Source organism: Rhizobium sp. LjRoot254 (assembly GCF_964254105.1).
In the GTDB taxonomy this organism is placed as follows: domain Bacteria; phylum Pseudomonadota; class Alphaproteobacteria; order Rhizobiales; family Rhizobiaceae; genus Rhizobium_E.
In genome coordinates this window covers 3,942,102-4,169,716 of sequence record NZ_CAXUSM020000001.1, presented here as the reverse complement: position 1 = coordinate 4,169,716, position 227,615 = coordinate 3,942,102, and the positions used below count along the sequence as shown (strand labels likewise).

The 227,615-nt window shown below is 61.2% G+C and carries 220 protein-coding genes and 5 pseudogenes (2 of these 225 cut by a window edge); 129 read left to right on the top strand and 96 right to left on the bottom strand.

Going from position 1 to position 227,615, the window contains the following annotated elements; genetic code table 11:
• Nucleotides 1-1,448, bottom strand: the 5' portion of a protein-coding gene (locus ACSQ26_RS20535) for a long-chain-fatty-acid--CoA ligase (protein ID WP_436012132.1). Its footprint begins 250 nt before the window's first position; 1,448 of the gene's 1,698 nt are visible here — the first part of the coding sequence; its start codon is at nt 1,446-1,448; the stop codon falls past the left edge of the window.
• A 202-nt stretch (nt 1,449-1,650) separates the two neighbouring features.
• Here ACSQ26_RS20535 and ACSQ26_RS20530 point away from each other — a divergent pair, with 202 nt between their 5' ends.
• Together ACSQ26_RS20530 and ACSQ26_RS20525 are read left to right on the top strand one after the other, a co-directional pair.
• The gene (locus ACSQ26_RS20530) at nt 1,651-2,751 is read left to right on the top strand and encodes a lactonase family protein (RefSeq protein ID WP_436012131.1); all 1,101 of its coding nucleotides are present in this window, start codon (nt 1,651-1,653) and stop codon (nt 2,749-2,751) included.
• 95 nt (nt 2,752-2,846) lie between these two features.
• Nucleotides 2,847-3,269 carry a YciI family protein gene (locus ACSQ26_RS20525; RefSeq protein WP_436012129.1) on the top strand — a complete coding sequence of 141 codons (423 nt, stop codon included), beginning with the start codon at nt 2,847-2,849 and terminating at the stop codon, nt 3,267-3,269.
• A 377-nt stretch (nt 3,270-3,646) separates the two neighbouring features.
• On the opposite strand, the gene ACSQ26_RS20520 is transcribed toward ACSQ26_RS20525, so the two are convergent.
• From ACSQ26_RS20520 to ACSQ26_RS20490, 7 genes are all read right to left on the bottom strand, one after another.
• Nucleotides 3,647-4,606 (bottom strand): 2-hydroxyacid dehydrogenase, encoded by a 960-nt coding sequence (locus ACSQ26_RS20520; protein WP_436012127.1) that lies wholly within the window; start codon nt 4,604-4,606, stop codon nt 3,647-3,649.
• Between the two features lie 13 nt (nt 4,607-4,619).
• Nucleotides 4,620-6,242, bottom strand: a complete 1,623-nt coding sequence (locus ACSQ26_RS20515) for an ABC transporter ATP-binding protein (RefSeq protein WP_436012125.1) — start codon at nt 6,240-6,242, stop codon at nt 4,620-4,622.
• Complete coding sequence (locus ACSQ26_RS20510; RefSeq protein WP_436012123.1) at nt 6,239-6,727, bottom strand: type II toxin-antitoxin system VapC family toxin; 489 nt, start codon at nt 6,725-6,727, stop codon at nt 6,239-6,241. Before ACSQ26_RS20510 ends, ACSQ26_RS20515 begins: the two co-directional genes overlap by 4 nt.
• Entirely contained in the window at nt 6,724-7,038 is a 315-nt protein-coding gene (locus ACSQ26_RS20505) for a hypothetical protein (RefSeq protein WP_436012121.1), read from the bottom strand. The genes ACSQ26_RS20510 and ACSQ26_RS20505 overlap by 4 nt, the downstream gene beginning before the upstream one ends.
• A gap of 64 nt (nt 7,039-7,102) precedes the next feature.
• Nucleotides 7,103-8,218 (bottom strand): ABC transporter permease, encoded by a 1,116-nt coding sequence (locus ACSQ26_RS20500; protein ID WP_436012119.1) that lies wholly within the window; start codon nt 8,216-8,218, stop codon nt 7,103-7,105.
• Between the two features lies 1 nt (nt 8,219).
• Nucleotides 8,220-9,311 (bottom strand): microcin C ABC transporter permease YejB, encoded by a 1,092-nt coding sequence (locus ACSQ26_RS20495; protein ID WP_436012117.1) that lies wholly within the window; start codon nt 9,309-9,311, stop codon nt 8,220-8,222.
• 125 nt (nt 9,312-9,436) lie between these two features.
• Complete coding sequence (locus ACSQ26_RS20490) at nt 9,437-11,266, bottom strand: extracellular solute-binding protein (protein ID WP_436012115.1); 1,830 nt, start codon at nt 11,264-11,266, stop codon at nt 9,437-9,439.
• A 229-nt stretch (nt 11,267-11,495) separates the two neighbouring features.
• On the opposite strand from ACSQ26_RS20490, the gene mepA reads away from it, so the two are divergent.
• The 9 genes from mepA (at nt 11,496) to ACSQ26_RS20445 (ending at nt 19,929) form a co-directional block, all read left to right on the top strand.
• Nucleotides 11,496-12,530 (top strand): penicillin-insensitive murein endopeptidase, encoded by a 1,035-nt coding sequence (gene mepA / locus ACSQ26_RS20485; protein WP_436015378.1) that lies wholly within the window; start codon nt 11,496-11,498, stop codon nt 12,528-12,530.
• 212 nt (nt 12,531-12,742) lie between these two features.
• On the top strand, nt 12,743-14,239 hold the full coding sequence (guaB, locus tag ACSQ26_RS20480) for an IMP dehydrogenase (protein WP_436012113.1): 1,497 nt from the start codon (nt 12,743-12,745) through the stop codon (nt 14,237-14,239).
• Nucleotides 14,239-14,769 (top strand): hypothetical protein, encoded by a 531-nt coding sequence (locus ACSQ26_RS20475; RefSeq protein ID WP_436012111.1) that lies wholly within the window; start codon nt 14,239-14,241, stop codon nt 14,767-14,769. Before guaB ends, ACSQ26_RS20475 begins: the two co-directional genes overlap by 1 nt.
• 24 nt (nt 14,770-14,793) lie before the next feature.
• A complete protein-coding gene (locus ACSQ26_RS20470; protein WP_436012109.1) occupies nt 14,794-15,213 on the top strand; it encodes an MAPEG family protein in 420 nt (139 codons plus the stop codon).
• 75 nt (nt 15,214-15,288) lie between these two features.
• Nucleotides 15,289-16,431 carry a patatin-like phospholipase family protein gene (locus tag ACSQ26_RS20465; protein ID WP_436012107.1) on the top strand — a complete coding sequence of 381 codons (1,143 nt, stop codon included), beginning with the start codon at nt 15,289-15,291 and terminating at the stop codon, nt 16,429-16,431.
• An 11-nt stretch (nt 16,432-16,442) separates the two neighbouring features.
• Nucleotides 16,443-17,225 carry a 3-hydroxybutyrate dehydrogenase gene (locus ACSQ26_RS20460; RefSeq protein ID WP_436012105.1) on the top strand — a complete coding sequence of 261 codons (783 nt, stop codon included), beginning with the start codon at nt 16,443-16,445 and terminating at the stop codon, nt 17,223-17,225.
• Between the two features lie 140 nt (nt 17,226-17,365).
• Nucleotides 17,366-18,238: a dienelactone hydrolase family protein gene (locus ACSQ26_RS20455; protein ID WP_436012103.1), complete on the top strand. Its 873-nt coding sequence runs from the start codon at nt 17,366-17,368 to the stop codon at nt 18,236-18,238.
• 147 nt (nt 18,239-18,385) lie between these two features.
• Nucleotides 18,386-19,066 (top strand): calcium-binding protein, encoded by a 681-nt coding sequence (locus ACSQ26_RS20450; RefSeq protein WP_436012101.1) that lies wholly within the window; start codon nt 18,386-18,388, stop codon nt 19,064-19,066.
• 185 nt (nt 19,067-19,251) lie between these two features.
• Nucleotides 19,252-19,929, top strand: a complete 678-nt coding sequence (locus tag ACSQ26_RS20445) for a calcium-binding protein (protein WP_436012099.1) — start codon at nt 19,252-19,254, stop codon at nt 19,927-19,929.
• Nucleotides 19,930-20,101: 172 nt separating this feature from the next.
• On the opposite strand, the gene ACSQ26_RS20440 is transcribed toward ACSQ26_RS20445, so the two are convergent.
• The 7 genes from ACSQ26_RS20440 to ACSQ26_RS20410 form a co-directional block, all read right to left on the bottom strand.
• Nucleotides 20,102-21,007, bottom strand: coding sequence for a VOC family protein (locus ACSQ26_RS20440; protein ID WP_436012097.1), 906 nt, complete (start codon nt 21,005-21,007; stop codon nt 20,102-20,104).
• A gap of 202 nt (nt 21,008-21,209) precedes the next feature.
• Complete coding sequence (locus ACSQ26_RS20435; RefSeq protein WP_436012095.1) at nt 21,210-21,467, bottom strand: type II toxin-antitoxin system Phd/YefM family antitoxin; 258 nt, start codon at nt 21,465-21,467, stop codon at nt 21,210-21,212.
• 52 nt (nt 21,468-21,519) lie between these two features.
• The gene (locus ACSQ26_RS20430; RefSeq protein ID WP_436012093.1) at nt 21,520-21,759 is read right to left on the bottom strand and encodes a sulfurtransferase TusA family protein; all 240 of its coding nucleotides are present in this window, start codon (nt 21,757-21,759) and stop codon (nt 21,520-21,522) included.
• Between the two features lie 5 nt (nt 21,760-21,764).
• Nucleotides 21,765-23,186, bottom strand: a complete 1,422-nt coding sequence (locus ACSQ26_RS20425; RefSeq protein ID WP_436012091.1) for a L,D-transpeptidase family protein — start codon at nt 23,184-23,186, stop codon at nt 21,765-21,767.
• Between the two features lie 240 nt (nt 23,187-23,426).
• Complete coding sequence (locus ACSQ26_RS20420; protein WP_436012089.1) at nt 23,427-24,374, bottom strand: acetyl-CoA carboxylase carboxyltransferase subunit alpha; 948 nt, start codon at nt 24,372-24,374, stop codon at nt 23,427-23,429.
• 305 nt (nt 24,375-24,679) lie between these two features.
• Nucleotides 24,680-25,621: a site-specific tyrosine recombinase XerD gene (locus ACSQ26_RS20415; RefSeq protein WP_436012087.1), complete on the bottom strand. Its 942-nt coding sequence runs from the start codon at nt 25,619-25,621 to the stop codon at nt 24,680-24,682.
• Between the two features lie 9 nt (nt 25,622-25,630).
• Nucleotides 25,631-25,783 (bottom strand): hypothetical protein, encoded by a 153-nt coding sequence (locus tag ACSQ26_RS20410; protein ID WP_436012085.1) that lies wholly within the window; start codon nt 25,781-25,783, stop codon nt 25,631-25,633.
• 154 nt (nt 25,784-25,937) lie between these two features.
• Between ACSQ26_RS20410 and ACSQ26_RS20405 the strand changes: the two genes are divergently transcribed.
• Genes ACSQ26_RS20405 through ACSQ26_RS20395 form a run of 3 tightly spaced genes read left to right on the top strand, consistent with a single transcriptional unit; the run spans nt 25,938 to nt 28,498 of the window.
• Entirely contained in the window at nt 25,938-26,525 is a 588-nt protein-coding gene (locus tag ACSQ26_RS20405) for a shikimate kinase (protein WP_436012083.1), read from the top strand.
• Nucleotides 26,518-27,636: a 3-dehydroquinate synthase gene (aroB, locus tag ACSQ26_RS20400; protein ID WP_436012081.1), complete on the top strand. Its 1,119-nt coding sequence runs from the start codon at nt 26,518-26,520 to the stop codon at nt 27,634-27,636. Before ACSQ26_RS20405 ends, aroB begins: the two co-directional genes overlap by 8 nt.
• Nucleotide 27,637: 1 nt before the next feature.
• Nucleotides 27,638-28,498, top strand: a complete 861-nt coding sequence (locus tag ACSQ26_RS20395) for a transporter associated domain-containing protein (RefSeq protein ID WP_436012079.1) — start codon at nt 27,638-27,640, stop codon at nt 28,496-28,498.
• 74 nt (nt 28,499-28,572) lie between these two features.
• Here the strand turns inward: ACSQ26_RS20395 and ACSQ26_RS20390 are convergent, their stop codons facing one another.
• On the bottom strand, nt 28,573-29,061 hold the full coding sequence (locus tag ACSQ26_RS20390) for a RidA family protein (protein ID WP_436012077.1): 489 nt from the start codon (nt 29,059-29,061) through the stop codon (nt 28,573-28,575).
• Nucleotides 29,062-29,257: 196 nt separating this feature from the next.
• Here ACSQ26_RS20390 and ACSQ26_RS20385 point away from each other — a divergent pair, with 196 nt between their 5' ends.
• On the top strand, nt 29,258-29,944 hold the full coding sequence (locus ACSQ26_RS20385; protein ID WP_436012075.1) for a TetR/AcrR family transcriptional regulator: 687 nt from the start codon (nt 29,258-29,260) through the stop codon (nt 29,942-29,944).
• Between the two features lie 303 nt (nt 29,945-30,247).
• Here the strand turns inward: ACSQ26_RS20385 and ACSQ26_RS20380 are convergent, their stop codons facing one another.
• The 3 genes from ACSQ26_RS20380 to ACSQ26_RS20370 form a co-directional block, all read right to left on the bottom strand.
• Nucleotides 30,248-31,282 (bottom strand): IS110 family transposase, encoded by a 1,035-nt coding sequence (locus tag ACSQ26_RS20380; RefSeq protein WP_436012073.1) that lies wholly within the window; start codon nt 31,280-31,282, stop codon nt 30,248-30,250.
• A 130-nt stretch (nt 31,283-31,412) separates the two neighbouring features.
• Nucleotides 31,413-31,727 (bottom strand): hypothetical protein, encoded by a 315-nt coding sequence (locus ACSQ26_RS20375; protein WP_436012071.1) that lies wholly within the window; start codon nt 31,725-31,727, stop codon nt 31,413-31,415.
• A 215-nt stretch (nt 31,728-31,942) separates the two neighbouring features.
• On the bottom strand, nt 31,943-32,812 hold the full coding sequence (locus tag ACSQ26_RS20370) for an NAD(P)-dependent oxidoreductase (protein ID WP_436012069.1): 870 nt from the start codon (nt 32,810-32,812) through the stop codon (nt 31,943-31,945).
• Between the two features lie 243 nt (nt 32,813-33,055).
• On the opposite strand from ACSQ26_RS20370, the gene ACSQ26_RS20365 reads away from it, so the two are divergent.
• Complete coding sequence (locus tag ACSQ26_RS20365) at nt 33,056-33,619, top strand: TetR/AcrR family transcriptional regulator (protein WP_436012067.1); 564 nt, start codon at nt 33,056-33,058, stop codon at nt 33,617-33,619.
• Nucleotides 33,620-33,636: 17 nt separating this feature from the next.
• Here ACSQ26_RS20365 and ACSQ26_RS20360 read toward each other — a convergent pair whose 3' ends face one another.
• Together ACSQ26_RS20360 and ACSQ26_RS20355 are read right to left on the bottom strand one after the other, a co-directional pair.
• A complete protein-coding gene (locus tag ACSQ26_RS20360) occupies nt 33,637-33,882 on the bottom strand; it encodes a DUF1127 domain-containing protein (protein WP_436012065.1) in 246 nt (81 codons plus the stop codon).
• A 337-nt stretch (nt 33,883-34,219) separates the two neighbouring features.
• Nucleotides 34,220-34,453, bottom strand: a complete 234-nt coding sequence (locus tag ACSQ26_RS20355; protein ID WP_436012063.1) for a DUF1127 domain-containing protein — start codon at nt 34,451-34,453, stop codon at nt 34,220-34,222.
• A 197-nt stretch (nt 34,454-34,650) separates the two neighbouring features.
• Here ACSQ26_RS20355 and ACSQ26_RS20350 point away from each other — a divergent pair, with 197 nt between their 5' ends.
• Together ACSQ26_RS20350 and ACSQ26_RS20345 are read left to right on the top strand one after the other, a co-directional pair.
• Nucleotides 34,651-35,604, top strand: a complete 954-nt coding sequence (locus tag ACSQ26_RS20350; RefSeq protein ID WP_436012061.1) for a LysR substrate-binding domain-containing protein — start codon at nt 34,651-34,653, stop codon at nt 35,602-35,604.
• A gap of 364 nt (nt 35,605-35,968) precedes the next feature.
• Entirely contained in the window at nt 35,969-37,957 is a 1,989-nt protein-coding gene (locus ACSQ26_RS20345) for a CocE/NonD family hydrolase (protein WP_436012059.1), read from the top strand.
• 143 nt (nt 37,958-38,100) lie between these two features.
• Here ACSQ26_RS20345 and ACSQ26_RS20340 read toward each other — a convergent pair whose 3' ends face one another.
• Complete coding sequence (locus tag ACSQ26_RS20340) at nt 38,101-38,544, bottom strand: ACT domain-containing protein (RefSeq protein WP_436012057.1); 444 nt, start codon at nt 38,542-38,544, stop codon at nt 38,101-38,103.
• 49 nt (nt 38,545-38,593) lie between these two features.
• Nucleotides 38,594-39,808, bottom strand: a complete 1,215-nt coding sequence (locus ACSQ26_RS20335) for a polyhydroxyalkanoate depolymerase (RefSeq protein ID WP_436012055.1) — start codon at nt 39,806-39,808, stop codon at nt 38,594-38,596.
• A 111-nt stretch (nt 39,809-39,919) separates the two neighbouring features.
• Here ACSQ26_RS20335 and ACSQ26_RS20330 point away from each other — a divergent pair, with 111 nt between their 5' ends.
• The gene (locus ACSQ26_RS20330; protein WP_436012053.1) at nt 39,920-40,576 is read left to right on the top strand and encodes a glutathione S-transferase; all 657 of its coding nucleotides are present in this window, start codon (nt 39,920-39,922) and stop codon (nt 40,574-40,576) included.
• Between the two features lie 245 nt (nt 40,577-40,821).
• Nucleotides 40,822-41,592, top strand: a complete 771-nt coding sequence (locus ACSQ26_RS20325; protein ID WP_436012051.1) for a CHAP domain-containing protein — start codon at nt 40,822-40,824, stop codon at nt 41,590-41,592.
• Between the two features lie 9 nt (nt 41,593-41,601).
• Here ACSQ26_RS20325 and ACSQ26_RS20320 read toward each other — a convergent pair whose 3' ends face one another.
• Nucleotides 41,602-42,528 (bottom strand): carbohydrate kinase family protein, encoded by a 927-nt coding sequence (locus ACSQ26_RS20320; protein WP_436012049.1) that lies wholly within the window; start codon nt 42,526-42,528, stop codon nt 41,602-41,604.
• 85 nt (nt 42,529-42,613) lie between these two features.
• The gene (gene rirA, locus ACSQ26_RS20315; protein ID WP_436012047.1) at nt 42,614-43,069 is read right to left on the bottom strand and encodes an iron-responsive transcriptional regulator RirA; all 456 of its coding nucleotides are present in this window, start codon (nt 43,067-43,069) and stop codon (nt 42,614-42,616) included.
• 179 nt (nt 43,070-43,248) lie between these two features.
• On the opposite strand from rirA, the gene ACSQ26_RS20310 reads away from it, so the two are divergent.
• Nucleotides 43,249-44,286 carry a Fe(3+) ABC transporter substrate-binding protein gene (locus tag ACSQ26_RS20310; protein ID WP_436012045.1) on the top strand — a complete coding sequence of 346 codons (1,038 nt, stop codon included), beginning with the start codon at nt 43,249-43,251 and terminating at the stop codon, nt 44,284-44,286.
• A gap of 94 nt (nt 44,287-44,380) precedes the next feature.
• On the opposite strand, the gene ACSQ26_RS20305 is transcribed toward ACSQ26_RS20310, so the two are convergent.
• The 4 genes from ACSQ26_RS20305 to bchE form a co-directional block, all read right to left on the bottom strand.
• Nucleotides 44,381-45,079 carry a calcium-binding protein gene (locus ACSQ26_RS20305; protein WP_436012043.1) on the bottom strand — a complete coding sequence of 233 codons (699 nt, stop codon included), beginning with the start codon at nt 45,077-45,079 and terminating at the stop codon, nt 44,381-44,383.
• Between the two features lie 94 nt (nt 45,080-45,173).
• Entirely contained in the window at nt 45,174-46,232 is a 1,059-nt protein-coding gene (locus tag ACSQ26_RS20300) for a M48 family metallopeptidase (protein ID WP_436012041.1), read from the bottom strand.
• Nucleotides 46,222-47,304, bottom strand: a complete 1,083-nt coding sequence (locus ACSQ26_RS20295; RefSeq protein WP_436012039.1) for a YjgN family protein — start codon at nt 47,302-47,304, stop codon at nt 46,222-46,224. The genes ACSQ26_RS20300 and ACSQ26_RS20295 overlap by 11 nt, the downstream gene beginning before the upstream one ends.
• 152 nt (nt 47,305-47,456) lie before the next feature.
• Nucleotides 47,457-48,998, bottom strand: a complete 1,542-nt coding sequence (gene bchE, locus ACSQ26_RS20290; RefSeq protein WP_436012037.1) for a magnesium-protoporphyrin IX monomethyl ester anaerobic oxidative cyclase — start codon at nt 48,996-48,998, stop codon at nt 47,457-47,459.
• A gap of 149 nt (nt 48,999-49,147) precedes the next feature.
• Between bchE and ACSQ26_RS20285 the strand changes: the two genes are divergently transcribed.
• The 5 genes from ACSQ26_RS20285 to ACSQ26_RS20265 all read left to right on the top strand — a co-directional run bounded on the left by ACSQ26_RS20285 (nt 49,148) and on the right by ACSQ26_RS20265 (nt 52,095).
• On the top strand, nt 49,148-49,849 hold the full coding sequence (locus ACSQ26_RS20285; RefSeq protein WP_436012035.1) for a pyrimidine 5'-nucleotidase: 702 nt from the start codon (nt 49,148-49,150) through the stop codon (nt 49,847-49,849).
• Between the two features lie 106 nt (nt 49,850-49,955).
• Nucleotides 49,956-50,597, top strand: a complete 642-nt coding sequence (locus ACSQ26_RS20280) for a TetR/AcrR family transcriptional regulator (RefSeq protein WP_436012033.1) — start codon at nt 49,956-49,958, stop codon at nt 50,595-50,597.
• Nucleotides 50,594-51,133, top strand: coding sequence for a GFA family protein (locus ACSQ26_RS20275; RefSeq protein WP_436012031.1), 540 nt, complete (start codon nt 50,594-50,596; stop codon nt 51,131-51,133). Before ACSQ26_RS20280 ends, ACSQ26_RS20275 begins: the two co-directional genes overlap by 4 nt.
• The gene (locus tag ACSQ26_RS20270; RefSeq protein WP_436012029.1) at nt 51,126-51,431 is read left to right on the top strand and encodes a DUF6958 family protein; all 306 of its coding nucleotides are present in this window, start codon (nt 51,126-51,128) and stop codon (nt 51,429-51,431) included. Before ACSQ26_RS20275 ends, ACSQ26_RS20270 begins: the two co-directional genes overlap by 8 nt.
• A 187-nt stretch (nt 51,432-51,618) precedes the next feature.
• Nucleotides 51,619-52,095: an EF-hand domain-containing protein gene (locus ACSQ26_RS20265; protein ID WP_436012027.1), complete on the top strand. Its 477-nt coding sequence runs from the start codon at nt 51,619-51,621 to the stop codon at nt 52,093-52,095.
• A gap of 51 nt (nt 52,096-52,146) precedes the next feature.
• Here the strand turns inward: ACSQ26_RS20265 and ACSQ26_RS20260 are convergent, their stop codons facing one another.
• Entirely contained in the window at nt 52,147-53,016 is an 870-nt protein-coding gene (locus ACSQ26_RS20260) for an LOG family protein (protein ID WP_436012025.1), read from the bottom strand.
• An 82-nt stretch (nt 53,017-53,098) separates the two neighbouring features.
• Between ACSQ26_RS20260 and dapD the strand changes: the two genes are divergently transcribed.
• The 4 genes from dapD to ACSQ26_RS20240 are packed head-to-tail and all read left to right on the top strand — an operon-like array spanning nt 53,099 to nt 56,189.
• Nucleotides 53,099-53,956, top strand: coding sequence for a 2,3,4,5-tetrahydropyridine-2,6-dicarboxylate N-succinyltransferase (gene dapD / locus ACSQ26_RS20255; RefSeq protein ID WP_436012023.1), 858 nt, complete (start codon nt 53,099-53,101; stop codon nt 53,954-53,956).
• Nucleotides 53,957-53,974: 18 nt separating this feature from the next.
• A complete protein-coding gene (locus ACSQ26_RS20250; RefSeq protein ID WP_436012021.1) occupies nt 53,975-54,358 on the top strand; it encodes a DUF805 domain-containing protein in 384 nt (127 codons plus the stop codon).
• 51 nt (nt 54,359-54,409) lie between these two features.
• The gene (gene dapE, locus ACSQ26_RS20245) at nt 54,410-55,603 is read left to right on the top strand and encodes a succinyl-diaminopimelate desuccinylase (RefSeq protein ID WP_436015376.1); all 1,194 of its coding nucleotides are present in this window, start codon (nt 54,410-54,412) and stop codon (nt 55,601-55,603) included.
• Nucleotides 55,590-56,189: a hypothetical protein gene (locus ACSQ26_RS20240; RefSeq protein ID WP_436012019.1), complete on the top strand. Its 600-nt coding sequence runs from the start codon at nt 55,590-55,592 to the stop codon at nt 56,187-56,189. Before dapE ends, ACSQ26_RS20240 begins: the two co-directional genes overlap by 14 nt.
• Here the strand turns inward: ACSQ26_RS20240 and truA are convergent.
• From truA to def, 5 genes are all read right to left on the bottom strand, one after another.
• Nucleotides 56,184-56,978 carry a tRNA pseudouridine(38-40) synthase TruA gene (gene truA, locus ACSQ26_RS20235; protein ID WP_436012017.1) on the bottom strand — a complete coding sequence of 265 codons (795 nt, stop codon included), beginning with the start codon at nt 56,976-56,978 and terminating at the stop codon, nt 56,184-56,186. The two genes, ACSQ26_RS20240 and truA, sit on opposite strands and share 6 nt — an antisense overlap.
• Nucleotides 56,978-57,913: a methionyl-tRNA formyltransferase gene (gene fmt / locus ACSQ26_RS20230; protein ID WP_436012015.1), complete on the bottom strand. Its 936-nt coding sequence runs from the start codon at nt 57,911-57,913 to the stop codon at nt 56,978-56,980. The genes truA and fmt overlap by 1 nt, the downstream gene beginning before the upstream one ends.
• Before the next feature lie 21 nt (nt 57,914-57,934).
• Nucleotides 57,935-58,357 carry a PIN domain-containing protein gene (locus tag ACSQ26_RS20225; protein ID WP_436012013.1) on the bottom strand — a complete coding sequence of 141 codons (423 nt, stop codon included), beginning with the start codon at nt 58,355-58,357 and terminating at the stop codon, nt 57,935-57,937.
• Entirely contained in the window at nt 58,354-58,644 is a 291-nt protein-coding gene (locus ACSQ26_RS20220; protein ID WP_258160184.1) for a FitA-like ribbon-helix-helix domain-containing protein, read from the bottom strand. Before ACSQ26_RS20220 ends, ACSQ26_RS20225 begins: the two co-directional genes overlap by 4 nt.
• A gap of 66 nt (nt 58,645-58,710) precedes the next feature.
• Entirely contained in the window at nt 58,711-59,220 is a 510-nt protein-coding gene (gene def, locus ACSQ26_RS20215) for a peptide deformylase (RefSeq protein ID WP_436012011.1), read from the bottom strand.
• 150 nt (nt 59,221-59,370) lie between these two features.
• On the opposite strand from def, the gene ACSQ26_RS20210 reads away from it, so the two are divergent.
• The 4 genes from ACSQ26_RS20210 (at nt 59,371) to ACSQ26_RS20195 (ending at nt 64,866) form a co-directional block, all read left to right on the top strand.
• The gene (locus tag ACSQ26_RS20210) at nt 59,371-60,597 is read left to right on the top strand and encodes a DNA recombination protein RmuC (protein WP_436015374.1); all 1,227 of its coding nucleotides are present in this window, start codon (nt 59,371-59,373) and stop codon (nt 60,595-60,597) included.
• Nucleotides 60,598-60,647: 50 nt separating this feature from the next.
• Complete coding sequence (locus ACSQ26_RS20205) at nt 60,648-61,556, top strand: ribokinase (protein WP_436012009.1); 909 nt, start codon at nt 60,648-60,650, stop codon at nt 61,554-61,556.
• A 190-nt stretch (nt 61,557-61,746) separates the two neighbouring features.
• On the top strand, nt 61,747-63,978 hold the full coding sequence (locus ACSQ26_RS20200) for a methyl-accepting chemotaxis protein (protein ID WP_436012007.1): 2,232 nt from the start codon (nt 61,747-61,749) through the stop codon (nt 63,976-63,978).
• Nucleotides 63,979-64,170: 192 nt separating this feature from the next.
• Nucleotides 64,171-64,866, top strand: a complete 696-nt coding sequence (locus ACSQ26_RS20195; RefSeq protein WP_436012005.1) for a L,D-transpeptidase family protein — start codon at nt 64,171-64,173, stop codon at nt 64,864-64,866.
• A 15-nt stretch (nt 64,867-64,881) separates the two neighbouring features.
• On the opposite strand, the gene ACSQ26_RS20190 is transcribed toward ACSQ26_RS20195, so the two are convergent.
• Complete coding sequence (locus ACSQ26_RS20190) at nt 64,882-65,826, bottom strand: nucleoside hydrolase (protein ID WP_436012003.1); 945 nt, start codon at nt 65,824-65,826, stop codon at nt 64,882-64,884.
• Nucleotides 65,827-65,982: 156 nt separating this feature from the next.
• Between ACSQ26_RS20190 and ACSQ26_RS20185 the strand changes: the two genes are divergently transcribed.
• From ACSQ26_RS20185 to ACSQ26_RS20170, 4 genes are all read left to right on the top strand, one after another.
• Nucleotides 65,983-66,417: an Hsp20 family protein gene (locus tag ACSQ26_RS20185; RefSeq protein ID WP_436015372.1), complete on the top strand. Its 435-nt coding sequence runs from the start codon at nt 65,983-65,985 to the stop codon at nt 66,415-66,417.
• Nucleotides 66,418-66,463: 46 nt separating this feature from the next.
• Nucleotides 66,464-66,724 (top strand): DUF1150 family protein, encoded by a 261-nt coding sequence (locus ACSQ26_RS20180; RefSeq protein ID WP_436012001.1) that lies wholly within the window; start codon nt 66,464-66,466, stop codon nt 66,722-66,724.
• 293 nt (nt 66,725-67,017) lie between these two features.
• Entirely contained in the window at nt 67,018-67,431 is a 414-nt protein-coding gene (locus tag ACSQ26_RS20175; protein WP_436011999.1) for an MbcA/ParS/Xre antitoxin family protein, read from the top strand.
• Between the two features lie 47 nt (nt 67,432-67,478).
• Entirely contained in the window at nt 67,479-68,144 is a 666-nt protein-coding gene (locus tag ACSQ26_RS20170) for an RES family NAD+ phosphorylase (RefSeq protein ID WP_436011997.1), read from the top strand.
• Here ACSQ26_RS20170 and trmB read toward each other — a convergent pair.
• The 4 genes from trmB to lnt form a co-directional block, all read right to left on the bottom strand.
• Nucleotides 68,141-68,869: a tRNA (guanosine(46)-N7)-methyltransferase TrmB gene (gene trmB / locus ACSQ26_RS20165; RefSeq protein WP_436015370.1), complete on the bottom strand. Its 729-nt coding sequence runs from the start codon at nt 68,867-68,869 to the stop codon at nt 68,141-68,143. The two genes, ACSQ26_RS20170 and trmB, sit on opposite strands and share 4 nt — an antisense overlap.
• On the bottom strand, nt 68,869-70,107 hold the full coding sequence (gene metK, locus ACSQ26_RS20160; protein WP_436011995.1) for a methionine adenosyltransferase: 1,239 nt from the start codon (nt 70,105-70,107) through the stop codon (nt 68,869-68,871). Before metK ends, trmB begins: the two co-directional genes overlap by 1 nt.
• A gap of 524 nt (nt 70,108-70,631) precedes the next feature.
• Nucleotides 70,632-71,054 carry a helix-turn-helix domain-containing protein gene (locus ACSQ26_RS20155; protein WP_258160195.1) on the bottom strand — a complete coding sequence of 141 codons (423 nt, stop codon included), beginning with the start codon at nt 71,052-71,054 and terminating at the stop codon, nt 70,632-70,634.
• Between the two features lie 148 nt (nt 71,055-71,202).
• Nucleotides 71,203-72,795: an apolipoprotein N-acyltransferase gene (gene lnt / locus ACSQ26_RS20150; protein WP_436011993.1), complete on the bottom strand. Its 1,593-nt coding sequence runs from the start codon at nt 72,793-72,795 to the stop codon at nt 71,203-71,205.
• Nucleotides 72,796-73,077: 282 nt separating this feature from the next.
• On the opposite strand from lnt, the gene ACSQ26_RS20145 reads away from it, so the two are divergent.
• Nucleotides 73,078-74,502: a mannose-1-phosphate guanylyltransferase/mannose-6-phosphate isomerase gene (locus ACSQ26_RS20145; protein WP_436011991.1), complete on the top strand. Its 1,425-nt coding sequence runs from the start codon at nt 73,078-73,080 to the stop codon at nt 74,500-74,502.
• A gap of 2 nt (nt 74,503-74,504) precedes the next feature.
• On the opposite strand, the gene ACSQ26_RS20140 is transcribed toward ACSQ26_RS20145, so the two are convergent.
• Nucleotides 74,505-74,726, bottom strand: coding sequence for a hypothetical protein (locus ACSQ26_RS20140; protein WP_436011989.1), 222 nt, complete (start codon nt 74,724-74,726; stop codon nt 74,505-74,507).
• 161 nt (nt 74,727-74,887) lie between these two features.
• On the opposite strand from ACSQ26_RS20140, the gene ACSQ26_RS20135 reads away from it, so the two are divergent.
• Nucleotides 74,888-76,087, top strand: a complete 1,200-nt coding sequence (locus ACSQ26_RS20135; protein ID WP_436011987.1) for an MFS transporter — start codon at nt 74,888-74,890, stop codon at nt 76,085-76,087.
• Between the two features lie 38 nt (nt 76,088-76,125).
• Here the strand turns inward: ACSQ26_RS20135 and ACSQ26_RS20130 are convergent, their stop codons facing one another.
• From ACSQ26_RS20130 to ACSQ26_RS20120, 3 genes are all read right to left on the bottom strand, one after another.
• Nucleotides 76,126-77,484: an aspartate aminotransferase family protein gene (locus tag ACSQ26_RS20130; RefSeq protein ID WP_436011985.1), complete on the bottom strand. Its 1,359-nt coding sequence runs from the start codon at nt 77,482-77,484 to the stop codon at nt 76,126-76,128.
• Between the two features lie 13 nt (nt 77,485-77,497).
• Nucleotides 77,498-79,441 carry an adenylate/guanylate cyclase domain-containing protein gene (locus tag ACSQ26_RS20125; RefSeq protein ID WP_436011983.1) on the bottom strand — a complete coding sequence of 648 codons (1,944 nt, stop codon included), beginning with the start codon at nt 79,439-79,441 and terminating at the stop codon, nt 77,498-77,500.
• 139 nt (nt 79,442-79,580) lie between these two features.
• Nucleotides 79,581-80,531, bottom strand: a complete 951-nt coding sequence (locus ACSQ26_RS20120) for a LysR family transcriptional regulator (protein ID WP_436011981.1) — start codon at nt 80,529-80,531, stop codon at nt 79,581-79,583.
• A 92-nt stretch (nt 80,532-80,623) separates the two neighbouring features.
• Here ACSQ26_RS20120 and ACSQ26_RS20115 point away from each other — a divergent pair, with 92 nt between their 5' ends.
• The 8 genes from ACSQ26_RS20115 (at nt 80,624) to ACSQ26_RS20080 (ending at nt 88,650) form a co-directional block, all read left to right on the top strand.
• Nucleotides 80,624-81,487: a dioxygenase gene (locus ACSQ26_RS20115; protein ID WP_436011979.1), complete on the top strand. Its 864-nt coding sequence runs from the start codon at nt 80,624-80,626 to the stop codon at nt 81,485-81,487.
• On the top strand, nt 81,484-82,548 hold the full coding sequence (locus tag ACSQ26_RS20110) for a maleylacetate reductase (RefSeq protein ID WP_436011977.1): 1,065 nt from the start codon (nt 81,484-81,486) through the stop codon (nt 82,546-82,548). The genes ACSQ26_RS20115 and ACSQ26_RS20110 overlap by 4 nt, the downstream gene beginning before the upstream one ends.
• Nucleotides 82,549-82,611: 63 nt before the next feature.
• Nucleotides 82,612-83,331: an ABC transporter ATP-binding protein gene (locus tag ACSQ26_RS20105; RefSeq protein WP_436011975.1), complete on the top strand. Its 720-nt coding sequence runs from the start codon at nt 82,612-82,614 to the stop codon at nt 83,329-83,331.
• Nucleotides 83,331-84,050: an ABC transporter ATP-binding protein gene (locus tag ACSQ26_RS20100; RefSeq protein ID WP_436011973.1), complete on the top strand. Its 720-nt coding sequence runs from the start codon at nt 83,331-83,333 to the stop codon at nt 84,048-84,050. Before ACSQ26_RS20105 ends, ACSQ26_RS20100 begins: the two co-directional genes overlap by 1 nt.
• On the top strand, nt 84,037-84,900 hold the full coding sequence (locus tag ACSQ26_RS20095) for a branched-chain amino acid ABC transporter permease (protein WP_436011971.1): 864 nt from the start codon (nt 84,037-84,039) through the stop codon (nt 84,898-84,900). Before ACSQ26_RS20100 ends, ACSQ26_RS20095 begins: the two co-directional genes overlap by 14 nt.
• A 7-nt stretch (nt 84,901-84,907) precedes the next feature.
• Nucleotides 84,908-86,008, top strand: coding sequence for a branched-chain amino acid ABC transporter permease (locus ACSQ26_RS20090; RefSeq protein ID WP_436011969.1), 1,101 nt, complete (start codon nt 84,908-84,910; stop codon nt 86,006-86,008).
• Nucleotides 86,001-87,755 carry an FAD-dependent oxidoreductase gene (locus ACSQ26_RS20085; protein WP_436011967.1) on the top strand — a complete coding sequence of 585 codons (1,755 nt, stop codon included), beginning with the start codon at nt 86,001-86,003 and terminating at the stop codon, nt 87,753-87,755. Before ACSQ26_RS20090 ends, ACSQ26_RS20085 begins: the two co-directional genes overlap by 8 nt.
• 7 nt (nt 87,756-87,762) lie before the next feature.
• A complete protein-coding gene (locus ACSQ26_RS20080) occupies nt 87,763-88,650 on the top strand; it encodes an intradiol ring-cleavage dioxygenase (protein WP_436011965.1) in 888 nt (295 codons plus the stop codon).
• Nucleotides 88,651-88,654: 4 nt separating this feature from the next.
• Here the strand turns inward: ACSQ26_RS20080 and ACSQ26_RS20075 are convergent, their stop codons facing one another.
• Entirely contained in the window at nt 88,655-89,644 is a 990-nt protein-coding gene (locus ACSQ26_RS20075) for a LysR family transcriptional regulator (protein WP_436011963.1), read from the bottom strand.
• Between the two features lie 135 nt (nt 89,645-89,779).
• Between ACSQ26_RS20075 and ACSQ26_RS20070 the strand changes: the two genes are divergently transcribed.
• From ACSQ26_RS20070 to ACSQ26_RS20060, 3 genes are read left to right on the top strand one after another with little or no spacing between them, the layout of a single operon-like run.
• A complete protein-coding gene (locus tag ACSQ26_RS20070) occupies nt 89,780-90,736 on the top strand; it encodes a VOC family protein (protein WP_258160214.1) in 957 nt (318 codons plus the stop codon).
• A gap of 8 nt (nt 90,737-90,744) precedes the next feature.
• Nucleotides 90,745-91,407, top strand: a complete 663-nt coding sequence (locus tag ACSQ26_RS20065) for an alpha/beta hydrolase (RefSeq protein WP_436011961.1) — start codon at nt 90,745-90,747, stop codon at nt 91,405-91,407.
• Nucleotides 91,408-91,442: 35 nt separating this feature from the next.
• Nucleotides 91,443-92,717: an ABC transporter substrate-binding protein gene (locus ACSQ26_RS20060; RefSeq protein WP_436011959.1), complete on the top strand. Its 1,275-nt coding sequence runs from the start codon at nt 91,443-91,445 to the stop codon at nt 92,715-92,717.
• 91 nt (nt 92,718-92,808) lie between these two features.
• Here the strand turns inward: ACSQ26_RS20060 and ACSQ26_RS20055 are convergent, their stop codons facing one another.
• Nucleotides 92,809-94,419, bottom strand: coding sequence for a XylR N-terminal domain-containing protein (locus ACSQ26_RS20055; RefSeq protein WP_436011957.1), 1,611 nt, complete (start codon nt 94,417-94,419; stop codon nt 92,809-92,811).
• Nucleotides 94,420-94,768: 349 nt separating this feature from the next.
• Between ACSQ26_RS20055 and ACSQ26_RS20050 the strand changes: the two genes are divergently transcribed.
• The 10 genes from ACSQ26_RS20050 (at nt 94,769) to ACSQ26_RS20005 (ending at nt 104,130) form a co-directional block, all read left to right on the top strand.
• Nucleotides 94,769-95,587, top strand: a complete 819-nt coding sequence (locus ACSQ26_RS20050) for an SDR family NAD(P)-dependent oxidoreductase (protein ID WP_436011955.1) — start codon at nt 94,769-94,771, stop codon at nt 95,585-95,587.
• A 73-nt stretch (nt 95,588-95,660) separates the two neighbouring features.
• On the top strand, nt 95,661-96,962 hold the full coding sequence (locus ACSQ26_RS20045; RefSeq protein WP_436011953.1) for an ABC transporter substrate-binding protein: 1,302 nt from the start codon (nt 95,661-95,663) through the stop codon (nt 96,960-96,962).
• A gap of 113 nt (nt 96,963-97,075) precedes the next feature.
• The gene (locus ACSQ26_RS20040) at nt 97,076-97,804 is read left to right on the top strand and encodes an ABC transporter ATP-binding protein (RefSeq protein ID WP_436011951.1); all 729 of its coding nucleotides are present in this window, start codon (nt 97,076-97,078) and stop codon (nt 97,802-97,804) included.
• Entirely contained in the window at nt 97,801-98,529 is a 729-nt protein-coding gene (locus ACSQ26_RS20035; protein ID WP_436011949.1) for an ABC transporter ATP-binding protein, read from the top strand. The genes ACSQ26_RS20040 and ACSQ26_RS20035 overlap by 4 nt, the downstream gene beginning before the upstream one ends.
• Entirely contained in the window at nt 98,516-99,373 is an 858-nt protein-coding gene (locus ACSQ26_RS20030) for a branched-chain amino acid ABC transporter permease (RefSeq protein ID WP_436011947.1), read from the top strand. Before ACSQ26_RS20035 ends, ACSQ26_RS20030 begins: the two co-directional genes overlap by 14 nt.
• Nucleotides 99,374-99,377: 4 nt before the next feature.
• Complete coding sequence (locus ACSQ26_RS20025; RefSeq protein WP_436011945.1) at nt 99,378-100,415, top strand: branched-chain amino acid ABC transporter permease; 1,038 nt, start codon at nt 99,378-99,380, stop codon at nt 100,413-100,415.
• On the top strand, nt 100,412-101,416 hold the full coding sequence (locus ACSQ26_RS20020) for a zinc-dependent alcohol dehydrogenase (RefSeq protein ID WP_436011943.1): 1,005 nt from the start codon (nt 100,412-100,414) through the stop codon (nt 101,414-101,416). The genes ACSQ26_RS20025 and ACSQ26_RS20020 overlap by 4 nt, the downstream gene beginning before the upstream one ends.
• Nucleotides 101,417-101,448: 32 nt before the next feature.
• Nucleotides 101,449-102,228 (top strand): alpha/beta fold hydrolase, encoded by a 780-nt coding sequence (locus ACSQ26_RS20015; RefSeq protein WP_436011941.1) that lies wholly within the window; start codon nt 101,449-101,451, stop codon nt 102,226-102,228.
• Between the two features lie 85 nt (nt 102,229-102,313).
• Nucleotides 102,314-103,540: an acyl-CoA dehydrogenase family protein gene (locus ACSQ26_RS20010; RefSeq protein ID WP_436011939.1), complete on the top strand. Its 1,227-nt coding sequence runs from the start codon at nt 102,314-102,316 to the stop codon at nt 103,538-103,540.
• Nucleotides 103,537-104,130 (top strand): flavin reductase family protein, encoded by a 594-nt coding sequence (locus tag ACSQ26_RS20005; protein ID WP_436011937.1) that lies wholly within the window; start codon nt 103,537-103,539, stop codon nt 104,128-104,130. Before ACSQ26_RS20010 ends, ACSQ26_RS20005 begins: the two co-directional genes overlap by 4 nt.
• Before the next feature lie 14 nt (nt 104,131-104,144).
• On the opposite strand, the gene ACSQ26_RS20000 is transcribed toward ACSQ26_RS20005, so the two are convergent.
• Together ACSQ26_RS20000 and oiaX are read right to left on the bottom strand one after the other, a co-directional pair.
• Nucleotides 104,145-105,443: a four-carbon acid sugar kinase family protein gene (locus tag ACSQ26_RS20000; RefSeq protein WP_436011935.1), complete on the bottom strand. Its 1,299-nt coding sequence runs from the start codon at nt 105,441-105,443 to the stop codon at nt 104,145-104,147.
• A 284-nt stretch (nt 105,444-105,727) separates the two neighbouring features.
• On the bottom strand, nt 105,728-106,990 hold the full coding sequence (gene oiaX, locus ACSQ26_RS19995) for a 3-oxo-isoapionate-4-phosphate decarboxylase OiaX (protein ID WP_436011933.1): 1,263 nt from the start codon (nt 106,988-106,990) through the stop codon (nt 105,728-105,730).
• 149 nt (nt 106,991-107,139) lie between these two features.
• Between oiaX and ACSQ26_RS19990 the strand changes: the two genes are divergently transcribed.
• Together ACSQ26_RS19990 and ACSQ26_RS19985 are read left to right on the top strand one after the other, a co-directional pair.
• Nucleotides 107,140-107,862, top strand: a complete 723-nt coding sequence (locus ACSQ26_RS19990; protein ID WP_436011931.1) for a transcriptional regulator NanR — start codon at nt 107,140-107,142, stop codon at nt 107,860-107,862.
• 175 nt (nt 107,863-108,037) lie between these two features.
• Nucleotides 108,038-108,970 carry a dihydrodipicolinate synthase family protein gene (locus tag ACSQ26_RS19985; protein WP_436011929.1) on the top strand — a complete coding sequence of 311 codons (933 nt, stop codon included), beginning with the start codon at nt 108,038-108,040 and terminating at the stop codon, nt 108,968-108,970.
• Between the two features lie 126 nt (nt 108,971-109,096).
• On the opposite strand, the gene ACSQ26_RS19980 is transcribed toward ACSQ26_RS19985, so the two are convergent.
• From ACSQ26_RS19980 to ACSQ26_RS19920, 13 genes are all read right to left on the bottom strand, one after another.
• Nucleotides 109,097-110,041, bottom strand: coding sequence for an IS110 family transposase (locus tag ACSQ26_RS19980; protein ID WP_436005541.1), 945 nt, complete (start codon nt 110,039-110,041; stop codon nt 109,097-109,099).
• A 255-nt stretch (nt 110,042-110,296) separates the two neighbouring features.
• Complete coding sequence (apnL, locus tag ACSQ26_RS19975) at nt 110,297-112,168, bottom strand: D-apionate lactonase (protein ID WP_436011927.1); 1,872 nt, start codon at nt 112,166-112,168, stop codon at nt 110,297-110,299.
• Nucleotides 112,165-113,202 (bottom strand): Gfo/Idh/MocA family protein, encoded by a 1,038-nt coding sequence (locus tag ACSQ26_RS19970; protein WP_436011925.1) that lies wholly within the window; start codon nt 113,200-113,202, stop codon nt 112,165-112,167. The genes apnL and ACSQ26_RS19970 overlap by 4 nt, the downstream gene beginning before the upstream one ends.
• Before the next feature lie 204 nt (nt 113,203-113,406).
• On the bottom strand, nt 113,407-114,471 hold the full coding sequence (locus ACSQ26_RS19965; RefSeq protein WP_436015368.1) for an ABC transporter permease: 1,065 nt from the start codon (nt 114,469-114,471) through the stop codon (nt 113,407-113,409).
• Nucleotides 114,471-116,015, bottom strand: coding sequence for a sugar ABC transporter ATP-binding protein (locus ACSQ26_RS19960; RefSeq protein ID WP_436011923.1), 1,545 nt, complete (start codon nt 116,013-116,015; stop codon nt 114,471-114,473). The genes ACSQ26_RS19965 and ACSQ26_RS19960 overlap by 1 nt, the downstream gene beginning before the upstream one ends.
• Before the next feature lie 2 nt (nt 116,016-116,017).
• The gene (locus tag ACSQ26_RS19955) at nt 116,018-116,665 is read right to left on the bottom strand and encodes a DUF2291 family protein (RefSeq protein ID WP_436011921.1); all 648 of its coding nucleotides are present in this window, start codon (nt 116,663-116,665) and stop codon (nt 116,018-116,020) included.
• 72 nt (nt 116,666-116,737) lie between these two features.
• A complete protein-coding gene (locus ACSQ26_RS19950) occupies nt 116,738-117,679 on the bottom strand; it encodes a D-ribose ABC transporter substrate-binding protein (RefSeq protein ID WP_436011919.1) in 942 nt (313 codons plus the stop codon).
• A 123-nt stretch (nt 117,680-117,802) separates the two neighbouring features.
• On the bottom strand, nt 117,803-118,630 hold the full coding sequence (locus ACSQ26_RS19945) for a phosphogluconate dehydrogenase C-terminal domain-containing protein (protein ID WP_436011917.1): 828 nt from the start codon (nt 118,628-118,630) through the stop codon (nt 117,803-117,805).
• 223 nt (nt 118,631-118,853) lie between these two features.
• Complete coding sequence (locus tag ACSQ26_RS19940) at nt 118,854-120,296, bottom strand: amidohydrolase family protein (protein WP_436011915.1); 1,443 nt, start codon at nt 120,294-120,296, stop codon at nt 118,854-118,856.
• A gap of 12 nt (nt 120,297-120,308) precedes the next feature.
• Nucleotides 120,309-122,033 (bottom strand): dipeptide ABC transporter ATP-binding protein, encoded by a 1,725-nt coding sequence (locus ACSQ26_RS19935; RefSeq protein WP_436011913.1) that lies wholly within the window; start codon nt 122,031-122,033, stop codon nt 120,309-120,311.
• Complete coding sequence (locus ACSQ26_RS19930; RefSeq protein WP_436011911.1) at nt 122,033-122,929, bottom strand: ABC transporter permease; 897 nt, start codon at nt 122,927-122,929, stop codon at nt 122,033-122,035. The genes ACSQ26_RS19935 and ACSQ26_RS19930 overlap by 1 nt, the downstream gene beginning before the upstream one ends.
• A complete protein-coding gene (locus ACSQ26_RS19925; RefSeq protein ID WP_436011909.1) occupies nt 122,929-123,894 on the bottom strand; it encodes an ABC transporter permease in 966 nt (321 codons plus the stop codon). Before ACSQ26_RS19925 ends, ACSQ26_RS19930 begins: the two co-directional genes overlap by 1 nt.
• 136 nt (nt 123,895-124,030) lie before the next feature.
• Nucleotides 124,031-125,602, bottom strand: a complete 1,572-nt coding sequence (locus ACSQ26_RS19920; protein WP_436011907.1) for an ABC transporter substrate-binding protein — start codon at nt 125,600-125,602, stop codon at nt 124,031-124,033.
• A gap of 161 nt (nt 125,603-125,763) precedes the next feature.
• On the opposite strand from ACSQ26_RS19920, the gene ACSQ26_RS19915 reads away from it, so the two are divergent.
• The 19 genes and pseudogenes from ACSQ26_RS19915 (at nt 125,764) to ACSQ26_RS19825 (ending at nt 147,786) form a co-directional block, all read left to right on the top strand.
• Entirely contained in the window at nt 125,764-127,131 is a 1,368-nt protein-coding gene (locus tag ACSQ26_RS19915) for an amidohydrolase family protein (protein WP_436011905.1), read from the top strand.
• A 20-nt stretch (nt 127,132-127,151) separates the two neighbouring features.
• Nucleotides 127,152-128,348, top strand: coding sequence for an amidohydrolase family protein (locus ACSQ26_RS19910; protein ID WP_436011903.1), 1,197 nt, complete (start codon nt 127,152-127,154; stop codon nt 128,346-128,348).
• A 141-nt stretch (nt 128,349-128,489) separates the two neighbouring features.
• Nucleotides 128,490-129,206 carry a GntR family transcriptional regulator gene (locus tag ACSQ26_RS19905; RefSeq protein WP_436011901.1) on the top strand — a complete coding sequence of 239 codons (717 nt, stop codon included), beginning with the start codon at nt 128,490-128,492 and terminating at the stop codon, nt 129,204-129,206.
• Nucleotides 129,207-129,497: 291 nt separating this feature from the next.
• The gene (locus ACSQ26_RS19900; RefSeq protein ID WP_436011899.1) at nt 129,498-130,565 is read left to right on the top strand and encodes an ABC transporter ATP-binding protein; all 1,068 of its coding nucleotides are present in this window, start codon (nt 129,498-129,500) and stop codon (nt 130,563-130,565) included.
• Nucleotides 130,562-131,443 (top strand): ABC transporter permease, encoded by an 882-nt coding sequence (locus ACSQ26_RS19895; protein WP_436011897.1) that lies wholly within the window; start codon nt 130,562-130,564, stop codon nt 131,441-131,443. The genes ACSQ26_RS19900 and ACSQ26_RS19895 overlap by 4 nt, the downstream gene beginning before the upstream one ends.
• Nucleotides 131,440-132,213 carry an ABC transporter permease gene (locus ACSQ26_RS19890; protein WP_436011895.1) on the top strand — a complete coding sequence of 258 codons (774 nt, stop codon included), beginning with the start codon at nt 131,440-131,442 and terminating at the stop codon, nt 132,211-132,213. Before ACSQ26_RS19895 ends, ACSQ26_RS19890 begins: the two co-directional genes overlap by 4 nt.
• Nucleotides 132,214-132,229: 16 nt before the next feature.
• Nucleotides 132,230-133,279 carry an extracellular solute-binding protein gene (locus tag ACSQ26_RS19885; protein WP_436011893.1) on the top strand — a complete coding sequence of 350 codons (1,050 nt, stop codon included), beginning with the start codon at nt 132,230-132,232 and terminating at the stop codon, nt 133,277-133,279.
• A gap of 51 nt (nt 133,280-133,330) precedes the next feature.
• On the top strand, nt 133,331-134,488 hold the full coding sequence (locus ACSQ26_RS19880) for an amidohydrolase (protein WP_436011891.1): 1,158 nt from the start codon (nt 133,331-133,333) through the stop codon (nt 134,486-134,488).
• Nucleotides 134,489-134,501: 13 nt separating this feature from the next.
• Nucleotides 134,502-135,158, top strand: a complete 657-nt coding sequence (locus ACSQ26_RS19875) for a flavin reductase family protein (RefSeq protein WP_436011889.1) — start codon at nt 134,502-134,504, stop codon at nt 135,156-135,158.
• A complete protein-coding gene (locus tag ACSQ26_RS19870; RefSeq protein ID WP_436015366.1) occupies nt 135,158-135,892 on the top strand; it encodes an aspartate/glutamate racemase family protein in 735 nt (244 codons plus the stop codon). The genes ACSQ26_RS19875 and ACSQ26_RS19870 overlap by 1 nt, the downstream gene beginning before the upstream one ends.
• A 36-nt stretch (nt 135,893-135,928) precedes the next feature.
• Nucleotides 135,929-137,410, top strand: coding sequence for an amidohydrolase family protein (locus ACSQ26_RS19865; protein WP_436011887.1), 1,482 nt, complete (start codon nt 135,929-135,931; stop codon nt 137,408-137,410).
• Between the two features lie 649 nt (nt 137,411-138,059).
• Nucleotides 138,060-139,217, top strand: coding sequence for an RHE_PE00001 family protein (locus ACSQ26_RS19860; protein WP_436011885.1), 1,158 nt, complete (start codon nt 138,060-138,062; stop codon nt 139,215-139,217).
• Nucleotides 139,218-139,393: 176 nt separating this feature from the next.
• Entirely contained in the window at nt 139,394-140,614 is a 1,221-nt protein-coding gene (locus tag ACSQ26_RS19855) for an ATP-binding protein (protein ID WP_436011883.1), read from the top strand.
• 362 nt (nt 140,615-140,976) lie between these two features.
• Nucleotides 140,977-142,854, top strand: a complete 1,878-nt coding sequence (locus ACSQ26_RS19850) for a sensor histidine kinase (protein ID WP_436011881.1) — start codon at nt 140,977-140,979, stop codon at nt 142,852-142,854.
• Nucleotides 142,851-143,468, top strand: a complete 618-nt coding sequence (locus ACSQ26_RS19845; protein ID WP_436011879.1) for a response regulator transcription factor — start codon at nt 142,851-142,853, stop codon at nt 143,466-143,468. Before ACSQ26_RS19850 ends, ACSQ26_RS19845 begins: the two co-directional genes overlap by 4 nt.
• A gap of 107 nt (nt 143,469-143,575) precedes the next feature.
• Nucleotides 143,576-143,950 carry a response regulator gene (locus tag ACSQ26_RS19840; RefSeq protein ID WP_436011877.1) on the top strand — a complete coding sequence of 125 codons (375 nt, stop codon included), beginning with the start codon at nt 143,576-143,578 and terminating at the stop codon, nt 143,948-143,950.
• Nucleotides 143,951-144,094: 144 nt separating this feature from the next.
• Nucleotides 144,095-145,729, top strand: a complete 1,635-nt coding sequence (locus ACSQ26_RS19835) for an arylsulfatase (RefSeq protein WP_436011875.1) — start codon at nt 144,095-144,097, stop codon at nt 145,727-145,729.
• Between the two features lie 80 nt (nt 145,730-145,809).
• Nucleotides 145,810-146,798, top strand: a pseudogene (locus ACSQ26_RS19830) (HAD family hydrolase).
• A gap of 25 nt (nt 146,799-146,823) precedes the next feature.
• On the top strand, nt 146,824-147,786 hold the full coding sequence (locus tag ACSQ26_RS19825; RefSeq protein ID WP_436011873.1) for a formylglycine-generating enzyme family protein: 963 nt from the start codon (nt 146,824-146,826) through the stop codon (nt 147,784-147,786).
• A gap of 148 nt (nt 147,787-147,934) precedes the next feature.
• Here the strand turns inward: ACSQ26_RS19825 and ACSQ26_RS19820 are convergent, their stop codons facing one another.
• Nucleotides 147,935-148,156 carry a hypothetical protein gene (locus ACSQ26_RS19820; RefSeq protein ID WP_436011871.1) on the bottom strand — a complete coding sequence of 74 codons (222 nt, stop codon included), beginning with the start codon at nt 148,154-148,156 and terminating at the stop codon, nt 147,935-147,937.
• Nucleotides 148,157-148,362: 206 nt separating this feature from the next.
• Between ACSQ26_RS19820 and ACSQ26_RS19815 the strand changes: the two genes are divergently transcribed.
• From ACSQ26_RS19815 to ACSQ26_RS19785, 7 genes and pseudogenes are all read left to right on the top strand, one after another.
• On the top strand, nt 148,363-148,821 hold the full coding sequence (locus tag ACSQ26_RS19815) for an ADP-ribosylglycohydrolase family protein (protein WP_436015364.1): 459 nt from the start codon (nt 148,363-148,365) through the stop codon (nt 148,819-148,821).
• On the top strand, nt 148,814-149,767 hold the full coding sequence (locus ACSQ26_RS19810) for a PfkB family carbohydrate kinase (RefSeq protein WP_436011869.1): 954 nt from the start codon (nt 148,814-148,816) through the stop codon (nt 149,765-149,767). The genes ACSQ26_RS19815 and ACSQ26_RS19810 overlap by 8 nt, the downstream gene beginning before the upstream one ends.
• A 47-nt stretch (nt 149,768-149,814) precedes the next feature.
• A complete protein-coding gene (locus tag ACSQ26_RS19805; RefSeq protein WP_436011867.1) occupies nt 149,815-150,876 on the top strand; it encodes an ABC transporter substrate-binding protein in 1,062 nt (353 codons plus the stop codon).
• Nucleotides 150,877-150,916: 40 nt separating this feature from the next.
• Nucleotides 150,917-151,786, top strand: a complete 870-nt coding sequence (locus ACSQ26_RS19800; protein ID WP_436011865.1) for an ABC transporter permease — start codon at nt 150,917-150,919, stop codon at nt 151,784-151,786.
• Nucleotides 151,783-152,574: an ABC transporter permease gene (locus tag ACSQ26_RS19795; RefSeq protein WP_436011863.1), complete on the top strand. Its 792-nt coding sequence runs from the start codon at nt 151,783-151,785 to the stop codon at nt 152,572-152,574. The genes ACSQ26_RS19800 and ACSQ26_RS19795 overlap by 4 nt, the downstream gene beginning before the upstream one ends.
• On the top strand, nt 152,574-153,626 hold the full coding sequence (locus ACSQ26_RS19790) for an ABC transporter ATP-binding protein (RefSeq protein ID WP_436011861.1): 1,053 nt from the start codon (nt 152,574-152,576) through the stop codon (nt 153,624-153,626). The genes ACSQ26_RS19795 and ACSQ26_RS19790 overlap by 1 nt, the downstream gene beginning before the upstream one ends.
• Before the next feature lie 186 nt (nt 153,627-153,812).
• Nucleotides 153,813-154,589, top strand: a pseudogene (locus ACSQ26_RS19785) (RHE_PE00001 family protein); the annotation flags it as partial.
• A gap of 55 nt (nt 154,590-154,644) precedes the next feature.
• On the opposite strand, the pseudogene ACSQ26_RS19780 reads toward ACSQ26_RS19785, so the two are convergent.
• The 3 genes and pseudogenes from ACSQ26_RS19780 to ACSQ26_RS19770 all read right to left on the bottom strand — a co-directional run.
• A pseudogene (locus ACSQ26_RS19780) lies at nt 154,645-155,046 on the bottom strand (LysR substrate-binding domain-containing protein); the annotation flags it as partial.
• 47 nt (nt 155,047-155,093) lie between these two features.
• Nucleotides 155,094-156,302 carry an MFS transporter gene (locus ACSQ26_RS19775; protein ID WP_436011859.1) on the bottom strand — a complete coding sequence of 403 codons (1,209 nt, stop codon included), beginning with the start codon at nt 156,300-156,302 and terminating at the stop codon, nt 155,094-155,096.
• Nucleotides 156,303-156,360: 58 nt separating this feature from the next.
• Nucleotides 156,361-157,350 carry an AraC family transcriptional regulator gene (locus tag ACSQ26_RS19770; RefSeq protein ID WP_436011857.1) on the bottom strand — a complete coding sequence of 330 codons (990 nt, stop codon included), beginning with the start codon at nt 157,348-157,350 and terminating at the stop codon, nt 156,361-156,363.
• A 315-nt stretch (nt 157,351-157,665) separates the two neighbouring features.
• Here ACSQ26_RS19770 and ACSQ26_RS19765 point away from each other — a divergent pair, with 315 nt between their 5' ends.
• Nucleotides 157,666-158,466 carry an alpha/beta fold hydrolase gene (locus tag ACSQ26_RS19765; RefSeq protein WP_436011855.1) on the top strand — a complete coding sequence of 267 codons (801 nt, stop codon included), beginning with the start codon at nt 157,666-157,668 and terminating at the stop codon, nt 158,464-158,466.
• Nucleotides 158,467-158,700: 234 nt separating this feature from the next.
• Here ACSQ26_RS19765 and ACSQ26_RS19760 read toward each other — a convergent pair whose 3' ends face one another.
• Nucleotides 158,701-158,838, bottom strand: coding sequence for a hypothetical protein (locus ACSQ26_RS19760; protein WP_436011853.1), 138 nt, complete (start codon nt 158,836-158,838; stop codon nt 158,701-158,703).
• A gap of 434 nt (nt 158,839-159,272) precedes the next feature.
• Here ACSQ26_RS19760 and ACSQ26_RS19755 point away from each other — a divergent pair, with 434 nt between their 5' ends.
• Nucleotides 159,273-159,920 (top strand): TetR/AcrR family transcriptional regulator, encoded by a 648-nt coding sequence (locus ACSQ26_RS19755; RefSeq protein WP_436011851.1) that lies wholly within the window; start codon nt 159,273-159,275, stop codon nt 159,918-159,920.
• Nucleotides 159,921-160,053: 133 nt separating this feature from the next.
• On the opposite strand, the gene ACSQ26_RS19750 is transcribed toward ACSQ26_RS19755, so the two are convergent.
• A complete protein-coding gene (locus ACSQ26_RS19750; RefSeq protein WP_436011849.1) occupies nt 160,054-161,379 on the bottom strand; it encodes an NAD(P)/FAD-dependent oxidoreductase in 1,326 nt (441 codons plus the stop codon).
• Nucleotides 161,380-161,606: 227 nt separating this feature from the next.
• Here ACSQ26_RS19750 and ACSQ26_RS19745 point away from each other — a divergent pair, with 227 nt between their 5' ends.
• Entirely contained in the window at nt 161,607-162,083 is a 477-nt protein-coding gene (locus ACSQ26_RS19745; protein WP_436011847.1) for an Lrp/AsnC family transcriptional regulator, read from the top strand.
• Between the two features lie 15 nt (nt 162,084-162,098).
• Here the strand turns inward: ACSQ26_RS19745 and ACSQ26_RS19740 are convergent, their stop codons facing one another.
• The 6 genes from ACSQ26_RS19740 to ACSQ26_RS19715 form a co-directional block, all read right to left on the bottom strand.
• On the bottom strand, nt 162,099-163,757 hold the full coding sequence (locus ACSQ26_RS19740) for an ABC transporter ATP-binding protein (protein WP_436011845.1): 1,659 nt from the start codon (nt 163,755-163,757) through the stop codon (nt 162,099-162,101).
• Complete coding sequence (locus ACSQ26_RS19735) at nt 163,757-164,608, bottom strand: ABC transporter permease (RefSeq protein WP_436011843.1); 852 nt, start codon at nt 164,606-164,608, stop codon at nt 163,757-163,759. The genes ACSQ26_RS19740 and ACSQ26_RS19735 overlap by 1 nt, the downstream gene beginning before the upstream one ends.
• Entirely contained in the window at nt 164,605-165,555 is a 951-nt protein-coding gene (locus tag ACSQ26_RS19730; protein ID WP_436011841.1) for an ABC transporter permease, read from the bottom strand. The genes ACSQ26_RS19735 and ACSQ26_RS19730 overlap by 4 nt, the downstream gene beginning before the upstream one ends.
• 86 nt (nt 165,556-165,641) lie before the next feature.
• A complete protein-coding gene (locus ACSQ26_RS19725) occupies nt 165,642-167,255 on the bottom strand; it encodes an ABC transporter substrate-binding protein (protein WP_436011839.1) in 1,614 nt (537 codons plus the stop codon).
• 221 nt (nt 167,256-167,476) lie between these two features.
• Nucleotides 167,477-168,850: an aspartate aminotransferase family protein gene (locus ACSQ26_RS19720; RefSeq protein WP_436011837.1), complete on the bottom strand. Its 1,374-nt coding sequence runs from the start codon at nt 168,848-168,850 to the stop codon at nt 167,477-167,479.
• A gap of 12 nt (nt 168,851-168,862) precedes the next feature.
• Nucleotides 168,863-169,696, bottom strand: a complete 834-nt coding sequence (locus tag ACSQ26_RS19715; RefSeq protein ID WP_436011835.1) for a GNAT family N-acetyltransferase — start codon at nt 169,694-169,696, stop codon at nt 168,863-168,865.
• 308 nt (nt 169,697-170,004) lie between these two features.
• On the opposite strand from ACSQ26_RS19715, the gene ACSQ26_RS19710 reads away from it, so the two are divergent.
• Nucleotides 170,005-170,673, top strand: a complete 669-nt coding sequence (locus ACSQ26_RS19710) for a haloacid dehalogenase type II (RefSeq protein ID WP_436011833.1) — start codon at nt 170,005-170,007, stop codon at nt 170,671-170,673.
• A 13-nt stretch (nt 170,674-170,686) separates the two neighbouring features.
• Nucleotides 170,687-171,964 (top strand): NAD(P)/FAD-dependent oxidoreductase, encoded by a 1,278-nt coding sequence (locus ACSQ26_RS19705; protein ID WP_436011831.1) that lies wholly within the window; start codon nt 170,687-170,689, stop codon nt 171,962-171,964.
• Between the two features lie 68 nt (nt 171,965-172,032).
• Here ACSQ26_RS19705 and ACSQ26_RS19700 read toward each other — a convergent pair whose 3' ends face one another.
• The 6 genes from ACSQ26_RS19700 to argE all read right to left on the bottom strand — a co-directional run bounded on the left by ACSQ26_RS19700 (nt 172,033) and on the right by argE (nt 178,642).
• Complete coding sequence (locus tag ACSQ26_RS19700) at nt 172,033-173,490, bottom strand: NAD-dependent succinate-semialdehyde dehydrogenase (RefSeq protein ID WP_436011829.1); 1,458 nt, start codon at nt 173,488-173,490, stop codon at nt 172,033-172,035.
• Between the two features lie 13 nt (nt 173,491-173,503).
• Nucleotides 173,504-174,547 carry a tartrate dehydrogenase gene (locus ACSQ26_RS19695; RefSeq protein ID WP_436011827.1) on the bottom strand — a complete coding sequence of 348 codons (1,044 nt, stop codon included), beginning with the start codon at nt 174,545-174,547 and terminating at the stop codon, nt 173,504-173,506.
• Between the two features lie 9 nt (nt 174,548-174,556).
• The gene (locus tag ACSQ26_RS19690; RefSeq protein WP_436011825.1) at nt 174,557-176,020 is read right to left on the bottom strand and encodes an aldehyde dehydrogenase family protein; all 1,464 of its coding nucleotides are present in this window, start codon (nt 176,018-176,020) and stop codon (nt 174,557-174,559) included.
• 184 nt (nt 176,021-176,204) lie between these two features.
• Nucleotides 176,205-176,558, bottom strand: coding sequence for a cupin domain-containing protein (locus tag ACSQ26_RS19685; protein WP_436011823.1), 354 nt, complete (start codon nt 176,556-176,558; stop codon nt 176,205-176,207).
• A gap of 26 nt (nt 176,559-176,584) precedes the next feature.
• Nucleotides 176,585-177,508, bottom strand: coding sequence for a 2-hydroxyacid dehydrogenase (locus ACSQ26_RS19680; protein ID WP_436011821.1), 924 nt, complete (start codon nt 177,506-177,508; stop codon nt 176,585-176,587).
• 9 nt (nt 177,509-177,517) lie between these two features.
• Complete coding sequence (gene argE / locus ACSQ26_RS19675) at nt 177,518-178,642, bottom strand: acetylornithine deacetylase (protein ID WP_436011820.1); 1,125 nt, start codon at nt 178,640-178,642, stop codon at nt 177,518-177,520.
• Nucleotides 178,643-178,903: 261 nt separating this feature from the next.
• On the opposite strand from argE, the gene ACSQ26_RS19670 reads away from it, so the two are divergent.
• Nucleotides 178,904-179,779 (top strand): GNAT family N-acetyltransferase, encoded by an 876-nt coding sequence (locus ACSQ26_RS19670; protein WP_436011818.1) that lies wholly within the window; start codon nt 178,904-178,906, stop codon nt 179,777-179,779.
• 364 nt (nt 179,780-180,143) lie between these two features.
• Here ACSQ26_RS19670 and ACSQ26_RS19665 read toward each other — a convergent pair whose 3' ends face one another.
• Together ACSQ26_RS19665 and ACSQ26_RS19660 are read right to left on the bottom strand one after the other, a co-directional pair.
• A complete protein-coding gene (locus tag ACSQ26_RS19665) occupies nt 180,144-181,241 on the bottom strand; it encodes a Gfo/Idh/MocA family protein (protein WP_436011816.1) in 1,098 nt (365 codons plus the stop codon).
• 18 nt (nt 181,242-181,259) lie between these two features.
• Nucleotides 181,260-181,964, bottom strand: a complete 705-nt coding sequence (locus ACSQ26_RS19660) for a GntR family transcriptional regulator (RefSeq protein WP_436015362.1) — start codon at nt 181,962-181,964, stop codon at nt 181,260-181,262.
• A 105-nt stretch (nt 181,965-182,069) separates the two neighbouring features.
• Here ACSQ26_RS19660 and ACSQ26_RS19655 point away from each other — a divergent pair, with 105 nt between their 5' ends.
• Nucleotides 182,070-183,227 carry an LLM class flavin-dependent oxidoreductase gene (locus tag ACSQ26_RS19655; protein ID WP_436011814.1) on the top strand — a complete coding sequence of 386 codons (1,158 nt, stop codon included), beginning with the start codon at nt 182,070-182,072 and terminating at the stop codon, nt 183,225-183,227.
• A gap of 103 nt (nt 183,228-183,330) precedes the next feature.
• Here ACSQ26_RS19655 and ACSQ26_RS19650 read toward each other — a convergent pair whose 3' ends face one another.
• Entirely contained in the window at nt 183,331-184,389 is a 1,059-nt protein-coding gene (locus ACSQ26_RS19650; protein WP_436011812.1) for a LacI family DNA-binding transcriptional regulator, read from the bottom strand.
• A gap of 120 nt (nt 184,390-184,509) precedes the next feature.
• On the opposite strand from ACSQ26_RS19650, the gene bglB reads away from it, so the two are divergent.
• The 9 genes and pseudogenes from bglB (at nt 184,510) to ACSQ26_RS19605 (ending at nt 195,165) form a co-directional block, all read left to right on the top strand.
• Nucleotides 184,510-185,610 (top strand): beta-galactosidase BglB, encoded by a 1,101-nt coding sequence (gene bglB, locus ACSQ26_RS19645; RefSeq protein WP_436011810.1) that lies wholly within the window; start codon nt 184,510-184,512, stop codon nt 185,608-185,610.
• Complete coding sequence (gene kduI / locus ACSQ26_RS19640; RefSeq protein WP_436011808.1) at nt 185,607-186,443, top strand: 5-dehydro-4-deoxy-D-glucuronate isomerase; 837 nt, start codon at nt 185,607-185,609, stop codon at nt 186,441-186,443. Before bglB ends, kduI begins: the two co-directional genes overlap by 4 nt.
• Nucleotides 186,440-188,917: a hypothetical protein gene (locus ACSQ26_RS19635; RefSeq protein WP_436011806.1), complete on the top strand. Its 2,478-nt coding sequence runs from the start codon at nt 186,440-186,442 to the stop codon at nt 188,915-188,917. Before kduI ends, ACSQ26_RS19635 begins: the two co-directional genes overlap by 4 nt.
• Before the next feature lie 76 nt (nt 188,918-188,993).
• Entirely contained in the window at nt 188,994-190,265 is a 1,272-nt protein-coding gene (locus ACSQ26_RS19630) for an ABC transporter substrate-binding protein (RefSeq protein WP_436011804.1), read from the top strand.
• A 77-nt stretch (nt 190,266-190,342) separates the two neighbouring features.
• Entirely contained in the window at nt 190,343-191,380 is a 1,038-nt protein-coding gene (locus tag ACSQ26_RS19625) for a carbohydrate ABC transporter permease (RefSeq protein WP_436015360.1), read from the top strand.
• Complete coding sequence (locus ACSQ26_RS19620; RefSeq protein WP_436011802.1) at nt 191,377-192,429, top strand: carbohydrate ABC transporter permease; 1,053 nt, start codon at nt 191,377-191,379, stop codon at nt 192,427-192,429. The genes ACSQ26_RS19625 and ACSQ26_RS19620 overlap by 4 nt, the downstream gene beginning before the upstream one ends.
• A 12-nt stretch (nt 192,430-192,441) precedes the next feature.
• Nucleotides 192,442-193,524 (top strand): ABC transporter ATP-binding protein, encoded by a 1,083-nt coding sequence (locus ACSQ26_RS19615; protein ID WP_436011800.1) that lies wholly within the window; start codon nt 192,442-192,444, stop codon nt 193,522-193,524.
• Nucleotides 193,490-194,266, top strand: coding sequence for a 2-dehydro-3-deoxy-D-gluconate 5-dehydrogenase KduD (gene kduD / locus ACSQ26_RS19610; RefSeq protein ID WP_436011798.1), 777 nt, complete (start codon nt 193,490-193,492; stop codon nt 194,264-194,266). The genes ACSQ26_RS19615 and kduD overlap by 35 nt, the downstream gene beginning before the upstream one ends.
• Nucleotides 194,267-194,373: 107 nt before the next feature.
• Nucleotides 194,374-195,165, top strand: a pseudogene (locus ACSQ26_RS19605) (IS6 family transposase).
• Here ACSQ26_RS19605 and ACSQ26_RS19600 read toward each other — a convergent pair.
• The 7 genes and pseudogenes from ACSQ26_RS19600 to ACSQ26_RS19570 all read right to left on the bottom strand — a co-directional run.
• Nucleotides 195,154-195,393 (bottom strand): annotated as a pseudogene (locus tag ACSQ26_RS19600) (hypothetical protein); the annotation flags it as partial. The pseudogenes ACSQ26_RS19605 and ACSQ26_RS19600 overlap by 12 nt on opposite strands.
• Nucleotides 195,394-195,662: 269 nt before the next feature.
• Nucleotides 195,663-196,694, bottom strand: a complete 1,032-nt coding sequence (locus tag ACSQ26_RS19595; RefSeq protein WP_436011796.1) for a fatty acid desaturase — start codon at nt 196,692-196,694, stop codon at nt 195,663-195,665.
• Nucleotides 196,695-196,747: 53 nt separating this feature from the next.
• Nucleotides 196,748-197,356 carry a J domain-containing protein gene (locus ACSQ26_RS19590; RefSeq protein WP_436011794.1) on the bottom strand — a complete coding sequence of 203 codons (609 nt, stop codon included), beginning with the start codon at nt 197,354-197,356 and terminating at the stop codon, nt 196,748-196,750.
• A gap of 72 nt (nt 197,357-197,428) precedes the next feature.
• A complete protein-coding gene (locus ACSQ26_RS19585) occupies nt 197,429-197,653 on the bottom strand; it encodes a hypothetical protein (RefSeq protein ID WP_436011792.1) in 225 nt (74 codons plus the stop codon).
• Between the two features lie 135 nt (nt 197,654-197,788).
• On the bottom strand, nt 197,789-197,998 hold the full coding sequence (locus tag ACSQ26_RS19580; protein WP_258161618.1) for a cold-shock protein: 210 nt from the start codon (nt 197,996-197,998) through the stop codon (nt 197,789-197,791).
• A gap of 258 nt (nt 197,999-198,256) precedes the next feature.
• Nucleotides 198,257-198,415: a hypothetical protein gene (locus ACSQ26_RS19575; protein ID WP_436011790.1), complete on the bottom strand. Its 159-nt coding sequence runs from the start codon at nt 198,413-198,415 to the stop codon at nt 198,257-198,259.
• 40 nt (nt 198,416-198,455) lie between these two features.
• The gene (locus ACSQ26_RS19570) at nt 198,456-198,719 is read right to left on the bottom strand and encodes a hypothetical protein (protein ID WP_436011788.1); all 264 of its coding nucleotides are present in this window, start codon (nt 198,717-198,719) and stop codon (nt 198,456-198,458) included.
• Nucleotides 198,720-198,857: 138 nt separating this feature from the next.
• On the opposite strand from ACSQ26_RS19570, the gene ACSQ26_RS19565 reads away from it, so the two are divergent.
• The 4 genes from ACSQ26_RS19565 (at nt 198,858) to groL (ending at nt 201,982) form a co-directional block, all read left to right on the top strand.
• On the top strand, nt 198,858-199,364 hold the full coding sequence (locus tag ACSQ26_RS19565; protein ID WP_436011786.1) for a hypothetical protein: 507 nt from the start codon (nt 198,858-198,860) through the stop codon (nt 199,362-199,364).
• Nucleotides 199,365-199,633: 269 nt separating this feature from the next.
• Nucleotides 199,634-199,780 (top strand): hypothetical protein, encoded by a 147-nt coding sequence (locus ACSQ26_RS19560; RefSeq protein ID WP_436011784.1) that lies wholly within the window; start codon nt 199,634-199,636, stop codon nt 199,778-199,780.
• Nucleotides 199,781-199,997: 217 nt separating this feature from the next.
• Entirely contained in the window at nt 199,998-200,294 is a 297-nt protein-coding gene (groES, locus tag ACSQ26_RS19555) for a co-chaperone GroES (protein ID WP_436011782.1), read from the top strand.
• A gap of 53 nt (nt 200,295-200,347) precedes the next feature.
• Nucleotides 200,348-201,982 (top strand): chaperonin GroEL, encoded by a 1,635-nt coding sequence (gene groL / locus ACSQ26_RS19550; protein WP_436011780.1) that lies wholly within the window; start codon nt 200,348-200,350, stop codon nt 201,980-201,982.
• An 80-nt stretch (nt 201,983-202,062) separates the two neighbouring features.
• Here groL and ACSQ26_RS19545 read toward each other — a convergent pair whose 3' ends face one another.
• Both ACSQ26_RS19545 and ACSQ26_RS19540 read right to left on the bottom strand, forming a co-directional pair.
• The gene (locus ACSQ26_RS19545; RefSeq protein ID WP_436015358.1) at nt 202,063-202,185 is read right to left on the bottom strand and encodes a BrnA antitoxin family protein; all 123 of its coding nucleotides are present in this window, start codon (nt 202,183-202,185) and stop codon (nt 202,063-202,065) included.
• A gap of 60 nt (nt 202,186-202,245) precedes the next feature.
• On the bottom strand, nt 202,246-202,932 hold the full coding sequence (locus tag ACSQ26_RS19540) for a GntR family transcriptional regulator (protein WP_436011778.1): 687 nt from the start codon (nt 202,930-202,932) through the stop codon (nt 202,246-202,248).
• Nucleotides 202,933-203,030: 98 nt separating this feature from the next.
• On the opposite strand from ACSQ26_RS19540, the gene ACSQ26_RS19535 reads away from it, so the two are divergent.
• From ACSQ26_RS19535 to ACSQ26_RS19490, 10 genes are all read left to right on the top strand, one after another.
• Nucleotides 203,031-203,633: an amino acid synthesis family protein gene (locus ACSQ26_RS19535; protein ID WP_436011776.1), complete on the top strand. Its 603-nt coding sequence runs from the start codon at nt 203,031-203,033 to the stop codon at nt 203,631-203,633.
• Nucleotides 203,608-204,414 carry an alpha/beta fold hydrolase gene (locus tag ACSQ26_RS19530; RefSeq protein ID WP_436011774.1) on the top strand — a complete coding sequence of 269 codons (807 nt, stop codon included), beginning with the start codon at nt 203,608-203,610 and terminating at the stop codon, nt 204,412-204,414. Before ACSQ26_RS19535 ends, ACSQ26_RS19530 begins: the two co-directional genes overlap by 26 nt.
• Nucleotides 204,404-205,333, top strand: coding sequence for a flavin reductase (locus tag ACSQ26_RS19525; protein ID WP_436011772.1), 930 nt, complete (start codon nt 204,404-204,406; stop codon nt 205,331-205,333). The genes ACSQ26_RS19530 and ACSQ26_RS19525 overlap by 11 nt, the downstream gene beginning before the upstream one ends.
• Nucleotides 205,330-206,367: an LLM class flavin-dependent oxidoreductase gene (locus ACSQ26_RS19520; RefSeq protein ID WP_436011770.1), complete on the top strand. Its 1,038-nt coding sequence runs from the start codon at nt 205,330-205,332 to the stop codon at nt 206,365-206,367. Before ACSQ26_RS19525 ends, ACSQ26_RS19520 begins: the two co-directional genes overlap by 4 nt.
• A 7-nt stretch (nt 206,368-206,374) precedes the next feature.
• Entirely contained in the window at nt 206,375-207,838 is a 1,464-nt protein-coding gene (locus ACSQ26_RS19515) for an aldehyde dehydrogenase (protein ID WP_436011768.1), read from the top strand.
• Between the two features lie 3 nt (nt 207,839-207,841).
• Nucleotides 207,842-208,171 (top strand): NIPSNAP family protein, encoded by a 330-nt coding sequence (locus ACSQ26_RS19510; protein WP_436011766.1) that lies wholly within the window; start codon nt 207,842-207,844, stop codon nt 208,169-208,171.
• 35 nt (nt 208,172-208,206) lie between these two features.
• The gene (locus ACSQ26_RS19505) at nt 208,207-209,217 is read left to right on the top strand and encodes an ABC transporter substrate-binding protein (protein WP_436011764.1); all 1,011 of its coding nucleotides are present in this window, start codon (nt 208,207-208,209) and stop codon (nt 209,215-209,217) included.
• 81 nt (nt 209,218-209,298) lie between these two features.
• Entirely contained in the window at nt 209,299-210,156 is an 858-nt protein-coding gene (locus tag ACSQ26_RS19500; RefSeq protein WP_436011762.1) for an ABC transporter permease, read from the top strand.
• 2 nt (nt 210,157-210,158) lie between these two features.
• Nucleotides 210,159-210,959, top strand: a complete 801-nt coding sequence (locus ACSQ26_RS19495; RefSeq protein ID WP_436011760.1) for an ABC transporter permease — start codon at nt 210,159-210,161, stop codon at nt 210,957-210,959.
• The gene (locus ACSQ26_RS19490) at nt 210,956-212,032 is read left to right on the top strand and encodes an ABC transporter ATP-binding protein (RefSeq protein ID WP_436011758.1); all 1,077 of its coding nucleotides are present in this window, start codon (nt 210,956-210,958) and stop codon (nt 212,030-212,032) included. Before ACSQ26_RS19495 ends, ACSQ26_RS19490 begins: the two co-directional genes overlap by 4 nt.
• 108 nt (nt 212,033-212,140) lie before the next feature.
• Here ACSQ26_RS19490 and ACSQ26_RS19485 read toward each other — a convergent pair whose 3' ends face one another.
• Complete coding sequence (locus tag ACSQ26_RS19485; protein ID WP_436011756.1) at nt 212,141-212,701, bottom strand: GNAT family N-acetyltransferase; 561 nt, start codon at nt 212,699-212,701, stop codon at nt 212,141-212,143.
• Nucleotides 212,702-213,197: 496 nt separating this feature from the next.
• On the opposite strand from ACSQ26_RS19485, the gene ACSQ26_RS19480 reads away from it, so the two are divergent.
• The 6 genes from ACSQ26_RS19480 to ACSQ26_RS19455 all read left to right on the top strand — a co-directional run bounded on the left by ACSQ26_RS19480 (nt 213,198) and on the right by ACSQ26_RS19455 (nt 217,888).
• Complete coding sequence (locus ACSQ26_RS19480; RefSeq protein WP_436011754.1) at nt 213,198-213,632, top strand: helix-turn-helix domain-containing protein; 435 nt, start codon at nt 213,198-213,200, stop codon at nt 213,630-213,632.
• 68 nt (nt 213,633-213,700) lie between these two features.
• Complete coding sequence (locus tag ACSQ26_RS19475) at nt 213,701-215,452, top strand: hypothetical protein (protein ID WP_436011752.1); 1,752 nt, start codon at nt 213,701-213,703, stop codon at nt 215,450-215,452.
• Between the two features lie 19 nt (nt 215,453-215,471).
• Entirely contained in the window at nt 215,472-215,690 is a 219-nt protein-coding gene (locus ACSQ26_RS19470; protein ID WP_436011750.1) for a hypothetical protein, read from the top strand.
• Between the two features lie 9 nt (nt 215,691-215,699).
• On the top strand, nt 215,700-216,872 hold the full coding sequence (locus ACSQ26_RS19465; protein WP_436011748.1) for a YcaO-like family protein: 1,173 nt from the start codon (nt 215,700-215,702) through the stop codon (nt 216,870-216,872).
• Nucleotides 216,869-217,585 (top strand): TfuA-like protein, encoded by a 717-nt coding sequence (locus ACSQ26_RS19460; RefSeq protein WP_436011746.1) that lies wholly within the window; start codon nt 216,869-216,871, stop codon nt 217,583-217,585. The genes ACSQ26_RS19465 and ACSQ26_RS19460 overlap by 4 nt, the downstream gene beginning before the upstream one ends.
• Nucleotides 217,586-217,660: 75 nt before the next feature.
• Nucleotides 217,661-217,888: a hypothetical protein gene (locus ACSQ26_RS19455; protein WP_436011744.1), complete on the top strand. Its 228-nt coding sequence runs from the start codon at nt 217,661-217,663 to the stop codon at nt 217,886-217,888.
• A 759-nt stretch (nt 217,889-218,647) separates the two neighbouring features.
• On the opposite strand, the gene ACSQ26_RS19450 is transcribed toward ACSQ26_RS19455, so the two are convergent.
• Nucleotides 218,648-219,109 carry a hypothetical protein gene (locus ACSQ26_RS19450; RefSeq protein WP_436011742.1) on the bottom strand — a complete coding sequence of 154 codons (462 nt, stop codon included), beginning with the start codon at nt 219,107-219,109 and terminating at the stop codon, nt 218,648-218,650.
• A gap of 1,026 nt (nt 219,110-220,135) precedes the next feature.
• Between ACSQ26_RS19450 and ACSQ26_RS19445 the strand changes: the two genes are divergently transcribed.
• The 4 genes from ACSQ26_RS19445 to ACSQ26_RS19430 all read left to right on the top strand — a co-directional run bounded on the left by ACSQ26_RS19445 (nt 220,136) and on the right by ACSQ26_RS19430 (nt 224,142).
• Nucleotides 220,136-220,729, top strand: a complete 594-nt coding sequence (locus ACSQ26_RS19445) for a hypothetical protein (RefSeq protein ID WP_436011740.1) — start codon at nt 220,136-220,138, stop codon at nt 220,727-220,729.
• Nucleotides 220,719-221,756, top strand: a complete 1,038-nt coding sequence (locus ACSQ26_RS19440) for a tyrosine-type recombinase/integrase (RefSeq protein WP_436011739.1) — start codon at nt 220,719-220,721, stop codon at nt 221,754-221,756. Before ACSQ26_RS19445 ends, ACSQ26_RS19440 begins: the two co-directional genes overlap by 11 nt.
• A 477-nt stretch (nt 221,757-222,233) precedes the next feature.
• Nucleotides 222,234-223,208, top strand: a complete 975-nt coding sequence (locus ACSQ26_RS19435; protein WP_436011737.1) for a Bug family tripartite tricarboxylate transporter substrate binding protein — start codon at nt 222,234-222,236, stop codon at nt 223,206-223,208.
• A gap of 301 nt (nt 223,209-223,509) precedes the next feature.
• Nucleotides 223,510-224,142 (top strand): tyrosine-type recombinase/integrase, encoded by a 633-nt coding sequence (locus ACSQ26_RS19430; protein WP_436011735.1) that lies wholly within the window; start codon nt 223,510-223,512, stop codon nt 224,140-224,142.
• Between the two features lie 308 nt (nt 224,143-224,450).
• Here ACSQ26_RS19430 and ACSQ26_RS19425 read toward each other — a convergent pair whose 3' ends face one another.
• From ACSQ26_RS19425 to ACSQ26_RS19415, 3 genes are all read right to left on the bottom strand, one after another.
• Nucleotides 224,451-224,960 carry a nucleoside kinase gene (locus ACSQ26_RS19425; protein WP_436015356.1) on the bottom strand — a complete coding sequence of 170 codons (510 nt, stop codon included), beginning with the start codon at nt 224,958-224,960 and terminating at the stop codon, nt 224,451-224,453.
• A 299-nt stretch (nt 224,961-225,259) separates the two neighbouring features.
• Entirely contained in the window at nt 225,260-226,525 is a 1,266-nt protein-coding gene (locus tag ACSQ26_RS19420) for an adenylate/guanylate cyclase domain-containing protein (RefSeq protein WP_436011733.1), read from the bottom strand.
• A 436-nt stretch (nt 226,526-226,961) separates the two neighbouring features.
• A protein-coding gene (locus ACSQ26_RS19415; protein ID WP_436011731.1) for an adenylate/guanylate cyclase domain-containing protein crosses the window boundary here: on the bottom strand, nt 226,962-227,615 show its 3' portion. It continues 1,083 nt past the right edge of the window; 654 of the gene's 1,737 nt are visible here — the last part of the coding sequence; the start codon falls outside the window, past its right edge; the stop codon is at nt 226,962-226,964.

Here is a 227,615-nt window from a genome sequence, read left to right as displayed (position 1 = left end):
TCGTTGGGATAGACGTTGAAGCCGGAGACCAGGATCATGTCCTTCTTGCGGTCGACGATCTTGATGAAGCCGCGGTCGTCCATGAAGCCCATGTCGCCGGAGCGGAAATAGCCGTCCGGCGTCATGACGCTTGCAGTTTCCTCCGGCCGGTTCCAGTAGCCGGCCATGACCTGCGGACCCCGGATGCAGATCTCGCCGACCTGGCCGAGCGGCACGGTCCTGCCGTCATCGTCGCGGATATCGAACTCGGTGGAGGGAATCGGCAGGCCGATCGTGCCGGAGAAGACGGTAGAGCCCGGCGGATTGACGGCGGCGACGGGCGAGGTCTCCGAGAGGCCGTAACCCTCGAGGATGACATTGCCGGTCGCAGCCTCCCATTTGTCGGCGACAGCGCGCTGGCAGGCCATGCCGCCCGCGACCGTGAGCATCAGGGCCGAGAAGTCGAGCTTCTTGAAATCCTCGTTATTTGCCAGCGCGTTGAACAGGGTGTTGAGGCCGGGGAAGAAATTGACCTTGTACTTGCCGAGTTCCTTGACGAAGCCGGGAATGTCGCGCGGATTGGGGATCAGCAGGTTGGCGGCGCCCTCGCTCATGCCCATCACCATGTTCACGGTCAGCGCGAAGATATGGTAGAGCGGCAGCGGGCAGACATAGAGGATATTCGACGTGTCGGCGCCCTGCATCTTGTAGGCGGCGGTCAGCCAGATCTGGCTTTGCGCGGCGTTCGACAGGACATTGCGGTTGGTGAGCACCGCGCCCTTGGAAACGCCCGTCGTGCCGCCGGTATATTGCAGGAAGGCCACGTCATCGAGGCCGAGGTCCAGCCGCTTGAAATCGCCGGTGCTCGCCATGAGTGATTTGAACGGAACATGTCCCGGCAGCGACCATTCGGGCACTAGTTTTTTGACCGTCCGGACGACGAAATTGACGATATGGCCCTTGAGGCCCAGCATGTCGCCCATCGTGCCGACGACCACCGTCTTCAGTTGGGTCTTGGTGATCACCTGCTGCACCGTACGAGCGAAGTTCTCCAGCACGAATATGCCCGTCGCGCCCGAATCCTTGAGCTGGTATTCGAGTTCGCGCGGCGTGTAGAGGGGGTTCACGTTGACGACCGTCAGCCCGGCCTGCAGGATGCCCATGGTCACCACGGGATATTGCAGCACGTTGGGCAGCATGACGGCGATGCGGTCGCCTTTCACATGGCCACGCGCCTGCAGCCATGCCGCGACTTTCGCCGACTCACGGTCGAGCTCGGCATAGGTCATGGTCTTGCCCATGCAGATGAATGCGGTCTTGGACGCGAACTTCCTGCAGCTCTCCTCGAAGAGACCGGCCACGGATGTGTGTTCGAGCGGCGCGATCTCGGCCGGAATGCCTGCCGGATACGATTTGAGCCAGAGCCTTCCGGCGAGCCGGTCTTCCGTTGCGGGGGTTGCGCCCGTCATGCTTTTCTCCTCCACGTCACCGGGCGGCTCCCCAACCGCGCCGTTCCATTCAAGATGGGCAATGTCACCTGATCCTGCAAGGGAAATCGGCGGCCATCAACATTTTACGTAAACGTCAATTTAATGTCGTTGCATGGCATGCTGGACCGGCACGCCGCAGCATGGGATAGACGAAAATCGGGATTCAAAACGGTGGACGCAAATGCGCTTTGCAACAGCATCGGCAAAGGGCAAGGACAGGCACGGCCGGGCAGTGAAGCCGGCGGCGACGCTGTTTTCTGGTGACGAAGGTGCCGCCGCACAGGCGGTTTTCGTCTCGCATGCGGTGCCCGATCCCTCCTACCTCGCCCTGTCGAGCCTGCACAAGGTGCTCTATGTGGCCTCCGAAAACAGCGCGGAAGGCCGGATCAGTGCGCTCAGGCTCGATGCCGATGGCCTCACTTTGCTTGGCAGCGTCGGGACCGGCGGCCATGCGGCCGTGCATCTCACCATCGACCAGACCGGGCGCTGGCTCGCGGTGGCGAATTATCGCGGCGAGGCGAAGGGCCAGGACCTCTCGGTCGCCCTATTTCCGGTTCAGGTCGATGGCATGCTCGGCGATATGGCGGCATCGGCCCGGCACGATGGCCGCGGCCCCGACCCGGATCGGCAGGCGACGCCGCACACCCATTGTGTGGCGTTCAGCCCGGATAACAGGCTGCTGGCGGCAGTCGATCTCGGCACCGATGGCCTGTGGCTTTATCATTTCAATGCCGCGTCTGGTGCCCTTGGTTTCGCCTCGCAGATCAAATTGCCGGCCGGTTCCGGGCCGCGCCATTGCGCGTTCCATCCCACGGAGCCGCTCATCTATGTCTGTACCGAACTCGATTCGACCCTGGTGACCCTGCGCTACGATCCGGCGGCGGGCACGGCTGATATCGTGGATTCGGATGCGGCCACCAATGTGCCCGGCAAGGGCGCGGTCAGCAGGCTGGGAACGAAGCAGGCCAACTATCCCTCGGGGCTGGTGATCGCGCCTGACGGGCGCTACCTGATGATGGGCAACCGTGGCCCCGACACGATCGCGATCTTCTGGATCGATCCGGAAACCGGCATGGCGCGCTATCTTGAGGAAGTGCCCTGCGGCGGCAGGTTTCCGCGCGCGATCCGGCTCGACAGCACTGGCCGCGTTCTGGCGGTCGCGAACAACAAATCGGGTAATGTCACGCTGTTCTCGCGCGACTTCGAGAGCGGCAAACTCACTGCTCTGCCGCATGGCGATTTCGAATTGCCCGCGGCCATGGACGCTATCTTTCTCGATTGAGCGAAATATTTTTCCGAGAGTGTCGGGAGCGAAAGAGTTCAAGCGTCGTTCGGGCAGGGAATGCGATCCCTTGAGGTTCAAACAGGAGAAATTCGATGCAAGTGATGGTTATCGTAAAGGCGACGAAGGACAGCGAAGCGGGCATCATGCCCTCGACGGAACTGCTGGAAGCCATGGGCAAGTACAACGAGGAACTGGTCAATGCCGGCATCATGAAGGACGGCGCAGGCCTCCATCCCTCGTCGCGCGGCAAACGCATCGCCTTCGACGGCGCCAGCCGCCTCGTGATCGACGGCCCCTTCGCCGAAACCAAGGAACTGATCGCAGGCTTCTGGATCTGGCAGGTCAAGGACATGGACGAGGCGGTCGAATGGGCCAAGCGCTGCCCCAATCCGATGCCTGGCCCGAGTGAACTCGAAATCCGCCAGGTATTCGAGATGGCCGATTTCGGCGAGGCGATGACGCCGGAGCTTGTCGAACAGGAAGATCGGATGCGTGAGAAGCTCGCCAATCAGTAAAGTTGCCACTTACCGTGGCCCACTGAAGCGGGGTGAGGGGCGCTGGGCGCACGTCGGTGCCACGATCTCAATGCGGGCGAAAGCCGAGGCCGAGTCACAAGTCCCTTCTCCCCGCGAGCGGCAGGGCTATTGCGTATGGAACGCGTCGGTCGCCGCAGGCGCCCGCTTCTCCCCTTGGGGAGAAGTGCCGAGCGCATGCGAGGCGATGAGGGGTTCCCAGCCGCATCGAAGGCGCTTCGCGCAACCCCTCATCCGGCCTTCGGCCACCTTCTCCCCAAGGGGAGAAGCGGGAGCAAGCCGCTTGCCCCGCCCACAGTTCCATATGCAATAGCCCTGCCGCGAGCGGGGGGAAGATGCCGGCAGGCAGATGAGGGGCTTTAGTAACCCGCGTCCCGCGACACCAGATTCTCCAGGGACTGGCCCGCCTCGAATCGCTCGATCTGCCGTTCGACATGGGCAAACAGCGCCCGGATATCGGAATCGGCTGCCGAATGCGGCGTCATCTCGACATTGTCCATCGTCCAGAACGGCGAATTCGATGGAAGCGGCTCGGTCTCGAAGACATCGAGCGACGCGCCCTTCAGAACGCCGGTCTGCAGCGCCTTGAGGAGATCGGCCTCGACCTGGCTGCCGCCGCGGCCGGCATTGATGAAGACAGGTGCACCAAGCGCACCACCCCGGCGAAGTTTCGAGAACAGGCCGGCATTGAAGATGCCGCGCGTCTCATCGGTCAGCGGCAGCAGGCCGACGAGGATGTCTGTCTTGCCGAGGAACGCGTCGAGTTCCGAACCGGCGAAGGTTTCGACGCCCTGAATGTCCTTCTTGCTCTTCGACCAGCCGACGACATTGAAGCCCATGATCTTGAGCTTGCGTGCCGCGTCGGTGCCAAGCACGCCCATGCCCATGATGCCGACCGTGAGTTCGGAGGCCTCCGGCTGGGTGAGCGGCGCCCAGACCTTCTTGGCGCGCTGGCGTTCGTAAGTGACATGCTGGCGCAGATGCAGCAGGCACTGCATGACGATCCACTCGCTCATCCGGGTCGTCAGCGTGTGGTCGACGAAACGGACCAGCGGCAGATCGGGAAGGCCCGGCAGTTGCAGGACATGATCGACACCGGCACCGCCGGAGAACAGCACCTTGAGATCCTTGGCGCGCAGGAAGAGGTCGTCGAGCGGCTTCCACAGCACGGCATAATCGACGCCCGAGAGATCACGGTCGCGGCTCGACGGATCGGCGCGGTTGATCACCTCGCGGCCGGGAAAGGCGTTCTTCAGGCCTTCGCGGACCTGCTCGGGATGAAAGCGGAGATCGACGATGACGGGACTCTTGGCGGACATGGCAAACCTGTATTCAAGCGGGGGGAACCGGTGCGGCTTCGATGTTGAAGGCGGCGGCGAGGAGAGCCTTTGTATAGTCCTCCTTCGGATCGGCGAAAAGGTCTTTCGCCGCACCATGTTCCACCACCTTGCCGTTGCGCATCACGATGATGTCATTGGCGAGCGCCCGCACGACCTTGAGATCGTGCGAGATGAAGAGATAGGCGAGATCGTGCCTGGCCTGCAGGTCGCGCAGCAGTTCGACCACCTGCGCCTGCACGCTCATGTCGAGCGCCGAGGTCGGCTCGTCGAGCATGACGAATTTCGGCTTCAGCACCATGGCCCGCGCTATCGCTATGCGCTGGCGCTGGCCGCCGGAGAATTCATGCGGATAGCGATGTCGTGTCTCGGGATCGAGACCGGTTTCGGCAAGCGCGTCGGAGACGCGGGCGTCGCGCGCTTCGGCGCTGATACCGGGCTCATGGACGGACAGCCCTTCGCCGACGATATCGCCGACCGACATGCGCGGCGACAGCGAGCCGTAGGGATCCTGGAAGACGATCTGCATCTCGCGGCGCAGCGGCCGCATGTCGGAAAAGCTGTAACTCTGGATGTCCTGGCCGACGAAGGCAACCCGACCCTTCGACGCGATGAGCCGCGTCATCGCAAGCCCCAGCGTCGTCTTGCCGGAACCGGATTCGCCGACGATGCCCAGCGTATGACCGGCCTTGAGGCTGAGATCGACGCCATCGACCGCCTTCACGTAATCAGTCGTGCGGCGCAGGAAGCCCGTCTTGATCGGGAACCAGACCTTGAGATTGTCGGTCTCGATAATGATCGGCTTTGAGGCGTCCGATTCCGGCGGTTCGCCTTTGGGCTCGGCGGCAAGCAGATGCCTGGTATATTCGTGCTGCGGATTGGCGAAAATCTCCGCGGTCGATCCGGTTTCCACGATCTTGCCCTTGGTCATCACGCAGACGCGGTCGGCGAATTTGCGCACGATGCCGAGGTCGTGGGTGATGAACAGCATCGACATGCCGTGATCGGCCTTGAGCTTGGCGAGCAGTTCAAGGATGCGCGCCTGCACGGTGACGTCGAGCGCCGTGGTCGGCTCGTCGGCGATCAGCAGTTCCGGCCGGTTGGCGAGCGCCATGGCGATCATCACGCGTTGGCGTTGGCCGCCGGAGAGTTCATGCGGGAAAGCGCCGAGCCGCTTCTCGGGCTCGCGGATGCCGACCTCTTTCAGCAGTTCGATCACGCGTTTGCGGCCGGCTTCACGCGAGATGTCCTGATGCAGGTGGAGGATCTCGCCGACCTGCCGCTCTATGTTGTGCAGCGGATTGAGCGAGGTCATCGGCTCCTGGAAGATCATCGTGATATCGTTGCCGCGCACATGGCGCAGCTCTTCGGGACGTGCCTTGAGGAGGTCCTTGCCCTTGAAGAAGATCTCACCCGACGGGTGGCTTGCGGAGGGATAGGGCAAGAGCTTCAGCACCGAATTCGCGGTGACCGATTTGCCGGAACCCGACTCACCGACCAGGGCCACGATCTCGCCCTTGGCGATATCGAACGACACGTGATCGACCGCAACCGAGGTCTTGCCGCCCTGGTGGAAGGCAACCGAAAGATCGCGGATGGAGAGAAGCGGTTCGGTCATGAGAGGGTCCGTGTGAGTTCGGCGAGGGAGATTGGGTCGGGACGGATGACCTTGATTGACGCTTCGATCGATTCATCGGTAATCGGATGCGCCAAACCCATCAAATCGGTGATTCCCAGATCGGAAGTCACCAAGTATTGGCAGCGGCTTGTCGCGGCGGTCGCCACGTGAATGGCGTCAGGAAGCTTCAATCGAAACCGAGCTCTTATCACTGCCGTAAGTTCAATCACGCCAGGGGTTACCGGCCATACAGACAGCCAATCTTCAGATCTCGCCAGTAGGAGATACTGCCGGGCCAGAACGTGATTTCGATCTCTGTAGGGCTTGGTTAACAGTTCGGTGAAAGACAATGCGCTGGTGTGAAACACAGCCGTGGTGTCGCCAACGGCAAGGCTGACCAATTTCCATAGGCCGTCATGCGAGGAGCCCTTGCCCTCGAACAAAGCGATCAGAACATTCGTGTCGAGATAGATCGAATTCGTCAACGATCACTATCCCATTCGTCTCTGATCTCTCGGACCCGCGCAACTGCTTCCTCAGGTGTAACATTTCCGCGATATTTTTCCGGGTGGGCCTCACGATCAGCCAATAACTCCTTCAACGTCATCGGTTTGATGTGAGACATCATTTCCTCGTATTGATGCTCGTAGTCTCTGAAGGTGATGCGTTCGGCAGTGGTCTTGCCTTGGTCCTTCGGATCTCCGACAATCTTGACCGTCTGGAGCCCTTCGAACTCCTTCTTCAACTCTTCTGGCAGCTTCGACACGGGATAATGTTCGCGCGTGATCTTGTTCATGGCATCGGACCCTTCGTCTCCTGATGCAAAGATAGGGCAAACCCCAGGAAAAAGCGAGTTTGCCTCATTGGAACGTCTTTCTCGGGTCGAAGGCATCGCGCACCGCCTCGCCGATGAAGATCAGGAGCGAGAGCATGATCGCCAGCGTGAAGAAGGCCGTGAAGCCGAGCCAGGGCGATTGGATGTTGGTCTTGGCCTGGCCCACCAGTTCACCCAGCGACGGAGAACCCGGCGGCATTCCGAAGCCGAGGAAATCGAGAGACGTGAGCGTGGTGATCGATCCCGACAGGATGAAGGGCATGAAGGTCAGCGTCGCCACCATGGCATTCGGCAGCATGTGCCGCCAGATGATGGTCGCGTTGCCGACGCCGAGCGCCCGCGCTGCCCTGATATATTCGAAGTTCCGAGCTCTCAGGAACTCGGCACGAACGATCCCGACAATGCCGGTCCACGAAAAGAGCAGCAATATGCCGAGCAGAACCGTGAAGCCAGGAGGCAGGACCGCGGCGAGAATCATCAGGATGTAGAGCACCGGCATCGACGACCAGATCTCGATGAAGCGCTGCATGAGCAGGTCGACCCGGCCACCGAAATATCCCTGAACCGCGCCGGCTGCGACGCCGACGATGGCCGAGAGGATGGTGAGCGACAGGCCGAACAGCACTGAGATGCGGAAACCATAGATCACCCTTGCCAGCACGTCGCGGGCGCCGTCGTCGGTGCCGAGCCAGTTGAGATTGCCGAGATTGCAGTTCGGATCCGCGTCGCCCTGCGGATAGCCGGAGCAGCGTTCCTTTGCGTCCATCATCCACCAGGGTTCGGTGGGCGCGGAATGCGGAATGTTGTTGCTGGCGGTATTGTAGGAATAGCGGATCGGCGGCCAGATCATCCAGCCATTTGCATTGATCTCGTCGGCAATGACATCGCTCCGGTAGTCGGTGAGGGCGAGGAAGCCGCCGAATTTCTCCTCAGGATAATCGATGAGGACGGGAAACAGGATCTCGCCCTTGTACGACGCGATCAGCGGCTTTTCGTTGGCGATCAACTCGGCAAACAGGGTCAATATGAAGAGGACGAGGAAGAGCCAAAGAGACCAGTAACCGCGCTTGTTGGCCTTGAAATTGGCAAGGCGGCGCTGGTTGATCGGGCTGAGCCGGGGCCTGGGAGTGATGCCAGCCATGTCAGACCTCCCGCTTGTCGAAGTCGATGCGCGGATCGACCCAAGTATAGATCAGGTCGGACAGCAGCGCGATCACCAGCGTCATCAGCGAAAAGATGTAGAGCGTGCCGAAGACGATCGGATAGTCGCGCTTGAGGACGGCTTCGTAACCCATGCGGCCAAGGCCATCGAGCGTGAAGATGTTCTCGATGAGCAACGCTCCGGTGAAGAAGGCGCTGATGAAGGCGCCGGGAATGCCCGCAATGACGATCAGCATGGCGTTGCGGAAGACGTGTCCATAGAGGACCCGGCGCTCGGTCAGGCCCTTGGCTCGCGCGGTCACCACATACTGCTTCTTGATCTCGTCGATGAAGGAATTCTTGGTTAACAGAGTCGTCGTCGCGAAGGACGAGAGTACGAGCGTGGCGATGGGCAGGGTCATGTGCCAGGCATAGTCCAGGATCTTTTCAGGCCAGGACAGGTCATCGAAATTGTCCGACACGATGCCGCGTAGCGGGAACCAGTCGAGGAAGGAGCCACCGGCAAACAGCACGATCAGCAGGATGCCGAACAGGAAGCCGGGCACGGCATAACCGACGATGACGACGCCGGATGTCCAGATATCGAAGGTGGACCCGTCGCTGACCGCCTTGCGGATGCCGAGCGGGATGGAGATCGCATAGGAAATCAGCAAGATCCAGACGCCGAGCGAGATCGAAACCGGCATTTTCTCGAGGATCAGGTTGAGCACGGTTTCGCTGCGGAAGAAGCTTTCGCCGAAATCGAAGCGGGCGTAGTTCCACAGCATCTCGCCGAAACGCTGATAGGCCGGCTTATCGAAGCCGAACTGCTTCTCCAGCTTCTTGATCAGTTCCGGATCGAGGCCCTGGGAGCCGCGATAGCGGCCAGAACTGTCGCCGGTCGTGTCGAAGCTGTTGACTTCGTTGCCCCCGCCGGTCAGCCGGTCGCCGCTCGAATCCTGGCCGGTAAGCTGGGCGATGACCTGCTCCACAGGCCCGCCGGGCGCGAACTGCACGACGGTGAAGGACAAGAGCATGATGCCGAAGAGCGTGGGGATGATCAGCGCCAGGCGCCTGAGTATATAGGCTCCCAAATCAGGTCTCCGTCTTGCCGGCTGTATTTTCGATCAAGGGCTGCTGCCTCCGGGCTCGCTGATTCGCTTTTTCGCAAAGAATGCTTGAAATGCCTAGAGCGCAAGTCTTTCGCGAGGCTTCTGCGCTATTTGGCCCACCAGACCGTCGGAAATGCGGTCGAGTAGTAGGGAAGCTCCTTCGGCCTGTCGAACTTGTCCCAATAGGCGATACGGGAATCGCGGGTCGTGTAGCTCGGTATCACGAAATAATTCTGCAACAGCACACGGTCGAGCGCCTTGACGGCGGCGATCTTGTCGTCGCGGTCGGTGGAGAAGATCACCCGCTGGATGAGCTTGTCGATTCCGGGATCGGAAATGCCGGCATAGTTCTGCGAGCCGTCGGTCTTGGCAGATTGCGAACCCCAGTATTCGGCCTGCTCATTGCCGGGGTTGAGAGATTCGCCCCAGGCCCAATAGATGACATCGAAGTCTCGTTTGCGCTGCCGCTCGACATATTGCGAAGCATCGACCGAACGCACGGTCGCGTTAATGCCGATGCGCTTGAGATTCTGCGCATAGGGCAATACCGCGCGCTCGACGACCGGCGAATTCAGCATGATCTCGAAGGCGAGCTGCTTGCCCGTCTTGGTATTGATCATTTTGCCGCCCTGGATGGCGTATCCAGCTTCCTTCAAGATCTGGATCGCCTTGAACAGGTTATCGCGGAATTTCTTCGGGTCGCCTCCAATCGGATTCTTGTATTCTTCGGTGAAGACTCTGGGCGGGATTTGATTTTTCACTTGCGTGAGGATTTCAAGCTCCTTGCCCTGTGGCAGGCCCGACGAGGCGAGTTCCGTGCCGTAGAAAAAGGAGTTCACCCGCTTGTACTGTTCGAAGAAGATCGTGCGGTTAAGCGTCTCGAAGTCATAGGCGTAGTTGAGGGCTTCACGGACCAGTGGATCTTTAAACTGCTCGCGGCGGAGGTTCATCACGAAACCTACCATGACGCCCGTGTTGCGACCGTCGTTCGGCAGGATTACGCGCTTGACCTTGCCTTCCTTCATGCCGGGAAAATTATACTGCGTCGCCCAGCGCTTGGCCTCATTCTCCTGCCAGAAGTCGGTGTCACCGGCTCGAAAGGCCTCAAACTCGACATTGCGGTCGGCATAGAATGTGTGCGTCACAGTGCGGAAATTATCCTGGCCGATGTTGACGCTGAGGTCCTTGCCCCAATAGTCGTCGCGCAATTCATAGGTGACCGAATTGCCGGGGTTGATCGCCTTGATCTTGTACGGGCCTGAGCCCATCACCGGCTCGAGCGTGGTGCCGCTGATGTCGCGCTTCTTGCCATTCGCTGCCGTGCCTTCCCACCAATGCTTGGGCACGATGATCAATTGGCCCATGATGGCCGGAAGTTCACGGTTGCCCTTGCTGTCGAATTCGAAGGTCACTTCGTTGTCGCCGGTCTTTTTGCCCGCCTTGACCTGCTGGTAATAGAAAAATTTGGACTGGTCATACTCCTTGGCCTTGTCGAAGGAGAAGAGTACGTCATCGACACTGATCGGTTGGCCGTCGGCCCATTTGGCATTGGCATTGAGCCTGAAGGAGACCGACGAGAAGTCTGCGGGATAGGCGATGCTTTCGGCGATCAGGCCATAGCTTGAGAATGCCTCGTCGAGCGAACTCTTCATCAAGGTCTCGTAAACCTGGCCGATGCCGATGGCGAGATTGCCTTTGTTCACGAGCGGGTTGAAATTGTCGAAGGTCCCGAGTTCCGAGACCCTCAGATTGCCCTTCTTCGGCGCATCCGGGTTCACATAGTCGAAATGCTTGAAGCCCGGAGGATATTTGAGTTCGCCGATGACCGAGATGCCGTTGGTCCAGTTGAGATCCGCCGCCATGGACGGCCAGGCCAGGGATAGTGCAAGCACTGCCGCTGAAAATCCCCCGCGCAATCCCGAAGCAATCAAACGCATCTATACCGTCCTTCCGATCTCACTGCCGATTTGCGGCAACACTCGCATAGAAAAAGCGATCATGGCAAATTTAGTGCCTGCCAGGTGCTTCTTTCATCTTCACCACGGATTCACCAGAATCATGGAATTGGTTAGACTACGAGGCAAATCACGTTCCCGTGGGGCGGGAACGCCTGAACTCAAGGATAACGATGTGAAGTCATTTTGTTTCCGGCTTCTGGCGCTGATCATGTCTGTCGTGGCGGTTCCCGCTGCAGCGCTGGCGGCGGATGCGGTGCCGGCAAAGCAGCTGTTCGGAAAGCAGAACCTGCCCTCCAAGCAACCCACGCAATCGCTCGGCTTCTACGCCAAAGGCTGCCTCGCGGGCGGCATCGCCATTCCCGTCGATGGACCGGCCTGGCAAGTCATTCACCTCTCGCGCAACCGGCGCTGGGGCAATCCCGAGATGATCGCGCTGATCGAACGTCTCGGCCGCGAATCCAAGGCCGAGGATGGCTGGAACGGCCTGATGATCGGCGACATTTCCCAGCCTCGCGGCGGCCCGATGCTGTCCGGCCACGCCTCGCACCAGATCGGCCTCGATGCCGATATCTGGCTGACCCCGATGCCGTCCCACACGATGAGCTACCAGGAGCGCGAAGGCATTCCGGAAGCTTCGGTGCTCAGGAGGGACAAGATGACGGTCGACCCGCGCAAATGGACCAAGGCGCATGAGCGCCTGATCGTCCGTGCGGCGAGCTACCCGCAAGTCGAACGCGTCTTCATGCATCCCGGCATCAAGAAGAAGATGTGCGACACGCTTGAGGGCCGCGATCGCGCGCTGCTCTCCAAGATGCGGCCGATCTACGGACATCACTATCATTTCCACATCCGCATGAAGTGCCCGTCCGGCTCGGAGAACTGCGAGGATCAGGTCGATCCCGGTCCCGATAGCGGCTGCGGCAAGCAGCTGACCGAATGGCTCAACCGCGTGAAGCCGCGCCCGGCGGTCAAGCCCACGAAGCCGACCAAGGTCGTCAAGCCGAAATACCTGATGCTGTCGGCTCTGCCGAATGCCTGCAAGGTGGTGCTCAACGCTGCGCCGGTGCCGTCGATGGCGGAAGCCGAATACCGTAGCGGCAATCCCGTGCAGGTGCCCGTGACCGCTTATGCGACGGAGGACCCCGTCGCCAAGGTGATCGCCGTGGCCAGCGACGATTTCTCGGTGTTTATTCCGCCCATGGGATCGATTCCCCAGCCGCTGGTGCGGCCGGCGATGCAGTAAAGGTCGCCGGATGCCGGCTTCGTGTTGAGCCGGCCTCATGCAGCCTTGAAAATGCGGAGCCGCAGCTATTCCGGATTTTCATTGAAAATTCATGCGTCGGCCTGTTCCCTTCCGCGTTTCTTCGTGTTACCAGCCCGCGTCATCTTCCGATAGATTTTTCGCCCGCCAGCGGTCTCCCAAGCCGTTCCCGGGTTGTATTCAAGGAGCATGGCATGGCACGTCTCATAGAAACAGCTACCGGACTCGAGGCGCTCACGTTTGACGACGTGCTGCTGCAGCCGGGTCATTCCGAGGTCATGCCTGGGCAGACCAATATTGCCACCAGGATCGCGACCGATATCGAGCTCAATCTTCCCATCCTCTCTGCCGCGATGGACACCGTCACCGAGGCGAAATTGGCGATTGCCATGGCCCAGGCCGGCGGCATCGGCGTCATCCACCGCAACCTGACCCCGATCGAGCAGGCCGAGCAGGTCCGCCAGGTCAAGAAGTTCGAAAGCGGCATGGTCGTCAATCCGGTGACGATCAGCCCCGACGGCACGCTCGCCGAAGCGCTGTCGCTGATGAGGACGCATTCCATTTCAGGCATCCCCGTCGTGCTCGGCACCGGCACTGCCCGCACCGGCAAGCTGGTCGGCATCCTCACCAATCGCGACGTCCGCTTCGCCACCAATCCCGATCAGCCGGTTCATGAACTGATGACCAAGGACAACCTGGTCACCGTGAAGGAGAACATCGATCAGGTCGAGGCCAAGCGGCTGCTGCACAATCGCCGCATCGAAAAGTTGCTGGTTGTCGACGACGAGGGCCATTGCATCGGCCTGATCACCGTCAAGGATATCGAGAAGTCGCAGCTCAACCCGAATGCCTCGAAGGATGCGCAAGGGCGGCTTCGGGTCGCGGCTGCCACCAGCGTCGGCGACGATGGCTTCGAGCGCGCCGAACGGCTGATCGATGCCGGCATCGATCTGCTGGTGATCGATACCGCGCATGGCCACTCCCAGCGCGTGCTGGATGCCGTGACGCGCGCCAAGAAGCTTTCGAACTCCGTCCGCATCATGGCCGGCAATGTCGCGACGCCGCATGGCACGCAGGCGCTGATCGATGCGGGCGCGGATGCGGTGAAGGTCGGCATCGGCCCTGGCTCCATCTGCACCACCCGCATCGTGGCTGGCGTCGGCGTGCCGCAGCTTGCCGCGATCATGGGTGCCGTCGATGCGGCCCAGAAGCAGAATATTCCCGTGATCGCCGATGGCGGCATCAAGTTCTCGGGCGATCTGGCCAAGGCGATCGCCGCAGGCGCCTCGGCCGTCATGGTCGGCTCGCTGCTCGCGGGCACCGACGAGAGCCCCGGCGAGACCTATCTCTACCAGGGCCGCTCCTTCAAGGCCTATCGCGGCATGGGTTCGGTGGGTGCCATGGCGCGCGGCTCGGCCGACCGCTATTTCCAGGCGGAAGTGCGGGACACGTTGAAGCTGGTGCCCGAGGGCATCGAGGGACAAGTCGCCTACAAGGGGCCTGTCGCTTCCGTCCTGCACCAGCTCGCCGGCGGCCTTCGCGCCTCAATGGGCTATGTCGGCGGCAAGGACATTCCGGATTTCCAGGAGAAGGCGACCTTCGTGCGCATTTCCGGGGCCGGCCTGCGCGAAAGCCATCCACATGGTGTGACCATCACCCGCGAAAGCCCGAACTATCACGGCGGCGGCTGATGGAAGAACATGGCTGGCTGATCCTGATCGCGGCTGCCATGATGCTTGGGGGCATGACCCTCTGGGAGATGCACAGGCTGGCACCCCGGTTCACGGGGCTCCAGGGGCGCTGGGCCGGTTACGGCAAGGAGCTCACGGATTTCCTGACAGACCTGAGCGGCGATCCCGGCCAGTTGGAGCGTGTCAATCGTTCGCGAAAACTCGACCTCCGTGCACCGGCCATTCTTGGTTTCATCTTCATCGCGGTGAACCTGCTGTTCGCCGGCGATCCTCGCACGGCGCTGATTTGTCCGCATATTGTTCCGGCGCTGCAGGTCTTTGGCATCGGCGCAGCGGCGATTGCGCTGGCCGGCGACTACCTGGAAAACATCCAGCTCGGCCGGATGATCGACGCGCTGCCGGCGCTGCCGGATGATGTCGCGGTCCGCGGGGCCTCGCGAACGACCATCGTCAAATTGTATGGTTACGGCGCGGCAATATTGATCGGCGTGCCGCAATTGCTCGTATATGTCTTCAAAACGGTTTTTTAGACCAAGCCGCAGACAAGGCCGTGCATGACCCAATCAACCGCAATCTTCTGGCCTGTGATCGTGCAGGTCGCTCTGATCTACGTCCTGTATTACATGTTGTTCACCCGCAGGCAGGCTGCGGTGAAGGCCGGCAAAGCGAGGCTTTCGCAGTATCGCGACAATGTGACCGAGCCGGCCGAGACGCTCTTTGTCAGGAACAAGCTCACCAACCAATATGAACTGCCGGTGCTTTTCATCGCGGGCTGCATTGCGCTCTATGCCACGGGCCACGCGACCGTCGTGCCGGTCATTCTGGCTTGGATCTTCGTGATACTGCGCATCGCGCATGCCATCGTTCATGTCGGCCAGAACCGGATGCGCTACCGCGTGCCTCTCTTCATTGCGGGGTTTGCCGTCAACGGCCTGCTGTGGCTCTGGCTTGCCGCGAACATTGCCTTGAATTAATTTGTGCGCCGCACGCGCTTCCCTATATGAATATCGCGCTGCAACGGCGCGGGCCACTTCCGCGAGGATGTTCATATGGACCTCGGCAAGGACAAGAAATACCTCGTTTTGCAGGGCGGCGGCGCATTGGGCGCCTATCAGGCCGGCGCCTACGAAGCGCTGCATGATGCCGGCGTCCGGCCCGAATGGATTGCCGGCATTTCCATCGGTGCGATCAACGCGGCGATCATATCGGGCAATCCCGAGGAGAAGCGCGTCGAAAAACTGCGCGCCTTCTGGGAGATGGCGTCCGGCGGCCCGAAGACCCTTCCTTTCGAGACCGGCCCGCTGATCCGCAAATGGATGAACGAATATTCCTCCGCCTTCAACTCGGCGGTCGGCGTCAACGGGTTCTATCTGCCGCGCAGCCTGATGCCCTGGCAATATGTCGCCGATCCCGACGCCGCGATCAGCTTCTACGACACGTCGCCGCTGATCGAAACGCTGGAGGCGCTGGTCGATTTCGACCTGATCAACCGCCGCGCCGTCCGCCTCAGCTTGGGCGCGGTCGAGGTCGTCACCGGCGATTTCGCCTATTTCGACAACCATCCCTGCCGGCAGAGATATGACCCGCAGCCGATCAGGGCACACCATGTCGCCGCCTCCGGCGCGCTGCCGCCCGGCTTCCCGCCGGTCGAGATCGACGGCAAATATTACTGGGATGGCGGCCTTGTCTCCAACACGCCGTTCCAATGGGTGCTCGATGAGCGCCGGACGGTGGACGATATCTGCGTTTTCCAGGTCGATCTGTTTTCAGCCAAGGGCATGATGCCGCGGGACATATCGGATGTGTTGGCCCGCGAAAAGGAGATCCGCTATTCCAGCCGCACCCGCATGAACACCAATGAGGCGGCCCGCAACGAACGCCACGAAAAGGCGCTGAAGCGCTTGCTCGACCGGCTGCCGCTCGAATTCGCCGACGATGGCGATGTCAGAATCCTCCGCAAACAGGAGGATCGCGGCGCGGTGACGGCCGTGCATCTGATCTACGCCCGCAAGCCCTACGAGACCCATTCGATGGACAACGAATTCTCGCGCCTGACCATGGAAGAACATTGGAAGGCAGGCTACGACGATGTCCGAAAGACCTTCGCCTCCCGCCAGTGGCAGAACAGAGTGATCCCGGACGATGGCTTCGTGTCCATCGACCACCGCAGAGACGACAAACAGCATTCGTGAAGGAGACTATCATGGACCTCAAGGGCAAAGTCGCCATCGTCACCGGCGCAGCGAGCGGCATCGGCCTCGGCATCGCCAAGCGCTACGTTGCGGCGGGCGCCACGGTCGCAATCGCCGATCTCAAGATTGAAGCGGCCAATGCGGCCGCAAGCGAACTCAACAAGCAAGGCCCGGGCGAAGCGATCGGGATCGCCATGGATGTGACCAGCGAAGCCGAGGTCAACAAGGGCGTGGCCGATGTCGTCGGCAAATGGGGCACGGTCGATATCCTGGTCTCTAATGCCGGCATCCAGATCGTCAACCGCATCGAGGATTTTGCCTTCACTGACTGGAAGAAGATGCTGGCCATCCATCTCGACGGCGCCTTCCTCACCACCAAGGCCTGCCTGCCGCATATGCAGAAGCAGAAATCCGGCGCGATCATCTATATGGGTTCGGTCCATTCCAAGGAGGCTTCGCCTGCGAAATCGGCCTATATCACCGCCAAGCACGGCCTGCTCGGGCTGGCGCGTTCGGTGGCCAAGGAGAACGGTACATTCGCTATCCGGTCAAATGTGATCTGCCCCGGCTTTGTCCGCACGCCGCTGGTGGAAAAGCAGATTCCGGAACAAGCGAAGACGCTCGGCATATCCGAAGAGGAGGTCATCAAGAAGGTCATGCTGGGCCAGACGGTCGATGGCGAATTCACCACGATCGAGGATGTCGCCGAGACGGCTTTCTTCTTCGCGGCCTTCCCGACCAACGCGCTGACCGGCCAGTCGCTGATCGTCAGCCATGGCTGGCATGTCGAATAGGGCCGAGGGAACGCAAGCGCCGGCGAATGCGTTTCATCACGCTAAATTGAACGCGCGCATGCGGTTTCGATCGCCCGTGCCGTGATCTTTGCGGGTTCTTTCTCTAAACTTGCACAACAGTGAATAGGGAGGACGTGCCGTTGGAACATCCCAAAATCACCCAGGCGATGATCAGCGCCTATGATGAATATACCCATCTGACGCTCGATCGGCGCGATTTCATGCGCAAGCTCAGGGCACTGGCCGGATCGGGCGCGGCAGCCGCCGCGATCGCCCCGATGCTGGCGGCAAGCAAGGCGGCCGCCGAGATCATCCCCGAGAACGATGATCGCCTGACGACCACTGACCTCACCTATCGCGGTGCGCCGGGCGACATCAAGGCCTATGCGGCGATGCCCAGGGACGCGACCAAGCTGCCGGCGGTGATCGTGATCCACGAGAACCGCGGCCTCAACAAGCATATCAAGGACGTCACGCGCCGCATGGCGCTCGAAGGCTTCCTGGCCATGGCGCCGGACCTGCTGTCGCCTTCCGGCGGCACGCCCGAGGACGAGGACAAGGCGCGTGAGATGATCGGCGCGATCACGCAGGATATTTATGGTTCGAACCTCGTGGCCGCCGTGGAATTCCTCAAAAGCCACCAGAACTCCACCGGCAAAGTCGGCGCCATCGGCTTCTGCTGGGGCGGCGGCCAGGTCAACCGGCTGGCGACACTGTCGCCTGACCTGAAGGCGGGCGTCGCCTATTACGGCGCGCAGGTGCCGGCGGAAGAGGTGCCTAAAATCAGCGCGTCGCTGATGCTGCACTATGCCGGCCTCGACGACCGTATCAATAAAGGCATCGATGCCTACAAGGCGGCACTCGAGGCCAACAAGAAGGACTTCCAGATCTTCGTCTACGACGGCGTCAACCACGCCTTCAACAACGACACGTCGTCCGCCCGCTACAACAAGCAAGCGGCGGACCTCGCATGGTCCAGGACAGTCGAGTTTCTCAAGCAGAAACTTAGCTGACCTCCAGCGGCCGGGACGTGCCCCCGTCCCGGCCGCACCTCTCTTGCGAAGAAAATGCACCCCAGAAACGTTAGCCATTCCGGAGCCAGCTTTCGGCTGAAGGCGGGCGCATGACCTTTATCAAGAATTGCTACTGCGGAGATGAAAATGGCGAAGCCCGTCGCGCGCTTATTCGACGAATACTATACTGCCGATCTCGACACCGACGACCTGGTCATCGGTTCGGGAACGAAAACAAAAATGGTGACCGTGGATACGTCCTCGCTGGACAAGTTGGTCATCGAGGGCCGGAATTTCAAATACGAAGACGGGTGCCTGAACAGCGGCATCATCAACAAACTCACGCTCATGGACAGCGACGGCACTGTCCTGGAGACGATCACCGGCATGAAAATCGACGCGGACCAGTTGGCGGGCGCCACGTTGGAGGAATTTCTAAGCAGTCTGATCACGCGTATGGGTCTCGGTGGGCTGAAGATAGTCGGGACCGACGTTGAAGATTCGCTCTACGGAGGCATCGGCAAGGACGTGCTGATCGGCAAAGGCGGCGATGACCTGTTCAATGGAGCCGGCAGCAAGGACTTGCTCTTCGGCGGTGGTGGCAGCGACACCTTCCAGTTCAGCGCGGGCACGGGGCGCGACACGATCAAGGATTTTGATGCGGATGGCGGCGGCGCACTGCAGGATTACATCCACTCGGCCTTCGCCAATGTCGACACGATCACGCAGGTCGGCAAGGACACGGTCGTCGATTTCGGAAACGGCGATGCCTTCGTGTTGAAGAACGTCGACGCAGATTTGGTCACGATGGCGGATTTCATCGTCTAGCAGCGGACCGCCCCTGACCTCCGGCGGCCGGCATCTGCCCCTGTCACGGGCACGCCTCCGTCGCCGAAATTACGTGCCCATGCCTGTAGCATCATCGCATGCAAATTTACAGAAAGCTTGCCACCGGGAAGCATGCGAGCCGGGACAAGCGTTACCAACGGATCATCTGATCAAGGAAGGTTGCCATGGCCAAGCCGGTAGTGAAATTATTCGATGCGTATTATGATGTCTCTCTCGATATCGACGGTCTGTTCATTCTTTCGGGCAACCGGAACAAGGTCGTTTGCCTCGACACCAGTTCACTTCAGAAAGTCATCCTGGAAGGTCGCAATTTCGAGTACGATGGCGGTCGGCTGAGCGACGGCACCATCCAGAAAATGACGATAGCCGATGCCGACGGAACGGTGCTGCAGACGGTCACGGGCGCCAAGCTCGATCCCGGTCAGATAGCGGGTATCGACATGACCGAGTTTGTCCAGAACCTTTCGACGCGGCTCCTCGCCGGCGGCCTGAAGTTCCTCGGAACCAATCTGGCGGATAATCTAAGCGGCAGCATCAGCAGGGACATCGTCAACGGCCGCGGAGGCGACGACGAGCTCCGCGGTGATGCCGGCAAGGATGTCCTCATCGGCGGTGCCGGAAACGACGAGTTCAATTTCTCGCCAGGCATGGGACGCGACACGATCACGGACTTCGATGCCGATGGCGGCGCTGGCTTGCAGGATTTCATCGACGCCAACTTCGCCGATGTCGACTCCATCACGCAAGTGGGCAAGAACACAGTGGTCGATTTCGGCGATGGCGACGTGTTCGTGCTCCTCAAGGTCGATGCCGACCTGGTCACGGGCGTGGATTTCGTCTAGAAACAACGTGAACGCCCGGTCGTAGATCGGGCTCTCGCCGCTCCTCCGCGAGCTTATCCTGGCTTTCCTGATTATCCCCCGGGGCTATGAAGGGCCGAGCGCCTTCGTCGCCGGCTTTAGAAAGGCGTTCGGCGTGACGCCGGGGCGGTATTTCTCCGAACCGGATTGAGTCTTACGCCGCGCTGACGAACTTCACCCGCGTGCCCCAGGGATCGAGTGCTTCGATCGTGTCGCCCTTCTCATGGAAATCGGAGCCGCTAGCGCGCAGGCGCCCGCGCAGGCCGTCCATCAGCGGCTCGGAGACCGAGAAGGCGAGATTGTCGAGGCCGTTCATCTTTTCGCTGCGCATGCCGGCGCCACGGCTGCGCCAGACATTTGCGCCGATATGGTGGTGATAGCGGCCATTGGCGAGGAAGATCGCGCTCGCATCTGGGATCTTCGCCATCATGTCGAGACCGGCGGTCTTGATATAGAAATCCTCGGCCTTGGCCGTATCGCCGACACGCAGGTGCACATGGCCGATGCGGAAGCCGGAAGGCGCCACGAAAGGCATGGTGGAATCGCCCGGAAGCCCGTTGACCAGGCTATCGATGTCGAGGCGTTCGGTCGCCATGGCGATCTGGTCGCCGTTCCAGCGCCAGCTCTCCGGTGCGCGGTCGGCATAGACCTCGATGCCATTGCCCTCGGGATCGTCGAGATAAAGCGCCTCGGACACGAGGTGATCGGAAAAGCCGGTAAACGGCACCTTGTTCTTGACCGCAAAGATCAGCCAGCGGCCGAGCGAGGCCCGGTCCGGCATCAGGAAGGCGGTGTGGAACAGACCGGCGGAACGGCCGTCATCGGGTTCGTCTGAGGGCCGGGATTTCAGGGTGAAGAGCGTCTGGCCATCCTTGCCCAGCACACTTTCGCTCTCGGTTTGCGTGAGCACGTCCATGCCCATGATCTGACTGTAGAACGAGGTCATCATTGGCAGGTCGTGAACCCTAAGCGCCACCGAATGGATATGGATCGGCCGCGTAATCGCAAAGCTCGGCCTGGCGGCCTGGGCGGCCGCGGGTTCTGCTGTTGTGAGCGTCATGGCGAGTGTTCCTGTTCCAAGTAGCTGGAGCGCAGCCCGGCGTGACAAATCCTGATTGGAAGGCATGTTTTTCTCGCTGCCGCTGGCTCTGTTTGGATTAGAAATGATCCCAAGGACGAGGAATTGCAACAGTGCGGGTGGGAGATAGAGCGTTCACTATTCTGTGCGGGGCGTTGGCTCGGACTTTATCCGCATGGAAGAATCAATCTTCCACCTCATGATCGAAGGCCTTGGCTTCTTCCGGGATTTCCGCTTCTTCTATTGCGCGTAGATCTTCCTCTGTGAAGTCGTCGGGTCCCATGACTTTCCGGTAGCGTCCTCGGGTATGCCGGTACTCATCGGCGGAGATCAGCACCGTGCCTTCACGCCCGTTCCGCGTCACCGCGACCGGTTCCCTAAGAGCGATGTCTTGATACTTTTCGATATTGCCCTGGAATTCGGCTGCGCCAACTCTCAGCATTCCAGCCCCCTGTTCTTATGCAATATGCATAGGATGTATGAAATCTGTCTGCTCAGTCAACCCTCTTGCGGATCACGAACCTATGCCCACCCTCACGCCTTTCCTGCGACACCAGCACATGGCCGTTCTCATTGCAAAAATGCGGGATGTCGATGGCCGAGAGAGGATCGGTGGTCTCGACCGAAATCAGCGCGCCGGGCCTAAGTTTCGCCAGCCGGTTCTCGGTCTTGATCACGGGGTAGGGGCATTTCAGCCCGCACAGGTCGAGCGTGGCGGCGATCTCATCCGCCACGGATATTACCAGACCTTCCAGAATGGCTTTTCCTTGGGCTGGTTCTCGGCGGCGACTGCAGGCGGCTGGACAGGCTGTTCGGCTTGGTCCGCCTTGGCGTCAGCGGGCTTCTTAACCGCCACGGCCTCGGTCTCGACGGCCTTCTTCTCGTCCGTCTTGGCGGTGCCATCGACGACGACGGGCAATGCGCTCGGATCCGCGGTCGTCACTTCGACCGGCGGCGCGGAATTGATCTTGCGCTCCCAGACCTTCCAGAACGGTGCTTCGTCCTCATTCTCTTCCGCGACATAGGCCTGCATTACCGGCTTGATCGGGTTGGGCTCGGGAACCGGGATCTTCGCCTTGGCGAGGCGCTTTTCGAGCTTCTCGTCTTCCTTGCGCTTTTCGTCGGCGAGCTTCTTGCGATAGGCAACTTCCGCGACCGAAATATATTCGACAGTCGGCCGGACGCCCTTCTTGATGTCCTCGACCTTCTTTTTCGCTTCGGAATAGGATGCCACGGCGTCGGAGGTCATGGTTTTCTTGGCCTGCGAGTCGACCACGACATAATCGGCGTCGTTGGGGATCGCGCGGACCTTGCCCATGCGCCGGTCGAGGCGCTCCTGCGCCTTGCGGTCCCACTCGGCAGTGTCTTTCCAATCGGCCGAATACTTCGTCGTTGACGCGTTGAAAGCCTGCTCGTAGCTCTTGGAATAGCTCTGGTAAGCTGCGGTCAGCGCCGGAGGCGTCCCCGAGTTACAGCCGCCGACCTCATTGAACGCGTATTTCTTGCCGCAGACATCGACCACCGGCGGACGATGGGTGATCTCGAAATGGTCGTAGCCGGTCTTGAGGTTCTTCCAGAACTCGTAGTGTTCGGAAGAACGGTGCTTGGCCATGTTCTCCGCCGTCATGCGGAACGGAAAGGCCTGGATCTGGAAACTCTTCTGGCCGCCCTTGAAGGCATCGCGCGCAAACGCATAGACCTGCAGCACGGCGGCGTCCGAGATCGAATAGCAGCCTGACGAAGAGCAGGCGCCGTGGACCATCAGGTTGCGGCCCGAACGGCCATAGGCGCGGTCGAATTTGTTTGGATAGCCCATGTCGAATGACAGGTAGTAGCTCGAATTCGGGTTCATCTGCGCGGGCGTGATATTGTAGAAGCCCTCGGGCGCCTGGCGGTCGCCTTCCTTCTTCTTCGGACCGAGTTGGCCGGACCAGGCGCAGATCGGATAGGTCGCGACCAGCTGGTAGCGATCCTGGGAGTTCGCCTTCCACACTTCCATGACCGCTTCTTCCTTGAAGATGCGCATCATGATCGGCGACGACATGGAGAGGTTCATCTTGGCGAGCTTGGAGCGCATCTTGGCGGGAAGCGGATGCTCGACGCGGTTCGACACGTGCTCGATCCCGACGAGCGCATCCTGGGAGTTGCAGCTCGCCAGCAAGCCCAGTCCCAGAGCAAATACAAGTCCGTGAGATAACCGCATGCCACCGATGTCCACTATGCAAACGCGCCCACCCGGAGGGCATTGCGCGGAATGATACCAAGCGAAACTTATAAGTCAAAATTGGTTACTGGATTGTTCACATCCGGTTAACCACTGCTGCTCGCCGTCATGTCGCGCAAACCGCCAAGTCTTTCAAAGGAAAAGATTGTGGCCTAGTTGGGGCGGTATCGTGGCACTTCAGAGCTGACGGCCCATTGCGAGGAACTTTTGCCGTCTTTCTTCGCGCAAGTCCTTGCGGCCCTTGAGTTCGGAGAGCGACGACGCGATGATCTCGCCGGCCGAAGCGATCGCCTTTTCGGGGGCGCGATGGGCGCCGCCGATCGGCTCAGGGATGATTCCATCGATGACGCCGAGCGACTTCAGGTCCTCCGCCGTGATCTTCATGTTCTGCGCCGCTTCCTTGGCGCGGGTCGAATCGCGCCACAGGATGGAGGCGGCACCCTCGGGCGAGATCACCGAATAGATTGCGTGCTCAAGCATGTAGACGCGGTTGCCGGTGGCGATCGCGATGGCGCCGCCGGAGCCGCCTTCGCCGATGATGATAGAGACGATCGGCACTTTGACGCCGAGGCAGGTCTCGGTCGAGCGGGCGATGGCCTCGGCCTGGCCGCGCTCCTCGGCGCCGATGCCGGGATAGGCGCCGGCGGTATCGACCAGCGTGATCACCGGCAGGCCGAAGCGGTCGGCCAGTTCCATGATGCGGATGGCCTTGCGGTAGCCCTCGGGCCGGGCCGAACCGAAATTGTGGCGGATGCGGCTTTTGGTGTCGGAGCCCTTTTCCTGGCCGATCAGCACCACAGGCTCGCCGCGGAAGCGCGCGAAGCCAGCCTGGATCGCATCGTCGTTGGCGAATTTGCGATCACCGGCGAGCGGCGTGAACTCGGAAAACAACTGCGTCTGGTAATCGATGAAATGCGGACGGTCCGCATGGCGCGCGACCTGGGTCTTCTGCCACGGCGTCAGCTTGGAATAGATATCGGCCATCGCGTCACGGACGCGTGTCTCGAGGCGCGCGATCTCATCCGACGTATCGACGCTCTCGTCCTGCTCGGCCAGCGTCTTGAGTTCAAGGATCTTGCCTTCAAGATCAGAGATCGGCTTTTCGAAATCGAGATAGTTATGCATGGTCACCCGTTTCCGGCTTCAGGGTCCGGACCCATTAAATTCATCCATTCTGCGTGGCAGATTTCGTCCCTGAATAGGAGGAAAGGTGCAGACAATGCCCAACATTTTCAAACCTTTCCGACGTATTCAGGGACGAAATCTGCCTCGCCCGCAGGGTTTGAAGACGTTGGCCGCCTGTCGAAGTCAATGCTCGACAAGACCTAAGGGTCTTGCCTCCGCCTGACTTCTTCCATGCAATCCAACGTCTTCAAACAGAATTGCATGAATTTAGTGGGTCCGGACCCTATCATCCGCCGCGCGGCATCCTATTCCCTGTTTTTTGTGGTTTTTGCAAGGGGGTGGTGCGTTTCGACCAGTTCACGCAGCTTTTCATCGAGCACATGGGTATAGATCTGTGTGGTGGAAATGTCGGAATGGCCCAACAGTTCCTGCACGACGCGCAGGTCGGCGCCATTGGCCAGCAGGTGGCTGGCGAATGCGTGGCGGATCACATGCGGCGACAGCGCTGCCGCGCGGATGCCGGCCCGAGTGCCGAGGCTCTTCAAGTCGCGGGCGAAGACCTGGCGAGGCAAGTAGCCGGTGGCGCTCGATGCCGGGAAGAGAAAAGCGAATTCCTTGTCGCCATGCACGGCTTTGAGTTCCGCGCCATAAGCCGCGATCGCCGCAATGGCCGTCTTGGTCAGCGGCACCAGGCGCTCCTTCGAGCCCTTGCCCTTGATGATCAGGAACCGCCCGTTCTCGCCGAGCACCCGGGCCGGGAGCGACACAAGCTCGGTCACGCGCATGCCGGTGGCATAACAGAGTTCGAGCAGCGCGAGCATCCTCAGCCGGTCGAGCCTGCCCGGCCCCTCGCGTGCGGCTTCCTGTTCGGCCAGCAAAAGCAACTTGTTTGTCTCCTCCTCACTCAATGTCTTGGGCAGCGAGCGGCCCTTCTTCGGCGCGTCGAGGATTCCGGAGGGATCGTCCTCGCGGATGTTTTCCGCATAGAGGAATTTATAGAACTGTCGGATCGCAGAAAGCCGGCGCGCCTGAGACGAGGCCTTGTAGCCCTCGCGCGCCATGTAACTGAGGAAAGCCTGAAGGTCCGGCGAGCCGGCCGATGTCAACGAGGCGCTGCGCGTCTTGAGGAAAGCCGAGAGTTCGTCGAGATCCCTCTCATAGGATACAAGCGTGTTCTTCGCCGCCCCGCGCTCGGCGCTCATCATTTCGAGAAAGGCTTCCACATGGGCGGCGGACAGATCGCGCACGGCGTTACCTCATTGCGGCGGCGGATTGGTCCGCTCGGACGGGATTTCGATCGTCGCATCGCGTGGTGTCGGCTCCACGAGATAAGCGAGCGCGAAGAGGATCGCATAGATCACAGCCGCAATCAGCGCACACCAGTAGAGAAAGCGGAAAAGCGTGGGCATCGGCTGGCTGGATGTTCCTGCGGCGATTCGATGAAATAGCCCTATCATTTATGAGTTGCCGGACAGGCTTGTGCAAGCGCGAATGCGGCTCGCCACCTTGACGCTTGCGGTTCTTTTACCCATAGGAACTTGAAAGCAATGCGGGAAAGGCTTCATGGAGGGAACCACCATCGGAACCAGTGCTGCGGCCGATCTCGCCCGGCGGGTTCTCGGCAAGCGCAATCTCGTGCTTGTCGGGCTGATGGGCGCCGGTAAATCGGCGATAGGCAAGCTGGTGGCGTCCGAGATGGGCATTCCCTTCATCGATTCCGACCATGAGATCGAGCGCGTCTCCCGCATGACCATTCCCGAACTCTTCGAGAAATATGGCGAGCCGGAGTTCCGCAAGCTGGAGAACCGGGTGATCACAAGGCTGCTGCGCACCGGACCGCGGGTGCTTTCGACCGGCGGCGGCGCCTTCATGAACGGCGATACGCGGGCATCGATCCAGGCGAGCGGCCTGTCGCTCTGGCTCGACGCCGATCTCGAAACATTGTGGGAACGGGTAATCAAGCGCGACAACCGGCCGCTCTTGAAGACCGAAAATCCAAAGCAGACGCTGGAAAACCTGATGATCGCGCGCTACCCGACCTATGCGCTGGCCGATCTGACGGTCAAATCGCGCGACGAGAAGAAGGACGTGATCGCGTCCGAAGTGATCAGTGCGGTGGCCGCACTGGCGAGTGAGAGTGGCAATGAGTGAACTGGAAAAGACCGTCCGTGTCGAACTCGGCGACCGGTCCTACGACATATTGATCGGACCCGGCCTGATCGCCCGCGCCGGCCGCGAGATCGCGGCGCGTCTCAAGGGCAAGCGCGTGGCGGTGATCACCGACGAACATGTCGGCGCGCGCTATCTCGAGCCGTTGACCGCAAGCCTCGCTGAAGCCAGCATATCCGTGTTTCCGCTGACCCTGCCGGCTGGCGAGAAGACCAAGAGCTTCGATCCCCTGATCAAGGCCTGCGACCATGTGCTGGAAGCCAAGATCGAGCGCAACGATGCGGTCATCGCGCTCGGCGGCGGCGTCATCGGCGATCTCACGGGATTTGCAGCCGGCATCGTCCGGCGCGGCACCCGCCTCATCCAGATCCCGACCTCGCTGCTGGCCCAGGTCGATTCCTCGGTCGGCGGCAAGACGGGCATCAATTCGCGCCACGGCAAGAACCTGATCGGTGTGTTCCATCAGCCCGATCTTGTGCTGGCGGATACCGACGTGCTCGATACGCTCTCCCCGCGCGAGTTCGGCGCCGGCTATGCCGAGGTCGCCAAATACGGCCTGATCGACAAGCCGGATTTCTTCGAATGGCTGGAGAACAACTGGCGCGCGGTATTCGAAGGCGGCGCGGCCCGGATCGAGGCGATTAGGATCTCCTGCCAGGCCAAGGCCGACGTGGTCGCCGAGGACGAACGCGAGAGCGGACGCCGTGCGCTGCTCAATCTCGGCCATACATTCGGCCACGCGCTGGAAGCCGCGACCCAATATGATTCGGCCCGCCTTGTGCATGGCGAGGGTGTCGCGATCGGCATGGTGCTGGCGCATCAGTTCTCGGCCCGCATGAACCTTGCCAGCCCCGATCTTGGCGAGCGGGTGGAAAAGCACCTGCGCGAGGTCGGCCTGCCGGTCACCATGGGCGAGATACCGGGCGGGTTGCCGCCGGCCGAAGTGATGCTCGAAGCCATCACCCAGGACAAGAAGGTGAAGGGCGGTAAACTGACCTTCATCCTGACGCGCGGCCTCGGCCAGTCCTTTGTTGCCGATGACGTGCCGGCGTCGGAAGTGCTTTCGTTCCTCCGGGAAAAGCTGGAGGGCTAGCATGAACTGGCTCGCGCGCTTTGCCGCATGGCTAGGCCGCCTGGCCGGCAACGGACAGGCCGAGCCGCGCCGTCCGGGCAATGGCGGCGATGCCACGGCCAGCGCGCCGCGAGACAATAACGGCAACGGGTCGTCGAGAGAGCGAGACAACTGGGCCGAGCTCGACGAGCGCGAGATTTCCGATGTCATGATCCACCGCACGGTGATGAAGGCGATCAATGCCGACGATCCGCCCGAGGTCGCGGTCAGGACGATCCTCGACAGCGCCTTCACCCGCATGCCGGTGTGGAAGGACGAGACCGACAATATCGTCGGCATCATCCACGCCAAGGATATCCTGCGTGCGCTCACCGTGCCGGGTAGCACGCCCGAAACGCTCGACATCATGAAGATCGCCGACCGGCCCTGGTTCGTGCCGGATACGACCAGCATGAAGGACCAGCTCGCCGCGTTCCTCCACCGCAACACCCATTTCGCCGTCGTCGTCGACGAATATGGCGAGGTGCAGGGCATGATCACCATGCAGGACATTCTGGAGGAGGTGCTTGGTGACATCTCCGATGAGCACCAGCCCGATCTTTCCGGCGTGCGGCGCGAGGCTGACGGCTCGGTCGTGGTCGATGGCGCGGTATCGATCCGTGACCTGAACCGCGCGCTCGGCTGGTCCTTGCCTGATGAGGACGCGACCACGATTGCCGGACTGGTGATCTACGAGAGCCGGTCTATCCCCGAGGAACGGTCGTCATTCACCTTCCACGGCAAGCGATTCATCGTCATGAAGCGGGTGAAGAACAGGATTACGAGGTTGAGGATACGGCCGGCGGAAGAGGTGATGGCGCTGCCGGCGCCGGCGCGGGCCTGAACCGAAAGACCCGCACCAATCTCCCTAAGGTGGAGCAGCGTTGCCCCACGATCGCGCCTAATGTGTCTCCGCCCCTATTCCAGAATGACGACGGCCTCGACCTCGAACAGCATGGGGTCGATTGCAAGCTTGGGGACGGGAACCAGGGTCTGCGCCGGCAGCGTTTCGCCGAACATTTCCTTGACCTCCTGGGTCAGCACTCCAAGTTTTGACATGTCGTGATCGACCACGAAGATCGTGAGCTTAGCGACCTGATCCGGCTTGGCACCGAGCCCATCCAGCGCGGCGCGTAGGTTCGCGTAGGCCTGCTTGACCTGCGCGGCGAAATCCGGCGACAGGGCGCCGGTGCTGTCCTGGCCGCCCTGGCCGGAGATGTAGGCGATCCGGGCTCCGCCAGGCACGATCACCGCCGTGCTGTAGCCATTCGGCGTCGGATCGTAGAGGTTTTTCGGATTGACGATGGTCAGCTTGCGATCGTTCTCGTTCGCCGTCGTCGCGGTGGAAACGCTGATGTTCATGATGATTAGCCCTCCGATAAGCAGACGCTTGATTGCGCGTGACATGATTTTCTCCCGGCTCTGAGGACCGCGAGCAATCGACACTCGCGGCCTGCAGGATTGAACTTCAATTCATTGCCGCTATGATTGACTCGTACGACGTACGATTTAATTGCATCGTACGTCGTACGAGTCAATTGCCCAATATCGACATTTCGGTATCGCCGGCTTAAATCGACGCTCTGGTCAGTAGGGGAAACGGATGGCAGCCAAACGCAGCGACGCAGAGGGCAAAACGCCTCAGCGGAAAGATGTGTCACCCCAATCCCCACAGGAACCGCCCCTCTCGCTGGAACGGATCGTCGCAACCGCAGTCGAACTGCTCGACGCCGAAGGGGTCGACGGATTGAAGATGCGCCGGCTGGCAGATCGCCTCGGCGCAGGCGCCATGAGCCTCTATTGGCACGTCGATAACAAGGACGAGGTCTTCGATCTGGCGCTCGACTCTGTGCTCGAATATCGCGCGCCGCCGCGAGAGGTTGAGGCTGAGGATTGGCGCGGGGACGTCGTTTACATGCTCGAGGACTGGCGGGCCAGCATGCTGCGGCATCCCTGGTCGGCATCACTGTTGCCGCGCCGGGCGCTCGGCCCGAACATCCTCATTCGCCTGGAACTGTTGAGCAAGACCCTATCCGGCGCAGGTGTCGCGGACGCGGATTTGAACGTCGCGATATGGTCGCTGTGGAACTATGTGATCGGCGCCACCATCACCCGCGCCAGCTTCGACCTCTCGGACGACGATCAGGCCGCGGCGCAGCAGCGCCTCACGCGTCTGAGCGAACAATACCCAACGATCCAACGCTCTCGCTTGCTGTTGGACAACGACTGGGACGGCGCTTTCAGGAAGGGCCTCGACTTCCTGCTCGATGGCCTCGATCCGAAACAATGAACGCCTGCCAACTGCCTTCCACGACAAGGGGCAGTTTTGCGCCATGTGTGGACGGCTCCGGATTGGCAAGAGGTTTTTGACTTTTCGCACGTTGCTGGTCGGAGCTGCCATGTGTCCGGCCTTTCGACGCGGCACAGAGGGGCCGCTGGCCATAATGCTCTCCGCGGATTGGGTCCCGGTCAACAGCTCGCGCTCGAAGCGCCTGGCGCATAATGGGTTGTCCCTCTCCTTGGGCCGACTGGCGTAGGTGCGTTATAAGTCTCCTGCTCTTACCAACGGTGGTCACGACGCTTGCGTCGTGTCTCAGCTCCCGGCCGCGACCGGTATTGCTCGATAGGATTCGTTGCGGCTCATCATCGCCCAAGCAACCCGCGCCATCTTGTTGGCGAGCGCGACCGCCGCGACCTTCGATGGACGACGCTCCATCAGGCCGACAAGCCATGGATGGCGAGCATGGCCTAATAGTTTCGCTCGTTTGATCACTGCCAACGCGCCGAGTACCAATAACTGTCGGAGGTATCGGTTTCCGGCCTTGCTAATACTTCCGAGCTTCTCCTTGCCGCCGCTCGAGTTTTGCTTTGGCACCAAACCTATCCATGCACTCAGATCACGACCGGAGCGGAAAGCTGTCGCATCGGGTATGCTCGCTGCCAGAGCTGTGGCCACCAACGGACCAACGCCGGGAATTCCTTCAAGCTTGCGGCTCAGATCATTGGCACGGTGCCATTTCAGAATCTGCCGATCCATGTTCAGGATACGTTGCTTTAACAAATCAATCTGGTCGGCCAATGCTCCGAGACATAGCCATGCTTCTGGCGGTACCTCTGCCTTTTCACCCTTCCGTATGAGATCGAGCAGAGCCTGCAGCCCAATCCGCCCGATGCCCGCGATGATGCCAAACTCGGCAAGATGGGCGCGCACAGCATTAATGGTCATCGTGCGCTGCCGGATGAACAACATACGGGTACGATGGAGCATCAGGATCGACTGCTGATCCTGTGTTTTGATCGGGACAAAGCGCATGTTCGGTCGCGTCACCGCTTCGCAAATTGCCTCAGCATCAGCAGCATCGTTCTTGTTTCGCTTGACGTAGGGTTTCACATAGCCTGGCGGCATCAGCCGGACCTCGTGGCCAAGGTTTGCCAGCTCCCGCGCCCAGTGGTGGGCTGTTGCGCATGCTTCGATGCCAATCAGGCAAGGTTTGAGCCCCGCAAAGAACTGAACGACATAGCGGCGCTTCAATTGTCGGCGAACGACCACCACGCCCGCTGCAGAAACGGCGTGTACCTGGAACACCGACTTAGCAATGTCGAGTCCAATCGTGGTTATCTCTTCCATGGATGGCTCCTCCCATGCGGTTCCTAACAACACCGCGATCATGGCACATCGCGATGTCGGCGGAGGAGCCGTCCACAGCATCAACAGCGGACACGCACTCCAATGTCGGCCAGTCTACGCAGCCGGTCAGTTATCGCACGAGCCGATATTCCTGCATCACATGAAGCAGAGTTTCGGCACGTGCGGCAAGTTCGTCAGGAAGATTCAATCGAACTTGTAAGACGTCTGTTCCTCGGTCGATACCAAGCCACGCGGTAATCGGCACCGGCCCAGAAAAAACAGCCGACGCCCAGCGCTCTGGAGTGCCGTCAGTATTCGATCCTTCGATGTCATCACGCAGTATTTTGAGCAAGCCTTCATCGAGACAGTCGCCCGACATATGTTGAATCTCGTCAAGCAAGGCATCCAAATTTGCGAGCCATACCCAGTTTGCAATTTTCACCATTTCTGTAGGCCTATTTTCTCCAATGAGCCTTGGTCAGCAATGGGCCAATAAAGAAGAGGAAGTGCAGCGGAGTGTTGGCCCGGAAGGCATTTTCGTCGTCGGCGCGATTTTGACACATGCCTTGCCATACCTACCGCCTTGAGTAGGGTCAACAGGGCTCTATGGCCGCTTTGGGCCAAGACCTGTCAAACTGAAGTGTTAGAGAAGGGTGTCTCCTACCCCCTCTGCCGATCCTTCAACTCCAGAAACAACCCCGCATGGTCCAGATCCTCTCCACCTAGCTCATGCACAAACCGATGATACCGTGCCTGCTGCAACTCCGCCTGCGGCAATGCCAGCCTGAGGCTTGCGGCCTCCTCGAGCAAGTTATTTAGATCCTTCAACTGAAGCGCCGAACGCCCGCCCGGCGTGAAATCACCATCCGCCATCCGCTTGCCGTGCTGCTGCAGGATGATCGAATCGGCAAATCCACCCTTCAATGCCTCGCGCAGCCGGTTCATGTCGGCGCCGGCGGATTGCATCAGTAGCATCGCTTCGGCGACGATGCCGATCGTGGTGGCGACGATGCCCTGGTTGGCAAGCTTGGCGAGCTGGCCGGTACCTGATGGGCCAACGAGCGTGGGGCGGCCCATGGCCGAAAGCGCGGCCTTGACCTTCTTGAAGGCGTCTTCCTCGCCGCCGGCCATGATCGCCAGCGTGCCGTCGGTCGCGCCCCTGGTGCCGCCGGAAACCGGTGCGTCGAGCGCGCTTACGCCCTTCGCCTTGAGCAGGTCGAAATGCGCGCGCGCCTCACGCGGCTTGATCGAGCTCATGTCGACCAGGATCGCGCCCGGCTGCATCGCATCCGCCACGCCGCCATCGAGCAGCGCCCGGACCGCACCGCCGTCGGACACCATGGTGATGACGATATCGGCATTCCGCACGGCCTCCGTCACTGAGGTCGCGACGGTGGCCCCATCGGTCTTCAGCGCCTCCGCCTTGTCGGTCGAACGGTTCCAGGCGGTGACCGGAAACGCCGCCTTGAGGAGGTTGCGCGCCATCGGTGCGCCCATCAATCCGGTTCCGAGAAAGGCGATCTGCAGCATGCGGGAAGGTCCTGTTGGCGGGGACTGACCTATAGCAATCCCTTCCTTTATCCACAACGGCGGCGCCGATTTTGGCAATTGTCAATATTCGCAGGATTTATTTTAGCCCGGTGTGAACCGGCTTGAAGCCCCCGGCGTAATAACCCGCTACATCTAGACTAGGATCACAGTCACGCGTGGAACGGGTATCGCATGGATAGTCAACTGAGACGCCCGCCCAAGCAGCAACGGAGCCGCGGGCGGGTGGAAGAAATTCTCGCCGCCGCCAAGCGCCTGATCGGGGAAAAGGGCATCGACGGCGTCAAGATGCGCGAGATCGCTGCATTTGCAGGAGGGCCGATCTCCTCGGTCTATCAATATTTTCCCAACAAGTCGGCGATTATCGCGACGCTGTTCCAGCAATGGACGGAGGAGATCGAGGCTGCGATCGGCGGTCGGGCCGCCGAGGTGGCCGATCTCGACGGGTTGCAGCAATCGGCGTCCGACATGCTCGATTATTTCTTCGAGCGGGTTCATTCGGACCCGGCCATCCTCGACCTGATCAACGCCGTCCAGGCCGACAAGGCGCTGTTGAATCTCGACATCGAAAGCACCCGCCGCCAGACCAACAGCTTCTGCGAAGCCGGCCTGCCCTTCGTGCCGGCATCGCGCCACGAGGATTTCCGCAGGGTTGCCTTCCTGATGTTTCAGCTGACGGCGGGCGCTGTCAGGCTGGCGCTGTCGGATGGGCAGGACAGCGGCAACGTGCTCGAAGACTACAAGACGATCATTCGCGGCCAGATCTCGCTGTTCACCATGCCGGAATGACTGACCCTGCGTCTTGATCAGAACATGTTGCGCATCCGCGCGCGACGCAGCACGGCATCGGGATCGGAAGACAGCGGTGCGCTCCTGATATCGAGCATATCTCCCCGGGAGAGGCCGATGTCACGCAGCAGATTGTCGTCGAGCGCGTCGAGATCGCGCAACACGGTTCGACTCCTGCGCATCCCGCCGAGCGCGGCGGCGAAGGCGGAAAGTCTGGCGAGGAGTGTCATCCTCGATGTGTGTGCTTCGTTGAACATCGTCATTTGAAAATCTCCTGGCCGGACCTGCATAGGCCCCGGCATGTTGAATTTCTCTGTCAGGTCATGCGGCGGCTGCGTGAATGATTTGGCATTGCCATGCGGCCGGAGCCGAATTCCGCAACATTGGCTCGATGCATATTCACAGCACCATACGACAGGCCGCTGCCACTATCTGTCAGCATCGTGCACATCTGAAAAAGAAAAAGCCCGGCCAGTTGCTTGGGAAGGCAACGGGACCGGGCAGTCATGCAGGGTAGCTTGGCGGACACCCTGCGGGGAAACGGTTCAAGGGGAGGTCAGAACAGTTTCAGGCGGCGTGGGGACGGGGAGCCCCCACGAATTAGCTATGGCGCACGCCCTTCAGCGGATTCTTGCGCGCACCGATCAAATGCAGCATGGGATCGGTGCTGATCGGCGCTTGAAGTGCGATCTCGACGTCACGACGGCTCAGCCCGATATCGGCAAGCTGCGCATCGTCGAAGTCGCGCATATTGGCTACGGCACGGCGGTTGCGCCAGGTGCCGAATGCCGCCACGCTCCACGAAAGAAGCGCGGTTGCGTTGAATTTCGACAATAGGGTTCCTCTGCCCGCAATTGCGCTTGCGGGCGCTTCTTCACAGATAGACATTGGTATCTCCTTGGCACCCCGGCCGTGGTTTGCTTGGCCTGAGCTATCGCTTTCGATGCTGAAAATATGCAAGAAATCTATTGATCAGTCCAACGAATGTTTCTAATGGTAATCATCAATCACTCTGATGGATAGGTTGGGCCATGACCGCACCGCTTGACATTGACCAGTTGCACACCTTCGTCGCCATTTCCGATGCCGGCAGCTTCACCAAGGCCGCCGACCGGGTGTTCAAGACGCAGTCCGCTGTTTCCATGCAGATGCGGCGGCTCGAAGAGCGCATCCGCAAGCCGCTTTTCGTCAAGGACGGCCGCGGCAACCGGCTGACGCCCGAGGGTGAGAAGCTGCTCAATTATGCCCGCCGCATGATACGCCTCAACAACGAGGCCGTCGCGGCCTTCGACGACAATCGTCTTGAAGGCACGCTGCGCATCGGCACGCCTGATGATTATGCCGACCGCTACATGCCGGAGATCATCCAGCGCTTCGCCCGCTCGCATCCCAATGTCGAACTCTACATCGTCTGCGAGCCCTCGGTGGACCTCGCCGAGAAGATGTCGAAGGGCGAACTCGATATCGCGCTGGTCACCCACAATCCGTTGGAGCGTGAGTCCGAAGTCGTGCGCACCGAGCCGCTCTGCTGGGTGATGTCGGCCAATCATCCGCTGCCCGAGAATGCGCCGGTGCCACTCGCGGTCGGCCGTCGCGACTGTCAGTGGCGGCGTCTCGCCTGCGCCTCGCTCGATGCAATCGGCCGTGAGTACCAGATCCTGTTCACCAGCTGGTCCTCGACGGTCGTGGCTTCCGCCGTGCTCGCCGGCATGGCGGTCTCGGTGCTGCCGGAATCGGCGCTGCGGACCGGCATGAAGGTGCTCGGCCAGCCCGATGGCTTTCCGCCCCTGGCACCGGTTCAGATCGGCATCATGAAGCGGCCAGGCCTTTCGACCTCGCTCACCAACGCCATCACCGCCCATATCAGCGCCTGCCTCGACAACATCACGCCGCCGAGCGTGGTGGAGGACGAGATGAGCCGCGACATCAACGTGTTTCCCCGCATCGGTCGCGTGCGCGCGGGGGCGATGCAGCCGGGGTGGTGAGACGCGATTGGGCTGGGATTTGGCCGCAATTCGTGTTGCGTTCGAGTGGCGGCGCGCTAAATTGAATTGAGATTCAGTTCCTGATCCTGCTTCAATGAGGCGGGTGCTCACCCCTCACCAAGCGTGCCCAAGAACTCGACTTCGTCTCGTTCGGGCTTGCTATCCTCTCCCACAAGGGGAGAGGTAAACCTGCGGCACCGGCTCGCCCCATGCGATGGCCGAGAGCGAGGCACCTTACCTCTCCCCTTGTGGGAGAGGATACGCAGGCCGCGAGAGGCAAAGCCGATCGCTTGGCCGAAGTTGGTGAGGGGTGAACACCCAACTCGCTGGTGGCGGGTTCTTATGCATTTGACACGAGGCCAACATGACCGACCGTTCCTTCACCACGATCGAAAACCAGTGGATCACGTTGAAGGACGGCACAAGGCTCGCCGCCCGCATCTGGATGCCCGGTAATGCCGAGGCCGATCCGGTTCCGGCGGTGTTCGAATTCCTGCCCTATCGCAAGCGCGATGGAACCAGCCCGCGCGACGAATCGACCTATCCGGTCTTTGCCGCGGCGGGCATTGCCGGGGTACGCGTCGATATCCGCGGTTCGGGCGAATCCGATGGCGTGATCGACGGCGAATACACGCCGCTGGAACTGGCGAACGCCGTCGAACTCATCGAATGGATCGCGGCGCAGCCGTGGTCGAATGGCTCGGTCGGCATGATGGGTATTTCCTGGGGCGGCTTCAATTGCCTGCAGGTGGCGGCTCTCCGCCCGAAGGCGCTGAAAGCGGTGATCTCGATCGCCTCGACTGTCGATCGCTATAATGACGACATCCACTATAAGAACGGCACGCATCTCTCGGCCCAGCTTTCCTGGGCGGGAACCATGCTCGCCTACCAGTCACGCTCGCCCGATCCGGCGCTGACGGGTAACCGCTGGCGCGACATGTGGCAGGAGCGGCTGGAGGCCGAGCCGTTCTTCATGGAGGAATGGCTGCAGCACCAGCGTCGCGACGATTTCTGGAAGCACGGCTCCATTTCAGAGAATTTTGCCGAGGTCGAGATCCCCGCGCTGGTGATCGCCGGCTGGGCCGATGGCTACCGCAACACGCCGCTGAAGGCTGTCTCCGGCCTCGGCGCGAAGTCCAAGGCCATCATCGGCCCCTGGGTGCACAAATATCCGCATTTCGCCTGGCCGAAGCCGCGCGTCGATTTCCTCGGCGAGGCGATCCGCTGGTGGAACCGCTGGCTGCGCGGCGAAGAGAATGGTGCCGAGAACCTGCCGCGGGTACGCGCCTATATCATGGATGCGGTTAAGCCCGCCGTGCGCCGCGATTTCGATCCAGGCTTCTGGGTCGCCAAGGATATGTGGTCGGCGCCGGCCGCCGATCTCTTCCATGTCGGTGCCGATGGCAAGCTCGGAAAAGGCATGGGCGGCGTCGGTGCCGTCCATCTGAAATCCCCGCTCGATACCGGAACGTCGTCGGGCGAATTCTTCACCCTGAAGCCGGATGCCGAAATGGCCGTCGATCAGCGCGGCGACGATGCCGGCTCGCTGGTCTTCGAGACCGCTGTTCTCACCGAAGCCGTCGATTATCTTGGCATGCCGAAGCTGAAGCTGACGCTGAGTTCGGATGCGCCGCTCGCCAATCTCTGTGCCCGCATCGTCGATGTGCATCCGGATGGCTCGGCGCTGCGCGTCTCCTACGGTGTGCTCAACCTCGCCCATCGCAAGTCGAACGAACATCCCGAGCCCCTGGTGCCGGGCGAGAGGACCGAGATCGTGATGGAACTCGATGCCTGCGGCTATCGCTTCGCGCCAGGCCACCAGATCAGGCTGTCGCTCTCGACCTCCTATTGGCCGATAATACTGCCGCCGCCCCATGATGCTGCGCTCACCATCGAGACCGGCTCGATCGCGCTTGCCATGCCGAAGCTCGGTGCGGCGGAGAGGATCGAGATGAAGGAACCGGAAAATCCGAGCCCGCTGCCGGTCTATCTCGAGCAGATCCCGTCGGCGACACGCCGGAGCGTCACCCGCGAACTCTCCACCGCAACCACCATCTACCGGATTCATGAGGATACCGGCCGCCACGAACATCCCGGCACAGGGCTCGCCACGCGCCAGATCCGCGAAGAGGAGTGGTCGATCACGGCAGGCGATCCGCTCTCCATGACGGGCGAGGCAAGCTGGGTCTGCGACATGGCGCGCGACGGCTGGTTCGTCCGCACGGTTTCCAGCGTCCGCATGACCTGCACCGAAGAGGACTGGGTGATCAGCGCCGAGGTGAAGGCCTATGACGGGGACAAGCAGTTCTTCGAAAAGCTGTTCGAGAAGGTCGTGCCGAGGGATATGATGTGAGGGAGAAAGACCCCCGCCCCAAACCCCTCCCCACAAGGGGGAGGGGCTTAACGCGCCGCTCGCGACCCGCCAAACCCACCGTCGCGCCAGCAGCAACGGTGCCTTCCCATGAACGGGTGATTGAGGCATCGAGGTGCCGCGGATTAAGCCCCTCCCCCTTGTGGGGAGGGGTTTGGGGCGGGGCCTTTCTTGTACCGGGAAGCCAACGCCCTCAATGCCATCACCGCCCGCTCGGCCTCACCCGCACCGACAAAGATGTGGTCGTGATAATAGCCTGCAACCACATTGGCACTGATCCCGTGGCGGGTGAGTTCTGTGGCGAAGGCGGCGGTGAGGCCGACGGCATCGAGTGACGAGTGTACGGTCAGCGAAATGCACCGCATGAGGCCGCTGGCGGCAAGACCCGCAGCCTTGGCCTCGTCGGCAGGTAGTATCAACGTCTGGCCTTCGTCCTCGAGGAAAGTGCCGATCGGGTTGAGCCCCGGCGGCACGGCTCTGCCGGGCACGGTGGCGAAAACGAAGTCGCCGTCGCGCAGTGAAGGCTCCATCGAGGCCAGCAGTTTTTCCAGATTTGTCTCGCCCGCCACTCGCGCCTCCCACCCCTTGCATGGAAACGATATAGCGCAGCGCTTAGGGCTATTCCATCGCGAGAATATGGTTGCGCACGACAGGATAAATCTCGTTCTCCCAGCGCCTGCCGTTGAACACCCCGTAATGGCCGACATTGGCCTGCAGGTGATGGCGCTTGAGGTGAGGGCGGAGCGACGAACAGAGCTCGTGCGCCGCCGCCGTCTGGCCGAGCGCGCAGATATCGTCACGGCCGCCTTCCACCGTCAGTAGTGCCGTGCGGCGGATCGCGCCGGGATCGACTTTTGCGCCGCGATATATGAAATCGCCGGTCGCCAGTTCCGCCTTCTGGAAGATGCGATCGATGGTCTCGATATAGAATTCCTCGGTGAGGTCGAGCACGGCGAAATACTCGTCATAGAAGGTCTTGATCTTCTCGGCTTCCTTCACCTCGCCCTTGGCAAGGTGCTCGTAGAGCTTCTTGTGGGCGTTGCGATGGCGGTCCATGTTCATCGCCATGAAGGCCGTGAGTTGCAGGAAGCCCGGATAAACCCGCCGCCCGCCGCCGGCATGGCGATAGGGCACGGTCGAGATCACCGAGGTCTGGAACCAAGCGAGCGACTTGGAGACCGCGAATTCGTTGACATCGGTCGGGCTTTCGCGCGGATCGATCGGACCAGCCATCAGCGTCATCGAACGTGGCGTGCAGGGATGGTTCTGCTGCGACATCACGGCCGTGGCGACGAGCCCCTGGACGCAGGGCTGGCAGACAGCGAGGATATGCGCGCCCGGCCCGATCGCTTCGAGAAAGCGGATGATATATTCGACATAGTCCTCGACGCCGAACTTTCCAGCCGAGACCGGCACGTCCCGGGCATTGGTCCAGTCGGTGATGTAGACGTCATGATCGCGCAGCAGGGTTTCCACCGTGCCGCGCAAGAGCGTCGGGAAATGGCCGGAGAGCGGCGCGATCACCAGCACCTTCGGCTGCGGCGTTTCGATATCCTTGGCGAAGTGCAGCAGCTTGCCGAACGGCAGGTCGAGCGCCACCTGTTCGGTGACCTCGGCCTCGCTATTGCCGCTCGGCACCTTCGCGATCGCGAAATCCGGCCGCGTATGCGTGAGCTTGAAACGGGAGATCATTTCCAGCGCGGCAAGATACTCGCCGGCGAGATATCGCTTTGCTCCCGTAACGCCCGTGTTCAACAGGCCGAGCATGGATCGGGCCCAGAGGCGCCATGTCGCGGCGAAGTCATCCTGAAGCTGGTAGACCTGGTAAAGCATGAGCCGCCCCGCCGCGCTTTTTCATTGTGCAATGCGAAAAACTAGTGCATTTTTTCCCGGCTGACCAGATAATATATCGCGGTCGCAGCATCCTTGTCAGGATAAGTCTAAATGCCGGAAACGACGCTTACGATCTCCTCGAAGAATTACTCCTCTTGGTCGCTGCGCGGCTGGCTGCTGTGCAAGATGGCGGGGTTGGACTTTGTGGAACTGCCAGTCGATCTCGATGATCCCAAGGCCCGCCGCGAGTTGCTGCTGCTCTCGCCCTCGGTATTGGTGCCGAGGCTGACCCACAAGGGTGTCGCGGTCTGGGATACGCTGGCGATCGCGGAATATCTCAACGACGTTTTCCCCAAGAAGGGGCTGCTGCCCAGGGAGGCGGTGGCGCGCGCGCATTGCCGGGCCGTAAGCGGCGAGATGCATTCGGGCTTTCACAACATGCGCTCGGCGCTGCCCATGAACATCAAGGCACGGCATGATCACTTCAAGGTCTTCACCGGCGCCCGCCCCGATATCGAGCGCATCAAGGAGATCTGGCAGGAATGCCTCGATGCCTATGGCGGCCCCTGGCTCTTCGGCGACAAGCCGACCGTCGCGGACGCCATGTATGCGCCGGTCTGTTCGCGCTTCCTCACCTATGCCGTCGATCTGCCCCCGGCGCTCGCCGCCTACCGCGACATGGTGCTCGATTGGGACCTGATGAAGGAATGGGCCGAAGGCGCTACCGCCGAGGCCGACGAGATCATCGAGTTGGAAGTGGAATTCTGAGACCAGTTCGCTAGTCGTCAGCTTATTTTTCCTGTCTGCCAGAACATGTATTCGACCGCCATCCGTAGCCGGAAACCTGCATCCTGAACGCGAGGCAGGTTGCATATATTATTTATTGCAATTTTAAATAAATATGCCAGTGTACTGCACGGGCGTCCGGACGAACCCAAGTTGTTGAAACACAAGCCAAACTGCGTCGCTCGTCGGCGCCGTTGCGAGGCTTATTGTCTTCAGGGGAGAATAGCATGCTTGCATTGCTGAAACTCGGGCTGGCCGGAATACAGGTACTCCAGCTCATCAACGACCTTGCTGCCGCCGGCTTCAAGCCGAACGGCACCACCGGGAATGTCTTTACCTCGACGGTCAAGGATGCCGTCATGGCGTTCCAGTCCGCCAATATCGGTCCCAATCTCATGCCGCTCAAGATCGACGGCCAAGTCGGGCCTTTGACACGCTGGGCGCTCGATGTAGCTCTCGGCAAGATCGCGATGCCGACCATACCGGCGATCCCGGCTCCGGGCAATAACGCCAAGCCGGCGACCGTTTCGACGGCGGGATGGAACGCTCTGAAAGTCGCCCGCCAGGAACTAGGCAAGGGCGAAAGCGGCAGCGACAATCACGGTCCCGATGTCATGAAATACCATGCCGTGACGGGCGCGGGAGCGGGCGACAGCTGGTGCGCTTCGTTCATCTCCTTCTGCTTCCATACCGGCAATCCCGGGCACATGCCCTATGCGGCCACGGCCGGCGCGCGGGACACGTTGGCCAAGTTCAAGGCTAGGGGCTGGACCTACACGGCTGATGTCAATAACCCGCCGGAACCGGGCGACATCCTGGTCTTCTGGCGCGGTTCAAAGACCGGATGGATGGGACATATCGGTATCGTGGAGTCCTACGACAACGGCATCGTGACGACCATCGAGGGCAACAAGGGACCGTTCAAGTCCGTCGTGCGGCGCTATACCTACACGCTTGGCCAGATCGACAAGATGCTCGGCTGGGGCCGCGTTCCCTGAACGACGGGCTCAGAGTCCCACTTCATGTGCCCAGGGCGGGTTGGCGCCCGCCCGGGAGACGGTGACCGCCGCGACCTTCGCCGCCATTGCCAGCGCATTGCGCACGGCCTTCTGGTCAAGGTTCGCAACCTGGTACTTGGTGAGCAGGCCGTCGCGCTTCAGCGACGCCAGCACGCCGGCATCGAACGTATCGCCGGCGCCGATCGTGTCGACAACGGTGACCCGTTCACTCGGCACGTCGACCTTCATGTTTTTCGTGTAGCCCACCGCGCCATCGGCGCCCTTGGTGATCACCACCAGCTTGGGGCCGATATTCAGCCATTGCGCCGCCAGCGCATCATGGTCGCCGCTCATGCCGAACCATTCCAGATCCTCGTCCGAGAATTTGATGATGTCGGACTGTGCGGCCATGCGCATGATGCGGTCGTGATGGGATTGCTTGTTCTTGATGAAGCCCGGCCGGATATTGGGATCGAGCGAGATCACGCGGGCCTCGTGCTCGCGGGCGAGCAGCGCTTCGTAGGTACCGCCACAGGGATCGGGGATCAGGCTGATCGCGCCGAAATGCAGTGCCTCGACATTGTCGCCGAGCGCCGGCAGGTCATCGGTCGTGATCATCCGGCCGGCCGTGCCCTCGTCGTAGAAGGCGTAGGTGGCCGAACCGTTGATGAGCTTGACGAAGGCCACCGTCGTCGGGCGGCCCGAGATCGCACAGAAGCTGAAATCGACATTGGCGGCGGCAAGCGTCTCGCGCAGCACATCGCCCAGCATGTCGTCGGAGAGGCCGGTGAAGAAGCCGGTCGGGATGCCAAGTCTGCCAAGCGCGATTGCCGTGTTGAAAATCGCCCCGCCGGCATAGGGTGCATAGGCCGCTTCGCCCAGCGTCGATTGACGCGGCAGCATGTCGATCAGCGCTTCCCCGCAGCACAGGATCATATCCGGAGCCTCCCGTTCGATGTCTTTTTCAATCGATTAGAACATCGGATATGAAATTGCCAGCGGATTTGCGTCCGAGAATGTTTTACGCCGCGACGGTTGCGGGAACTTCGAGGCCGAGCAGCATGTGGATCTGCGGACGCGCCTTGACCAGGTCGTCGATCGTGTATTCAGAGAGCACATCGAAGAAGGCGTTGAGTGCCCGGCGGAGAGCCGAATTCAGGCCGCAGCTGTCGATCAGCGGGCAATCCTGCGCGCCTTCGTCGAAGCATTCGGCCATCGAGAAATTCTCCTCGGTGACGCGGACGACATCGAAAAGCGTGATCTTGTCGGCCGCGCGGCCCAGGCGCACGCCGCCATTGCGGCCGCGAAGCGTCTCGACCAGGCCGGCCTTGTGCAGCGGCTGCAGGATCTTGAACAGGAAGAGCTCGGAAACGTTGTAAGCTCTCGCGATTTCGGGGATACGGCTGAGTTTCCCGCCATTCGCGGCGCAGTACATCATGATGCGCACTGCGTAATTCGTCTGCTTCGTCAGCCGCATGCCATTCTCCTCGAGGGTTTGCTGCAGCCTATATAGACCGTTCCGCAGTTTGGAACAATTCCAAAAAGCTGAAAGTCACAATCATGTTAGAATTTGCTTTTGGGCATTGACGGGCGGCTCTTGGATGATGTTTAGAGCGGGGTAATGTAAACCCAAAAAGTCAAGTTCAGGAGGACACAATGCACAAGACGGCTTCCATCACATCGCTCGCCGCAACACTGGCACTTCTCGGCGCCTTTCCGGCACTCGCCGATGGCGAAGTGAATATCTATTCCTATCGCCAGCCCGAACTGATCCAGCCGCTGCTCGATGCCTTCACCAAGGAAACCGGCATCAAGACCAATGTGCTCTTCCTCGACAAGGGTCTCGTCGAGCGCATGACCGCCGAAGGCGAGAACTCGCCGGCCGACGTCATTCTCACGGTCGATATAGCCCGCCTGACCGAGGCCAAGGACGGCGGCGTCACGCAAGCCGTATCCGACGAGACGATCAACAAGGACATTCCCGCCAACTTCCGCGATCCCGAGGGCAACTGGTTCGGCCTGACCACGCGCGGCCGCGTCGTCTATGCTTCGAAGGAGCGCGTCAAGGAAACCGCGATCACCTATGAGGAGCTTGCCGACCCCAAGTGGAAGGGCAAGATCTGCATGCGCGACGGGCAGCATTCCTACAATATCGGCCTGATCGCCTCGATGATCGCCCATCACGGCGCCGACTATACCGAGAAGTGGCTGACTGGCCTCAAGAACAATCTCGTCACCAAGCCCAATGGTTCCGACCGCAGCCAGGCCAAGGCGATCTTCGCCGGCGAATGCGATCTCGCTATCGCCAACACCTATTATGTCGGCGTCATGATGACCAACGACAAGGAGCCGGAACAGAAGGATTGGGCCAATTCACTGCGCGTGATCTTCCCCAACACCGCCGATCGCGGCACGCATGTCAACATTTCCGGCATGGCCATGGCCAAGAACGCCCCGAACAAGGACAACGCGCTGAAGCTGATGCAATTCCTGTCGGAAGGCGAGGCCCAGAAGATCTATGCCGAGCAGGTCTTCGAATATCCGGTCCTACCGGGCGCTGAACCCTCGGCGATCGTCAAGGGTTTTGGCACCATCAAGCCCGACACCCTGCCGCTGACCGAGATCGCCAAGAACCGCAAGCAGGCTTCGGAACTGGTCGACAAGGTCGGCTTCAACGAGGGTGCGACGGAGTAAGATCGGTCGGCACCGGCTACCATCGATCATGGATGGTGGGCATATCGTTCCGCCTTGAGCAGAGGCGGAACGAGGCTGAGCCTTCACGCGAAGCCTATACCGCGAACACGAAATCCGCCTCGGTGACCTGAGACGCCTTCACGTCAAGGAGCGTAAGAGTCGAGCCCCTGCCGAGATCGATCACCGTATCGCGGCCGTTCCTTTCGACATCGAACTTGGTGCCGGCCACCAATTCGATGAAATCCTGATTGCCTTCGCCACCTTTTGCGTCGAAGTCGGTGATGACGTCCTTGCCGCTGCCCCTTCGGAAGAAGAACGTGTCGACGTCCTCGCCCCCCGTCATCTTGTCGTTACCCCTGCCGCCATCGAAATAGTCTTCTCCGAGCCCGCCCAGCAGCCTGTCATTGCCCGCGCGCGAGAAAATATCGTCGTCGCTATCGGTTGCGAGGAACGTGTCGTCACCGGCGAGCAAATTCGCAATGATCTTTTCCCGCGTAAGATTATGGAGGGCCAGATCGGCGAATTTCCATTTTCCCGTAAAGCTGTGCAGGGCAGTGTCCGGTGATATGGCTTCCGCCTCGAAGACCGTCACTTTGGTGACTGTCCCGGAATACACAAGATTGCTGACCGAAAGATTGGTGCCTTCAAACCGGATACTGCGATTGAAGTCGCCCTGCGTCTCGAAGAAGAATTCCAGAAATCCCGGGCCGCCCTGGATTGAGTAGAATCCGGCCGCCCCAATCATGAATTCAATAGGGTCCTGCTCATGGAAAAGACCGTCGACCTTCGCCATCTCTCTGCCTCCTAGCCATTGATCCGAGGCGAGAGGATACACCCAGGATTGCTCTGGTGGAAGTCGATGGCGGGATATCGGGTTGGAAACGGGGCTATTGCCCGCCAACTTCCTTCGCCCACTCATCGATCTGCTTGCGTCGTTCCGGCGTGCCGGGATGGGTCGAGAGCATGCTGGTGCCGCCCTTGTCGCCGAGCCGCTCCTCGAGCAGTTTGAAGAACCGGCCGATCGCCGCCGGGTCATGGCCCGCCTTGGACATCAATTCCACCGAAATCCGATCGGCCTCGCTCTCGGCGCCGCGCGAATAGGAGAGCGAGAGGAGGGCGGCGCCATCCGTCAGCACCTCCTCGCCGCCGGAACCGACATCGCCGGCGATCAGCATGATCAACCCGGCAAGGCCGGCAGCGCGATACATCTGCCTGAGCGAATGGTTCTTCTCGACATGGCCGATCTCGTGAGCCAGCACGCCGAGGATCATCTCCATGTCGCCCTTGGCCATCTCGACCAGCGCGTCGGTGATGACGAGCGAGCCGTCGGGCAGTGCAAAGGCGTTCGGCCCGATGAAGCCGCCGTCGCGGAAGTTCAGATTGTAGCCCGCCTTGCCGCGCGTCGAGAAGCCGGCAATCTCGTCGAAGCCGGCGCGGATTTTCTGCTGTTCGGCAAGCGGCAGCTTGCTGGCCGAGAGCATGGTCTGGTCGAGCGACGCCAGCGTGCCTTGGGAAAGCCAGCCGGGCACGGCCGGCGGCGTCACCAGCACCGCAACTTCGACCAGCGCTGGCAGGGCGTAGCGGTAGATGAGCGTCGCCAGCAGGAAGACGAGCACGACGAAACCGATCAGCCGTGGCCGGAACTGTTCGAGTTCCGAGATCCAGCCGGTACGATCGGACCGATGCGCTTTCAGCAGTCCGTCGATCGCATCGTTGTCATGGGTTTCGAACGTGGAGTCGTTGTGCAGCATGATGCGCCGGGGGATGCTGCCGATCCTGTCGGAAATCTTGACCGACTGGAGTTCATCGCGATAGGCGATGGAACCGTCGCCATCGAGCCGGATCGAAAGCCGCGCGCCGTCGGCGAGCAGCGTGGCGGCGATCGCCGCGTTGGATTTCGGCGGATGCCAGGTGCCGCCTGCGATCTCGACGCCGTCAGAAGCCAAAGTCCATACCCTCTATCTCGAGGAACTCGGCGCTGAAGGCGGAGCCGGAGGCGAGGATCGAGGACATGACCTCGCCGACATCGCCCTTCAGGGTTATCCCGCTATGCTCGGCCATATAACGCGCTTCCCGCACCGCCGCCCAGGGCCGCATCAGGCCGAGCGAAAACACGGTCACCAGGAAGTTCGAGAGCACGATCCAGAAATAACGGCCGCGCGAGAGGTCGCTATGCAGCGGATGCACCTTGTCGAAGAACATCGAATTCATCACGACATTGCGCACCACGATGCGATAGATGATGCCGGCCACGACGAAAACCAGGATAATGGGGATGATCACGGCATAAAAGGCCGCGATCGTCAGCCCGATCCGCTCCTGTTCGCTGTATGTGTCCACGTTGTTGGTCACGTCCATGACGAACGGCGCCACAAACAGCCAGGCGATCGCCGCGGCGAGCAGCAGGCCCATCACCACCATCAGCGCCGGCAGCAGCCAGCCGCGATAGATCGCGCCGACCCGGGGGTCGGTCTCGAAGCCACGGTCGCCGTAGCGCAGGTTGTTGAAGATATAGCGATAGCTCCAGCGGCTGACGAATGGTGCCAGGATGCCGAGGGAAAGCGCGGCGACGAGACCCCCCAGAAGGATGGAGACGAAAGCGCCCCAAGCCTTTCCGGTGAAATCGAAGCGGATGTTGCGATAGCTCGATACACGTGCGTTGAAGCGAAGGCTGCGGGCGATGAAGAACGGCAGGATCACCATGAAGGCGATCGGCGACACGAGCCCAAGCAGCGGATAGACGCTGGTGACGACGTTGATGATCGAAATCACGACGAAGGCGATGAACCAGCCGAGAAATATCTGCAGCCCGGTGGCATGATAGTCGAAGGAATGTCCATCGAGGAAGGTGTTGCCGCGGAAGTAGCGAATCCGGCGGACCTTGGCCCACGCCGCGTAGATGCCGAGGGTGATGATCGTCAGCAGGATATTGACGATCCAGATGCCGAAATACTCGCCGGCATTACCGCGGAACTCCGCGCGCCGGAGATTTCCCTCAACCCGTGTTCCAAATGCCATCGGCCGCCCTTCATCGAAATGGATGTGTCGGATTTCCTACGGACAGCGATGCCTTCTTATTCGTCATGCTTCCCCGGGGATAACAAGCACGGCGTTCGCAAACGGGCAAGCCTGCACGCTGTGGATGCACAGGTCTTTCGCGCCTGAATTGATCAGGCGGCGATATCCTTCTGTCCGGCTGGCTGATTGGGTCGGCGCAAAGGCGGCATCATCGATTCCTCCTCGGCATCCTGCGGCGCGCCCCAGAAGGATTGCAGCACCGGGCCATCCTTGAGAAGACGTCGCCGGAAGAGCGCCTCGGACAGTTCGCGGAACCAGACGCGGCGGCCCATCCTGGTGTACCAGCGCATCGAATGGCGCTGCACGGGGTCGCGATGGAACAGGATGCGGCAGAGCGCTTTCGGCCGTGCCTGGACCATCACCTCGATCGCCTTCACCGCCAGCACCAGCATCAGCGGGTGAAAGTGCTTCATCTTGAGCACCTGGTGCTTGTAGTCCCAGTTGCGGATATCGGGTTCGACCACCTGCCGGTCCCGGGCAATGCGGAAATAGGGCGTCCAGCGATGTGGCGTAACATACAGCATCTGGATCTGGTCTGGATCGTAGGCGAGCAGGTGGCGGAAGCCGCGCCAGAGATCGGACCAGCGGTCGTCCTCGAAGCCGACGACCCAGGTGCCCATCGAGATGATATCGTGCTCGCGCAACAGGCGGATCGCCTCGCGGTCCTTCGACGTGCCGCCACCCTTGCGGATCATCGTCAGCGTCGCCTCGTCGGTGCTTTCCATGCCAAGCAGCCAGCGCACCACGCCGGCCTTGCGATAGAGATGCAGGATATCGGCATCGCGGACAATGTCGTCGGCGCGCGTCGAGCCGGCGATCTGGACGGGCACGTTTTCGGCGATCATCGCTTCGAGAAAGGCCTTCCACGCCTTTTTCGACGATGTCGGGTTTTCGTCGGCGAGATTGATGAAGACGACGCCTTCCTCGCGATAAAGCCGGGCGATTTGGGCGGCGAATGCCTTCGGGTCGCGATGGCGCCAGCGGGTCCAGAAGCCGCGCTGGCCGCAGTAATTGCAGAGATGCGGGCAGCCGCGCGAGAACTGCATGATGACGGCGCGCTTGCCGCCCCAATAACTGTAGAGCCTGTGATCGATCAGCTCCCAGCCGATGCGGTACCGGTCGAGGTCGTTGGCGGCCTGTCGCGGCTGGGTGGCGGTTATTTTGCCGGATGCATCGCGGAAGGCGATGCCGGCAATCCGGGCCAGCGGCAGTCCGGCCTCGACGGCGTTGATCAGTTCGACCGCCGTTTCTTCTCCCTCGCCACGCACGATGAGATCGACCTCAGTACATTCAGCGAGAATCTCGCGCCAGTGATAGGTCGGAAAGACGCCGCCATAGACGGTGAGAATCTCGGGCCGCACCGCCTTCAGCATCCGAAAGAGCTGCGCGGCTGTCGGATGCACGCTCGTCGAGCCGGAATGCCCGATCAGGATCGCGTCGGGCGCATCACCCAGGGCCTCGCTGACGATCTGCACCAGCGGCATGTTGGTCCGGTCGGCATCGACCAGTCGCACCGTGTGGCCGGCATCGGCCAGCGGACCGCCGATCGAAAGCAATCCGAGCGGCGGCAGATGGTCGTCCGGAATGCGGCTGCCGATCGATGTGTGTGGCGGATTGATCAGAACGATGCGCATGTGAAGTGTCCCCCGTTTTCGTTGCCCTCATAGAGCGAACCGAAGGGAGCGGAATTGCGGCTCGATCCGGGCGGGATTGCGGGAGATTCGCGGAGTGTTGATGGCAATCGCCCCTTGCCAAACAGGTCACCCTGTCATAACCCCACGCCATGACCGCAGAGACCTCGCTTCCATCGAAGGCCGATTTCGCCCATGTGACCGACTGGGTGTTCGATCTCGACAACACGCTCTATCCGCACCATGTCGATCTCTTCGCGCAGATCGATCGGAACATGACGTCCTATGTCGCCGATTACCTCGGCCTCGATTACGACGAGGCCCGCGCGCTGCAGAAGAAGTACTATCACGAGCACGGCACGACGCTGGCCGGGCTGATGCACCATCACGGTGTCGATCCGCACCACTTCCTCGATGCCGCACACAAGATCGATTATTCGCCGGTGCTGGCGGATGCCGATCTCGCCGATGCGATCAAGGCGCTGCCGGGCCGCAAGTTCATCTTCACCAACGGCACGGTGAAACATGCGCAAGCCGCAGCCCGGGCGCTTGGCGTGCTCGATCATTTCGAGGACATTTTCGATATCGTCGCGGCCGATTTCGTACCCAAGCCTGCCAATGCCACTTATGACAAATTCGCCAGCCTGCATCGTGTCGATACGAAGCATGCGGCGATGTTCGAGGACCTGCCGCGCAATCTCGTCGTGCCCAGGCTGCTCGGCATGAAGACGGTGCTGATTCTGCCGGAGCCCGGTTACAAGGGCTTGGAGCGCTGGGAAGAGCACAACGAGGATGACGGCAACATCGATTTCGTCACCAACAAGCTCTCGGAATTTCTGAAGGCAATTCTCTAGGTTTTAAAGCTTCTACCCTTTTGACGGCACCTGATTTTCAGCGGGTGCGCGGTGCATCGAAATCCATCTACTTGCAAACATACCGTACGTACGGTATGTTTCGTGTATGCCAAGACAGACCAAACACCATCCTGAACGTGGCGATGCGAGAACAAGGCTTCTGGATGCGGCTGTCGACGTCATCCGCGCCAAGGGTTTTGCCGCAACATCTGTGGAGGACCTTTGCGAGGTGGCCGCGGTGACGAAGGGATCGTATTTTCACCATTTCAAGACCAAGGAAGCCCTCGGCGTAGCAGCCGTGCGGCATTGGCAGGCGACGTCGGATGGTCTGCTGGCCGATGCCCCGTACCATGCGCCAGACGATCCGCTCGATCGTCTTCTGGCTTACGTGGCTTTCCGCAAGTCGATCATAGCAGGTGATATTGCCGAGTTCAGTTGTCTCGCCGGTACGATGGTGCAGGAGATGCACGCGACATCGCCAGCGATTCGCGATGCCTGTCGCGACGATATGCTTGGTCATGCCGGGACCCTTGAGGGAGATATCGCCGCAGCTATGAAGGATCGCGGCATATCGGGCGATTGGACAGCCGAAAGCCTGGCACGTCACACGCAGACCGTCCTTCAGGGTGCATTCGTGATTGCCAAGGCCGGAAACGATGCCGAGCTGGCGCGTGAAGCGCTCGATCACCTCGGTCGATACATTCGTCTTTTGTTCAACTGCCCCGATACGGAGGAGGTATTGGCATGACACAGAATTTCCAACTCGCCTGCGCCTGCGGCAAGGTCCATCTCGACGTGGAGCGCACGCCGATCATCAGCACCGAATGCCATTGCAACAGCTGCCGCGAGGCAGGCGCCAGGCTCGACAAGCTCCCCGTTTCCCATCCGATTCTAGAGCCGAACGGCGGCACGCAATTCGTGCTCTACCGCAAGGATCGCATCCGCTTGGTCAAAGGCGCCGAACTGCTCCGGGAGTTTCGCCTCACACCAACGTCCAAGACGCGCCGCGTCGTCGCCGGCTGCTGCAACACGCCGGTCTTCCTGGAATTCGAAGGGGGTCACTGGCTGAGCCTTTATGCCGGCCTATGGCCAGAGGGCACTTTGCCGCCGCTTGATCTGCGCACGATGACCGGTGACCGGCCGCCGGAAGGAGCGGCCCTTGCAGGCGACGTGCCGAGCGGGGCGCTGCAAACGGCGAAATTCTACGCCAAGCTCCTCGGCGCCTGGATTGCGATGGGATTCAAGAGCCCGAAGATATCAGTCAATGGAGAGATCAATGCCTGATACCGATGACAAGATCACGATCGAAAGCATCACCTCGCCGCACCACACCGAACGCGTCAACCGCGCCAAGTACATGGCGATGCGCGAGGCGCTGATGGCCATTCTTCCCGGCGATCCACCCGGCCTGACCGTGGCCGAAGCCAAGGACGCGCTGCTGCGGCATCTGTCCGAGGAATATTTCCCCGGCGGCGACAAGGCCGGATGGTGGCTCAAGGCCGTTCAGCTCGATCTCGAAGCCAAGAGTATCATAAAGCGCGGGCCGAGCAGTCCCGTGCGGCTGTTCAAAACCTCCAAATAATCGAAGAACGCCAGATGAACCCGGTGTTCAGCCCGCGTTCAGCCGGCACTTCCTATATCAGGGTCAACTTTGGCAGGCAGAGCGGTCGATCGTTTCTCGTTCCCGTAGTGCCGCCCCAGAGGAAGCAACCATGCAGCAACTGCTGCGTTTATGGATAGACTTGCTCTATCGACTGAAAGGCCCAGACATGAAAATCAAGACCGCACTCATTGCCGCTATTGCCGGCGTCTTTGCCGTCACCGCAACCGTGCCCGCTTTCGCCGCCAAGGATCCGGCGAAGAAGGAAAAGCGCATCAATCGGATGATCAAGCGCGCCGACCTCAATGGCGACGGCAAGATCTCCGAGAGCGAACTGGCCCGCGGCATCGCCGTGACCTTCGCTGCGCTCGACATCAACAAGGATGGCGCGCTGAGTGCAGACGAGATCTCCAATGCCAAGGCGACGATGAAGGCCCACCGCAAGCAGGCCCGCGCGGCCGGCGAAGGCCGCCTTCACTTCGTGAAGTTCCCGGCCAAGAAGATCACCAAGCGCTTCGACAAGATCGATGCCAATGGCGACGGCAAGCTTTCCGAGAGCGAACTGACGCGCGTTTCCGAGCGCATGTTCAAGAAGCGCGACAAGGATGGCGACGGCTACATCACCACCGCCGACTTCAAGCGCTGATCGAACAGCCAAGCTGACATCCGGGCCGCCCGCCTCTGACGGGCGGCTTTTTCATGCCTCCTCTTCGGCGTAATAGGCCTTCACGATGTCGAAGGCTTCCTCGGCCGTGTCGACGAACCGGATCAGTTCCACGTCCTCCGGCGCGATCGTGCCGAACTCGGCCAAAGCCTCGAAATTGATCACCTTCCGCCAGAATTCCGCGCCGAACATCAGGACCGGGATGCGCGCCATGCGGCCGGTCTGGATCAGCGTGACCGCTTCGAAGAACTCGTCGAGCGTGCCGAAGCCGCCGGGGAAGACCGCCACCGCCTTCGCGCGCATCATGAAATGCATCTTGCGGATCGCGAAATAATGGAAATTGAACGCCAGATCGGGCGTCACATAGGCATTCGGCGCCTGTTCGTGCGGAAGCACGATATTGAACCCGATGCTCGGCGCGCCCTCGTCGTCCGCGCCGCGGTTTCCCGCTTCCATCACGCCCGGCCCGCCGCCGGTGACCACGACATATTCGCGATGGTCAAATTCGGCCGACCATTGCGCACAGAGCCGGGCGAACTGGCGCGCCTCGTCGTAATAGATGGATGCGGCTTCCAGATTGCGTTTCTGCACTTCGTTGCGCGCCGCCCAAGCTTCCTGGCCGGGCGCCGGGATGCGTGCGCCGCCGAACAGAACCACGGTCGAGCGGATGTCGCGATCCGACAGCGCCATCTCCACCTTCATCAGTTCGAGCTGCAATCTCAGCGGCCGGAGTTCCTCGCTGGAGAGGAAATCCAAGTCGGCGAAAGCCAGCTTGTACGACGACGATCGGGTCTGCGGCGTACTCGGCACACGGGCGGCACGCTTCTTGTCCGCGCGGTTGCTTTCCAGAGGCGCCCAGGCGCCGTCCTTGCGTCTTAAACTGTCGGTTTTCCCCTTTGCCATCGCCATTTCCATCCGCTATAGACCCGGCCGACAGGCCGCATTCTTTCGACCAGAATAATCCTTCAAAGTTTAAGGAATTGACATGACCGCCACCGATCTTGCCTCGCTCGAACGCACAATCGACGCTGCCTTCGACGACCGTGAGAATGTCAATGTCTCGACCCGCGGCGAAGTCCGCGATGCCGTCGAGCACGCGCTCAATCTTCTCGACAGCGGCAAGGCACGCGCTGCCTCGCGCGGCGAGGACGGCACCTGGACCGTTCATCAGTGGCTTAAGAAAGCGGTGCTGCTGTCCTTCCGGCTGAGCCCGATGCAGATCATCAAGGGCGGCCCGGGCGATGCGGTCTGGTGGGACAAGGTCGCTTCCAAGTTCGACGGCTGGAGCGCCCACGAGTTCGAAAAGGCCGGTTTCCGCGCCGTGCCGAGTGCTGTCGTGCGCCGCTCCGCCTATATCGCGCCGGGCGCGATCCTGATGCCGTCCTTCGTCAATCTCGGCGCCCATGTCGGCGCCAACACCATGGTCGATACCTGGGCCACCGTCGGTTCCTGTGCCCAGATCGGCGCCAATGTACACCTTTCGGGCGGCGTCGGCATCGGCGGCGTGCTGGAGCCGCTGCAGGCCGGTCCGACCATCATCGAGGACAATTGCTTCATCGGCGCCCGCTCGGAAGTCGTCGAGGGCTGCATCGTGCGTGAAGGCTCCGTCCTTGGCATGGGCGTTTTCATCGGCAAGTCGACCAAGATCGTCGACCGCGCCACCGGCGAAGTCACATATGGCGAAGTGCCGCCCTATTCGGTCGTCGTCGCCGGCTCCATGGCATCGGGCAAGGAAATGCCCAACGGCCAGGCCGCGCCGAACCTCTATTGCGCCGTCATCGTCAAGCGCGTCGACGAGCAGACCCGCTCGAAGACAGGTATCAACGAGTTGCTGCGCGACTGAGATCCGGAGGGCGTTGGGATGCGGATCGCAACGCCCAAATCGGACATGTTCTGGCTCTTCTTCAGCCCGTCGGGCAGGATCTCCCGGCAGCCCTACGTCATGACGCTGCTGTTCTGGATGGTGCTGCAGATGATCGCCGTGTCGCAGATGTTCGCCGGTGACCGCCGGCACAGCGATGCCCTGATCGCGTTCGCGACGCTCGGCCTCATCGTCGTCAGCCTCCTGACCTTCGTCTCGATGATCATGCTCACCATCAAGCGCGTCCACGACATGGGCTATCCCGGCCTGCTCGCCTTCCTGATCTTCCTACCGGTCGTCAGCTTCTTCGCATTGATATGTTTCTTGTTCTGGCCATCCAGCCCACCCAACCAGTTCGGCGACTATCCCAACCGCCCGCAATGAACAGCCGATTTTCCCCGTGACAGTTTTTGGCCGATCGGTTATCGCTCAGAGATCATGACGACCGATCCCGTTGCCAATCTCCAGACCCTCATCCGCTGCCCCTCCGTGACGCCTGCCGAAGGCGGCGCGCTCTCCGCGCTTGAAGCGATGCTTGCGCCGCTCGGCTTTGCCGTCGATCGCGTGACCGCGACCGAGAAAGGGACACCTGACATCGAGAACCTCTATGCCCGGCTGGGCACATCGGGTCCGCACCTGATGTTCGCCGGCCACACAGATGTCGTGCCTGCCGGCGACGAAGCGTCCTGGACGCATCCGCCCTTTGGCGCCGAGATCGACGGCGGCATCCTGTACGGCCGCGGAGCGGTCGACATGAAGGGCGGGATCGCCTGCTTCGCGGCCGCCATCGCCCGGCATGTCGGGAAACATGGCGCGCCGAAAGGCTCGGTCTCGTTCCTGATCACCGGCGACGAGGAAGGCCCCGCGATCAACGGAACGATCAAGCTGCTCGAATGGGCGCATGCGAAAGGCGAACGCTGGGATGCCTGCCTGGTTGGCGAACCGACAAATCCGGACCAGCTGGGCGACATGATCAAGAACGGCCGGCGTGGTTCGGTCTCGGGAACGGTCACGGTGCATGGTGTGCAGGGGCACGTTGCCTATCCGCATCTCGCAGACAATCCGGTGCGATCCGCGCTTGCCATGACGGCGGCCCTGATGGATCCGCCCTTCGATACCGGCACGGCGAATTTCCAGCCGTCCAATCTGGAAGTGACCAGCATCGACACCGGCAACAAGGCGACCAATGTCATCCCGGCCAGGGTCACCTTCTCTTTCAACATCCGCCACAATGACAGCCGCACGACCGAAGCCATCCAGGAAGAGATCGTCCGCCGCCTCAATGCCGGCGCGGCAAACGTCACGCTCCGGCCCGGCCGTCCGCCCGCACGCTTCGACATCGTCTGGGCCGAGCGACCGAGCCAGGTTTTTCTCACGCGCGACGACCGGCTGATCGCGTCGCTTTCGGCGGCCATCGAGGCGCGCACCGGCCGCGTGCCGAAGCTTTCCACCACGGGCGGCACGTCGGACGCGCGCTACATCAAGGATTACTGCCCGGTCGTCGAGTTCGGCCTGGTCGGCCAAACCATGCACATGGTCGACGAATGCGTACCCGTCGCCGATCTCGAGGCGCTGACCCAGATCTACGAGACCTTCATCGAGCGCTGGTTCGACGATGCCGCGGCTTGAAGAGGTCGCCCATTATATTCAGGGCCTCTGGCTCATTCTCAAGGGCAGGCCCGAAGGTTTCGGCTATCTCGATTTCACCGAGCGGGGCTTCTGGCGGTCATGGTGGTCGCTGGTTTACGTCCTGCCGCCGACGCTATTGAGCTATCTGGCGCTCAAGACGCTCGTCCTGTCGTTACATCCAAATCCTGCTGCCGTTGGCATCGGTTTCTACTTCAAGCTCGCGGCGGTGGATTACGGAAGCACCGTGATCACGACGATCACATTCCTCGTCGTCGCGCGCTTTGGTGGATTTGGCAAATTCGCGGCCGCCATCATCATCGCGCTCAACTGGCTTGCCGTGCCGCTGCAATGGGCCTTCTCGCTCGAGAATCTCATCCAGATCTATGTCCCGGGCAGCGCGGTCCTCACCGAGTCCGCGCAATTTGCGTCACTGCTGCTGACGGCATTCCTGTCTTATAGGATCATCGACCGGATCGTCGGTGGCAGTGCGCTGGTGACCGCCACGTCCTTGTTGACGCTCTATGTCGTGCCGCAATTGAGCCAGTACAAGATTGCCCAGGCCCTGGCGCTGCTGCCGGACCTATAGGTCTTCTTCGTCGTCCGGTTCGTAGCGTAGAAGCTGCGATACATCGCCGTAATCGACCTTCATGAAATAGAGCCCGTGCGGCGGCGCGACCGGCCCGCAACGCGTGCGGTCCTTCGCTTCCAGTGCATCCTTCACGTCCTCGGGCGTCCATTTGCCTTCGCCGACCATTTTCAGCGTTCCGGCAAAGGAGCGGATCTGGTTGTGCAGGAAGCTTTGTGCCGAGGCGCGGATTTCGATCAGTTCGCTCGTGCGGCTCACATCGATCCGATCCATGGTGCGGGCGGGATTCCGCGCCTGGCAGCGGGCCGAGCGGAAGGTGGTGAAATCATGATAGCCAACCAGCATCTGCGCCGCCGCATGCATCGCCGCATGATCGAGCGGCTTTTTGATGTGCCAGGCGCGCATCGCCTCGATCGCGATCGGCGCGGGCCGCGAAATGATGCGGTACAGATAATGCCGCTTGGTGGCGGAAAAGCGTGCATCGAAGGTCTCGGGCACTTCCTCGGCTTCTATGATCGCGACCTTCTCGTTCGCCATCGCGAGGTAGGCGTTGACGGCGTTGGCAAGCGTCTGCGCCTTCCATTGGCGGCCGAGATCGACGTGGCAGACCTGACCGTAGGCATGCACCCCGGCATCGGTGCGGCCGGCGGCGCGCAGCGATACCCATTCACCGGTCATCGAATGGATTGCTTTCTCGATCGCGCCCTGCGCGGAATGGCCATTGTCCTGCCGCTGCCAGCCGACATAGGGCGTCCCGTCATATTCGACCAGCATGCGGAAACGAGGCATCAGCCGACTTTCATGCCAGGGATGAGTGGAGTGCCGCGCAGGAATTCCTCTGCATCGAGTGGTTTGCCGCCGGCCTTCTGCAGTCGGGTCAGGCGCACGGCCCCGGAGCCACAGGCGATCGTAAGCCTGTCGTTGATCACCGTGCCCGCAACCGCCGATCCACTCGCGAGCTCCGAATGCAGCACCTTGATGCGCTCGACCTTGCCGCCAATCTCCGCCTCGAACCATGCACCCGGAAAGGGCGCGAGTCCGCGCATGTGATTGTGCACGTCTTCGGCGGCTTTGGAGAAGTCGATGCGGGTTTCGTCCTTGCCGATCTTGGCGGCATAAAGCACGCCGTCATCCGATTGCGGCGTCAGCGGCAGATCCTCGCGTTCAAGCTTTGCCATGGCCTCGACCATCAACCGGGCGCCCACTTCCGACAGAACATCATGCAATTCGCCAGCGGTCATGTTCTCGCCGATCGCCACCCGGGCCGTCATCGCTACAGGGCCGGTATCCAGCCCCTTGTCCATTTTCATCACCATCATGCCGGTCTCCGCGTCGCCGGACATGATCGCCCGCTGGATCGGCGCCGCACCGCGCCAGCGCGGCAGCAGCGAAGCGTGGCCGTTATAGCAGCCGAGCCGCGTGCCGGTCAGGATCGATTCCGGCAGCAGCAGGCCGTAAGCCACGACCACCGCGGCGTCGGCACCGAACGCCCTGAACCGCTGGACATCCTCAACCTGCCTGAAATTCAGCGGTGTCAGCACCGGAATGCCGAGCGCCTCGGTCGCGCGATGAACCGGGGAGGGGGTAAGCTCCAGCCCGCGCCGGCCGGCGGGACGCGGCGGCTGCGAATAGACCGCCACAATCTCATGGCCCGCCTCATGCAGCGCCTTGAGCACGGCCACCGAAAAATCCGGCGTTCCCATGAAAATGATGCGTAAGCTCATCGGCCTGTCCGTTCGAAAATCTCAGGCGCCTTCAAACGGGTTTACGAGCGAGAGATCAAGCCCTTCGAAGTCTTTTGTGTTGCGTGTGGCGAGTGTCGCGCCGTGAGAGAGGCAGATGGCGGCGATCTGGGCGTCCTGGATCGTCATCATGCGACCATTCATTTCTCGCCGAGCTCTCATTAAACCCGCCAGTGCGGACGAGGCGTTGCTTGAACGGAGAATGCGCGTGGCATAGCGGACTTCGAGTATTTCCCTTGCATTGTCGAGATACCGTGAGGACCGGTGCTTGAGACGGTGCTTTTCACCGCCGTAGAAAAGCTCGGTAATTGTCATGTCCGTCAGATAGAGCTCTTCCGTGCGTTGAATGGAAAGCCAGTACACGAGGGCGGCATCCGGAAGCCGGCGGCTGGTCTCGGAAACGATGTTGGTATCGAGGACTATCATTCCTCAAAGCTAAAAGGACGACCGAAGTCCTTCTTTCTTTGTTGTTCGATTTCATCCATGATCTCCGAGAATTGGTCGCTTTCCTCATCGAAAGGCGCGAACAGTGCCCGTAATTGCTCGTATGGATTCCCAGCGGCTAGTTCGTTTTCCTGCGTCTGATGCTCGAGGATACCGCGACGGAGCATCTCTCTCGCCGCGTCCGACATGCTTCTGCCTGTCGAGCTGGCGATTTGTCCGAGCCCTCGCTTCAAATCCTCTGGCACATTCCGGATTAGCAGATCGCCCATGCGTTGGCTCCTATGATATCAGTGATATCATAGTGCCAAAATATCGGATTATCAATGATTGGGCTATTAGGCCCGCATCTTCGCCTTGGTGAATTTCTTGATCACCATTTCCCGTTTCAACCGTGAGATATAGTCGATGAACAGCACGCCGTTGAGGTGGTCGATCTCGTGCTGCAGGCAGGTGGCGAGCAGGCCCCCTGCCTCGACGATCTGTTCCTTGCCCGCTATATCGATATATTTCACGGTGACCTTCGCCGGCCGTTCCACCTCGGCATAGTAATCCGGGATCGACAGGCAGCCTTCCTCATAGGCCGAACGTTCGTCCGACGAGCGCAGGATCTCGGGATTGATGAAGATCTGCGGTTGCCTCTCCTCGCCCTCCTTGTGGAGGTCGATCACCAGCAATTGTTTCGGAATTCCGACCTGGATGGCGGCCAGCCCGATGCCGGGCGCGTCATACATGGTCTCCAGCATGTCGTCCGAGAGCTTGCGCACCGCGTCGTCGACTTGTGCGATGGGGGAGGAAACCTGGCGAAGCACCGGGTCGGGAAGGATGATAAGAGGCTTGATCGTCATGCCGTCTCACTTAGTACAGCGCGGGAATTCTTGCAATATTGATGATCCCTTGAAATTGCAGTGTTTCGAACGGGATAGGTCATAGCGCTGTTCCCGTTTTGATCTGGTCACCGCGCGCGAATCTGTTATGGTCGCCCGATGCAGGATCTCATCTCACTGAACACGACGCTTTTCACCATCGGGCAATACCCGGTTACGCTGGCAATCCTTCTCGTTGCGGCGGGCGTGGCGCTTGTTGGGATGCTGGTTCTGGCCACCCTTGGCTGGTCGGCGTCACGTCGCGCGGCGGAGAATGCGCGTCTGGACGCCGAACGCCGCGCTGGCGAGGCCGAACTCCGCATGGCGGAGATCCTCAAAGCGCAGACCGAGATGCAGGGCCGCATTGCCGCGATGACGGATGTGTTCGGCTCGCGCCAGCACGAACTCAACCAGTCGATCAACCAGCGCATCGACGGCATGACGCACCGCATCGGCCAGACCATGACCGAACAGACAAAGCAGACGCACGAAAACCTGCGCCGCCTGCAGGAACGGCTGGCCGTCATCGATACGGCGCAGAACAATATCCAGGCGCTCGCCAAGGATGTCGTCGGGCTTCAGGCGATCCTGTCGAACAAGCAGACCCGTGGCGCCTTCGGCCAGTCGCGGATGGAAACGATCGTCGCCGATGGCCTGCCGATGGGAGCCTATGAGTTTCAGGCGACGCTCACCAACGGCTCGCGGCCCGATTGCCTGATCAGAATGCCGAACGGCCAGCCGTCGCTGGTGGTCGATGCAAAGTTCCCGCTCGAGGCGTGGAACGCGATCCGCGATGCGGGTCCCGATGGAGCCAAGATCGCCAGCCAGCAGTTTCGCCGGGATATCGAGGTCCATATCAAGGATATCTCGGAGAAATACCTGATCCGCGGCGAGACGCAGGACACGGCCTTCATGTTCGTGCCGTCGGAATCGATCTTCGCCGAGATCCACGAGAATTTCGAGGGGATCGTCCAGCGTGCTCACAAGGCGCGGATCGTCATCGTCTCGCCGTCCCTGCTGATGCTGTCGATCCAGGTCATCCAGGCGGTGCTAAAGGACCAGCGCATGCGCGAACAGGCCCATCTCATCCAGGGCGAGGTTATCCGTCTGATGGAGGATCTCACGCGCCTCGACGACCGGGTGCAGAAGCTGCAGGGACATTTCTCCGCGGCCCAGAAGGATGTCGAGCAGATCGTCACATCATCGAGCAAACTCGCCAAGCGCGGCGAGCGTATCGAGGCGATGGAGTTCGAGGTCGTGCCGCCACAGGGCGTCGCCGCCAATCCCGTCGAGGCGCCGTCGCGCAGTGTCGAAAGCCGCACCGGCCAATTGAAGCTGAGAGTGGTTGACGAGGACTGAGAATCCGGGCCAATGATGTCTTGGGGAAACCACAAGAACAGGCCAGAAAAATGATCACCGTCCTCGGTTCCATCAACATGGATCTCATCGCCAGCGTCTCGCGGCTACCGAAGCCGGGCGAGACTGTCACCGGCGAAAATTTCGTCACCGCGCCGGGCGGCAAGGGGGCCAACCAGGCGCTGGCCGCGCACCGGGCGGGTGCCGATGTGGTCATGGCGGGCGCCACCGGCGAGGACGAGTTTGCGGTGCCCGCGCTCACCTATCTCCGCTATGACGGCGTCAATCTCAACCGTGTGAAGAGTGCGTCGAAGGCCACGGGCGTGGCGCTGATCTTCGTCGGCGCGGATGGCGAGAATGTCATCGCCATTGTGGCTGGTGCCAATGGCACGGTGACGGCTGAGGATGCAAAGGCAGCGGTGGGCGATATGAAGCGCGGCGACACGCTGATGCTGCAGATGGAGATCCCGCCCGCGGCGATCGAGGCAGGCCTCAAGGCGGCGAAGGAAAAAGGCGTTATATCAGTGGTCAACATCGCGCCGATCACGGCTGATGCCAAGCGGCTCGCCGAGATGGCGGATGTCGTCATCGCCAACGAGACCGAGTTCGAACTGTTCTCGGGCAAGAAGACGCTTGACAGTGCATCCCGCGAGGCCGAGATGCTGCGCATCAACCAGGAAACCAAGCAGACCCTGATCGTCACGCTCGGCTCCGAGGGTGTGGTCGCCGTCCGCAACGGCAGCCTCCATCGCGCCGCAGGGCTGAAGATCGAGCCCGTCGATACGGTCGGTGCGGGCGATACGTTCTGCGGTTACTTCGCTGCCGGCCTCGACCGGGGAGTGCGCTTCGAGGTCGCACTACAGCGCGCGGCTATCGCCGGTTCGCTCGCCTGCACGAAGGCCGGCGCGCAGCCGTCTATCCCGTTTGACCGCGACGTCCAGAAGAACCTCAAGACTGCTTGACCGGCGGCGGAATCCCGCGACGGCACGGAGTCAAAATGTCGCGGTGCACCGTTCGCCAGTCGTTAACCAATTGGCTTTAGACAAGACCATGCCGCCGGTCCGTGCTTTGTTGACCGGCTTATTGCCTTGAATGCAATGGTTTTTCCATGATGGAAGCGGCACCCCACCCGCCACTCGTTCCGAGGCTGTCATGTTGAAATTCGCCCCGAAGTCTCTCGCGCCCAAACTCCTGCTCGTTACCGGCGCCATCATTGCCCTTCTTCTTCTCGCTTCCAATTTCGTATTGATTGGCCAGACGCGCGACCGCGTCCATTCGCTGATCATGGCCCAGGCCGAGACCGAGGCCAAGGCGATCGCGCAGGGTATCGTCACGGAGACCGGTGCGCTCGCCAGTGCCGCACGCACCATGTCCGGCGTGATTTCGCACGGTCATCAGCTTGGCTCGTTCGACCGCAAAGCGGTGATCGACATTCTCAAGACCGGCCTCGAACAGCAGAAGATGGCGTTCGGCAGCTGGTTCGCCGAAGCCCCGGAAGGCTTCGACAAGCGTCAGGCGGAGGCCAAGGACAAGCTTGACCTCGGCGGCAACAAGAACGGCGTCTTCACGCCCTACTGGACCAAGGCCAAGGATGGCTCGGCGAGCTTCAGCACCTTCGGCGAGGATTATGCGGCCGAATGGTACGCCAAGGCCGCGACATCGCAGAAGGGCGCGATCACCAAGCCTTACGTCGCCTCGGAAATCCAGCCGCCCACCGCGATGAGCTCGATCGCCTATCCCGTCATGTCGGATGGCAAGCTCATCGGCGTCACGGGCGTCGATGTCTCGCTCGGCATGCTGCAGGAAAGCCTTGCCAAGCTCACGCCCTTCGGCACGGGCCGGGTGCTGCTGCTGTCACAGGATGGCAAATGGCTCGTCTCGCCCAGCGCGGACTTGCTCAACAAGGACTATGAGGACATCGCTCCGGACGCCGTGAAGGCAGCACTCGCCGATGGCAAGATGACGACGCTCGCTGATATCGATGGTACCGACGGCGCCCGCTTCAACCGTCTCGTCTATCCCTTCGCGCTGCCCGATCTCAATGTCAGCTGGGTGTTGCTTGTCGATATTCCCCATGCCGCGCTCGCAACCCCGGTGCGCGACCAGACCATCATGATGGTCATCGGCGGTATCGCTGTGTTGCTGGCCGCACTCGCCGGCCTCTATTTCGCCGCCCGCAGCTTCATCGCAAAGCCGCTCGAAGGCCTGATCGGTGATGTCGGCCGAATGAGCGCCGGCGATTACAGTGCGCCCGTCAACGGCCAGGACCGCCAGGATGAGACCGGCGCCGTGGCCCAGGCGCTCGAAACCTTCCGCCACCGCCTCGCCGACAGCAATCGTCTTGAAGCCGAAGCCACCGAGGCCCGCCGTCGTGGCGAGGACGAGCGCAGCCGAACCGAGGCTGAACGCAGCGAGAATGCCCGCGTGCAGCAGTTCGTCGTTGGCCAGTTGAAGGATGCGCTCGGCAAGCTCTCCGCCGGCGACCTCGCCTTCCGCATGAATTCGGAATTCCCCGGCGAATACGAGGAACTCAAGACCAACTTCAACTCTGCCATGGAAAGCCTCGAAGAGACGATCCGCATGGTCGGCCTTGCCGTTTCCAATATCGATGCAGGCACCAGCGAGATCTCTACTGGCGCCAACGACCTGTCGCACCGCACCGAGCAGCAGGCGGCCCAGATCGAGGAGACGGCAGCCGCCCTCAACGAACTCACCGAGCAGGTGCATTCGAGCGCCGAGAATGCCAAGACCGCTGCTTCGGCCGTCAACAACGCCAACCAGGAAGCAGCCAAGTCGGGCAGCATCGTCAAGAACGCCATTGCCGCCATGCACGGCATCGAGAAGAGCTCGGCGCAGATCACCAACATCATCGGCGTGATCGACGAGATTGCCTTCCAGACCAACCTGCTAGCACTTAATGCGGGCGTTGAAGCGGCACGTGCCGGTGACGCCGGCAAGGGCTTTGCGGTCGTGGCACAGGAAGTGCGCGAACTGGCACAGCGCTCGGCAACCGCCGCCAAGGAAATCAAGTCGCTGATCAGCGCGTCGGAATCGCAGGTCAATGACGGCGTGGCGCTCGTTGCCCAGACCGGCACGGCGCTGGAGGCGATCTCCAGCCAGGTCGTCCACATCAACGGCCTGATCAACATGATCTCGGTGTCGTCGAGCGAACAGGCGGCCGGCCTGCGCGAAATGAACACCGCCATGCACCACATGGATCAGGTCACCCAGCAGAACGCGGCCATGGTCGAGGAAACCACGGCGGCCTCGGTCTCGCTCAGTGATGAAGCGGCCCAGTTGAAGGCACTGGTTGCGAGGTTCCGGGTATCAGGCGGTACGCCGACGCGTGATCTCAGGTCAGTCGCGCGCCGCATGCGGGCGTGATTGCAGCAAGCGCTTCATGATCTCCAACGTCCGCCCGGCAATGGCTTGCCCGGCGGACGTTGCGACATTTATCCCACGGCCATCATCCGGCCCGGCCGAATGACGGGATCGTGATCGGTTTTCGCCTTGCCGCAGGGCAAAAAATCTCGCTAGGAATCGGTCTCGATTGATCCCTGCCAGAAAAGAACTGCATTGACTCCGATCGCATCGCCTCTCTCCCGCCGCCACTTCATTCTTGGCTCCCTGTCAGCCACTGCTGCCTTGGCCGGTTGCTCAACCTCGATCCGGGCACCAGTTCCCGGGTTTGCCACGCCCCCCATCGCGCCGCCGACGGCGGAAGAACTCGCGGTTATTTACGGGCCGAAGCAGGATGGCGACTTCGTCCTCCCCGCGATACCCTATGAGCAGATCGATCCGAAATTCTATCGCCAGCGCGTCGCCAATCCGACTTCCGAACGCCCGGGTACAGTGGTCGTCGATACGCCGTCGCGGTTTCTCTATGTCATCGAGCCCGGCGGTACTGCGATGCGCTACGGCGTCGGCATCGGCCGCGATGGTTTCGCCTGGCAGGGCGAGGGCGTGATCCAATGGCGGCAGCACTGGCCTCACTGGAAGCCGCCGAACGAAATGGTTGCCCGCCAGCCCGAACTGGCCCGCTATTCCATCGACAAAGGCGGCATGAAGCCGGGGCTGGAAAATCCGCTCGGAGCCCGCGCGCTCTATATATTCCAGAACGGCGCGGACACGCTTTACCGGCTCCATGGATCGCCGCAATGGGATTCCATCGGCAAGGCGACCTCGTCGGGTTGCGTGCGGCTGATCAACCAGGATGTGATCGATCTCTACGAGCGCGTCCCCTACCACGCCAAGATCGTCGTTTACCAATAGGCTCGTAGTGAGGCGTTAAAGCCTCGCCACGCGCTCCGTCAGCAGTTCGAAGAAGCCTTCGTCGTCGACATCCCTAAGCACCAGCGCATTGTGCTTGCGCTTGGTCACCTGCCACCAATCGACCACCGTCATACCCAGTGTCAGTTCGGAATTGAGTTCGATCTCGACATTGCATTCCCGGCCCTTGTAGAGTTCTGGCCTGATCAGGTAGGCAATCACGTTGGGGTCATGCAGCGGCCCGCCGTCAGAGCCGTATTTCACGATGTCGAAACGCTCGAAGAACGCCAGCATGTCGGCCAGCGCGACCGCGGGCTTGGTGCCAACAGCGCGGATTTTATCGACGCGTCGCTTATAGGTCAGCACCTTATGCGTCAGATCGAGCGGGATCATGACGATGCGGATGCCGGATTTGAAGACAATCTCCGCTGCTTCCGGATCGACATAGATGTTGAATTCCGCAGCCGGTGTGATGTTGCCGACCTCGAAATAGGCGCCGCCCATCAGGACGATCTCCTGGACGCGCGCGACAATGTCAGGCGCCTTCTGGAACGCCGTGGCGATATTGGTCAGCGCGCCGAGCGGGCAGAGCGTGACGGTACCCGGGGGTTCGCTGCGCACGGTCTCGATAATGAAATCGACGCCGTGCTGCACTTGCAACGGCGTCACCGGATCGAAGAGTTCGGGACCGTCGAGCCCGGTGGCACCATGCACATGTTCGGCGGTCACCAGCGGCCGCTTCAGCGGCCTGTCGCAGCCGGCGAACACTTTCACGTCGGTACGGTTCGAGAAATCGCAGACGATCCTCGCATTCCTGGAGGTGAGCGCCAGCGGCACGTTTCCGGCAACTGCGGTGATGCCGATAACTTCAATTTCCTCAGGCGAGCCGAGCGCCAGCATGATCGCCGCTGCGTCGTCCTGACCGGGATCCGTGTCGATGATGATCTTGCGGGGATGTGCCATTTTTCTGAATCCTCCAGTCTTTTTCATGCCTTGCGCGACCATGGTCTAACCACCCCGTGGACGCCTTGCAACTCCCGCCCTGTTACACCATATGAAACACCGTGGATGCTCATCGAGGTCCACGAATTGTCGCTTGCAGCCAAGGACATGGAAAAGATGACACGTGTGACCCCCTTTGCGAGCCCGCTTCTCCTGGGCTTTGACGCAATGGAGAAGACGCTGGAGCGCCTCTCCAAGATCAATGACGGTTATCCGCCCTATAATATCGAACGTTTGCGCGCCGACGATGTCACCGGTGAGCCCGACCGGCTGCGAATCACGCTTGCCGTTGCCGGCTTTGCCGAGGAAGACCTCGACGTCACCACCGAAGAAAACCAGCTCACCATCCGTGGCCGCCAGGCCGCTGAACCCGGCGAGCGGGAATTTCTCCATCGTGGCATCGCATCGCGACAGTTCCAGCGATGTTTCATGCTCGCCGACGGCATGATCGTCACCGCGGCAGCGCTGAAGAACGGTCTTCTATCCATCGACCTCGTTCGTCCCGAACCTGCGAAAATGGTGAGAAAAATTAATATTTCTGTCCCAGACTGAATAATTGCGGAATTGCCGCGTCTCCTAATTAGAAGGAGTTTTTGACATGATCTCCAAAAACACACAGGCGGGTCGCATGACCAGGAATGAATTCGCGCATCTCGGCGCGGGCAAGGTTGGCTACATCAGGAAGATGCGTTCGGAAGACGTTTCCAGCGTATTTCCGGAAGCGCCGGACCTCAACCCGGGCCTCGATCTCTGGGCCCTGTTCGGCGCCGATGGCACGCCCATCCTGCTGACGGACAACCGTTCCTCGACCTTCTTCAAGGCCGCCGAGGACGATCTGACGACCGTCGCGCTGCACTAGGCGCCGGCGTACACGCAAGATGACCATCCGGCGGATGCCGGATGCGAGGTGTGTGACATATTTGGACTTTCGTTCGGGCTCCAGTTTGGGTTCCCTGAATGAATAGGTCGCGATATCACCGGACTCAGATGAGCCGGTGGATGGACGAGCATAGTTGGCTCGGCGACGAACTTCATTTCCTTTCAACGCAACGATATTCCCATTGCCCGGCATGTCGGCGACGCTGATCTTCTCGCGAACTTATATTGCCATTTGGCAGCAAATCATCTATATATGGCCATATAGGAGAATACATGGCCAATCTGCAACTGATCGAAACGACGCCTTCCGATTTCTCCCCGCAGCCCATCACCGAAGAGGAGGCGCGGGCCATGTTCCGTGCCGCGCTCAATCTGTTCCGGCTCTGGGATATCACCGACGATCACGCGGCGACGCTGCTCGACATGTCCGTCAGGACGTTCCGGCGCTGGAAAACGGGCGACTTGGGCAACATGAGCCGGGACATGAAGGCACGGCTTTCCAATCTTATGGGTATCTACAAGGCCTTGCGGCTGATCTTCCATGAACCGCAGCGCGGCTATTCGTGGATAAAGGCACCCAACGCCGCTTTTGGCGGTCGCCCCGCGATCGACGTGATGCTTGGCGGCGAGCTGACGGACCTGATGCGGGTGCGGCGCTATCTGGACGCCGAGCGCGGCGCCTGGTGATCGCTGAGACAAATATCCCGGTTGCCAGTGTGCGATGGCGCGGTGCCGTGCGTATCATCCGCAGCCTGTTTCCGCCGATCGATCTCTTCGAGGATATCGCCGACCCCGCCGACTGGCCGCTTCTGATCGCGGCCGAACAGAAGACCAATCCGCGTCTGATGGAGAGCATCGGCAACCTCGATCTCGTCCCGGCCGACCGCCGCGTCTCCGGTCCGGGTTCAAGCTACCTTATGGCGCCGTTCACGCATGCCAGCCCCGACCGGCCGAGCCGCTTCAGCGGCGGGTCATTCGGGGTGCTCTACATCGCTGATGACTTCGAGACCACACTATTCGAGACGATCCACCATCATGCACTGTTCATGGCGAGAACTGGCGAACTGCAGGGCTGGACGTCGCAGTTCCGCGAAATCGTGATGGATGTAGAGGCGAAGCTGCATGATATTCGCAGCGAAGCAGCTTTTTCGACAGCGCTCGACCCGGCCGACTATTCCGAAAGTCAGGCCCTGGGCCAGCGGCTAAAGGATATGGACTCGGAAGGCATTATCTATCCCAGCATCCGCAAGGCCGGCAGTGAATGCGTGGCACTATTCTATCCTGATTTGGCCGGCAATGTCAGCCAGGGTCGTCATCTCGATTATCACTGGGATGGCCAGCGAGTGGACATGGTGCGGGATGCGGGGGTGGGCGCGGTGTATCGAGTGTTGACCGCCTAGCTCTTCCGAAACGTCAAATACGCCGAACTCCGCCCCTCGCGCCGTGCCTTGGCCTCGTAGCGCGTGCTCGGCCAGTCTTCGAACGGGGTCAGCCAGTCGCTGGCGTTGCGGGCAGTCCATTCCAAGCCGCCGTGGCGGTCGATATGTTGGAGCACCCAGTTCACGTAGGTGTCGATGTCAGAGGCGAAGCAGAACAGTGCGCCCGGCTTCAGCGCGCGGTGCAGGCGGGCGAGATTGACCTGGCTGACGAAGCGCCGTTTCCAGTGCCTCTTCTTCGGCCACGGATCGGGATAGAGCAGGTCGATCTGGTCGACGGACGACGCCGGCAGCCAGTCGAGCACTTCCACGGCGTCATCGTCATAAAGCCGTATATTCTTGAGGCCCAGTTCCTCGATCCGCGCCAAGAGCTTCGCCATGGAATTGACGAAGGGCTCGACGCCGATGAAGCCGGTTTCCGGGTTGGTCGCCGCGCGATGGATCAGGTGTTCGCCGCCGCCGAAGCCGATCTCAAGCCGGATCGCCTTGACGGGAACATCGAAGAGGGATGCGAGCGCCGGGGGTGGAGGCGACTTGAGATCGAGCTTCAACAGCCCGAGCGATTCACCCATCAGCCGTTGCTGGTTCGGCCGTAGCGGCTTGCCTTTGCGGCGCCCGAAAAAGGCTTCGGTGGAGCGCGATTTCCGCGCTCCACCAGGTTCGATCTCATCGTTGTCGTTGTCCGCGATCACGCCTTCAGCGCGTCCTTGAGCGGCTTGACGAGGTCCAGCTTCTCCCAGGAGAACGACCCGTCGCGGCCAGCCTTGCGGCCGAAATGGCCATAGGCGGAGGTCTTTGCATAGATCGGCTTGTTGAGGTTGAGGTGACGGCGGATGCCGGTCGGTGACAGGTCGATGACCTTGCGGATCGCCTCTTCGATCTGGTCTTCGGTGTGCCTTCCCGTGCCATGCAGGTCGACATAGACCGACAGCGGCTGCGCCACGCCGATGGCATAGGCGAGCTGGATCGTGCAACGGTCGGCAAGGCCCGCAGCCACCACGTTCTTGGCAAGGTAGCGTGCGACATAAGCCGCAGAGCGGTCGACCTTGGTCGTGTCCTTGCCGGAGAATGCGCCGCCGCCGTGGGGAGCGGCACCGCCATAGGTGTCGACGATGATCTTGCGGCCGGTCAGGCCAGCATCACCATCCGGTCCGCCGATCACGAACTTGCCGGTCGGGTTGATGTACCAGTTGCAATCCTTGTCGATCGGCAGATCGCCGAGTGCTTCGCGGATATAAGGCTCGACGACGGCGCGAACCTTCTTGGAATCCCAGCTCTCGTCGAGATGCTGGGTGGAAAGTACGATCGAGGCTACACCGGCGGCCTTGCCGTTCTCGTAGCGCACGGTCACCTGGCTCTTGGCGTCGGGGCCGAGCTTGCCCACGTCACCTTCGCCCTTGCGGCGGGCTTCGGACAGAAGCTGCAGGATGCGGTGCGAATAATAGATCGGTGCCGGCATCAGATCAGGCGTCTCGGTGCAGGCGTAACCGAACATGATGCCCTGGTCGCCGGCGCCTTCGTCACCCTGCTGGTCCGACGCATTGTCGACGCCCTGGGCGATGTCTGCCGACTGGGAATGCAGCAGCACGTCGATCTTGGCATTTTTCCAATGGAAGCCGGCCTGCTCGTAGCCGATGTCGCGGATGGCCTTGCGGGCAACCTGCTTGAACTTGGCGGGATTGATGACCTCGACGCCGTTCTTGTCCTTCTTCATCAGGCTGTGCGGCAGGCGCACTTCGCCGGCGATCACCACGCGATTGGTGGTGGCGAGCGTCTCGCAGGCGATGCGGACGTTCCAGGGATCGGTCTTGGTCTTGATGGCTTCGCGGTAGACCAGATCGACGATCTCATCCGAAATACGGTCGCAGACCTTATCAGGATGTCCTTCGGAAACGGACTCGCTGGTGAAGAGATAGCTTGGGCGCATTATGGGAATTCCCCTCAGTGAAGATAGCGGTGCTCTGTGTAGAGAGTTCGCTGCGGAAAAACAAGCGCACAAGGATATGGATATATCTTTATATCATCCGTTTTTCGCGGTTTATGCCCGCTTTTTGCCACTTTCGGCCACCCACCGGTGAATTCCGACAATAGGAATTCCCAATGAGTCCTTTCCCCGCAAAAACATTTCGCCTCGCCTTTTGGGCGGAATACGCTTCCGGCGATCCCCGGATCGTTTTCCGGGGTCTACGCGCGGAAAAGAGCATCGGCGGCGCAGTTATCGTCGAACCGAGGACAAAGTTGATTGGATGGTTCGGGCTTGTGTCGATGAGGACGACCGGAGCTTGCCCTTCGCTCGTCTGCGCATTGGCTACCAAGAGCCCGCCGGCCCATCGGGCTGGCAATTCGCGCAATATTTCCCAGGAAATTGCCACCGCTGATGCGCGGCAAGTGACCATGGCGAGACGGTCGGTTGCGGGCCCCTTTTTTGATCGGGGCTCGCAATCGTATGGTTTATTCGGCTTCGGCTTCGGCGGCGAGCGCCTTGACGAGATCGACCAGCTTGCGGCGGACCTTCGGATCATTGATCTTGACGAAGGAGCGGTTGAGTTGCAGGCCTTCGGAAGAGGACAGGAAGTCCACCACATAGTTCGAGCTCGACGCTTCGGCCATTCCGGCGGGCGTATTGGCCGGGTTGCCGTCGGGCGCGTCCTCGAAGAAGAACGAGACCGGAACATTCAGGATGCCGGATATCGCCTGCAGACGGCTGGCGCCGACGCGATTGGTACCCTTCTCGTATTTCTGGATCTGCTGGAAGGTGATTCCGAGTGCTTCCCCAAGCTTTTCCTGGCTCATGCCAAGCATAGTACGGCGCAACCGGATCCGACTTCCAACATGGATGTCGATCGGGTTTGGCTTCTTTTTGTTTTCAATCATGGCTATTTTCCTATGTGAAGCGGTGGAGCGACTGACAGTTGTCAATTCCGCTACGTGCAAGACGCAAGCGCTGGGAAACCATTGCGAACGTCTTCACCATAGCGGGCATCGGCCACTCGGACCACTATGCCTTTTTAGGGGTTTTTGGTCAATTCCGGCTGAAAATAAAACTCATGCGGGAGAAAAACACTAGCAAGATCAATAGGCTTTCCAGCAACCCGAAGTTAAGTGAGGGTAATAAGATGTGCCAGATTGGCGCAGTCCTGGGTGGCAGGATACCATCGACCACTCCGACGGCGCCGAAGTCGAGGCCGGCCTGGATCCTGCCATAGCCGTCGATGATGGCGGAAATGCCGCTGTTGGAGTTGCGGATCACCGGAAGGCCGCTTTCGACGGCGCGAATTCGCGCCTGGTGGAAATGCTGCCAAGGCCCCGGTGTATGACCGAACCAGCCGTCATTCGTCAGGTTGACGATCGCATCGGCCTCCTGTCCTTCCGCAACGCCCTCTTCGGGAAAGATCACCTCATAGCAGATCAGCGGCAGCAGCCGGTTGCCATCCGGCGCCGTCAGTAACTGGTGGCGCGGCGCTGCGCTGTAGCCGCCGGGAAACGCCGCTATCGCATTCAAACCAATACTGTTCCAGAAACTCTCGAAGGGCAGGTATTCGCCGAAGGGCACGAGATGCACCTTGTCGGCGGCGGCGATGATCTGCCCTTGGGAGTCGATCATATAGGCGGAATTGTAATAGCGGGCGGGGGAGCCGCTGCCGTCGCTTTCGGTCCGCACCGCGCCCGCGATCAGGATCTGGCCGTCCTCCAGCACGTCCGCGATCCGCACCAGCGCGTCGGGGTTCTGCGTCAGGATGAAGGGCACCGAGGTTTCAGGCCAGATCACGTAATCCGGGCGTTTCGCGCCTTCCTTGAGCGGCGCTGTCGTGAGCCGGATATGCTCCTCGAAAATCCGGCCCCGTTCATTGTCGTCGATCTTCGCAGCCTGGTCGATCATCGGCTGGACGATGCGGATCGTGCGTGGCTCGTTAACCTTCACGACATCCGAGGTGTTCAACCTGTAGGCGCCAAAACCGAAATGCAGCGCAAGCAACGTAAGCGCGAGAACGGTTGCAGGCCAGCGGCCCGGCCCTGTGACAACCAGCGCCGGGGCGGCAAAAACCAAAACCGCCAGGATATTCATCGCATAGGTGCCGGTCACCGCCACCGATTGCATCATCAGCGGGAAGGGCATCATCGAATAGCCCACCGCATTCCACGGAAAGCCCGTCAGCACGAAGGCGCGCAACCATTCGGCAAAGCCGAAGGCGGCTCCGAGCACGAGCAACCGCGTGAAGCCGTCGGTCCAGGCCAAGCGTGCGATGAAGGTCGCAAGGCCATAGAAAAGTGCGAGATAGGCAGGAAGACCCAGGATGGCGAGCGGCAAGGCCCAGGCGAATTCATCGGCCTCCACGAGAAGCGCATTGCCCGTCCACCAGAGCCCGGCAACGAAATAGCCGAAGCCGAAGGCCCATCCGACCGTGAAGGAAGGCAGGCGGCGCGCGATGAAGCCCCGGTCCGGGTCACCCGCGGCACCATCGATCAGCCAGAGCAGGATGGGAAAGGAAATGAAGTTGACGGCGAAGATGCCGAACGGCGGTTGGGCGAGGGTGGAAAAAGCGCCGGCGAGAATGGCGATGAGGAACCGTTTGAAGCCCGAACTCAGCATGACATAGGCCGCGAACCGCTGCATGCACACTATCCCATTCCGCGCGAATCAGTCGAATTGCCGAAGTCTTGCAGGATTTCGCCGCATTTGTCCGCGAAATCTCCGTTCGCGGGTCCAAAGAGCGCATTAACGATAGCGTGGAAAAACCTGAGTCGGACCCGCGAAAATTAACCGGATGGCACAGGCAGGTGATGAATCTGCGCGCGACCAACAATTCGATCGATCCGACTCTAGGCCTACGGCGTTGAAGTCAGTATATCGAGAGCAATCCGGACCCGAGGCGGTTCGAATGAAGTGGAGACATAGATGGCAAATGGTCTGATCGTTCCGGTGATCCTGGCGGGTGGCAAGGGCACGCGGCTATGGCCGATGTCGCGTTCGCAGCGGCCCAAGCAGTTCCTGGCGCTGACCGGCGATCTCAGCCTGTTCCAGCTTACTCTCAAGCGGTTGGCGGATCCGGCGCGCTATGACAAGCCGATCGTGGTCACCAATGCCGAGTACCGTTTCCTCGTCGCCGAGCAGGCGCAGGAGGCTGGCGTCGAACTCGAAGCCGTGCTTCTCGAACCCGTAGCGCGCAACACGGCACCAGCCATTGCGGCTGCGGCGCTGATCGCCTCGCGCGACGAACCGCGCCTCGTCCATGTGCTCGCCTCCGACCACAACATCGCGCTCGATGACGCCTATATGACCGCGATCGATACCGCCGCCGCCGCCGCCCGCGAAGGCCGTCTCGTTACGTTCGGCATCACGCCGACCTCGCCCGCTACCGGCTTCGGTTATGTCGAGGCCGGCGAGAAGGAAGCGACCGGCGCCCACCATGTCGCCCGTTTCGTCGAGAAGCCGAACGAGGACCGCGCCAAGGAAATGATCGCGTCCGGTAACTATTACTGGAACTCGGGCATGTTCCTGTTCGATTCCTCGGTCTTCCTGTCGGAATGCCGGGCGCTGGCGCCCGATGTGCTCGATGCCGCCGAGGCCTCGGTCAAATCAGCTCATGAGGATCTCGATTTCATCCGGCTGGGCGAAGAAGAGTTCGCGGCTTCACCCGATATCTCGGTCGATTATGCGATCTTCGAAAAAACCACGCTCGCCTCGGTCGTGCCGTCGCCGATCCAGTGGTCGGACCTCGGCGCCTGGGATGCGGTGTGGAAGGAAAGTCCCAGTGACGACAATGGCAATGTCACCCGCGGCCCGGTCAACCTGTTCAACGCGAAGAACTCCTTCGTGCTGTCGGAAGGCACCCGCGTCGCCGTCAACGGTGTCGAGGATGCCGTGGTGATCGTCTCCGAAGACGCCGTCTATGTCGGCAAGCTCTCGGATGCGCAGGATGTCGGCCGGGTCGTCAAGGAACTGGCGAAGAACAAGGAAACCGCCAAGCTCACCGAGGAGCATCGCACCAGCTATCGCCCCTGGGGCGGCTATTCTTCGATCCTGCAGGGCGAACGCTTCCAGGTGAAGCGCCTGTTCGTCAAGCCGGGCAAGCAACTGTCGCTGCAGAAGCACCATCACCGCTCCGAACACTGGATCGTGGTGCGCGGCACGGCCGAGGTGCAGATCGGCAATACGGTCCAGATGCTGCGGGAGAACCAGTCGGTCTATATCCCGCAGGGCGATGTCCACCGTCTCACCAATCCGGGCAAGATTCTGCTCGAGCTGATCGAGGTGCAGACCGGTTCCTATCTCGGCGAGGACGATATCATCCGTCTTGAGGATACGTTCGGACGGACCTGAAGCTAACCGTGATGCCAGTGGTCGCGGTTGAACCACAGCCGCGGCGCGATATAGCCGATGATGACGGGTGTGATCGCGAAGCTCGCGAGCACGGCCACCGGCAGCATCATCGCGGCCTCCCTGTTGAACGCGGGCACGTTGACGACGATGACGACACCGATGCCGAACAGCACCGCATTGACGATCAGGGATACGAGGGCGGTCAGCCAGGCGCGTCTGGACATCGTGGTGATCCTCGTGACACGATTTGGCGAAACGCGCGGCTAAATCTTTTGTTCCAACCGAACACTTCGGCGTCAAATCGTACTTACCTTCCGGCCGGTCCAATGCTAAACGACTGACCAATTAGGGGTTGGACCCCAAGCCTTTCGTGAAGGAATACATCATGGCCGTGGCGGATCAGAGCGCGGGCTCCCGGTTTGGCAAGACGACGCTGTCGGTGATCATGGCGGTCAGCCTCTGCCATCTGATCAACGACATCATGCAGTCGCTGCTATCGTCACTCTATCCCTTGTTCAAGACCAATTACGATCTCGATTTCGTCCAGATCGGCCTCTTGACGCTCGCCTTCCAGGTCACGGCCTCACTATTGCAGCCGATGGTCGGACTGGTCACCGATCGCTGGCCGATGCCCTATTCGCTGCCGGTCGGCATGGCGAGCACCTTCTTCGGCCTGATCGTGCTGGGCAATGCCCACAGCTTCGGATTTCTGGTGCTGGGCGCCTGCATGATCGGCTTCGGCTCGTCCGTGTTCCATCCGGAATCCTCGCGCATCGCCCGTCTTGCCTCGGGTGGCAGGCACGGCCTGGCGCAGTCGCTTTTTCAGGTCGGCGGCAATGCCGGCCAGGCGATCGGCCCGTTGCTCGCCGCTTTCATCGTGTTGCCTTATGGCCAGAAGAGCGTCGCATGGATCGCCGTCATAGCTCTTGCCGGCATGATGATCCTGACCTGGGTTGGACGCTGGTTCATGGAACACCGCCGCCAGCAGGCCACCAAGCCGCCGGCAAGCCGCGCCCTGCCGCTCGAAAGAAATCGCGTGCTCTGGGCGCTCATCATCCTGGTCGTCCTGACCGCGACCAAGAACGTCTACATGTCCTCGATGGCGAGTTACTTCACCTTCTACACGATCGAGAAATTCGGCATGAGCATCGAGAACTCGCAGTTGATGCTGTTCCTGTTCCTCGGCGCAGCGGCTGTCGGCACCTTCATGGGCGGGCCGATCGGCGACCGCTTCGGCGCGCGTTTCGTGATCTGGTTCTCGATCCTCGGCGTCATTCCCTTCGCACTTCTGTTGCCCTATGCCAACCTGTTCTGGACCTGCGTCCTTGTCGTGGTCATCGGCCTGATCTTCGCATCGGCCTTCTCGGCCATCGTCGTCTTCGCGCAGGAACTGGTGCCGGGCCGGGTGGGCATGATTGCCGGCATATTCTTCGGCCTTGCATTCGGCGCGGGCGGATTGGGCGCCGCCATGCTCGGCGTCTTCGCGGATTCGAAGGGCATCGAGTGGGTCTTCCGGATGTCGTCCTACCTGCCGCTGCTCGGCCTGCTGACGATACTGTTGCCGAAACTGCCGGAACATCGTTGATAGAATTTAGAACCGCTTCCATTTAACAAGGAAGGGCTCTAACGAACCGCCTGCCCGCGCGCAAACACAACGGCTTCTCGCACCGCGCCGGCCAGCGTCGTGACAAGTTCGCCAAGTTCCTCTTCGCTCGCATTGTAGGGCGGCGCGAGAATGATTGTGTCGCCCGAGGTGCCGCCGACATTGCCGGTGCAGGGATAGCAGATCAGGCCCTTCTCCAGCGCCCGCCGGCCGATAACCGCATGCACCATCAAGTCCGGATCGAATGGTCTTTTGGTGTCCGGATCGGCAACAATCTCGACGCCGATGAAATAGCCGCGCCCGCGTATGTCGCCGACTTCACGCATATCGGAGAGTGCGGCGCGCAAGTCGTCGCGCAGCCGGGCGCCGCGCTTCAGCACATGGGCGAGCAGGCCGTCGCGCTCGATGATCGTCTGTACCGCGACGCCGGCCGCGCAGGCAGTGGTATGTCCGGTGAACGTGTGGCCGGTCTGCACGCCGCCATGGGCCGCGACCAGCGCTTCGTGGATCACATCGGAATAAAGCGCCGCACCCAGCGGCACATAGCCGCCCGCGAGGCCCTTCGCCACGCTCATGATATCGGGAACCACGCCATCCTGTTCCAGCGCCCGCCAGGTGCCGGTGCGTCCGGAACCGCACATCACCTCGTCGCCGATCACCAGCACGCCATGCCGCCGGCAGACGGCTTGCACGGCCTTTGCATAATCTTCGGGCGCGGGCACCACGCCGCCGGCGGCACCCACAACTGGTTCGAAGATGAAGGCCGCGACCGTCTCGCGTCCCACGCGCAGGATCTCTGCCTCCAGCTCGGCGGCAAGATATGCTGCAAGCTGGTCCAATGCCACGCCCTCCGGCGGTCGATAGGCATTCGCCGCTGACACGAAGGAAACATCGAGCAGCGAGCCCTCATAGGCGTCGCGCCGGGTCTTGAAGTCGGAGACCGAAAGCGCGCCGAGTGTATTGCCATGCCAGGACCGGCGCCGGGAAATGAACCGACGGCGGGCCATCTCGCCGCGCGCGGCATGGTATTGCAGCGCGATCTTGAGGCAGCTCTCGACCGCTTCCGAGCCCGATGTCACGAACACCATCTGGCGAAAGTGACCGCCAGTGCGTTCAGTTATGATCGCCTGCAACTGGTCGCTGGCATCGCTTGTGAAATGGTAGCGATAGGCGTGCGCCACCTTCTCGTTCTGGATCCTGAGTGCTTCGTTGACCTCGGGATGCGCATGCCCGAGGCAATAGACGGCGGGGCCACCCGATCCATCGAGATAGCGCTTGCCGTCGACGTCGAAGAGATAGCTGCCGCGGGCATAGGCTACGCGCGGCAAACCATCCGTGGTGGGATTGTTGGCGGCGTTCGCGAGGTGTGACTGCGTCATGCTCTTCCCATTTTCATTGATGCGTCGCCGGTTCGTCGATCTCGCCGATGACCTCGTAGAGTTCGACCTCTTCGGCGCGCCCCTTGGCATGCGCCTGGCCGAGCGGCCGGAACCGGATCACGTCATGGCAGCGCTCATGCACCGCGCGGCTTGCGAGGATCGTCGTACCGTGTTCCTTGTTCATGCCTTCAAGGCGCGAGGCGACGTTGATCGTGTCGCCCATCGCCGTATATTGCAGGCGGTCGGCGGCGCCGACGCTGCCCACCACGGCCGCACCGGTATGGATACCGAAGCGGGTGCGGAATTCCGGCAACCCCTTGCCCACCTGCAGGGCATTGAAGTTTTCGAGCGCCTGCTGCATCGCAAGCGCCGCACGGCACGCCTTTTCGGCATGCCTGTCGTCGTTGATCGGGGCATTCCACATGGCGAAGATCGAATCTCCAAGAAACTGGATGATCGTGCCGTCGTGCCTGTTTACCGCGACGTTGAGGAGATCGAAATATTCCGACAGCATGATCACCACTTCCTCCGGCGAATACTGCTCGCTGATCGCGGTGAAATTGTAGATGTCGGTGAAGAGTGCCGTGACCTCCTGCCGCGCCGCCGTCCGGCGCAAGAATTCGCCGGACTCGATGCCCTTGCGGACGAGCTCCTTCGGCACGTAGAGGCTGAAGGTGAAGATCGCGTCGCGGGCGCGGCTCATGGCACCGCTCAGTGCCGAGATTTCGCGCACGCGGCTGGGGACGTCGATCTCGGTCTGGAAGTCGAGTTCCTGCAGCCGGTAGGCGCTAGTCGTCAGCTGGTTCAGCGACTGTGTGATCACGCCGGCGAGCACCAGCGCCAAAACTATGACCACCACCACGACGCCACCGGCAATCGCCAGTCCCTGGAACAGTTCGTTATATGCCGGTCCAAGGATTTCCTCCAGCGGCGCCGCGATCACCAGCGTATTGCCGGCGAAGAGTTGCGACGTGGTGATCTTCGAGGACATCACGATATAGGTCACGTCGTTGATGCTGACCGCATCGACCCGCCCGTCCTGGGCCTTCAACAACCGGCTCAGCGCTCGGGTCAGGGGATCGACCGTCGCATCGGTTCCGTTCTGCTTGTCGCGCGTCGCAGCGATGATCTTCTGCATCTCGCTGAGGCTGGAATGGATAACCGGCCGGCCTGTCTCATCGGCAATGAACGCCACGGAATGGGTCGTCAGCAGTTCGCCGCGGAGGAAGTTGGTAACGCGGGTGAGGACGACGTCGGCGCCGATGACGATCTTCGAATTACGGGTGTGGCCTTGCGAGATCGTCATACCCAGGGCGCCGGTGACCGCCATCTCGTAGGGGCCGGTGGTGACGGCTTCCGAACCGCCCTCCGCCTTCTGGTACCAGGGCCGGTTGCGCGGATCGAACTCGGCCGGACTGGTGCGTTCGGCCTGCATCCGCTTGCCGGCCTCGTCGAGGAAGAGCACGCGCATCACCGCCTTTCCGGGCTGAGATCTGTCGATCGTCCTGACCGCCAGCATCGCTCCCTTCGGCGCCTCAAGCGCCTTGCGCCATAGCGTTTCCCTCAGGTTGATCGCATGGAAGAACGAGCCGTCCGGATACCCCGCATAGAGCCCATCGACGGTGGGCGAGCGCAGCAGCGCCTCGCGGGCGAAGACCAGCTTGTCATTCAGCCGTTCGGTCGCCGGCGCCAGGAAGGAATTGGCGGCCGAGGCGAAGATATTGACGAAGGTCGCGGTGTCGCCGGAGATCACGGCCAGCCGGTTGACCAGCCGGTCGGAGAAATCGTTCATCCGCTCCTGCACCCGCTCGACCGCGTTCTCGCGGGCACGGACATATCCGATGGAAATCAGCGCGCCCGCCACCACCACGACAAGGCCCACCATCACCACGCTCAGGATCAGCCTGAGCGATGGCCGGCTCCAGCGCCGGTCGGCTTCCTCCAATGCATTGGCCACGCAATATCCCCGGTTCCTGTCCGAGGAGATCGCTCCGTCGACAGCTGATACATTTACGCTCTAGCCGATTTTCAGCGCGGAACGCCAGTGCCTCGCCACGAGCAATAAGCCTATGATCTCGGTTGCTCACATTTTTGAGCTACATCCCCCAGACCACCGCCTGTTCATGTCGCTTGATCAGCGATTTCAGATCCTCGAATGAGGTGCCGATGTACCGCGCGAACTGGTCGATGGCCGGCACGCGCGGTGCATCGGCGCGTTTCAGCAGCCCCAGCGCGCGATCGGGATGGGGGATCGTCACTGGCAGGGCGGTGATCGATTTTTCGTTGCGGAGCGCGAAGACGACGCTGTGCGGCATGATGGTCAAGGCTTGTGATGTCTTGAGATAGTTGACCACGCTCATCAGCGAACCGCCGGAATAGCGGATCTTGATCTCGGTCGCCCCGAAGGATAGCAGCATGCCGCGCAGGTCGGCCATCAGCGGGCTGCCCGGCGGCGGCGCGATCCAGGGGTAATCGAGCAGATGCGCGGGCTGTGGCCGCCGCTTGAGCAGCAGCGGATGCGTGACGCTGCAGGCGATCACGTTGCGGCCGGGCAGGATCTGCTGGAAGGCCATGCCGGAACCCTCGTCGAGAATATCGATCGGGCAGATGGCGAGGTCGATCTGGTCGGCCTGCAGGGCCGCGCGCAGATCGGGGAAATAGCCGTAGGTCAAGTCGACCCGGACATCGGGATGGCGGGTCTGGAACTCCGCGATCATCGGCGCGATCAGCGCATCCATGAAGAACGGCGTGCCGCCAACCCGCACGACTCCGCTCTTGCCGACGCGAAAACTCTCGATAGTTTCCGACGCCTTGCGGCTGGCCGCCAGCATCGCCTTGCCATGTTCAGCGAGCGCCCGCCCCAGCGCCGTGGGCTGCAATGGCCGCTTGCCCCGTACGAACAGCGGCTCGCCGAGCCGCTTCTCGAGCATGGAAATGGTGCGTGACACCGCCGGCTGGGCCAGCCCCAGCAGGGCGGCCCCTTCGGTTACGCCGCCTGATTGGACCACGGCGGCAAGCTGCACGAGATGGCGTTCGTCGAACTTCATAACAAATCGTTATATAGATCGGCAATCAAATCATCAACGGCGTGGTTTGTCTTTGCTACTCTCACCATAAGCCATCATCCGGGAGGGAGAGCATGCGGCAGGCAAAGCCAGCGCCCAGTTTCAGCGAGAGCAATTCCGCTGACATTTTCGCTGAGCGCCTCGCCGGCGCCGAGCAGAAGCCGCTGCCGCAAATCCTCGCCGCCGCCGTCCAGCATCTCCACACCCTGATCCGCGATTTCCGCCCGACGCCGGAGGAATGGAAGCGCGTGATCGCCTTCCTCACAGAGGTCGGCCATGCCAGCGACGAACGCCGCCAGGAATGGGTGCTGTTGTCGGACCTGCTCGGCGCTTCGGCGCTGGTCGAGGAAATCAATTCCCGCCGTCCCAAGGGCGCGACGCCCAATACCGTACGCGGCCCTTTCTATCGCGCCGATGCCCCGCACTATCCGCTCGGTGCTTCGATTTCGCTCGACGGCGTGGGTGAGCCGCTTGTTGTCTCAGGCCGCATTTTGGATCTTGATAGCCACCCGATTGCGGGCGCGGTGATCGAGACATGGCAGGCCAACGCACAGGGCTTTTACGAAAACCAGCAGCCCGACATGCAGCCGGAATTCAATCTGCGCGGCATCTTCAAGGCCGGCCAGGATGGCGCGTTCCACTACGGCACCGTGCGGCCATCAGGCTACGGCGTGCCCGATGACGGGCCGGTCGGCATGCTGTTCAAGCAGGCGGGCTATTCGCTGCGACGGCCCGCGCATCTGCATTTCATGGTCAGCGCGCCGGGCTTCGAACCCATCACCACCCACATCTTCGACGCCAGCGATCCGCATCTCGCCGACGACGCGATCTTCGGCGTCAAGCCGGAACTGGTGGTCGATTTCGAGCCGGCCGGCGGCGGCTGGAAGGCCGACTTAACCTTCGTGATGGCGCGGTCGAAAAATGGAGCGCGCTCATGAGCCGGATATTCACCTATCAGGGCAGTGCAGCACACATCGTTTTCGGCGAGGGCCGCAGCCAGACGGCTGGCGAATGGATCGAGAAACTCGGATGCAAGCGCGCCCTGGTTCTTTCGACGCCGCACCAGAAGGCCGACGCCGAAGCGCTGGCAGCAAGGCTCGGCCCGCTTTCATCAGGCGTCTTCGCCAGTGCGGTGATGCATACGCCTGTGGATGTGACCGAGACCGCCATGCAGGTCGTTCGCGACAGCGGCACCGATTGCGTCGTCTCGCTCGGCGGCGGCTCGACCACTGGCCTGGGCAAGGCGATCGCCTATCGCACCGACCTGCCGCAGATCGTCATTCCCACCACCTATGCCGGTTCGGAAGTGACATCGATCCTCGGCCAGACCGAAGGTGGCCGCAAAACGACGGTCAAGGACCCCAGGATTTTGCCCGAAGTGGTGATCTATGACGCGGGCCTGACCAGCGGCCTGCCGGTTGCGCTGTCGGTCACCTCGGGGCTCAACGCGATGGCGCATGCGCTCGAGGCGCTCTACGCGCAGGACCGCAACCCGATCTCCAGCCTGATGGCGGTGGAGGGTCTGCGTGCCTTCAAGTCCGCGCTGCCAGCTATCGTGGCGACCCCAGGCGACCTCTCTGTCCGGGCAGATGCCCTCTATGGCGCGTGGCTCTGCGGCACGGTGCTCGGCACGGTCGGCATGGCCCTTCATCACAAGATCTGCCACACGCTGGGCGGCACCTTCGATACGCCGCATGCCGAAACGCATGCGATCATGCTGCCGCATACCGCAGCCTTCAATGCCGTAGCGGTGCCCGAACTGCTGGCGCCTGTGGCGGAAATCTTTGGTGGGTCGGTCGGTGGCGGCTTGTGGGATTTCGCCAAGTCGATCGGTGCGCCCATGGCCTTGAAACACCTTGGCCTGACCGAAGCCGATCTCGATCGTGCAAGCCAGATCGCCGTCGAAAACCCCTATTGGAATCCGCGACCGATCGACCGGCAATCGATCCGCGAAGTTTTGCAACAGGCATGGGAAGGCAATCGGCCGGCAGGCAGTTGATTGCGGCCGGATGGAACCAACGAGGGCCGCGAGGAGGCGGCCCTTTCACGCGGGGAGAGAGAAATGCCGATTCTGGAACTGGATGGAGTGTCGAAAAAGTTCGGGGCGTTGACCGTCGCCGAAGCGATTTCGTTCGCCGTCCAGCCCGGCGAGGCGCTCGGCATCATCGGCCCGAACGGCGCCGGCAAATCGACGCTGTTCAACTTGATCACAGGCAATATCGCCACCGACGCCGGCACGATCCGCTTCGAGGGCCACGACGTAACGCGCACGCCGCCGATGCAGCGCTGTTTCGCCGGCATGGGCCGGACGTTCCAGATCCCGCAGCCCTTCGAGCAATTGACGGTGTTCGAGAATCTCGTCGTCGCCGGCAGTTTTGGCGCGCGCAAGACCGAGGGCGAGGTGACCGATCGCTGCGCCGAAATCCTCATCGATACCGGGCTGATCGACAAGGCCAATGCCACCGCCGGCAGCCTCTCCCTGTTGCAAAGAAAACGTCTCGAACTCGCCCGCGCCATGGCGACCGAACCCAAGCTGCTGCTGCTCGACGAGATCGCCGGTGGCCTGACCGAGGGCGAATGCCGGGCGCTGGTCGCCACGATCCGGGGCGTTCATGCCAAGGGCGTCGCGGTGATCTGGATCGAGCATGTGCTGCATGCGCTCAATTCCGTGGTCGAGCGGCTGCTGGTCCTGCATTTCGGCAAGGTGATCGGCATCGGCAAGCCCGACGAGATCATGGCCTCGCGCGATGTGCGGGAGATCTATCTGGGGATCGAGATCTGATGGCCCTGATCGAAACCCGCGCGCTCAAGGCTTTCTACGGCGATTTCCAGGCGCTGTTCGGCGTCGATATCGTGCTCGAACAGGGCGAGACGATCGCCATCATCGGCGCCAATGGTGCCGGCAAGACGACGCTGATGCGCTCGATCGCCGGCGTCCTCAAGAACGATCCCGGTTCCATTCTCTACCGTGACCAGGCGATAGGCGCACTCGCCGCACCCGATGTCATGGGCCGGGGCATCGCCATGGTGCCGGAGGGACGCCGTCTGTTCCCGTCACTGAGCGTCGAGGAAAACCTACAGGTCGGCAATTACGGCCGCAAGGTCGCTGGCCCGTGGAATCTAGAGGCCATCTACGGCCTGTTCCCGATCCTCAAGGAGCGCCGCCACAAGCCCTCGACCGCGCTCTCCGGCGGCCAGCAGCAGATGGTGGCGATCGGCCGGGCGCTGATGTCCAATCCCGAGGTCCTGCTCTGCGACGAGATCAGCCTCGGCCTCGCGCCGGTCGTGGTGCGCGATATCTACGCGGCCTTTCCCCGCATCCGCGAGACGGGTGCGGCGATCGTCATCGTCGAGCAGGATATCGCCCAGGCGCTCAAGGTCGCTGATCGGGTCTATTGCATGATGGAGGGACGCATCACGCTCACCGGCAGGTCGGGCGATCTGCATCGCGACGCCATTCACAAGGCATATTTCGGAGCGGACGGCCATGAACCTGCTTGATACGCTTCTCCAGGGCGTGCTGCTCGGCGGTCTCTATGCGCTGTTTGCGGCGGGGCTCAGCCTTGTCTTCGGCATCATGCGGCTGGTCAATCTCGCCCATGGCGATTTGATCGTGCTGGCCGCTTTCGTGATCCTCGTTCTCGTCTCCGCACTTGGCCTGAATCCTTTTCTCGCAGCATTGGTCGCCGCACCGCTGATGTTCGCGGCCGGCTGGCTGCTGCAGTTCCATCTCCTCAACCGCACGCTGGGCAAGGACATGATGCCGCCGCTGCTGGTCACCTTCGGCCTGTCGATCGTCATCCAGAACGGCTTGCTCGAAGGCTTCACCGCCGACAGCCGGCGTGTCTCGGCTGGATGGCTCGAAACCGCCTCCATCCCGCTCGGCCCGGTCAATGCCGGCGTCATGCCTGTGCTCACATTCGCCTCCGCGATCCTAATTATTGTCGCGCTCAACCAGTTGATCTACCGCACGTCTGTGGGCCGCGCCTTCCGCGCCACGTCGGACGATCCGGTAACGGCCGGCTTGATGGGCATCCGCCCGCAAAGCATCTTCGCGCTCGCCACCGGCCTCGCCATGGTCGTGGTGACGATCGCGGCACTCTATCTCGGCACCCGCGCCAATTTCGATCCCACATCGGGACCGGCACGGCTGATCTATGCTTTCGAGGCGGTCATCATCGGCGGGCTCGGTTCGCTCTGGGGCACGCTCGCCGGCGGCATCATTCTCGGTGTCGCCCAGACGCTCGGCGCGTCGATCAATCCGGAATGGCAGATCCTCGCCGGCCACCTGGCCTTCCTCTTAGTCCTGCTGTTTAAGCCGCGCGGCCTGTTCCCGCGCGCGGTCGATTGAGGTGCCGATGACCACGCTCTCCTCACAGGCATTCAGCGTCGAGACACGCACAAGGGCGTCGTCGGTCTTTGCCGTCGTGGCAGGATTGATCGTGCTGCTGGCGCTGGCCGCGCCGTTGCTGGTGTCGCGAGGGGCGATCCAGGACCTGTTCTTCATCCTCACCATGCTGGTGCTGGCGCAATGCTGGAACCTTCTCGCTGGCTATGCCGGGCTGATCTCGGTCGGCCAGCAATTGTTCGTCGGCTGCGGCGCCTATGCGATGTTCGCGGTCGTGACATTGGCCGGGCTCGATCCGTTTGTGGCTATTCTCGCGGCCGGCGTGTTTGCCGGACTGGTCGCCGTGCCGACCGCCTTCTTCACCTTCCGGCTTTATGGACCCTATTTCGCCATAGGCACCTGGGTGATCGCCGAAGTCGGCCGATTGCTGTTCGCGCAATGGAAGGCACTCGGCGGCGGCACCGGAACCTCGCTGCCACGCGAAGCGGTTCGCGACATGGCCGGCATCGATTTTCTCAAAACCACGTTCGGCATGAAATCGGCGCAGGCGGGCGACGCGCTCACCTATTGGCTGGCGCTGATCCTGGCCGTCGCCTCGATCGGCGTCTTCTACCGGTTGCTGCGCTCCAAGCAGGGCCTCGGCCTTGCCGCGGTCCGCGATAACGAGCAGGCCGCCCGCGCCGTCGGGGTCGATGCGCGGCGCATGAAGGCGCTGGTCTATCTTGTCGCGGCCATCATCACCGGCATGGCCGGCGCGCTGATCTATGTCCAGAAGCAGCGCATCTCGCCGGACGCCGCCTTCTCGCTGCTCGACTGGACGGCCTATGTCATCTTCATCGTGGTGATCGGCGGTATCGGCACGATCGAAGGACCAATCATCGGCGTCATCGTGTTCTTCCTGCTGCAGAACCTGCTGGCCGACTACGGCTCCTGGTACCTGCTGATCCTCGGCACGATCGCCATCGCGACAATGCTGTTTGCGCCCAAAGGCCTCTGGGGGCTGTTCTCGGCCCGCACCGGCATCCAGCTTTTCCCCGTTCGCCGTATCCTCAGGGTGCAGGCTCGGGACATCTCGAACTCACAAGACATCAAGGGAGGCCCGCATGGCTGACATCACGACGGACGTACTCATTATCGGCACCGGGCCGGCGGGATCGGCCACCGCGGCGCTGCTCTCGACCTACGGCGTCGAGAACATGGTGATCAACCGCTACCGGTGGCTCGCCAGCACGCCACGTGCCCACATCACCAACCAGCGCACCATGGAAGTGCTGCGCGATCTCGGCCGCGGCGTGGAGGACGAGGCCTATATGTTCGCGGCCGAGCAGGACCTGATGGGCGAGAACGTCTTCTGCACCTCGCTCACCGGCGAGGAGATCGGCCGGATGAAAAGCTGGGGCAAGCATCCGCTGTCGCGCGCCGAACACCAGCTTTCCTCGCCGAGCCGCATGAACGACCTGCCGCAAACCTTCATGGAACCGCTGCTGTTCAAGACGGCCTGTTCGCGTGGCACACAGGCCCGGATGTCGACGGAATATGTCAGCCACGTGCAGGATGCCGATGGTGTGACCACCACCTGCCGCGACCGCCTGACCGGCAAGGACATCACCATCCGCTCGAAATTCCTGGTCGGTGCCGATGGCGGCAATTCCAAGGTCGCCGAACATGCCGGCCTGACCTACGAGGGCAAGATGGGCGTCGGCGGTTCGATGAACATCCTGTTCGAGGCCGATCTCTCGCGCCATGTCGCCCACCGCCCCTCGGTGCTCTACTGGGTGCTGCAGCCGGGCGCCGATGTCGGCGGCATCGGCATGGGCCTCGTGCGCATGGTGCGCCCATGGAACGAATGGCTGATCGTCTGGGGTTATGACATCAACCAGCCGGCGCCCGAGGTGAACGAGGATTTCGCCATCAGCGTGGTGCGCGATCTCGTCGGCGACCAGGAACTCATGCCGAAGATCAAGTCCGTCTCGACCTGGACGGTCAACAACATGTATGCGACCAAGACCGCCAATGGCCGGGTCTTCTGCATGGGCGACGCCACTCACCGCCACCCGCCATCGAACGGGCTGGGCTCCAACACCTCGATCCAGGATGCGTTCAACCTGGCCTGGAAGCTGGCGGCAGTGCTCAAGGGCCAGGCGGGACCGGCGCTGCTCGACAGTTATGACGCCGAGCGTGCGCCGATCGCCAAGCAGATCGTCACCCGCGCCAACAAGTCGATCGAGGAATTCGGCCCGATCTTCAAGGCGCTCGGCCTGCTCGATTCCGTCGATCCGGTGAAGATGCAGCAGAACATGGACGCCCGCTGCGACGACACCGATGCCGCCGAATTGCAGCGCGCCGCGATCCGCGAGGCGATCGCCTACAAGGTCTACGAATTCGATGCCCATGGCGTCGAGATGAACCAGCGCTACAGGTCGGCCGCCGTCGTCACCGATGGTCAGCCGGAGCCTGCCTTCGAAAAGGATGCCGAGCTGCACTATCAGCCGACGACCTGGCCCGGCGCGCGGCTGCCGCATGCCTGGCTGTTCGGTCATGCCGGCGAGAAAGTCTCGACGCTCGACCTCACCGGCCATGGTAGCTTCACGATCCTCACCGGCATCGGCGGCGACGGCTGGGTTCAGGCCGCGAAGGTGCTCGGCAAAGAGTTCGGCATGACCATCACAGTCCATAAGATCGGCCCGCGCCAACAGTGGCAGGACCTCGTCGGCGATTGGGCCAATGCACGCGAGATCCGCGATTCCGGCGCGCTGTTGGTGAGGCCCGATCATCATGTCGCCTGGCGCGCGGAAGGCATGGTCGCCGACCCGGAATCCGAACTCCGCCGCGTTCTCAACTCCATCCTGAAAAAGTGAGATGACCATGGAAGCGCATGAAAGAGGCTTCTTCACTGAGGAAGATTCCGTCGCGGTCGTCACCGGCCGCAATCAGAAGGCTAAGGACGAACGGCTGAAACAGGTGATGGAAGTCGTCACCCGCAAGCTGCACGAGGCGGCAAAAGAGATCGAACCGACGCAGGACGAGTGGATGCAGGCGATCCTGTTCCTCACCCGCACCGGCCAGATCTGCAACGAGTGGCGGCAGGAATATATCCTGCTGTCGGATGTGCTCGGCGTCTCGATGCTGGTCGACGCGATCAACAACCGTAAGCCCTCGGGCGCATCGGAAAGCACGGTGCTCGGCCCCTTCCACGTCGCCGACGCGCCGGAATTGCCGATGGGCGCCAATATCTGCCTCGATGCCAAGGGCGAGGATATGTTCATCGAGGGCCGCATCCTCGATACCGAGGGCAGGCCGGTCGCTGACGCCGTCATCGATGTCTGGCAGGCCAATGACGAAGGCTTCTACGATGTCCAGCAGAAGGGGATCCAGCCGGATTTCAACCTGCGCGGCATTTTCCGCACCGGCCCGGATGGCCGCTACTGGTTCCGGGCCGTCAAGCCGAAATACTACCCGATCCCCGATGATGGCCCCGTGGGCCAGCTGCTCGGCCAACTCGGCCGCCATCCCTATCGGCCTGCGCACCTGCATTACATCATCAAGGCCGATGGCTACGATACGCTGGTCACGCACATCTTCGATCCCGATGACCCCTACATCAATTCCGACGCGGTGTTCGGCGTGAAGGAGAGCCTACTCGCCAGGTTCAACAAGGTCGATGATCCCACGCGGGCGCGGGAATACGGCTTCGCCAGCGATTTCTGGGATGTGGATTATGATTTCGTCCTCGCCCGGAAAGGCGAGGCTTGAATGTTCAGGCCATCGGCCGGCGGTCGCGTTCGGCCATGAATGGTCCGTGCGCCCAAGGAATGGCGCTGTCTTGCTTTTCGATCATCCGGCGCAGTTCGGAGAATTCCCGCCGGAGATGGCCGATGAACTTGCGGCTCGCCGGATTGGCATAGGGCTTGCGCTTGGTCATGACGCCGAGCGCGCGCTCGGGCTGCGGGATGTCGAGCGGAATGACAGTGATCTTGTTTTCACCGCGGAAGGAAAAGGCCACAGAAAACGGCATCAGGGCGAGCGCATCGGTGCCGATCAGGTAATTGATGACGCTGAGAAGCGATCCGCCCGCATAGCGGATCGCCACCTCCGATATGCCGAGCGTGATCAGGATGTTGTGCAGGTCCAGAACCAGCGGCGACCCCGGCAGCGGCGCCACCCATGGATAATGGACGATGTCCTCGATGGCGATCGTCCGCTTGTGCACCAGGGGATGGCCGACGCTGCAGGCCAGCACGTTGCGGGCAGACAGAATGGGTTCGAACGCGTAATCCGCCCTGAGATCCGATGCGCCGGTCGGGGTGACCGCGAGATCGATCTGCCCGGATTCCAGGCCCGCCATCAGGTCTGGATAATTGCCATAGGATTGGTCGATCATGATCCCCGGTTCGCTTCTCTGGAAAGAGGCGACCATCGGCGAGATCACGGCATCCATGAAGAACGGCACGCCGCCAAGCCGGACCCGCCCCGACGAGCCCGATTTGAAGCTGCGGATGATCTCGTCGGCCTTTCTCGACGACGACAGGATCGCCTTCCCCTGCTGGCCAAGCTGTTCGCCGAGCGGCGTCGGCTGCATGGGCCTGCGTCCCGCGATGAAGAGCTCCTCGCCGATCCGTTTCTCAAGGTTGGAAATGGTGCGTGACACTGCCGACTGGGTCATGCCGAGCAGGGCGGCACCCTCGGTTACGCCGCCGGTTTCGATCACGGCGGCTAGTTGGACGAGATGTCGTTCATCGATCTTCATAGCAAATTGCTATAATGGTTATGAGTATTCGCAACAAGGGGGCATTCGTGAAGTGTATAGTCCATCATCTCTGGGGTGACACGCGGGAGACGTGCCGGAGATTGGGATTGGATCCTTGAGGAGGAGAACGACGCGATGGCTTTCATCAGCGGATATCACCATTTGACGCTCAGCACCGATGGCGTGCAGGAAGATTACGATTTCTACACCAAGATATTGGGTCTCTATTCGGTGAAACGGACCGTGCTGTTCGACGGCACCATTCCCGTCTATCACCTCTATTACGGCTCGCGCGACGGCGATGCCTCCACCATCATCACCACCTTTCCCTTCCGCAAGCCGGCGGTCTTCGGTCGGCGCGGCACCAACCAGTCAAAGATCATCCAGCAGGCCATCCCCGTCGGTTCGGCCGATTACTGGGTCGACCGCCTGAACGCCAAGGGCATCGAGGCGGCGAAGTTCAGCCGCTTCGGCCTGACCCGCGTCGGCTTCAAGCATCCCTGCGGCATTCCGCACGAACTGGTGGAAAGCCCGGCCGACACGCGGCCCTCGATCGTCAACGAGGCGCAGGGCGTCGCCGCTGAACACGGCATCAAGGGCATTTACGGTGCAGCGATCGCCGTCTTCGACCGTACATCGATGGATGATTTCCTCACAGTCGGTCTGTCGATGAAAAAGGAAGCCGACAGCGACGAGGGCCTGATGTTCTCGGTGCCGAATAATGCCGGTCCGAGCAGCATGGTCGAGATCCTGCACGAGCCGAACGATCGCCAGGGCACCTGGACGCTCGCTGGCGGCACCATCCACCACCTTGCGCTCAACACGCTGAACGAAGAGAACCAGCTGACGCTCAAGGCCCATCTCGAAGGCCTCGGCTTCACCGATGTTTCGGACCAGAAGGACCGCAACTACTTCAAGTCCTGCTATGTCCGCTCGCCGGGCGGCGCACTGTTCGAAATCGCCTGGTCCGTCGAAGGCGGCTGGGCACTCGACGAGCCCCCGGGCAAGATCGGCACGACGCTGGTGTTTCCGCCGTGGTTCGAGGATCGCCGCGAAGAACTGACCGCCGGGCTCGAACCCGCCAACTTTTGAGCAGCGCCATGGAGATGCATGATGCTCCACTGCGTCTGGGCGTGCCGCTCGCGGAGGCGAAAGTTCTTTGCGTATTCGTCCACGGGCGCACCCAGGCACCCGAGGATATGCGCGAGCAGGTCGTCGAGCGCCTCAAGACATCAGGCGTTTCGTTCGTGCTGCCTCGCGCCGCCGGCAACAGCTGGTACGATGCCCGCGCCACCGATCCGCTGACGGACGAGTCGCGCCGCCAGCTCAACGCCTCGCTTGTCCATGTCCGCGACATCGTCACCGATTTCGCCAGGAATGCCGGACGCTCACTGCCGATGCTCGTCGGCGGCTTCAGCCAGGGCGCCTGCCTGACACTGGAATACGCGATGAAATACGGGCCTTGGGATGGAGGGATGGTGAACCTCACCGGCTGCCGCGTCGGCACGCCGAGCTGCGACCGGCCTTTCGCCGATCTCGATCGCATGCCGGTCTATCTCACCGGCTCCGACAAGGATCCTTGGATACCGGTCGAGGCATTTGCCGGGGCCGCCGAAGCGCTCGGTAAGGCGCGCGCCGAATTGCGTTGCGACATCTTTCCGGACAGGGGGCATGAAGCGTCTGACACGGAACTGGTGCAGCTCGATGAAATACTGGCGGGGCTGGCCTCCGGCAGGAAACCGTTCCGGCCGGCTGCCGGATAGTCACGCATTCGCATGCGTCATGGTGGGAGAAAAACATGATAAAGCGGAGAACACTTCTGAAAGGCACAGCCGCGATGGCGGTGGGAACCTCGTTTGGGGCCTTTCCGGCGCCGGCGATCTCGCAGAATGCCAAGATCAAGCTGGGCTACGTCAGCCCGCAGACCGGACCGCTTGCGGCATTTGCCGAGAGCGACAAGTTCAATATCGACGCCTTCCTGGCGACCGATATCGGCAAGAACTTCGATATCATCGTCAAGGACAGCCAGTCCAATTCCAACCGCGCCGCCGAGGTCGCCAAGGAACTCATCGTTTCCGACAAGATCAACCTGATGCTTGTGGCATCGACGCCGGAAAACACCAATCCGGTCGCCACCACCTGCGAGGCGGAGGAAATTCCCTGCATCTCGACAAAGGCACCGTGGCAGCCCTGGTTCATCGGCCAGCAGGGCAATCCTGGCGATCCGGCATCCTGGAAGCCGTTCAACTTCGCCTACCATTATTTCTGGGGTCTCGAGGATATCATCGCCGTCTTCACCAACATGTGGGCGCAGCTCGACACCAACAAGAAAGTCGGCGGCCTGTTCCCCAACGATGGTGACGGCAATGCCTGGGGCGACCCCCAGAACGGCCTGAAACCGGGGCTCGCAGCCGTCGGATTCGAACTCAACGATCCCGGCCGCTACCAGAATCTGAGCGACGATTTCACCGCACAGATCAACGCCTTCAAGGCAGCCGGCAGCGACATCATCACCGGCGTCGTGATCCCGCCTGATTTCACCACCTTCTGGAACCAGGCCAAGCAGCAGGGCATGAAGCCGAAGGCGGTCACCGTCGCCAAGGCGATCCTGTTTCCGCAGTCGGTCGAGGCGCTCGGTGAAAACGGCCACAACCTGTCGTCCGAGGTCTGGTGGTCGGCCAGCCATCCCTTCAAGTCATCCGTCAGCGGCCAATCGTCGGCGGAACTAGCTGCCGAATTCACCGCCAAGACCGGCAGGCCGTGGACCCAGCCGATCGGCTTCATCCACTCGCTGTTCGAAATGGCGTCGAGCGTCATGGGCAGGGTCGAGGACGTCACCGACGCCGAGGCGGTCGCAGCGGCAATCGCCGCCTCCAAGGTCGACACGGTCGTCGGCCATATCGAGTGGAACGGTGCCGGCCTGCCGCCTTTCGCGGCCAAGAACGTCGCCAAGACGCCGCTGGTCGGTGGCCAGTGGCGCCGTCAGCCGGATGGCAAGTTCGAACTGGTCATCGTCGACAATAAGACCGCCACCTTCATCCCGGCTGGCGGAACCATGGAACCGTTGGCCTGACAGGACGGCGTTCAGGATCGAGGCCAGCGGATTTCAGGATCTCGCTGGCCTCGTCTTTTTCGCAAGCCACCCATCGCATGGGATCACCAGTTCAAGCGGTCTTCTCCTGCTTCCCATTCACGCGATAAGCCAATTGGGCGCGTGTCAGCCCGAGCAACCGCGCCGCCGCTGACAGATTTCCGCCCGCCCGTTCGAGGGCCGCGCGATAGACAGATTGCTCGAAGTCAGGTAGTGAAAACACCTGTGATTCCATAAGGTTGTCGAGTAGCGGCGAAAATGCAGCACTCCCTTGGCCACCAATAGCCGGCGGGTCAGTGAGCCGCGAAAGCTGCGCCGCGATCTCCTTCCCGGTGATGCGGTTCTTGCCCGCATGGCCCGCAAGTACAGTGGTCAACACGCCACGCATCTGGTGCAGATTGCCCGGCCAGGCAAACTCTTCGATCCATTTCGTCGCTCCATTGTCCAGAGCGGGTGGCTCCATACCCATCCGCGCGGCAATCATCGGCAGCAATTCGATCACGATCTCGGCGCGCTGACCGATCCGCTCGGCGAAGGTCGGCAGGCGTATTGTCAGCGCCGAAAGCGCCGAACGGAGCTCAGTCGACAGGCCAGGAAAACCAGTCCGGCCTTCGTCCCACAAGGCGATGATGCGCGGCCCGCCGCCGAGAATTCCGTCCTCGATCGAACGTGCGAGTTGCGGCTGGAGCTCGGCCGGAATATTCTCTACGCCATCGATCAGGATCGTCTCTCCACCAGCTTTTCGCTTGGCCGACTTGCCGGGGCGGGCGATTTCCATGCAGAATTCAAGATCGACCTGCGCGCCGAAAATCCGTTTCATCTCCGTGGCGTGCATCGCGGACGCATTATGAAGATAGCGCGCCGCCCGGCTCCGGCCTGAGCCGGAGGCGCCGGCGACAAGAACCGGCAGTGCCATCGGCGCCAGCCAGTCGAGCTGCGAACGAACCGGCGCGAGCAGCACCCGGTCAAGTCCGCCAAGCGATTGTTCGCCTGCAGGCAAGCCGGCTTTGCGCAGTGGGACGGATGGCGCCGGCTCTGGCGTAGCTATGATCCGCTCGCGAAACAGCGCGACTTCGGGATCGGAGGCGCCCCATCCATCGGCATGCTTGCCGACGACGCGGCAATGGCTGTGACCCTGGCCGGCACATTCGACCTCCTTGTAGACGATCAGGGTGTCGAAGAATTCGCTCGCATAGCCCGAGGCGTAACCGAGCTGCGTCCAGCAGACAGGGTCGGGGGAGGGCCTGTTGCTGCTGCGGAACTCCGCTGCCTCGGCGCTGTCGTGCCAGAGGAACTCGGCCGTAAGTTTCTGCTTACGGAAATCGTAAGTGTTGAACACCGTTTCCACCCGCACCACGCCGCTGAATGTGTGAAGCCTTGTGCCGGCCGTAAAGGCATCGCGCGCGTCGAGATTGGGCCAGCTGGCGCGGACGAAACGCGCGTCGGATTGTCCCGACAGGAAGCCCAGCCGCATCAGGAAGATTCGCGTCTCATGTGTACCGATCATGCGCGTGAGTTCGCGCCGGAGCAGGCTGCTGACGGCCGTTCGCTGCATGACGATGCGATCGCCGTTGAGGCTGATCATCCCATTGCTGGGATTGAAAACGATGCTGGACAGCAATTCCCGGACCGTTGGACTGCCGCCGCGATCCAGCACTTTCGACGTCTCGATCGGAGCCCTCAAGACATGCCCTCCCCAGGTCACGGAAGCTTGGATTCGTAGCTTGCGATTTTTCATCAAATGGTCAAGCGGAATTGATGATTTCATCAATCACGTTGGTCATAATCAGTCTTCGCAGTGCAATAAAAATACAAAATAAATCCTCTAATATCAATTGCTTATGATTTTTATCGCGTGAAGAGAAATTGATATGGCTCAATCATTTGACAGGGCCACCCTTTTGGCAGTCCTTATCATTCCAAGGAAATCAAAACCGCTGCCCGGGAGGGGCGGACGAGCGTCGGGAGAGGACAAGTCGATTGGGTGCGAGGTCGCCCGATCGGGTCTCTCGGGCTGCGGCATGGGAGCTGGCATGACGACTTTACAGGATATGTTCGACGTACGTGGAAAGTCGGTCATCGTGACCGGCGGGGCAAGCGGGATCGGCCGCGCCTATGCCGAAGTCATGGCCGACAACGGCGCGAATGTATGCATATTCGACATCGATGCGAACCGTCTGGATGCGGTCGTGACGGAAATGAATGGTGCCCGCGGCGATGTCTGGGGCCAGGTGATCGACGTCAGCGATCGTGCCGCGATGGCCACAGTCTTTGATGCCGTGGCGAGCAGAAATGGCCGCATCGACGTGGTCTTCGCCAATGCGGGTATCGATGCCGGTCCGGGCTTTCTCTCGACCGAGGGGAGCCGCATTCCCGAAGGCGCAATCGACGTGCTGGACGATCATCACTGGGACAGGGTGATCGAGGTCAATCTCACGTCGGTCTACACAACGGTGAAGCACGCCGCGCGGCACATGAAGAAAACCGGCGGCGGCAGGATCATCGTCACATCGTCGATCGCAGCCCAGATCAACGAGGCGATCGTCGGCACGCCCTACATGCCGGCCAAGGCAGGCGTCGATCATTTCGTCCGCCAGATGGCGATGGAACTCGGCGCACACGGCATCCTGATCAACTGCATTTCGCCCGGCCCCTTCATGACCAATATCGCCGGCGGCCGGTTGAAGATCGCCGCCGACCGCAAGGCCTTCGAGGCGCAATCGCTGATCGGCCGCATCGGCGATACCGAGGATATCAAAGGGCTGGCGCTCTACCTGGCTTCGCCGTGCTCGTCCTACGTGACAGGAAGCCAGATCGTCATCGATGGCGGCGCAATGCACCGCATCAAGTGAATGAAGCGACTGCGGCTGCGAGGAGGCGGCCGTGGTCATGAGAATCGACAGAGGAAACCAACGGGAGGAGACCATGGTGGAACTGATAGGAAATATTGTGAGGCCGTCACGTAGAACGGTCCTCAAGGGCCTCGGCGCAGGCCTTGCGGCTTCGGCGCTGGGAACGCCGATGATTGCGCGCGCACAATCCAAAGGCACGATCAAGCTCGGCTTTGTCACGCCGGCAACCGGCCCGCTCGCGCTGTTCGGCGAGACCGACGGCTGGGCGGCGGACAAGATCAAGGCCCTTCTGAAGGACGGCCTCGAAACAACATCAGGCAAATATGACGTCGAAATCCTGATCCGCGACAGCCAGTCGGATCCCAACCGCGCCGCGGAAGTGGCGGGCGACTTGATCCTGAACGACGGCGTGCATCTGTTGCTGCCGGCATCGACCACCGATACGGTCAGCCCCTCGGCGGACCAGGCGGAACTCAACGAGTGCCCCTGCCTGTCGACCGGTGCACCCTGGCAGGCGATCATCATGCCACGCGGCGGCGCCGATAAGCCCTTCAACTGGACCTATCACTTCTTCTGGGGGCTCGACGAGGCACTCAACACCTTTGTCGGCCTGTGGAACACGCTCGACACCAACCGCAAGGTCGGCATGCTGTTTCCGCAGAACGCTGATGGCGAGACCTGGGGCAACAACGACTATGGTCTGCCCGTGCCGACCAAGAAGGCCGGCTTCGAGATCACCATGCCGGGCTATTTCCAGCCGCGCACCAACGACTATTCGGCGCAGATTGCCGCCTTCAAGCAGGCGGGTTGCGAGATCGTCGGCGGCATCACCTATCCAGACGACCTCAAGACCTTCATCAACCAGTGCGCTCAGCAGGGCTACAAGCCCAAGGCCGTCACGGTGGCGGCAGCGCTGCTCTTCCCGGGCGGCGTACAGGCGCTTGGGCCGCTCGGCGACGGCATGTCGTCCGAGGTCTGGTGGACGCCGGCCTTCCCCTTCAAGTCGACGCTGACCGGCCAGGTGAGCCGCGACATCGCCGACCAGTGGGAGAGCGAGACGACGAAGCAATGGACGCAGCCCCTCGGCTACAGCCACGCCATTTGGGAAGTGGCGCTCGACATTCTCAAGCGCTCGTCCAACCCGCTCGACCGCACCGCCAACCGTGATGCCATGGTGGCGACCAAGCTCGACACCCTGATCGGCAAGGTCGACTTCTCCAGCGGGCCGCACAAAAACGTCTCGACGACGCCGATCTTCGGCGGCCAGTGGCGCAAGGGTGAGAAGTGGCCCTACGACCTGAAGATCGTCGACAACACCGTCAACAAGCTGTTCGAACCCGAACAGAAGATGGTGACGATCCCTTGGGCCGTCTGACCAGCATCAGAACGCAATAACCAGGCCTGCCGCCTTCACCGGGCGGCAGGCCAAGCAAGGCGGCAACGCAATGCCGCATGACGTGCATGCGAGTATTTTCGGGATGGAGGCGCATGACAGACGGCGTATTGCTTGAGGCGCGGGGATTGGGCAAGTCCTTCGGGGCGTTGCGTGTCCTGCACGATATCAGCTTCGATGTTCGCGTCGGCGAGGTGCTGGGCATTCTCGGTCCGAACGGAGCAGGGAAAACCACGCTCTTCAACCTGGTAAGCGGTGATATCCGCGTCGATAGCGGTGAACTGGTCTTTGCCGGCGACAGGCTTGTGGGCCAACCGCCCTACAGGCGCTGCCAGATGGGCATCGGGCGGACCTACCAGATCCCGCGCCCCTATGTCGGCATGTCCACATTCGAGAACCTGCTCGTCGCGGCGTCCTTCGGCGGCGGCCGGTCGGAAGCGGCCAGCTATGCCAGATGCGCCGAGATCCTGCGTCAATGCGAACTCGCCGGCAAAGCCAACCGCCCGGCCGGTTCGCTGACGCTTCTCGACCGCAAGAGATTGGAGCTGGCGCGCGCACTCGCCTCCGGCCCGAAGCTGCTGCTGCTCGATGAGATCGCCGGCGGCCTGACCGACGATGAAGGCAAGGCGCTCGTAGCACTCATCCGCCGCATCCGCGACAGCGGCGTCACCATCGTCTGGATCGAGCATGTCCTGCACGCGCTGCTGGCCGTCGCCGACCGCATCCTGGTGCTGAACTTCGGCGAGAAGATCGCCGAGGGCGCGCCGGACGAGGTCATCAGCAATCCCGAAGTCAGGCGCGTCTATATGGGGATCGAGACATGAGTGCGGCGCTCTTATCCACCCACGGGCTGGTGGCCCGCTACGGCGATTTCCAGGCGCTTTACGGCGTCGATTTCGAAATCGGCGCGGGCGAGGTCGTGGCACTGATCGGCGCCAATGGTGCCGGCAAGTCGACTCTTCTGAAATCGATCATGGGCTTGTTGCGTGTTGCGCCTGATATGGTGCGCCTCGATGGCCGTCCGGTCGGTGGCAGCCAGCCGCACCGCATGGTCGCCGATGGCGTCGCGATCGTGCCCGAGGGCCGGCGCCTGTTTTCGGGCATGTCGGTCGCCGACAACCTGCTTGTGGCGATGGACCACGCCGCCCCGCCGCGTGGCGAGGGCTGGACGCTCGATCGTGTCTACAAGCTATTTCCGATTCTCGGGGAAAAGCAGGCCGTGCCGGTGGAGTCGCTGTCCGGCGGCCAGCAGCAGATGGTCGCCATCGGCCGGGCGCTGCTCAACCAGCCGCGCCTTCTTCTGTGCGATGAGATCAGCCTCGGGCTTGCGCCCAAGGTCGTGCGCGAAATCTACCAGTCCATTCCCTCGATCGCCAACAACGGCACCGCTGTTGTCGTGGTTGAACAGGATGTCGGCCTCGCCCGCTCGGCCTCCGACCGGCTCTACTGCATGCTCGAAGGTCGCGTCACTCTCACCGGCTGGTCCGCGGATATCTCCCGCGAGGCCATCGGCGAAGCCTATTTCGGAGCGTCTCATGCATTGGGTTGACGGGCTCGTTCAAGGTATTCTGCTGGGCGGCCTCTACGCCCAATACGCGCTCGGCATGGCGTTGATGTTCGGCGTCATGCGCATCGTCAACATCACCCATGGCGACCTGATGATCCTGCTCGCGCTGATCGGGATCAGCCTTGCCTCGACCTTCTCGCTGGGACCCTGGTCGGTGCTTGTCATACTCGTGGCGCTGGGTGCCGTCTTCGGCCTGCTGCTGCAACGCCTGATCCTCAACCGCGTGGTCGGCGAAGATCCCCTGCCGTCGCTGATCGCCACCTTCGGCCTGTCGGTGGCGCTCCAGAACGCCATGCAGCAGATCTGGTCGGCGGATACGCGTTCGCTTCCGAGCGCCGGCCTTGCGCAGGCATCGGTGCAACTGGGGCCGATTTTCGTCGGCGTGCTGCCGGTCATCGTGCTCTGCACAGCGACGATCCTGACGGCCGGGCTCCATGCCGGCCTGCGCTACACCAGGTTCGGCCGCGCATTGCGCGCTGCGTCGGCCGATGTCGAGGCTGCGGCGATGACCGGCGTCAACCCGAAGCGGATCTATGCCGGCGCCACCGCGGTCGCCGTGGCGATCCTGGGTTTCGCGGCCGTGTTCCAGTCACTGCGGGCAACCGTTTCCCCGGCCGATGGCGCCTACCAGCTGATCTATGCCTTCGAGGCCGTGATCATCGGCGGCATGGGCTCGATCTGGGGCGCGTTCATCGGCGCCATGGTGCTTGGCATCAGCCAGTCGATCGGTTTCCGCATCGACCCCGGCTTCGGCATCCTCGCCGGCCATCTCGTCTTCCTGATCATTCTCGCCCTGCGGCCGCAGGGCATACTTGGAAAGGGTTGAGCCCATGGCAGACATATTTGTGCCCGCTCATGCCGAGGCCGCTCAGCCTGCATCCGTCCGCGTGCAGCGGCAGACCGCATCCGGCGTCGTGGCGCTAATCATCGGCATCGGCGTGCTGCTCACCATCGCCTCGATGTCGCTCTGGGCCAGCCAGGGCCTGATCCGCGATGTCGTCGAACTCTGCTGCTACATCGCCGTAGCGCAGATGTGGAATCTTCTCGCCGGCTATGGCGGCCTGGTCTCGGTCGGCCAGCAGGCCTTTGTTGGCGTTGCCGCATATCTGATGTTCGTCATGGCCCAGCTTTGGGGCATCAATCCGTTCGTCGCGGTGCTGCTGGCGATGATCGCGCCGGCGATCCTCGCGATTCCCACCTACGGCCTGCTGCACAGGCTCGACGGACCCTATTTCGCCATCGGCACCTGGGTGATCGCCGAGGTCATGCGGCTCGCGACCTCCGTCTTCGGCTATGTCAATGCCGGCGCCGGCATGAGCCTGCGCGTTATGACGGGCTACACCGCCGATCAACGCGCGCTCGGCGTCTCGCTGCTCTGCGCGCTGATGCTGCTTCTCACCATCGGCGGCAGCTATGCGCTTCTGCGCTCGCGCTATGGACTGGCGCTGATCGCCATGCGCGACAATCCGATCGCTGCGGCGAGCCAGGGCGTCAATGTAGGCCGGGTTCGCTTCCTGCTCTGGGTGGCCGCAGCCATGGGCACCGGGCTCGCCGGCGCCATCTATTTCATGGCCCAGCTTCGCATCACGCCGCCCTCCGCCTATGACCCCAACTGGGCCAATATCGCGATCTTCATCGTCATGGTCGGCGGGCTGGGATCGCTCGAAGGCGTGCTGATCGGTGCGCTGATCTATTTCTTCGCCGACAGGTGGTTCGGCGAATATGGCGCGACCTATCTGGTCGTGCTCGGCCTGCTCACCCTGTTCATGGCGCTGTTCGCACGCGGCGGCATCTGGGGCCTGATCTGCAAGGTGGTGGACGCGCCCTGGTTCCCGACACGGCGCGTTCTTCTGGAGGACAAGCCATGAAAGCTGCCCTGTTCGACGGCGTCGGCCAACCCCTACGCATCGATGATATCAAGGTGCCCGAACCGGACCATGACGAGGTTCTGCTCAAGATCGCCGCCTGCGGCATCTGTGGCTCCGACCTGCACATGACCGAGGACCCGGTGACCTTCGGCCTCAAGCCCTATGATGTGCTCGGCCATGAATTCGCCGGAGAGATCGTTCGCTGCGGCAGCGAGGTCACGGATCTGAAGCCGGGCGACCGGGTGGCGGTCGCGCCGATGCGCGGCTGCGGCCATTGCGACAGCTGCCGCCGTGGCGAACCCGCCTGGTGCGCCGAAATGCGGCTCATCGGCGGCGGTTATGCCGAGTTTGCGACCGTCGCGGCGCGGCAATGCCGCGTGCTGCCCGAGGACCTGCCGACCGCCGAGGGCGCGCTTGCCGAGCCGCTTTCGGTGGCCTTGCACGTGGTCATGCGGTCCGGCCTGAAGCCGGGCGACCGGGTGCTCATCCTCGGCGCCGGACCGATCGGCCTGCTGGTCGCCTTCTGGGCCCGCCGCCAGGGTGCGCGCGCCGTTATCGTCGCCGATCTCGGCCGCCATCAGGAGGCGCGGGCCGCCGCACTTGGCGCGACCGGCTTCGCGCTGTCGGGGCCTGATCTGGCCGATGAGTTCCGGGACAAGGCCGGCGGCGCGCCGGATATCGTCTTCGAATGCGTCGGCAAGCGCGGCCTCATCGATTCCGCCTGCCGCCTGGTGCGCGCCCACGGCACCGTCGTCGGCGTCGGCCTCTGTGTCGGCGGCGACGAATGGGATCCATTCGCAGCGCTGTCGAAGGAAATCAAGCTGGTCTTCGCCGTGTTCTTCAACATGGCCGAATTCGAGACCGCGCTCGAGGCGCTCGGACCCGGCCGCTTCCGGCCGCAGGAGCTCATCACGGAGCGCATCGGCTTCGGCGCTGTCGCCGGAACATTCGAGGCGCTCCGCCGCAGGACAATACAATGCAAGGTGCTGATCACGGCCTAGCCAGGCGGATCGGCCAATTCCGGGAGGAACGGATGGATTTCGAAACACTGACACAGGACATCGATGGCGTATCCGTGGTCGTGAAGGCGATCGGATCAGGCCCGGCTGTGCTCGCATTGCATGGTGCCGCCACGCTCGAAGGCCATGCATGGGCGAGGGGCCTCGCCGACCGTTTCCGCGTCTATCTGCCCTTCCATCCCGGCTTCGGCGAAAGCGCTGACGCGCCGCATATCACCGGAATGCAGGATATGGTCGTGCACAATCTGCGCCTCGTGGAAGCGCTGGGCCTAGGCCGGCCGCATCTCGTCGGCCATTCCTTGGGCGGATGGATGGCCGCGGAAATGGCCGCGGTCGCCGGCGAGCGCTTCGCCCGGCTCGTCCTCAACGCCCCCGCAGGGCTCAACCATCCGGATCACCCCGCCGCAGATATGGCGACGATCGGCCCGGAGGCCTTGCCCGGCTACCTCGCCCACGATGTCGATGTCGCCCTGCGCTATTTCCCCGGCGGCGCGGAATGCCCGCCGCTCGACGAGTTTCTCGCCGCACGCGAAAAGGAAGGCGGGGCACTCGGCAACATCCTTAAGGTCCACGGCATGGGCCACCCCAATCTCGGCCGCTGGCTGAGCCGCATTCCCAATGAAACGCTCGTCGTCTGGGGCGACCGGGATCGCATGATGCCGGCTTCGCAGGCTCCGGTCTGGGCCGAGCGGATTCCCAGTGCCCGGACGCTGATCGTCGCAAATGCCGGCCATTTTTCCATGCAGGAAGACCCGCGCGTGGTGACGTCGATCGGAGATTTTCTCGCGGGCTGAGGCGTCGCGAAATCTTAGGAAGACGCGCGCGGGCCTGCCTGATCCGGCCCGCCGCACATCACTGATATTCCAAGGAGGAACAGTCATGAATGCACCATTGAAACATGGACTCAGCTACTGGGGTACGAAGACGGATTTCGCGTCGCTCATGGAGCAGGTGCGCAAGATCGGCCCCGTTCTCGAAGAGAATTCTCAGGACAATGAAAAGCTCGGACGCCTGAACGAGGCGACGTTCGACGCCCTGAAGTCGCTGAGGATGTCGCATATCTTTGCCGGCGAGGATATCGGCGGCGCGCAACTGTCGCCGACGCAAGGGCTGCAGCTCATCGAAGCCATCACCTATCACAGCGGCGCTGCCGGCTGGATATCGATGGTCCATGCCTGCATCGGCGCGATGTCGGCGGCGTTCCTGCCCGACACCGCCATCGCCCGCCTGTTCGGCGGCGACGCCGAGAACCGCTTCTCCGGACAGGGCACGCCCACGGGCATGCTCAAGAAGGTCGATGGCGGCTACCTGCTCAACGGCAAGTGGTCCTATGCGAGCGGCATCTATCACGCCACCTTCACCCACACCGCCGCCCTGCTCGATGACGGCAACGGCCAGCCGGCGAAGGACGAGAACGGCAATGTGATCGTGCTCTGCGCCCACGCCCCGGTCGGCGATCACGACCTGCTCGGAAACTGGAATTCGCTGGGCCTGCAGGCCACGGGTAGCATCGACTATGCCGCCAAGGACGTGCTCATCCCCAACGACATGGTGTTCCCGATCCTGACTGCTGAACCGCAACGGATGAAGGAATTCTTCAGTCTCGGCGTGGTCGGGCTTGCGGCCATCGGCCATTCCGGCTGGGCCATCGGCGCCTCGCGGCGCATCCTCGACGAGATGGCGAAATATGCCGTCACCAAGACCGGCCGCGCCGGCCTGCTCGGCGAAAGCGACAAGTTCTGGTTCGACTTCGGCCGGGCGGAAACCCGCGTCCGCGCGGCGCGTGCCTTCCTGTTCGAAGTCTGGCGTGATGTCGAAGCCTCGATCGAGGCCGGCAACCGCGTATCGACCCGCCAGATCAGCCTTGTGCACCTCGCCAAATCAGAGGTGCACGAAGCCGGCGTCGATGCCTGCCAGTTCGTCTACCGGGCTGCCGGCGGCGCCTCGCTGCGCTATGGCGTCATGCAGCGTACCTACCGCGAAATGCTGACGGCGGCCAACCACTTCACGATCAACCCCAACATCGTCGGCGCCGCCGGCCGCGAACTCGCCGGGCTGTGGAGTGATCGGGCCTGGCAGTTCTACGATCTGATTGAGAAGCCATGAGCGCAGTGGCAAACGCACCGGCGGACAGCGCCGCCGAGCATCCACCGACATTGACGGAGGCCTTCTTCTCGGCCTTCCGTCATCATCCCTCGGGCGTGGCGATCATCACGGCCGATGCGGGTGAAGGACCCGTCGCGCTGACGGTCAGTTCGCTGATATCCGTCAGCGCGTCGCCGCCGACGGTCGCCTTCTCGCTCTCGGCATCGTCCTCGACCGCGAAGGCGGTCGAGGGGGCGAAAACCGTGGTCGTGCATTTCGTGCGGCGCGCCGACATGGAGCTTGCACGGCTGTGCGCCACCAGCGGCGTCGATCGCTTCGGGCCGCAGGTGCGCTGGGACCGGCTTGATTCGGGAGAGCCCTATTATCCCCAGGTCGGCCTGTGGTTCCGGGCGGCTCTTCGCGACCGGCTCGCTGTGCCTGGCGCATGCCTCGTCACCGCCGAACTGTTGTCGGCGTCGCCCCATTCTCAGGAGGCGCGAGATGTTGACACGCTGGTCTACGCCAATCGCAGCTGGCATGGACTGCGAGCAATGTCAGATGCGAACAAGGCGCCGCTACACCTATGGCCCGAGGATTCCGCGACTTTCTGAGGGCGCTCCAGTCGTCACGGTCGGCCGGCGCGGATCATCGAGAAATAGTCGTCACCGCCGACCTGGCCACCCTTGAGCGCAATCTCCAGTCCATCGGCGTGGTTGCCATGGGCGATGCAGAGCGGCGACCCGGGCGTCTGGGGCAGGGGCATTTTCAGCGTCAGCGCCGAAATGCCCATTTCGCCCAGCGCGTGGCTGGACGTATCGCCGCCCGCAACGACGGCGCGGGACAGGCCTGCCTTGGCGACCAGCTCCCGCTGGATGCGGCCGAGCGCCTGGCCGATGCGATGGCGCGAACCGGACGACGTCAACTCCCCGCCGCGATCGGCCGAGGGTCCAAGCGCCGTATAAAGCACAACGCTCTTGCCGCTGGAGAGGATATTTAGTGCAGCATCGGTTGCGTGCGTGATGGCCGATCCGGACTCATCGCCCGACAGGGCGAGCGGATCGAGCGCGACGCCATCGAAACCATTATCGAGGGCATGCCGGATCTGCCGCTCCGTCGTCGGCGAAACACTGCCCGACACGACGGCGATCCGATCGACGGGTCCGGCATCATCGAACCGGGGGCGTTCGCCGATCACACCCGCCGCACTCCAGGCATGGATCAGCGCGTACTCGACACCCGAGGAGCCGCAGACGAAGCGGCTTTCGCGCCGAAGTTCGTTCCAGAGGATATTGCCTGCCGCAGCTTGCGTCGCGGCGTCGAGCACGTCGAGCAACAGGATCCCGGCATTGGTCCCGCCAAATGCACCGGAAATCGAGACATTGTCGATGAGCGCCGACGACAGATCGGTCTGTCGCGCCAGATGTCTCAGGATATCGGCTTCGTCCATTGGCGTAACGGGATGGCGCGACATGACGGGATGACGGTCTATGCGGTAGTTCCTGCCCTGATACGCCGCGAAGAGCTGGCCGAATGCGGTATAGCGCCGGATCTGCGGCGCGCCGACGATCAGCGGCACTGTGGTCTCGCCGAACACGGCACGGCCAAGTTCGATCGCGCGGCCGATATTGCCGATTCCGGGCGCGGAATCGAAGGTCGAGCAAACTTTGTAATGGCAGAGTTCCGCATCCAGCGTCTTCAGCCATTCGAACGCGTCGCGCAGGTGAGTGTCCATCCATTCCGGCATCTCGCTGCGGCTCGTGCCGGCAAGCCCGAATGCGCGGGCGGTGGCAAAGCGGGAAAGCAGCGCATCATCGGGCTTTTCAAGAAACAGGACGGTCTCGACACCGTTCGAGGCGAGGGCTTCCATCACATCGGTCGAGCCGGTGAAGTCGTCGCCGTAGTAGCTGATCAGGGGTTTGGTCAATGCAGCGTCTCGTTCAACTTTTCCGGTAGGTTGCTTCGATGCCGCAATTGGTTGGAGCTTCACCCCTCACCAACTACGGCCAAGCGATCAGCTTCGCTTCTCGCGGCCTTCGTATCCTCTCCCGCAAGGGGAGAGGTAGGGTGCCACGTTCTCGGCCTTCAATCGAAGCGAGGCCGTGCCACGAGTTCTACCTCTCCCCTTGCGGGAGAGGATAGCAAGCCCGAACGAGACGATTGTCGAGTTCTTGGGCGCGCTTGGTGAGGGGTGAAGTCCCTGTCGGGACCTCACGCTCCCTTCCCACCCGCAAACTTCTCGATCGATTGCGCCAACTCGACATGCTCCCTCGCATACACATCGAGCGGCACACCTGCCACCGCCGCCTCCCATGCCTGCTTCACCGCCTTCACCCCAGCACCGGGCCCGCCGGGATGGCTGACGATGCCGCCGCCGCAGAGATAGAGCAGGTCGGTCGAGCCGCCGGTTGCCTTGATCGTATCCGGCGCTTGCCCACCCCATTGGCCGGAGCCTATCACCGGCAACGCCACATCTTTCTCCGAAAACAGCGGCGTGCTGACGGCGTGATAGGAGCGCACGAAGCTCTCATCCGGCTCCCAGTATTTCACCCTTATACCGTTGATCTGAAACTGATCGACACCGAGCAGGCGCCAGAATTGCTGCCAGACTGAGAATTCGAAGCCCAGGCCGGCATGCCTCGTCAGAACATCCCAGCCGTTCCGATGGGCGTGCAGCACCAGCCCCGAGCGCTTGCGCAGGAAGGACATCCCGCCGAAACCAATCGAATTGATATTGACGACGGCGCAATTGCCGCCCGCTTCGAGCACCATGTCGTGGTTGCGCATCATCTCATCAGGGTCGGCGTGGCTGATGCCGAAGGCATACATGACCTTCTTGCCGGTCTTCTGCTCGTGGTCGAGAATGACAGGCATGATCGCGGCGACGCGCTCCTTGAGCGGCGAATAGGCCGGGCTCGTCAGCTTCTCGTCGTCCTTGATGAAATCGACCCCCGCATCGAGCAATTCGCCCACCATGTCAGCCGTTTCATTCGGCCGGAGCCCCAAGGCCGGCTTGACGATGGTGCCGATAATCGGCCGGCCCTTGACGCCGGTCAGCGCGAAACTGCCGGGCACGCCGAATTGCGGCCCAGGATGCGCCTCGGCAAATTCCTCGGGCAGCTTCATATCGACGATGCGGATACCAGTCATGCCCTTGATCGAAAAGACGCCGCCGATGGCGATCGTCATCAGCGCCGCAAGATCGGTGCCCACGGCATCCAAGGGAAAATCCACATCGACATCGGCACGGTTGAAATCGGTAGCGCCACCCGCCTCGTCGGGAAACGAGGCCTTGTCCGTAGGCGGCAGTTCACGAATGCCGGCGACGCGGGCCGCCACGCGCGCCTTCAGCTCTTCTGTCTCGCCGGGCAGGGCGACGAACGTTCCGGTCGACTGGTCGCTGGCGATCTTCGTTGCCATGGCTTCCACTGAGCCCGGCGTTTCGATCCTGTAGGTCAAGCGGATCAAATGCATATCCTCCGGCCGCGACAGCGCGCGGCTTGTCAATTTCTCGCAACTGGTATAATGAGTATTCAAGTTAAAACAAGTGTTCTTTCCCGCGAAACAACATTGGCAGCGGCCATTATTATGCATAATTACGCCGTGTAAAATCCGAGGGGCCAATGAGTCTTCTGAACGAGCCGATCGTCCGCAAGAAGCTTTCGGACGAAGTCTTTGCCCGCCTGAAACTCCTGATCGAAAACGGTGAACTCAAGGCCGGCGACGACATGCCGTCCGAGCGTGAACTGATGGAGCGTTTCGGCGTCGGCCGCCCGGCCATCCGTGAAGCGATGCAGGCGCTGGCCGGCAAGGGGCTGGTGGAAATCTCCCACGGTGAGCGGGCGAAGGTCTTGCAGGTCACGGCCGAGTCGATCTTCCGCCAGGTGGATCTGCCAGCCAAGCTGATGCTTTCTGGTTCGTCGGATTCACTCGAACACCTCAAGAGCGCGCGCATTTTCTTCGAGCGCGGCATGGTGCGCGAGGCGGCGGCCAAGGCGACGGCCCAAGACATCAAGGAACTTCGCGCTCTGCTCGACAGGCAGAGCCAGAGCCTGGGCGATTCCGAAGCCTTCATCAATGCCGATATGGCATTCCACCAGCATATCGCGCAGATCTCGGGCAATCCGATTTTCGCCGCCGTCAGCAGCGCCATGCTCGGCTGGCTGAAAAGCTATCACACCGAAATGCTGATCTGGACCGGACGCGAAAATTTCACCCTGGTCGAGCACGAGGAAATCATCCGGGCCATCGAGAAGGGCGACGCCGACATCGCCGAAAAAGCGATGATCAAGCACCTCGAACGGTCCCGCGCGCTCTATGCGATGAGAAACCACAAGACATCTTAGTTTTCTCTTCTCTGAAATATCTGGAATATGCGAACAGGAAACCGGTATGAAACCCGCGTTCCACGGATAATTAAGGCACTCCAATTTTCTCATGGACAGCCAAATCGTCATCTGATATATCAGTTGTCATTCCAACAAGGCGGCCGATGTGCCGGTTCAAGATCAGGAGATTTCGATGGCAGGAAATGTTTTCTCTGGCTGCATCCCGGCGCTGATGACCCCCTGCAACCCCGACCGCACGCCGAACTTCGACCTGCTGGTCAAGAAGGGCAAGGAACTGATCGCGGCGGGCATGTCGGCCGTGGTCTATTGCGGCTCGATGGGCGATTGGCCGCTGCTGACCGACGAACAGCGCCAGGAAGGCGTGCGCAGGCTTTGCGAGGCGGGCGTCCCCGTCATCGTCGGCACCGGCGCCATCAACACCAAGTCGGCCGTCAGCCACGCGGCGCATGCCCAGAAAGTTGGCGCCAAGGGGCTGATGGTCATCCCGCGCGTCCTGTCGCGCGGCTCCTCGGTCTCCGCCCAGCGCGATCATTTCGCCGCCATTCTCGATGCCGCCAAGGATATTCCAGCCGTTATCTACAACAGCCCATACTATGGCTTCGCGACCCGCGCCGACCTGTTCTTCGACCTGCGCTCGCGCCACGCCAATCTCGTCGGCTTCAAGGAATTCGGCGGCAAGCAGGACATGACCTATGCGGCCGAAAACATCACTTCGGGCGATGACAGCCTGACCCTGATGGTCGGCGTCGATACCGGCGTCTATCACGGCTTCGTCAATTGCGGCGCCGGCGGCGCCATCACCGGCATCGGCAATGCCCTGCCCAAAGAAGTGCTGCAGCTGGTCGCGCTCTGCAAAAAGGCCGCCAAGGGCGATGCCACGGCACGCCGCGAGGCGCTGGAACTCGAAGAAGCACTGACGGTTCTCTCGACCTATGACGAAGGTCCGGACCTTGTGCTCCACTACAAGCATCTGATGGTGTTGAACGGAGACGCGGAATACACGCTGCATTTCAACGAGACCGACAAGCTGAGCGCCTCGCAGCAGCGTCATCTCGAAAACCAGTACAAGCTGTTCAAGGCCTGGTACGCCTCGCGCTACGCCTGAGGCCTCGAATTGGGATTGCCCCTCACCCTAGCCCTCTCCCCGTAAGAACGGGGAGAGGGGACGCTGGAGGCGTAAGCGCTGCCACGAATCCCTTCTCCCCTTGGGGGAGAAGCAACCATGTCATTTTTATTGTGGAACCCAAGGCGTATCGCGCAGGATGACGAGGTTTGCGGCCTCGATGAGCTTTCGCATGATGGCGACGAGGATGAGCTTGGGCGGTTTTCCGGCGGCAGCCAGGCGTTGGGCGAAGCTGCGATGGCCGGGATCGCATCGTTTGGCGGCAAGAGCAGCCATGTAGAGCAGTTTTCGAGGCCTGCGGCGGCCTCCGGCAATGAAGCGCTGGCCCTTTCGCTCGCCGGAATCGCGGTCGAACGGCGCAACACCGACCAGGGCGGCGGCCTGTCCGCGCTTCATCGCGCCCAGTTCGGGCATCCGGATCAGCAGGCTCAGCGCCACGATGGAACCGACACCAGGCAAGGAGTTGAGCAGGGCGAGCCGCCGGGCGAGGTCGGGCCAGAGCCGGACGCGGGCCATGATGTCGGCGACAATCCTGGCCTTTCGCGCCAGCAGGATGGTCAACTGGGCGCGGGCATCCTCAATCAGGTCGGGCAGGCTCAGATGCTCCATCTGGGTCTTCAGCAGCGTTGCAAGCTCGCTGGCTTGCTCATAGGCCGTCAGTCGCTCGGCCAGTTCGGCAAGGCGCGGATCGGCGGCGGCTCTGACGCTCTCGACCTGGGCCGTGGCGCAGGCGATCAGCCGGGCGTCGATGCGATCATTCTTGGCCCGCAGGCGCTTGATGCGGGCAAACAGCCTGACCTCGATGGGCTGGTGCACGACCACCTCAAGCGCTGCGTCGCGCAAGGCTTTGACGATGGCGCGCTCATAACCGCCGGTGGCCTCCAGTCCGACGCGCCCGGCGCCCTGGGCACAAAGCCAGTCGATCAGCTCGCCATGTCCGGCCGGCGTGTTGGCCACCCGAACCATCGCCTCCGAGCCGTGGATCGCCGCGTCCAGCCAGAGCTTGGCGACATCGACCCCGGCGCTAAATGTGTTAGACTTCGATATGTTCATCGATCCCTCCTTGTGGCTCCGGACCCGATCGTCCCTGCAACCATCCGGATCAGTGAACAGCCGACGGCGACCCAGCTTCTCCACAGCCCAAAGGGCTCTGATGCCAACGGTCCCTCCGACGGTGGTCCGCCTGGTGCGTCAACATCAGGCGGACAAACCGGACAAAACCAACTTTACCAGAAATTCAACACACAAGATGCCGGCAGGCAGATGAGGGGCTGGGCGGCCTGCAATTGCTTGGACAGAAAACGCCCCCTAATCCAATAAAATCTCGATGCAATCATATGCATGGAGTTCCAGTTCATCGGCAGCAGGGACGTCTCTCGTCCCTATGCCGAGCGTTGTGATTGCCTTTGCCTTACGGCCAAGCTCTACCTGCTGCGTTTGCGGCGTAATGTTCGCCAGCAGCAATCTATCTTTCGTCGCAAGCCCGAGCACTGCATCCGGTCGCGAAGTTTCTACCGCATGAAAATCCTCACCGGACAGCGCACCAAGCCGCGAGATCACATGCGCCAATGGCCGCAATTGGCCCTCCGCCAACGGCTCTCCTTTGCCCGCCAGCAGCCCGAGCGAACCTGTCAGCGTCGACAGCGTCAGCACTTCGAGACCGGCGGAGGCAACAGTCGCGGCATAGGCGAGCGTCCACGCCGCGCCGAACTGGCCATTGTGGCGCGGATCGACATTGGCCATCGGAATGCGCGCCAGCGAAGGGTTGTCCTTGGTGGCGCTGCCATAGGGGTTCTGTCGCATGGCGATCGTCGACGGGCCGATGCGATAGGGCTTGTCGCCGTAGATGGCGCGCGTCGAGGCGACCACATCGCGCAGCGCCTCGAAGGTCTGCATCACCGAGAGATCGTCGGCGGCATGGACGATCGGGTTGGTGCAGTGACTGACGTAGTCGATGGCATCGGCCGGCACGCGCTTGCGGTTGAGTTCCGTGAAATAGGACAGCATGCCGCCGCCGAGTCGGACGCCGGGGAAGGCGGCGCGCGCGGCGGCATAGACATCTTCCAGGGAAGGGCATTCCGGCCATTTGCTGCCCGGCGGCGTTGATTGCCGGTCGACCTCGGGGCTGACGAACAGGGTATCGAGCGTAAGTCCGGACTGCCGCACGAGACCGGCGATTTCCGCGAATTCTTCCTTCAATGGTCGAACGCAGGGAAGGGCGATTTCCAGCGTTACCTTCAGCCCCGATTGTTCAGCAATAGCCGCGTAACCCGTCAACGCCTCGATGCCATGTCCTGCAAGCGGGTCGAAATGGGCGATGAGATGCCGGGCTCCAGTCACCTTCAATGTCGGTATTGAAGTGCGATCCTGCTCGACACATTCCGGCCGCAGCCCGATGCCGATCTCGGGCAGCTTGAGCGTGGTCGGCAGGATCCGAATCGAAATTACTTCACGCGTGTCCGGCGCCGGCGCCGCATTGTCCTCGGCCTTGATCGCCACGGAAATCCGCTGGCTGAATGCCTTGTCCTTCTCCAGCATGTAGGGCCATGGCAGCGCCAGCGGCCGCACATAGGTCTTGTAGGAACCGTCGGTCCAATTACGCTGGTCTTCCATCTCGAAGACATCGCCTTCGAAACGCGTCGTCGCCTCGATGCCTTCGGCAACGCGATGGGTGATCGCGGCGATCTCCTTGAACGGCTGCCAGGGATCGATCCGGTCCGGCCAGTGTGCCTGCTCCATGGCGCCGTCGCTATGCTCCACCGTCACCGGTTCGCCGGCCACGCCGACGATCGGATGCAGAACGGCGAAGCCCGCACGCGCCGTTTCGAATTCCGCATCGCTGACGCAATCCGCCGAGAAGTTCAAGCCATCCGGCGTCCCCAGAATGCTGACTTCGCAATCGAGATTGGCGCCAGAGGGCGCTGTGAAGCGCGCAGTGTAGCTCATCGTGAAGCCATAATCCTCCGAGCGAACGGACAGGCCGGTGATCGCGGCATTGCACGTGCCCCAATCCTTGTCACGGACGAGGAAGGCAACGGCGCGCAGCACTTCATGCCCCTTGAAACGCAGCGTCCGGAGATTTCCGTCTTGCAGCGTGACGCTCAATGCGCCGGCGGTAAGCTCCCGCGCCTCGGGCTCCTGCAATTCGGTGCCGTAGAGCCGGAAGCTGTCGCCGCTCATCCCAGCAGGTCCTTGAGATCAACCGTCTTGCCGGTCTCGGCGCTGAGATAGGCGGCGTCGACCAGCGCGAAAGTCTTGAGATTGTCGTGGCCCGAGGTCGCGGGCTCGGTGCCGGCGGCAAGGCTTTCGATCCAGTGCTTCTCGATGATCGCCACGCTTTCCTGGATATTGTGCCAGGGCTTGGCGGCCCAGGGCAGGAGTTCGGGTTCGACGTCCCGCCTGGTGGTACCTGACGACCTGCCGTGGATCACCAGCTTGTAGTCTTTGGTGAGCCGGATGGTGCCGTCCGATCCATCGATCTCGATGAAGGTCTCGGGAAACTGCTCCTCGGGCAGGAAGGTGCTGTAGCTGCAATCGACCACCGAGGTGATGCCATTCGCATGGTCGAGCAGCATGGTGGCAACGTCCTCGCCTGCGATATCTGGCCGGACGCGCACCGTGCGGGCGGTCAACCGGTCGACATCGCCGAACAGGTAGCGGGCGATATCGAGGACATGGATGCCGAGGTCTTCGACAATGAACCGCTTGCCCTTGGCGAGATAGGGCTGCCCTGCAAAGATATCATAGCCGGAACGGAACGACACGCGGCCCCAGAAGGGCTTGCCGATCGCGCCGCTGTCGAGCGCTTCCTTTACGGCCATCAGTGGCGTCTGCCAGCGAAAATTCTCATGCACCATCAGTGGCACGCCGGCATCGTCGGCCGCCTTCACCATTGCCTTGGCGTCATCGAGATTGAGCGCGAACGGCTTCTGGCAGATCGTCGGCACCTTGTGGCGCGCCGCTAGCTCCACCAGCGGCCGGTGGCTCGCCACCGTGGTGGCGATATCGACGAAATCGAAGCCGCCATCGGCAAACATCGCCTCGGCCGACTCGTAGCGCCGCGCCACGCCGAACTGGTCGCCGACGATCCGGAGCCGTTCCGGATCGCGATCGCAGATCGCCACGATCTCGGCATTGTCGAGATCCTGCCAGCCATGCATCTGGTTGACCGCGAAGAAGCCGCAGCCGATGAGAGCGCCTTTGAATTTGGTCATGTCGCTTCCGTTCGCATTCGTGGTTTTAGAACCCCGCCCCGAACCCCTCCCCACAAGGGGGAGGGGCTAACCCAGCCTCGCCGTCGTCACCTTCGTCCACGCTGCAACAATTGGCAACGTTACTCGTGGCAGGGCGGAAGCCGCAAGTTAAGCCCCTCCCCCTTGTGGGGAGGGGTTTGGGGCGGGGTCTTTATACCTGGATTGTTACCCTGCCTTTGCCATCTGCATCAGGGTCACGCGCTGCTGCAAGCGGCGCTGCGCCTGATCAACCACGACTGCGACGATGATGACAAGACCCTTGATGACCATCTGCCAGAAGGAACTGACGCCCATCATGACCAGACCATCGGAGAGAATGCCGATGACGAAGGCACCGATGATCGTGCCGCCGATCGTGCCGCGTCCACCGGACATCGACGTGCCGCCCAGAACCGCAGCCGCAATGGCGTTGAGTTCGAGATTGGTGCCGGTCGCCGGATGCGAGGCCATCAGTTCGGACGAGATGACCAGCCCGACGATCGCCGCGCAGAAGCCCGAGAACATGTAGACGAACATCTTCACCCGGTTGACGCGGATGCCCGACATGCGCGCCGCGCGTTCATTGCCGCCGACGGCGAAGATATGCCGGCCGAGCGGCACGAAGCGGGCGAAATAGGCCGCCCCCAGCGCCACCGCGATCAGGATCCACACCGACACCGGCAAGCCCAGAATGCTGCCGGAGCCGAGATAGCTGAAACCCTGGTTGCCCAATTCCTCCTTGCCCTGAAGGTTCGGCAGCGTCTGGCCGTCGGAATAGAGCAGCGCCATGCCGCGCGCGACATAGAGCGTCCCGAGCGTCGCGATGAACGGCGCCACGTTGAGCCGGGTGATCAGCAGGCCGTTGATCGCGCCGATGACGATGCCGACGATCGCGACGATGAACGCCACCTCGACAATATTGAAATAGACGGTGTACCCGATCGGCAGTTCGATGCCGTAGAGGATAAGCCCGCCCGCGACCATGCCGCACAGGCCGACGATCGAGCCGACCGAGAGATCGATGCCGCCGGTGATAATGACGAATGTCATGCCGATCGCAAGGAACGCATTCTGCGTCGCATGCTTGGACATCAGGATCATGTTCGCGGTCGACAGGAAGTTCGGCGCGAAAAACGAGAAGAAGATGATGACGGCGAACAGCGCGATGAATGTTCTGAGCTTCATCAGCGTCAGCAGGATCGATCCGCTGTTGAGGCCTTCTGCGGAGGCGGTTTGCGTTGCTGTCGTCATCACGCGTGGTTCCTTTTGGTTTTATGCCCTTCCGCGGAGGCCGAGATGATCATGTCCTCGGTGGCGTCCTTTCGGTGGATGACCGTGACCAGCCGGCCATTGCTCATCACGGCGATGCGATCGGAAAGCGCCATCACCTCTTCGAGGTCGGATGTGGAAAACAGGATGGCGAGGCCTTCGCTCGCCAGCCGCCGCATGGTGCGGAATACGTCGGCCTTGGCGCCGACATCGATGCCCCGGCTCGGCTCGTCCATCAGCAGCACTTTGGGGCCGGTCATCAGCGCCTTGCCGATGACGACCTTCTGCTGGTTGCCGCCGGACATCGAGGTGACTTCGAAGTCAGGATTTTTCGCCTTGATGGCAAGGCCGCGTATGGCCTCGCCGATCGCTTGTCTCTCGCGGGCGAGATCGATATGGAAGCCGCCCCTTACGAACTGTCCGAGGCTCGCCATCGTCAGGTTGCCGGCGATCGACATGGATTGCACAAGGCCCTCGCGCTGGCGGTCCTCCGGGATCAACGCCAGGCCCTCTCGGATGCGGCGCGTCGTATCACGTCCCTTGAGTTCCTCGCCTTCGACGAAGACCTTGCCTGTGTAGTGCTCATGCCTGCCCATGATGCATTCGAACAACTCCGAGCGCCCCGCACCCATCAGGCCGTAGATGCCGAGGATTTCGCCCTTCCTCACCGACAGCGACACATGATCCACGGCATACCCGCCCTGCACGCGGGGCAGGCAGATTTCCTCGGCGCGGAACACTTCGTCACCCAGCGGATGGTCGATCTGCTTGGCGAAATCCTTGGCGTCCGAGCCGATCATCGAGCGGACGATCCAGCTTGTGTCGATATCCTTGACCATCGCATGGCCGGTGATCTGGCCGTCCTTCAGCACGGTGATGTAGTCGCCGATCCGCATCAGCTCCTCGAGCCGGTGCGAGATATAGACGATGGCGACGCCGCGCGCCTTGAGGTCGGCGATGACGCGGAACAGGATATCCACCTCGGCCGCGCTGAGTGCCGAGGTCGGCTCGTCCATGATCAGGATGCGGGTATCGAGCGAGACGGCGCGGGCGATCTCGACGAGCTGCTGCTGGCCGATCGGCAGGTCTTCGGCCAGCGTATCGGCTGAGATACCGGCCTCGAGGCGGTCGAGGAATTCATTGGCCTTCGCCACCTGCGCCTTGTGATCGATGCCGCGCAGACCGCGCGTGATCTCGCGAGTGGCAAAAATATTCTCGGCGACCGAGAGATTGCCGAAGAGATTAAGCTCCTGGAAAACGATGCCGATGCCGTGCCGCACCGCGTCGGCGGGCGTATCGAGATGGATCTTCTCGCCGTCGAGAAAGATCTCGCCCAGCGTCGGCCGTTCGACGCCGGCGATAATCCGCATCAGGGTCGATTTGCCCGCACCGTTCTCGCCGACCAGCACATTGACGGCGCCCCGGCGCAGTTTGAGATCGGCCTTCTTGACCGCCAGGATGCCGGAATAGGCCTTGGTGATGTCGCGCAGTTCTAGGATCACATCGCCGTCGTCGGGATCGGTCATGGTCAATCCCCGATCGTGATTGTCGCTGGCACGAATTGCGGCAACTGGCCGGCGGAGGGCAGCGGGAACGCGCCGGTTGCGGTCAGCGTCTTGCCGGTCAATCCGCTGCGCGGCAGCTTTTCGAGCAATGTCTTGTTGACATGGATATTGAACGACTTGCCGTACTGCGCCCACTCTATCTGGTTCTTGAACTCGTTGAAGTTCACGAATTTCAAGCTGTCGCGGAGCGCGGTGCCTCGGATCGCCGGGCCGATCGCCACCCGCACATCCGCCTTGGCGTCGCCATCGACGTCGACATCGACATAGGCCGCGCGCGACTTGGTTTCCTCGGCGACGATCGTTCCCTCGACTTTGGCCGCGAAGGTGTAGGGGGCGTTGCCCTGCTTTTCCTTGTGGCCGTATTTCGCGGCAGCAGCGTTGAGATCGCTTGATGCCAGCGCCATGACATCCTTGAGCGATCCGGCACGCTCGTCGAGATAGGGAATGACCTTCTCGTCCCAGATGCCGGCGACAAGCTTGTCCGGATCGAAGGCGCTTGCCGCAGCTTCCTTCTGCTGGTCGGCGGTCTTGATGAACTTGCAGCCGGGCAGCGTCAGCAAGCCGGCCAGCGCGATCACGGCGACGCAATTGAACCAAGAGGCTCTAGGCATTCCCATTCTCCAACGGCAAACAATAAACGCGAGGCAGGGATCATCCTGCCTCGCGCCATCCCCTGGGAGGGTTTACTGGGTGAGCGCGAAAGTCTCGAGCTTGCCGGCATTATCGGCATTGATCAGAACGCAATCCATCAGCTGCTTTTCTTCAGCCGGCTTCTTGCCCGTCTTGATGAACTCGTCGGCCTGGACGACCGCCATCTGGGCCTGCGCATAGGCAGGCTGCATGACGGTTGCCTTGATGCCGCCCGTCTTGATCGAGTCGCGCACATCGTTGGAGCCGTCGAAGCCGACGACGATGACATCCTTGCGGCCGGCAGCCTGGAGCGCCGCGATCGCGCCCATGGCCATCGTGTCATTGCCGGCAATTACGCCCTGGATGTCGGGATTGGCCTGCAGGATGGTTTCCATCTTGGAATAGCCTTCGGTCTGGCTCCAGTTGGCCGACTGCTGGGCGACCATCTTCATGTCAGGATATTCGCCGATGACGTCGTGATAACCCTTGGAGCGAATGCCGGCATTGAGATCGGCTTCGCGGCCGAGCAGTTCGACGAAGTTGCCCTTCTCGCCCATCAGCTTGACGAACTCTTCGGCACCGAGCTGCGCGCCCTGATAGTTGTTGGAGACGATCTGCGAGACGGCGACGCCGGTCGCATTGATCTCGCGGTCGATCAGGAACGAGGGGATGCCCGCATCCTTGGCCTTCTGCACGGCCGCGATCGATGCTTCCGATCCGGCATTGTCGAGGATGATCGCCTTGGCGCCGCGAGCGATCGCGGTGTCGATCAGCTGCGACTGCTTGTTGGCGTCGTCGTCATGCACCAGCACCAGGGTTTCGTAGCCCAGTTCCTTCGCCTTGGCTTCGGCGCCGACAGCCTCCGCCTTGAAGAACGGATTGTCGTGGCTCGGCGTGATGATGGCAATGAGGTCGGCGGCAAAGGCCGGCATTGCAGCGCCCGCCAGCATGACTGCGGCGAAACCCGCAATCGTCAGTCTTCTTGTCAGTTTCATGGTATTCTCCTCCTTGTTAAGGCACAGGAACCCTCCGGGCGTTTCTCCAATGAAACGACCGCCCCAGTGCAATTCTCGAATGTGCGGGCCAAAGCCCGGGATGGCGGCAACGCCGCCGTGAAATCAGGTAATGCGCTGGATGCTGGCCGCGATTTCTTGCGGTTCGAAGACTCGCTTCCAGTCGTCCTTCATCAGCACGGGCTTGCCGAACTCGATGGCCTTGTTGCAGGCATCCGAGAACACGCCCTGGACTTCCTCGAAGATCACGGCGCCGAGCACGTTCATATGGCCGAGCAGGAAGTCGCGGGCGGCCTCCTTCGGCACGCCCCGCCGCACGCATTCGTCCATGGCTTCACGCATGACGACAAGGAGAGAGGCGCAGACGGTTTCAGACAGGCCGGGTTCCAGCAGCGCCATCTGCTCGACGGTCACCCGATGCGAACGCATCACCGGCGCCCAGATCACCTTGGCGATCTCCTCGCCAACGGCGTAGGCGTCTTCCGGACCCTGCATCAGCGCCGAGACGATATGCTGCTTGGCATGGACGCCGCCGAAATGGTCCTTCTTCGCCGCCATGTCGGTCTCGTCATTGAAGATCGGCGGATGGCAGGGGTGAGTCACGAAATAAGTGAGATCGGGCCGGTCGGGGAAATGGCCTGCGAAGGGAGCAGCCGCATCGAGCGCCACGACCATCATGCCCGGCTTGAGCTTGTCGTTGATCGACGCCGCCACCTTGCCGATGGCGGTGTCGGGAACGGCGAGAATTACCACGTCGGCGCCATCGAGCGCCTTGTCGGCATCGACCGTGGAAATGCCGAGTTCGTTCTGAAGCCGCGCCTTGCCGGCATCGCTGACTTCGACATGGCGCACATCATATCGCGAACCCTGAAGGTTCTTGGCGAGCCGGCAACCCATTTTGCCGCCGGCGCCGAAGAGTGCGATTGAAGTCATTCATTCCTCCACAAGTCTATGCATTTCATGCGCCGGCGCTTGGCAGCGAAGCCCACGTCTATTGTGAAGTCGTGATATCGTCAACTGGTATGATATGTCAATGAGTATTCATGTGGCTTCAGACGGCGACATGGCGCGGTGCCGTGGCCGCTGGAATACCGGACGAAAGGCGGCCAACGCTGGGATGGAAGTTGAGGGACAAGTCAAATGCCAGGCGCCCGGCCTATTCGATCAGGTTGGTATCGCGGCTGTTGCGCCAGAACATATCAGGAGTCCTGAGCGAATCGCGGATGCCGAGCCGCTCGATCATCAGCTCCGTCTCCCGCTGCGCCGCATCGAGCACCGCATCCTGATCGACATGGACCGGCTCGCGATTCCGCAAGAGCACGCGGCCTCCGACCAGAACGGTGTGGACATCGTTGCCGTTGGCGAAATAGGTGACCCGGAACTCCGGCATGTTCGCTGGATAAAGATGCGGCCGGCGCAGATCGACCAAGATGATATCCGCCTTCTTGCCGGGTTCCAGCGAACCGATTTCCTCTTCAAGGCCGAGTACGCGGGCGCCGTCGATGGTGCACATTTCCAGCGCCTTGCCCGGCGGAAGCCAGCTTGGATCGTGGAAATAGGTGCGGTGGTAATGCATGCATTGCTGCATGTGGCGGAACATGTCGGCCGAACGATCCGGCGCCGTCGCATCCGAGCCGATCGCGACCGTCACGCCCGCATCGAGCAGTTCGGTCACCGGGCAACGCGCGAGGATGGATGCGACCGCGCTCGGATTGTGGACGACGGTTGTGCCGGTCTCGGCGCAGATCGAGATCTCTTCGTCGGTGAGGCCGGTGGCATGCGACAGCAGCGTGCGTGGCCCGAGAATGCCGATATCCCTGGCGATTCGAACACTGCCTTTGGTGTGGCCGTCCTGGGTGAAGATCAGGCCGCGTTCCTCCGCGATCTGCTTGACCTTTCGCGAGTGGGCGATGGCATCCCCTCCGCCGGGACCATCGAGATGCTGCTGGTGCACGGTGGGCGTCAGGAACGCGACATGCAAACGGTCTTCGTGGCTGCGGTGCCAGCGGTCGGCGAGATCAAGCGATGTCGCAAGTTGCTGCTCGAACGTCACCGGGTAATCGGTGCGCAGTGAACCGTTCCAGCGGGCATAGGTCAGGGGATGCGGCGGCCGTGTCGTACCCACCGCCACCACCGAGCGGGTACCGATGCCGAGCACGCCTTCCATATGCGCGTCGCCGTAGGCCGGATCGTCCGTGCGCATGATGGAATCGCCGCCGCCGAGGAGAGAAACGCCGGTTGTCACCCCGAACCGCAGGCGCTCGAGTGCTGCGAGCTGGGCCTCGGCATGCCAGAATTCCGGCGTCGAACCGACCGTATAAGCACCCTGGCAAGCCTGGTACCAGAGGTCGCCGCGCCCGCCGCCGATGGTCTTGATCAGTCCGTGCCCGGCATGAGCGTGGCTATCGACAAGGCCCGGCATGATCGCCATGCCCGACGCGTCGATGATTTCGCGCGCGTCATGATCACGCAGGATCTCTTCGGTCGGGCCGACCGCGACAATCCTGTCGCCCGTGATTGCCACGGCACCGTCGGCGATGATCCGCCGTTCCGGATCGATGGCGATCACGGTGCCGTTCCTGATGATGATGTCTGCCATTGCCTCAGTCTTTCATTGCCCGACGGCGATCTTCTCCCGCGACAGGATGCGATCGAGCGAGGGCGCAAGGCGCAGGAGCTCCTGCGTGTAAGGATGTTGCGGCGACCGGAACAGCGCTTCGGTTTCCGCCAGTTCGACGATCTCGCCCGATTTCATCACCGCCACGCGGTCGCACATCTGGCGTATGACAGCGAGATCGTGGCTGATGAACAGCATGGAGAGCCCGGCGAGGTCGCGCAGGTCCTTGAGCAGATTGAGTAGTTGCGCTTGCACCGAGACGTCGAGGGCTGATGTCGGCTCGTCGCAGATCAGCAGCGAAGGCCGCGGCCCGAGTGCCCTGGCGATCGCAATCCGCTGGCGCTGACCGCCGGAAAACGCGTGCGGGAAGCGTGCACCAGACTCTGCGGGAAGACCAACCGCTTCGAGCAGTGTGGCCGCATCCTGCCGGGCCTCGTCGGCGTTGCCGGCGAGCTTATAGAACAGGATCGGCTCGGAAATGGCGGCATTGATCCGCATGCGGGGGTTGAGCGCCGAATAGGGATCCTGGAACACCATCTGCAGCGATTGTCGGGTCGAACGGTCGCGGCGGCTGCCCAGGGGCGCGCCGAGAAAATCCACATCGCCGCCGCTCTTGGTCACGAGGCCGGCAATGGTGTTGGCGACTGTCGTCTTGCCGCAGCCGGATTCACCGACAAGGCCGAAGATTTCGCCGCGCCGGACATTGAAGGAGACGTCCTTGACGGCCTTGAAGGTGAATGCCTTGCGGCCCGGGATCAGCGAGCCTCGACCATATTCGACGTTGAGGTTGCGCACATCGAGAACGATCTCGTCCGTGCCGCCGGCGTGGCTTTTCGTGCTCGTCCGACGCACGGCGGCACGCGCCTCCAAAGTCACCGGGGTCTCTTCACTGGGAACGGGCAGCCGGTCGAGCCGGACCTCGATCGGCGGGACGGCCGCGATCAGCGTACGGGCATAGGGGGCTTTCGGCGCGCTCAGAACGTCGCGCGTCGCGCCGCTTTCCACCACCAGGCCGTTCTGCATGATGGTGACCCGGTCGGCGATTTCAGCGACCACGCCCATATTGTGCGTCACCAGCAGCACGCCCACGCGGCGCTTGTCGGCGAGCTCGCGGATCAGTTTCAGGATCTGGGCCTGCACCGATACGTCGAGCGCCGTGGTCGGCTCGTCGGCGACGATCAGTTGCGGATCGCAGGCAAGTGCGGTGGCGATCACCACGCGCTGCCGCTGACCGCCGGAGAGCTGGTGCGGATAGCTGCCCAGCCGGCGCTCGGGCTCCGGAATACCCACTGCCTTCATCAGCTCGAGCGCGCGAAGTCGAGCTTCGCGCCGGCCGATCTTCAGATGCGTGAGCATGCCTTCACAAACCTGGCTTTCCACCGTGAACAGCGGGTTGAGGCTGGTCATCGGATCCTGGAAGATTGCGCCGACATCGCGGCCGGGCACGATGCCTTCCGTGCGTCCGGTCCGGACATCGATCGGCTTGCCGGCAATCGTGATCGAGCCGCCGGCGATCCTGCCGGGATGCTGAAGCAAGCCCATCAGGGCATTGCCGACCGTGGTCTTGCCCGCACCGGATTCGCCGACCAGGGCATGGATTTCGCCTGGCTGGATGACGAGATCGATATTGTCGACCGCGACAAGCGTCTTGCCGTTGGCGAGCGGATACTCGACGCGCAGGTTCCTGATGTCGAGAGCGGGAGGTTGGATCCTTTTCATCAGCGTGCCATCAGTTTGGGGTTGAAACGGTCGCGCAGGTAATCGCCGATCACGTTGACAGCGAGAACGAGCACGACCAGTACGGCGGCGGGCATAACAGCAATCCACCACAGGCCCGAGAACAGGAACTGGTTGCCGATGCGGATGAGCGTGCCGAGCGACGGATAGGTCGGTGGCATGCCGGCACCGAGGAAGGACAGCGTCGCCTCGGTCAGGATGGCGCCCGCGAGGTTGATCGTGGCGATCACCATCACCGAACTCATGACATTGGGCAGGATGTGCCTGAGCATGATGCGGCCCGAGGGCAGGCCGATCACCTTGGCGGCGCGCACGTAATCGCGGGAGATTTCCACCATGCTGGAAGCCCGCGCCGTGCGCGCATATTGCACCCATTCATTGATCGCGATGGCGAGGATCAGGATCAGCGGCGCCCATTCGAGCATCGTCTCTGTCCCGAGCTGGGCGCGGGCGATGCCGCTGACCAGCAGCGCGACAAGGATGGTCGGAAAGCTCACCAGGATATCGGCGATGCGCATGACGATACTGTCGATCACGCCGCCGAAATAACCTGAAATCAGGCCCAGGATCACGCCCAGGGTTGCGGCAAACAGCACTGCGCCAAGGCCGATCAGGATGGAAATCCTGAGGCCGAAGAGGATGACCGAGACGAGGTCGCGCCCCTGGTTGTCGGTGCCGAGCAGGAAGCGGGGATCGCCGCCATCCATAAAGGCAGGCGGAAGCTCCATATCCATCAGCGAATAGGACGAGACGTCTCGCGGATCGATCGGCGCGATGAACGGTGCGAGCAGGACGAGCACGACCATGACCGCGAGGATCAGGGCGGCAATGGTCACGGAAACCGGAGGCAACCGGTGCAACAGGGCTTTAGTGGTCATCACTGTGTCCTCAGCCGGGGGTCGATGAAGGTGTAGAGAATGTCGACGATCATGTTGATCACAACGAAGAGGAAGCCGACGAACAACAGATATGCCGAGAGAACGGGGACATCGGGATAGCCGACCGCATTGGTGAACAGCAGGCCCATGCCCGGCCACTGGAACACCGTTTCGGTGACGATGGCGAAGGCGACCAGCTGGCCGATCTGCAGGCCGGTCACGGTGACAACGGGCATCAGCGCGTTGCGCAATGCGAGCCGGCCATAGATGTAGCGGCGCGGCAGGCCGCGCGCGAAAGCGAAGCGGATATAGTCGGAGGACAGCACGTCGATCATTTCCGAGCGCACCAGGCGCATGATCAATGTGAGCTGAAAAAGTGCCAGCGTGATCGATGGAAGGATCAGCGACTTCAAGCCGGAGAGCGTCAGGAAGCCGGTCTGCCAGACGCCGAGGTCGACCAGATCGCCGCGGCCCGACGAAGGCAGCCAGCGCAGGTTGACCGCGAAGACGAGGATCAGCAGCAGGCCGGTCACGAACGTCGGCATCGAAATGCCGACGAGTGTCAGGGATTGCGTCAGCCGCGAGAGGGCGGCCTTCGGCTTCAGCGCGCAGAGCACGCCGAGCGGAATGCCCGCCGCCAGCGCTATGATGGTGGCGACGAAAACGAGTTCCAGCGTCGCGGGCAACCGGGTCAGCAGCAGGCTGACGACCGGCTGCTGGTAGCGGTAGCTGGTGCCGAGATCGCCTCGGAGTACGCGACCGAAGAACTCGACGAACTGCATGACCAGCGGCCGGTCGAGGCCGAGAGTCGCGCGCAATGCATCCTTCTCCGCTTGCGTAGCGCCTTCCCGCACCATGGCGGCGACTGGATCGCCGACGAAGCGGAACATGATGAAGGCGATTGCCGTCACCGCGATCATCACGAGGATCGCCTGCAGCAACCTCACCGACAGAATTCTGATCATCAGCCAATCCCTTCCAGAGCGCTCGGCGAGGCCGGGCCGGGGCCGGTGCGATCCAGTGCGGATGGCACCCATTGGGTTGAATGCGAACCCCCGGACTTCTTGCGTCATCCGGGGGCGTCTCGGGAGAAAACCCGTGCTATTTCAGCTGTGCGAACCAGGGCCGCACATATTCATCGGCGAATTGCGGAATCTCGACCTTGTCGCTCATCGCCCAGGCCACCGGCTGCTGATGCAGCGGCAGATAGAGCACCTGATCGTGGGTGATGCGGAAGGCGTCTTTCAGCATCTGGATACGCTTGGGCTCATCGAGTTCGACCGCAGCGGAACGTGCAAGCTTGTCGATCTCTGGATTGGACAGGCCGTTGGCGTTGCTGCCGCCGAACGTGCCGTCATTGGTGGCGAGCAGCGCCTGGAGCACGCTGTAGCCATCCATTGGCGGAAGCGAAGCCCAGCCGAGCAGATAGATGTCGAACTCGCCCTTGTCGGTGCGCGGGAAATAGGTCGTCTTGCTCTCGGTGCTGAGATCGACCTCAACGCCGACCTTGGCCCACATCGACGCGATCGCCAGGCAGATCTGCTCGTCGGCGATATAGCGGTCGTTGGAGCAGCCGAGTCCGACCTTGAAGCCTTCAGGGTAGCCGGCCTCGGTCAGCAGTGCCTTGGCCTTGTCGATGTCATAGGCAAGCGGCACGTCGATCGACGCGTCATAGCCCGTCACTTCAGGGGCGACCAGCATGCCGGATACGCGCGATTTGCCGCGCATCAGGCGCTTCTGGATCGTGTTCATGTCGAGCGCATGCCACAGCGCCTGGCGCACCTTGACGTCGAGCAGCGGATTGGGCTTGCCCGGCATGGTGTGGAGTTCCGGCCGGAAGCTGGGGACGAGGAAGATCTCGCGCAGCGATGGATTCTGCACCACCTTGAGCCCTTCGGTATTATCGATGCGGTCGATATCCTGCAGCGGCACCGGCGCGATCATGTCGAGCTCGCCGGAGAGAAGTGCTGCGACGCGTGTCGCATCCGAGGCGATCGGGCGGAACTCGACTTCCGTCAGGTTATGCTGCGGCTTGTCCCACCAACCTTCATTGACGGCGAAGACCGACTTGGAATCGGGCTCGTAGGTGACCAGCTTGAAAGGGCCGGTTCCATTGGCATGGTTGCTGGCATAGGTGACGACGCCGGTCGTCGTGTTACCCGGCTTCAGCGCGTCGTGCGCTTCCATCCAGGGCTTGCTCATCATGTAGATGGCCGCAAGGTCGTTGAGCAGCAGCGGATAGGCGCCGCGCAGGATCAAATCGACAGTATAGTCATCGACCTTCTCGACGCCGACAACGGCGGAGAGGTTTTCGCGGTTGCGCGCGCCGGGATCGATCTGGCGCTGGACGGTGGCAACCACGTCGTCGGCATTGAAACTCTGGCCTTCATGGAACTTGACGCCCTGGCGCAGCTTGAAGCGCCAGCGGGTCGGCTCGATCACTTCCCAGGACGTCGCGAGCGCGGGCTCGAGCTTCAGGTCCTTGTTGCGGCGAACCAGCGGGTCGAACACCATGTGCTGCACGCTCTGCGTGAAGCTGTCGACCTGAGCGTTCGGGTCATAAGAGATCACATCGCCGGCCGACGACCAGCGCAATGTCTCAGCGATTGCCGGTGTCGATAGCGGCACCACGATGGCGAGCCCGGTCAGGAGGGCCTTCAAATAGTTGTTCACACGCTTCTCCCAGTTAACGTATACAAATTTTTGAATTTACAGGATACTATCCTTGCGATATTGAAAATACATAAACGGTACACAATTTCAAGCGGCGATTTCGCTTCTGCATTCGTATCTGCGAAATCGCTTATAAACGTTTCCCAGGAGGAGTGCGCGGGATGACCAGACCCTTGTTGATCGAAGGTGGTGTCGTCGTCACCATGGATGCGGGGCGGCGCGTGTTCCAGAAGGGACATGTGCTTGTCAGCGAAGGACGAATCGTAGCGGTCGGCGAGGCGGCAATTGATGCACCGGCGGATGCGGAGTTCATCGATGCTTCCGGGATGGTGGTCATGCCCGGCCTGACCGACACACATGCCCATGCGGGTCATACGCTGACCAAAGGGCTCGGCGACGATTCCGAACAGTGGATGAACGTCACCGGCCGCATCTACGCACAGGCGACCGATTCGGAGTTCTGGGCGGCGGAAGCGGGCCTGTCGGCTTGCGAGCGCATCAAATGCGGTACGACGACATCAGCACTGTTGTTCGGCGGCGGCCCTGACATCATGCGCACGGACGATGCCGAGGCGGCTGAGGCGCATCTTGATGTCATCGCCGATATGGGTCTGCGCGAAGTGCTGGCAGTCGGTCCGAACCGCCGCGACTCGCCCTGGGTCTATCGTAAGTACGGACGGGGATCGTATACCGAATTTGAAATCTCTCCGGAGGCGCAGCTTTCCGTCAGCGCGGCATTGATCGACCGATGGCAGGGGCGGAATGACCGGCTGCATATAGCGATGTCGCTCCCTGTCTTCACCGCGAAGGAACTCGATGATGAGCAGATCCATGCCATTTGCCGGCAGGTGCGCGATCTCGCGCGTCAAAAGGGCGTGCTTCTCGTTCAGGACGGACACCGGGACGGCTCCATCTCCGCCAATGCCGAGCGCCTCGATCTGTTCGACGGCCGCTCCCTGCTTGCGCATTGCATCGATCTGACCGAAGCCGATATTGCCGTGCTCAAGCGCACCGGCGCGAAAGTGGCGCACAATCCGAGCGCGCTGATGTCGGTATCCGGCCGCTGCCCCGCGCCGGAACTGATCGAGGCCGGTGTCACGGTTTCGCTGGGGACCGATGCCGCGGCGCCCGACCGGCCGTTCGACATGTTCCGCAACCTGTTCCAGGCGCATCGCTATCACGCGCGCCATTTCAGGGACGATGCCGTGCTGCCGCCTATGCAACTCCTTGAAATGGCGACGATCGAGGGGGCGAGGGCACTCTCGATGGAAGACGAGATCGGCTCTCTTGAGCCGGGCAAGCGAGCGGATATCCTCCTCGTCAACATGCGCCAGCCGCATCTCTGGCCGCCGGTCCATCCGGTGCAGCGGCTGACGCGCTTTGCCAACGGGGCGGATGTCGATACGACCATCGTCGGCGGCAGGATTCTGATGCGCGGACGACAGCTTGTCGGCATGGATGAGGATGCCATTCTGGACCGCGCGGAGCGGGCCTTTCACCGGATGGCTGAGCGCGCGCAACTTGCGTGAGGAAATCGGAAAGTTTTGATATGACCGCAGATATTCTTGTTCGCAACGTCAGGCCTCTAGGTGGCGAACTCACCGACCTGCTTATCCGCAATGGCCGCTTTTCCGAAGGTCCGATCGAAGGCGCCGTGACGGAGATCGATGGGGCCGGGCAGATCGCGCTACCGGGATTCGTCGAGGCCCACACGCATCTCGACAAGACGATGGTGGGGATGGACTGGTTCCGCAATGAGGTCGGCCCGACCCGCAACGACCGCATCCTGGCGGACCGGCGGGCCAAGCGCGAACTCGGCATCGACGCCCGCCGGCAATCGGCCCGGCAGATCGCGCAGACATTGCGCTATGGCGTCACGCATATCCGCAGCCATGTAGATGTGGATACCGAGATCGGCATCGCCAATGTCGAGGGCGTCGTCGCAACGCGCGAGGCATTCCGCGATCTCGTCGACGTGCAGATTGTCGCCTTTCCGCAGAGCGGCATGCTGATCCGCGAGGGCACGCTTGATCTCATGGAAGAGGCGCTGAAGGCCGGCGCCGATATCGTCGGCGGCATCGATCCCGGCACCATCGACCGTGACCCTGTCCGGCATCTCGACGCGATCTTTTCCCTCGCCGAGCGCTACGGCAAGCCGATCGACATCCATCTGCATGAACCCGGGGATCTCGGCGCATTCTGCCTCGAACTGATCATCGAGCGGGTGCGGGCGCATGCGATGCAGGGCCGCGTGATGGTGAGCCATGCCTATTGCCTCGGCATGCTGGATGGGCCACGACAGGCCTCGTTGATCGAGTCTCTTGCACGGGAGAGGATCGTTGTAATGACGGTCGGCAGTCCCTCCGCGCCGGCATTGCCGTTGCGCATGATGCGGCAGGCCGGCGTCGTCGTGGCCTCCGGCTCCGATGGGATTCAGGGCACCTGGGAGCCGTGGGGCAATGGCGACATGCTGGAGCGGGCGAAATATCTCGCCCAGCGTAACGGCTGGACCAATGATGCCGATCTGGAGGAAGCCGTCCGGATATGCACCTTTGGCGGCGCGGAGGGGATTGATCTGGCCGATTACGGATTGTCGCCGGGTTGCCTGGGCAATGTTGTCCTCATGCCGGCACGCACGCTGGCGGAAGCGGTAGCGCTCACGCCACGGCAGCGCACGGTGATCTGCCGCGGCCGGTTGGTCGTCGATAGGGGCGTATCTATCGTCGAGCCGCCGAATTTCGAATAGGGGGCGGGTCGGATCGCGGCGTGCATTGTATCCAATTCATGGGGGCCAAATGACGTTGGCGGTTGACTTTACGCCGAAGACAACGCGTTGGTAGTATTCAGCCGCAGGCTACACCATCAGGGAATTAAGATTAGGACTATCATGACACCTCCGGTCAGTGAGAAAAGCGAAAAGTCGACGACCTCCAAGTCCGATGCGGTATACCGTACCCTGAAGCGCGCGATCCTAGACCAGGCGCTGGCGGCGGGAACCAAGCTGCCGGAGGACTCGATCGGCGAGCGGCTGGGCGTCAGCCGCACCATCGTGCGGCAGGCCCTGGCGCGGCTGAATGGCGAGGGCCTGATCGAGCAGCGTCCGCACAAGGGCGCCTGCGTGGCCCAGCCCAGTCTTCAGGACGGGCGCGACATTTTCGCCGTGCGCCAGTCACTCGAGGCTCTGGTCGTCGATACGCTTGCCGGCAAGCTTACCCCGCAGCAGATCAAGCAGCTCGAGACGCATGTCGATGCTGAAGACACGGCCCGCGCCAACAATTCCGCCAACTCCATCCAGCTTGCGGGCGAGTTTCACGTGCTGCTGGCGCAATTGACTGACAATGATGTGCTGGCGCGCTATGTGACCGAGCTGGTATCCCGCTCGTCGCTGATCCTGTCGCTCTACGGCCGCCCGCATTCGTCGGATTGCGCCGTTTCGGAGCATCGCGAGATCATCCAGGCGCTTGTCAACTCCGACCGCAAGAAGGCCTGCTCGCTGATGGAAGAGCATATCGACGCCATCACCACGCGGGCATTGCTGAAGGGAAATCCGGAGAAGGATTTTCCCGATCTGCTGGTTGCCTATGCCAGGGCGGAAGGTCTCTAAGCCCCTTCGTTCCAGTCACTTCGCGCATCGGCGCACATCGTCTCGGCCATCATCAAGACCTGAATTGGGCACGCGCCGTCGGCGCGGGCATGATTATCCATTGCGATGCCCGCATCGAACCTCACCGCGGCAACTCGCACGGGACACGAGCCATGATACTCAGGCGGGACACAATTTATCAGCGAACAGCCTACAAAATATTGTGTCCATCTATAGCATAAAATTGCATACACTATCTTGACAACATCGTATGCCGTGTAGGACCTTGTGCGAAAGAGCCGAGGGGCCTGCATGGTAGACGCATCCAATTCGCCTACGATTTCCATCCGGAATGTCAGCAAGAGCTTCGGCAAGGGCATCTATGTCATCCGCGTGCTCGACGATGTCTCGCTCGATATCGGCAAGCGCGAGTTCTTCACGCTTCTCGGCCCTTCGGGCTGCGGCAAGACCACGCTGCTCCGCCTGATCGCGGGCTTCGAGACATCGGATGCCGGCATGATCGCGATCGAGGGGCGGGACGTTACGGCTGCGCCACCCTTTCACCGGCCGGTCAACACGGTCTTCCAGAGCTACGCCCTTTTCCCGCACCTGACGGTCGAGCAGAACGTGGCCTTCGCACTGGAAGAACAGCGCCAGTCGCGTGAGGCAATCCGCACTCGTGTCGGCGAAGTGCTGGAAATGGTGCGGATGAGCGCCTTCGGTGGCCGTCGTCCGGCGGAACTCTCTGGCGGGCAACAGCAGCGCGTGGCGCTGGCCCGGGCGCTCGCGCCACGACCACGCGTGCTGCTGCTCGACGAACCTCTCTCCGCGCTCGATCTCAAGCTGCGCAAGGAGATGCAGATCGAGCTCAAGCAGTTGCAGGAAGAGGCCGGCATCACCTTCCTGTTTGTGACGCATGACCAGGAAGAGGCGCTGACGCTTTCGGACCGGGTGGCGGTCATGCAGTCCGGCCGAATCCTGCAGATGGGCGCGCCGCGCGAGATCTACGAGACACCGACGCACCGCTTCGTCGCGGATTTCATCGGCGACATCAATCTCATGGAAGGCGAGGCGCTGGCAGGCGGCGGCGTGCGGCTCGATGCCGGCGCGGTCCTGCCGCTGACCCATTGCAAGTCGGGCCGGGTCACCGTGGCGATCAGGCCCGAACGCGCGCGTCTCGTGCCAGCGGGCGAGGGCGCGCTGGAAGCCACGATCGTCCATTCGGCCTATCTGGGCACGGCCATGCTTCACAAGCTCGGCCTGCCCGATGGCAGCACGTTCCTGTTGCGCCAGCTGGAATCGTCGGGGTTCGCCTGCGGCAACGGCGAGCGGGTCGGACTGGCCCTGCCGGCGGAAGCGTTGCGGGTGCTGGAGCAATGACCGGTCCGTCCGCTCTCAGAACCTCTCTCCTGCTCTCGCCGGCGTTGGCGGCCATCCTGCTGCTGATCGGCGCACCGCTTGGTCTGATGGCCTGGATATCGCTGCTCGAAAAGGGCGGAACCAGCGGTGTCGACTGGAGTTCGGCACCGTCGCTCGCCAATTACATCCGACTCGTCTGGGAGGAGGATTTCGACGGCACGATGATCGTCAACACCACCTATCTGACGATCTTTCTTCGCTCGGTCGCGCAGGCCGGGGTCACCACGATCCTCTGCCTTGTCCTTGGCCTGCCGGTCGCCCTGTGGATGGCGGGACTGTCGCGAAACGGCCGCGAGATCATGCTGCTTGTGATCACCATTCCGTTCTGGACCAATCTTCTAGTCCGCAACTACGCCTGGCTCATTATCCTGCGCGAGGACGGCTGGACCGCGCAGTTCGTCAATGCCGTTCTACCCTTCGGGCCGGTGCAGCTGCTCTATAACGACATCGCCGTTGCAATCGGCCTGACCTATTCCTTCCTGCCCTTCATGATCCTGCCGATCTACACGGTGTTCGAGAAATTCGACTGGCGGCTCGTCGAGGCGGCGCACGATCTCGGTGCCAATCGCCGCCGGGCACTGAGGCGCGTGGTGCTGCCGATCGCCACGTCAGGCATCGTTGCCGGCTGCCTGCTGGTCTTCATCCCCTGCCTTGGTGCCTTCGTGACGCCGGCGCTGCTCGGAGGCGGCAGGACGCTGATGCTGGGCAACATCATCCAGATGCAGTTCGGCGCCTCGCGCAACTGGCCGTTCGGTGCAGCACTCTCAGTCGTGCCGCTCGCAATCATGTTGATCGCGATGACCGGCATGGCGCTCTGGCGCAACAGGAGGGCGGCATGAACCCCAGGCGCTTTCCGCTGACGCGCGAAATCTCGATCGCAGTTCTGGTTTATCTCTATGTGCCGGTCATCGTGCTGATCGCCTACAGTTTCAATGCGAACCGCACGGCGACGGTCTGGACCCATGCCTCTTTCGACTGGTACGGCCGCATCGTCGTCAATCCCTCGATCCAGTCGGCGGCGACCAATTCCCTGATCCTCGCCGTCTCGGCGGCGACTGCCGCGACGCTTCTCGCGCTGATGGCGGCGCTCGGCACGCGGCGCTCATTCTTCGGTCGCGGCGCCTCCGAGACAATCCTCAACATGCCGCTGATCCTGCCCGAGATCGTCGTGGCGGTGGCGACGCTCCTGCTGTTCGTGTCGCTGGGCATCCAGCTCGGCATGGGGGCGATGATCCTGGCACACACGGCCTTCTGCATCCCTTTTGCTTACCTTCCGATCCGCGCCCGCCTCGAAGGCATCAGCGGGGTTTACGAAGAGGCGGCGCAGGATCTCTATGCCAACCGCTTCCGCACCTTCCGCCGCGTGACGATGCCGCTCCTGTGGCCGGGCGTGATGGCTGGGTTCATGCTGGCCTTCGTCACCAGCCTCGACGACTTCCTGACCTCGTTCTTCCTCGCCGGCCCCGGCACCACGACGCTGCCGGTCTACATCTTCTCGGCCATCCGTGCCGGCATCACGCCGGAGATCAATGCCATCTCGGCGGTGATGCTGATGGTTTCCGTCCTGCTCGTTTCACTGTCGTTTTTTCTCGGCCGTCTGCGCCGCTAACAAGGAGGAGTACCGCATGTCCCTGAAATCCTGTTTCGGCGCCGCCCTGGTCGCCGTTGCCTTTCTCGCCTCGCCCGCCGCAGCGCAGGAGGCCGAGAAGACACTCTATTTCTATAATTGGACGGACTATTATCCGGTCGATCTGCTGAAGAAATTCGAGAGCGAGACCGGCATCAAGGTCATCCTCGACGGCTTCGACAGCAATGATACGCTGCTCGCCAAGCTGCAGTCGGGCGGCACATCCTACGACGTCATCGTCCCGAGCGACTATGTCATTCCCGGCCTCATCAAGGACGGCCTCATCAAGAAGATCGACACCCATTCCATGTCGAACTACGTCCATATGAAGGACGCCTTCAAGAACCCGGATTTCGACCCGAAGCACGAATACTCCGCACCCTATCTCTGGGGCGTGACGGGCCTCGCCTATGACAGCGCCCAGGTCGAGGGCGGCAAGGTGGAGGCGAGCTGGAAGGAATATTTCGAGCCGCGCGCCGATCTCGTCGGCAAGGTCGCGGCACTCGACACGGCCAGCGACGAGATTCTCGCGGCTTCGCTCTATCTCGGCATTCCGCAATGCACCGAAAGCAACGACGATGCGGCAAAGATTCTCAAGCTGCTTCAGGACCAGAAGGACAAGTTGAAACTCTACAGTTCCGACAGCACCGTCGACCGCATGGCCTCGGGCGAGGTCGCCATGTACCATGTCTGGAACGGCGCTACCGCGCGCGCCACGGCACAGCGCAGTTCGATCCGCTTCCTCTATCCGAAGGAAGGCACGCCGATGTTCCGCGACAATTTCGCAGTTCCGGCAAACGCACCGCATCCGGAGAACGCCAAGATCTTCATCAACTGGATGATGGCGCCGGAGAATGCTGCGGCGGTGTCGAACGCGATCGCCTATGCCAACGCCATCAAGTCAGACGAATTCTTGAACGAGCAGTGGCGCAATATGGAAGCGATCAACATGCCGGCGGAATATTCCGACCGCCTGGTGCCGACGCAGGATTGCAGCCCAAAGGCGCGCGAACTGCGTGACCGGATCTGGACCCGCCTGAAGGGCTGACGGCCAACGGCGCGGTCCGTAAGGGCCGCGCCCCTATCTCAAGAGGCAAGCATGATCACGACCTATTCGAACCTGTATGATATCGATGGAAACACCATCGGCATAAGCTGCGCCGACGGCAAGATCCGGGAGATCGGCCCCGATGTGACCGGTCCCGACGCCATCGATTGCGGTGGGCGGCTGGTTCTGCCTGCTTTCGTCGAACCACACGTGCATCTCGACAAGACGCTGTGGGGCGAGGCCTGGCAGCCCGGCCAGCGGTCACCGAGGCTGCGCGACTATATCGATAACGAACGCAAGGTCCTGTCCGCCAACCAGACGGCGCCGGACGAGCGCGCCGCACGCTTGCTCACGGAGATGCTGCGCCACGGCACGACGGCGGTGCGGTCGCATATCGACGTGGCACCCGACATCGGACTCTCGCATGTCGAGGCGATGTTTCGGCTGCGCGATGACTGGCGCGACAGGATGGACCTGCAATTCGTGGCCTTTCCGCAGCAGGGTCTCCTTTGCCGTCCGGGCACAGCGGACCTCATCCGTGAAGCGATGGACATGGGTGTCGAAACGGTCGGTGGACTGGATCCGGCGGGCATTGACGGCGACCCCGAGGGGCAGTTGCGTTTCATCTTCGATCTCGCGGTCGAGAAGGGTGCCGGCATCGACATCCACCTGCACGACAAGGGCGAGCTCGGCGCCTGGCAGATCGAGCGGATAGCCGACCACACGGAAGCATCGGGTCTCGCGGGCAAGGTGATGATTTCGCACGCCTATTGCCTCGGCATGATTTCCGGCGCCCGTCTCGAGAAGATCGGCCGCAGGCTTGCGGATCTCAGTATATCCCTGATGACCTCGGCGCCGGCAGATGTCGCCGTGCCGCCAGTGGAGGCGCTTACCCAGATGGGCGTGACCGTATGCTGCGGTTCGGACGGCATCCGCGATTCCTGGTCACCCCTGGGCAATGGCGACATGCTCGAGCGCGCCTTCCTCACCGCCTTTCGCTTCGACTGGAACACGGACGAGGATTTCCGGCGCGCGATCGGCTGCGCGACCGACGCCGCGGCGCGCGCCATCGGCCTCGCGGACTACGGCTTGAAGCCCGGCAACCGTGCCGACTTCGTGATGATCGAGGCCATCAATGCCGGCGATGCCCTCTGCCGCCGGCCGGGCGGCCGTCGCGTCGTGCGACGCGGCGCTATTGTGGCGGGCTAATCGGAACGAAATCATGGACATAGACTTCACTGCAATTTCCGGCCCGGACAAGTATCGGCTGCTCACCAATTTCGTCGGGCCGCGGCCGATTGCGCTCGTCGGCACGCGCTCGCCGGCGGGCCACAACAATGCCGCGCCGATGAGCTTCTTCAACGTCTTTTCGCATGAGCCGCCGCTGGTGGTGCTCGGCATTCAGGCCCGCGGCAACGGCGACGAGAAGGACACGGTCGGCAATATCCGCCGCACCGGCGAATTCGTGGTCAACATGGTCGACATGTCGATCGCCGAGGCGATGATCGTCTGCAGCGTCAACTTCGCGCCTGACATCGACGAAATCGCTTTCGCCGGCCTGACGCCCATTCCCGGCAAGCAGATCGAGGTGGACCGGATCGCCGAGAGCCCCTGCAGTTTCGAATGCCGGCTGGAGCGTATCATCGACTATCAAAGGCGTGTTCTTGTCATCGGCGAAGTGGTGCAGATGCACGTACATGACCGGTGCCTCGATGCGCAGGGGCGTTACGTCAATCCCGAGACCTACCAGCCGATCGCCCGGCTCCATGCCGACAATTACATCACCTCCGACCGGCAGTTCGAGCTCACCAAGCCCGAGGCGCTGCTACCCTATGAAGCGCCGCAGGTGACGCCGAGGCCGGAAAGGGCCGTCCGATGATCCGCATCCATGTCATCAATCCCAACTCCACCACCTCGATGACCGACCAGATCGCCCGCGCGGCAGGCGCCGCAAAGGCCGACGGTACCGAAATCGATGCGGTGACCGCAAAGGGAACGCCCGCCTCCATCGAAGGCTATTCCGACGAGGCGATGTCGGTCCCGTCCATGCTGTCGGCGATCCGCGAGGCCGAGGCGCGCGGTGCTTCCGCCCACGTGATTGCCTGTTTCGACGATCCGGGCCTTGCCGCCGCCCGCGAAGTCGCGGCCGGTCCGGTCATCGGCATATGCCAGGCGGCGGTGCAGGTTGCCGTCACCATTGCCGCTCGCTTCTCCGTCATCACCACCTTGCCCCGGTCGGTCCCCGTCATCGAGGATCTCGTCGCGCATTACGGCGCCAGTGGCCGTTGCCGGCGGGTGAGGGCAGTGGACTTGCCGGTGCTTTCGCTTGAGGCCGACGCGGCGACTGCGCGGATGAAACTGTTGGCGGAGGCTCGGGCAGCGCTGCGCGACGATGGCGTCGATGCGATCGTTCTGGGTTGCGCCGGCATGGCGGAGCTCTGCGAATGGCTGTCGCGGGAAATCGGCGTGCCCGTCATCGACGGCGTCACGGCTGCGGTGAAGCTCGCCGAGGCGATGGCGGGCGGCGGGTTCCGCACGTCGAAGGCGGGCGCCTACGCCTATCCGCGTGACAAGTCGGCGGATCTGGCGGCTGCACCTGCGCTCGCGCATTGATACCTTCCTTTACAAAACCTCATTGAGGAGACGCTCGTGAACTTGACCGATCTCACCCTCGGCACCCGTCCGGCCGGACGAACAGCGCTATCGGCGCGCTGGATCGTGGCTCACGCCAATGGACGTCATCATCTCCTGCGCGACGGCGAGGTCGTCATCGAAGGCTCCGAGGTGCTCTATGTCGGGGAGCGCTTTCCGGGTGAGGTTGCGCGCCGCATCGAACTGGGGGACATGCTGATCTCGCCGGGCTTCGTCGATCTTGATGCCCTGTCCGACCTCGACACCACGCTGTTGACGGTCGATTACGGTCCCGGCTGGGCCACCGGCCGCGTCTGGCCGCGCGCTTACGTCGAGCGCGGGCCCTATGAAATGTATTCGCCCGAGGAACTGGCCTTCCAGAAGCGTTTCGCCTTTGCCCAGCTGCTGCTTAACGGCATCACCACCGCGCTGCCCATTGCCTCACTCTTCTATCGCGAATGGGGCGAAACGGTTGCCGAATTCGATGCCGCGGCCGAAGCCGCCGGAGAGCTGGGCCTGCGCGTCTATCTCGGTCCCGCCTATCGCTCCGGCGGCATTGTTTGCGAAGCGCCCGATGTGCTGGAGCCGATCTTCGATGAGGCGCGCGGCCTGCGCGGATTGGAGGACGCTCTCGCCTTCGCCGGCCGTATCGCCGGGCGGCACCAGGGTCTCGTACAGGCCATGCTGGCTCCGGACCGCGTTGAGACCAGCACGCTTACCCTGCTGAAACGGACCATGGCTGCGTCGGCGGAGATGGGACTGCCGGTCCGGCTGCATATGGCGCAGGGCAAGATGGAGCGCCGGACCATGGCAAAGCTGCACGGCATGACCGCGCCGCAATGGCTTGCACGGCACGACCTTCTCAACGATCGGCTGATCGCTCCGCACGCGGTCGAGGCGGAGCCGGAGGATCTGGAACTCTATGCCGCGCATGGGGTCACGATTGCCCATTGCCCGCTGGTCTTCGCCCGTGATGGCGGGATACTGCGTTCGTTCCGCCGTTGCCGCGATCTCGGCGTCCGGATCGGCATGGGCACGGATACGGCCCCGCCCGACATGGTGCTCAACATGGCGGTCGGCCTGATGACCGGGCGGATCGCGGAAGGTGGGGTCAAGGGTATAGCCACGTCGGAAATCTTCGACGCTGCCACGATATCAGGCGCCGATGCATTGGGGCGCCCCGATCTCGGTCGACTGCAGCCCGGCTCGAAGGCGGATATCGCGATCTTCGACCTTAGCGACCCCCGCTTCGCGCCGACCGTTGATCCCGTGCAGTCGCTGATATTTGGTGCGACCGGTCGTGTGACGCGTGCTGTCTTCGTCGACGGCCGGCTTTCGATGCGCGACGGCGCAGTTGCGGGATTTGACGTCGAGGCAGGCCGACATCGAGCGCAGGCACAGTTCGAGCGGATGCATGCAAAGTATCCGGAGCGAAGCTGGGGGCACCCCAGGCTTGAAGACATGTTCCCGCCGACATATCCCCTGCTTGACATCACGTGACGGCATGCGCCGAGCGCATATCCTCTAACCCACGGAAATGTCCTGTCTCTTTGGCGCGGCCAATGATCGGAGGTTCGTCCGGGGAAAATTTGGTGGAGCTAAGCGGGATCGAACCTCAGCTGCCAATGGCATTGAAAACAAAGAGAAATTTTACGCGTCTTAGTCTGCTGCTGTAGCAATTCCTGTAGCAGATCCAACAAGCTTCGGCAACTACCTCGTCGCAGGATGCTCCTCTCACAGATCCGCGTTTTTGATCGCCGCCACTTTTTAGGATTGGCAGAAACAGTCGACGGGACCACTTACGTCAATGATACCTACATCCGGCTTCGCCAAGCTTGGTGTTTCATCAGTCCATACGTCGGCGGCGGCCTCTTTAGCTATGGCGGTCGTTGGAATCGAGTTGGACTTCATTGAAGGTTCCGTTTTGAAGGTTAGTATCAAATATTCCGCAGAAAAAAACAGAGATAATAGCGACGAATAAATATATCGAGAATTTAATTTCACTATAGTAAGTATATTAGAATATAAATATCAATTTATACGTCGCTATAGATACTTGAATACTATAAATAGTGACGAGCTCTGCGCAGGTATCACCCTGTGACGGACATTAGATGCATGCTAGCATCCGTTTAGCAAATCATCTACCATGAATTCAATGCGTTCTGATCTGTCGAAATTGCCGCTCCACGCCCTGCTGCAGCTGGTGTCGGACGCTGGCGCGGCTTTGGCACGCCTCGACGAGCGGATCGCCCGTTCGCCGGTCGGAGCAGGGTGGATTGAGCGATCCCACTTTGCCGACGCCTGCGCCTCGCTCTCGGTCGACGGCGAACTCGTCCATCTCGAGGACCTGGTGTTGCACGATGCCGGTGCCGATATCCGCGCCCCGACCCATGAATTGACCATCACCCGCGAAGTGCTGCGCGCTCGTCGCCGCATCGCCGCATCGCCGCATCGCCGCGCAGCCCCAGGCTGGGCGCTGAGCGTGGATGGCGTGCGAAGCCTGCGTGGTCAGGCATGGCCTGGAGCATTAGATAGTGCCAACTCAGTCGCGAAGGACGGCATGATCGTGGATCTCGACACTGTTAGCGCAGGGGAGGGGGAGCGGGACGGCGACAACGTCGACGATCCGCTGGCGGCCGCGTTTGCCGCCATCGATGCGGCTGTGGCGCGCTCGGAGACGGCGTTAGCGGAAGCCAAGGCGCCGGGCCGGCGTGTCGTGCAGGACCGGGATCCACTGGTCTACGATCTCGACTGGGACGAGGACGAACGCCTGGACGAATGGCGCGTCGTTTTCGACGAGACCGATGGTCTGCCACCGGTGCTGCGGGCGATTCTTCTCCTCGATGCCTGGAACAATCTGCAGGTCTTGCAGCACGCGCCCTGGCTCGGCCGACTGCTGGCGGCCAGTCTTCTGCGCCAGGCCGGCCTGACAACGGCGGCGCATCTCGCCACTTTCAATCTCGGCCTGAAATCCATTGCCGTCGATCGCCGCTGCCACCCCGGCCGCAACACGCGACTGCCGGCACTGCTCAACGGTCTCGTCGCGGCGGCAGACCTCGGGCTGAAGGAGCACGATCGGCTGGCGCTTGCCCGCCAGGTTCTGGAGCGGCGTCTGATCGGGCGGCGAGCCTCGTCGAAGCTGCCGGAACTGATCGACCTGGTGATGGCGCGGCCGCTGGCCTCGGCCGGTATGGTGGCCGAGGCACTCGGCGTCACGCCGCGGGCGGCACTCAGGATGGTTGAGGAACTCGGGCTCAGGGAGATGACGGGGCGGGGGCGGTTTCGGGCGTGGGGGGTTATTTGAGGTGTCCGATCGCCGTTGCCGTGACTCCTGAGAGGTCGGAAGAGATCATGGCTCTGTCGGAAGGCGTTCCGGCTCCAGTCATTCCGGGATCACGGCTGTTACGTTTCCAATTTACGGGTCATTGACTTCCAATTGTCATACCGCATAGTTCCAGCCGTCGGAGAATCGGAAAAGGCATGTACAAACGGTTCGTTGAGCATCGGGTAGAGGAAGCCCTGTCAGATACCCCGGTGGTCCTGGTCGTGGGACCACGCCGGGCGGGCAAGACCACACTTGTCCGTAGGATGGGTGAGGCCGGGCGGACCTATATCACACTCGACGATCAGACGGCGCTGGACGCCGCGCAGTCCGATCCGGCCGGTTTCATTCGCGGCCTGGATCGCGCGATCATCGATGAGATCCAGCGCGCACCCGATCTGCTGCTTACGATCAAAAAGACGGTGGACGAGGACTATCGTCCCGGCCGCTTCCTTCTAACCGGCTCGGCCAATGTGCTCACCTTGCCGCGAGTTGCCGACAGTCTGGCGGGCCGTATGGAAACCATTCGGATGCTGCCGCTGGCTCGCGCTGAAATAGGAGGCCGATCGCCGACTTTCCTGGAACGCCTGTTCGCAGGCAAACTTCAGGGAGACCGGGAGGCGATTGTTGGTGAGGATCTCATCCAGCTCGCGCTGCTCGGGGGGTTTCCAGAGGCGATCAGTCGTGAGAGCGAGCGGCGGCGGCAGGATTGGGCGAGGTCCTATTTGACGTCCGTTCTGACTCGCGACCTGAGAGACATCGCCGAAATCGAGAAGCTGACCGAACTGCCGAAATTCGTCCGGCTGGTGGCTGAGCATTCGGGGCAATTGGTCAACTATTCTCAGTTCGGCTCCAGCATCAATGTCAGCCACAAGACAGGACAGCGTTATGTGGCGCTGCTGGAACAGGTCTTCCTCGTCTCGACACTGCAGCCCTGGTACACGAACGCACTGAAACGGATCGCCAAAACGCCCAAGCTGCATTTCCTCGACTCCGGCCTTCTCGCCACCGCACGCGGATTGAGTTTCGATCGGGTGAAGGCGGACCGAGGCGTATTTGGCGCGCTTCTGGAGAGCTTCGTGTTTGCCGAAGTGCTGAAGCTAATGAGTGCCTCCGACCTGCGACTGACGCCTTATCATTTTCGCGACCAGCAGATGCATGAGGTGGATATCGTCCTGGAACGCGACGACGGCATGATGGTGGGGATCGAAGTCAAGGCGTCAGCGACCGTGAAGTCCAGCGACTTCGCGGGGCTGCGGACCTTGGCCGAAGCGTGCAAGGATCGTTTCGCCTACGGCGTGGTGCTCTACGACAGCAGCGATCTTGTGCCCTTCGGAGACAAGCTGGCCGCAGCGCCATTGTCCGCCTTGTGGGGTTGATGATTATGCGACGATCGGCAAACGTATACCGCACAAGGCGCGCCCAGCGAGCCTGCTTTGGGATGGAGTCGCGAAGGCCACACAAGGCGAATGGTCGGAAAGCAGCCGAGGTCCGCTTCGCGCCCTCAAGTCGGCCGTTAAACCCCTTTTTTGGGCGTCGGCCAGAAGCGGACATTCGAGCAGCTAGCCAAGTTGGCACCTTCGCGCCCATTGCGAGGACACTTTCAGAAGTGCCGAACGGATAACCGGATCGGCGATGCTCCAAGACCTCGAGTCGCACGTCCCCCGAGCAATCAAGTTACAACTTGTCATTGCCATTTGCCTGTAATATTATAGAAGTAATCGGGCCGGGGGGCGGCGCGATGTTTAAGATTTATTACAATATATGTCTGTGCCTTTCAGCGATGGCTTGTGTGGCAATCGCATCTCTCGCCCTATTGCAGGGAGGCGAAGCCTCGGCGCAAAGCCGTGTACCACGTGTCTTGATCCTCTACCCCTACGACGAAAGGGTGCCTGCGACGAGCGTTGCAGGCCAGTCTGTCAGAACCCACCTGATGGACGCGACTGACGGAAAGCTCGATCTCTTTTCGGAATTCCTGGATCTCGGAAGATTTCCACAAAGCGCTCACCTTGATCGAATGTCGCGCTACTTGACTGAAAAATACGTCGATCATCAACCGGACGTCGTCATCACTTTGGGGGAGGCGGCTACCCAGTTCATGAATACGCATGGACGTCGCATAGCGCCTGACGCGCGGATCGTCTACGGAGGCTTCGACAAGGAGACGGCCGTCGAACTCAAGCTACCGACCAGCGCTGTCGGAGCCGTATCCGATTTTGAGGTCGAAAAGACTGTTTCGCTTGCGATGCGGCTTCAACCAAAAGCGAAACGGCTGGTTATCATGGCCGGCTCATCGGACTTCGACCAGCGTTGGCTCCGTAGCGCAAAAATGGGCTTGGTCAATATAGAAAAGGCAATTGAAACCACCTATGTCACCGGTCTTTCCATTGAGGAGTTTGCCGAACAGGCAAGTCGATTGCCCGATGACACCATTCTCGTGGTGCTCACGATCATGCAAGATCGCAATGGTCGCAATTTCGCGCCTCGAACTGCGCTGGACCAGATAGCTGCGGTTGCGAGCGTTCCTGTTTATGGTCCCTATTCAACCTACATCGGCTCTGGTGCAGTCGGGGCGAACTCAGTCACCTTCGAGTCCGTTGGAGTGGCCATTGCGAAGTTGTCGCTCGACATCATAGCTCATCGCCCTGTCTCGAATGTCGAAGTCCAGCCTCGTTATCTCGTCGATGCCCGCCAGATGCAGCGATGGGGACTTTCGGAGTCCGACCTGCCACCCGACACGATTGTGTCCTTCTCGGAGCCCTCACTTTTTGATCAATTCTTCCCCCAAGTGATGGGAGGGCTTGCATTCATCCTCGCCCAGAGCGTTGTCATAATAGCCCTGGTCTTTGAGCGCCGCCGGCGCGGGCGGGCCGAAAGAGAATCTCGCAGCCGCCTTCATGAGTTGATCCATCTCAATCAATCCGCAACGGCCGGCGCCCTGGCTGCATCCATGGCACATGAACTCAACCAGCCATTGGGCGCGATCCTGATCAATGCGGAGACTGCCGAGCAGCTGCTTCGCAGCGATGCGCCTGATGTTTCCCTCATCCGCCAGATACTTGTCGATATCCAGGACGATGACAGGCGCGCGGGCGACATGATCGCTCGCATGAAGGGCCTGCTCAAGAAACGAAGCGAAATAGAATGGCAGGAGTTCGATCTCAACAACGTGGTCAACAGCGCCGCACAAATCTTGCAGGCGGATATCGCTCGCAAGCGCGTACATTTGGAGATCGCCCAAGATGGGAGAAAGCTTCTCGTTCGAGCGGATCAGGTGCACCTCCAGCAAGTGGTGCTGAATTTGGCCACCAACGCCATCGACGCCATGCAGGAGTTTCCTGTAGCCGACAAGAAATTGAAGTTTGAAACGCGGCTCGATTTGCCGTCCGGAAAAGTCGAATGTGCGATATCGGATTCAGGAGGAGGGATCGCAGCGGAGAAGCTAAGTTCCATCTTCGAAGCTTTCTATACCACCAAGGCAAAAGGAACCGGCCTTGGTCTGTCGATTGCGCGTGCTATTGTAGAAATCTACGGCGGAAGGATTTGGGCTGATAATCTTCCCGAGGGGGGAGCAGTCTTTAGATTTGCATTGCCACATGCACAGGGGCCGCTACCATGATCGATCCAACGGTCCACATTGTAGACGATGACAAGCCCTTCCGGGCTGCGGTCGGACGGATGTTGGAAACATCGGGTTTTACGGTCATAGGCTATGGCAGCGGCCAAGAGGTATTGGATCATCTGCCCCATGGTCCGGGCTGCATCCTCCTGGATCTGAACATGCCGGGGCTTTCCGGTCTGGAACTGCAGGACAGGCTCTCGCAGGTCGCTCCACTTCTGCCCATCGTTTTCCTCAGCGGGGCAGGCAGTGTCTCGACAAGCGTTCAGGCCATGAAGGCGGGAGCACAGGACTTTTTGGAAAAACCGGCCTCAAGAGAAGCCGTGCTCAACGCGGTGCGCCGGGCCTTATCGCGGGGTGACAACTTGCGTCTGGAAAAAGAGAGGCTTGACACTCTCCGGGCGCTCTTCGATGACTTCACCCAAAGAGAAATGCAAGTCTTCAAGCAAGTTGTTCGTGGGCGCCTGAACAAGCAGATCGCCTTCGATCTCAATACCTCCGAGCGGACCATCAAAGCCCATCGGCACAACATCATGGAAAAGCTTCGTGTACGCTCACTGGCGGAGGCCGTATCCATCGCCGAGAAGCTCGGGTTCCTCGACGCAGCCGATTAATTTCCAGGGCGTCACTTCCCCAAAGTACAGTATCGCAGCCGACGGAAATGCATACACTAGATTCCTTCTGAGGCATTCCTAGTGTGTCGGATGCGAGGGAAGATGCTATGGCGGACCAACGGGGTAGAATTGCTGTCATAGATGATGACCTTGGCATACGCCGGAGTCTGGAGCGATTGCTGACCCTGAACGGATTTGAGGTGACGCTCTACGAATCCCCCGAGATATTTATCAATCAAAGTCACACAAATGTATTCAATTGCCTGGTTCTCGATGTCCATTTCGACGGAATGTCCGGGCTAGAACTGCGGGAATTGCTGCTTCGCTCCGGAGCAAAAAGTCCCGTCGTTCTCATGAGTGCAGCAGACGAAAATCAGATTCCTGGCTTGCCTCCCGACTGCAAGTTTCTCCACAAACCGTTTTCCGGGTCGGTGCTCATCACGGCCATCCGCGAGGCCGTCTCATCGGTGCCGGGTTTGTGACGCCCCGTTTGCCAGCAGCGCAAGACTCCCTTTGGTACAATAGCGGAGTTTCGTCGATCGCTCTAGTTTCCACAGTGACGTGCCGCGGGCCAGAGCGCAATACTGGTCGCAAGCTCGCGGGTACGGCCATCAGGGAGCAAGACGATGAGCAACAAAGACATCAACCCTCACAACGGTATCAGCCGACGCCAAGTCTTGTTGGCCGGCGGCTCGACCATCGCGTTGACGGCATTGAGCCCCGTCCTCAGCATTCCGGCTCTTGCGCAAACCGGGGCGAAAAAACCCAACATCCTGGTGATCTTCGGCGACGACATCGGCTGGTGGAATACCAGCGCCTACAATCGCGGACAAATGGGCTACCAGACGCCCAACATCGATCGTATCGCTGACGAAGGCGCGCTTTTCACCGATCTCTATGCGCAGCAATCCTGCACGGCAGGACGCGCAGCCTTCATTACCGGCCAGAGCTGCTTCCGAACGGGCCTGCTTAAGGTCGGTCTCCCAGGAGCCAAGGAAGGCCTGTCCGAGAAGGACCCGACGATTGCCGAAATGCTCAAGCCACAGGGCTATGTCACGGGCCAGTTCGGCAAGAACCATCTCGGCGACCGCAACGAGTTCCTGCCGACGGTCCACGGATTCGATGAATTCTTCGGCAACCTCTATCATCTCAACGCCGAGGAAGAGCCGGAAAACCCGGACTATCCGAAGGATCCGCAATTCCTTGCAAAGTTTGGTCCGCGCGGTGTTATGCGGTGCAAGGCGACCGATACCGACGATCCCACGGAGGATCCGCGCTTCGGCCGAGTGGGCAAGCAGACGATCGAGGACACCGGCCCGCTCAACAAGAAACGCATGGAGACCGTCGATGAAGAATTCCTCGGGGCAGCCAAGGACTTCATCGACCGTAGCGCCAAGGCAGACAAGCCGTTCTTCTGCTGGTTCAACGCGACGCGGATGCACATCTATACGCATCTCAAGCCAGAATCGAAGGGCAAGACCGGCCTTGGCCTGGTTGCCGACGGCATGACCGAGTTCGACGGCATGGTTGGCCAGTTGCTCAACCAGCTGGATGATCTCGGCATCGCCGACAACACGATCGTGCTGTGGACGACCGACAACGGCGCGGAAGTGTTCTCCTGGCCGGACGGCGGCACTACGCCTTTCCACGGCGAAAAGAATACCAATTGGGAGGGCGGCTATCGCGTGCCGGGCGTGATGCGCTGGCCAGGTGTCATCAAGCCTGGAACCGAGATCAACGAGATCGTCTCGCACGAAGACTGGATGCCGACACTGGTCGCGGCGGCCGGTGAGCCTGACATCGCGGCCAAACTTCTGACTGGCTATGAGGCGGACGGCAAGACATTCAATGTTCATCTGGACGGCTACAATCAGCGGAAGTTGCTCGACGGCACCGGGCCAGGTGCACGCAAGGAATATTTCTATTGGACGGATGACGGAAGCCTTGCCGGGCTGCGTTACGACCGGTGGAAGCTGGTCTTCATGGAACAGAGGGCCGAAGGTCTGGATGTCTGGCAGGATCCGCTCATCACACTCCGGTTTCCCAAACTGATCGACCTCCGAGCCGATCCCTTCGAAGTCGCCCAACATGACGCCGGCGACTATGACCGTTGGCGCGTCGAGCACGCCTTCGCGCTGGTTCCGGCGCAGGCCTTCGTGGCCAGACATCTGCAGACTTATGTGAAATACCCGCCGCGCCAGGCGCCCGGCAGCTTCTCGCTCGATCACGTCTTGGAAAAGCTTCAGCGCGGGGCGCAATGACGCAACGCTAACCTGTGCAACTGATGCGCTCGCTTCGCGGCGGGCGCATCAAAATGCCTCGGATCGTGAAGGAGAGAGAAATGTACGCCTGGTTGATGCGCCTACTCTTGCCGCTTTGCATATTGCTGGCGACATCTTCTCACACCTGGAGTGCCGATGATCTGCAGTCCTGGAACGATGGAGCGACCAAGAAATCCATTATTGATTTCGTCGAACGGGTCACCAAGGAGGGTTCGGCGGATTTCATCCCAGTCCCGGAACGCGTCGCCGTCTTTGATAATGACGGCACTCTTTGGGCGGAGCAACCGCTTTATTTCCAGCTTTTCTTCGCGCTCGATCGCGTGAAGGTGATGGCACCCGACCATCCTGAATGGAAAACGCAAGAGCCCTTCGCCTCGCTTTTGAAGGGCGATGTCAAAGGTGCGCTGGCGGGTGGTGAGAAAGCGATCATGGAAATCGTCATGGCCACACATTCCGGCATGTCGAGCGACGAATTCGACGCAATCATTCGCGATTGGGTGAAGACGGCCAAGCATCCGAAATCCGGCAAGCACTACACCGAGATGGTCTATCAGCCCATGGTGGAACTCCTTAGATATCTGCGGGCCAACGGCTTTAGGACCTACATCGTCTCTGGCGGCGGCATCGATTTCATGCGCCCGTGGACGGAAGAGGTCTATGGCATACCCCCGAGCAGGTCGTTGGCAGCAGTGGCAAGATCGCGTTTGAAATGCAGGACGGCACGGGCGTGATCATGCGGCTTCCCGAGGTCAATTTCATCGATGACAAGGCAGGCAAGCCCGTTGCCATCCATCAGCATATCGGTCGCCGGCCCGTGATGGCGTTCGGCAATTCCGACGGTGACCTGCAGATGTTGCAATGGACCTGCACGCGGCAGAGACCCAGCCTCTGTGCATATGTTCATCATACCGATGCCAAGCGCGAATGGGCCTATGACAAGGACTCCTCCATCGGTAGGCTGGTAAAAGGTCTCGACGAGGCCAAGCTGCGGAACTGGACCGTTATCGACATGAGCAGCGACTGGAACAAGATATTCGCGTACGAGTAAGAGGCGTGAGCCAGGGACAGCCGTGATGGAAACGCAGAGCCTGAGGGCAGCTACCGACGACCGAATGGTTTGGATTCCCGGTGGGAGTTTCCTCATGGGATCGGACAGTCATTACCCTGAAGAGGCACCTGCGCATAAGGTGCGTGTCGATGGATTCTGGATTGATGATTGCACCGTCACCAATCGCGAATTCGCCGCGTTCGTCGATGCGACAGGCTATGTCACGGCAGCGGAACGTCCGGTCGATCCCACAGACTACCCCGGCGCCATTCCTGGGATGCTCGGTCCTTCATCGGTGGTGTTCATCAAACCCAAGCCGCCCGTGGATCTTTCCAATCACTATAACTGGTGGAAATATGTCGGCGGGGCGAACTGGCGGCATCCCAGGGGGCCGGCAAGCTCGATAAAGGCCCTCATGGATCATCCCGTTGTCCATATCGCCTTCGCTGACGCTGAAGCTTATGCCGCGTGGGCCGGCAAGGAATTGCCGACCGAAGCGGAGTGGGAGTTTGCCGCGCGCGGCCGGCTGGAGGCCGCCGAATATGTCTGGGGCGACGAAATGACCCCTGGCGGGCACTACATGGCGAATACGTGGCAGGGCCAGTTTCCCGTGCAGAACAGCCGCGACGACGGCTTTGAGGGTACTGCGCCGGTGAAATCATATCCCCCCAACGGTTACGGCTTGTACGATATGGCCGGCAATGTCTGGGAATGGACGACCGACTGGTATCAGGAGCATGGCAAAATCGACAGCCCTTGCTGCACGATCTCCAATCCCCGGGGTGCCAACCAGTCAGAAAGCCTGGACCCCAATCTTCCAGAAATTGCGATACCACGAAAGGTAATGAAGGGCGGCTCGCATCTTTGCGCACCCAACTATTGCCGCCGCTATCGGCCGGCCGCCAGGATGGCACACGCCGTCGATACCGCGACCTGCCATCTGGGATTTCGGTGCGTGGTTCGCGAGGGTAGGCGGACGGATCAGTGAACTCGAAAAACTATTCTCAAGGGGATCATGATATGGGCCAACTTCGCAAACTTGGACTGGCGGCAGCGGTTGCGCTCCTGTTTTGCTCGACCGCGCTTGCGGCGGATGTTTCGCCACTCGTGGTTCCGGAAGCGGCGCCCGGTGGGCATCATTCGTCCTCCAGCTTTTCCGAGGCGGCATTATAGGCCTCTAGGGCAGCATAGAAATCTCTTTTTGCGAGCCTTTCGCCGGGCTTGCCGAGATGCTGTTTCAAATGGTCCCGCGCATCCATAAGATGACTATGTGCCCGGTCCCATTCCTCAATTATGGCTTCATCAATTGGAGACATGCAAACTCCCTGTTGCTTTGCGCTAAGCACATAGGAATTCATGCGCGGATTCGATAGCCTGTCAACCTGGGTAAAATTCAAACTGAGACACTACCCTTTTTTGACTGCATCGGAACCGTCCCGGTCATGCGTCGGTTCACTCAAAAGCAAAAGGTGCGGCGAAATTCGCGCTTACGCACGACCTATGAGGCGTACCCAACACTATGGAGTACTAACAGTGGCCGCTTCGAAAGTTGGCCAAATGAACGATATCGTCGCCCGAGATAGTTCCAACGAGGTCCTCCTGCAGCTCGGTTATAAGCTTCAACCTGGCGGCCGCTGGCGGCAGTGTGGCGGCGCGGATCGAATGGGCGCTGGAGCTCGTCGAGGGTTGTGGTATGGACGAGGGCATTGCTCGCGTCTTCGATTTCATCGGCACGAGTGTCGCCTCGCAAGAATCCGTGCCGGCTGCCTTTGCCGTGCTGAAGCTCGCAAAGGGCGATGCGTGGCAAGCGGCGGTCATTGCGGCCAATCTCGGCGGCGACACCGATACGATCGGCGCGATCGCGGGCTCGATGGCCGGGGCTTGCGCCGGCTACGACAGCCTGCCGCAGGACAAGATCGCCCGGCTGATCGGCATCGATCTTGAGGAAACGAAGCGCCAGGCGAGGGCGCTGGTCGCGGAGCGGTCCGCAGCGCTTTCGACGCGGGAGGCACTGCATGGCTAGTCCGCGCCTCATCCATGTCGGCAGCGCCGTCGTGGATTTCATCTACCGGCTCGATCGTTTGCCGGTCGCCGGCGACGATCTGACGGCCTCGTCATTCGCTGCCATGCCGGGCGGCGGCTTCAACATGATGGTCTCAGCCAGACGCAGCGGCATGCCGACGGCCTATGTCGGCAAGATCGGCGATGGCCTCTGCGCCGCGATGCTCGCCCAGGCTTTCAGGGCCGAGGACATCGACTGCCTGCAGCCGGTCAGCCGTGGTATCGATAGCGGCACCTGCGTCGTGCTGATCACTGAAGCCGATGCCGAGCGTACCTTCATATCGAAACCGGGTGCGGAAGGCGTGATCACACCCGACGACTATCCGTTCATGAAGCCGGAGCCAGGCGACTGGGTGTTCACCTCAGGTTATACGCTTGCCTATCCCGGTAGCCGCGATAGCCAGGCTCGCTTCATTTCCATGCTGCCATCCGATGCAATCTTCGCTTTCGACCCCACAGGCATCGTGGGCGGCATCCCGGCCGACATCTTGAAATCAGTGCTTCTCCGCACGGACTGGCTGAGCCTCAATCGCAGCGAAGCGGTCGTGATTGCCGGCTCCGGCAACGATCACGAGCTCGCCGCACGCCTGTTGGCCGACCACTGTCCGAAGGCCAAAGGCGTCGTCATCCGCGCCGGTTCCGCGGGTGCCTTACTGGCGCTGCGGGCTGCCACGCCGTTTTTCGTGCCTGCCTTCAAAGTCGAGACGGTCGATACCAATGGCGCTGGCGACACCCATGTCGGTGCCTTCATCGCGGCTCTCAGCCAGGGGCAGAAGCCGGCGGGTGCGCTACGCTATGCCAATGCGGCGGCCGCCATCTCCACCACGCGCCATGGCGGCTCTATGGCGCCGAGGGCAGACGAGATCAACGAATTCCTGACACGTGCCCGGGAAGAGAATTCCGCCTGAAGCGGATAATGATGGGAACAAGGCACACTCAAAAGAGAGGAATGATCATGAGCATGACGAGCATGATTGCGAAGATGACGACCACTGCGGCGCTGACGTTTGTGACGATAGGCACGGCGCTTGCCGCCGACGTCCATGTCCTGAACTGGAAGGGCTACGGCACCGACGAACCCTGGGCCGTCGAAGCCTTCGAAAAAGCCACCGGCAACAAGGTGGTCAACGACTATTTCAACTCCGAGCAGGAAATGCTGACCAAGCTTCGGACCAATCCCGGTCTCTATGACGTGGTGATGATCAATGCCGCCTTCACGGGCCAGGCGCTGAAGGAAGGCCTGATCCAGCCGATCGATACGTCGAAGATCGCCAACTATGCCGATATCGGCGCCGAGAAGGCCAAATCGCCGATGCTCAATAGCGACGGTAAGGTCTATGGCGTGCCGTGGGTCTGGGGCCTGACTTCAATTGCCGTCAACGACAAGGCCTTCGACAAGACGCCAACCTCCATCCAGGTCATGTGGGACGAGGCACACAAGGGCAAGGTCGTACTGCGTGACGATGCGCTCGAAGCCATGCAGTTCGGCGCCATCGCCACCGGCCAGGATATCAACGACATCAAGGATCTCGACGCGGTCAAGGCCAAGCTGACCTCGCTGATGCCGCAGATTCGCACCTTCTGGAGCGCCGAAAACGACTGGAACCAGATGGTCGCCGGAAACCAGATCGATGTCGGCACTTATTGGAGCGGTTCGGCCTCGCGCGCCAGGAAGAACTTCAAGCTGCCGGTCACCTTCGTGGTGCCCGAGGAGGGCGCTGTCGCCTGGCTCGATGCCTTCTCGATCCCCAAGGATTCCAAGAATGTCGAAGGCGGCGAAGCCTTTATCAACTACATGATCGATCCGGCCTTCTATGTCGAATGGGATAACAAGGTCGGCGCGCCGGTCTCCGCCAACACCAAGGCGGTCGCGGGCCTCCCAGAGGATGCTTTCAACCGTGTCGTGATGGGTGATCCCAAGGTTGCCGAGCGTATCAAGTTCCAGGCGCCGGTCGATGATGCGACGCGCGAGAAGTACCTCGCGATCTGGCAAGAGTTGAAGGTCAACGTGAAGTGATCCTGTTGATGTAACGGGCCAATCGGGCGGGAGGGGAGACATGGCAGAGGCAGCGCTCAATCCATCAAGGTCGGGGTTGCGCAAGGCCGTGCCTTTGCTTCTCCCCGCCTATCTCTGGCTGATCGTGGCGATCTTCCTGCCGCTCTCGGCCATGGTCTTCTTCAGCTTCATGACCGATCTGCCGCTTTCCGGACGGGAGTGGAGCTTTACGACAGGCAATTACGAGGCGTTCTTCAGTACGAGTATTTACGGCACGCTGCTGCTGTCATCGCTGCGGCTCGGGCTGGAAGTGACGTTCTGGTGCCTCGTGCTGGGCTTTCCCTCGGCCTATGTGCTGGCCAAGGTGTTCAAGGGCCGCAGCCGAGAGGCGATTTTCCTGCTGGTCATCCTGCCCTTCTGGAGCAACGGGCTGGTGCGCATCTTCTCCTGGGCCATGGTGCTACGGGAAGGCGGCATTCTCGACACCGGCCTCAACGCCATCCTGCCGTTCAAGATCAGTATCGATCTCATGTATTCCTATCCGGCCGTCATCATCGGGCTGGTCCATTCCTATGTCCCCTACATCGTACTGACCTGTTATCTCAGCCTGCAGGCGATCGACGACAGCCTCATCGAGGCTGCGCGTTCTCTGGGTGCATCGCGCTTTGCGGTGTTGAGGCGATTGATCCTGCCGCTGGCCGTGCCGGGCATCATTGCCGGCGCAGTGCTCGTCTTTGTGCCAGTCGTTGGTTCTTTCATGGAGCCGCGCATTCTCGGCGGTCGCACCGGTACGTTCTACGGAACTGTCATCGAGGACCAGTTCGTGGCGGTGTTCAACTGGCCGCTGGGTGCGGCGCTCTCCTTCATCCTGCTCGCCGTCGTGCTGGTCATCTTGGCCGCTGCCTCGCCCGTTCTGAGGAGGGCGCAATGAACCCGGTCACGCGCATTCTCAATGGTGTTGGACGGCTCTGGGTGGCGATGCTGCTCGCCTTTCTCTACCTGCCGATCATCATCATGGGGTTGATGTCGTTCAACGCCTCGCCCTTCTACCAATTGCCGCTTGAGTTCACGACGACCTGGTACGAGTCATTCCTGGCCAACAGCCAGTTGATCGCCGCGACCTGGAGCAGCCTGTTCATCGCTGTCGTCACGACGGTCATCGCTTCCGTTCTCGGCACGGCGGCATCGCTGGCGCTGTTCCGTTATGAGTTCACCGGCAGGAAGGTGCTGCGGGCGCTGCTGCTGCCACCGATCGCCATTCCGTGGCTGATCACCGGCACCGCCATGCTGATCTTCTTCTTTGGTGTCGGCATCGGCCGTGGCCTGCATGCGATCATCCTCGGCCATGTCGCATTGGCACTGCCTTACGTGATCATCGTCGTCAACGCCCGGCTCAACACATTCGCACCGGAACTGGAAGAAGCGGCCCGCTCGCTCGGCGCCAGCCAATGGCAGGTCACACGTCGCGTGACGCTGCCCTGGATCGCGCCGGGGATCATTGCCGGCGGGCTGTTTGCCTTCGCGGTGTCGTTCGACCAGTTCGTCGTGTCCTATTTCCTTGCGACGCCCGGGCAAACGACGCTGCCGGTCGAGATATACGCGGCCATCCGCAAGGGCTTCACGCCGGAGATCAATGCGGTCTCGACCATCATTATCGCGCTGTCGATGGCGCTCATGCTGTTTGCCGCACGCTTTTACAAATTCGGGGGAGAGAAGTAATGGCAAGTGTCGAGGTCAGAAACCTCTCCCGCGCATTCGGAGCGCACAAAGCGCTGGACGACGTCTCCGCCCGTTTCGATGACGGTGGTTTTTATGCGCTGCTCGGCCCATCGGGCTCCGGCAAGACGACGTTGCTCAGGATGATTGCCGGATTCGACTATCCGGACGCCGGGCGGATCGAAATGGATGGAGAGAGCGTCGAGCGCGTGCCGCTGGAAAAGCGCCAGATCGGCATGGTGTTCCAGAACTATGCGCTTTTCCCCAACATGTCCGTCGAGCAGAACGTTGCGTTTGGCCTCGATGTGCGCGGCATCAAGGGCGCGGAGAGTGCGGCCAAGGTGCAGGCGGCACTCGATTTGGTGCAACTTGGCAAGCTTGGTGCCCGTCGTCCGCACCAGCTATCAGGCGGTCAGCGCCAGCGTGTGGCACTTGCCCGCGCCATCGTCATCAATCCGCGCGTGCTGCTGCTCGACGAGCCGCTCGGCGCGCTCGACAAGGCGCTGCGCGTCGACATGCAGATCGAACTCAAGCGAATCCAGCGCGAGATCGGCATCACCACTATCTTCGTTACCCACGACCAGGAAGAGGCGCTGACCATGGCCGACCGCATCGGCATTCTCAGGGATGGCCGGCTTGTGGAGGAGGGGACGCCCGAGAAAATCTACAATCATCCGAGATCGCTGTTTGCCGCAACCTTCCTGGGGGATGCGAACATTCTGTCGGGAATCTGGTCAGGCGACACGATGGTGATGGCCGATGGAACCGAGATCGGAGTATCCGGGGTAACCGACCGCAGGCCGGGAGAGGCAATGCAATGCGCCATCCGCCCTGAGCGCATGCGGCTTGAGTCAGGCACTGGCGCGCCTTCCGATAATGCACTCACCGGCCGTGTGGTCAGGAAGATGTTCTCCGGCGTCAATTCCACATTCCATGTCGAGACGATTGGTCGCGAAATCCGAGTCGTGGTGCCGAATTCAACCGACACCCATCTTATAGACGGCGATCCTGTGACGGTGACTTGGTCGGCGCGCAGCACGTTCCCAGTGACCTGAGGCGTTTCAGGCAGAATGCGAATCCCAGAAGATTATCCGACCTGAGAGATAGGTGACCTTTACCGGAAGCATGGAAATCGTTAGCGGAAAATCCGTCCCGGAATTAGCGCCTAAACCTAACGAGCATACGACATTTTCCGGTTTGAACCCAGGAACTGAAAGCCGCATCGGCATTGCGTTGGCGCTCTCGACGAGCGGAGTGCCCGCTCGTCCCTCGGTATAGGCTGGATTGAACGATCGCATTTTGCCGACGCCTGTACTTCGCTGTGGATCGATGGCGAGCTCGTCCATCTCGAAAGACCTGGTGCTGCACGACGCCGGCCACGACATCTGGACACCGACACACGAATTGACGATCGCCCGAGATGTGCTGAGGACCCGGCGGCGGATAGCGACGCGTCCGGCGGCCTGGGCGCTGAGCGCCGATGGATTACGCGGCCAGCGGCGCGTTGGAGGTGGGAGCGGCGAGGCCGATGAGACGGCGGACACAGATATGACCGATGGATTGACGCCGGCCGCGGCCGTGTCAGAAGCTGGCAGGGGAGGAGAGGCGTTCGAGCTGGATCCACAAGACGCCTTGGCCGCGGAACTCGCGGCAATCGACGCAGTGATTGCCAGCTCCGAGGCAGCATTGAGCGAAACGGCGGCACGGCGCCGCCCTAATTGGGACAAGGATCCGCTGATCTACGATCTCGAACGGGTCGTGCCGGCGGAAAACGAGGGCCTGCCTCCGGTGCTGCGCGCTGTGTCCTCCTGGACGCCTGGAATGTGCTCCAGGTGCTGGAGTATGCCCCTTGGCTTGGCCGGCTCCTGGCAGCTTCGGTTCTGCGCTCCGCCGGCGTCACAACCGCGAGCCACCTGCCCGCTCTCAATCGCGGCTTGAAATCCATCCCCGTCGACCGCCGCCGGCACCGCAATCGGGAAACCCGGCTGCTCGCCATCGCACATGGCCGTGTCACGGCCTTGTAAGCTCGATTTGAAATCTCAGGACGACAATGAGTTCCTCGGCCGATTGTCTCTATTCGGAAATATGGAACGCCCGGCGGAAATAGGACCGGAAGGCCTCCATCGCCGGCGTAAATTCGGCGTTGCGCCGCCAGGCCAGGCCGACACCCATGGGCGGTGCACCATGTCGGACAGGATTGCCACACCCTGGCCATTGGCGACAGGGACGGCACCGCTTCCACGGACGATGTGCGTAGCGCGATCGTCGGCAGATAGGGGTCTGGCTCCAGTATTTCATCGAGGTGTGCCAGGCCTCGTCGACGGTCAGCATGATGTAGGTTTGCTCGGCCACCTCCTTGAGCCCGACCGCGTCGGCGGAGAGGAGCGGGTGCCGGGCAGGCACCCAGAGCCGACGCTGCGAACTGAGCAGCTTTTCGGTCGCAAGCGCGGGATTGAGGATGTTGGAGGTCTTCAACCCCGGCAGCTTGGCGGTAGCATCTGGTTGCTCAGCCTGACGCCGGATCAGCCGCGCGGCTGTAGCAGTGCCAGGACGACTGTCGATGCGGCAAAGACGGCGGTCAGGATTAGAGGTCCCGTCGCGCCATAGTTGTCCACGACATAGCCGCCGAAAACCGCGCCGACACTGATGGCGACCTGGAAGGAGACGACCATCAGGCTGCCCGCTGCCTCCAGCGCATCGGGTGCCCCGCGGGACAGGTTGGTCGGCAGCACCACCGGCGCCATGCCGAAGGCGAAGCCCCAAAGCGTAACAAAGCCGAAGGCGACGCCGATATGTGCGCCCCAGAGTACCAAGGCGAGCGCCGCAAACGCCATCAACGCGGCGGTGACCGCGAGAGCCATGCGGATATTGGCGTCGGCCATTCGGCCACCGGCAATATTGCCGATCACGGCAGCGATGCCAAATCCGAGCAGCGCCAGGGCAATCGGCCCAGTTTCAAGGAGCGTCACCTGCTCGAGGAAGGGACGTACATAGACCGAGCCAGCAAAGTGCCCCGTCATCAGCAAAAGGATAGCAAGCATTCCCAGCTGAACTTGACGCCGCCGTGTCAGCCGGAAGACATCGGCCAGACTATTGCCTACGCTTGCAGGCAGCGTCGGCAGGCTGAGCAACTGCAGCAGCATGGCAAGCGCGGCAAGCCCCGCTGTCATCGCCATGGCACTGCGCCAACCCAGCCAGTCGCTGATCAAAGCTCCCATCGAGGGTGCAGCTATGGTGGCGAGCGAGACGCCCAGGGTGACGATCGCCATGCCCCTACCTGTCGCATTGGCCCCAACCAGCCTCGCCACGACAGCGACTGAAAGCGCCCAGAAAGCACTCAGCGCAATGCCCAGTCCGGCCCGACCCAACAACAATAGCCAGAAATCGGTCGCTAATGCCGCAAGAATGTTGGATCCGATCGCCAGCGCACTGAGACCGACCAACACCGTCTTGCGATTCAATCTTCCGATGAGAACATTGCTCAACAGAGCCGCCACGGCGCCGACGGAAGCGGTGGCGGTAACGACCTGTCCGGCCGTTCCTTCGCTGATGCCGAGATCGCGCGCCATTGGCGTCAACAGGCCTGCCGGCAGGAACTCGGCTGACACCAGCGCAAAGCTGGCGGCCGCCATCGAAACGACCGCGAACCAGGTGGCCGCGCTCCACGCGGCCGGCTCGGCCGTATCAAGGCCTATTACTGCGCCGTCAAGCTGTGATGTTGTGTCCATCATTGAAATATCTCCTAGGTTCGGAGACTTCATAGACGAATCTTTTAGGATCATATGTATCCTAAAATCCGAAATCCATGTCCATTCGTCCGGAAATGGTGCGACGCACAATGCCCGGTGAGACGTTCGTGATGCGCTTGAAGGCGCGCGCGAAGGATGCCTCGGATTCATAGCCCAAACGGGAAGCAACCTCGGCAACCGACATTCCGCTTTGCCCCAACAACTCGCGGGCAAGCTGCATACGCAGACGGGCGAGATAGCGTGCCGCGCCTTCGCCTAAAACAGCGCTGAAGCGCTCGGCGAAGATCGAGCGCGACTGGCCTGCCACGCCGGCGAGGCTTTCAAGGGTCCAGTTATGGCCGGGGTCCCGGTGCATAGCTGCCAGGACGCGACCGATGTGAGGGTCGCGGATGGCGGCGAGCCAACCGGTGGTCGAGGCCCCACTGCAATTGACCCAGCAGCGGATGAGCCGCGCCGCGAGCAAGTCAGCCATGCGCGATAAGACGGTCGCGCTGCCCATCTGGGGCTGCGTAGCCTCCACCGTCATGGCCGCCAGCAGAGGACCAACGATCGGGTCATTGCCGGCCACATCGCAGCCCTTGATGATAGGCGGCATCAAAGCGATCAGTGGGTTGAGCGCATAGGCGCCCAAGGCCATAGAGCCACAGAACAGTGTGCTGGTCGCGCCAGTCCCTTCCCGCACCACTTCGCAGACATTGCTGCCCAACTTTGTCACCTGGCACCCCATGAGCGAGTCGCCCACAACATCCGACGCGCTGGCCAATCGATGCGCGATGCCTTGCGGCAGCAGCACCAGATCGCCATCGTGCAATTCCTGCCATCCCTGACCGTCGGTATGGATCCAGCATGGACCCTGGCTGACAAAGTGAAAACGCAGCAGCTGCTGTTGCGGAAAGGCGATGCTCCATGGGTGTCGGAGCTCGCAGCGGCCATAGTTGACTCCACTCAGGCGAAAGTCTTGCAGGACTTCGCTCAGGGCATCCATTGGGATATGTGACGGCGAAGACGGCCGGGACGAATGGTCAAGCATTCGGCCAATTTAGGTCCCGGACGTCCGGCATGCAAGTGTAGACGCTCATTGGACACCCACTTTTCCGACACTTTTGGCCCGAAGACCTGCGAGGTGGCCGTCCTTCCGGCACCCTCCTATCGTGGCTCGGCGTCTGCGAGCGACCAGCGGTCGGCGCTGGAACCTCCTAACCCCGAACTCATTTCTTGGGTCAATCCGAAATGAAGATCCAATTGTCGGCACGTGAGCAGACGTCCGTTCATTCAAACTGGGTTGGCGGGCGCGATCGTCTCCACTGCCGCCCGCAGCAGCCAAGCTTCGCCGCAGGAGGCGCTCATGCATCGAAATAGCATAACTTCGAAAGACGGGACTCACATTGCCTTCGATCGCTCGGGCGACGGACCTGCGCTCATCCTGGTCGGCGGGGCTCTCAGCGATCGATCGGGATGGGCGCCACTTGCCAAGCTCCTGGCACCACACTTCACCGTGTTCAGCTACGATCGCCGGGGCAGAGGCGATAGCGAAGACACGCAACCATATTCCGTGGAGCGCGAGATCGAAGATCTCGAGGCCCTCATTGATAAAGCTGGCGGAATAACGTTTATCCACGGCCAGTCTTCCGGTGCGGTTCTTGCACTGGAGGTCACGGCCACGCTTCCCGGCAAGGTCCGAAAGCTGTCCCTGTACGAACCACTATTCATTATCGACGACAGCCGTCCACCGCCGCCCCCGAATTTTGTCAGGCAGATCAAGGAGCTGATAGCCGCCAATCGCCGAGGCGACGCCGTAGAGTTCTGGATGACCGAAGTGGTGCTTGCGCCTGCCGAAGCCGTCGCTCAGATGCGAAGCGCGCCAACGTGGCCGGCGCTTGAGGCCGTGGCGCATACCCTGACCTACGACATCGCCGTCCTGGGCGAAAACATGGCAGGCGACCCCCTACCAGCTCAGCAATGGGCAACTGCCACCGCACCCACGCTTGTGATGGACGGTGGGGCGAGCCCGGCATGGATACGCAATTCGGCTCGCACGCTCGCCGATAACCTACCCAATGCTCGGCACCAAACGCTGGAAGGTCAGGCTCACAATGCCGCGCCGGAAGCCCTTGCCCCGGAAATCGAGCGATTCTTCGTTGGTTGAGCGGCCGAAGCCCGCGGCCCCCCGCGAACTTGAAATCGAGCAAATCGAAGGGATAGCAGTCGGAACTGCGTACGGTCGTGGGTAGCCTCACCCGCTCTGCTTCGGGTCCATTGTGTTTTGCGCCTTTGGATAGGCCGAGCTTCTGGCTCCAGCCGGCGAGCCGGGCAGAGAGCCGGGAGAGTGGGCGCGGATTGACGAAATCGCCGTCGACGATCAGCGCTTTGCCGCCCGGCTTCAAGATACAGTACCGCCCTCGAACTCTATCGTCAGATCGAAATCCTGACCTACATGGCCGGACTGGCGAAAAGCAGCGGCATGCTGGTCATGATCGCCCTCCACGATCTCAACCATGCGCTCCGCTACTGCGAACATTCGCTCGTGATCGCCAACGGACGTCTTGCTCGGGATTCACCTCTCGCGGCTGTAATTCAGTCATCTGTTTCCCAGCTCGGTTCAAATTGCTGCGTGAAATCAGCACGCCGCCTGGATTTCCCTGCGGGAAGGCCGTCGGCTTGATCTCGAAGGTGCCGGATCACCGGACGCACGGCTACGCGCGCTGCAACGAACGTCGTCGCGCGGTGGGTGCCTATGACCAGACCTGAAATGCATGAGCAGATCGCAAAGCGCCAGGCTGGCTTGTAGCCATCAGCGCTCCACTGCCGCCGTTCTTCTCAGGCGCGGAACCTCATCATCTGCTTGATTTCCATCGTTCCCATTCTTGTTTTTATGTTTGTCTATGCGCACACTGTACGAAATAAAATATTTGTGTCAATAAAATATTTTATTGCATAAAAGAAAGGCATGAGATGGCGAAGAAGCTGGTCGGAGAGAGTGCCCCGGGGCTGCGTTCCAGGCAGAAGAGCCAGCGTTGGAACGCTATCCTGACCACCGCCAAACGATTGTTCGAACAGAACGGCATCGAGAATACGACGATGGCGATGATCGCTGCGGAGGTTGGCGTCTCGACCCCGACGGTGTTCAACTATTTCGGCACCAGGGACGAACTGTTGCTCGCCATCATTCTCGACGGCCACGTTCGAGCGGTCGAGAGCAACAGGCGCATTCCACGGCGAAGCGGGAAAGGGTTGTCCGCAGATCTCGCCGATCTGCTCGCGCGCTTCACACAATATTCGATGCAGATCTTCAACAAGCCGGTCTGGCGCTATGCCGACTCCGCAGCCATCCGCCAGCCGAAATCGGAGTTCGTCCAGCGTTACGCGCAAATCGACGCGGTGTTGAGGGAGGAAATCGAAAGCGTGCTGAGGAATCAGCCGAGCGTGACGCGCAGGGGAGGCGCCTTCGATACCGCGGCTCTCGCGGCTATCCTCTATAATCATTGGAACGCGCATTACATCGCCTTCATCAAGGACGACGACATGAGTCTCGACAGTCACCTCGGGGCGCTTCTGCCCCAGTTGAGGGAGCTGCTGAGCTTGATCTTTGCAGACGAGTAGGTGCACGGCTATTGGCGTTGGATCGCGAGCGCAAGGCGTCTTTTCGCGGCTCCGAAGCACCGGTCAGAGTGCCGTCCTTGGAGAAAACGTCTCTGATGGTAATGGTTTGTCACAACAAGTGTTGTGGTTAGCGCTAAAACTCAGCCACCCTGCCCCAGACGGAGGCTGCGAGACGCTCCGGTTTGTAGGGAGCAGGGTCGACAAGGGGCCAGCGTCCGGTAACAATATCAGCGATCAAGTGGCCGGCACCCGGACCGATGCCGAAGCCGTGACCGCTAAAGCCGGCTGCGAGAATGAAGCCGGGAATGCTGGGGACTTCGCCAATCGCAGGCACGCCGTCGGGTGTGCTGTCGATATAGCCCGCCCATTTTGAAGCGATCCTGGCCTTCGCCAGACCCGGCAGCAAATGCCGGGCCCGGCGGAGAATTTCGAAGACTGTGCCTTCGTCCACGGCAGGATCAAGAATGCGCATGCGCTCCATCGGCGTTGGTTCGTCGAGCCGCCAGCGGGCGAGCGTTTCGTGTCCCGAACGCCACCCCTCCAGCCCTCCCGGTGCGAGGCTGCGCCAGCGGCGGGCAAGCATCGGCAGGAAGTGTCGGCCAAAACGAATCTGCTGAGGCGTGACGTCGACCCTGGCACGACCGCTGATGGCCAGCGTGTAGCCGCCGTCGGAACGCCGCGTCCCGGAAACCTCAGCCGTGTGTAGAGCGTCGGGCAGGCCCTTCACGCCAGGTTCTACCGACAGGATCGAGGAACGCACGGAGGCCTGCGGAAATCGCACGCCGAGATTATTGCAGAACGAAGAGGCCCATGCGCCTCCCGCAAGAACAGCGAATTTGGTCCGGATAGTGCCTTTTTCGGTAACGACTGCCGATAGCTGGCCACCGCTCGTCTCAATACCACGGGCGGCGCAGTTCTGTAGAACCACTCCGCCTGCCTTGGTGAAAGCGCGCGCTACCGCGGGAGCCGCCTTTGACGGATCAGCCGTTCCATCTGAGGGTGAGAAGACTCCGCCCTTCCAATGCTTGCCCGTAGCGTTGCCGCGCTCGGTGGCTTCGGTGGAAGACAACATGTGCGTCGTCACGCCGACCGTCCGGGCAAAATCGCGCCAGCGCGCCCAACCCGCAAGTTCGTCTTCGTTGTCCGAAAGGTATAGAAGACCACAGCGCCGAAAGCCGGTATCCTCGTCCGTTTCAGCGGCGAATTGATCCCATAGATCAAGGCTCTTGGTGGCAATGGGCAGTTCGCGGGCGTCGCGGTTCTGCTGCCGGCACCAACCCCAGTTCCGGCTTGACTGCTCGGCGCCGATGAGACCTTTTTCGACGAGAACCACTTTAAGGCCGCGCCGGACCAGATAGTAAGCGGCGAAGACGCCGACGATTCCTCCGCCGATGACCACCACATCGGCACTTTCCGGCTGCGAGCTTACAGTTTCGATTCGAACGAGCGGTGCGGGCATATTCATCTCCGTCGAGGCAATGCTATTCTATGGCGAGCCAGAGGAGAACGTTGTCTGCAATTTCACAGCGAACGGAATTTTCTTCCGCAATTGATGCGGAGTACAAGCTTTTATGCCGGCTGGAAGATTCGCCCCAAAAATGGACATCCCGTGCGGCTGTGCTATGCTTCTTCCAGCATAATCTGCTGAGATATTTTTGCGGGCCGCGTGGGGCTCCGGGGGGCTGCATGAAGCTTGATCGTATCGACATCAAGATACTTTACGAATTGCAGAAGAACGGTCGCATCACCAATGTGGAGCTAGCCGACCTCGTCAATCTTTCGGCCAGCCCCTGCCTGATGCGGATGAAGAAACTCCAGGCGGAAGGCTATATCGACGGCTACTCTGCGCATATCAATACCGCAAAGCTTGGCCAGACCATGACAGTCTTCACCGAGGTCACGCTGAAGAACCACCGGCAGATCGATTTTGCCCGCTTCCTCGCCACCATCGAGAAAATCGACTCGGTCATAGAGTGCCACCTGATCTCCGGGGGTTATGACTATCTGATCAAGTTCGTGACCAGCGGCATCGCCGAGTATCAGGAGATCATGGAGCGCCTCACCGATATGGACATCGGCATCGACAAATATTTCAGCTTCGTCGTGCTGAAATCGCCGATCGTCAAATCGCACTTGCCTTTGACCAGCCTGTTCCCGATGTGAACGGAGAAATGGCGATCACCGTCCGGAATAGGCGCGCACCAGCGCCGGATCCTGTTCGAGGCGGTCGAGCCAAGTGGGGTCGAGCTTCGGTACGGAAGAAAAGAGCAATTGCGAATAGGGGTGGCTCGCGCCATTGCCCATCGCCGATGGCGGAAGTTGTTCGATCTTTTCCCCCGCATACATGACGGCGACATCGTCACAGATCGCTTCGACGACCGACAAGTCGTGACTGATGAAGATGTAGGATAGTGAGAGCTCCCGCTGCAATTCCTTGAGCAGGTCGATCACGGCCGCGGCGACCACGGTGTCGAGCGCAGACGTGACTTCGTCACAGAGGATGAGCTTGGGTTCGGCGGCCAGAGCGCGCGCAAAATTGACGCGTTGCTTCTGCCCGCCGGAGAGTTCAGAGGGGCGGCGGTTTTTGAGGCCCTTGGGGAGACGTACCATCTCGAGTAGTTCGTCGATCCGTTTCTCCCGCTTCTCGCCAGCCATGCCGTGATAGAATGTCAGCGGTCTTCCCAGAATGTCGCCGACCGATTTGGCGGGGTTGAGCGCAGTGTCGGCATATTGGAAGACGATCTGCAACTCGCGCAGTTGATCGCGTGTGCGTGCCTTCGCGGCTGGGGCCAACGTCTGTCCATCGAATGTGACTCGCCCGCTGGCGGCTGGAATGATGCCGGCGATTGTGCGTGCGAGAGTCGATTTCCCGCAGCCGGATTCACCGATAATGCCGAGGTTGCGGCCCCGCTCCACCTCGACGCTGACCGAGCGCAACGCCTGGATCATCGGCGTACCGTCGGCCTGGATTGGCCCATAGCCTGCGACTAGGTTCTGGACCTGAAGAATCGCATTGGTTTGCTGCGGCTCGACGAAGACTTGAGCGCGCGCTTCCGGTTTGAACGCACCCAACAGCTGCTTCGTATAGGGGTGCTGGGGTGAGGATAGTATCTGCTCGGTCTTGCCGATTTCCTGGATTTCGCCACCCTTCAGTACGACGATGCGGTCGGCGATCTGGGCCACTACGGCGAGGTCATGTGAAACATAGACGCCCGAGATGCGGCCCGCACGCATCACGGATTTGAAGGCACGAAGCACCTCGATCTGCGTCGTCACGTCGAGCGCGGTGGTCGGCTCGTCGAAAATGACAAGCTTGGGATCGCCGATCAGCGCCATTGCGGCCGACAGCCGCTGCAATTGGCCGCCAGAAACCTGATGCGGATAGCGCGCACCAATCGTTTCGGGATTGGGAAGCGACAGTGCCTTGAACAGTTCGACCGCGCGGATGCGCGCCTGTTCGGGCGGTATCAGGCCATGGATGCGCGTGATCTCGATGACCTGTTCCATGATCGTCTGGGCAGGATTGAAGGCGGCAGCGGCGCTCTGCGGGACATAGGCCACGTCGGTACCGCGAATGCCTGCGCGCTTTCGCTCCGGCAGGCTCGCCATATCCTTCCCATCCAGCATGACAGAGCCACCGCTGATACGACAGCCTGGCCGTGCGTGACCCATCAATGTCAGCGCGATCGTCGTCTTCCCCGATCCGCTTTCGCCAATCAGGGCGACGATCTCGCCTTCCGCAACGTCGAAGCTGACACCGCGGATGATTTCGACGATGCGGCCGGAATCGGTCTTCGCCTCGACCTTCAGATCACGAATTTCGACGAGATTGGCCATCATTCGCTCCGATCGCGGATTTTCTGCGGGAGGTTATCGATCAGCAGGTTGATGCTGACGGTAAGTGTGGCGATCGCAATCGACGGAAAGATCACCGCCGGCGCGCCGAAGGGCAAACCACCGATATTCTCGCGCACCAATGCCCCCCAGTCTGCATAGGGGGGCTGTACGCCGAGACCAAGGAAGGAAAGACCGGACAGCAGCAGCACGATGAAGACGAAGCGCACGCCGAGATCGGCCAGTACCGGTCCGATGATGTTGGGCAGGATTTCCGATGTGACCAGGTAGAGCGTGCCCTCGCCGCGGGCGCGGGCGACGGTGATGAAATCCATCGTGTTGATATTGACGGCAAGGGCGCGCGCGAACCGGAATGACCCGGGCGTATAGATCACCGCGAGTGTCAGGATCAGGACGGGAACGGACGATCCAACCGCTGCCACCACCACCAGGCCGAAAAGCTTGCTTGGAATAGAGTTCATTGCGTCGAGAAAGCGGCTGAGGACAGTGTCGATCCATCCCCCGGAAACCGCTGCGATCATCCCGAGCACGATGCCCGAGAAACATGCGATCGTCACGGCCACAAGCGAGATGCCCACGGTATAGCGGGCGCCCATCAGGATGCGCGAGAGCATGTCGCGACCGAGATAGTCGGAGCCCAGCCAGAACTGCTGGCTCATCGGTCCGAAGTAGTCGAAATCGACGATCTCGCCGACCGGATAGGGGATCAGCCAAGGCGCGAGAATGGCAACCACGGCCCAGAACAGGATCATGGCGAAACCAAGCACGCCAACCGGGTTCACGCGGTAGCCGAACTTGCGGCTTTTTGGATTGTGGGTTTCGACAGTGGTCATCGCAGCCTCGGATTGGCAAGAATGGCAATGATATCCGCAGTGGTGATCAGGATGAGATAGCCGACGCAGAAGATCATCGCGCAGGTTTGAATGAGCGGCAGGTCGCGGGTCGCCACGGCATCGACCATGAGCTTGGCGATGCCTGGGTAGTTGAAGATCGTTTCAACGATGATCACGCCGCCCAGGAGATAGGAAAGAGAAAGAGCGACGGCGTTGACGATGGGACCGAGCGCATTGGGCAATGCATGCTTCAAGACAATGCGGCTCCGCGAAGCGCCCTTCAGCAGCGCCATTTCCGCATAAGGCGTGTTCAGCGTTTCGACGACGGCAGCGCGCGTCATTCGGATCATTTGCGCGGACCCGCTGAAGGTCAGCGTGATCACCGGCATGGCATAGACCCGCAGCATATCGGTGAATGTGTGCGCTTCGTTGGCGAAGGAGATCGCCGGCAGCCATTGCAGATAGACCGCAAAGAACAGCACCGCCGACGTCGCGATCATGAATTCGGGCACGGATATCACGCCGATCGTGAGCACGGTTACGATCCGGTCATAGAGCGTACCGCGCATCATGGCAGAGGTAATGCCCAGCGTCAGTGCAATCGGAACCGAGAACAAGGCCGTGATGCCCGCGAGCTTCATCGAGTTGGCGAAGCGCCCGCCGATCAGATCCGCAATCGGCATGTCGTTGGCATAGGAAATTCCAAAATCGCCGACCAGAAGTCCCGACAGCCAGCGGAGAAAGCGCAGGATTGCCGGATCGTCGAGGTGCATGGCCTTGCGAAGACCTGCCACCGCTTCCGGCGTTGCCGCCTGGCCGAGAAGGATGGACGCCGTGTCGCCGGGAAGCATCGTCGTGGCGAAAAAGACGGCAAACGACACGATGATCAGGGTGATAACGGCGATCAGAAGCCTGCTTGCAATGAGGGACAGGATCGGATTCTTCATATGCATGCTCCCCGTCGACCCGAGGCCGACAGTTTATCACGAATGGGGAGGATGACCGGGAACATTTCTGCTCCCGGTCGCGCGTGTCAGGCTTCGAGCCAGACATATTCCGCGAAGGAATAGCCCATCATGCCGCCGAGCGGGTTTGGCTCGAGACCCTTGAGCTTGGCCGAGATCGCATCGACGTTGGAAAGGTAGGCCGGGATGATCGTGCCGGCTTCCTCCGACACCATGACCTGCATCTCGTTGTAAATTTCCCGGCGCTTCGCCTGGTCGAGCGAGCCACGCGCCTCGATCAGCATGCGGTCGAACTTTTCGGACTTGTACTGGCTCTCGTTCCACGGCGCATCCGACGCATAGAGAAGCGAGAACAGGATATCGGGCGTCGGGCGCGGGTTGATATTGCCGAAGTGGATCGGCGCCTTGAGCCAGTAATTGTCCCAGTAACCGTCGGACGGCACGCGCTGTACATCGAAGGTCATGCCGATTTCGGCGCCGGCGGCCTGGACGATCATCGCCATGTCGACGGCCGAATTGGCGGCGTCGGATGCGATCACGGGGATCGATTGACCGAGAAGGCCGGCCTTTTCGAAATGGAATTTTGCCTTTTCCGGATCGAACGCTTTTGGCTTCAGGTCGGCATTGTAGTAGAAGTTTGCCGGCGATACCGGCTGGTCATTGCCGATTTCAGCCAGACCCCGCAGTGCCGATTTCTGGATCTGTTCGCGATTGATCAGGTATTTCATGCCTTCCACGAAACCCTTCTTGTCGCCCGGCGCCATGTCCATGCGTACATTCAAGTTTGTGTAGTTGCCGGCGGTCGTCTTGGAGAGGACGAAGCCCTCCTTGCCATCGATCAGGCGTACGGAGCGCGGATTGATCGCTGCAGCGAGGTGGATGTCGCCGGACAGCAGCGCGTTGATGCGGGCATTGTCCTCGCTGATGGCGAAGAATTCGAACGAGTCGATATTCGGCCCGTTCGGCTTGAAGTAGTTTTTATTCTTGAGGCCAACCGAGCGAACTCCGGGCTCGAAGACCTCGCGGACGAAGGCGCCGGTGCCATTCGCCTTGGAGAAATCCGCCATGCCATCGGCGACGATCATGAAATGATGCATGCCGAGGATTGTTGGCAGGTCCCCATTCGGGCTGGCGAGCGTGATCTCGACGGTCTGCTTGTCGACGGCCTTGAAGCCCGTCATCTGCTTGGCGATCTTCGCGACCTTCGAGCCAACGGCGGGATCGAGATGCCGCTTGAGCGAGAAGACGACGTCGTCCGCTGTCAAAGGCCTTCCGTCATGGAAGGTCACGCCGCTGCGCAGCTTGACGGTCCAGACCTGGGCGTCCTTGCTTTCGATGGATTCGGCGAGTTCCATCCGCGGCGCACCGTCCTGGCCGATATAGGTCAGCCGGTTGTAGAAGGCGCAACAGCGCACATAGTCAGTCGAAAGCGAAGCCTTGGCGGGATCAAGCGTATCGGCAGTCGATGACGACCAGCCAGCGGCTTTCAGCGCACCGCCGGCAACGGGCGTTGCGGCGACAGCATTCGTTGCGCGGCCGAGCATGATGCCACCGGCAGCCGTGGCAACGCCACCGGCCAACAGCATCTGCAGGAGTTCGCGGCGCGTGGCGCCGCGGCGGAGGGCAGTTTCGACCATGGCGTCGTCAGCGCGGGTCCAGTTCGTAGTCTTGGAGTCGGTCATGGCATTCCCCTTTTGTTGATCTCGATTGCTTTGGCTTCCGGGCTTGTTGCCGCCGGTTTCGCTGGGTTCTGCGCAGGTCGGTCTATGCCGAACTTCCGCCTGCTGTTGCCATTAGTTTCGCGATATTGCCGTGTCGGAGTCGCTGAATGTGCGAAGCGTCGCGGCAGAAAATTGTGAATTTGGAGGCAAAGCAGTATTTCGCCATCCGCTTCGCTCCCTGGTCATACCATCGCCGCACGGACATCGGGGTCCTCGAGTGTCTGGTCCAGTGTCTTGCGTGTCCGATCGACAATCGCATCGATGTCGCGATCGGTGCAGCAGAGCGGCGGCGCATAGCCCAGCACGCCATTGGCGAAAGCGCGAATGACGAGGCCGTTCTCCCAGGCGCGGTCAAAAATCCGGCGGGAGGGGTCGGCCACGGCAGGAAGTGGCGTCTTCCTTTCCTTGTCAGTAACGAGTTCGATGGCCGCCAGCATGCCGCGGCCCCTGATGTCGCCGACGAGTGGATGGTCGCCCAGGCTCTTAAGGCCTTCCATCAGACGGGCTCCCGCTTTGCGGCCGTTCTCCAGCAGGCCGCCCTCGTAGAGACGCAGGACTTCAAGCGCCACGGCAGCACACACGGGGTGGGCCGAATAAGTGTAGCCATGTCCAACCGCAGACGCGCCCGCGCTGTCAGCAATGGTATTGTAGATATGATCGGTCATGAAGACCGCACCCATCGGCACATAGCCTGATGTCAGGCCTTTGGCCACAGTCAGGAAGTCTGGAACGATATCGTCTTCGGCACAGGCAAAAAGCGGGCCTGTGCGGCCGAAGGCGGTGATGACTTCATCAGCGATGAACAGAATGTCGAGTTCGCGGCAGAGATCGCGCATCGCCTTCATCCAGCCCTTGGGCGGCACCAGTACGCCACCCGAGCCCTGGATCGGTTCGGCATAGAATGCTGCAACACGGTCCGCGCCGACTTCCTCGACCTTGCGCCGCAAGGCCATCAGCGAAGCTGCGATGATGGCCTGCGGATCGTCTCCGACCGGATTGCGATAGGTGTAGTGCGTCGGGATCTTGTGCTGCCAGTCGAACGGGATGCCGAATCCGGCATGGAAGGCGGGCAGTGCGGTCAATCCGGCGCCGACGGTCGAGGAGCCGTGATAGCCCTGTTCGAGCGAAATGAACTGGTCTTTCCGAGGCGTGCCTTTTGCATGATGGTAATAGTGAATGAACCGGACGGTGCTGTCGATCGCATCCGAACCGCCAAGCGTGAAATAGACGTGGTTGAGATCGCCCGGTGCGCGTTCGGCAAGCTCGGCAGCCAGCCGGATCGCCGGTTCCGAACCGAGGCCGAAATAGGCAGTTGCATAGGGAAGCTCCCGCATCTGCCGGGCGGCCGCTTCGACAATGCTTTCGTGGCCATAGCCGGCATTCACGCACCAGAGGCCGGCAAAACCATCGACTAGCTGGCGCCCGGTCGCATCGGTCACGGTCGCGCCCGAGGCGGAAGACAGGACCCGCACGCCGAGTCTTTCATGACCGCGATAGGAGGCGACCGGATGAACGAGATGCGCGCGATCGAGTTCTATAAGAGAATTGCTGAGCATCTTTGTCTCCGTTCAGCCGAAAGCCTGATTGGCCAGTGCAAAAGTCTTGGCATGCGATAGCTTCCCTGCCTGGTCGCCCCGCTGCATCGCCGTGCCGCCGCCGACATGGACAAGGCCGCGCTCGACAAGCCAGGACGACAGACCTGAAGCGCCGGTTGTGTCGATGCGAAGAAAGGCGTCGCGTCGGGCCGCAATCTGGAAAAGAATGAGTTTGCGGGCATCCTCAGCATTCTCCGCCACCACCGGGCCGATGACGTCGCCGCGTCCAAAGGAACGGATGGCTGAAAATCCCACCACATATCCGTCGCGCCGGATCACCGCGAAACGTCCGATATTCGCCAGATAGGAAATCAGCCCGCCGCGGTCGGCGCCGAAAGCATCCTGATCGAGGGCGGCGATTTCCGGGAGATGGCCGGGCTGCGCCCGCTCGACATCCACCGGCGCATCAACGGCCGCGCAGAAACCCTGATGTTGCAGAATGGTGCCGACCTGGCGAAACCCCATCTTTTCATAAAGCGGCAGGCCCTCCCGGGTCGCGATAAGTCTGCATGGCATTCCGCGAGCGGCATCAAGGCCCGCTTCCATCAGCCGGCGGCCGAAGCCACGTCCGCGCATGGTTTCGTCGACAACGACCATATTGATGGTGGCGCAATCTGCCCCGTAGCGTGTCGTCAGCGTTGTACCGACGACCTTCTCGTTATCAAGCCCAACGACGCCGGTGCTCAATGCAAGCGCCATTTCCCAATCCGCCAGCCTGTGCGGCCAGCCCGCCTGACGGGAAAGCGCATGCGCGCCCTCGATATGTTGGGTGCCGAACGGCACGATGTCGAGTTGGGTCATTTGCATCGCATGGCTTCCTGCTTCCTTACCGGGAATGATAGCCCCGAGTGAAAAGAAGATCGTCCCGACAAGACGAGGAGGGCGATATCTTTCACCGACTCCGCAGGCATTCACCGCATCTTATGCTGGCACGAAATCTCCCACGACGACGGCAGCGCGTCTTCTACGAATGGAAAGCGCAACTCTCTGCCAAAGGAGACGGAAGATACGGAAGATTCTGCTTCGGCGAGGGCAATTGCGGCCAGCCACGTTGGATGGCCTGTCTTATGATGAGTGAACGACAGTACCTTCGGCATCAGCAAAGGATGAACTCGATGACCCAATTCCGGCCCAAATACATCACCTTCGATTGCTACGGCACGCTCACCAACTTCCAGATGGCCGAGGCTGCCCGTGATCTCTACGGGGACCAGTTGGACGAAGACCGGATGCAGCAGTTCGTAAAGAACTTCGCCGCCTACCGCCTCGACGAGATCATGGGCGACTGGAAGCCCTATAGTGAAGTCGTGCACAACGCCGTCGAGCGGACCTGCCGCAAGAACGGTGTGACATTCCGCGAAGAGGATGCGCGCATGGTCTACGAGCGGGTTCCGACTTGGGGTCCGCATCCCGACGTGCCGGCCGGACTGGCGAAGGTCGCCAAGGAAATCCCGCTTGTGATCCTTTCGAATGCGATGAACTCACAGATCATGTCGAACGTCGAAAAGCTTGGAGCCCCTTTCCATGCCGTCTACACGGCACAGCAAGCCAATGCATACAAGCCGCGTTTCAGGGCCTTCGAATATATGTTCGATATGCTCGGCTGCGGTCCGGAGGACATCCTTCATTGCTCGTCGTCCTTCCGTTATGACCTGATGTCGGCGCATGATCTCGGCATCAAGAACAAGGTCTGGGTCAACCGCGGGCACGAGCCGGCCAATCCCTATTACAGCTATGTCGAGATCAAAAGTATTTCCGGCCTTCCCGGCGTCGTCGGGCTGTAGGCGGAGCACGGCGATGCAGTTCGAATCCTATTGGCACGATACGGCGCCGAAATTTACAGGTGCGCAAAGCAGTTCTGTTGAAGGCGATTACGACGTCGCCGTGATCGGTGGGGGTTTCACCGGGCTTGCCGCGGCGCGGCAGCTCGCCAAATCCGGCGCGCGCGTGGCCGTTCTGGAGGCGAACCATATCGGCTGGGGTGCATCCGGCCGCAATGGCGGGCATCTCAACAATGGGCTTGCCCATAGCTTCATCGCCGCGAAAGCAGAACTAGGAGTCGAACGCGCGGTGGCGCTTTATCGCGCGTTCGATGATTCCATTGATACGATCGAGAGGATCGTCGCGGAAGAAAACATAGATTGCGACTTCCGCCGTGCAGGGAAACTGAAGCTCGCATCGAAGCCACAGCATTTCGCTGCGATCGCCCGGAATTTCGAGGCGGTTCATCGTGAGGTCGATCCGGACACCGCGCTTCTGACGGCGGAAGACCTGAAGGCTGAGATCGGCGCTTCCTTCCATGGCGCGATGCTGTCGAAGAAGAGTGCCATGATGCACATGGGCCGCTATGTCGTCGGCCTGGCTGAGGCGGCCGCCCGGCACGGGACGACAATATTCGAAAACGCCACCGTAACGCGCCACACGATATCAGGAACAAAACACCGGCTGGAGACGCCGCGCGGCACCCTGACCGCCGACCATGTCCTGGTCGCGACGGGCGCCTATACGTCTGGAGCCTCTTTCAACTATTTCCGACGCCGCATAATCGCGGTCGGCAGTTTCCTCATCGCCACCCGCCCTTTGACCGAAGCGGAAGTCGCCGCCACCATGCCGGGCAACCGGACCTGCGTCACCTCCATGAATATCGGCAACTATTTCCGTCTGTCTCCAGATAACCGGCTGATCTTCGGCGGCCGGGCTCGCTTTGCCGCGACGTCCGATCAGCAATCGGACGAGAAGAGCGGCGCCATTCTGCGTGCCAGCCTCGCCCAGATTTTCCCGCATCTAGCCAATGTCGAGATCGATTATTGCTGGGGCGGGCTGGTTGATATGACGAAGGACCGTTATCCCCACGCGGGCTATATCGACGGCGTCTGGTATGCGATGGGCTATTCCGGCCATGGCGCGCAGCTGTCGACGCATCTCGGAATGATCATGGCCGACGCCATTCTCGGCAAGGCCGATCGCAATCCGCTCAAGGGCCTCGAATGGCCCGCCGTGCCCGGCCATTTCGGCAAGCCATGGTTCCTGCCGCTCGTTGGGCTCTACTACAAGGCCCTCGACAGATTTCAGTAATCAGCTCCTCCCAAGCTACCAAACGGGCGCGGATCTCTCGTTCCGCGCCCATTTTTCTGATCAGTGCCTCAAGCCAGTCCACCGATATGGAAGCTCTTCACTTCCAGGTATTCTTCGATACCGAGCTGCGAGCCCTCGCGGCCAAGACCGGACTGCTTGACGCCGCCGAACGGGGCGACTTCGGTGGAAATGGCACCTGTGTTCAAGCCGATCATGCCGAATTCCAGCGCTTCGCCCACGCGCCAGGACCGCTTCAGGCTCTCCGTGTAGAAATAAGCAGCCAGACCGAAAGGCGTGGCGTTGGCGATGGCGATCGCCTCCTCCTCTCGTTCGAAGCGGAATAGCGGCGCGACCGGCCCGAATGTTTCCTCGCTCGCGAGTAACATGTCGGTCGTGGCCCCGGCAAGAACGAGCGGCGCCGTGTATTGCGGGCCATCCGGCAGCTCGGGACGAGCTGAAACAATCGTGGCGCCCTTGGCAAGCGCGTCGGACACGTGGCGATTGATCTTCTCGATGGCCGCCTCGTTGATCATCGGCCCGATGTCGATACCACTCTCAGTACCGGACCCGACCTTCATCGCCGAGACGCGCGCCGCAAGCTTGGCGGCGAATGCATCGTAGACGCTCGCCTGTACCAGAATCCGGTTGGCACAGACGCAGGTCTGGCCGCCATTGCGAAATTTCGAGGCGATGGCGCCTTCGACAGCGAGATCGAGATCGGCGTCGTCGAAGACGATGAAGGGCGCGTTGCCGCCGAGCTCGAGGCTCAGCCTCTTCACGCTATCGGCGGCACCGCGCATCAGCAGCGAGCCGACGCGGGTCGAACCAGTGAAGGAAATCTTACGCACCGTCTCGTTCGCCATCAGTTCGTTGCCGATTGCCGTCGGCATGCCGGTGACGATGTTGATCACGCCTTCCGGGATGCCGGCGCGTTCGGCCAGCACGCCGAGCGCAAGCGCCGAGAAGGGCGTGAACTCCGAGGGTTTGATAACCACGGTGCAGCCGGCGGCCAGCGCCGGGGCGACTTTCCGCGTGATCATCGCGTTGGGGAAATTCCACGGCGTGATGATCGCCGATACGCCGACCGGGTCCTTGAGAACGATGATCCGGCGATCACGCGTCGGTGAGGGAATGGTGGTCCCACCGATACGCCGCGCTTCCTCGGCGAACCATTTGACAAAGGATGCGCCATAGCGGATCTCGGCCCGCGCCTCGGTGAGAGGCTTGCCCTGTTCAAGGGTCAGCAGAAGCGCGAGGTCCTCGATGTTCTCGATCATCAGATTGTGCCAGGCCTCGAGCAATGCGGCACGTTCGGCATGGGTCTTCCGACGCCAGGGATGGTAGGCTGCTTCCGCGGCCTCGATCGCGTCGCGCGTATCCGATCCGTCCATATCGGGAACGGTGCCAAGCGCTTTCTGCGTTGCCGGATCGATCACCTCGACGGTCTTTTCCGACGCAGCCGCACTCCAGGTTCCGCCGATCAGGCCTTGCTGCCGGAAGAGGCTTTTATCTTTGAGTATCTGCATTTCAGTCTCTCCTTCAGGCGAGGAATGTGAGGATGGTTTTCGCGATCGCCTCGGTTCTGTCTTTTCCCGGCACGGTGCCGACGCCGGCTTTCGTCGTCGCCTCGACGGCGGTCATGACGCGGGCAGCGGCAGCGCTCTCGCCGAGATGCTCGAGCATCATCGCGCCCGACCAGATCGCCGCGATCGGGCTGGCGATGCCGAGATGGGCGATATCGGGTGCGGAACCATGGACCGGCTCGAACATGGACGGTGCGGTGCGATCCGGATTGATATTGGCGGAGGCTGCGAAGCCGAGCCCGCCCTGGATGGCGGCACCGAGATCGGTGAGGATATCGCCGAACAGGTTGGAGGCGACGACCACATCGAGGGTTTCCGGCGCCATCACCATGCGCGCCGCCATTGCGTCGATGTGGTAGCTCGTCACCTCGACGTCGGGATACTCGGCAGAAACTAGGCGGGTGATCTCGTCCCAGAAGACCATGGAATGTTTCTGGGCATTGGATTTGGTGACTGAAGCCAGCCGGCCTCGCCGGGCCCGGGCCTGTTCGAAGCCGAAGCGCAGGATGCGTTCGACCCCCGTCCGCGTGAAGATGGCGGTCTCTATTGCGACTTCATCGGCCGTTCCCTGATGGACGCGGCCGCCGGCGCCGGAATATTCGCCTTCGGTGTTCTCCCTGATGCAGAGTATGTCGAAATTGCGAGCTTTCAGCGGACCGGAGACGCCGGGCAGGAGCCGATGCGGGCGGATATTGGCGTATTGCACGAAGGCCTTGCGGATCGGTAGTAGCAGCCCATGCAGCGAAACCGAATCCGGCACTTCAGCCGGCCAACCGACCGCGCCGAGTAGGATCGCGTCGAAGCGCCTGAGCGTTTCGATGCCGTCGGGGGGCATCATGGCGCCGGTTTGCTTGTAGAATTCGCAGGACCAAGGAAAAGTGGTTCCTGCAAGGGCAAAGTCCGACGTCTTCGCTACGGCCTGCAGCACATCCCAGGCCGCTTCGGTGACTGGTTTGCCGACGCCGTCTCCCGGCAGCAGCGCGATGGAATAGGTTTTCATGATCAGGTCCTAGAGGTTGATGAGTACGCTCTTGCTTTTGCGGTTGGCTTGGTAGGCTTCGCGGCCTAGATCCTTGCCGATGCCGGACTGCTTGTAGCCACCGGTCGGCAGAATGTGGTCGCGGGAGCGGCTGTAGCGATTGACCCAGACGGTACCGGCCTGCAGCCGCCGGGTGAGCCGGATAGCGCGCGAGAGATCACGGGTGAAGAGTCCTGCCGCCAGCCCATAGGTGGGATGATCGGCCACCATGAGTGCCTCTTCCTCATCCGTGAATGTCTGCAGCGTCAGCACCGGCCCGAAGATTTCCTCCATGACGGCGGGGGAGTCTTGGCCAACGTTCGACAGCAGCGTCGGCGCGTAGAAATAGCCTTTCCGATCGAGGAATTTTCCTCCGGCAAGGCACTCCGCGCCGGCGTCGAGCGCGGCCTGAACGATCGCGTCGATACGGTGGATCTGACGTTCGGAGATAATCGGCGAGTAATCGCTTGTCTCATCCCAGGTCGGGCCGGGCTTGATCGTTTGCATGCGGGCGAGAATCGCTGCGATGAGCGGTTCGGCGACGGATTGCTCGACGATGACGCGAGAGCCCGCGACGCAGGCCTGGCCGGCATTGACGAGAATGCTGTTGGCAATCGCGTTGGCGGCGAGCGTCAGATCGGCATCGGCAAAGACGATTTGCGGGCTCTTGCCGCCGAGTTCCAAGGTCATCGGTTTGACGCCGGTCCTCGCAATATTGGCCATGATCGCGGAGCCTGCGGCCGTCGAACCGGTGAAGCTGATCTTGGCGACATCGGGATGGCCGGTCATGGCATTGCCGGTGGTCGGCCCATCGCCGAGAACGATATTGATGAGACCCGCTGGAATGCCGGCGCGTACGGCAAGTTCGGCGAGGTAGAGCGTCGAAAAGGGCGTCATTTCCGAAGGCTTCAGCACGATCGCATTGCCGGCGGCGAGTGCTGGTCCGATTTTCCAGCCCGCCATGGAGAGCGGGAAATTCCAGGGTGTGATTGCGCCGACGACGCCGTAAGGCTCGGTCATGATCATGCCGAGACTGTCGTTGGCGGTCGGCACGAGATCGCTGCCTTCCTTGTCGGCGAATTCGGCGAAAAAACGGATCTGTTCGGCGGTGACGGCGACATCGCCTTGAATGAGTTGGCCCACCAAGCGGGTGGAGGATACGGCTTCGAGCCGGGCGAGCGTCTCGCCCTCTACCTCAATTAGGTCCGCCCAGCGATGCATGGCATTGGTGCGTTCGCGCGGGCGCCGGGTCGCCCAGCCGCTGTCCTTGAGCGCCTGCTTGGCTGTGGAGACAGCCTGATCGACGAGATCGGCGTCGGCCACAGGGTATTCGGCATAGGTAATACCATCGGACGGGCGTCGCATCGGCAACACCCCCTTGGCATCGACATAGCGTCCGCCGATGAAATGGCCCTTCGGCAACTGGATTGTGTCGGGATCAAAGCTCAGAGCCATAGCGGTGTCCTTGCGGAAGATTGGAGCAAGGCTACTCTGAGGATCTCGGTACTATGCGCCGTCTCGCTCTTGGCAACGAAGGAAAATCCCTTTTTTCCTCCACGCGGCAGTCGATTCTTCGTTCAGTGTCCATTCCTCCAACCTTCGCACCGCCGCTTGCGCGGCGGCGCATCGCTAAAGGTGATTACATCACCGTCACATAGATCTTCCGGACGGTTTCCACTGTCCGCCACGTGCCGGAGAAGCCCGGCTTCATCACGAAACTGTCGCCTGCTCTGTAGGTAACCGTCGCCCCATCATCCGGAGTGAGTTCGACGACGCCATCGAGGATATGGCAGAACTCGAAGGTCTCGCCCTTGATCGAGCGGGTGACACCCGGCGTCGCCTCCCAAATCCCGGTATGGACGAGCCCATCCCGAGCTACATCCTGCGCCCAGGTCTTGAACGAGGGATCACCCGAAATCAGGCGCTCGGGAACGGGTTTGGATTCGCGCGGGGCTTCGGGGCTGTTCGGGTCGATGGTCTTGAGAAGGGACATGTTTTCTCCTTTGCGCCCTGTTGTGGTCAGTAGCCGCGGCCGCGATCGACCAGGCCGATCGGGTCGAGACCGGCCCGATGGCGTTTGACGTTCTCGATCACCGCGCGGGCGGCGGTGTCGGGCTGTGTCACACTTGCGATGTGGGGCGTAAGCATGATCCGGGGATGCCGCCAGAAGGGATGTTCAGGGGGCAGGGGCTCCGGTTCGGTGACGTCGATCACTGCTCCCGACAACTGATGCATGTCGAGAGCGTGGATGAGGGCTTCGTGATCGAGTTGAGCGCCGCGTCCCACATGGACGAGCGCCGCTCCGATCGGAAGCGCCGAGAATAGGCCCGCATCGAGGATACCGCGCGTCTCCTCCGTGAGCGGTAGAAGACAGACCAAAATGTCTGTCTCGCCCAGAAAGGCCGTGAGCGACTCAGTGCCGTGATAACAGGTCACGCCATTGATCTCGCGCCGAGAACGGCTCCAGCCGGAGATCGGAAAGCCGAATGGCATTAGCCGATCGATGAGGGCCTGTCCGAGCACCCCGAGCCCGAGCACGCCGATCCGGCGCTGCGCAGCCTGCCGGACCGGCAGCGCTTGCCACCTGCCTTCGGACTGCTGCCCCATATAGGCCTTGAGATTGCGGTGAAGCGCCAGCACGGCCAGCGCCACATATTCCTGCATCATGCGCACGATACCGTCCTCGACCATGCGAACGAGTTTGACGCGCGGGGGTAGCGTTTCGACCCGGAACTGGTCCACACCAGCGCCGATCGAGAACACGATTTCGAGATTTTTGAGGCGGTCGAGATCGGGCGGCGCAGTCCAGGTCAGGAGGTAGCGGATATCGTCGGGATCGCACTCGGCCGTATCCATGACGAACGGGAGGTCGGGCAGATCGCGGGCGAAGGCCTCGGCGAAGATGCGCCCTCTCTCGCGATCGGAGTTGAACCAGAAAGCCATCGAAATCCCTCAGCTTCGAAGTGTTTCAGCCAGTCTCTCGATCATAGCCTGACACGCGGCGAGCTCGTCGACGCGGATGAATTCGTCGGCGCGATGAGCGCGAGCGATATCGCCCGGACCGCAAATGATCGCATCGATGCCTGCCGCCTGGTAAAGCCCGGCTTCCGTGCCGTAGCTTATCGCCGCAAGCGTCTCGGCACCTGTCAGTTCGTCCATCAGCCGGGCAAGCGGCGCATCCACGGCAAGTGAGAGCGCGGGGTAGGTGCTCAGGACTTCCCACACGGTGTGGAAGCCCTGCTGCGCCAGCGCATCGACGGCACGCTTGATCGGCTCGAGCAAAGCCGTTGGTGACACGCCGGCCACCGAGCGCGCTTCAAGCTCCGCGCTGCAGAGATCGGGTATGATGTTCACGGCCCGGCCGCCGGCGACCGTTCCCACCTGCACGGTCGAATAGGGCGGCTCAAAATTCTGGTCGAACGGGCCCGAGCGCAACGCCTCGACAACACGGAGCGCATCGTTCAGCACCATGGTCATCGCATGGATCGCGTTCAAACCTTGGTCGGGCCGCGACGAGTGGCCGGAACGCCCGCGGATCTCAATTCTTGCAGCGGCCTTGCCCTTGTGGGCACGGATCGCGCGCAGGCTGCTGGGCTCGCCGATGATCGCGCCCACGGGCTTCGCACAAAGCTCGGGTAGTTGATGGATGAGATGGGGAACACCTCTGCAGCCGGCTTCCTCGTCATAGGAAAAGGCAAAATGAAGAGGCTGCGTCAGCTGCATATTGGCGACCATGGGGAGCGCGGCGAGTGCGGAAGCGAGAAACCCCTTCATATCGCTCGTGCCGCGACCGAAAAGGCAATCGCCTTCCGCTCGCAGATGAAACGGGTCGGACGTCCAGTTTGGCTCCAGTGCCGGAACTACATCCATGTGTCCGGAGAGAATATAGCCGGCTTTGTCCTTCGGGCCGATCGTTGCAAACAGGTTGGCGCGATCGCCTTCCGGTCCCGGCAGAACTGTTACAGTTGCACCGTTGTGTTCGGCATAGTCTTTGATCCACGCAACGATCGTGTCGTTCGAAATGCCGACCACGCTGGGAAAACCGACCAGCCGCTCCAATATTTCTATGTGGTTCATTGCTCGTTCTCCTTGACGCGCTTCTGTTCGCGCCACCACCCTGTGATCCTCAAGACTAGGCGCTGGAGGGCTGATTTCATGCCGAAAGCCTATTCGGTTCAGTGAATTCTGTTGAACTGGGCGGCTTTTGAAGCGCAATCTATTGTGCGGGTTGAGTTACTGTGTTGGTGATCGACTGGCGTCATTGGCTGCCAGTGAGCACTTTTTTCATCAACCCGCCCACGGAGGTATCGGCAAGTGGCTCCGACCGCATCTGGTTCCATGCAGCTAAATTCCTTCAAGCTCGAATTGACCGACATCACAAAGGTCGAGCTCCGCAACCTTCATGCGCTATCGATGAGCGTAGGATGGCCGCATCGTGCCGAGGATTGGCAATTCCTGGTAGAGTTCGGCCAGGGCATCGCAGCCCTCGACGCGATCGGCCGTGTTCTCGGTTCGGCCATGTGGTTTCCCTATGGCGAAGATTTCGCGACCGTGGGCATGGTCATCACCTCGCCGAGGCTGCAGGCGAATGGCGCCGGTCAATGGTTTATGGAGCACTTGCTAGGCAACGTCGGCGATCGGAATCTTGGTCTCAGCGCCACCCACGCCGCTCGCCGGCTCTATCTGTCACTCAATTTCCAGCCCGAGGCGATCGTCTATCAATGCCAGGGCGAAGCGCTCGAGCCGCCCGTCGTGCCGCTGCCCGCGGACTCCTTCCTGCTGCCGATGGAATCGAGCGACCTCGCAGCGGTGGCGACACTTGACGAAACGGCGTTCGGCGCTGATCGCACCGCACTGCTCGAGCGCCTCTTCACCCAGGCAAAAGCTGTCGTGCTCATCCGCGACGGACACGTCGCCGCTTTCGCCATGTGCAGGCGGTTCGGGCGGGGCCATGTCGTCGGGCCGGTCGTGGCGGCCAACGATGCTGATGCGGTCGCCGTTGTCAGACCGCATGTCGCAGACCATGTCGGATCCTTTTTGCGTCTCGACACACGCGAAAAGAACGGAATATTTGCCGATTTTCTGGCGCGTTGCGGTCTATTCGTCTTCGATACTGTGACCTCGATGTCGCTTGGACGCGGTTGGCCGCCGGCGAGAGAGGATAACTCCCTCATCGCCCGACCCTACGGGCTTGTAAGCCATACTTTGGGTTAGCCGAACAACAGCCGATAGGGCGGCTACGGAACGAGCAGTGGGCTGGCTGTCTCTCGGCTCGTTGCCGCCGCCGAGTTCTGGTGTTGTTGCTATGTGTTGACGCGAATTGGTCGAAAAGCAGGGTCGGCCGATCGTATCCTATCAAGCGGGTCAGGGCTGCATTCGTGTCCGAACGCGGAAATAATTTCTGCATCCTGCGGGTCGTATCACGTGTCAGAAGAGCGTTCGATGCGCTGGCGTGGCCGCTGATTGCTCGCGTGTTGCACCGCGACGTGCCAACTCGGTTTGCGTGCTGAAGCGAATATACAGATCCTTGTCCTGGGCAAACTGGGGCGCGGCCACTGAATTCGGTACGCGAGGTGGGTCAAGGCAGTGAGATCGTCGAGATCGCTTTGCCCGTCAAGGCCGAGCGTTGCGCCGCTTGTCCGATCACTACGGCCCACAACCCATCTTCCAGCGTGACTTCCACCGGCTGCAGTCCCTGGATTGCCCGCTGGAAGCGCTGATGCTGGTAGAACGTCGAGCCATTGTGATCGCCAGCTTCGAGCAGATCGGGATCGACCGGAATCTCCACCGCACGCGGACCTTGGGGATGACGCGGCGAGACGATGACCTGGGGCACCGGCGGATCGCCCAGATGTGTCGGCCAGAAGCGGCCGGGGCCGGGCACCAGACATTCGATCTTGCCCTTCGGACCAACCGCGGAGATTTCCTCCTGATAGCGCGATCCCTCGGCAAACATGCAGAACTCCAGCATGGCGCGCGCACCGGAGGCGAAGTCCACGATGACATAGGCATGGTCCCAGATGTCGGAGCGCTCGCCTTCATAGACCTCGTTGACATGATTGACCGCCTGTCCGCCCGAAGCCATCACGCGGACGGGATCGGATTTCAGGATCACGCGCATTAGGTCGAAGAAGTGGCAGCATTTCTCGACCAGTGTACCGCCGGTCTTGGCGTTGAACCGGTTCCAGTCGCCGACCTTTTCGAGGAATGGAAAGCGGTGTTCGCGGATGGTGAGCATGCGGATACCGCCGGTCGCGGCCTCGGCCTCCTCGATCAGCCGCGCCACCGGCGGCATGTAGCGATATTCCATTGCCACCCAGATCGGGGCGGGGTAGGCGGCCCGTAGTGCGGCAACCCGAGGAGCATCCTCCGGCGCCGTGAATAGCGGTTTCTCGACCAGAACCGGAAGCGGCCGGATCGCGGCGATCATCTCGAGTTGCGGCAGGTGCAGATAGTTCGGGCTGGCGATAAGCAAGCAGTTCACGGCCTCGACCGCGAGCAGCGCCTCGATCGAATCGACCATCAACGCATCCGGTACTGCCCGGCTGGCGGCTTCGCGCATCGCGGGATCGGGCTCGAAGATGGCAGCAACCCGGCCTTCCCGCAGCAGCGCTATGTTGCACAGATGTTCCTGCCCCATCATGCCGCAGCCGATAATGCCGTAAGTCGGTATCACGTGTCGTTCCTTCCCTGTCTACTTCAGGCGCGAGACGTAGCGCGCGATCGCATGATCGAACCAAGTCCAGGACACCTCGGCCCGCTCGCCGTTCTGGTCGTGGCTGATGCGCAGCACATGCGGCACGGGGCTGCCCGGCCGCTGGCCGAAAATGTCGGGCGCCCAGTCCGGAACATGATCGAGCCCTACCTGGTCCTCAGCTCGGACAATCCACAGCGATAGCGCCGTGCGATAGAAGAGGTAGAGGCTCTCCGACATCGCCTCGCGATCAAGTGCCTCCGCGTAGCTCGCGTCGAGCCAAATCTCTTCCAATGCGGCGGGCTGGCCATTGAGACGACGAAGGCGGCGTATGCGGTGCGCCTCGCCGGATTTGCCGAAATTCGGCAGTTCCGGCGGCTTTGGCCGGCGATCCACAGTCAGCACTTCGGCAGTCGGCAGACCGCCGCCGTCGATCAGTTCGAGCCGGAACATCGCGTAAAGGCTCTTGGCATCGGAGACCGCCCTGATATAGTTCCCCGATCCCTGTATCCGTTCGAGCAGGCCCCGGTTCTGCAACTCAGCCAGCGCCTTGCGCAACGTGCCGACCGCAATGCCGAGTTCCCCCGCCAAATCACGCTCGGGCGCCAGCTTCTCACCATCGATCAGCCGCCCGGCCGCGATATCCCGAACGAGAAGCTCGGCCACCTGAAGGTAGATGGGCAGGCTGCCAGGGGCGGATGAGATCGGTTGCAAGATCGAAACGGCTCGCTACGAAAATTGATACACTATTGATCTACATGAATTCGAATGATACGCAAGGTCAAATGTCATTGACTGAAGGAATCGCCGATGAGCGTGGTGCCGATCCGGTCGGAGGATCTCGACGCGGCGGAAGTCTCCTGGTTCGCCGCGCTCTGCTCGGACGATTGCCAGTATCTCGGCGTACCCGACGGCAGCCTGCGCGCGAGCTGGGAGCATTGCTCGGAGATCGCGTTGAAGGCCGAAGCGCTCGGCTTCCGCAACATCCTATGCCCGTCCTCGTACCAGGTCGGGCAGGACACATTGACCTTCGTCGCGGGCTGCGCCCCCTCGACCGACAGGATCAATTTCCTTGCCGCGATCCGCTGCGGCGAGATGCAGCCGATCATGCTCGCCCGCACCGTCGCCACGCTCGACCATATGCTGAAAGGTCGGCTGACACTCAACGTCATCAGCTCGGATTTCCCTGGCGAGGTGGCCGACAGCGCGTATCGCTATCGCCGCAGCCATGAGGTGGTGGAAATCCTGCGCCAGGCCTGGACACGCGATACGATCGACCACGATGGCGAGGTCTATCAGTTCAAGGGCGTGCCGACCGGCCCGGCAAAGCCCTATCAGCACAATGGCGGCCCGCTCCTCTATTTCGGTGGCTATTCACCGGATGCACTCGAACTTTGCGGCGCCCAATGCGACGTCTACCTGATGTGGCCGGAAACCAAGGACATGCTGGCCGAGCGCATGAAGGCCGTTCACGCCCGCGCGGAGGCGCATGGGCGCGTGCTCGATTATGGCCTGCGCGTGCATATGATTGTCCGCGACACCGAGAAGGAGGCGCGCGATTATGCCGAGCATCTGGTGTCGAAACTTGACGACGAATACGGCAAGCTGATCCGCGAACGGGCGCACGATTCCATCTCGCTCGGCGTCGCGCATCAGGCGCGGGCGCGTGAACTCGCCGACCAGTTCGGCTATGTCGAGCCGCATCTGTGGACTGGGATCGGCCGTGCCCGTTCGGGCTGCGGCGCGGCCCTTGTGGGCTCTACTGATCAGGTTCTTTCCGAGCTAGAGGAGTATCGTAGGATGGGCATCCGTGCCTTCATCCTGTCGGGCTACCCGCATCTCGAAGAGGCCGAGCAATTCGGCACCAAAGTGCTGCCGCAACTGAAGACCTGCTCGCTGCCGCATGCCTATGGCCGCGTTCCCGCCGAGATGCCGGCGACGCCGCTCGGTATGGGGGAGCGGCGGTGATGGAAACATATCTCGCTTGCACCGGCGCGCCGGCCGGGCCATTCAGGCCAGCGCTTGCGCCAATCCGATGAGCGACGATGCCAGGCGCGCCGTTCTCATGGGATCACGGCACGTCGGAGCGAACCGGTCCGGTGGAGGCGCGCTCGACCAGATGGCATGCGAGTTCCACGCGGCGCGGCAAGTAGGGCAATCCCGAAAGATTGTCGTAGAGAAGATCGAGCCCGGACGAGCCGATTTCGCGCATCGGAATATGCATCGTCGTCAGCGGCGGGTTGAGGAAGGCCGCCTGCGGCAGGTCGTCCATGCCCATGACGGAAACATCACCCGGAACGGAATAACCCATCTGTTGCACGCCCATCATAGCGCCGACCGCCAGGCTGTCGCCGGCTGCGAGCACGGCGGTGAAATCGAGGCCGCGTTCTCTGATGCGGGCGGCGATGGCCTGGATACCAAGCTCCGGCAGCCAGTCATCGACGGGGACCAGAAGATCATCATCGGCGGGCAAGCCACGATGCAGCAACGCATCGCGCCAGCCTTCGAAACGCCGTTCGATCGTGCGCCGGCCGGGCCGCATGAGAAAGAGGATGCGGCTGTGGCCGAGGTCGATCAGATGATTGGCCGCCAGCCTGGCGCTCGACCGGTTGCAGGGCGTGACACTGGAAAGCCGCATCAGGGGATCGTCGCTGTTGAGCAGGACGATCGATTTATCGAAGTTCTGGGTGGCGGCCAGCATGTCCTCGTCGTCGATGGTCAGAAACAACAGGCCGGCGACCTCGGGATCATTGCGCGCTTCGTCCAGCACGACGAGTTCCTCGCGTTTGTCAGCCATCGGACGGGTGACGATTTCAAGGCCGAGCGCCTGCGCTCGCTCCTTGAGCCCCTCGAGCACATAGAGCGTAAACTGGCTGCGGACATAGTCGATCATCGCCGCGCTCGACGCGGCCAGGATCACCTTCTGCCCGGCGACGGCACGGGGCACGGTGTAATTCGAATGCTTGGCAGCCTCGAGGATCTGCTGGCGGATTTCCGGCCGCACGCCCTTCTCGCCGGCAATCGCCCGCGAAACCGTGCTGAGCGAGACGCCGCAGGCCTCCGCGATGTCTTCCAGCCGCACACGTTTGGATTTCTTTCCGCGTTTGCCCGGTTCAGGTTTTGCGATCATAGCGGCCTCCCCAAGTTCTCCCGCGACCATGAAAAAAATTTTCAGATTGCGCAAGAAAATTCTTTCCGGCATCCTTTGTCTCAAGAGAGGGCCGGAAACGGCGGGAATGGGAGGAACGTCATGCTGGCGTCAAGCAGCGATATCAGCGCATGTCTTGATCGACTCGTCGGAGGCTTTACGGGCCTCCGGCATGGCGGCCAGTTTCACGAGCCGAACCTGGATGGTACCTCGGGTGATTACATCAGCTTCGATAGTTGGGAATGGCCGCAGGGCGTCGGCCTCTATGGCCTGGTCAGGCTCTGGCAATTCACCGGCCGGGATGACCTCAGGCATCTGATCGAAAACTGGTATTCGGTCCGTATCGAGGCGGGGCTTCCGTCGCTCAACGTCAACACCACTGCGCCGATGCTCGGTCTTTCTGTCCTCTGGGCGAAAACGCGAGACCCACGCTGGCAGCCGACACTCGACGCATGGGCGTCCCGGGTCATGTCGGACATGGGCCGCACGCCGGAAGGCGGGTTCGAGCACCATGTCTCCGACAAGGTCAATGACAATGAATTGTGGGATGACACGCTTTACATGGTAGCGCTGTTTCTCGCCTCCTACGGTCAGGCGAGCGGGCGGCGCGAACTGGTCGATGAAGCTTCACTGCAATTTCTCGTTCATGCCCGCTATCTCGCCGATACCGAGACCGGCCTCTGGTTCCACGGCTGGACTTTTGATGGCCGGCACAATTTCGCCCGGGCGCGCTGGGCGCGTGGCAATGCCTGGATCACCGCAGGCATTCTCGACCTGCTCGATCTCGCCGATATCTCCAGGCCGGTGCGGGGTTTCCTGCTCGGCGTGCTGAAGGCACAGGTCGATGCGCTTCTGCCGCTGCAAGCGCCGTCGGGCGCATGGCGGACCCTGCTCGACGACCCCAATTCCTACGAGGAAATCTCGGCGACTGCCGGTATCGGCTACGGCCTGCTCAAGGGCTATCGGCTCGGCCTCGGTACGCCGGCCTGGCGCGATGCGGGGCTGAAGGCGCTCAAGGCAGTGATGAACAATATCGATGAAAACGGCACCGTGCTCAATGTCTCCTACGGCACGCGCATGGGCCACGACCAGCAATTCTATCGCGACATTCCGATCCAGCCAACCGGCTACGGCCAGGCTTTGGCGATCCTCTGCCTGTCCGAAGCGCTGCAGCATGTCGAAGCCGAGGGAAAAGTGGCATGACTATGAAGGTTCTCTATGGCGCGGCGCCTGATGACATCAAGGCTTATGATACCACGAAGCTGCGCGACGCCTTTCTGGTGCCCGGCCTCTTCGTCCGCAACGAGCTGCGCCTGACCTACACCCATGTCGACAGGCTGATCCTCGGTGGCGCGATGCCAACGCGCGAAACGATCAGCTTTGGCGGCGGCGAGGAGATCGGCACGTCCTATCTGCTCTCGGCCCGCGAGATGGGTATCGCCAATCTCGGTGGCGGTGGCACGGTCGCGGTGGACGGCAAGATCTTCAACCTCGCCAACCGCGATGTCCTCTATGTCGGCCGTGGCGCGAAGGAACTCTCACTCTCCAGCGATTCCATTGATCATCCGGCGCGCTTCTACATGAATTCCGTACCCGCCGGCGCCGACATCCCCCACAGGCTGATCACCCGCGAAGAGTCCAAGGCACTCGATCTCGGCGATGCAAAGCGCTCGAACAAGCGCCGGCTCAGGATGTATATCCACCCCGAAGTGGCGCCATCCTGCCTGCTGCTGATGGGCATTACCGATCTCGCCGAGGGCAGCATCTGGAACACCATGCCGCCGCATATCCATGAGCGACGGATGGAGGCCTATTGCTATTTCGACATGGCGCCCGAGGACCGGGTCATTCACCTGATGGGCCAGCCCGACGAGACGCGCCATCTGGTCGTCGCCGATGGCGATGCGGTGCTCTCGCCCGCCTGGTCGATCCATATGGGCGCCGGCACCGGGCCTTACGGCTTTGTCTGGGGCATGACCGGCGAGAACCAGGAATATAATGACGTGTCTCCAGTAGCAGTGGCGGATCTGAAATGAGCGGCGGATATCTGAAGCGAGAGTTGAAGGCGGGTGACGCGATCCGCTACTGGCAACTCGGCGCCATCGCCGAGGAGCGCTTCGACGTGCACGACGCGCCGATGAAGGGCGAGATGGACCCTTTCTTCTTCCTGACCAAGCACAAGAATTTCATTCCGCACGAATATCCCTGCCGCACCACCTTCGCTGAACGCTATCGCGGCAAGCGGCCCGATGTCAGGGGCGCATTCGCGGAAAAGCGCTGGTGGCTGCCCTTCGGTTCGCCGCGCGTCGATCTCTCCGGCTTCTGGTTCCGGCCGACACGCCTGGCGACCTGGGCGCAAACCTATATCGAGGCGGACGCGGCCGGCACGGCGCGGCTCAATCTCGGCACCTGCGGCGGCGCGGTCCTCTGGCTGAACGGGACCGAGATCGCCTGGATGGCTCCTTATAGCCGTAATCTCGAGGCCAAGCAGGAATTCGAACTGCCCCTGGTCGCGGGGCTCAACGAGATCACGCTGTTCTTCGACGACCTGGCAGAGCGCGACGCGCGCTACTTCTTCCAGCTCGACTATCTCGCCGGCCCCATCGCCCGCGTCGCAGTGCCCGTGCCGGTCGACGCAGCGGTCGCCGATGCCTTCGAGGCAGCACTCGACCGCATGTATTTCGACCGCCAGCATTATTTCGAGGGCGACATCTCGCTGATGTTCCCCAGCGCATTGCCAGTGAATGCGGCCGTCAACGTCGCCGTCGAAGGCGATTTCATGTCCCGGGAGCGGTTCGATCTCGATTTCACGCTGCCCGCCGGCGCAAGCCGGCTCGTCGTCGGCCCGGCCGACCAAGCGCCGGCGGACTTCCGCCACTTCCGCATCGGGCTCAGCTCCGGTGGTTTTGTCGTCGCACGTTCGCTCGGGGTGGAGATCTGCCACACGGCACGGCAGGGCGATGCTCCGGCGACGCTCGATGCCCGCATCCGCGAGACACTCGACGAGGTCTCGGAATATTCGGAACGCGATACCGTGCGCGCCTTCGCCCGTCTGGCCAGCGGCCGGGCCGGCACTGACACCGATGCGATGATCGAGGAAATCCTGCCGTCGATCGAGGATTGCCACGACTGCGCGGATTTCTCGCTCGTGCCGTTGATCTGGTCACGCACCGTCTGGGGCAATGACATCGGCGACAAGACGCGGGCGCGCATCGATGCCGCGATCCTCAACTATCGCTATTGGATGGATGAACCGGGCAACGATGTGCAGTGGTATTTCTCCGAAAACCACGCGCTGTTGTTTCACACCTCGGCTTATCTCGGCGGCCATCTGCTGGCTGACAAGACGTTCATTCGCTCCGGTCGCAAAGGCACCGAGCAGAGCGCTGTCGGCGCGGCGCGGGTTCGCGCATGGCTCGATCATTTCGAAGAGTGGGAAATGGCGGAATTCAATTCGGCGCCCTATTTCCCGATCGACCTCAAGGGCCTCACGGCGCTTGCCGCCCTTTCGCCCGATGCCGATATCGCTGAACGCGCCAAGACAGGCATCGTCAGGCTCTGCGAAATCATCGCGCGTTCGGCCCATCATGGCATGGTCACCGCCGCCCAGGGCCGCTCCTACGAACACACGCTGTGCGCGGGGCGCTCGCTGGAACTCTCCGCCGTCGCGCGGCTGCTCTGGGGCCGGGGCTGGTACGGCCGGCGCGTGCATTCCCTGCCGCAGCTTGCCGTCTGCGTGCGCGACCATGGCCTTGTCATACCCGACAGCTTCGCTGCGATCGCCGATCATCGCGACGATCAAGATCAGGAATGGACATTCGCTCAGGGCGAGGGCCGGTTTGCCGCGCTCTATCACTACAAGGGCGAGCATTTCGCCATGGGATCGGCGGCTCATTACCGCTGGCACGAATGGGGTTACCAGGAAACCATCCTGCACCTCCGCATCGGCGAGCGTCCCGAAGCGGCGGTCTGGATCAACCATCCCGGCGAGACCATCCAGTTCGGCTACGGCCGCCCCTCCTATTGGGGCGGCTGCGGTACGATCGCCCGGGTGCAGCAATATCGCGGCCTCGCCGTCATGGATTTCTCAGCCTTCGAGGAGCAGCCCGATTTCAGCCATGCATGGTTTCCCACCGCCGAATTCGACGAGCATGCCGTTGATGGCAGCCTCGCCATGGCAAGGAGCGGCAAGGTAGCCGTCGTCATTCGCGGCAACGGCGCCCTCTCGATGGTGACTGACGGCCCCTCCGCCCATGCCGAGCTGCGCCAGCAGGGCCGCAAGACACGCTGGATCATCCGCGTCTCGGCCGCCACCAGTCTGTCGGACGCCAGGGATCGATTTGCGGATCTCGCTGTTGTCGAGCAATCGAACGGTGATTTCATAGTCGATGACCCAGAATATGATCAAGTCCATTTCCGGGCCGACGGCACCGTGGAAGCCGAGGGAAGACGCATTTCGCCGAAGGAATTTACCGTCAGCGGGGAGGCCATCCTACTGACGGCGAGATAATGGCCCGTGCCGGGAGGAGCCGGCCCGATTGTCACAAAGGGGCGGCACAATCGTCCCAAACAGGAGGAGAACGGAAATGAGGAAGATGAAGACGGTTCTCGCGGCGCTTGCCGTGAGTTTGATGGCCTCGACGGCGGCACTCGCCGGCGACGTCCGCATCATGTGGTATTCCGACGGTGTCGAGGGCGAGGTCTTGAAGGATCTGGTCGATCGCTTCATGAAGGAAAATCCCGACATCAAAGTCACGATCGACAACGTCGCCTACAGCGTCGTCAAGGAACAGCTGCAGGTGCAGCTCGAAGGTGGAAACGGCCCCGACATTGCGCGCGTAACCAGTATCAAGGCATTGGCCAGTCATTGGCTCGACCTGCGCCCGCTTCTCTCGGATCCGGCTTACTGGGAAGCCAATTTCGGCGACCAGCTCGACTGGATGCGCCCCGACGGTTCCAACATGATCCCCGGTTTCATGACGCAGCTGACGTTGACCGGCGGCTATGCAAACAAGACATTGTTCGATCAGGCCGGGGTGGCAGTCCCGGCCCCGGGATCGAACTGGGATCAGTGGGCGGAAGCGGTGAAGAAGGTGGCGGCGAGCCAGCAGATTCCCTACCCAATGGCAATCGATCGCTCCGGCCATCGCATCACGCCGCTGATCCTCTCCTATGGCGGCAACTATATCGGCGCCGATGGCAAGCCCGCGCCGGTCGACGACGGCACCAAGGCCTTCGTGGCCAAGCTGGTCGACTGGACCAAGGATGGCACGCTCTCGAAGGACGTCTGGGTTTCGGCGGCGGGCTCGACCTATCGCGCCGCGGCCGACGATTTCATCAATGGTCAAGTCGCGCTCTACTACTCCGGCTCGTGGCAGATCCCGAACTTCTCGACCAAGATCGGCAACAGCTTCGATTGGGTCGCGGTGGGTACGCCTTGCGGCTCGGCGAATTGCACGGCGCTTGCCGGCGGCGCCGGCCTCGTGGCGATCAAATACACCAAGAATCCCAAGGACGTTGCAAAGGTCATGGAGTATCTGGCGCAACAGGACATCGTGAAGGAATTTTCCGAGCGAACCCTGTTCCTGCCGGCCCATAAGGGCGTGGTCGCCGCCGGTGGCCTCGATTTCAAGACTGATGATGCACAGGCCAAGGCGGCACTCAATGTGTTCGTCGAGGCATCCGGCAAGAATTCCGACATTGCCAAGAAGCTGCCGGGCTGGTTCTGGTCCGATACCGTCTATGGCGCGCTCGTGACACGCGTCAGCCAGGCGATGGCGGGCGAGCTTTCGCTCGACGAAGCCTTCCAACGCATCGATGCCGATATCGCCGCCAAGGTCAAAGACACCGCGCCTTGATGTTTGGGCTGGCCGAGACTTGACGATGACCGTCGCATGATCACGTGCGGCGGCAACGCGAACGGCTCGGGGAGGGGCTGCAAATGAAGTCCGAACAGATAATGCCACCGCCACGCCGCGGATTGGGCGAGATCGCCATGGCCCCCCTCGCCTTCGTGATGGGCCTGCTCGACATGCCCTTGCGATGGCTGCAGAAGACCGCCGGCATATCGGGCATGGCGGCATTCTTCCTGATGCCCAACATGCTGATCTTCGGCGTCTTCGTGCTCCTGCCCTTCGTCATCAATTTTGCCTATTCGATGACCGGCGGCACCGCGCTCTTTCTCAGCGATCGCAACTTCGTTGGCACCAATCAATATGCGCGGCTGTTCGATTGCTCGAACTATCTCGACCCAAATAGCTGCGCGGAAGACACGTTCTGGACCGCTGTCGGCAACACCGGATGGTTCGTTGCGATCCAGGTCGTGCTGATGCTGCTGGTCTCGCTGATCACGGCGCTCATCCTCAACCGCGATCTCGCTGCCCGCAGCTTCTGGCGTGCCGTGTTTTTCTTCCCGGTCCTGCTGTCGCCCGTCGTCGTCGGCCTCATCTGGAAGTGGATCCTGCAACGCCAGGGCCTGTTGAATTTCGGCCTCTATGGCCTCGGCTTCGACCCTTACGTCTGGCTGAGCGATCGCAACTGGGCCTTCGCCGCCACGGTCGGCGTCTCGATCTGGGCGCATATGGGCTTCTACACCCTCATTCTGCTGGCGGGCCTGCAGTCGATACCGAAAGACCTCTATGAGGCCGCCGAGATGGACGGCACGCGTCCGGCGCGCGCCTTCTGGCGCATCACCATGCCGCTGCTCATGCCGAACCTGCTCGTCGTCTTCGTGCTCGTGCTGATCCGGGCGGTGCAGATTTTCGACGAAGTCTACGTTCTGACCGGCGGCGGGCCGGGCACCAGCACGCTCTACCTGACGCAATATATCTACGAGACCGGCTTCGCCACCGCACTGCGCAATCCCGGATTGGCGGCTGCAGCCTCGATTCTCATGGGCGCCGTCCTGGTCGTCCTCACGCTGATCCAGCTCGGTGTCGGCCGTTCGGGCGACAAGACGGGAGGCAAGTCATGAGCCGCGTCGCGCAATTCATCTTCCGCCGCAAGGGCGGAAAGGGCTGGCACTGGACCGATATCGTGACCTGGGTCTGGCTGATCGGAGGCCTGTTCATCATGTTCGGCCCGGCGGTCTGGCTGGTCGGTTCGTCCTTCAAGTCGCCTGCAGCGCTCGCCGAATTCCCGCCGACGATCCTGCCCTATATCACCCAGAAGGTGACGGTCGCGGGACATGACAAGCAGCTCGACCTCTATGAGGCGAGGCTGCCCGATGGCTCGACGGCGGTGCTGGCCGAGGTGCGGCGCATCGGCGTGGTCGCGCAGATGATCGATCCCAAGAACCCTGGGGAAATCATCAAGGTCAATATCAAGGACCGCAAGCCGGTGCGCTCTATGTCCTTCGCGGCGAACAATTATACCGAACCCTTCGTCCATTTCGATTTCATCCGCTATCTCTGGAACTCAGTCTTCGTCACTGTCGTCGCGACGCTGATCACGCTGATCGTCAATTCGATGGCGGCCTTCGCGCTCAGCAAATACGAATTCTGTGGCCGCGGTCTGGCGATGCTGCTGATCCTGGCGACGCTCATGGTGCCGCTGTCGGTGATCATGGTGCCGCTCTATTCGATCATTTCCTCACTGGGGCTGTTCAACAGCCTGTGGGGCGTCATCCTGCCGACTGTGGCGACGCCGACTGGTGTCTTCATCCTGCGGCAATATATGCTGACCATCCCGGATGAACTGATCGATGCCGCGCGCATGGACAAGGCGTCGGAATGGCAGATCTACTGGCGCATCATCCTGCCGCTGACGGCGCCGGCGCTCGCCGTGCTGGCCATCTTCTCCGTCGTGTGGCGCTGGAACGACTTCCTGTGGCCGTTGATCGTGCTGTCGCGCAAGGAGCTCTACACGCTGCAAGTCGGCCTCAGCATCTATTCCGGCGAGCTGAACGTGCAGTGGCATTTCATTCTGGCCATGACGGTGGTGACGATGATCCCCGTCGTACTGGTCTTCATCTTCCTGCAGCGCTTCATCACCACCGGCATCGCCGGCACCGGGTTGAAATAAAGGGTAACGTTCATGGGCCATATCAAGCTTGCGAATATCGGGAAGGCATTCGGCGCCGTGAAGGTGCTGCACGACATCAATCTCGAAATCGAGGATGGCGAATTGGTCGTCTTTGTTGGCCCGTCCGGCTGCGGCAAGTCGACCTTGCTCCGGATGATCGCCGGCCTGGACAAGCCGACCAGTGGCGATCTGTCGATCGACGGCAAGGTCGTCAACACCGTGCCGGCAGCCGATCGCGGGCTTGCCATGGTGTTCCAGTCCTACGCGCTCTATCCCCATATGAGCGTGCGCCAGAACCTCGCGTTCGGTCTCGAAAATACAAGGATGCCGAAGACAGAAATCCTCGAGCGCATAGCCGAAGCGGCCCGCATGCTGGAGATCGAGCCCTATCTCGACCGCCGGCCGGGCCAACTCTCCGGCGGACAGCGCCAGCGGGTTGCAATCGGCCGCGCGATCGTCCGCCGTCCGGTGGCTTTCCTTCTCGATGAGCCGCTCTCGAACCTCGATGCGGAACTGCGCGGCTCGACCCGTGCCGAAATCTCCGCACTCCATGCGCGTCTCGGCGCGACTATGATCTATGTGACGCATGACCAGGTCGAGGCCATGACGCTTGCCGATCGCATCGTCGTGCTCCGCGCCGGCCGCATCGAGCAGGTCGGCACGCCGCTCGAACTCTACAACAACCCGGCCAATCGCTTCGTCGCCGGTTTCATCGGCTCGCCACATATGAACTTTCTCGACGGCGAGGTGGCAAGCATCGCCGGAGAACGCGCGGTGGCCACGCTTGCCGGCGGCCACAAGCTGGAAGTCCCGGGCGATCCACGCATGACAATTGGCATGCGCATCACGATTGGCGTGCGGCCACAGCACGTCAAACTTGGGGACGGCGCAGGCAGCCTGCCCGCAACGATCCGGCTCGTCGAGGCACTCGGTGCGGAGACCGTCGTCCACACGGATGTCACCGGCCATAAGATGCTCGTCGTCGCACAAGGCCAGCACAAACTCACCCCCGGCTCCGAAATCCAGCTCTCGCTGGCCGGCGCGCCACTCCACCTGTTCGATGAGAAAGGACTACGCCTTGGGCTCGCTGTTTGATCTCTCTGGCAAGGTCGCGCTGGTTACGGGCGCGCGAACCGGACTCGGTCGCGGCATGGCGCTAGCGTTGGCAGGCGCCGGCGCGGATATTGCCGCGCTCGGCTCCTCGCCCATGTCCGAGACCGGCCGGGAGGTGCGTGACGCAGGTCGACGTTTCTGTGAACTGCAGGTCGATCTATCCCGGAAATTCGATGCCGCCGCCACCATCGATCGCGTCGTCTCCGAACTTGGCGGCATCGACATCCTGGTCAACAATGCCGGCATCATCCGCCGCGCAGATCTTCTCCAATATTCTGAAGAGGACTGGGACAGCGTGATGGATGTCAATCTCAAGGCGGCGTTCCTGCTGTCGCAGGCGGCTGCCCGGCACATGGTTTCTACCGGGCGGAAGGGTCGCGTCATCAATGTCGCGTCCATGCTGACTTTCCAGGGCGGCGTCCGGGTGCCCGCCTATACCGCTTCCAAGCACGGCATTGCCGGCATCACAAAAGCGATGGCGAACGAATTGGCGCCGCATGGCATCACCGTGAACGCCATAGCACCCGGCTACATGGCGACCGACAATACCGAGGCGTTACGCAACGACCCCGATCGCAATGCGCAGATCTCAATTCGCATTCCGATGGGTCGATGGGGCGTGCCAGAGGATCTGGCGACAGCTGTGCTGTTCTTTGCGGCGCCCGGTTCGGCCTATGTGACCGGGACGGTGCTGCCGATCGACGGAGGCTGGCTCGTGCGGTGATTTCGATCGAGGATGAAGCTCGCCGGGCCTGTCGCAAATTTTCGTTGTTAACGAGCTGTTGACCGTGGGCGAGGAAATTGCCGCTCCCAATGTCGTGGAGCGTGCCGATGATTCTGAATGCCATTGCCGAGAAATTGAAGCGCCGGTCGAAGGATGATTTCAAAGGGCGTCATTTCGAGGCATGGCTCATTGTTCAGGCGGTGGCCTGGTACTTGCGCTATCCGCTCAGCGATCGAGACTTGGAAGAGATATTCCGGGAGCGCGGCTTCGAGGTCGACCACAGTACGATCAATCGCTGGGCCCCGGCCTTTGCGCCGATGATCGAGAAGCGGCAGCGCCAGTTCCGCCGACCGCATTGTGGCTCAGTTCGGATCGACGACTTACGTCAAGATCCGCGGCAAGTGGCGTTACCTATACCGCGCCATCGACAAGCACGGAAACCCGATCGACGTCCTGCTCACCGCAAAGCGTGACCTTGATGCCGCGAAGCGGTTCTTTCGAAAGATGCTCAGGGATGAGCCGCTACTTTCGCCGGAGAAGATTGGCACAGATGGCGCCAACATCTTCCCCTCGACGATCAAGGCGGCCGTCGATGACGGGCTCCTGCGTCCGGATCCGGTTCACCATGTTACCAAGCATCTCCAGCAGGGCATCGAAAGTGACCACTTTCGCGTGAAGAAGAACATGCCGAAGATCGGCGGCTTCCAATCTTTCAACACGGCGCGTCGAACCATTGCGGGTTTCGAAGCGATGCTCTGGCTGAAGAAGGGCTTCGGCTTCACTGGTGATTGGAGCGTCGATGATCAGAACGGCCTGCTCGCGCTGGACTTCAAAAAGTTAATAAAGCGCGAAGCGCACCCAATTCAGAGGTAAACTGTGGGCCGAACCTAACTTTGTGACAAGGCCTCATATCCGGCATCAGCGCCGACATCCAGTCCGGCGACGGACTGACAGCTGTGATCGGCCCCAATGCGGCGGGTAAATCGACGTACATCGCTGACGATCCACCCGGCACCTGTGAGTGCAGACCGCAGGGCCGGCTCGCGCCAGTACGTCTCGACGTAGCGCCGCGGCGCTTCTGCACTGCCGTGTGTGGACACATCCTCACCGTCGCCCTCTCTAACCGCCTAGGCTGAGGATTTCGGCTATCGCAGTAATGCGATCTCCAACGCAGCGAACCTACGCGGTCCACAAGAAGACAGAGGCGGTTCCAAGTGACCGGTCACTCGGATCAACGGCAGCTTTGGGCCAACAGCGGCAATGATTTCCGCTTTGCGCGTCCATATCGGCCATTCAAGCAAACCCGGCGATTTCCTGAAAGCTGCGCGTCTGCTTAGGTTAGGCGAACGCGTAGTGTGCTACTTATCGTTCGGAAGATCAGCGCCCAGCACTTGAATTAGCCAAGGCGTTTGGCTGCCTCTTTGAACGAGACTAGCCGAGCATTTCTCTCATCCCAGAGTGTGAGTCTGACGCAGCGAAAGCTCTGCCAAAGCGTGATGCGGCCGAGACCGGCCAGTTCAGGATGATCTCGCAGCACTTCGGGCAGCCGATAGAAAGGCACACGGCTCGACAGATGATGGATGTGGTGAATGCCGATGTTCCCGGTGATCCATTTGAGCGGGAATGGAAGGTCGTAATGCGATGCGCCGTGCAGCGCAGCCGTTTGGAACTGCCACTCCGGCTTCTTCGACCAGTGTGTCTCCTCGAACTGGTGCTGGACGTAAAACAGCCAGACGCCTGCCGCGGCGGCCATCAAAGTGATCGGCAGATGCACGGTCAGAAACGGCAAGAGACCGGTGATCCAGATCATCGCACCGATGAGAACGGCGACCGCCACATTTGTTGCTATCGTCGACGCCCATGGCAAGTAGCCCGACCGAAACATACCGAAGGGCAACCGTTGTTTGATCAGGAAAAGCCACGCCGGTCCGACTCCGAACATGACGAGTGGATGCCGATAAAGGCGATAACCAAGGCGGCTCCAACGCGAGAGGGCTTCGTACTCGTCGATTGTGAGCGTGGTGATGTCACCGATGCCGCGTTCGTCTAGATTTCCGGCGGACGCATGATGCTCTGCATGCGCGCGGCGCCAATAGTCATATGGTGTCAAGGTCAGCACACCGATCGTTCGGCCAGTCCAGTCGTCGAGCCCGCGGCGGCCGAAGAAGGAGCCGTGGCCACAATCATGCTGGATCATGAACAGCCGCAACAGGAACGCCGCGGCGGGCACCGTCAAAATCATGCCCCACCACATTTCATGCCAGACCGCCGATACGGCAAGCGTCCATAACACAACGAACGGAATTGCGGTCACTGCGAGCTCGAGAGCGCTGCGGCCGGAATTGGGCTGTCGATATTTCGCGAGAACCTTCAGCCAGGACGCTTCATCACTGCGGCTTGCGTCATGAACGCCGGACGTGGAAGTCATCGATCTTCTTCTCCATTCGACACGCGTGGGCGCACACTTAACCGCGCTCGCTGTCAACAAAACCCATTCATTTTAAGGACCTTATGCGCCTCGATCGAGGCGCGAAGTGCGTCCTCAGAGGCGCGGTTTCCCTCGTTGGTGTCAGGATGGTGCATTTTGAGCCGCTCCTTGTAGCGGCTCCTGATCTCCTGCGGCGATGCGTCCCCCGCAAGGCCAAGCGTCTCCAGAGCCTTCGCTTCAAGCACCTTGAGTCTCCGTACCTGAGGATTGCTCTTGTGGGCCTGGCGCTGCATTGCAGTTTTGCGCGCATTCAAGGCCTTGGCAGAACCAGAGCGGGCAGTGGACGGTATCGGCGTCCCGACGGCCTCTTGGACGACTGTTCCCCAGGTCTGACGCCCACCCGTCCGTGCTTCTCGCTGATAGCGGGCAATATCATCGTTGGAGAGATCAGCCGCAAAATTATACCCCTTATTGTATTCCTTGACGTGTGCAAGGCAGAAGAACAGATAAAGGCCTTCGGCGTCGCGCCCGACGGGCGCACGGTGCGTCCCATTGCTTTCGCAGCCATCCCATTGGCATTTCGGACCTGCGGGCTCGCTGTGTAGAGCCGACTTTTTTCTCGTGGATCTAAGCCCAACGAAGATTTTGGAATCGATCATCATGGCCCTATCTGTAAACAGCCGTCATCAAGGCATGAATTTGCGAGTTGGACTTTTGCAGGCTTGAATACAGAGTCAGGCTTTCTTGGCGCGTTTTCCAATAAGCGCGGTGGCCGCTGAAAGCCTGGCCGACAATTCCTTCGCCTTACGGGCTTCTCGCAGCCGCGAGGTCTTTTCGTCTCGCGCACTAGCAATGGAGTCAAGCACCGCCATCGCTTGTCCGCGGGCGAAGAATTCTGTTTGTGTCTTGCCGAAAGCAATTTCCGCCTGTTGCCGGGATCGGCTGTGTGTCTGTGTCATGGGGTCGTTCCAGAAAATGGTGGCTCGTCGGAGCGAGCAAAAATGAAAAAGGCCAGGCAGCTAGCCTGACCTCGGTTGGTATCTCGCTCTCAGCAGTGCCAGTACATCCGTGGTCACGGGAGAGCGGATGCCGATTTAAGCGGCCTGAAGATTGCAGGCCGACATCTTGCCCGACTTGTTGTCGCGCTCCATGTCGTAGCCGATCTTCTGGCCTTCGACGATTTCGCGCATTCCGGCGCGTTCGACGGCCGAGATGTGGACGAAGGCGTCAGCGCCGCCGTCGTCAGGCTGAATGAAGCCGAAGCCCTTGGTGGCATTGAACCATTTAACTGTGCCAGTGGTCATGTTGAACCCTTTCATAGCATATTGAACGACCGCAACGCATAAGCACTGCGGATGGTGACAGCGATTTTTGAAAGGAAGGTTCGTTCAGGGCGCGGTGCAAATCGCGCGTAACCAAAGCTCAGCAAGCAAATATCGATATAACCATAAATAGAGATCTTTTCGTGGATTGTCAACTTTTGGTTCAAGAAATCCGAACCCACGGCAAGAACGGAGTGATGTAGGACCTCCGCCAACCACCTTGAAATAGCCTCGTTGGGGCTACTTGAACAACCGCATCGATCGATGACGCATGTTTTTCTCGACAAGGGCTCGACGTTCCTCGTCGACGATCGCGGCATAGGCGCTTTCAGCTTCCTGTCGGCGCGTGGGAATAGGTAGTTTGGCAGCTTCGTCAGGCGCTTGCGTCTGTTCGGTCATGACGTCTCCATCTGGGCTTTTGGTTCCAATCGGGCACTGCCTAGTGCGTTTTGTGTATCGGGCCTTCGAACGAAATCATTCTGGTCCTCGCGGGCGGATTAAGACGTTGAATCATATTTTCCCGGAACCATTCGACGAATGTGTGGGCCGAGATTCGTTGCGACCTGAGGCTATCTGCAAACTCCAGAGCCGCAGACAGATCGCTGGCGTGAAGCCGGTCGGCAAGATCCTGGCAAAGCAAACGTAGATCACTGGTGATCGCCTCTACCTGATTGAGGTCGAACAGCTCGTCAACATTGCTCATTTGGGGTATCCATTGTGCCTGAAGGGACGAACCGCGCCTGCGGCGTCGCGTCGGCAAGTGGCCACTCCAGCGCGCACTTTACCCGATGGTTCGCTATTTTGTTGTGCGCCCGCCGATTAAAGAGCAGGTGACTCGTCGATGGCCGTTTATCAGGGCGCCGTCGCGAAAGGGCGGCCATCGAGCCTAGCCCCGACAAAGGAGGACATTTTGTCTTCCACGATCCAGCAGCACTTTACACTCGACGATTTGAATATGCTCAGGCGCGTCCTCGATAATGCCGGCCTTCATGACAGGCATGGTGAAACCTCCCATTCGGCGAGACTGGCCGCATCGCGATTTCTCATCGGGTGCTTTAAGCAGGGCATTTCGACGGAAATGGAGTTGAGATTCGAACTGTTCCATCATCTCTATCAGGACATGTCGGAGCGGGTGCGAGCGGGTGAACTTGCCGATATCAAGGCATGGGAAAATGAAGGCGGAGCGTTAGCCTCGGAGGCGAGACCGACCCGGCAGCCCATGCGGCTCGTCAGTAGCCATGCCACGGTCGTGCGACGCATCATGCTGGGTTTCCCCGCCTTCAGCCCCAGCGACAATTCGTCGGGTGCGGACGATGCCATTCCCCAAATGTTGACAATGGCGGCTTGATGGCAAGACCGATACCGGAAATACCAAGGCAACGCCGGCAAAGCGCCACCAACCATGTGGCCGCGGAAATCACCCGGCACGAGCAGTTGGAGCGAGAACGCAAGACCGTCGATCTCAGATCAAAGCGGCTCCTCAAGGAAGCGGAACATGTGGCCGCGGCAAGGCCGTAGTGAGGGTCAGCCTAGCCTCGATACAAAATTCCCGCGAAGGGGCCACTTTCGCCTATCACCGCTTTGGTCGACATTGCGCGGTAGCAAGAGATGTCAGACATGACCAAATCATTCGTTACGATCGGCTTTCAGCAACGCGGGCGGTCGCTCGTCGCCGACCAGCCAAGGCTGAGCAAGACGGCCGAGATCGCGGTCGACCCTTGCGAAACGACTTTCGGAAAGCAGGGCTGGCACGGTGGCGTTTGAGCAATCTCATGATGCCGACGCCGAAATCTACGATGACCCCGTGATTCTGTTCAAAACGGGCAGCCTGCCGCCAGACTTCTCCGGCGATTGATCACTTGGGCGGGTCCAATCGGCTCGCTTGAAATTTATAGTGCTAGCACTCTCACCCAGAGAGTGCTAAGACAGTGAAATTGGCCCATCGCGGCGCCAAAAGCCCATTTCATCGAGGATGTTTAGAATGACGGATATCAATTTCCGGCCGCTGCACGATCGTGTCGTGATCCGGCGCATCGAAGCCGAAGCAAAGACCAAAGGCGGCATCATCATCCCTGACACCGCGAAGGAAAAGCCGCAGGAAGGCGAAGTCGTCGCCGTCGGCTCCGGCATTCGCGACGACAGCGGCAATCTCGTCGCCCTTGATGTCAAGGCAGGCGACCGGATCCTGTTCGGCAAGTGGTCGGGCACCGAAGTCAAGCTCAATGGCGAAGACCTTCTGATCATGAAGGAAAGCGACATTATGGGCGTCATCGCCTGATCGTTTCATCCACCCATACTAGCCAATGAGCAATTTGCTCGGGAGTTTTCATCATGGCTGCAAAAGAAATCAAATTCGGTCGCACTGCACGCGAAAAGATGCTGCGCGGCGTCGACATCCTCGCAGACGCGGTGAAGGTCACCCTCGGTCCGAAGGGCCGCAACGTCATCATCGACAAGTCCTATGGCGCTCCGCGCATTACCAAGGATGGTGTCGCCGTCGCCAAGGAAATCGAACTTGACGACAAGTTCGAGAACATGGGCGCCCAGATGGTCCGCGAAGTCGCTTCGAAGACCAACGACGTCGCCGGCGACGGCACCACGACCGCGACGGTTCTGGCCCAGGCCATCGTTCGCGAAGGCAACAAGGCGGTTGCCGCCGGCATGAACCCGATGGATCTGAAGCGCGGCATCGATCTTGCGGTTACGGCCGTGGTGAAGGATCTCCTTGCCAAAGCCAAGAAGATCAGCACATCCGAGGAGATCGCCCAGGTTGGCACGATCTCCGCCAATGGTGAGAAGGAAATCGGCGGCTATATCGCCGAGGCCATGCAGAAGGTCGGCAATGAAGGCGTCATCACGGTTGAAGAAGCCAAGACCGCCGAAACCGAACTCGAAGTCGTCGAAGGCATGCAGTTCGACCGCGGCTACCTCTCGCCGTATTTCGTGACCAACGCCGAAAAGATGCTGGCTGAACTCGAGGATGCGTATGTGCTCCTTCATGAGAAGAAGCTCTCGAATCTCCAAGCGATGCTACCAATCCTAGAAGCGGTCGTGCAGGCCGGTAAGCCGCTCCTAATCATTTCCGAGGACGTCGAAGGCGAAGCGCTTGCTACGCTCGTCGTCAACAAGCTCCGTGGCGGCCTCAAGATCGCTGCCGTCAAAGCTCCGGGCTTCGGCGACCGCCGCAAGGCCATGCTCGAAGACCTTGCCATCCTGACCGGTGGTACGGTGATCTCCGAAGACATCGGCGTCAAGCTCGAAAACGTGACCCTCGACATGCTGGGCCGCGCCAAGAAGGTGTCGATCACCAAGGAAAACACCACGATCGTCGACGGTGCCGGCCAGAAGTCCGACATCGAAGGCCGCGTCACCCAGATCAAGGCGCAGATCGAGGAAACCACCTCCGACTACGACCGCGAGAAGCTGCAGGAACGTCTTGCCAAGCTCGCTGGCGGCGTCGCCGTGATCCGCGTCGGCGGCTCGACGGAAGTCGAAGTCAAGGAAAAGAAGGACCGCATCGACGACGCGCTCAACGCGACCCGCGCTGCCGTCGAAGAAGGTATTGTTCCCGGTGGCGGTACGGCACTGCTCAGAGCCTCTGTCGTTCTTGATATCAAGGGTGAAAACGACGACCAAAACGCCGGCATCAACATCGTCCGCAAGGCGCTGCAGTCACTCACCCGCCAGATCGCCGAGAACGCCGGTGACGAAGCCTCGATCGTTGTCGGCCGCATCCTTGAAAAGAACGAAGACAACTGGGGCTACAACGCCCAGACTAGCGAATATGGCGACATGATCACCATGGGTATTGTCGACCCGGTCAAGGTTGTCCGCACCGCGCTGCAGAATGCAGCTTCCGTTGCCGGCCTGCTGGTGACCACCGAAGCCATGATCGCGGAACTGCCAAAGCGTGATGCGCCTGGCGGCGGCATGCCCGATATGGGTGGCATGGGCGGAATGATGTAGTCTTCGTGACCACGTTAACAGACGTCGGTCGAAACAGGGCCCCGGGTTTTATCCGGGGCTCACTGCTGTTTAGCGGTGCATCAGTCTTTGCTTTGCATGGCCAAGCGTGTCGCTGAAGCCAACCGACCAGCTGCCTGAAAATAGGCAAGGACGTCGCTGTCGAGCTTGATCGAAACGAGCTTCTTGGTATGAGGAAGCAGCAATGACGGGGTCTGAGGTTCGACTCCCTTCAAGACCTTGTCCCACTGAAGAGCTGCCCAGATCTATTGGGCAGCCTCCAGCAGTGTCTGAGCGATTTTCGCCGCTGCGGAGACGTGAGCGCGGCAGGCCCCCGCGGCGGCCTCGGGATCGTTGCGCTCGATCGCGGCAAAGATCTTGCGGATCTGGGCCGGGCCAGAGGTGGTCCGGTGGGCGGTGGAAAGGGTCATCACCCTGAGCCGCGATATCCGGCCATTGAGCCGGCTGACGATATCCCAGGCAATACTGTGGCCGCTGGTCTCGAAGATGATCTTGTAGAATTCGGTGGTTGCGTCGAGAATTCCCGGAGGGGAATTCTGTTTCGACGTGCGATCGAGTTCGTCGAGTGCCCGGCACAGCCGCGCCTTGACGCCAACGTCCGCGCGCCGCGCGCAATCGGCCACTGCGGTTGATTCCAGGGCGGCGCGGATTTCGTAGATCTGCCGTGCGTCATCCCAATCGATTCCCGCGACGATGGGCCCCTGCTTGGCCATCTCCACCAGACCTTCAGCCTCGAGGTGACGGATCACCTCGCGGATGACGGAGCGCGACACGCCGAGCTGATCGCAGAGAGTACGTTCGACCAGTCGCTGGCCGGGCTCGAAAAGGCCGCTGATGATGGCGCGTCGCATGCGGTCGAGGGCGATTTCCCTCAGCGTCGCTGGCGGGCTTTCGATGCGGAGGGCCGCGAGATTCTCGGCGTTCTTGGTCATGCTTCGGTGTAGCGGCAAAAAAATCTTTGCACAAGGCCTTGACACTCGGTCTTATGGTATACCAACATACAACAAGACAAGTTGACAGGAGAATTCCCGTGGCGGCGACCGTACGCAAAACCCTTCTGCACGTGGAAACCACCCTTATCGAGGGCGGCAGGGAGGCGCCGAGGCCGCTCAAGCTGATTGCAGCCATGGCGGTCGTGAAGAACCCTTGGGCAGGCCGCGGCTATGTCGAGAACCTGAAGCCCGAAATCAACGCGGTGGCGCCCGAGCTTGGCGCGTTGCTGACCAGAATGATCATTGAGACCGCCGGCTCCGGCGATATCGTCGAGGCCTATGGCAAGTCCGCTGTCGTCGGCCTCGATGGCGAGATCGAGCACGCCTCCGCGCTGATCCATACGCTGCGCTTCGGCAATCACTATCGCACTGCCGTGGGCGCCAAATCCTATCTCGCCTTCTGCAACACGCGCGGACCGGCCAATGCGCCGATCATGATTCCGCTGATGGACAAGAACGATGAAGGCCGCCGCTCACATTACCTGACGATCCAGTGCGCCATTCCCGACGCGCCGGCGGCCGACGAAATCGTGGTGGCGCTGGGCGCATCCATCGGCGGCCGCCCGCATCACAGGATCGGCGACCGTTATCAGGACCTCAAGGAGCTGGGCCACGATGTTGCAAACCCTGCAGCGGTCTAGGACTCGGTCGAGCACGGCCTATGTCGACCACGGACGTGGCGATGAGACGGTCGTGCTGATCCACGGGGTGGGCATGCGGATCGAGGCCTGGGCGCCGCAGATCGATCGGCTTGCGGAGGATTTCCGCGTGGTCGCCGTGGATCTTCCGGGTCATGGCGATACGCCGCCACTCAGCACATCTGCGAAGCTGCCGCACTTTGTCGAGTGGTTCGACAGGACGCTCGACGAACTGTCCACCGGACCGGTGAACGTCGCCGGGCATTCGATGGGCGCGCTGATCGCAACCGGCATGGCGGCGACCGCCGAGGAGAAAGTGAGGCGGGTCGCGCTTCTGAGTGGGGTCTACCGTCGGAGCGAAGCTGCCCGGCGGGCCGTGGAGGCGCGGGCCGACGAGATCATTTCAGGTGCCTTCGATCGCGAGGCGCCGCTGGCGCGGTGGTTTGCCGACGACGAGAAGGATAGTGAGGCCTATGCGCTCACGCATGCGCTCCTCGATGTCGTCGATCCCTCGGGCTACGCAACCGCCTATGAGGCATTCGCGACCGGTGATTCGGTCTATTCCGACTGCTGGCCGCAGGTAAACTGCCCGACGTTGTTCCTGACGGGTGACGGCGACCTGAATTCGACCGCCGAGATGGCGAGGGAAATGGCAGCCGCAGCTCCGCGGGGCGAGGCCGTGGTGATCGAGGGGCACCGGCACATGGTGAACCTCACAGCGCCGTTGGAGGTGAACGAGGCGCTCATCCGGTGGCTCGGCCGGGAGGTGAAAAATGACATTTGATCCGAGAGCCCTGCGCGACGCATTCGGCGCGTTCCTGACCGGCGTGACCGTGGTGACCACTTTCAACGAGGACGGCGACCCCATCGGCTTTACGGCCAACAGCTTCACGAGCGTTTCGCTCGATCCCCCGCTGTTGCTGGTCTGCCTCGCCAAGACCTCGCGCAATTTTGCGACACTGACCGGCGGCAGGGGGTTCGGCATCAACGTTCTCTCCGAGGATCAGAAGGACGTTTCCAACACCTTCGCCCGGCCGGTCGAGGACCGGTTCGCCGCCGTTGCCTGGCAGAAGGGGCCATTCGGCTCTCCGGTCTTTGGTGATGTCGCTGCATGGTTCGATTGCTCGATGCATGAAAACATCGATGCGGGCGATCACGTCATCCTTATCGGCCGCATCGAAGGCTTCGAAAACGGCGGCAAGACCGGGCTCGGCTACGCCCGTGGTGGCTACTTCACGCCCGCACTTGCTGAGAAAAGCCTGCTCGCCAATGCCGACGGCAGCCTGTTGCTCGGTGCCGTGGCCGAACGCGATGGCGAGATCCTGCTCGTGCCTGATGAGACGGGCGGCTGGACGCTTCCTTTCGTCCAGAAGGCGGACGACGAAGGCATGGAGACGCTTGAAGAGCACATCGCCGCGACGGTCGGGCCGGCGCTCAGCACGGGGTTGCTCTATTCCGTCTACGAAGACACCAAGACCAACCGCCAGCACGTCGTCTATCGCGCGAATCTCGGCACTGGCGACATCCGTTCCGGACGCCTGTTTCCTGTTCAGGCGCCGCCGCTTGGCGAGATTGCTGACAACGCGGTCAGGGAACTCGTAAAGCGTTATGCTCAGGAGAGCACGCTGGGCAATTTCGGCGTCTATTTCGGCAATCAGGACAAGGGCCGCGTACACGCCGTGGCCGCAAAAGGTGACGCATGAAATTCTCGCTTTTCGTTCACATGGAAAGGCTTGACGCCAGCCAGAACCACAAGGCGCTCTATGACGAGTTCATCGCGCTCTGCGAGATCGCCGACAAAGGCGGCATGCACGCGATCTGGACCGGCGAGCACCATGCGATGGATTTCACCATCGCGCCGAATCCCTTTGTCAATATCGCCGATCTCGCACGCCGCACGACGAACGTCCGCCTCGGCACCGGCACCGTCATCGCGCCCTTCTGGCATCCGATCAAGCTTGCCGGCGAAGCGGCGATGACTGACATCATTTCCGGCGGCCGGCTCGACATCGGCATCGCCCGCGGCGCCTATGGCTTCGAATATGAACGGCTGCTGCCGGGCCTCGACGCCTGGGGCGCCGGCCAGCGCATGCGCGAGCTGATCCCGGCGGTGAAAGGCATCTGGCAGGGCGACTATACCCACGACGGCGAGTTCTGGAAATTCCCCTCGACGACCTCGGCGCCGAAGCCTCTGCAGCAGCCGCATCCGCCGATCTGGGTCGCGGCGCGCGATCCGAACAGCCACGAATTCGCCGTGGCCAATGGCTGCAATGTCCAGTGCACGCCGCTCGCCAATGGCGAGGCCGAGATTGCCAGCCTGATGGAGCGCTTCAATGCTGCCTGCGGGAAGGCACTCGACGTCAAGCGTCCAAAAATCATGCTGTTGCAGCATACTTATGTCGGCTCCGACGAGGCCGACATCGCCCAGGCGGCGAAGGAAATCAGCACCTACTACAACTATTTCTTCGCCTGGTTCAAGAACGAGCGGCCGATCCATCAGGGGCTGATCCAACAGCTGACGGACGAGGAACTCGCAGGCAACGCTAATCTCTTGCCGGAGAAGATGGTCACCAACATGCCGATCGGCAACGCCGACACGGTCATCAACCGCCTGAAGGTCTATGAAGAACAGGGCTACGACGAATATTCGTTCTGGATCGACACCGGCATGAGCTTTGCGCGCAAGAAGGCGTCGCTCGAACGCTTCATCGCCGATGTCATGCCGGCTTTCGGGTGAGGCGGCCATGCAGAGCTTCGAACAATATATAGACGGCGCATTCGAGGATGGTTCGGCCCGTTTCGCCTCAATCGATCCGGCAACGGGAAAAGTCTGGGCGACAATGCCGGAGGCGCGCGGGACAGATGTCGATCGCGCAGTGAAAGCGGCCGAGCAGGCATTGTGGCACGGCGTCTGGCCCGCGATGACCGCCACCGCGCGCGGAAAACTGCTCTACAGACTGGCCGATCTCGTGCAGGCCAACGCCCCAAAGCTTGCCGAACTCGAGACCCGCGACACTGGCAAGATCATCCGCGAGACATCGGCGCAGATTGCCTATGTCGCGGACTATTACCGCTATTATGCCGGGCTCGCCGACAAGATCGAGGGTTCGACGCTTTCGATCGACAAGGCCGACATGGACGTCTGGACCCGCCGCGAACCCATCGGCGTGGTCGCCGCGATCGTGCCGTGGAACAGCCAGTTGTTCCTCGCGGCCGTCAAGATCGGCCCGGCGCTCGCGGCGGGCTGCACGCTGGTGGTCAAGGCGTCCGAGGATGGTCCCGCGCCGCTACTCGAATTCGCCCGGCTGGTCCACGAGGCAGGTTTCCCCAAGGGCGTGCTCAACGTCATAACCGGCTTCGGCCCGACCTGCGGCGGCGCGCTGACCCGCCATCCAGGCGTGGCGCATATCGCCTTCACCGGTGGGCCCGGTACGGCCGCGCAGGTGGTGCGCAATTCGGCTGAAAACCTCGCCAGCACGTCGCTGGAACTCGGAGGCAAGTCGCCCTTCATCGTCTTTGCCGATGCGGATCTCGAAAGCGCGGCCAATGCCCAGGTCGCGGGCATCTTCGCCGCCACCGGCCAGAGCTGCGTTGCGGGCTCTCGCCTGATCATCGAGGCTTCAGTGAAGGAGCAGTTCCTGTCGCTGCTCAAAACCAAGGCCGAGGCGATCCGCATCGGCGCGCCGCTCGACAGGGCCACGGAGGTCGGCCCGCTCTGCACGGGCCGCCAGCGCGAGCATATTGCGAGGGTGGTCGCGGCATCCATCAGCGCCGGAGCCAAGCTGATCACCGGCGGCCGCGCTGCCGAGGGCGAGGGCTTCTACTACCAGCCGACCATTCTTGATTGCGACGGCGTCAATTCGCCCTCCATCGAGACCGAACTCTTCGGGCCTGTACTCTCCGTCGTCTCATTCACGAGCGAGGACGAGGCCGCAACACTTGCCAATGCCACGCCCTATGGCCTGGCTTCCGGCGTCTTCACCCAGAATCTCACCCGCGCCCACCGCATGATCAAGCGCATCCGCGCCGGCATCGTCTGGGTCAACACGTATCGCGCCGTCTCGCCGATCGCGCCTTTCGGCGGGTACGGTCAATCAGGTCATGGCCGAGAAGGTGGGCTCGCTGCGGCGCTCGACTATACCAGGACCAAGACCGTCTGGCTGCGGACCTCCGACGATCCTTTCCCCGATCCCTTCGTGATGCGGTGAGCCATGTTCTATGAGATCCGCACATACAGACTCAGGAACGGCGCCATCCCCGAATACCTCAAGGTGGTCGGTGACGACGGCATCGCCATCCAGAAGAAGCATCTCGGCAATCTCGTCGGATACTTCATCTCGGAGATAGGGCCTGTCAACGAGATCGTCCACATCTGGGGCTTCCCAAGCCTCGACGACCGCCAGGCCCGCCGCGCGCGGCTGGCGACCGACCCGGATTGGCAAGCCTTCCTGCCCAGGATTCGCGATCTCATCGTGACCGCCGACAACAAGATCATGACGCCGGCGGCCTTCTCGCCGCTCGGCGGAAATGTGCCTGCCTGAACCTCTCTACGACACCAGAACAAGGAAAAGGGAACATGAAAAACAGGATTGCAGCAGCACTTCTCTCCGCAGCCCTCGGCTTCGCCGGCACGGCAAGCGCCGAGGACATGGTGTTCACCAGCTGGGGCGGCACCACCCAGGACGCCCAAAAGGCTAGTTGGGCTGAAGGCTTCACCGCTGACAGCAAGATCAACGTCACCCAGGATGGCCCGACCGACTACGGCAAGATCAAGGCCATGGTCGAAGCCGGTAACGTCACATGGGATGTCGTCGACGTTGAAGGCGACTATGCCGTGCAGGCCGGCACCGCCGGGCTGCTCGAAAAGCTCGACTTCTCGCTTATCGACAAATCCAAGCTCGATCCCCGCTTCGTCACCGACTATTCGGTCGGCAGCTTCTACTATTCCTTCGTGATCGGTTGTAACAAGGACGCAGTGGATGCCTGCCCCAAGACCTGGGCCGACCTTTTCGACACCGCAAAGTTTCCCGGCAAGCGTGCTTTCTACAAGTGGTCGGCGCCGGGCGTGATCGAGGCCGCATTGCTCGCCGACGGCGTTGCCGCCGACAAGCTCTATCCGCTCGACCTCGACCGCGCCTTCAAGAAACTCGACACGATCAAGGCCGACATCATCTGGTGGGACAGCGGTGCGCAGTCGCAGCAGTTGTTGGCCTCCGCCGAAGCACCGTTCGGATCATTCTGGAACGGCCGCCTGACCGCGCTTGCCCAGACCGGCGTGACGGTCGAGACTTCCTGGACCAACAACATCACGGCTGCCGATGCCCTCGTCGTGCCCAAGGGCACCAAGAACAAGGAAGCGGCGATGAAGTTCATCGCGCATGCGACCAGCGACCAGGCGCAGGCCAACTTCGCCACCGCCACCGGCTATGCGCCGATCAACCTCGATGCGAATGTCCTGATGGACGGCGAATTGCGCCAGACGCTACCCGACATGCAGGCCGATACTCAGGTCAATGCCGACATGACATACTGGGCGCAGCATCGCGACGACATCGGCACCCGCTGGTACGCCTGGCAGGCACAATAGGATCAGGACAGACAAGCCTCCCAGGCACGCGCGGACCGGCCACAAGCTGGTCCGCGCACAATCGATGGATGACGATCGGACATGGCACAGACTGCAGCAATCGGCGGAGAAGGCCGCAAGGCAAGGCGCGACGGAAGTCTCGCTTACCTCGTGCCGGCCTTTCTGCTCGTCGTCCTCTTCTTCATCCTGCCGGTGCTGATGCTGCTCCTCCGCAGCGTGCTGGAGCCGGAGCCGGGAATGCAGAACTATGCGACCCTGCTCGGCTCGACCACCTATCTCCGCATTTTTCTCAACACGTTCATCGTCGCGGGCGTGGTGACAGCGATTTCCATCACTATCGGCTATCCGGTCGCCTGGCTTCTGGCGATCATGCCGGAGAAATGGTCGCGACTGGTGCTGGCGATCATCATCCTCTCTATGTGGACCAACTTGCTCGCCCGCACATATGCCTGGATGGTCTTGCTGCAACGGACCGGCGTGATCAACAAGACGCTGATCGGCCTGGGTGTCATCGACAAGCCTCTACCGCTGGTCAACAATCTCGTCGGCGTAACCATCGGCATGACCTATATCATGCTGCCCTTCGTGATCCTGCCGCTGATCGGCGTGATCCGGTCGATCGATCCGGCGATCCTGCGCGCGGCGGCTCTCTGCGGCGCCAACCGGCTGCAATGTTTCACCCGCGTGCTGCTGCCGCTCTCGATGCCCGGCATCGCAGCCGGCGCGTTGATGGTCTTCGTCATGTCGCTCGGCTATTTCGTGACGCCCGCGCTGCTCGGCGGGACTTCCAACATGATGCTGGCCGAACTCGTGGCGCAATTCGTCCAGTCGCTGGTAAACTGGGGCATGGGTGGAGCCGCGGCACTCGTGCTGCTGGTCGTCACGCTGACGCTCTACGCCGTGCAGCTTCGCTACTTCAACCCCAATAAAGCGAGGTAGCCATGCTGCTCGATTTCGACAAGCTCGGTGCGCTGCGCGGATTCCTCATCGGCCTGACCGTGCTGGTCTGTCTGTTCCTGATCCTGCCGATCGTCTTCATCGCGGCACTCTCCTTTGGCTCGTCACAATGGCTGATCTTCCCGCCGCCATCATGGACCTTCAAATGGTACGAGGAGCTGTTCGCCGATCCGCGCTGGTTCTATTCGGCACTGACGAGCCTCAAAATCGCCGCGATCGTTACCGTTCTCTCCGTCATTATCGGCTTTCTCGCCGCGCTTGGCCTCAACAGGGGCAGGTTCCTCGGCCGCGACGTATTGCGCGCACTTTTCCTCACGCCGATGATCCTTCCGGTCGTGGTGCTGGCCGTTGCGCTCTATGCGGTCTTCCTCAGGCTCGGGCTTGCGGGCACCACATTCGCCTTCGTCGTCGCCCATCTGTTGATCGCGCTGCCGTTCTCGATCATCTCCATAGGAAATGCCCTCGAGGGCTTCGACCGGTCGATCGAGGACGCCGCCATCCTGTGCGGCGCCAATCCCTGGGAGGCACGGCTGCGCGTGACCGTGCCGGCCATCAGTCATGGCATCTTCGGCGCGGCCATCTTCTCCTTCCTCGCCTCATGGGACGAAGTTGTTCTGGCGATCTTCATGGCGAGCCCGACACTGCAGACGCTGCCGGTCAAGATCTGGTCGACGCTTCGCCAGGATCTCACGCCTGTCATCGCGGCAGCCTCCACGCTGCTCATCGCCTTCACCATCCTGCTGATGGTTCTCGCCGCACTCTTCCGCAAGGGAAAGAAATCATGACCCAGGCCTTCCTCAGCATCCGCGGCATCCGCAAGGTCTATGGCCCGGTTACGGCTGTCGAGAACGTGACGATGGACATCGCCGAGGGCGAGTTCATGACCTTCCTCGGCCCCTCGGGCTCTGGCAAGTCGACCACGCTCTACATTCTCGCCGGCTTCCAGGATCCGAGCGACGGCGACATTCTGCTCAAGGGAAAGAGCATCCTGGCCACCCCATCCCACAAGCGCAGCATCGGCATGGTGTTCCAACGCTACACGCTCTTCCCGCATCTCTCCGTCGGCGAGAACGTGGCCTTCCCGCTCCGCATCCGCCGCCGTCCGCAGGCGGAGGTCGCCGAACGCGTGAAAGCCGCGCTGAAGCTCGTGCGCCTCGAGGGTTTCGAGGACCGCAGGCCGGCACTGATGTCGGGCGGCCAGCAGCAGCGCGTCGCACTCGCCCGCGCGCTGGTCTATAATCCGCCGGTGCTGCTGATGGACGAGCCGCTTTCGGCGCTCGACAAGAAATTGCGCGAGGAAATACAGTTCGAAATTCGCCGCATTCACCAGGAAACCGGCGTCACCATCCTCTACGTGACCCATGACCAGGAGGAGGCACTGCGCCTGTCCGACCGCATCGCCGTCTTCAGCCAGGGCGAGATCGACCAGATCGGCACCGGCCCGGAACTCTATGCGGCACCGGCGACCCGTTTCGTGGCGGGCTTCATCGGCGACAGCAATTTCATCGAGGCTGATGTGGTTTCCTCCGACGGACAACATGCGAAACTCGCACTGCCCGGCGGAACAGTGATCGACGGCGTACCGCTACATGGCGCACTGTCCGGCAGCGGCAAAGCCGCTCTCCTGCTGCGGCCGGAGCGTATGAACCTGCATCTGGGCGAGAAGCCCGGCTCCCTCGGCGGCACGGTGCGCGATATCACGTTTCTGGGCAACAATATCCATGTGCTCGTCGAGCCCGAGGGTGTTGCGCCGATATCGGTGCGCTTGCCCTTCGGACACGCCGCGCTGGCAGAACTTGCGCCAGGCAACAAGGTTTCGATGAGCTTCAATCCCAGCGACGCACACGCGTTCAAATAGGTCTCGCGGCCGGCCAGCAGACGTCTCGCCGGCCCGTTCCATGTTCCGCTCGCGGCCCTGCCGCGCGCTCGGCGCCGCTACGCCACAAACTATCTGATCGCACGAAGCTCAAAGCGGCCGTCGCAGCATCGGAACGAGCGTCGGCGACGAACCGACCTGGATCGCGCCGAGTGGTTCGAAGCCATAGCGTCGGTAAAACGGAATGTTGCGCGGGTTCGAGGACTCCAAATAGGCTGGCGCGTGATCGCGGTCGCACCGCGCGAGTGCGTACGCCATCAATGCATCGCCGTGACCTTTGCCTTGATGCGCCGGGTCGACGCCGATCAGGGGCAGGTACCAATGTGGTTCGGTCGGGTGATACGTGGCCATCTGCTCGAATATGGCGGTGGTTTCGGGGGTAAGAGAGTGCTCAACCGTGCTTTCGAGCACCGCACCGAGCCCTTCCTCGTCGGAATGTACCCCGGGCGATAGCCACAGCGCCGTTCCGGCGTAGCCCTCGGTGCAGAAGGCGCTTCCGTTAGAGAAGGCGCCGCTCCCGAACGCGCGAATCATTCGCGGCATCGCCGCAAGGTACTGGTGTGCACGCGGCCAGGTCCATCGCGCCATGGGATCCGCTGCAAACGCAAGCATGACCGTTTCGGCCGCCAGATCTTCCTCGGTCGCGGCCATGACTCTCACTGTTGGCGATTTCACACTGCCCTCCTGACGTAGGTGGTCCGACGGGGCGCCCGCGCCCGTTCTCAACGCCGCATCGTAACCCGGATGGCGTGGGAGCGATACCGGCTGCTGCTGGCTCAGCGGCTTCGGATTCTCCTAAACCTGCTGGGTAACGATCAGAACGACATGTCTCCTGCGATCCGGTGGCACAGAACGACGCAGTCTAGTGCATCAAAACACCCGAGCCGATGTCCGCTACCGGAACATTTGAGGCCGAGGGCTTTTGTAACAACAGGGTCGTTGGTTCTAATCCCTTCACCCTGAAAAGCCCGTATTCGACCGGATCGATTGTCTGGCGAGACAGCTTTATCGAGTATTGACGCGCACGGCTCCGGCACAAGACGTGCCGACGGCAAAAAAAGCCTCAACCGCCATAGTCATCTAAAGCGATAGTTGCAAAGAATGCACCCTTCCATCATAGTGGCTAAAACCAAGGGGAGGATCAGCCATGCCGAAGAATGGACCCAATCCAATCGACGTCCACGTTGGCGCACGTATTCGCGTACGGCGTATGATGCTGGGGCAGTCACAAGGAAAGCTGGCCCTGGGACTAGGCATCACGTTCCAACAGGTCCAGAAATATGAAAAAGGCACGAATCGTGTCGGGGCCAGCCGGCTGCAGCACATCGCGACGCTTCTCGGTGTCCCCGTCAGCTACTTTTTCGCTGGAGAAGATACCTCGCTGCTGGCACAACCCAATGGCAGTGTCAGTGAGGATGCCATCATCTCGTTTCTGTCCAGCCGCCAGGGCATCGAACTCAATAGTGCATTTCTCAAACTCGAGAATACGAAGGTTCGTCAGCGCGTCGTGCAGCTTGTCACGTTGATTGCCAAAAACGAGGACGGCATTTCGGGGGGCGAGGACGGCTTGGCTCAAGTCTGATCGCAATTCCCATGCTGCGGCTACAAACCTTCGGAGAGTTGAGACTTTCGCAAGATGGGCGTGGGGACATGCCGCTTCCCGAGAAGGCCCTCCTTTTGCTGGCCTATATGCATTTGGAAGGCGTGAGCCGGTTAACCCGCAATCAAATCGCAGGTCTCCTATGGAGCGAAAGTGATAAGTCTGCGGCGCAGGCCAGCCTGCGCAAGATGATTGAACGCATCCGGCGTTTGTCGGCCGACGGTTGGAGTGTTCCCCTCATTTTTCAGTCTGACGCCGTATGTCTCGGCCCGGACAGGGTGGATGCGGATGTCGATCTGATCGTCGAATCGTCAAAACCCTTCGATCTAAGGTCTATGTCGGGCCTCCTCAAACAGGCATTTCTTCAAGCGCCCGCGTCGATTGCATTTTCAGTCTGGCGAAACAAGCAGATCGACACGCTGTTTCGCAAACTCAAGACGGCCTTGTTCGAAGTGTGGGCAACGAACTCCCGGTCACGACACCTCAACGACATTGTCGAGATCGCCTATCTGCTTCTCGAGCACTATCCGGATGAGAGCAAGATCCGCGAAATCCTCGTCGAGGCACGTCGCGAAGGGCGAGGCGAGCCGACGCTAATCCCCCCAGATCTCCGGGTTCGTCCATTGATATCCATGGACAGCGGCGGGCTGCCAGCGCCACCCCCGACCAATTTGCCCAGGCTGGTGCTGCTGCCGCCGATTATCAATGGCTCGGTTTTATCGTCGCTTGCATCCGCCTTGATCGAAGACATCACCATGGGTCTTTGCTCGCTCCGCTCGGTCACGGTCGTGGCTCCTTACACGGCCGAGAAAATCCGAGCGATGCCCGACAAGGCCACCCATCTCGAGAAATTCGCGATTACCTACGTGATCGACACCGCGCTTTCCGATGAAGGCCTTTTCGTCCAGATGATCTTCTTGCCGACGGACAGCATCATCTGGGCCGAGCGGTTTCCGCTACCTTATGATCACGTGACACTGCGCAGGAGCATTGCGAATTCGATTGTCAGAGCGATCGTGGCCGAACTTCGGAAGATGGAAGCCGACGTCGCGGACGTTCGTTCCAACCCGGAGGTCTACCTCACCTACCTCAAGGCGAGCCGTCATCTCAAAGGCCTTTCGCTGCCGGAAATCCGTCGAGCACGTAGCGGGTTCAAGGACACCCTGAGACTGGATGGTTCCTTCGCGCTAGCCTATGCGGCATTGGCCAGAACCTATTCCATGGAATGGGTGCTGACGGCCCGCGGCGACAGGAACCTGCTTTCATCCGCGGAAGCGAGTGCCAGGCTCGCGATCAAGGGGAACCCAGAACTCTCTTCCGCCTATCGTGAGCTCGGCGTTGCCAAACTCTATCTTGGGGACGTCGATGAAAGCCTGGAGGCGCTCGATCGAGCAGAGGCGCTCAGCCCCCACTTCGCGGACGCAATCTATAGCTATGCGGACTCGCTGGTTCACGCATCGCGTCCATCAGAAGGTTTGAGCAAAATCGAGAAGGCAATTTCGCTCAACCCGATTGCCCCGGATGACTACTTCTGGAGCGCAGCGGGCGCGAGTTACTTCCTGGGGCACTTTCAGGAGGCGATCTCCTATATCGATCGCATGGCGAGCCCCGGCTCAGCGCAACGTCTGCTGGCCGCCAGCTGGGCGATGCTGGGCAACAGCCGCAAGGCACGGTTTCATCGGCGCAAGGCGCATGAACTCAATCCACATTTCGACCTCGAACTGTGGTTGTCGGTCCTCCCTGTCAAGGAGCAATGGCAGAAGGATCTTTATCGTGAAGGCCTGTCGAAGGCAGGTTTTTGAAGAACAAGAGGGGACAAAAATGTCGAAGATTGTTGTGATCGGTCTTCCTGGAAGTGACATGGTCTGGTTGGCGGATATTGATGCAGGCACTGTGCGGCCACTCAACCCCGCACCGTCGCCGCAGCTTGACGCCATCACACAGATCAGAGCTGCGGGCGGCACGGTTATCAAGGATGTCAACCTGGCGATTGCGGTAGAGGCGGCTGATTCTGCGTTTTCGGGCTTGTTTGACACCTAAGTCAGTGCATTGCGCGTTTCGGCAGCCGACCGGCTCTTCCCATCAGGCGTGACCTTTGAGAGGGTGCGCCCGCATCTCGCACGCTTTGGGATCACACGTGTTGCGCGGCATACCGGGCTCGACAAGGTCGGGATTCCCGTGTGGTGCGCCTACACGCCGAATGCTAAATCCATTGTCGTCGCCCAGGGAAAGGGCGTCACTGATGATGATGCCAGAACATCGGCGACGATGGAGGCGCTCGAGCGTGCCGTAGGATGCGATCCGCATGTGCCCGTCATAGCGGCGTCCATGGCTGCTTTGGAAGGGGAGGGACTTCGTGCCGATCCGCTCCCTCAACTCATCGCGCGCGGGCAGGATTTGCTTTCGGCCGATGAAATCATCGACTGGGTTGCCAGTTCCGATCTGTCGACCGGCGAGACCGTGTTCGTGCCGTATGAGGCCGTGACGCTCGATCGCACGCGACCAAACAACCGCTATTGGCAATCATCAGATGGACTTGCGTCCGGCAACACAGTCGAGGAAGCGGTCTACCACGCGTTGATGGAGCGCATCGAAAGGGACGCCCACACGCTCTGGCAGCTCCGCAAGCTTCCGCAGCAACAATCGATGTGTATCGATCCCGCCATTCTTGGGTCTTCAGAGGTAACGCGCCTGGAGCAGCAGCTGGCAGCGGCCGATTTGGAACTTCGCCTCTTCGACATAACCAGCGATGTCCAGGTGCCGACATTCGCCGCACTTGTCGGGCCGGCGCACGAGATCAGGACGAATTCGGCGCGGTTTGTCGAGGTGACCTATGGCTGCGGAACCCATCCCGAGCCGGAGCCGGCGGCAGTCAGGGCGTTGACCGAAGCCGCACAGTCGCGTCTTACCTATATCAGTGGCGCGCGGGACGATGTCTTTCGGGAGGTCTTCGAGCGTCCGTTGCCGGAGCGTATCCGTGGCTTGTTTGATGCGGAACCTCGCCAGATCGCTCGGCCCCACGCAGGCGAGGTCTTGGACACGACCGGCGTTTTGAACCGACTTCGCGCTGTTGGCGTCCACGACGTGTATGCACTCTCCCTCAGCAACCCGGATCTTCCCTTCGCCGTCGTCAAAGTCTTGGTCCCCGGACTTGAGAACCCGGAAGGCGCTCGGCGTCAACGCTTCGGATCCCGAGCCATCGCCAAGGCGCTCTTTGCATGAAGGTCCTGTTCGTCGGCCCCAGCATTCCAGATGCCGCCTCGATCGTGGATCCCGGAGTAATCGTTCGCCCTCCAGCAACACAAGGCGACGTCATGGCGGCCATTGATGACGGTGCGACCATTATCGGTCTCGTCGATGGCGGCTTCGAATATACCGCGCCCGTCTGGCACAAGGAGATTCTCTACGGTCTCTCAAGGGGCGTGAAAATCCTTGGCGCGGCAAGTATGGGGGCACTCCGCGCGGCGGAATGTCATACCTACGGCATGATCGGTATTGGTCGGATCTTTGAAGAATACCGTGACGGGACCGTGATCGACGACGCGGACGTCGCGCTTCTTCATGCCCCCGCGGAGATGAACTACCTTCCCCTCACGGTGCCGATGGTCAATGTCAGGGCCACGCTGCTCCAGGCTGGAAGCGACACGGTGATCACGCCCAATGAGGGAGATGGCCTCGAGCGAAGTGCAAGGGACGTATTCTTCAAAGAGCGAACTTGGGTCAAGATTGTCCAGAATTGCCAGGACCTTGCTCCGCCTCGGAAACTTGAACTCGGCAGATTGCTTCCAATCGCGCAGATCGACCAGAAGCGTCGCGATGCGATTGCGTTGGTGGAACGCCTGAGAAATCCAGATTCGGTGGCTGCACCGGCCGTGGCCTGGACGTTCCAGACAACACCTTTTTGGCGAGAGAAGTTTGGACTATTCCATGAGTAGTGTCACGGTCGTGTCACGCGCGCACCGATGTGGTCTGCGTTAATCTGTAGTCCTCTGATCGAGGGGGCTAAACAAATGGATGCAATTGTACAAAGCGCAGCGAGCTGGGAATCGGAACTGACTGCCATCGCGCGTCTCGTTATTTATGCTCAGACGGCAGCACGTGACCTGGGAGCCAAGGATGTCGAACATCACCTGGCGAACACTCTCGATGCAATCGTTCGAGAACTGCAGGGCGCCTCCGATGACGCGGATATGCAGATCGTCACATCGCCTCTTCCAGTCACCGCTACCTGCCAATAATGGCGAAGACCAAATAACCGAGAAGCTTCGGGTGTAGCGAGCCGAGCACCCGACCAGCTGTTTTCGGTCTCGCAGTCGAGATTGGCTGCGGCAATGACGAAGCCTCCTTAGAGTTCGATGAGCTGGAGCTGGGCTGCGCACGCAGGGGCGCTGGCCGCAGCGGGGCGTCGGACGGAAGCCGTAGAGCTTGTCTCACGTGCAATGGCGGCGCATCCCGTTCTAAGCGTCGAGTTGATAGTGAACGAACCCGGCTGGAGTGACGTCGAGCGTCAACGCTTCATTGATACGATGCAACTAGCCGGCTTCCCGACTGCGCCAAACCCGAAGTTCTCGCGAAGATCGAAAAGCCCAGGCGTTTGCCAGAATGGTCGCACCTGTCCGGATTCGTATCGTCGGCGCTAGCTTTCGATGCCGCTTTGTACCAATCCCAGACTGGGCGTCGAGTAAACAGATGCCCGCGATCTCGTTGGGAATTCTATTCGTGGACGGTCCGCTTCCGGCCCCAAAGCGGCCACGCATGCCCATCCTCATCCGACCCGACGAGGTCATAAACGTGCGGCGTGCTGCCCATGCCATTGGCAGGTCGGAGAAGACAGTACGGCGCTGGTGCAAGGAGTAGGGGCGAGCAAGTTGATATTGCACGAAGCGAGATCATCGCCGCGGCTCTAGTAGGAATCAGCCCCAAAGGACGAACTAGAGGGCATTATGGCCACTCAAATCATTGCCAACCATGTCCTCGCCATGAAATTTGCCGGCAAGCTATTCCGTGCCGACAACTTCAAACAGCAAGAAGCGATCGAAAAGGTTTACGCGAAGTTGGCACGCACCATGCGGGCGCAGATTGAGGCGCTTCAGCGCCAATATTTGCTCGTCGGTCGCCCTGATAAGATAAGTCAACTCAGACTGCAGCTCATCAATGTCGATGACGAACGACGGTTCGATCGCGGAACAAAGGTGCTTGGCTGAATGGCGGCTATTCGGATGGTAAGCGAAACCAAGCAGCTTGCCAGACGGTGATTCGAGATTGCCCATCGCCGTCTGGATTTGCGGTGAAGTCGTCATCTGCCGCAGGACCCGTTCGACAGTGTCGGTTACCAGTCTGAGGCCGTTGTTTTCTGGGTTCAGGTATGCGGCATTGATAGGCTCGGCCGCGAAGATCGCCACTGCCCCTGTGAGCATGACGGCGTCGTGGATTTCGGATTTTGAGCAGATGTCTTCCATTGCAGACCTCTGAGGTTGGGCAACATTACGGTTCCTCGGGCCGCACCGAATTGCAATCGTCGGCCGCATCACCTCACGTCATTTCTGGTATCGTATTCAACGTCGAAAGAAAGTAAATAGTATTATCTGAGAAAATAGGTTAAATACGACCATTTAAGAATCCTAAAGAGAATGTCAGAGTAGATAAATTTATTCTATGAAGCATGTTGAAAAATAAGACATGGAATTTTGAAGGCGAATCTTAATTTAAATCACCTGATCGCAAATTAAGATATCCCGCTATCTCAAATAATTCTACTGAATATCGCTTGATGAGCTCTCATATCTCGAAGTATTGATGCTTCCCCGGTTACGCAGTTGTGAAGCGTATATCTGCAAAGGTTGGCACATGGAGGCCTGACCATAACGGCCACTTTCGTCGTTTGTTACTGAGAATACGGTGCCGCAATTGCATGGCCGCAGGGGCCCTCAAGATTCAAAAGTGGGCGCCAAAATACAGACACGTGCGTAGCAGCGTCGCCGCGGAAATCCATGTGGGATATCTCGCCACGACCATCAGACGTTGCGGCCGATAGATTGAGAAACGGAAGCTGCCACTGGACCCGGCGCTCGTGAGATTCCTCGTAAATGGATGCAGGAAAGTCTGCATCTCAGCAACGGGGGTTTGAGGGGGTGGAAATCTCGGCTTTGCAGGATTTGAGAGGTAGAAAACAAATTCAGCATCGCTGGAAAATAGTTGCCGGGGACCCTGCGAATCCGAACCAGGGTGCCTCGAATATTGCACAGCTAATATTCGCATTCGCCACTTACTCGGACGCCGTCTTGACGGTCAGCAAATGCTTGTCGAGTTTGTCGGCATTCCAATCAAATTGGTAATCGAACCCGACTGCGAACCGGTTGTCATTTGGCTATAAGAAACGGCTCTTTCGCACCTGCGCTCGGGCCGGCATGCCATCACAGGGGGCACCTGAACGGTATTAGCCATGCAACACACCTTCTTAGCATCAAGGCGCGACTGTCGAAACGTTGAACGCCGTCATTAACTCGGCTTTCATGGCCCCACCCTCTCCAGAGGTGATCCGTCGTGCCAACCTGATTTCTCTCGAGTTCGAAAAGCATGTCTATTTGCGACCGGGAGGCGTTTCAACGCTGTCCGTCTTGAGTGCTGAGAACAAGTCTGGCACGCCACAGGATTTCGACATCCCTGACGAGCTTGCTCGGATGTATCAGGTTTATCGTGACGATATAGCGTCCGAGGTTCTGGGACGGAAGCCGATCCACGTATTCGCTACGAACAACGAAGAAGAAGGTGTCAAAAGCGATGGCATGCTTTGGTACTTGATCAAATTTTATACGAAGAAGTATCTCGGCTTCTCCATGAATCCTCATGTGTTCCGCCATCTGGCGGCGAAGATTGTCCTCGATGAAGAGCCTGGAGCACATGTTTCGGTGCAGCAGCTACTTGGTCATAAGAAGCTGCAGACGACGGCAAACTATTACGCTGGATTGAATGTGAAGCGCGCCCAGCGTCATCATAATGATCTCCTTGGAAAGAAGCTTTCGGAACATCAGACGCGCTCGAAGGGTCGCAAGCAGACAGGAGAAGGCAATGGCGGATAGACTCAACAGGGGTCTGCCGATGGCTCGCTGGCCAAAAGAGGATCGTAAGAAATTTGCGGAAGCGTTTGCACCTGCGACCGATTGGCTGGATACGTCCAGGGAGAATTCGCTCTCACCCGCCACGGTGAAGCATTTGGAATATGCCTATGGAGCCTTCATGGGCAGTCTGGACAGCGAACTCCTGTCCCTATCGCCGGCGGTTCGTGTAACACGTGCATCGATAAGGATGTTCCACGACAAGCTGGCGCGCAATGTGAGCCCAGTCGGTATCTCCATCGCGATACAAAGGCTCTACTACGTTATGCGCTCAATGTGTCCTCCAATTGCGGACTGGGATTGGCTTGGGCAAATTGCCACAGCTCTCAGAATTCGTGCTGAGCCTTTGCGCCACGACTTCGTCTTGAGTAGCGACCTCTATCCCGTCGGCATATCAATGATGGATGAAGTGCTCGATAACTACCACGCTTCCAATCATCTGATCGGCACGGATTATTCGAAATTCCGCGATGGACTCATGATTGCCGTACTTGTGGAAGCGCCGATGCGGCGCGGTAATCTTGCAGCTATCGACGTCGTGGAGCACCTTGAAAAGGTGGGAATGCAATGGAACATCCACGTACCAGGTAGGCTCGTCAAAACGCGACATGCGTTGGACTACGAACTTTCCGAGCGGCTTTCACTTTATGTCGATTTCTATTTGGGGATAGTGCGCCCGAGTTTCGAGGGCTCGCGAGCACATAATTGCATGTGGCTTTATCACGACAGGCCGATGAACCCTAAAATGATTCGACGGTACTTAAGGAAACACACGCTGCAAGCATTAGGGGTGGCAGTCACACCGCATCGATTCCGCAATGCTGCAGCGACGTTCATTTCGGTGGAAGATCCGAAGAATATTCGTATGTCGAGAGACCTCTTGGGCCATCGTTCGTTTGAAATGACAGAGAAGCACTATGTGGTCAGAGCGGCATCGCGTCTCGCCGGACGAAGTTTTTCATTGGCCGTCCAACGTGCAGCTTCACGGTAGTTCGGCCCTCCGGGTCGACCTGTGATCATCCGTTTCTACGAGGCTACGCCGAGGCCGGCTTTGGTCCGGGGACGGAGGCAATGGGCCGGTCAGGACGTTGGTGTTGCTCGCATGAGTTTCCGCATCACGGAACTTGCTTGTCCGCCACCGGCCCCGAAGCGGAATGGGTTCCGCTTTGCGCCCCCATTCCCGTCGTTCGAACTACCAGGCCATCTCCTGTAACCTGCCGATCGCCTAAACTCATCCGGATGCCGAGAACGGGGAGCTCCGCCAAAAGCGCGTTCCAACGGACTTCAGGACCGTTTAAGAGTGACGCGGTGACGGTCGGGCTAACCGCATCCGACTTTGTCAGGACCTAGGACGAGATCGCCGATCAAGGAAACCAAGTTGCACTGCTGGCGTTTCGCAGGCTTATAAGTAATGCTGGCAAAGTGCATTGGTCGTGCGCCACAGGCTCATATTTGGAGGAGGACAAGGATGAATTTTCGAAAGCAGATATTCGGCTTTGCTGCGCTGATGGCGTTGCTCGTATCGGCCTCGGCAAGCTGGGCCGCTAGTTTCCCCGAGCGCACCATCAAAATGGTCGTGCCCTTCGCGGCAGGTGGCTCGACAGATTTGGTCGCCCGGCTCGTGGCCGACAAGATGTCGAACCTTCTTGGCCAGCAAATCATCGTGGAGAATGTCGGGGGTGCCGGCGGCAATATCGGCGCTGCGCAAGTCGTGCGGGCAGAGCCTGACGGTTATACCATTCTGATGGGAACCGTCGCGACGCATGCCCTCAACCCGCTGATTCTGAAAACCAAGCCCTATGATCCCCAGAAGGATTTCGCACCTGTATCGCTGCTTGTCATCGTGCCGAATGTGCTGGTAGTGAACCCTCAGTTCCCCGCCAAGGACATCAATGAGCTGATCGCACTGCTTAAGAAGAATCCTGACAAATACGTCTATGCGTCCTCGGGCAACGGAACGCCGCTCCATCTCTCCGGCGAGCTGTTCAAGACGATGACAGGCGTGACCGTGGAGCACGTTCCTTACAAGGGGTCGGGACCTGCGCTCACCGATCTGCTCGGCAATCAGGTCCCCATGATGTTCGATAATCTTCCGTCGTCATCAGGGCATATCAAGAGCGGAAGCCTGAGAGCCCTGGGCGTAACGACGAAGGAGCGTGTCGCATCCTTCCCCGATGTTCCCGCCATTGCGGAGACGGTTCCTGGTTATGAAACCTACAGCTGGAACGCCCTGTTCGCACCGGCAGGTACGCCGCCGGAGGTTATTTCGACTCTTCAGCAGGCCGCCGCGAAAGCGCTGCAGGACCCTGAAGTCGTCGACCGCATGGGTGAGTTTAGTGCGACGATCGTCGGCTCAACGCCGGAACAGTTGTCCGAGCATGTCAAGGCCGAGCTCGCCAAATGGGCTCCGATCGTCAAGAGCAGTGGCATCCAGCTCGACTGAGGCGTCAAGCCGCCGACATGCCGGCGTAGTCCGTGATCCTGTCAAGAACGTCGCGAAAAGCGCCCGGGCAAGGCATCATTGGTGGCGGTTAATGGCTTGTTGCGAATGTTATATATCGAATCTGTGCATTGGGGGCGGCAGAGAAGGATCGCCCCCGTCTACGTTGGAACTTTTCTACATCAGACCTTGTATGGTTTCGCGCATCCGTGCGGCTCCGCTTGATGTGCGTCCTCTCACACCCACTTGAATCTGGAACTTGCACGTTTTTCCAACGGCCAATGGTGGCCAAAGGAGAACTCAAATGGGTATCGCACAGTATGATCCTACCGCATTGGGTCGCCCGGCATGGAACTCCAGCCGGAAGGTCGGCGTAAAGAAGCCCCTAAAGCAGCGGCAGATTTGGGCAATTCGCTTCTTCCTCGATAGAGAGGGGCGCATCCGAGACCGGGCGTTGTTCGATCTCGCGATCGACAGCAAGCTACGAGGCTGCGATCTGGTTAAGATCAGGATCGGAACCCTCGTCACAAGCCAGGAAGTTCGAACCCGCGCCATGGTGATCCAGCAAAAAACCGGACGTCCTGTCCAGTTTGAGATCACGGCTGACGTCAGGGCAAGTTTGCTTGCGTGGCTCGAACGAAGAGGCGGAACAATTGATGACTACGCCTTCCCCAGCCGGGTCGATCATGCCGATCATCTCAGCACTCGCCAATATGCCCGATTGGTCGATGAGTGGGTGACTGCGATTGGGCTACGTCGTGAAGACTACGGCACGCACTCGCTGCGACGCACAAAGGCAGCGATGATCTACAAAGCCACCGGCAATCTCCGTGCGATCCAGATCCTGCTCGGACATACCAAGATTGAGAACACGGTTAGGTATTTGGGCGTGGACATCGAGGATGCCCTTGAACTCGCGGAGCATACGGAGATTTGAAAATGTGCGGCCCGCATCGAGCGGGGTCGACCGTATCGGCTAGAGCGGCTGTGCGCCATCATATCGGTCGTTAGGCCACTCGGTTTGTCGTTCTGAAAGCTGCCGGTCGGCTACCCAAGCGGCAATGTCTTCATTGTGATGGAGGAGCCCGGTCTCCCAAGGCATCACCGTCGCCGTGCCAAAGCAGGCGAGGGCAAGCCAATTCGCGCCTTGCGCGCTTCAAATATCATTGGCGACTCCGCCCCCGTTCCATGCGGCTGGCGTCTTCCCCGCCATATTCGAGTGCTTCCCATCCCATTCACAGGGCTTCAGGTGAGTTGAGCGAGGATATCGTCGACGACGCTTGGGACGGTACCCGTCGTGTCGATATCGATGCCGGCGGGAAGATATTCCCGGGTGCCATGGTAGCGGAGTACCAATGCGCGCTCGGCTGGCTCGAAGCCTGGCTCATTTGGCCGCCCATCCAATCGTCGGTTCAACGTCTCGAGGTCTATGTCAAGCACGAAAACCTTGTCGAAAAGGTCCAGGAATTTGTGGAAATTGCGCGAGCCGCCACAGAAGAAGGTGACTGGATGGGTGGTGTTGGCGGCAATAGCGCGGACCTTGTCGACAGGCCAGATCCAGTGCGCGTACCCCCAAACGATGCGGTCCGCTCCTTCGGGTGGTCCTGCGAGTGCCTGGCCTGTCTCGGGGTCGCCAACATAGGCCAAGACCCGGTCACCATGGACGACATGGTAGCCCCGCCGCTCCAGTTCGGTAGCGACAGACGTTTTTCCAGTCCCTGAACCGCCTTCGATCAGATAGCTCTTGATTCCCATTGGCGCCATTTATCACGGCCTTCAATCCGGAGTGAAGTGACTCAACGGGCGGCCGCTCCACCAACAAACTCACATGATCAAGGACAGGTTTCGGTGCTCTTCGGATTAGCGGCGGATGTCAGGCGGACACGCGCCCCCATATCGGTCATAAAGTCTCGCCAAGCGGCGTCTCGAAAGCGGACAATGCAGTGGACGTGCGAGGCGGCATGCGTGCGCCAATAACGCTCATTGGCGCAGCACTCCCCAGCAACACCCTCGAATTCGCACCCGACAGCTTCCGCGGTGCTTGTCTCGGATATTCAGTGCAGGGACCAGAGGACCGACGTGCCGGCGAGCGCGCTCTTCAGACGCTCGTTGGCTTCCACGCCGTCAAGGTCCGCCGAATATTCCGGGTTCAGGCGGTCGAGGAAATACATCGTCATTTTGCCCCGGTTTTTAACCTCGAGGGCACCCCGCGCCGTGCAATCGAAATACGGCTTCACCTGTTGATACGTGCTTTCGGAAATGTTGACGTGGTCGGCTTCGTCGGTGCTCTCCATTCGCGATGCAATATTCACCGCGTCGCCCCAGACATCGTAGGTGAACTTCTTCTTTCCCACGACGCCGGACATCACGCTGCCGCTGTGCAGGCCGACGCGCAGGTGCCAGGGTCGCTCGCCGATCGCGGTCCAGCGCTGGTTCGAGCGCATCACAAAGCGCTTGATTTCGAGAGCCGCAAGGCAGCTACGGACAGCATGGTCCTTTTGGCCCTGCATCAGACCGCCGGCGCACATATAGGAGTCGCCGATGGTCTTGAGTTTTTCCAACCCATGCCGCGCGACAATGCTGTCGAACTCCGAGAAGTACATATCGAGGTCATCGACCAGTTCCCGCGGGGAGAGTTCAGCCGCGGATCGGGTGAAGTCGACGAAGTCGGTGAACAAGATCGTCGCGGAGGGATGGTGGCGAGGTTCGACCGAGCCCTTCTCGGTCAATTCCGCGGCTATGTTGCGGGGCAGGATGTTGAGGAGCAGGTCGTCGGAGCGTTGCTTCTCGGCCGCCAGATCTTGCTGCGAGCGCATAAGCTCGGCGATCTTCAGACGCAGTTCGAGCTGGGCGGTGGTCTGGCGCGCGATGCGCCGGATGCATTCGGCCGTCTCGAAGGCGAGCTCGCGCGGCGTGACATCCATGAGGCAGAGCGTTCCCAGCGCCCGGCCGCCAGAATCGATCAGCGGCATGCCAGCATAAAAGCGGATGAAGGGTTCGGTTGCGATGAAGGGCATTTCCCTGAAACGCTCGTCGGCGATCGTGTTGGGAACGACCAGCAAGTCGCTGCGGCAGACGGCATGGCTGCAGCAGACGCCGGCGCGAGGGACTTCCTCGATATCCGGAGGAACGCCGTGACGGGATTTCAGCCAGATCTTGGTGTCGCCGACGATGTTGACCATCGCAATCGGTACGTTGGCGATCACCGCGGCGAGATCGGTAAGGTCGTCGAAGCCGGGTTCGGGGGCCGTGCCGTATACGTGATAGGCCTGCACCGCGGCCAAGCGCTCGACTTCGTTTTCGGGTACGGGAAAGTCCATGCCGGCGCTCCTCCCATCGCACGAAGGCCGAAAGGCCGCGACCGCTCGGGACGGCTCCGGCCCCTCCAGATATGACACCTGATGTTTTTGCGGCCTTGCCTGCTCAACCGTTCCGACCGCTCCTCCGCAGTCGGCTACCGCCTGAAACATACTCCAACTTCCCCGCTTGAGCAACGGAACGGGCAAGCTGCATCCGCCAACCGTCAAGCTACGCCTGCAGTCGAAACAGGGGTCGTCGGTGTCTGCTTCGCGCCCGCGAGTCAGCCGTTCCGGCCGCTATGCCGAATCCCCGAAAGCAGACGTTGGGCTCAGGCCGTCTCAACATCCGATCTGGGGTGGAGAGCGGCCACTCGCCAAGGTAGATTGGGACGACTCGAGCATGGAGCGGAAGTACAGGCGAACGGCTTCGGGCTTCGGGAGACTTGCCAAACGCGGTTCATTCCGGAAGCCCCGCTAGGCGATAGCCAGCGACGATATGCTGGCGCACGTCTTCCGCCGGGAAAGGCTGCGATGCCGACCAGTGCCGGATGGTGAAGTGCGGGTTGCTTATCATGAACATTTTCGCCTCCCAGCGCGCCTCCTCCAAGCGGCCAAGCTGCGCCAGACTCGCTGCCAGCAGGCGTCGTGAAGTCGTGCGATAAGTTTCGGGCCTGCGCAGCGTTTGGACCGCTGATTTGTAGTCGCCGATGGAATATTGAGCCTGGCCCAACATCCAGTAATACCAACCGGGCGGGTGAGGATTGAGCCGGAGCGCCTTCCGCACCTGCTCAATGGCTTCCGCAGGCCGCCCGTTTTCCGTCGTCAGTTCAGCCTGCATCGCCCATGCGTCGGCGTGGTTGGGGTCCAGCTTGTGGGCGGCGTTGAATTCGGCATCTGAATCCGCCCAGCGGCTCTCGTGGGCCAATATTACGCCCAATACCCAGCGATTCCCTGCATCGTTCGGGTCGAGTTCGACCGCGCGCTGTGCTTCGGCAAGGGCTTTTGCGCGGTTGGGATCCATCGGTTCGTCCCAGAACTCCCAGCCCAGCCAGAGGTTCAGTGCCAGCCAACGGTGCGCCTCCGCGTAGTCCGGATCGAGCGCGATTGCCCG

Coding starts and splice junctions, on each gene's coding strand:
- kduI (WP_436011808.1), top strand. CDS start 185,607: ATGACTATGAAGGTTCTCTATGGCGCGGCGCCTGATGACATCAAGGCT.
- ACSQ26_RS20100 (WP_436011973.1), top strand. CDS start 83,331: ATGGCCCTGATCGAAACCCGCGCGCTCAAGGCTTTCTACGGCGATTTC.
- ACSQ26_RS19940 (WP_436011915.1), bottom strand. CDS start 120,296: ATGGCAGACATCATCATCAGGAACGGCACCGTGATCGCCATCGATCCG.
- ACSQ26_RS19520 (WP_436011770.1), top strand. CDS start 205,330: ATGAAATTCTCGCTTTTCGTTCACATGGAAAGGCTTGACGCCAGCCAG.
- ACSQ26_RS19680 (WP_436011821.1), bottom strand. CDS start 177,508: ATGGCTTTCTGGTTCAACTCCGATCGCGAGAGAGGGCGCATCTTCGCC.
- ACSQ26_RS20015 (WP_436011941.1), top strand. CDS start 101,449: ATGGATTTCGAAACACTGACACAGGACATCGATGGCGTATCCGTGGTC.
- ACSQ26_RS19470 (WP_436011750.1), top strand. CDS start 215,472: ATGTCGAAGATTGTTGTGATCGGTCTTCCTGGAAGTGACATGGTCTGG.
- guaB (WP_436012113.1), top strand. CDS start 12,743: ATGGCACGTCTCATAGAAACAGCTACCGGACTCGAGGCGCTCACGTTT.
- groL (WP_436011780.1), top strand. CDS start 200,348: ATGGCTGCAAAAGAAATCAAATTCGGTCGCACTGCACGCGAAAAGATG.
- ACSQ26_RS19490 (WP_436011758.1), top strand. CDS start 210,956: ATGACCCAGGCCTTCCTCAGCATCCGCGGCATCCGCAAGGTCTATGGC.
- ACSQ26_RS19850 (WP_436011881.1), top strand. CDS start 140,977: ATGTTTAAGATTTATTACAATATATGTCTGTGCCTTTCAGCGATGGCT.
- ACSQ26_RS19695 (WP_436011827.1), bottom strand. CDS start 174,547: ATGAAAACCTATTCCATCGCGCTGCTGCCGGGAGACGGCGTCGGCAAA.
- ACSQ26_RS19800 (WP_436011865.1), top strand. CDS start 150,917: ATGGCAGAGGCAGCGCTCAATCCATCAAGGTCGGGGTTGCGCAAGGCC.
- ACSQ26_RS19880 (WP_436011891.1), top strand. CDS start 133,331: ATGATCACGACCTATTCGAACCTGTATGATATCGATGGAAACACCATC.
- ACSQ26_RS19450 (WP_436011742.1), bottom strand. CDS start 219,109: ATGGAAGACATCTGCTCAAAATCCGAAATCCACGACGCCGTCATGCTC.
- ACSQ26_RS20155 (WP_258160195.1), bottom strand. CDS start 71,054: ATGATTGAAAACAAAAAGAAGCCAAACCCGATCGACATCCATGTTGGA.
- ACSQ26_RS20310 (WP_436012045.1), top strand. CDS start 43,249: ATGCACAAGACGGCTTCCATCACATCGCTCGCCGCAACACTGGCACTT.
- ACSQ26_RS20435 (WP_436012095.1), bottom strand. CDS start 21,467: ATGCTGAGAGTTGGCGCAGCCGAATTCCAGGGCAATATCGAAAAGTAT.
- ACSQ26_RS20130 (WP_436011985.1), bottom strand. CDS start 77,484: ATGACGCAGTCACACCTCGCGAACGCCGCCAACAATCCCACCACGGAT.
- ACSQ26_RS20405 (WP_436012083.1), top strand. CDS start 25,938: ATGGAGGGAACCACCATCGGAACCAGTGCTGCGGCCGATCTCGCCCGG.
- ACSQ26_RS20220 (WP_258160184.1), bottom strand. CDS start 58,644: ATGGGCGATCTGCTAATCCGGAATGTGCCAGAGGATTTGAAGCGAGGG.
- ACSQ26_RS19710 (WP_436011833.1), top strand. CDS start 170,005: ATGACCCAATTCCGGCCCAAATACATCACCTTCGATTGCTACGGCACG.
- ACSQ26_RS19475 (WP_436011752.1), top strand. CDS start 213,701: ATGCCGCTTCCCGAGAAGGCCCTCCTTTTGCTGGCCTATATGCATTTG.
- ACSQ26_RS20490 (WP_436012115.1), bottom strand. CDS start 11,266: ATGCGTTTGATTGCTTCGGGATTGCGCGGGGGATTTTCAGCGGCAGTG.
- ACSQ26_RS20525 (WP_436012129.1), top strand. CDS start 2,847: ATGCAAGTGATGGTTATCGTAAAGGCGACGAAGGACAGCGAAGCGGGC.
- ACSQ26_RS19630 (WP_436011804.1), top strand. CDS start 188,994: ATGAGGAAGATGAAGACGGTTCTCGCGGCGCTTGCCGTGAGTTTGATG.
- ACSQ26_RS20080 (WP_436011965.1), top strand. CDS start 87,763: ATGGAAGCGCATGAAAGAGGCTTCTTCACTGAGGAAGATTCCGTCGCG.
- ACSQ26_RS19890 (WP_436011895.1), top strand. CDS start 131,440: ATGAACCCCAGGCGCTTTCCGCTGACGCGCGAAATCTCGATCGCAGTT.
- ACSQ26_RS19705 (WP_436011831.1), top strand. CDS start 170,687: ATGCAGTTCGAATCCTATTGGCACGATACGGCGCCGAAATTTACAGGT.
- ACSQ26_RS19795 (WP_436011863.1), top strand. CDS start 151,783: ATGAACCCGGTCACGCGCATTCTCAATGGTGTTGGACGGCTCTGGGTG.
- ACSQ26_RS20370 (WP_436012069.1), bottom strand. CDS start 32,812: ATGCTGCAGATCGCCTTTCTCGGAACCGGATTGATGGGCGCACCGATG.
- ACSQ26_RS19495 (WP_436011760.1), top strand. CDS start 210,159: ATGCTGCTCGATTTCGACAAGCTCGGTGCGCTGCGCGGATTCCTCATC.
- ACSQ26_RS20395 (WP_436012079.1), top strand. CDS start 27,638: ATGAACTGGCTCGCGCGCTTTGCCGCATGGCTAGGCCGCCTGGCCGGC.
- ACSQ26_RS19745 (WP_436011847.1), top strand. CDS start 161,607: ATGAAGCTTGATCGTATCGACATCAAGATACTTTACGAATTGCAGAAG.
- ACSQ26_RS19910 (WP_436011903.1), top strand. CDS start 127,152: ATGACCGCAGATATTCTTGTTCGCAACGTCAGGCCTCTAGGTGGCGAA.
- ACSQ26_RS20520 (WP_436012127.1), bottom strand. CDS start 4,606: ATGTCCGCCAAGAGTCCCGTCATCGTCGATCTCCGCTTTCATCCCGAG.
- ACSQ26_RS20320 (WP_436012049.1), bottom strand. CDS start 42,528: ATGATCCTGTGCTGCGGGGAAGCGCTGATCGACATGCTGCCGCGTCAA.
- metK (WP_436011995.1), bottom strand. CDS start 70,107: ATGCGCCCAAGCTATCTCTTCACCAGCGAGTCCGTTTCCGAAGGACAT.
- dapD (WP_436012023.1), top strand. CDS start 53,099: ATGACCGCCACCGATCTTGCCTCGCTCGAACGCACAATCGACGCTGCC.
- ACSQ26_RS19980 (WP_436005541.1), bottom strand. CDS start 110,041: ATGAACATATCGAAGTCTAACACATTTAGCGCCGGGGTCGATGTCGCC.
- ACSQ26_RS19685 (WP_436011823.1), bottom strand. CDS start 176,558: ATGTCCCTTCTCAAGACCATCGACCCGAACAGCCCCGAAGCCCCGCGC.
- ACSQ26_RS19570 (WP_436011788.1), bottom strand. CDS start 198,719: ATGAGCAATGTTGACGAGCTGTTCGACCTCAATCAGGTAGAGGCGATC.
- ACSQ26_RS20260 (WP_436012025.1), bottom strand. CDS start 53,016: ATGGCAAAGGGGAAAACCGACAGTTTAAGACGCAAGGACGGCGCCTGG.
- def (WP_436012011.1), bottom strand. CDS start 59,220: ATGACGATCAAGCCTCTTATCATCCTTCCCGACCCGGTGCTTCGCCAG.
- ACSQ26_RS20275 (WP_436012031.1), top strand. CDS start 50,594: ATGACACAGAATTTCCAACTCGCCTGCGCCTGCGGCAAGGTCCATCTC.
- ACSQ26_RS20500 (WP_436012119.1), bottom strand. CDS start 8,218: ATGGCTGGCATCACTCCCAGGCCCCGGCTCAGCCCGATCAACCAGCGC.
- ACSQ26_RS20385 (WP_436012075.1), top strand. CDS start 29,258: ATGGCAGCCAAACGCAGCGACGCAGAGGGCAAAACGCCTCAGCGGAAA.
- ACSQ26_RS19750 (WP_436011849.1), bottom strand. CDS start 161,379: ATGCCCGCACCGCTCGTTCGAATCGAAACTGTAAGCTCGCAGCCGGAA.
- ACSQ26_RS19590 (WP_436011794.1), bottom strand. CDS start 197,356: ATGATGATCGATTCCAAAATCTTCGTTGGGCTTAGATCCACGAGAAAA.
- ACSQ26_RS19580 (WP_258161618.1), bottom strand. CDS start 197,998: ATGACCACTGGCACAGTTAAATGGTTCAATGCCACCAAGGGCTTCGGC.
- ACSQ26_RS19900 (WP_436011899.1), top strand. CDS start 129,498: ATGGTAGACGCATCCAATTCGCCTACGATTTCCATCCGGAATGTCAGC.
- ACSQ26_RS20305 (WP_436012043.1), bottom strand. CDS start 45,079: ATGGCGAAGGTCGACGGTCTTTTCCATGAGCAGGACCCTATTGAATTC.
- ACSQ26_RS20205 (WP_436012009.1), top strand. CDS start 60,648: ATGATCACCGTCCTCGGTTCCATCAACATGGATCTCATCGCCAGCGTC.
- ACSQ26_RS20115 (WP_436011979.1), top strand. CDS start 80,624: ATGCGGCAGGCAAAGCCAGCGCCCAGTTTCAGCGAGAGCAATTCCGCT.
- ACSQ26_RS20110 (WP_436011977.1), top strand. CDS start 81,484: ATGAGCCGGATATTCACCTATCAGGGCAGTGCAGCACACATCGTTTTC.
- ACSQ26_RS20505 (WP_436012121.1), bottom strand. CDS start 7,038: ATGAACAAGATCACGCGCGAACATTATCCCGTGTCGAAGCTGCCAGAA.
- ACSQ26_RS19860 (WP_436011885.1), top strand. CDS start 138,060: ATGAATTCAATGCGTTCTGATCTGTCGAAATTGCCGCTCCACGCCCTG.
- ACSQ26_RS19635 (WP_436011806.1), top strand. CDS start 186,440: ATGAGCGGCGGATATCTGAAGCGAGAGTTGAAGGCGGGTGACGCGATC.
- ACSQ26_RS19965 (WP_436015368.1), bottom strand. CDS start 114,471: ATGACGACAGCAACGCAAACCGCCTCCGCAGAAGGCCTCAACAGCGGA.
- ACSQ26_RS20005 (WP_436011937.1), top strand. CDS start 103,537: ATGAGCGCAGTGGCAAACGCACCGGCGGACAGCGCCGCCGAGCATCCA.
- ACSQ26_RS20270 (WP_436012029.1), top strand. CDS start 51,126: ATGCCTGATACCGATGACAAGATCACGATCGAAAGCATCACCTCGCCG.
- ACSQ26_RS20240 (WP_436012019.1), top strand. CDS start 55,590: ATGCCGCGGCTTGAAGAGGTCGCCCATTATATTCAGGGCCTCTGGCTC.
- ACSQ26_RS19955 (WP_436011921.1), bottom strand. CDS start 116,665: ATGCCTAGAGCCTCTTGGTTCAATTGCGTCGCCGTGATCGCGCTGGCC.
- ACSQ26_RS20185 (WP_436015372.1), top strand. CDS start 65,983: ATGACACGTGTGACCCCCTTTGCGAGCCCGCTTCTCCTGGGCTTTGAC.
- ACSQ26_RS20010 (WP_436011939.1), top strand. CDS start 102,314: ATGAATGCACCATTGAAACATGGACTCAGCTACTGGGGTACGAAGACG.
- ACSQ26_RS20050 (WP_436011955.1), top strand. CDS start 94,769: ATGACGACTTTACAGGATATGTTCGACGTACGTGGAAAGTCGGTCATC.
- kduD (WP_436011798.1), top strand. CDS start 193,490: ATGAGAAAGGACTACGCCTTGGGCTCGCTGTTTGATCTCTCTGGCAAG.
- ACSQ26_RS19650 (WP_436011812.1), bottom strand. CDS start 184,389: ATGATCGCAAAACCTGAACCGGGCAAACGCGGAAAGAAATCCAAACGT.
- ACSQ26_RS20030 (WP_436011947.1), top strand. CDS start 98,516: ATGCATTGGGTTGACGGGCTCGTTCAAGGTATTCTGCTGGGCGGCCTC.
- ACSQ26_RS20190 (WP_436012003.1), bottom strand. CDS start 65,826: ATGGCACATCCCCGCAAGATCATCATCGACACGGATCCCGGTCAGGAC.
- ACSQ26_RS20515 (WP_436012125.1), bottom strand. CDS start 6,242: ATGACCGAACCGCTTCTCTCCATCCGCGATCTTTCGGTTGCCTTCCAC.
- ACSQ26_RS19655 (WP_436011814.1), top strand. CDS start 182,070: ATGAGCGTGGTGCCGATCCGGTCGGAGGATCTCGACGCGGCGGAAGTC.
- ACSQ26_RS20020 (WP_436011943.1), top strand. CDS start 100,412: ATGAAAGCTGCCCTGTTCGACGGCGTCGGCCAACCCCTACGCATCGAT.
- ACSQ26_RS19820 (WP_436011871.1), bottom strand. CDS start 148,156: ATGAATTCCTATGTGCTTAGCGCAAAGCAACAGGGAGTTTGCATGTCT.
- ACSQ26_RS19905 (WP_436011901.1), top strand. CDS start 128,490: ATGACACCTCCGGTCAGTGAGAAAAGCGAAAAGTCGACGACCTCCAAG.
- ACSQ26_RS20460 (WP_436012105.1), top strand. CDS start 16,443: ATGGACCTCAAGGGCAAAGTCGCCATCGTCACCGGCGCAGCGAGCGGC.
- oiaX (WP_436011933.1), bottom strand. CDS start 106,990: ATGCATTTGATCCGCTTGACCTACAGGATCGAAACGCCGGGCTCAGTG.
- ACSQ26_RS19530 (WP_436011774.1), top strand. CDS start 203,608: ATGTTGCAAACCCTGCAGCGGTCTAGGACTCGGTCGAGCACGGCCTAT.
- aroB (WP_436012081.1), top strand. CDS start 26,518: ATGAGTGAACTGGAAAAGACCGTCCGTGTCGAACTCGGCGACCGGTCC.
- ACSQ26_RS20065 (WP_436011961.1), top strand. CDS start 90,745: ATGGAGATGCATGATGCTCCACTGCGTCTGGGCGTGCCGCTCGCGGAG.
- ACSQ26_RS19790 (WP_436011861.1), top strand. CDS start 152,574: ATGGCAAGTGTCGAGGTCAGAAACCTCTCCCGCGCATTCGGAGCGCAC.
- lnt (WP_436011993.1), bottom strand. CDS start 72,795: ATGCAGCGGTTCGCGGCCTATGTCATGCTGAGTTCGGGCTTCAAACGG.
- bglB (WP_436011810.1), top strand. CDS start 184,510: ATGCTGGCGTCAAGCAGCGATATCAGCGCATGTCTTGATCGACTCGTC.
- ACSQ26_RS19970 (WP_436011925.1), bottom strand. CDS start 113,202: ATGACCAAATTCAAAGGCGCTCTCATCGGCTGCGGCTTCTTCGCGGTC.
- ACSQ26_RS20530 (WP_436012131.1), top strand. CDS start 1,651: ATGCGCTTTGCAACAGCATCGGCAAAGGGCAAGGACAGGCACGGCCGG.
- ACSQ26_RS20090 (WP_436011969.1), top strand. CDS start 84,908: ATGACCACGCTCTCCTCACAGGCATTCAGCGTCGAGACACGCACAAGG.
- ACSQ26_RS19725 (WP_436011839.1), bottom strand. CDS start 167,255: ATGACCGACTCCAAGACTACGAACTGGACCCGCGCTGACGACGCCATG.
- ACSQ26_RS19855 (WP_436011883.1), top strand. CDS start 139,394: ATGTACAAACGGTTCGTTGAGCATCGGGTAGAGGAAGCCCTGTCAGAT.
- ACSQ26_RS19765 (WP_436011855.1), top strand. CDS start 157,666: ATGCATCGAAATAGCATAACTTCGAAAGACGGGACTCACATTGCCTTC.
- ACSQ26_RS20180 (WP_436012001.1), top strand. CDS start 66,464: ATGATCTCCAAAAACACACAGGCGGGTCGCATGACCAGGAATGAATTC.
- ACSQ26_RS19825 (WP_436011873.1), top strand. CDS start 146,824: ATGGAAACGCAGAGCCTGAGGGCAGCTACCGACGACCGAATGGTTTGG.
- ACSQ26_RS19730 (WP_436011841.1), bottom strand. CDS start 165,555: ATGAAGAATCCGATCCTGTCCCTCATTGCAAGCAGGCTTCTGATCGCC.
- ACSQ26_RS20075 (WP_436011963.1), bottom strand. CDS start 89,644: ATGAAGATCGATGAACGACATCTCGTCCAACTAGCCGCCGTGATCGAA.
- ACSQ26_RS20330 (WP_436012053.1), top strand. CDS start 39,920: ATGCCGGAAACGACGCTTACGATCTCCTCGAAGAATTACTCCTCTTGG.
- rirA (WP_436012047.1), bottom strand. CDS start 43,069: ATGCGGCTGACGAAGCAGACGAATTACGCAGTGCGCATCATGATGTAC.
- argE (WP_436011820.1), bottom strand. CDS start 178,642: ATGAACCACATAGAAATATTGGAGCGGCTGGTCGGTTTTCCCAGCGTG.
- ACSQ26_RS19620 (WP_436011802.1), top strand. CDS start 191,377: ATGAGCCGCGTCGCGCAATTCATCTTCCGCCGCAAGGGCGGAAAGGGC.
- ACSQ26_RS20060 (WP_436011959.1), top strand. CDS start 91,443: ATGATAAAGCGGAGAACACTTCTGAAAGGCACAGCCGCGATGGCGGTG.
- ACSQ26_RS20420 (WP_436012089.1), bottom strand. CDS start 24,374: ATGCATAACTATCTCGATTTCGAAAAGCCGATCTCTGATCTTGAAGGC.
- ACSQ26_RS19895 (WP_436011897.1), top strand. CDS start 130,562: ATGACCGGTCCGTCCGCTCTCAGAACCTCTCTCCTGCTCTCGCCGGCG.
- ACSQ26_RS20085 (WP_436011967.1), top strand. CDS start 86,001: ATGGCTGACATCACGACGGACGTACTCATTATCGGCACCGGGCCGGCG.
- ACSQ26_RS19805 (WP_436011867.1), top strand. CDS start 149,815: ATGAGCATGACGAGCATGATTGCGAAGATGACGACCACTGCGGCGCTG.
- ACSQ26_RS20070 (WP_258160214.1), top strand. CDS start 89,780: ATGGCTTTCATCAGCGGATATCACCATTTGACGCTCAGCACCGATGGC.
- groES (WP_436011782.1), top strand. CDS start 199,998: ATGACGGATATCAATTTCCGGCCGCTGCACGATCGTGTCGTGATCCGG.
- ACSQ26_RS20410 (WP_436012085.1), bottom strand. CDS start 25,783: ATGCCCACGCTTTTCCGCTTTCTCTACTGGTGTGCGCTGATTGCGGCT.
- ACSQ26_RS19930 (WP_436011911.1), bottom strand. CDS start 122,929: ATGACCACTAAAGCCCTGTTGCACCGGTTGCCTCCGGTTTCCGTGACC.
- ACSQ26_RS20360 (WP_436012065.1), bottom strand. CDS start 33,882: ATGACGATGTTCAACGAAGCACACACATCGAGGATGACACTCCTCGCC.
- apnL (WP_436011927.1), bottom strand. CDS start 112,168: ATGAGCGGCGACAGCTTCCGGCTCTACGGCACCGAATTGCAGGAGCCC.
- ACSQ26_RS19565 (WP_436011786.1), top strand. CDS start 198,858: ATGGCCGTTTATCAGGGCGCCGTCGCGAAAGGGCGGCCATCGAGCCTA.
- ACSQ26_RS19515 (WP_436011768.1), top strand. CDS start 206,375: ATGCAGAGCTTCGAACAATATATAGACGGCGCATTCGAGGATGGTTCG.
- ACSQ26_RS20120 (WP_436011981.1), bottom strand. CDS start 80,531: ATGAAGTTCGACGAACGCCATCTCGTGCAGCTTGCCGCCGTGGTCCAA.
- ACSQ26_RS20450 (WP_436012101.1), top strand. CDS start 18,386: ATGGCGAAGCCCGTCGCGCGCTTATTCGACGAATACTATACTGCCGAT.
- ACSQ26_RS20145 (WP_436011991.1), top strand. CDS start 73,078: ATGGCAAATGGTCTGATCGTTCCGGTGATCCTGGCGGGTGGCAAGGGC.
- ACSQ26_RS20470 (WP_436012109.1), top strand. CDS start 14,794: ATGACCCAATCAACCGCAATCTTCTGGCCTGTGATCGTGCAGGTCGCT.
- ACSQ26_RS19455 (WP_436011744.1), top strand. CDS start 217,661: ATGGATGCAATTGTACAAAGCGCAGCGAGCTGGGAATCGGAACTGACT.
- ACSQ26_RS19810 (WP_436011869.1), top strand. CDS start 148,814: ATGGCTAGTCCGCGCCTCATCCATGTCGGCAGCGCCGTCGTGGATTTC.
- ACSQ26_RS19935 (WP_436011913.1), bottom strand. CDS start 122,033: ATGAAAAGGATCCAACCTCCCGCTCTCGACATCAGGAACCTGCGCGTC.
- ACSQ26_RS19595 (WP_436011796.1), bottom strand. CDS start 196,694: ATGACTTCCACGTCCGGCGTTCATGACGCAAGCCGCAGTGATGAAGCG.
- ACSQ26_RS19430 (WP_436011735.1), top strand. CDS start 223,510: ATGGGTATCGCACAGTATGATCCTACCGCATTGGGTCGCCCGGCATGG.
- ACSQ26_RS20265 (WP_436012027.1), top strand. CDS start 51,619: ATGAAAATCAAGACCGCACTCATTGCCGCTATTGCCGGCGTCTTTGCC.
- ACSQ26_RS20445 (WP_436012099.1), top strand. CDS start 19,252: ATGGCCAAGCCGGTAGTGAAATTATTCGATGCGTATTATGATGTCTCT.
- bchE (WP_436012037.1), bottom strand. CDS start 48,998: ATGCGCATCGTTCTGATCAATCCGCCACACACATCGATCGGCAGCCGC.
- ACSQ26_RS20095 (WP_436011971.1), top strand. CDS start 84,037: ATGAACCTGCTTGATACGCTTCTCCAGGGCGTGCTGCTCGGCGGTCTC.
- ACSQ26_RS19585 (WP_436011792.1), bottom strand. CDS start 197,653: ATGACACAGACACACAGCCGATCCCGGCAACAGGCGGAAATTGCTTTC.
- ACSQ26_RS19990 (WP_436011931.1), top strand. CDS start 107,140: ATGAGTCTTCTGAACGAGCCGATCGTCCGCAAGAAGCTTTCGGACGAA.
- ACSQ26_RS20200 (WP_436012007.1), top strand. CDS start 61,747: ATGTTGAAATTCGCCCCGAAGTCTCTCGCGCCCAAACTCCTGCTCGTT.
- ACSQ26_RS20280 (WP_436012033.1), top strand. CDS start 49,956: ATGCCAAGACAGACCAAACACCATCCTGAACGTGGCGATGCGAGAACA.
- ACSQ26_RS19670 (WP_436011818.1), top strand. CDS start 178,904: ATGCAGCTAAATTCCTTCAAGCTCGAATTGACCGACATCACAAAGGTC.
- ACSQ26_RS20285 (WP_436012035.1), top strand. CDS start 49,148: ATGACCGCAGAGACCTCGCTTCCATCGAAGGCCGATTTCGCCCATGTG.
- ACSQ26_RS19755 (WP_436011851.1), top strand. CDS start 159,273: ATGGCGAAGAAGCTGGTCGGAGAGAGTGCCCCGGGGCTGCGTTCCAGG.
- ACSQ26_RS19925 (WP_436011909.1), bottom strand. CDS start 123,894: ATGATCAGAATTCTGTCGGTGAGGTTGCTGCAGGCGATCCTCGTGATG.
- ACSQ26_RS19945 (WP_436011917.1), bottom strand. CDS start 118,630: ATGACTTCAATCGCACTCTTCGGCGCCGGCGGCAAAATGGGTTGCCGG.
- ACSQ26_RS19845 (WP_436011879.1), top strand. CDS start 142,851: ATGATCGATCCAACGGTCCACATTGTAGACGATGACAAGCCCTTCCGG.
- ACSQ26_RS19560 (WP_436011784.1), top strand. CDS start 199,634: ATGACCAAATCATTCGTTACGATCGGCTTTCAGCAACGCGGGCGGTCG.
- ACSQ26_RS20465 (WP_436012107.1), top strand. CDS start 15,289: ATGGACCTCGGCAAGGACAAGAAATACCTCGTTTTGCAGGGCGGCGGC.
- ACSQ26_RS19985 (WP_436011929.1), top strand. CDS start 108,038: ATGGCAGGAAATGTTTTCTCTGGCTGCATCCCGGCGCTGATGACCCCC.
- mepA (WP_436015378.1), top strand. CDS start 11,496: ATGTCTGTCGTGGCGGTTCCCGCTGCAGCGCTGGCGGCGGATGCGGTG.
- ACSQ26_RS20475 (WP_436012111.1), top strand. CDS start 14,239: ATGGAAGAACATGGCTGGCTGATCCTGATCGCGGCTGCCATGATGCTT.
- ACSQ26_RS19950 (WP_436011919.1), bottom strand. CDS start 117,679: ATGAAACTGACAAGAAGACTGACGATTGCGGGTTTCGCCGCAGTCATG.
- ACSQ26_RS19775 (WP_436011859.1), bottom strand. CDS start 156,302: ATGATGGACACAACATCACAGCTTGACGGCGCAGTAATAGGCCTTGAT.
- ACSQ26_RS20045 (WP_436011953.1), top strand. CDS start 95,661: ATGGTGGAACTGATAGGAAATATTGTGAGGCCGTCACGTAGAACGGTC.
- ACSQ26_RS20375 (WP_436012071.1), bottom strand. CDS start 31,727: ATGGTGAAAATTGCAAACTGGGTATGGCTCGCAAATTTGGATGCCTTG.
- ACSQ26_RS20335 (WP_436012055.1), bottom strand. CDS start 39,808: ATGCTTTACCAGGTCTACCAGCTTCAGGATGACTTCGCCGCGACATGG.
- ACSQ26_RS19840 (WP_436011877.1), top strand. CDS start 143,576: ATGGCGGACCAACGGGGTAGAATTGCTGTCATAGATGATGACCTTGGC.
- ACSQ26_RS19425 (WP_436015356.1), bottom strand. CDS start 224,960: ATGGGAATCAAGAGCTATCTGATCGAAGGCGGTTCAGGGACTGGAAAA.
- ACSQ26_RS20345 (WP_436012059.1), top strand. CDS start 35,969: ATGACCGACCGTTCCTTCACCACGATCGAAAACCAGTGGATCACGTTG.
- ACSQ26_RS19540 (WP_436011778.1), bottom strand. CDS start 202,932: ATGACCAAGAACGCCGAGAATCTCGCGGCCCTCCGCATCGAAAGCCCG.
- ACSQ26_RS19460 (WP_436011746.1), top strand. CDS start 216,869: ATGAAGGTCCTGTTCGTCGGCCCCAGCATTCCAGATGCCGCCTCGATC.
- ACSQ26_RS19440 (WP_436011739.1), top strand. CDS start 220,719: ATGGCGGATAGACTCAACAGGGGTCTGCCGATGGCTCGCTGGCCAAAA.
- ACSQ26_RS19735 (WP_436011843.1), bottom strand. CDS start 164,608: ATGACCACTGTCGAAACCCACAATCCAAAAAGCCGCAAGTTCGGCTAC.
- ACSQ26_RS20035 (WP_436011949.1), top strand. CDS start 97,801: ATGAGTGCGGCGCTCTTATCCACCCACGGGCTGGTGGCCCGCTACGGC.
- ACSQ26_RS19700 (WP_436011829.1), bottom strand. CDS start 173,490: ATGCAGATACTCAAAGATAAAAGCCTCTTCCGGCAGCAAGGCCTGATC.
- ACSQ26_RS19510 (WP_436011766.1), top strand. CDS start 207,842: ATGTTCTATGAGATCCGCACATACAGACTCAGGAACGGCGCCATCCCC.
- ACSQ26_RS19435 (WP_436011737.1), top strand. CDS start 222,234: ATGAATTTTCGAAAGCAGATATTCGGCTTTGCTGCGCTGATGGCGTTG.
- ACSQ26_RS20225 (WP_436012013.1), bottom strand. CDS start 58,357: ATGATAGTCCTCGATACCAACATCGTTTCCGAGACCAGCCGCCGGCTT.
- ACSQ26_RS19960 (WP_436011923.1), bottom strand. CDS start 116,015: ATGACCGATCCCGACGACGGCGATGTGATCCTAGAACTGCGCGACATC.
- ACSQ26_RS19525 (WP_436011772.1), top strand. CDS start 204,404: ATGACATTTGATCCGAGAGCCCTGCGCGACGCATTCGGCGCGTTCCTG.
- ACSQ26_RS20325 (WP_436012051.1), top strand. CDS start 40,822: ATGCTTGCATTGCTGAAACTCGGGCTGGCCGGAATACAGGTACTCCAG.
- ACSQ26_RS19740 (WP_436011845.1), bottom strand. CDS start 163,757: ATGGCCAATCTCGTCGAAATTCGTGATCTGAAGGTCGAGGCGAAGACC.
- ACSQ26_RS20390 (WP_436012077.1), bottom strand. CDS start 29,061: ATGTCACGCGCAATCAAGCGTCTGCTTATCGGAGGGCTAATCATCATG.
- fmt (WP_436012015.1), bottom strand. CDS start 57,913: ATGAGCTTACGCATCATTTTCATGGGAACGCCGGATTTTTCGGTGGCC.
- ACSQ26_RS19575 (WP_436011790.1), bottom strand. CDS start 198,415: ATGACCGAACAGACGCAAGCGCCTGACGAAGCTGCCAAACTACCTATT.
- ACSQ26_RS20135 (WP_436011987.1), top strand. CDS start 74,888: ATGGCCGTGGCGGATCAGAGCGCGGGCTCCCGGTTTGGCAAGACGACG.
- ACSQ26_RS20380 (WP_436012073.1), bottom strand. CDS start 31,282: ATGGAAGAGATAACCACGATTGGACTCGACATTGCTAAGTCGGTGTTC.
- ACSQ26_RS19420 (WP_436011733.1), bottom strand. CDS start 226,525: ATGGACTTTCCCGTACCCGAAAACGAAGTCGAGCGCTTGGCCGCGGTG.
- ACSQ26_RS20350 (WP_436012061.1), top strand. CDS start 34,651: ATGACCGCACCGCTTGACATTGACCAGTTGCACACCTTCGTCGCCATT.
- ACSQ26_RS20440 (WP_436012097.1), bottom strand. CDS start 21,007: ATGACGCTCACAACAGCAGAACCCGCGGCCGCCCAGGCCGCCAGGCCG.
- ACSQ26_RS19500 (WP_436011762.1), top strand. CDS start 209,299: ATGGCACAGACTGCAGCAATCGGCGGAGAAGGCCGCAAGGCAAGGCGC.
- ACSQ26_RS19480 (WP_436011754.1), top strand. CDS start 213,198: ATGCCGAAGAATGGACCCAATCCAATCGACGTCCACGTTGGCGCACGT.
- ACSQ26_RS19715 (WP_436011835.1), bottom strand. CDS start 169,696: ATGCAAATGACCCAACTCGACATCGTGCCGTTCGGCACCCAACATATC.
- ACSQ26_RS19885 (WP_436011893.1), top strand. CDS start 132,230: ATGTCCCTGAAATCCTGTTTCGGCGCCGCCCTGGTCGCCGTTGCCTTT.
- ACSQ26_RS19690 (WP_436011825.1), bottom strand. CDS start 176,020: ATGGCTCTGAGCTTTGATCCCGACACAATCCAGTTGCCGAAGGGCCAT.
- ACSQ26_RS19760 (WP_436011853.1), bottom strand. CDS start 158,838: ATGTTCGCAGTAGCGGAGCGCATGGTTGAGATCGTGGAGGGCGATCAT.
- truA (WP_436012017.1), bottom strand. CDS start 56,978: ATGCCTCGTTTCCGCATGCTGGTCGAATATGACGGGACGCCCTATGTC.
- ACSQ26_RS20025 (WP_436011945.1), top strand. CDS start 99,378: ATGGCAGACATATTTGTGCCCGCTCATGCCGAGGCCGCTCAGCCTGCA.
- ACSQ26_RS20040 (WP_436011951.1), top strand. CDS start 97,076: ATGACAGACGGCGTATTGCTTGAGGCGCGGGGATTGGGCAAGTCCTTC.
- ACSQ26_RS19770 (WP_436011857.1), bottom strand. CDS start 157,350: ATGCTTGACCATTCGTCCCGGCCGTCTTCGCCGTCACATATCCCAATG.
- ACSQ26_RS19720 (WP_436011837.1), bottom strand. CDS start 168,850: ATGCTCAGCAATTCTCTTATAGAACTCGATCGCGCGCATCTCGTTCAT.
- ACSQ26_RS20295 (WP_436012039.1), bottom strand. CDS start 47,304: ATGGCATTTGGAACACGGGTTGAGGGAAATCTCCGGCGCGCGGAGTTC.
- ACSQ26_RS19485 (WP_436011756.1), bottom strand. CDS start 212,701: ATGGCCGCGACCGAGGAAGATCTGGCGGCCGAAACGGTCATGCTTGCG.
- ACSQ26_RS19615 (WP_436011800.1), top strand. CDS start 192,442: ATGGGCCATATCAAGCTTGCGAATATCGGGAAGGCATTCGGCGCCGTG.
- ACSQ26_RS20140 (WP_436011989.1), bottom strand. CDS start 74,726: ATGTCCAGACGCGCCTGGCTGACCGCCCTCGTATCCCTGATCGTCAAT.
- ACSQ26_RS20105 (WP_436011975.1), top strand. CDS start 82,612: ATGCCGATTCTGGAACTGGATGGAGTGTCGAAAAAGTTCGGGGCGTTG.
- ACSQ26_RS19835 (WP_436011875.1), top strand. CDS start 144,095: ATGAGCAACAAAGACATCAACCCTCACAACGGTATCAGCCGACGCCAA.
- ACSQ26_RS20175 (WP_436011999.1), top strand. CDS start 67,018: ATGGCCAATCTGCAACTGATCGAAACGACGCCTTCCGATTTCTCCCCG.
- ACSQ26_RS19875 (WP_436011889.1), top strand. CDS start 134,502: ATGGACATAGACTTCACTGCAATTTCCGGCCCGGACAAGTATCGGCTG.
- ACSQ26_RS19915 (WP_436011905.1), top strand. CDS start 125,764: ATGACCAGACCCTTGTTGATCGAAGGTGGTGTCGTCGTCACCATGGAT.
- ACSQ26_RS20250 (WP_436012021.1), top strand. CDS start 53,975: ATGCGGATCGCAACGCCCAAATCGGACATGTTCTGGCTCTTCTTCAGC.
- ACSQ26_RS19505 (WP_436011764.1), top strand. CDS start 208,207: ATGAAAAACAGGATTGCAGCAGCACTTCTCTCCGCAGCCCTCGGCTTC.